Origin of the sequence: Microbacterium meiriae (assembly GCF_032364335.1) — a bacterium.
Lineage (GTDB): Bacteria > Actinomycetota > Actinomycetes > Actinomycetales > Microbacteriaceae > Microbacterium > Microbacterium meiriae.
On record NZ_CP133984.1, the window covers coordinates 1,414,953 to 1,640,209 of the forward strand.

At 69.9% G+C, this 225,257-nt stretch carries 217 protein-coding genes, 4 tRNA genes and 1 other RNA gene (2 of these 222 cut by a window edge); 143 read left to right on the forward strand and 79 right to left on the reverse strand.

The annotated features are described in order from the left end of the window. A protein-coding gene (locus tag RI211_RS06695; RefSeq protein ID WP_315637069.1) for a SulP family inorganic anion transporter crosses the window boundary here: on the reverse strand, positions 1-763 show its beginning. It extends 917 nt beyond the left edge of the window; the window shows 763 of its 1,680 coding nt (coding positions 1-763); its start codon is at positions 761-763; its stop codon lies beyond the left edge, outside the window. Between the two features lie 123 nt (positions 764-886). Beyond that, positions 887-2,023 carry an AI-2E family transporter gene (locus RI211_RS06700; RefSeq protein ID WP_315637068.1) on the reverse strand — a complete coding sequence of 379 codons (1,137 nt, stop codon included), beginning with the start codon at positions 2,021-2,023 and terminating at the stop codon, positions 887-889. A 127-nt stretch (positions 2,024-2,150) separates the two neighbouring features. Between RI211_RS06700 and RI211_RS06705 the strand changes: the two genes are divergently transcribed. Then, positions 2,151-4,658: a winged helix-turn-helix domain-containing protein gene (locus RI211_RS06705; protein WP_315647701.1), complete on the forward strand. Its 2,508-nt coding sequence runs from the start codon at positions 2,151-2,153 to the stop codon at positions 4,656-4,658. Between the two features lie 13 nt (positions 4,659-4,671). On the opposite strand, the gene RI211_RS06710 is transcribed toward RI211_RS06705, so the two are convergent. After that, positions 4,672-5,097 carry a DUF6325 family protein gene (locus RI211_RS06710; protein ID WP_187663785.1) on the reverse strand — a complete coding sequence of 142 codons (426 nt, stop codon included), beginning with the start codon at positions 5,095-5,097 and terminating at the stop codon, positions 4,672-4,674. 145 nt (positions 5,098-5,242) lie between these two features. On the opposite strand from RI211_RS06710, the gene RI211_RS06715 reads away from it, so the two are divergent. The 5 genes from RI211_RS06715 to RI211_RS06735 all read left to right on the forward strand — a co-directional run bounded on the left by RI211_RS06715 (position 5,243) and on the right by RI211_RS06735 (position 10,733). Continuing rightward, entirely contained in the window at positions 5,243-5,677 is a 435-nt protein-coding gene (locus tag RI211_RS06715) for a DUF6325 family protein (RefSeq protein ID WP_315637066.1), read from the forward strand. Between the two features lies 1 nt (position 5,678). Then, a complete protein-coding gene (locus RI211_RS06720; protein ID WP_259955234.1) occupies positions 5,679-6,029 on the forward strand; it encodes an SHOCT domain-containing protein in 351 nt (116 codons plus the stop codon). Positions 6,030-6,058: 29 nt separating this feature from the next. Then, the gene (locus tag RI211_RS06725; RefSeq protein WP_315637065.1) at positions 6,059-7,393 is read left to right on the forward strand and encodes a hypothetical protein; all 1,335 of its coding nucleotides are present in this window, start codon (positions 6,059-6,061) and stop codon (positions 7,391-7,393) included. Positions 7,394-7,471: 78 nt separating this feature from the next. Next, positions 7,472-9,805 carry an arylsulfatase gene (locus RI211_RS06730; protein WP_315637064.1) on the forward strand — a complete coding sequence of 778 codons (2,334 nt, stop codon included), beginning with the start codon at positions 7,472-7,474 and terminating at the stop codon, positions 9,803-9,805. A 34-nt stretch (positions 9,806-9,839) separates the two neighbouring features. Further along, positions 9,840-10,733, forward strand: coding sequence for a formylglycine-generating enzyme family protein (locus RI211_RS06735; protein WP_315637063.1), 894 nt, complete (start codon positions 9,840-9,842; stop codon positions 10,731-10,733). 19 nt (positions 10,734-10,752) lie between these two features. Here RI211_RS06735 and RI211_RS06740 read toward each other — a convergent pair whose 3' ends face one another. Continuing rightward, entirely contained in the window at positions 10,753-11,685 is a 933-nt protein-coding gene (locus tag RI211_RS06740) for an HAD family hydrolase (protein ID WP_315637062.1), read from the reverse strand. Between the two features lie 158 nt (positions 11,686-11,843). Here RI211_RS06740 and RI211_RS06745 point away from each other — a divergent pair, with 158 nt between their 5' ends. The 4 genes from RI211_RS06745 to RI211_RS06760 all read left to right on the forward strand — a co-directional run bounded on the left by RI211_RS06745 (position 11,844) and on the right by RI211_RS06760 (position 16,786). Continuing rightward, entirely contained in the window at positions 11,844-12,053 is a 210-nt protein-coding gene (locus tag RI211_RS06745; RefSeq protein WP_025103117.1) for a heavy-metal-associated domain-containing protein, read from the forward strand. Beyond that, positions 12,053-14,308: a heavy metal translocating P-type ATPase gene (locus tag RI211_RS06750; protein WP_315637061.1), complete on the forward strand. Its 2,256-nt coding sequence runs from the start codon at positions 12,053-12,055 to the stop codon at positions 14,306-14,308. Before RI211_RS06745 ends, RI211_RS06750 begins: the two co-directional genes overlap by 1 nt. Before the next feature lie 23 nt (positions 14,309-14,331). Continuing rightward, positions 14,332-14,592, forward strand: coding sequence for a YHS domain-containing protein (locus RI211_RS06755; protein WP_187663793.1), 261 nt, complete (start codon positions 14,332-14,334; stop codon positions 14,590-14,592). A gap of 67 nt (positions 14,593-14,659) precedes the next feature. Beyond that, positions 14,660-16,786 carry a heavy metal translocating P-type ATPase gene (locus RI211_RS06760; RefSeq protein ID WP_315637060.1) on the forward strand — a complete coding sequence of 709 codons (2,127 nt, stop codon included), beginning with the start codon at positions 14,660-14,662 and terminating at the stop codon, positions 16,784-16,786. A gap of 29 nt (positions 16,787-16,815) precedes the next feature. On the opposite strand, the gene RI211_RS06765 is transcribed toward RI211_RS06760, so the two are convergent. The 6 genes from RI211_RS06765 to RI211_RS06790 all read right to left on the reverse strand — a co-directional run bounded on the left by RI211_RS06765 (position 16,816) and on the right by RI211_RS06790 (position 21,151). After that, positions 16,816-17,382 (reverse strand): hypothetical protein, encoded by a 567-nt coding sequence (locus RI211_RS06765; protein WP_315637059.1) that lies wholly within the window; start codon positions 17,380-17,382, stop codon positions 16,816-16,818. Between the two features lie 2 nt (positions 17,383-17,384). Beyond that, positions 17,385-18,533, reverse strand: coding sequence for a zinc-dependent alcohol dehydrogenase (locus RI211_RS06770; protein WP_268776494.1), 1,149 nt, complete (start codon positions 18,531-18,533; stop codon positions 17,385-17,387). A gap of 100 nt (positions 18,534-18,633) precedes the next feature. Beyond that, positions 18,634-19,920, reverse strand: coding sequence for a Na+/H+ antiporter NhaA (gene nhaA / locus RI211_RS06775; protein ID WP_315637058.1), 1,287 nt, complete (start codon positions 19,918-19,920; stop codon positions 18,634-18,636). A 61-nt stretch (positions 19,921-19,981) separates the two neighbouring features. Continuing rightward, positions 19,982-20,155 (reverse strand): hypothetical protein, encoded by a 174-nt coding sequence (locus RI211_RS06780; protein WP_164498170.1) that lies wholly within the window; start codon positions 20,153-20,155, stop codon positions 19,982-19,984. Between the two features lie 97 nt (positions 20,156-20,252). Further along, positions 20,253-20,325 (reverse strand) — tRNA-Arg (locus tag RI211_RS06785). A gap of 16 nt (positions 20,326-20,341) precedes the next feature. After that, complete coding sequence (locus RI211_RS06790; protein ID WP_315637057.1) at positions 20,342-21,151, reverse strand: SGNH/GDSL hydrolase family protein; 810 nt, start codon at positions 21,149-21,151, stop codon at positions 20,342-20,344. A 93-nt stretch (positions 21,152-21,244) separates the two neighbouring features. Between RI211_RS06790 and argS the strand changes: the two genes are divergently transcribed. Then, positions 21,245-22,909, forward strand: a complete 1,665-nt coding sequence (gene argS / locus RI211_RS06795; RefSeq protein ID WP_315637056.1) for an arginine--tRNA ligase — start codon at positions 21,245-21,247, stop codon at positions 22,907-22,909. A 7-nt stretch (positions 22,910-22,916) separates the two neighbouring features. Continuing rightward, on the forward strand, positions 22,917-23,759 hold the full coding sequence (locus RI211_RS06800; RefSeq protein WP_315637055.1) for an LmeA family phospholipid-binding protein: 843 nt from the start codon (positions 22,917-22,919) through the stop codon (positions 23,757-23,759). Positions 23,760-23,774: 15 nt separating this feature from the next. Here the strand turns inward: RI211_RS06800 and RI211_RS06805 are convergent, their stop codons facing one another. From RI211_RS06805 to RI211_RS06820, 4 genes are read right to left on the reverse strand one after another with little or no spacing between them, the layout of a single operon-like run. After that, positions 23,775-24,509, reverse strand: coding sequence for an alpha/beta fold hydrolase (locus RI211_RS06805; protein WP_315637054.1), 735 nt, complete (start codon positions 24,507-24,509; stop codon positions 23,775-23,777). A gap of 1 nt (position 24,510) precedes the next feature. Continuing rightward, complete coding sequence (locus RI211_RS06810) at positions 24,511-25,092, reverse strand: TetR/AcrR family transcriptional regulator (protein ID WP_268776479.1); 582 nt, start codon at positions 25,090-25,092, stop codon at positions 24,511-24,513. Then, positions 25,085-25,975, reverse strand: a complete 891-nt coding sequence (locus RI211_RS06815; protein WP_315637053.1) for an alpha/beta fold hydrolase — start codon at positions 25,973-25,975, stop codon at positions 25,085-25,087. The genes RI211_RS06810 and RI211_RS06815 overlap by 8 nt, the downstream gene beginning before the upstream one ends. Positions 25,976-26,027: 52 nt before the next feature. Beyond that, entirely contained in the window at positions 26,028-27,101 is a 1,074-nt protein-coding gene (locus RI211_RS06820; protein ID WP_315637052.1) for a YihY/virulence factor BrkB family protein, read from the reverse strand. A 146-nt stretch (positions 27,102-27,247) separates the two neighbouring features. Between RI211_RS06820 and lysA the strand changes: the two genes are divergently transcribed. The 5 genes from lysA (at position 27,248) to prfA (ending at position 34,165) form a co-directional block, all read left to right on the forward strand. Then, positions 27,248-28,666, forward strand: a complete 1,419-nt coding sequence (lysA, locus tag RI211_RS06825) for a diaminopimelate decarboxylase (protein ID WP_259954977.1) — start codon at positions 27,248-27,250, stop codon at positions 28,664-28,666. Between the two features lie 21 nt (positions 28,667-28,687). Continuing rightward, positions 28,688-29,992: a homoserine dehydrogenase gene (locus RI211_RS06830; protein WP_187663808.1), complete on the forward strand. Its 1,305-nt coding sequence runs from the start codon at positions 28,688-28,690 to the stop codon at positions 29,990-29,992. A gap of 5 nt (positions 29,993-29,997) precedes the next feature. After that, entirely contained in the window at positions 29,998-30,963 is a 966-nt protein-coding gene (thrB, locus tag RI211_RS06835) for a homoserine kinase (protein ID WP_315637169.1), read from the forward strand. Positions 30,964-31,127: 164 nt separating this feature from the next. Further along, entirely contained in the window at positions 31,128-33,077 is a 1,950-nt protein-coding gene (rho, locus tag RI211_RS06840) for a transcription termination factor Rho (protein ID WP_396654932.1), read from the forward strand. An 8-nt stretch (positions 33,078-33,085) separates the two neighbouring features. Next, the gene (gene prfA, locus RI211_RS06845) at positions 33,086-34,165 is read left to right on the forward strand and encodes a peptide chain release factor 1 (protein ID WP_315637050.1); all 1,080 of its coding nucleotides are present in this window, start codon (positions 33,086-33,088) and stop codon (positions 34,163-34,165) included. A 16-nt stretch (positions 34,166-34,181) separates the two neighbouring features. Here prfA and RI211_RS06850 read toward each other — a convergent pair whose 3' ends face one another. Together RI211_RS06850 and RI211_RS06855 are read right to left on the reverse strand one after the other, a co-directional pair. Beyond that, entirely contained in the window at positions 34,182-34,835 is a 654-nt protein-coding gene (locus RI211_RS06850) for a response regulator (protein WP_187663811.1), read from the reverse strand. Beyond that, positions 34,832-36,478 (reverse strand): sensor histidine kinase, encoded by a 1,647-nt coding sequence (locus RI211_RS06855; protein ID WP_315637049.1) that lies wholly within the window; start codon positions 36,476-36,478, stop codon positions 34,832-34,834. Before RI211_RS06855 ends, RI211_RS06850 begins: the two co-directional genes overlap by 4 nt. A gap of 150 nt (positions 36,479-36,628) precedes the next feature. Between RI211_RS06855 and RI211_RS06860 the strand changes: the two genes are divergently transcribed. Further along, a complete protein-coding gene (locus tag RI211_RS06860) occupies positions 36,629-38,173 on the forward strand; it encodes a CitMHS family transporter (protein ID WP_315637048.1) in 1,545 nt (514 codons plus the stop codon). Between the two features lie 27 nt (positions 38,174-38,200). Here RI211_RS06860 and epsC read toward each other — a convergent pair whose 3' ends face one another. Further along, a complete protein-coding gene (gene epsC / locus RI211_RS06865; RefSeq protein ID WP_315637047.1) occupies positions 38,201-38,770 on the reverse strand; it encodes a serine O-acetyltransferase EpsC in 570 nt (189 codons plus the stop codon). Positions 38,771-38,778: 8 nt separating this feature from the next. Continuing rightward, positions 38,779-39,717 (reverse strand): cysteine synthase A, encoded by a 939-nt coding sequence (gene cysK, locus RI211_RS06870; protein WP_259954991.1) that lies wholly within the window; start codon positions 39,715-39,717, stop codon positions 38,779-38,781. Between the two features lie 98 nt (positions 39,718-39,815). Between cysK and prmC the strand changes: the two genes are divergently transcribed. The 16 genes from prmC (at position 39,816) to RI211_RS06950 (ending at position 55,698) form a co-directional block, all read left to right on the forward strand. Continuing rightward, entirely contained in the window at positions 39,816-40,676 is an 861-nt protein-coding gene (gene prmC, locus RI211_RS06875; RefSeq protein ID WP_315637046.1) for a peptide chain release factor N(5)-glutamine methyltransferase, read from the forward strand. 52 nt (positions 40,677-40,728) lie between these two features. Beyond that, complete coding sequence (locus tag RI211_RS06880) at positions 40,729-41,424, forward strand: L-threonylcarbamoyladenylate synthase (RefSeq protein WP_187663817.1); 696 nt, start codon at positions 40,729-40,731, stop codon at positions 41,422-41,424. Continuing rightward, entirely contained in the window at positions 41,421-42,593 is a 1,173-nt protein-coding gene (locus tag RI211_RS06885) for an MraY family glycosyltransferase (RefSeq protein WP_187663818.1), read from the forward strand. The genes RI211_RS06880 and RI211_RS06885 overlap by 4 nt, the downstream gene beginning before the upstream one ends. After that, positions 42,590-43,108 carry a Cg1360 family ATP-synthase-associated protein gene (locus tag RI211_RS06890; RefSeq protein WP_187663819.1) on the forward strand — a complete coding sequence of 173 codons (519 nt, stop codon included), beginning with the start codon at positions 42,590-42,592 and terminating at the stop codon, positions 43,106-43,108. Before RI211_RS06885 ends, RI211_RS06890 begins: the two co-directional genes overlap by 4 nt. A 111-nt stretch (positions 43,109-43,219) precedes the next feature. Further along, entirely contained in the window at positions 43,220-44,041 is an 822-nt protein-coding gene (gene atpB / locus RI211_RS06895) for a F0F1 ATP synthase subunit A (protein WP_136035259.1), read from the forward strand. 43 nt (positions 44,042-44,084) lie between these two features. Continuing rightward, positions 44,085-44,321, forward strand: a complete 237-nt coding sequence (atpE, locus tag RI211_RS06900) for an ATP synthase F0 subunit C (RefSeq protein WP_025103147.1) — start codon at positions 44,085-44,087, stop codon at positions 44,319-44,321. A gap of 27 nt (positions 44,322-44,348) precedes the next feature. Continuing rightward, the gene (locus RI211_RS06905) at positions 44,349-44,927 is read left to right on the forward strand and encodes a F0F1 ATP synthase subunit B (RefSeq protein WP_060922506.1); all 579 of its coding nucleotides are present in this window, start codon (positions 44,349-44,351) and stop codon (positions 44,925-44,927) included. Beyond that, positions 44,927-45,718 carry a F0F1 ATP synthase subunit delta gene (locus RI211_RS06910; RefSeq protein WP_187663820.1) on the forward strand — a complete coding sequence of 264 codons (792 nt, stop codon included), beginning with the start codon at positions 44,927-44,929 and terminating at the stop codon, positions 45,716-45,718. The genes RI211_RS06905 and RI211_RS06910 overlap by 1 nt, the downstream gene beginning before the upstream one ends. Before the next feature lie 47 nt (positions 45,719-45,765). Further along, positions 45,766-47,406 carry a F0F1 ATP synthase subunit alpha gene (gene atpA, locus RI211_RS06915; RefSeq protein WP_062634989.1) on the forward strand — a complete coding sequence of 547 codons (1,641 nt, stop codon included), beginning with the start codon at positions 45,766-45,768 and terminating at the stop codon, positions 47,404-47,406. 19 nt (positions 47,407-47,425) lie between these two features. Further along, positions 47,426-48,322 (forward strand): F0F1 ATP synthase subunit gamma, encoded by an 897-nt coding sequence (locus RI211_RS06920; RefSeq protein ID WP_187663821.1) that lies wholly within the window; start codon positions 47,426-47,428, stop codon positions 48,320-48,322. Positions 48,323-48,348: 26 nt separating this feature from the next. Further along, a complete protein-coding gene (atpD, locus tag RI211_RS06925; RefSeq protein ID WP_187663822.1) occupies positions 48,349-49,803 on the forward strand; it encodes a F0F1 ATP synthase subunit beta in 1,455 nt (484 codons plus the stop codon). A gap of 2 nt (positions 49,804-49,805) precedes the next feature. Then, positions 49,806-50,066, forward strand: a complete 261-nt coding sequence (locus tag RI211_RS06930; protein WP_025103153.1) for a F0F1 ATP synthase subunit epsilon — start codon at positions 49,806-49,808, stop codon at positions 50,064-50,066. A 75-nt stretch (positions 50,067-50,141) separates the two neighbouring features. After that, the gene (locus tag RI211_RS06935) at positions 50,142-50,888 is read left to right on the forward strand and encodes a YaaA family protein (protein WP_315637043.1); all 747 of its coding nucleotides are present in this window, start codon (positions 50,142-50,144) and stop codon (positions 50,886-50,888) included. Between the two features lie 136 nt (positions 50,889-51,024). Further along, positions 51,025-51,834: a large exoprotein gene (locus tag RI211_RS06940; protein ID WP_268776469.1), complete on the forward strand. Its 810-nt coding sequence runs from the start codon at positions 51,025-51,027 to the stop codon at positions 51,832-51,834. A 243-nt stretch (positions 51,835-52,077) separates the two neighbouring features. Then, positions 52,078-52,875 (forward strand): PP2C family protein-serine/threonine phosphatase, encoded by a 798-nt coding sequence (locus RI211_RS06945; RefSeq protein WP_187663825.1) that lies wholly within the window; start codon positions 52,078-52,080, stop codon positions 52,873-52,875. A gap of 57 nt (positions 52,876-52,932) precedes the next feature. Then, positions 52,933-55,698 carry an FtsK/SpoIIIE domain-containing protein gene (locus RI211_RS06950; protein WP_315637042.1) on the forward strand — a complete coding sequence of 922 codons (2,766 nt, stop codon included), beginning with the start codon at positions 52,933-52,935 and terminating at the stop codon, positions 55,696-55,698. A gap of 31 nt (positions 55,699-55,729) precedes the next feature. Here RI211_RS06950 and RI211_RS06955 read toward each other — a convergent pair whose 3' ends face one another. Next, on the reverse strand, positions 55,730-56,725 hold the full coding sequence (locus RI211_RS06955; protein WP_315637041.1) for an asparaginase: 996 nt from the start codon (positions 56,723-56,725) through the stop codon (positions 55,730-55,732). An 84-nt stretch (positions 56,726-56,809) separates the two neighbouring features. On the opposite strand from RI211_RS06955, the gene RI211_RS06960 reads away from it, so the two are divergent. After that, entirely contained in the window at positions 56,810-57,307 is a 498-nt protein-coding gene (locus tag RI211_RS06960) for an OsmC family protein (RefSeq protein ID WP_315637040.1), read from the forward strand. A 9-nt stretch (positions 57,308-57,316) separates the two neighbouring features. On the opposite strand, the gene RI211_RS06965 is transcribed toward RI211_RS06960, so the two are convergent. Then, the gene (locus tag RI211_RS06965; protein ID WP_259953685.1) at positions 57,317-58,096 is read right to left on the reverse strand and encodes a lysophospholipid acyltransferase family protein; all 780 of its coding nucleotides are present in this window, start codon (positions 58,094-58,096) and stop codon (positions 57,317-57,319) included. Between the two features lie 124 nt (positions 58,097-58,220). On the opposite strand from RI211_RS06965, the gene RI211_RS06970 reads away from it, so the two are divergent. After that, positions 58,221-59,183, forward strand: a complete 963-nt coding sequence (locus tag RI211_RS06970) for an FKBP-type peptidyl-prolyl cis-trans isomerase (protein ID WP_187663830.1) — start codon at positions 58,221-58,223, stop codon at positions 59,181-59,183. Between the two features lie 42 nt (positions 59,184-59,225). Further along, complete coding sequence (gene dxr, locus RI211_RS06975; RefSeq protein WP_187663831.1) at positions 59,226-60,308, forward strand: 1-deoxy-D-xylulose-5-phosphate reductoisomerase; 1,083 nt, start codon at positions 59,226-59,228, stop codon at positions 60,306-60,308. Between the two features lie 12 nt (positions 60,309-60,320). Here dxr and RI211_RS06980 read toward each other — a convergent pair whose 3' ends face one another. The 3 genes from RI211_RS06980 to RI211_RS06990 form a co-directional block, all read right to left on the reverse strand. After that, complete coding sequence (locus RI211_RS06980; protein ID WP_259953787.1) at positions 60,321-61,937, reverse strand: Mur ligase family protein; 1,617 nt, start codon at positions 61,935-61,937, stop codon at positions 60,321-60,323. A 92-nt stretch (positions 61,938-62,029) separates the two neighbouring features. Continuing rightward, positions 62,030-62,704, reverse strand: a complete 675-nt coding sequence (locus RI211_RS06985) for a YcnI family copper-binding membrane protein (RefSeq protein ID WP_280569756.1) — start codon at positions 62,702-62,704, stop codon at positions 62,030-62,032. 89 nt (positions 62,705-62,793) lie between these two features. Further along, positions 62,794-63,378, reverse strand: a complete 585-nt coding sequence (locus RI211_RS06990) for a hypothetical protein (RefSeq protein ID WP_315637037.1) — start codon at positions 63,376-63,378, stop codon at positions 62,794-62,796. Between the two features lie 66 nt (positions 63,379-63,444). Here RI211_RS06990 and RI211_RS06995 point away from each other — a divergent pair, with 66 nt between their 5' ends. Continuing rightward, positions 63,445-64,758, forward strand: coding sequence for a M50 family metallopeptidase (locus RI211_RS06995; RefSeq protein WP_315637035.1), 1,314 nt, complete (start codon positions 63,445-63,447; stop codon positions 64,756-64,758). Between the two features lie 15 nt (positions 64,759-64,773). Here RI211_RS06995 and RI211_RS07000 read toward each other — a convergent pair whose 3' ends face one another. Further along, entirely contained in the window at positions 64,774-66,657 is a 1,884-nt protein-coding gene (locus RI211_RS07000) for a chorismate-binding protein (RefSeq protein WP_315637032.1), read from the reverse strand. 210 nt (positions 66,658-66,867) lie between these two features. Between RI211_RS07000 and ispG the strand changes: the two genes are divergently transcribed. The 3 genes from ispG to RI211_RS07015 are packed head-to-tail and all read left to right on the forward strand — an operon-like array spanning position 66,868 to position 69,262. Continuing rightward, complete coding sequence (gene ispG / locus RI211_RS07005; RefSeq protein ID WP_025103167.1) at positions 66,868-67,998, forward strand: flavodoxin-dependent (E)-4-hydroxy-3-methylbut-2-enyl-diphosphate synthase; 1,131 nt, start codon at positions 66,868-66,870, stop codon at positions 67,996-67,998. A 13-nt stretch (positions 67,999-68,011) separates the two neighbouring features. After that, complete coding sequence (locus RI211_RS07010) at positions 68,012-68,344, forward strand: nuclear transport factor 2 family protein (RefSeq protein WP_315637030.1); 333 nt, start codon at positions 68,012-68,014, stop codon at positions 68,342-68,344. Between the two features lie 51 nt (positions 68,345-68,395). Then, a complete protein-coding gene (locus tag RI211_RS07015) occupies positions 68,396-69,262 on the forward strand; it encodes an alanyl-tRNA editing protein (RefSeq protein ID WP_292794236.1) in 867 nt (288 codons plus the stop codon). An 85-nt stretch (positions 69,263-69,347) separates the two neighbouring features. Here RI211_RS07015 and RI211_RS07020 read toward each other — a convergent pair whose 3' ends face one another. Continuing rightward, a complete protein-coding gene (locus tag RI211_RS07020) occupies positions 69,348-70,040 on the reverse strand; it encodes a nucleotidyltransferase domain-containing protein (RefSeq protein WP_315637029.1) in 693 nt (230 codons plus the stop codon). Positions 70,041-70,143: 103 nt separating this feature from the next. Beyond that, the gene (locus RI211_RS07025; protein ID WP_315637028.1) at positions 70,144-71,559 is read right to left on the reverse strand and encodes an RNB domain-containing ribonuclease; all 1,416 of its coding nucleotides are present in this window, start codon (positions 71,557-71,559) and stop codon (positions 70,144-70,146) included. Positions 71,560-71,637: 78 nt separating this feature from the next. Between RI211_RS07025 and RI211_RS07030 the strand changes: the two genes are divergently transcribed. Both RI211_RS07030 and RI211_RS07035 read left to right on the forward strand, forming a co-directional pair. Next, positions 71,638-72,408 carry an isocitrate lyase/PEP mutase family protein gene (locus RI211_RS07030; protein ID WP_292794245.1) on the forward strand — a complete coding sequence of 257 codons (771 nt, stop codon included), beginning with the start codon at positions 71,638-71,640 and terminating at the stop codon, positions 72,406-72,408. Positions 72,409-72,447: 39 nt separating this feature from the next. Continuing rightward, positions 72,448-74,208, forward strand: coding sequence for a proline--tRNA ligase (locus RI211_RS07035; RefSeq protein WP_280569736.1), 1,761 nt, complete (start codon positions 72,448-72,450; stop codon positions 74,206-74,208). Between the two features lie 22 nt (positions 74,209-74,230). Here the strand turns inward: RI211_RS07035 and RI211_RS07040 are convergent, their stop codons facing one another. After that, on the reverse strand, positions 74,231-74,734 hold the full coding sequence (locus RI211_RS07040; protein WP_187663842.1) for a pyridoxamine 5'-phosphate oxidase family protein: 504 nt from the start codon (positions 74,732-74,734) through the stop codon (positions 74,231-74,233). A 134-nt stretch (positions 74,735-74,868) separates the two neighbouring features. On the opposite strand from RI211_RS07040, the gene RI211_RS07045 reads away from it, so the two are divergent. The 6 genes from RI211_RS07045 (at position 74,869) to RI211_RS07070 (ending at position 82,966) form a co-directional block, all read left to right on the forward strand. Beyond that, a complete protein-coding gene (locus RI211_RS07045) occupies positions 74,869-75,909 on the forward strand; it encodes an LOG family protein (RefSeq protein ID WP_187663843.1) in 1,041 nt (346 codons plus the stop codon). A 186-nt stretch (positions 75,910-76,095) separates the two neighbouring features. Beyond that, entirely contained in the window at positions 76,096-77,079 is a 984-nt protein-coding gene (gene nusA, locus RI211_RS07050; protein WP_187663844.1) for a transcription termination factor NusA, read from the forward strand. A 62-nt stretch (positions 77,080-77,141) separates the two neighbouring features. Continuing rightward, positions 77,142-77,396: a YlxR family protein gene (locus tag RI211_RS07055; protein WP_083391685.1), complete on the forward strand. Its 255-nt coding sequence runs from the start codon at positions 77,142-77,144 to the stop codon at positions 77,394-77,396. A gap of 94 nt (positions 77,397-77,490) precedes the next feature. Next, positions 77,491-80,220 (forward strand): translation initiation factor IF-2, encoded by a 2,730-nt coding sequence (infB, locus tag RI211_RS07060; protein ID WP_187663846.1) that lies wholly within the window; start codon positions 77,491-77,493, stop codon positions 80,218-80,220. 105 nt (positions 80,221-80,325) lie between these two features. After that, entirely contained in the window at positions 80,326-80,751 is a 426-nt protein-coding gene (rbfA, locus tag RI211_RS07065) for a 30S ribosome-binding factor RbfA (protein ID WP_187663847.1), read from the forward strand. 208 nt (positions 80,752-80,959) lie between these two features. Continuing rightward, the gene (locus tag RI211_RS07070; RefSeq protein ID WP_187663848.1) at positions 80,960-82,966 is read left to right on the forward strand and encodes a helix-turn-helix domain-containing protein; all 2,007 of its coding nucleotides are present in this window, start codon (positions 80,960-80,962) and stop codon (positions 82,964-82,966) included. Between the two features lie 7 nt (positions 82,967-82,973). On the opposite strand, the gene RI211_RS07075 is transcribed toward RI211_RS07070, so the two are convergent. After that, the gene (locus RI211_RS07075; protein ID WP_315637027.1) at positions 82,974-83,870 is read right to left on the reverse strand and encodes an iron-sulfur binding domain-containing protein; all 897 of its coding nucleotides are present in this window, start codon (positions 83,868-83,870) and stop codon (positions 82,974-82,976) included. 52 nt (positions 83,871-83,922) lie between these two features. Here RI211_RS07075 and truB point away from each other — a divergent pair, with 52 nt between their 5' ends. The 6 genes from truB to RI211_RS07105 all read left to right on the forward strand — a co-directional run bounded on the left by truB (position 83,923) and on the right by RI211_RS07105 (position 90,201). Then, complete coding sequence (truB, locus tag RI211_RS07080) at positions 83,923-84,816, forward strand: tRNA pseudouridine(55) synthase TruB (protein WP_315637026.1); 894 nt, start codon at positions 83,923-83,925, stop codon at positions 84,814-84,816. Continuing rightward, on the forward strand, positions 84,813-85,181 hold the full coding sequence (locus tag RI211_RS07085) for a hypothetical protein (protein WP_187663851.1): 369 nt from the start codon (positions 84,813-84,815) through the stop codon (positions 85,179-85,181). Before truB ends, RI211_RS07085 begins: the two co-directional genes overlap by 4 nt. Before the next feature lie 56 nt (positions 85,182-85,237). Beyond that, the gene (locus RI211_RS07090) at positions 85,238-85,675 is read left to right on the forward strand and encodes a hypothetical protein (RefSeq protein WP_232089220.1); all 438 of its coding nucleotides are present in this window, start codon (positions 85,238-85,240) and stop codon (positions 85,673-85,675) included. Further along, a complete protein-coding gene (locus RI211_RS07095) occupies positions 85,672-86,622 on the forward strand; it encodes a bifunctional riboflavin kinase/FAD synthetase (protein ID WP_315637025.1) in 951 nt (316 codons plus the stop codon). Before RI211_RS07090 ends, RI211_RS07095 begins: the two co-directional genes overlap by 4 nt. A gap of 201 nt (positions 86,623-86,823) precedes the next feature. Further along, complete coding sequence (locus tag RI211_RS07100; RefSeq protein ID WP_187663853.1) at positions 86,824-88,968, forward strand: DEAD/DEAH box helicase; 2,145 nt, start codon at positions 86,824-86,826, stop codon at positions 88,966-88,968. A gap of 204 nt (positions 88,969-89,172) precedes the next feature. Then, positions 89,173-90,201 carry a 6-phosphofructokinase gene (locus tag RI211_RS07105; protein ID WP_187663854.1) on the forward strand — a complete coding sequence of 343 codons (1,029 nt, stop codon included), beginning with the start codon at positions 89,173-89,175 and terminating at the stop codon, positions 90,199-90,201. Between the two features lie 94 nt (positions 90,202-90,295). On the opposite strand, the gene RI211_RS07110 is transcribed toward RI211_RS07105, so the two are convergent. Continuing rightward, positions 90,296-91,159, reverse strand: a complete 864-nt coding sequence (locus RI211_RS07110; RefSeq protein WP_315637024.1) for a DUF559 domain-containing protein — start codon at positions 91,157-91,159, stop codon at positions 90,296-90,298. Positions 91,160-91,444: 285 nt separating this feature from the next. After that, entirely contained in the window at positions 91,445-93,538 is a 2,094-nt protein-coding gene (locus RI211_RS07115) for a S9 family peptidase (protein ID WP_315637023.1), read from the reverse strand. A 154-nt stretch (positions 93,539-93,692) separates the two neighbouring features. Here RI211_RS07115 and RI211_RS07120 point away from each other — a divergent pair, with 154 nt between their 5' ends. From RI211_RS07120 to RI211_RS07135, 4 genes are read left to right on the forward strand one after another with little or no spacing between them, the layout of a single operon-like run. Then, positions 93,693-95,057 carry an inorganic phosphate transporter gene (locus RI211_RS07120; RefSeq protein ID WP_315637022.1) on the forward strand — a complete coding sequence of 455 codons (1,365 nt, stop codon included), beginning with the start codon at positions 93,693-93,695 and terminating at the stop codon, positions 95,055-95,057. Beyond that, a complete protein-coding gene (locus tag RI211_RS07125) occupies positions 95,054-95,389 on the forward strand; it encodes a peptidase (protein ID WP_187663858.1) in 336 nt (111 codons plus the stop codon). The genes RI211_RS07120 and RI211_RS07125 overlap by 4 nt, the downstream gene beginning before the upstream one ends. Positions 95,390-95,436: 47 nt before the next feature. Beyond that, complete coding sequence (locus RI211_RS07130; RefSeq protein ID WP_187663859.1) at positions 95,437-96,366, forward strand: phosphodiesterase; 930 nt, start codon at positions 95,437-95,439, stop codon at positions 96,364-96,366. A 52-nt stretch (positions 96,367-96,418) separates the two neighbouring features. Then, entirely contained in the window at positions 96,419-97,879 is a 1,461-nt protein-coding gene (locus RI211_RS07135) for an aspartate ammonia-lyase (RefSeq protein WP_187663860.1), read from the forward strand. A 65-nt stretch (positions 97,880-97,944) separates the two neighbouring features. On the opposite strand, the gene RI211_RS07140 is transcribed toward RI211_RS07135, so the two are convergent. Beyond that, the gene (locus RI211_RS07140) at positions 97,945-98,814 is read right to left on the reverse strand and encodes a fumarylacetoacetate hydrolase family protein (RefSeq protein WP_315637021.1); all 870 of its coding nucleotides are present in this window, start codon (positions 98,812-98,814) and stop codon (positions 97,945-97,947) included. A gap of 89 nt (positions 98,815-98,903) precedes the next feature. Between RI211_RS07140 and RI211_RS07145 the strand changes: the two genes are divergently transcribed. The 3 genes from RI211_RS07145 (at position 98,904) to RI211_RS07155 (ending at position 101,520) form a co-directional block, all read left to right on the forward strand. Next, positions 98,904-100,205, forward strand: coding sequence for a PrsW family intramembrane metalloprotease (locus RI211_RS07145; protein ID WP_315637020.1), 1,302 nt, complete (start codon positions 98,904-98,906; stop codon positions 100,203-100,205). A 214-nt stretch (positions 100,206-100,419) separates the two neighbouring features. After that, the gene (locus tag RI211_RS07150) at positions 100,420-100,788 is read left to right on the forward strand and encodes an FKBP-type peptidyl-prolyl cis-trans isomerase (RefSeq protein WP_025103196.1); all 369 of its coding nucleotides are present in this window, start codon (positions 100,420-100,422) and stop codon (positions 100,786-100,788) included. Between the two features lie 177 nt (positions 100,789-100,965). After that, on the forward strand, positions 100,966-101,520 hold the full coding sequence (locus tag RI211_RS07155) for a YceI family protein (RefSeq protein WP_187663862.1): 555 nt from the start codon (positions 100,966-100,968) through the stop codon (positions 101,518-101,520). 28 nt (positions 101,521-101,548) lie between these two features. Here the strand turns inward: RI211_RS07155 and RI211_RS07160 are convergent, their stop codons facing one another. After that, positions 101,549-102,844 carry an MFS transporter gene (locus RI211_RS07160; RefSeq protein WP_187663863.1) on the reverse strand — a complete coding sequence of 432 codons (1,296 nt, stop codon included), beginning with the start codon at positions 102,842-102,844 and terminating at the stop codon, positions 101,549-101,551. 186 nt (positions 102,845-103,030) lie between these two features. Here RI211_RS07160 and rpsO point away from each other — a divergent pair, with 186 nt between their 5' ends. Further along, on the forward strand, positions 103,031-103,300 hold the full coding sequence (gene rpsO / locus RI211_RS07165) for a 30S ribosomal protein S15 (protein WP_017203073.1): 270 nt from the start codon (positions 103,031-103,033) through the stop codon (positions 103,298-103,300). Between the two features lie 99 nt (positions 103,301-103,399). Here rpsO and RI211_RS07170 read toward each other — a convergent pair whose 3' ends face one another. Then, the gene (locus RI211_RS07170; protein ID WP_315637019.1) at positions 103,400-104,404 is read right to left on the reverse strand and encodes an isopenicillin N synthase family dioxygenase; all 1,005 of its coding nucleotides are present in this window, start codon (positions 104,402-104,404) and stop codon (positions 103,400-103,402) included. Positions 104,405-104,554: 150 nt separating this feature from the next. Between RI211_RS07170 and efeU the strand changes: the two genes are divergently transcribed. Genes efeU through efeB form a run of 3 tightly spaced genes read left to right on the forward strand, consistent with a single transcriptional unit; the run spans position 104,555 to position 108,052 of the window. Further along, positions 104,555-105,493, forward strand: coding sequence for an iron uptake transporter permease EfeU (efeU, locus tag RI211_RS07175; RefSeq protein ID WP_315637018.1), 939 nt, complete (start codon positions 104,555-104,557; stop codon positions 105,491-105,493). Continuing rightward, entirely contained in the window at positions 105,490-106,722 is a 1,233-nt protein-coding gene (gene efeO / locus RI211_RS07180) for an iron uptake system protein EfeO (RefSeq protein ID WP_315637017.1), read from the forward strand. The genes efeU and efeO overlap by 4 nt, the downstream gene beginning before the upstream one ends. A gap of 19 nt (positions 106,723-106,741) precedes the next feature. Beyond that, positions 106,742-108,052 (forward strand): iron uptake transporter deferrochelatase/peroxidase subunit, encoded by a 1,311-nt coding sequence (efeB, locus tag RI211_RS07185; protein WP_315714769.1) that lies wholly within the window; start codon positions 106,742-106,744, stop codon positions 108,050-108,052. 7 nt (positions 108,053-108,059) lie between these two features. On the opposite strand, the gene RI211_RS07190 is transcribed toward efeB, so the two are convergent. Both RI211_RS07190 and RI211_RS07195 read right to left on the reverse strand, forming a co-directional pair. After that, on the reverse strand, positions 108,060-108,956 hold the full coding sequence (locus tag RI211_RS07190) for a serine hydrolase domain-containing protein (protein ID WP_315637016.1): 897 nt from the start codon (positions 108,954-108,956) through the stop codon (positions 108,060-108,062). Next, positions 108,953-110,083, reverse strand: coding sequence for an acyltransferase family protein (locus RI211_RS07195; protein ID WP_315637015.1), 1,131 nt, complete (start codon positions 110,081-110,083; stop codon positions 108,953-108,955). Before RI211_RS07195 ends, RI211_RS07190 begins: the two co-directional genes overlap by 4 nt. Before the next feature lie 111 nt (positions 110,084-110,194). Between RI211_RS07195 and RI211_RS07200 the strand changes: the two genes are divergently transcribed. Beyond that, positions 110,195-111,421, forward strand: coding sequence for an LLM class flavin-dependent oxidoreductase (locus RI211_RS07200; RefSeq protein WP_280566044.1), 1,227 nt, complete (start codon positions 110,195-110,197; stop codon positions 111,419-111,421). Between the two features lies 1 nt (position 111,422). Further along, positions 111,423-112,067: an FMN reductase gene (locus RI211_RS07205; RefSeq protein WP_315637014.1), complete on the forward strand. Its 645-nt coding sequence runs from the start codon at positions 111,423-111,425 to the stop codon at positions 112,065-112,067. 107 nt (positions 112,068-112,174) lie between these two features. Here RI211_RS07205 and RI211_RS07210 read toward each other — a convergent pair whose 3' ends face one another. Together RI211_RS07210 and RI211_RS07215 are read right to left on the reverse strand one after the other, a co-directional pair. Then, positions 112,175-112,354 (reverse strand): DUF5302 domain-containing protein, encoded by a 180-nt coding sequence (locus tag RI211_RS07210; RefSeq protein ID WP_136052140.1) that lies wholly within the window; start codon positions 112,352-112,354, stop codon positions 112,175-112,177. Between the two features lie 39 nt (positions 112,355-112,393). After that, positions 112,394-112,978 (reverse strand): DedA family protein, encoded by a 585-nt coding sequence (locus RI211_RS07215; RefSeq protein WP_259953995.1) that lies wholly within the window; start codon positions 112,976-112,978, stop codon positions 112,394-112,396. Between the two features lie 139 nt (positions 112,979-113,117). Between RI211_RS07215 and RI211_RS07220 the strand changes: the two genes are divergently transcribed. Further along, positions 113,118-115,058 carry a GDSL-type esterase/lipase family protein gene (locus RI211_RS07220; RefSeq protein WP_315637013.1) on the forward strand — a complete coding sequence of 647 codons (1,941 nt, stop codon included), beginning with the start codon at positions 113,118-113,120 and terminating at the stop codon, positions 115,056-115,058. Positions 115,059-115,071: 13 nt separating this feature from the next. On the opposite strand, the gene RI211_RS07225 is transcribed toward RI211_RS07220, so the two are convergent. After that, entirely contained in the window at positions 115,072-116,382 is a 1,311-nt protein-coding gene (locus RI211_RS07225) for a UDP-glucose dehydrogenase family protein (RefSeq protein ID WP_315637012.1), read from the reverse strand. Positions 116,383-116,741: 359 nt separating this feature from the next. Between RI211_RS07225 and RI211_RS07230 the strand changes: the two genes are divergently transcribed. The 5 genes from RI211_RS07230 to RI211_RS07250 all read left to right on the forward strand — a co-directional run bounded on the left by RI211_RS07230 (position 116,742) and on the right by RI211_RS07250 (position 122,167). Then, positions 116,742-119,018, forward strand: coding sequence for a polyribonucleotide nucleotidyltransferase (locus RI211_RS07230; protein ID WP_259953993.1), 2,277 nt, complete (start codon positions 116,742-116,744; stop codon positions 119,016-119,018). Between the two features lie 213 nt (positions 119,019-119,231). Next, positions 119,232-120,260, forward strand: coding sequence for an aldo/keto reductase (locus RI211_RS07235; protein ID WP_187664141.1), 1,029 nt, complete (start codon positions 119,232-119,234; stop codon positions 120,258-120,260). 73 nt (positions 120,261-120,333) lie between these two features. Beyond that, on the forward strand, positions 120,334-120,936 hold the full coding sequence (locus RI211_RS07240) for a histidine phosphatase family protein (RefSeq protein WP_187663877.1): 603 nt from the start codon (positions 120,334-120,336) through the stop codon (positions 120,934-120,936). Between the two features lie 56 nt (positions 120,937-120,992). Beyond that, positions 120,993-121,733, forward strand: coding sequence for a 4-hydroxy-tetrahydrodipicolinate reductase (gene dapB / locus RI211_RS07245; protein ID WP_187663878.1), 741 nt, complete (start codon positions 120,993-120,995; stop codon positions 121,731-121,733). Beyond that, positions 121,733-122,167 carry a tetratricopeptide repeat protein gene (locus RI211_RS07250; RefSeq protein WP_187663879.1) on the forward strand — a complete coding sequence of 145 codons (435 nt, stop codon included), beginning with the start codon at positions 121,733-121,735 and terminating at the stop codon, positions 122,165-122,167. The genes dapB and RI211_RS07250 overlap by 1 nt, the downstream gene beginning before the upstream one ends. A gap of 12 nt (positions 122,168-122,179) precedes the next feature. Here RI211_RS07250 and RI211_RS07255 read toward each other — a convergent pair whose 3' ends face one another. The 3 genes from RI211_RS07255 to RI211_RS07265 all read right to left on the reverse strand — a co-directional run bounded on the left by RI211_RS07255 (position 122,180) and on the right by RI211_RS07265 (position 123,708). Next, complete coding sequence (locus tag RI211_RS07255; RefSeq protein WP_259953991.1) at positions 122,180-122,605, reverse strand: OsmC family protein; 426 nt, start codon at positions 122,603-122,605, stop codon at positions 122,180-122,182. 84 nt (positions 122,606-122,689) lie between these two features. Next, positions 122,690-123,271: a DUF4395 family protein gene (locus tag RI211_RS07260; RefSeq protein WP_315637011.1), complete on the reverse strand. Its 582-nt coding sequence runs from the start codon at positions 123,269-123,271 to the stop codon at positions 122,690-122,692. 20 nt (positions 123,272-123,291) lie between these two features. Continuing rightward, complete coding sequence (locus RI211_RS07265) at positions 123,292-123,708, reverse strand: TlpA family protein disulfide reductase (RefSeq protein ID WP_187663882.1); 417 nt, start codon at positions 123,706-123,708, stop codon at positions 123,292-123,294. Between the two features lie 113 nt (positions 123,709-123,821). Between RI211_RS07265 and RI211_RS07270 the strand changes: the two genes are divergently transcribed. The 16 genes from RI211_RS07270 to dapF all read left to right on the forward strand — a co-directional run bounded on the left by RI211_RS07270 (position 123,822) and on the right by dapF (position 139,301). After that, positions 123,822-124,631: a thymidylate synthase gene (locus RI211_RS07270; protein ID WP_187663883.1), complete on the forward strand. Its 810-nt coding sequence runs from the start codon at positions 123,822-123,824 to the stop codon at positions 124,629-124,631. Continuing rightward, positions 124,628-125,104 (forward strand): dihydrofolate reductase, encoded by a 477-nt coding sequence (locus RI211_RS07275; protein WP_187663884.1) that lies wholly within the window; start codon positions 124,628-124,630, stop codon positions 125,102-125,104. Before RI211_RS07270 ends, RI211_RS07275 begins: the two co-directional genes overlap by 4 nt. Next, a complete protein-coding gene (locus RI211_RS07280; RefSeq protein ID WP_187663885.1) occupies positions 125,104-125,865 on the forward strand; it encodes an SDR family NAD(P)-dependent oxidoreductase in 762 nt (253 codons plus the stop codon). Before RI211_RS07275 ends, RI211_RS07280 begins: the two co-directional genes overlap by 1 nt. A gap of 52 nt (positions 125,866-125,917) precedes the next feature. Continuing rightward, positions 125,918-126,895 carry a 4-hydroxy-tetrahydrodipicolinate synthase gene (dapA, locus tag RI211_RS07285; RefSeq protein ID WP_187663886.1) on the forward strand — a complete coding sequence of 326 codons (978 nt, stop codon included), beginning with the start codon at positions 125,918-125,920 and terminating at the stop codon, positions 126,893-126,895. Between the two features lie 53 nt (positions 126,896-126,948). Beyond that, positions 126,949-128,625, forward strand: a complete 1,677-nt coding sequence (locus RI211_RS07290) for a ribonuclease J (RefSeq protein ID WP_259953985.1) — start codon at positions 126,949-126,951, stop codon at positions 128,623-128,625. Positions 128,626-128,714: 89 nt separating this feature from the next. Next, on the forward strand, positions 128,715-131,426 hold the full coding sequence (locus tag RI211_RS07295) for an FtsK/SpoIIIE family DNA translocase (protein ID WP_315637009.1): 2,712 nt from the start codon (positions 128,715-128,717) through the stop codon (positions 131,424-131,426). Further along, a complete protein-coding gene (gene pgsA / locus RI211_RS07300; protein ID WP_268776433.1) occupies positions 131,426-132,001 on the forward strand; it encodes a CDP-diacylglycerol--glycerol-3-phosphate 3-phosphatidyltransferase in 576 nt (191 codons plus the stop codon). Before RI211_RS07295 ends, pgsA begins: the two co-directional genes overlap by 1 nt. Continuing rightward, entirely contained in the window at positions 131,998-132,486 is a 489-nt protein-coding gene (locus RI211_RS07305; RefSeq protein ID WP_315637008.1) for a CinA family protein, read from the forward strand. The genes pgsA and RI211_RS07305 overlap by 4 nt, the downstream gene beginning before the upstream one ends. Before the next feature lie 141 nt (positions 132,487-132,627). After that, positions 132,628-132,936, forward strand: coding sequence for a helix-turn-helix domain-containing protein (locus tag RI211_RS07310; RefSeq protein ID WP_025103227.1), 309 nt, complete (start codon positions 132,628-132,630; stop codon positions 132,934-132,936). Between the two features lie 18 nt (positions 132,937-132,954). Further along, positions 132,955-133,179, forward strand: a complete 225-nt coding sequence (locus tag RI211_RS07315; protein ID WP_187663891.1) for a DUF3046 domain-containing protein — start codon at positions 132,955-132,957, stop codon at positions 133,177-133,179. Between the two features lie 262 nt (positions 133,180-133,441). Next, a complete protein-coding gene (gene recA / locus RI211_RS07320) occupies positions 133,442-134,488 on the forward strand; it encodes a recombinase RecA (RefSeq protein WP_187663892.1) in 1,047 nt (348 codons plus the stop codon). Continuing rightward, positions 134,488-135,336, forward strand: coding sequence for a regulatory protein RecX (locus RI211_RS07325; protein ID WP_315637007.1), 849 nt, complete (start codon positions 134,488-134,490; stop codon positions 135,334-135,336). The genes recA and RI211_RS07325 overlap by 1 nt, the downstream gene beginning before the upstream one ends. Before the next feature lie 48 nt (positions 135,337-135,384). Next, positions 135,385-136,929 (forward strand): tRNA (N6-isopentenyl adenosine(37)-C2)-methylthiotransferase MiaB, encoded by a 1,545-nt coding sequence (miaB, locus tag RI211_RS07330; protein ID WP_280566019.1) that lies wholly within the window; start codon positions 135,385-135,387, stop codon positions 136,927-136,929. Next, complete coding sequence (gene miaA, locus RI211_RS07335; protein WP_315637006.1) at positions 136,926-137,837, forward strand: tRNA (adenosine(37)-N6)-dimethylallyltransferase MiaA; 912 nt, start codon at positions 136,926-136,928, stop codon at positions 137,835-137,837. The genes miaB and miaA overlap by 4 nt, the downstream gene beginning before the upstream one ends. A gap of 33 nt (positions 137,838-137,870) precedes the next feature. Continuing rightward, positions 137,871-138,419 carry a dihydrofolate reductase family protein gene (locus RI211_RS07340; protein ID WP_259953973.1) on the forward strand — a complete coding sequence of 183 codons (549 nt, stop codon included), beginning with the start codon at positions 137,871-137,873 and terminating at the stop codon, positions 138,417-138,419. Positions 138,420-138,428: 9 nt separating this feature from the next. Next, positions 138,429-139,301, forward strand: a complete 873-nt coding sequence (dapF, locus tag RI211_RS07345) for a diaminopimelate epimerase (RefSeq protein ID WP_315637005.1) — start codon at positions 138,429-138,431, stop codon at positions 139,299-139,301. 18 nt (positions 139,302-139,319) lie between these two features. Here the strand turns inward: dapF and RI211_RS07350 are convergent, their stop codons facing one another. Then, positions 139,320-139,961, reverse strand: coding sequence for a class I SAM-dependent methyltransferase (locus RI211_RS07350; protein ID WP_259953970.1), 642 nt, complete (start codon positions 139,959-139,961; stop codon positions 139,320-139,322). Positions 139,962-140,027: 66 nt separating this feature from the next. Between RI211_RS07350 and hflX the strand changes: the two genes are divergently transcribed. Further along, the gene (gene hflX / locus RI211_RS07355) at positions 140,028-141,539 is read left to right on the forward strand and encodes a GTPase HflX (protein ID WP_315637004.1); all 1,512 of its coding nucleotides are present in this window, start codon (positions 140,028-140,030) and stop codon (positions 141,537-141,539) included. A gap of 8 nt (positions 141,540-141,547) precedes the next feature. Here hflX and RI211_RS07360 read toward each other — a convergent pair whose 3' ends face one another. After that, a complete protein-coding gene (locus RI211_RS07360) occupies positions 141,548-142,213 on the reverse strand; it encodes an SIMPL domain-containing protein (RefSeq protein ID WP_187663900.1) in 666 nt (221 codons plus the stop codon). Between the two features lie 141 nt (positions 142,214-142,354). Here RI211_RS07360 and ssrA point away from each other — a divergent pair. Continuing rightward, positions 142,355-142,724: a transfer-messenger RNA gene (gene ssrA / locus RI211_RS07365) on the forward strand. A 64-nt stretch (positions 142,725-142,788) separates the two neighbouring features. On the opposite strand, the gene RI211_RS07370 is transcribed toward ssrA, so the two are convergent. Further along, positions 142,789-143,133: a hypothetical protein gene (locus RI211_RS07370; RefSeq protein ID WP_315637003.1), complete on the reverse strand. Its 345-nt coding sequence runs from the start codon at positions 143,131-143,133 to the stop codon at positions 142,789-142,791. Positions 143,134-143,297: 164 nt separating this feature from the next. Continuing rightward, entirely contained in the window at positions 143,298-144,224 is a 927-nt protein-coding gene (locus tag RI211_RS07375) for an alpha/beta fold hydrolase (RefSeq protein ID WP_315637002.1), read from the reverse strand. 149 nt (positions 144,225-144,373) lie between these two features. Between RI211_RS07375 and RI211_RS07380 the strand changes: the two genes are divergently transcribed. Continuing rightward, the gene (locus RI211_RS07380; protein ID WP_187663902.1) at positions 144,374-144,715 is read left to right on the forward strand and encodes a DUF7882 family protein; all 342 of its coding nucleotides are present in this window, start codon (positions 144,374-144,376) and stop codon (positions 144,713-144,715) included. Between the two features lie 25 nt (positions 144,716-144,740). On the opposite strand, the gene RI211_RS07385 is transcribed toward RI211_RS07380, so the two are convergent. The 3 genes from RI211_RS07385 to RI211_RS07395 form a co-directional block, all read right to left on the reverse strand. Then, the gene (locus RI211_RS07385) at positions 144,741-144,917 is read right to left on the reverse strand and encodes a hypothetical protein (protein WP_315637001.1); all 177 of its coding nucleotides are present in this window, start codon (positions 144,915-144,917) and stop codon (positions 144,741-144,743) included. Between the two features lie 92 nt (positions 144,918-145,009). Continuing rightward, the gene (locus RI211_RS07390; protein WP_315637000.1) at positions 145,010-145,558 is read right to left on the reverse strand and encodes a hypothetical protein; all 549 of its coding nucleotides are present in this window, start codon (positions 145,556-145,558) and stop codon (positions 145,010-145,012) included. A gap of 14 nt (positions 145,559-145,572) precedes the next feature. Continuing rightward, positions 145,573-146,370 (reverse strand): inositol monophosphatase family protein, encoded by a 798-nt coding sequence (locus tag RI211_RS07395; protein WP_315636999.1) that lies wholly within the window; start codon positions 146,368-146,370, stop codon positions 145,573-145,575. Between the two features lie 155 nt (positions 146,371-146,525). On the opposite strand from RI211_RS07395, the gene RI211_RS07400 reads away from it, so the two are divergent. Beyond that, positions 146,526-146,598: transfer RNA gene (locus RI211_RS07400), tRNA-Lys, on the forward strand. A gap of 125 nt (positions 146,599-146,723) precedes the next feature. On the opposite strand, the gene RI211_RS07405 is transcribed toward RI211_RS07400, so the two are convergent. After that, positions 146,724-147,926 (reverse strand): tyrosine-type recombinase/integrase, encoded by a 1,203-nt coding sequence (locus tag RI211_RS07405; protein WP_315636998.1) that lies wholly within the window; start codon positions 147,924-147,926, stop codon positions 146,724-146,726. Positions 147,927-147,962: 36 nt separating this feature from the next. On the opposite strand from RI211_RS07405, the gene RI211_RS07410 reads away from it, so the two are divergent. Both RI211_RS07410 and RI211_RS07415 read left to right on the forward strand, forming a co-directional pair. Next, positions 147,963-148,160: a helix-turn-helix transcriptional regulator gene (locus tag RI211_RS07410; RefSeq protein ID WP_315636997.1), complete on the forward strand. Its 198-nt coding sequence runs from the start codon at positions 147,963-147,965 to the stop codon at positions 148,158-148,160. Continuing rightward, a complete protein-coding gene (locus RI211_RS07415; RefSeq protein WP_315636996.1) occupies positions 148,157-148,399 on the forward strand; it encodes a hypothetical protein in 243 nt (80 codons plus the stop codon). The genes RI211_RS07410 and RI211_RS07415 overlap by 4 nt, the downstream gene beginning before the upstream one ends. Here RI211_RS07415 and RI211_RS07420 read toward each other — a convergent pair. The 6 genes from RI211_RS07420 to RI211_RS07445 form a co-directional block, all read right to left on the reverse strand. Then, on the reverse strand, positions 148,381-148,962 hold the full coding sequence (locus tag RI211_RS07420; RefSeq protein ID WP_315636995.1) for a recombinase family protein: 582 nt from the start codon (positions 148,960-148,962) through the stop codon (positions 148,381-148,383). The genes RI211_RS07415 and RI211_RS07420 overlap by 19 nt on opposite strands. Positions 148,963-149,348: 386 nt before the next feature. Beyond that, positions 149,349-149,603, reverse strand: a complete 255-nt coding sequence (locus RI211_RS07425) for a hypothetical protein (protein ID WP_315636994.1) — start codon at positions 149,601-149,603, stop codon at positions 149,349-149,351. Between the two features lie 479 nt (positions 149,604-150,082). Next, entirely contained in the window at positions 150,083-150,433 is a 351-nt protein-coding gene (locus RI211_RS07430; protein ID WP_315636993.1) for a hypothetical protein, read from the reverse strand. Beyond that, positions 150,433-151,101, reverse strand: coding sequence for a hypothetical protein (locus tag RI211_RS07435; RefSeq protein ID WP_315636992.1), 669 nt, complete (start codon positions 151,099-151,101; stop codon positions 150,433-150,435). The genes RI211_RS07430 and RI211_RS07435 overlap by 1 nt, the downstream gene beginning before the upstream one ends. Next, positions 151,098-151,661: a hypothetical protein gene (locus RI211_RS07440; RefSeq protein WP_315636991.1), complete on the reverse strand. Its 564-nt coding sequence runs from the start codon at positions 151,659-151,661 to the stop codon at positions 151,098-151,100. Before RI211_RS07440 ends, RI211_RS07435 begins: the two co-directional genes overlap by 4 nt. Positions 151,662-151,741: 80 nt before the next feature. Further along, positions 151,742-152,296 (reverse strand): hypothetical protein, encoded by a 555-nt coding sequence (locus tag RI211_RS07445; RefSeq protein ID WP_315636989.1) that lies wholly within the window; start codon positions 152,294-152,296, stop codon positions 151,742-151,744. Between the two features lie 581 nt (positions 152,297-152,877). Here RI211_RS07445 and RI211_RS07450 point away from each other — a divergent pair. The 5 genes from RI211_RS07450 (at position 152,878) to RI211_RS07470 (ending at position 157,264) form a co-directional block, all read left to right on the forward strand. After that, positions 152,878-153,435, forward strand: coding sequence for a hypothetical protein (locus RI211_RS07450; RefSeq protein ID WP_315636988.1), 558 nt, complete (start codon positions 152,878-152,880; stop codon positions 153,433-153,435). Then, positions 153,432-153,992 (forward strand): hypothetical protein, encoded by a 561-nt coding sequence (locus tag RI211_RS07455; RefSeq protein WP_315636987.1) that lies wholly within the window; start codon positions 153,432-153,434, stop codon positions 153,990-153,992. The genes RI211_RS07450 and RI211_RS07455 overlap by 4 nt, the downstream gene beginning before the upstream one ends. Further along, positions 153,989-154,432 (forward strand): hypothetical protein, encoded by a 444-nt coding sequence (locus RI211_RS07460; RefSeq protein ID WP_315636986.1) that lies wholly within the window; start codon positions 153,989-153,991, stop codon positions 154,430-154,432. The genes RI211_RS07455 and RI211_RS07460 overlap by 4 nt, the downstream gene beginning before the upstream one ends. A 5-nt stretch (positions 154,433-154,437) precedes the next feature. Further along, positions 154,438-155,658: a hypothetical protein gene (locus tag RI211_RS07465; RefSeq protein ID WP_315636985.1), complete on the forward strand. Its 1,221-nt coding sequence runs from the start codon at positions 154,438-154,440 to the stop codon at positions 155,656-155,658. Positions 155,659-156,481: 823 nt separating this feature from the next. Further along, positions 156,482-157,264 (forward strand): hypothetical protein, encoded by a 783-nt coding sequence (locus tag RI211_RS07470; RefSeq protein WP_315636984.1) that lies wholly within the window; start codon positions 156,482-156,484, stop codon positions 157,262-157,264. Positions 157,265-157,503: 239 nt separating this feature from the next. On the opposite strand, the gene RI211_RS07475 is transcribed toward RI211_RS07470, so the two are convergent. The 8 genes from RI211_RS07475 to RI211_RS07510 all read right to left on the reverse strand — a co-directional run bounded on the left by RI211_RS07475 (position 157,504) and on the right by RI211_RS07510 (position 162,400). Next, complete coding sequence (locus RI211_RS07475; RefSeq protein WP_315636983.1) at positions 157,504-157,779, reverse strand: hypothetical protein; 276 nt, start codon at positions 157,777-157,779, stop codon at positions 157,504-157,506. Between the two features lie 29 nt (positions 157,780-157,808). Beyond that, the gene (locus RI211_RS07480) at positions 157,809-158,060 is read right to left on the reverse strand and encodes a hypothetical protein (protein ID WP_268776421.1); all 252 of its coding nucleotides are present in this window, start codon (positions 158,058-158,060) and stop codon (positions 157,809-157,811) included. Positions 158,061-158,141: 81 nt separating this feature from the next. Further along, complete coding sequence (locus RI211_RS07485) at positions 158,142-158,483, reverse strand: DUF7882 family protein (protein ID WP_187663908.1); 342 nt, start codon at positions 158,481-158,483, stop codon at positions 158,142-158,144. A 145-nt stretch (positions 158,484-158,628) separates the two neighbouring features. Next, positions 158,629-159,321, reverse strand: a complete 693-nt coding sequence (locus tag RI211_RS07490; protein ID WP_315636982.1) for an SOS response-associated peptidase — start codon at positions 159,319-159,321, stop codon at positions 158,629-158,631. Between the two features lie 77 nt (positions 159,322-159,398). Beyond that, entirely contained in the window at positions 159,399-159,881 is a 483-nt protein-coding gene (locus tag RI211_RS07495) for a YbaK/EbsC family protein (RefSeq protein ID WP_315636981.1), read from the reverse strand. A gap of 22 nt (positions 159,882-159,903) precedes the next feature. Continuing rightward, positions 159,904-161,142 (reverse strand): MFS transporter, encoded by a 1,239-nt coding sequence (locus RI211_RS07500; RefSeq protein WP_315636980.1) that lies wholly within the window; start codon positions 161,140-161,142, stop codon positions 159,904-159,906. Beyond that, positions 161,139-161,576: a MarR family winged helix-turn-helix transcriptional regulator gene (locus RI211_RS07505; protein ID WP_315636979.1), complete on the reverse strand. Its 438-nt coding sequence runs from the start codon at positions 161,574-161,576 to the stop codon at positions 161,139-161,141. The genes RI211_RS07500 and RI211_RS07505 overlap by 4 nt, the downstream gene beginning before the upstream one ends. Positions 161,577-161,611: 35 nt before the next feature. Further along, a complete protein-coding gene (locus RI211_RS07510) occupies positions 161,612-162,400 on the reverse strand; it encodes an IclR family transcriptional regulator (protein WP_315636978.1) in 789 nt (262 codons plus the stop codon). Between the two features lie 103 nt (positions 162,401-162,503). On the opposite strand from RI211_RS07510, the gene RI211_RS07515 reads away from it, so the two are divergent. The 3 genes from RI211_RS07515 to RI211_RS07525 are packed head-to-tail and all read left to right on the forward strand — an operon-like array spanning position 162,504 to position 165,122. Then, positions 162,504-163,277, forward strand: a complete 774-nt coding sequence (locus RI211_RS07515) for a CoA transferase subunit A (protein WP_315636977.1) — start codon at positions 162,504-162,506, stop codon at positions 163,275-163,277. Position 163,278: 1 nt separating this feature from the next. Then, positions 163,279-163,941 carry a CoA transferase subunit B gene (locus RI211_RS07520; protein ID WP_187663915.1) on the forward strand — a complete coding sequence of 221 codons (663 nt, stop codon included), beginning with the start codon at positions 163,279-163,281 and terminating at the stop codon, positions 163,939-163,941. After that, positions 163,938-165,122: an acetyl-CoA C-acetyltransferase gene (locus RI211_RS07525; protein WP_315636976.1), complete on the forward strand. Its 1,185-nt coding sequence runs from the start codon at positions 163,938-163,940 to the stop codon at positions 165,120-165,122. Before RI211_RS07520 ends, RI211_RS07525 begins: the two co-directional genes overlap by 4 nt. Positions 165,123-165,143: 21 nt before the next feature. On the opposite strand, the gene RI211_RS07530 is transcribed toward RI211_RS07525, so the two are convergent. Beyond that, on the reverse strand, positions 165,144-165,443 hold the full coding sequence (locus RI211_RS07530; RefSeq protein ID WP_025103262.1) for a hypothetical protein: 300 nt from the start codon (positions 165,441-165,443) through the stop codon (positions 165,144-165,146). A gap of 206 nt (positions 165,444-165,649) precedes the next feature. Between RI211_RS07530 and RI211_RS07535 the strand changes: the two genes are divergently transcribed. From RI211_RS07535 to RI211_RS07570, 8 genes are all read left to right on the forward strand, one after another. Beyond that, positions 165,650-166,906 carry an MFS transporter gene (locus RI211_RS07535; RefSeq protein WP_315636974.1) on the forward strand — a complete coding sequence of 419 codons (1,257 nt, stop codon included), beginning with the start codon at positions 165,650-165,652 and terminating at the stop codon, positions 166,904-166,906. Between the two features lie 65 nt (positions 166,907-166,971). Beyond that, the gene (locus RI211_RS07540; protein ID WP_187663918.1) at positions 166,972-168,378 is read left to right on the forward strand and encodes an alpha,alpha-trehalose-phosphate synthase (UDP-forming); all 1,407 of its coding nucleotides are present in this window, start codon (positions 166,972-166,974) and stop codon (positions 168,376-168,378) included. A 40-nt stretch (positions 168,379-168,418) separates the two neighbouring features. Further along, positions 168,419-169,216, forward strand: coding sequence for a trehalose-phosphatase (otsB, locus tag RI211_RS07545; protein ID WP_315636973.1), 798 nt, complete (start codon positions 168,419-168,421; stop codon positions 169,214-169,216). 9 nt (positions 169,217-169,225) lie between these two features. Next, positions 169,226-170,944 (forward strand): dihydroxy-acid dehydratase, encoded by a 1,719-nt coding sequence (gene ilvD, locus RI211_RS07550; RefSeq protein ID WP_187663920.1) that lies wholly within the window; start codon positions 169,226-169,228, stop codon positions 170,942-170,944. Positions 170,945-171,014: 70 nt separating this feature from the next. Beyond that, positions 171,015-172,814 (forward strand): acetolactate synthase large subunit, encoded by a 1,800-nt coding sequence (locus RI211_RS07555; protein WP_259953916.1) that lies wholly within the window; start codon positions 171,015-171,017, stop codon positions 172,812-172,814. A gap of 3 nt (positions 172,815-172,817) precedes the next feature. After that, positions 172,818-173,327: an acetolactate synthase small subunit gene (ilvN, locus tag RI211_RS07560; RefSeq protein WP_025103268.1), complete on the forward strand. Its 510-nt coding sequence runs from the start codon at positions 172,818-172,820 to the stop codon at positions 173,325-173,327. 59 nt (positions 173,328-173,386) lie between these two features. Further along, entirely contained in the window at positions 173,387-174,415 is a 1,029-nt protein-coding gene (ilvC, locus tag RI211_RS07565; RefSeq protein WP_025103269.1) for a ketol-acid reductoisomerase, read from the forward strand. Positions 174,416-174,517: 102 nt separating this feature from the next. Further along, the gene (locus RI211_RS07570; protein ID WP_315636972.1) at positions 174,518-175,783 is read left to right on the forward strand and encodes an alpha-L-fucosidase; all 1,266 of its coding nucleotides are present in this window, start codon (positions 174,518-174,520) and stop codon (positions 175,781-175,783) included. 19 nt (positions 175,784-175,802) lie between these two features. Here RI211_RS07570 and RI211_RS07575 read toward each other — a convergent pair whose 3' ends face one another. Then, on the reverse strand, positions 175,803-176,954 hold the full coding sequence (locus RI211_RS07575; protein WP_268776411.1) for an ROK family transcriptional regulator: 1,152 nt from the start codon (positions 176,952-176,954) through the stop codon (positions 175,803-175,805). Positions 176,955-177,153: 199 nt separating this feature from the next. On the opposite strand from RI211_RS07575, the gene RI211_RS07580 reads away from it, so the two are divergent. The 6 genes from RI211_RS07580 to RI211_RS07605 all read left to right on the forward strand — a co-directional run bounded on the left by RI211_RS07580 (position 177,154) and on the right by RI211_RS07605 (position 184,196). Next, a complete protein-coding gene (locus RI211_RS07580) occupies positions 177,154-178,413 on the forward strand; it encodes an ABC transporter substrate-binding protein (protein ID WP_060920976.1) in 1,260 nt (419 codons plus the stop codon). Positions 178,414-178,456: 43 nt separating this feature from the next. Continuing rightward, complete coding sequence (locus RI211_RS07585) at positions 178,457-179,362, forward strand: carbohydrate ABC transporter permease (RefSeq protein ID WP_060920975.1); 906 nt, start codon at positions 178,457-178,459, stop codon at positions 179,360-179,362. Further along, entirely contained in the window at positions 179,352-180,266 is a 915-nt protein-coding gene (locus RI211_RS07590; protein ID WP_060920974.1) for a carbohydrate ABC transporter permease, read from the forward strand. Before RI211_RS07585 ends, RI211_RS07590 begins: the two co-directional genes overlap by 11 nt. Beyond that, a complete protein-coding gene (locus tag RI211_RS07595) occupies positions 180,263-181,237 on the forward strand; it encodes an ROK family protein (protein ID WP_315636970.1) in 975 nt (324 codons plus the stop codon). The genes RI211_RS07590 and RI211_RS07595 overlap by 4 nt, the downstream gene beginning before the upstream one ends. A gap of 65 nt (positions 181,238-181,302) precedes the next feature. Next, entirely contained in the window at positions 181,303-182,850 is a 1,548-nt protein-coding gene (locus RI211_RS07600; protein WP_315637167.1) for a M81 family metallopeptidase, read from the forward strand. After that, on the forward strand, positions 182,847-184,196 hold the full coding sequence (locus tag RI211_RS07605) for an alpha-L-fucosidase (protein ID WP_187663926.1): 1,350 nt from the start codon (positions 182,847-182,849) through the stop codon (positions 184,194-184,196). The genes RI211_RS07600 and RI211_RS07605 overlap by 4 nt, the downstream gene beginning before the upstream one ends. A gap of 58 nt (positions 184,197-184,254) precedes the next feature. Here the strand turns inward: RI211_RS07605 and RI211_RS07610 are convergent, their stop codons facing one another. Beyond that, complete coding sequence (locus RI211_RS07610; RefSeq protein WP_315636969.1) at positions 184,255-187,089, reverse strand: FAD-binding and (Fe-S)-binding domain-containing protein; 2,835 nt, start codon at positions 187,087-187,089, stop codon at positions 184,255-184,257. A 74-nt stretch (positions 187,090-187,163) separates the two neighbouring features. Here RI211_RS07610 and RI211_RS07615 point away from each other — a divergent pair, with 74 nt between their 5' ends. Next, on the forward strand, positions 187,164-187,826 hold the full coding sequence (locus RI211_RS07615) for a GntR family transcriptional regulator (RefSeq protein ID WP_315636968.1): 663 nt from the start codon (positions 187,164-187,166) through the stop codon (positions 187,824-187,826). 2 nt (positions 187,827-187,828) lie between these two features. Here the strand turns inward: RI211_RS07615 and RI211_RS07620 are convergent, their stop codons facing one another. Continuing rightward, on the reverse strand, positions 187,829-188,779 hold the full coding sequence (locus tag RI211_RS07620; RefSeq protein ID WP_315636967.1) for a hypothetical protein: 951 nt from the start codon (positions 188,777-188,779) through the stop codon (positions 187,829-187,831). Between the two features lie 83 nt (positions 188,780-188,862). Here RI211_RS07620 and RI211_RS07625 point away from each other — a divergent pair, with 83 nt between their 5' ends. The 3 genes from RI211_RS07625 to serA all read left to right on the forward strand — a co-directional run bounded on the left by RI211_RS07625 (position 188,863) and on the right by serA (position 191,401). Then, the gene (locus RI211_RS07625; RefSeq protein WP_315636966.1) at positions 188,863-189,333 is read left to right on the forward strand and encodes a hypothetical protein; all 471 of its coding nucleotides are present in this window, start codon (positions 188,863-188,865) and stop codon (positions 189,331-189,333) included. Further along, on the forward strand, positions 189,330-189,665 hold the full coding sequence (locus tag RI211_RS07630; RefSeq protein ID WP_268776403.1) for a hypothetical protein: 336 nt from the start codon (positions 189,330-189,332) through the stop codon (positions 189,663-189,665). Before RI211_RS07625 ends, RI211_RS07630 begins: the two co-directional genes overlap by 4 nt. Before the next feature lie 131 nt (positions 189,666-189,796). After that, positions 189,797-191,401 (forward strand): phosphoglycerate dehydrogenase, encoded by a 1,605-nt coding sequence (gene serA / locus RI211_RS07635; RefSeq protein ID WP_105949735.1) that lies wholly within the window; start codon positions 189,797-189,799, stop codon positions 191,399-191,401. Positions 191,402-191,474: 73 nt separating this feature from the next. Here serA and RI211_RS07640 read toward each other — a convergent pair whose 3' ends face one another. Next, positions 191,475-192,017, reverse strand: coding sequence for a TetR/AcrR family transcriptional regulator (locus RI211_RS07640; protein ID WP_268776402.1), 543 nt, complete (start codon positions 192,015-192,017; stop codon positions 191,475-191,477). Positions 192,018-192,113: 96 nt separating this feature from the next. Between RI211_RS07640 and RI211_RS07645 the strand changes: the two genes are divergently transcribed. From RI211_RS07645 to RI211_RS07685, 9 genes are all read left to right on the forward strand, one after another. Then, the gene (locus RI211_RS07645; protein WP_315636965.1) at positions 192,114-193,649 is read left to right on the forward strand and encodes an MFS transporter; all 1,536 of its coding nucleotides are present in this window, start codon (positions 192,114-192,116) and stop codon (positions 193,647-193,649) included. An 82-nt stretch (positions 193,650-193,731) separates the two neighbouring features. Beyond that, positions 193,732-194,775 (forward strand): 3-isopropylmalate dehydrogenase, encoded by a 1,044-nt coding sequence (locus tag RI211_RS07650; protein WP_315636964.1) that lies wholly within the window; start codon positions 193,732-193,734, stop codon positions 194,773-194,775. A gap of 62 nt (positions 194,776-194,837) precedes the next feature. Then, complete coding sequence (locus tag RI211_RS07655; protein ID WP_315636963.1) at positions 194,838-195,938, forward strand: branched-chain amino acid aminotransferase; 1,101 nt, start codon at positions 194,838-194,840, stop codon at positions 195,936-195,938. Between the two features lie 190 nt (positions 195,939-196,128). Continuing rightward, positions 196,129-197,109: a type IV toxin-antitoxin system AbiEi family antitoxin domain-containing protein gene (locus tag RI211_RS07660; RefSeq protein ID WP_315636962.1), complete on the forward strand. Its 981-nt coding sequence runs from the start codon at positions 196,129-196,131 to the stop codon at positions 197,107-197,109. Positions 197,110-197,223: 114 nt separating this feature from the next. Continuing rightward, positions 197,224-198,003: a fumarylacetoacetate hydrolase family protein gene (locus RI211_RS07665; RefSeq protein ID WP_315636961.1), complete on the forward strand. Its 780-nt coding sequence runs from the start codon at positions 197,224-197,226 to the stop codon at positions 198,001-198,003. Next, a complete protein-coding gene (locus tag RI211_RS07670; RefSeq protein ID WP_187663939.1) occupies positions 198,000-199,259 on the forward strand; it encodes an MFS transporter in 1,260 nt (419 codons plus the stop codon). Before RI211_RS07665 ends, RI211_RS07670 begins: the two co-directional genes overlap by 4 nt. Beyond that, positions 199,256-200,020 (forward strand): class I SAM-dependent methyltransferase, encoded by a 765-nt coding sequence (locus RI211_RS07675; RefSeq protein ID WP_315636960.1) that lies wholly within the window; start codon positions 199,256-199,258, stop codon positions 200,018-200,020. Before RI211_RS07670 ends, RI211_RS07675 begins: the two co-directional genes overlap by 4 nt. Positions 200,021-200,049: 29 nt before the next feature. After that, positions 200,050-201,555 (forward strand): glutamate--tRNA ligase, encoded by a 1,506-nt coding sequence (gene gltX, locus RI211_RS07680; RefSeq protein ID WP_315636959.1) that lies wholly within the window; start codon positions 200,050-200,052, stop codon positions 201,553-201,555. A gap of 100 nt (positions 201,556-201,655) precedes the next feature. Beyond that, a tRNA-Gln gene (locus tag RI211_RS07685) sits at positions 201,656-201,727 on the forward strand. Positions 201,728-201,786: 59 nt separating this feature from the next. On the opposite strand, the gene RI211_RS07690 is transcribed toward RI211_RS07685, so the two are convergent. Both RI211_RS07690 and RI211_RS07695 read right to left on the reverse strand, forming a co-directional pair. Then, positions 201,787-202,638: a class II glutamine amidotransferase gene (locus tag RI211_RS07690; RefSeq protein ID WP_315636958.1), complete on the reverse strand. Its 852-nt coding sequence runs from the start codon at positions 202,636-202,638 to the stop codon at positions 201,787-201,789. A gap of 89 nt (positions 202,639-202,727) precedes the next feature. Next, positions 202,728-203,549: a hypothetical protein gene (locus RI211_RS07695; protein WP_315636957.1), complete on the reverse strand. Its 822-nt coding sequence runs from the start codon at positions 203,547-203,549 to the stop codon at positions 202,728-202,730. Positions 203,550-203,633: 84 nt separating this feature from the next. Between RI211_RS07695 and RI211_RS07700 the strand changes: the two genes are divergently transcribed. The 4 genes from RI211_RS07700 (at position 203,634) to pepN (ending at position 209,041) form a co-directional block, all read left to right on the forward strand. Next, on the forward strand, positions 203,634-204,908 hold the full coding sequence (locus RI211_RS07700; protein ID WP_315636956.1) for an MFS transporter: 1,275 nt from the start codon (positions 203,634-203,636) through the stop codon (positions 204,906-204,908). 9 nt (positions 204,909-204,917) lie between these two features. Next, complete coding sequence (locus RI211_RS07705; protein ID WP_315636955.1) at positions 204,918-205,424, forward strand: hypothetical protein; 507 nt, start codon at positions 204,918-204,920, stop codon at positions 205,422-205,424. A 73-nt stretch (positions 205,425-205,497) separates the two neighbouring features. Further along, positions 205,498-206,508 carry a DNA topoisomerase IB gene (locus RI211_RS07710; protein WP_315636954.1) on the forward strand — a complete coding sequence of 337 codons (1,011 nt, stop codon included), beginning with the start codon at positions 205,498-205,500 and terminating at the stop codon, positions 206,506-206,508. 49 nt (positions 206,509-206,557) lie between these two features. Continuing rightward, positions 206,558-209,041, forward strand: a complete 2,484-nt coding sequence (gene pepN, locus RI211_RS07715) for an aminopeptidase N (RefSeq protein WP_315636953.1) — start codon at positions 206,558-206,560, stop codon at positions 209,039-209,041. A 22-nt stretch (positions 209,042-209,063) separates the two neighbouring features. Here pepN and RI211_RS07720 read toward each other — a convergent pair whose 3' ends face one another. From RI211_RS07720 to RI211_RS07730, 3 genes are all read right to left on the reverse strand, one after another. Further along, entirely contained in the window at positions 209,064-209,990 is a 927-nt protein-coding gene (locus RI211_RS07720) for a S1 family peptidase (RefSeq protein ID WP_315636952.1), read from the reverse strand. Between the two features lie 98 nt (positions 209,991-210,088). Continuing rightward, entirely contained in the window at positions 210,089-210,631 is a 543-nt protein-coding gene (locus tag RI211_RS07725; RefSeq protein ID WP_315636951.1) for a GNAT family N-acetyltransferase, read from the reverse strand. After that, complete coding sequence (locus tag RI211_RS07730; RefSeq protein ID WP_187663947.1) at positions 210,628-211,266, reverse strand: MBL fold metallo-hydrolase; 639 nt, start codon at positions 211,264-211,266, stop codon at positions 210,628-210,630. Before RI211_RS07730 ends, RI211_RS07725 begins: the two co-directional genes overlap by 4 nt. 151 nt (positions 211,267-211,417) lie before the next feature. On the opposite strand from RI211_RS07730, the gene RI211_RS07735 reads away from it, so the two are divergent. After that, positions 211,418-211,490, forward strand: a tRNA-Glu gene (locus RI211_RS07735). Positions 211,491-211,551: 61 nt separating this feature from the next. Here RI211_RS07735 and RI211_RS07740 read toward each other — a convergent pair. From RI211_RS07740 to RI211_RS07755, 4 genes are all read right to left on the reverse strand, one after another. Next, positions 211,552-212,793: an MFS transporter gene (locus RI211_RS07740; RefSeq protein WP_315636950.1), complete on the reverse strand. Its 1,242-nt coding sequence runs from the start codon at positions 212,791-212,793 to the stop codon at positions 211,552-211,554. Further along, on the reverse strand, positions 212,793-213,341 hold the full coding sequence (locus RI211_RS07745; RefSeq protein ID WP_268776389.1) for a helix-turn-helix domain-containing protein: 549 nt from the start codon (positions 213,339-213,341) through the stop codon (positions 212,793-212,795). Before RI211_RS07745 ends, RI211_RS07740 begins: the two co-directional genes overlap by 1 nt. A 64-nt stretch (positions 213,342-213,405) precedes the next feature. Next, positions 213,406-214,494, reverse strand: coding sequence for a DUF4349 domain-containing protein (locus tag RI211_RS07750; RefSeq protein ID WP_315636949.1), 1,089 nt, complete (start codon positions 214,492-214,494; stop codon positions 213,406-213,408). Then, complete coding sequence (locus tag RI211_RS07755; protein ID WP_315636948.1) at positions 214,491-215,048, reverse strand: RNA polymerase sigma factor; 558 nt, start codon at positions 215,046-215,048, stop codon at positions 214,491-214,493. The genes RI211_RS07750 and RI211_RS07755 overlap by 4 nt, the downstream gene beginning before the upstream one ends. 266 nt (positions 215,049-215,314) lie before the next feature. On the opposite strand from RI211_RS07755, the gene RI211_RS07760 reads away from it, so the two are divergent. Beyond that, positions 215,315-216,322 carry a TerC/Alx family metal homeostasis membrane protein gene (locus RI211_RS07760; protein WP_187663952.1) on the forward strand — a complete coding sequence of 336 codons (1,008 nt, stop codon included), beginning with the start codon at positions 215,315-215,317 and terminating at the stop codon, positions 216,320-216,322. A 16-nt stretch (positions 216,323-216,338) separates the two neighbouring features. On the opposite strand, the gene RI211_RS07765 is transcribed toward RI211_RS07760, so the two are convergent. Both RI211_RS07765 and RI211_RS07770 read right to left on the reverse strand, forming a co-directional pair. Then, positions 216,339-217,652 carry an LLM class flavin-dependent oxidoreductase gene (locus tag RI211_RS07765; RefSeq protein WP_315636947.1) on the reverse strand — a complete coding sequence of 438 codons (1,314 nt, stop codon included), beginning with the start codon at positions 217,650-217,652 and terminating at the stop codon, positions 216,339-216,341. Beyond that, on the reverse strand, positions 217,649-218,944 hold the full coding sequence (locus RI211_RS07770) for an O-acetylhomoserine aminocarboxypropyltransferase/cysteine synthase family protein (protein ID WP_315636946.1): 1,296 nt from the start codon (positions 218,942-218,944) through the stop codon (positions 217,649-217,651). Before RI211_RS07770 ends, RI211_RS07765 begins: the two co-directional genes overlap by 4 nt. Before the next feature lie 187 nt (positions 218,945-219,131). On the opposite strand from RI211_RS07770, the gene leuC reads away from it, so the two are divergent. The 6 genes from leuC to RI211_RS07800 all read left to right on the forward strand — a co-directional run. Further along, positions 219,132-220,568 (forward strand): 3-isopropylmalate dehydratase large subunit, encoded by a 1,437-nt coding sequence (gene leuC, locus RI211_RS07775; protein WP_315636945.1) that lies wholly within the window; start codon positions 219,132-219,134, stop codon positions 220,566-220,568. Between the two features lie 2 nt (positions 220,569-220,570). Continuing rightward, positions 220,571-221,191 (forward strand): 3-isopropylmalate dehydratase small subunit, encoded by a 621-nt coding sequence (leuD, locus tag RI211_RS07780; protein WP_315636944.1) that lies wholly within the window; start codon positions 220,571-220,573, stop codon positions 221,189-221,191. A 61-nt stretch (positions 221,192-221,252) separates the two neighbouring features. Then, complete coding sequence (murA, locus tag RI211_RS07785) at positions 221,253-222,620, forward strand: UDP-N-acetylglucosamine 1-carboxyvinyltransferase (RefSeq protein WP_315636943.1); 1,368 nt, start codon at positions 221,253-221,255, stop codon at positions 222,618-222,620. Positions 222,621-222,625: 5 nt separating this feature from the next. Next, entirely contained in the window at positions 222,626-223,381 is a 756-nt protein-coding gene (locus tag RI211_RS07790) for a lysophospholipid acyltransferase family protein (protein WP_315636942.1), read from the forward strand. Beyond that, positions 223,371-224,510 (forward strand): NAD(P)H-dependent glycerol-3-phosphate dehydrogenase, encoded by a 1,140-nt coding sequence (locus RI211_RS07795; RefSeq protein WP_315636941.1) that lies wholly within the window; start codon positions 223,371-223,373, stop codon positions 224,508-224,510. Before RI211_RS07790 ends, RI211_RS07795 begins: the two co-directional genes overlap by 11 nt. Continuing rightward, positions 224,410-225,257 carry the 5' portion of a D-alanine--D-alanine ligase family protein gene (locus RI211_RS07800; protein ID WP_315636940.1) on the forward strand. 235 nt of this gene lie beyond the right edge of the window, so 848 of the gene's 1,083 nt are visible here — the first part of the coding sequence; the start codon lies at positions 224,410-224,412; its stop codon lies beyond the right edge, outside the window. The genes RI211_RS07795 and RI211_RS07800 overlap by 101 nt, the downstream gene beginning before the upstream one ends.

Consider the following 225,257-nt stretch of genomic DNA (forward strand, 5'->3'; position numbering starts at 1 on the left):
GGGTCAGGGCGATCGCGGAGGGGATGAGGGCGAGCCACAGCGACCAGTCGATGACCGGCCAGGTGAGCGCGGGAGGGCCTGCGGGGACCTCGCCGAGCACATCCACGCCCCGTCCGTCGAGGCCGGTGAGGACGACCACGACGGTCGTCGCGACGAGCACGATCAGCGCCCAGGGGACGGCGCGGAGGTAGCGCTGTCCGACGAGCAGCAGCGCGACGGAGACGGCGGCAAGGAGCACGGACCAGCCGTTGAGCGAGGGGAGACCGGTGACCAGCGCGACGACCTTGTCCACGAACTCCGCACCGGAGTCGATCTTCACGCCGAGCATCTTCGCGATCTGGCTGACCATGATGTCCAGCGCCAGGCCTCCGACGAAGCCGACGAGGATCGGCTTGGACAGGAAATTCGCCAGGAACCCGAGCTTGAAGACGGCGAGCAGCAGGAACATCCCGCCGCAGAGGATCGCCTGGGCGAGGGCGAGGGTGGCGTAGTCGGCGCTCCCGGCGACCGCGAGCCCGCCGATGGAGGAGGCCACCAGCGCGGCGGCGGCGGCATCGGGGGAGGCGACCAGCTGACGCGACGACACCACGAGCGCATAGACGACGGTCGGGATGATCAGCGCGTACAGTCCGGCGGTGGCGGGGAGCCCCGCGATCTGCGCGTATCCGATGTTGAGGGGGATGGCGATCGCCAGAAGGGTGACTCCCGCGGTGAGCTCGGTCGCGAGGTTGCGTCGGGTCAGGCCCGCGAGCGGACGCGGCATCCGGTCTCCCTTCCCGCCCGATGGATGGTTCCGGCTTCAATATGGCATCGACGGCAGCCGACGACCAGAGGGCCGGAGAGCCTCGCCCTGGTGATTTCGGATGAAAGAGTTGCCCGCGCCGCGTCAGCGTCGTCGGAATCGGCGTCGGGTGGGCACCGCGGAGGGCTCAGGGGTCGGAGCCGGCGCCGGGAGGGCGGTGCGGTCGCCGCTCACCCAGCGCACCCACGTGGAGCCGGGGTCGCCCTCCAGGACGAGGGCGCGCACGAGCAGGGTGAGCGGGATGGAGAGGATGGCGCCGAGCGGCCCGATCACGAAGGTCCAGAAGATCACGGAGAAGAAGCTCAGCGTGAGGCTCAGGTCGACGGCGTCGCTGACGAACTTGGGCTGGACGAGCACCTGGAGCACGACGTTGACCACGCAGTACACGGCGATGACGCCGAGCAGCAGCGGCCAGCCGCCCACCACGAAGGCGAGGATCGCGGGCGGGATGAGTCCCAGCACGAAGCCGATGTTCGGGATGAAGTTCGTCACGAAAGCGAGGATCGCCCAGACGACCGGGGCGGGAACGCCCATCCACCAGAGCGCGAGGCCGTCGACGATCGCCACGACGGCGCCGAACGCGGCATTGACGACGTAGTACCGGCGGACCCCCGTCTGCAGGCGGGCGATGCGCTGCAGCGCCGGGCCGTGCGTGGCGCCGAAGAGAGCAGGTGCCGTCCGGTAGCGAGCGGCGTCCGCCGCGAGGAAGATGATGTAGGCGCAGACGAAGAACAGGGCGGTGGCGACTCCGAGCACCGCGCTGCCCAGGCTCCCCGCCACACCGAGCAGGGTCTCGGGGTCGAGGACCGAGGCTGCGGCATCCGCCGCCTCCTGATCGAGTCCGAGGGACTGCAACCAGGCGACGATCTGATCGGCGGCGTGCACCAGCCCGTCCTGAGACGCGAGGTCGCCGACCAGACGGGCGAACTGGGTGCCGGCGAGCCGCAGCAGCGCAGCCATCGCGAGCAGGATCACGTAGGCGAGCACGATCACGGCGGTCGTCCCCACCCAGGCGGGCCGACCGGGGCGCTGGAACGGACGGCGGATCGGTTCGCAGATCACCACGATGACGATCGCGAGGGCCAAGGGACCGAAGACCTCACGCGCCAGCGAGACGCCGGCGAGGACGATCGCGCTCGCCGCCAGGATCAGCAAGGTCCGCAAGGCGGGCGAGGACGCGCGGTCTGCCGCGGGGCCGGAAGGAGTCGGGAGCGAGGTCACGCGGCCAGCGTAGTCCCCGGCACTTTCATCCGGGTGATTGCGGGCCCACCCCCTGGAAGGGCGCTCGGGCCCGTGGTTTCGTGTTGCCATGCCGCCTCCCGTACGTTCCACGAGGCCGGGACCGGCGATGCGTTTCCGGCCGCCCGCCCCGCCCATCGGCGTCCTGCCGCGGGAACGCGTGACCGCAGCGATCACGGCGGCCGTGGAGGCCGATGGGGTGACGGTTCTCAGCGCGCCCAGCGGCTACGGCAAGACGACGGCGGTCATGGCCTGGGCGGTGGCGCGCGACGACGTCGCCTGGCTCACGCTGAGCGCCTCGGACGACGATCCCGCGCTGCTGACGTCCGGGGTGGTGAATGCGCTGGCGCTCGCCGCCGAGCGCACGGGGCGCGCGTTCGCCGCCCGCCGCGATATCGAGGATCCGGTGCGCGCCTACCGGCAGATCTGCGCGGCGCTTCAGGACGCCGAGCATCCGATGCACCTCATCGTGGACGACGCGCACCGTGCCGGCGAGTCCTGGCGGGAGGGACTTCTCGGCCTCCTCGCCGATCAGCCTCCGGACGGACTTCACCTCGTCCTCGTCGGGACCACGTTGATCGAGGTCACCCTGTCCCGCCATCGACTCATGCATCCCGGATCGTTCGTCGGCGTGGAGACGCTCCGGTTCTCGACGGACGAGATCCGTCGTCTGCTGCGGTCGGTGCCCCGAGGTCTCGATGCGACCGCCGTGCGAGAGGAGACCGGCGGGTGGCCCATAGCGGTCCGGCTCGTCCTCGTGGGAGGTGCGCTGCCGTCGACGGCCGCGTCCACGGCCGCGTCGTTCCTCGGCGAGTACGTCCGCGAGCACGTGCTGGACGCGTTGCCGCCCGCGCTCGCCGACTTCGTGCTCGACGGCACCGCCTGCGCGGAACTCACCCCGGAGACCGCCGCACTCGTGACGGCGAGGGAGGACGCCGCCGACCTCCTGGAGAGCTGCGTCCGACTCGGCCTCTTCCTGGACCGGTTCGACGGCCCGAACGGCCCGACGTACCGGTGGCACCCCGCGTTCGCGCGTCGGTGCGCCGACCTCGCGCGGACGGATGCCGCCCGTTTCGCCACCGTGCACCGCCGGGCCGCACGTGCTCTGGAGCACACGGATCCGATCGCCGCCGTGACGCACGCGCGGCGCGCCGGGGATCGCGCCGGTGCCAGGGCCATCCTCCTCCGGCACTGGTTGGGCCTCGTGGTCGGCTCCTCGGCCGGCGACGTGGAGCGGACGGCGACGACTCTCCTGCGCGACAACCCGGACGATCCGCACCTGCTGCTCGTGCGAGCCGGGGCCAGCGATGTCCTCGGGGACCATCGTGTCGCCCGGGAGCTGTGCCGACGGGCCGAGGCCCTCCTCGACCGCACGCCGGGGGAGGCCGCCCCTGCCGTCCTCCTCATCGTCCGCCTGCTGCTCGCGGAGTCGTCCGTCGAGGTGGCGGTGTCCGGTCCCGAGATCCGCGCGCTGCTCGATGCCGAGGACGACAGGATGTACGGCGGTCGGGTGGCGCTCAACCATCTGCTGGGGTGGACCGCGCTGCGCAGTCGCGAATCGCCGGACCTCGCGATCGAGTACTTCTCTGCGGCGGCGCGCGAGGCGCAGGAAGCGGGCGACCGGGAGCTCACGTCCCGCGCCGTCGGGCATCTCGCCTACGGCCTCGCCACCTCCGGCCGGCTCACGGAGGCCGCGACCGTGCTCGCCGAGGCCGAGAGCACCCGCGAGACTCTTCTTCCGCGGAACACCTTCGCGCGCGGCAGCGCCATGGCCGCCGCGGGGTGGGTCGCGTACTGGTCCGGCGAGGCGGAGGAGGCGGTCCGGATCTTCGACGCGGCACGGGAGGAAGCCGCATCCGGCCGCGACCTCGCCGGGCATGCACGCATGATGGGCGCCTATTCGGCCGCGCTCACAGGAGACCCCGCGATATGTCGTCGGGCGGCCATCGGCGTGCAGGAACTCCCCATCGACGTCGTGCAGGGGGTGGCGTGGCCGGCGTTCCGAGAGTCGTCGGTGGCCCTGCTCGAAGAGGCGGTGGGGCGGAGGGAGCGCGCACTGCGCATCGCGAACAAGTACGCGAGCGGTACCGACCTCCCGCTCGTGGGCGTCGCCCTGTCCGGAATCCTGCGTCGCGCCGAGGATCACGCTGCGGCGCTGGAGATGCTGCGATCGTTGCGGGGCGCCTCCGAGCTGTCGTACGTCAAGGCCGCCACCTTGATCACCGCGGCTGCGCTGCGGAGGGCGACCGGCCACCAGGAGGACGCGCATGACCTGTGCGAGGCCGCACTCGCCGTCGCGTCGGCGGAGAACCTCGTCGTGCTCTTCGGTCCGCGGGAGGTCGCGGTGCGCCGGCTGCTGCAGGCGCATGTGCATCACGGCACGCAGTTCGAGGAGTTCATCGAGAGATGCCTCGCCGTCGACGCGGTCGGATCCGTGACCGATCGGCTGTCGGAGCGGGAACGCGACGTCTTCCACCAGATGCAGACGGCGCGCACGCTGCCGGAGATCGCGCAGGAACTCTCCGTGTCGGTCAACACGGTGAAGACGCATCAACGCGCGATATACCGCAAGCTCGGGGTGTCGTCCCGGCGGGAGGCCGTCCACGCCATGGTGTGAGCGGTGAGCCGTCTCACGACGCTGCGCCCAGGGTCGCCGCCAGGGCGGCGTTCGCGACCGCGGAGGGGATCGCCTGCGTCGCCAGGATCCGATCGCCGCCGTCCTCGACCTCGCGGACGAACCGGACGTCCCAGCACTGTTCGACGAGGATCACGGCGGCGACCGAGCCGACCGGGACCCAGGGGAGGAAGTGTCCGACGTCTTCGACGCAGATGAGTCCGGGCGCATACAGGCGGAGACCGGCGAGCGCGAAGTCGTCGCCGTCGATCTCCGTGATGCGGTGTGCGTCGGCGTCCCGCCGCACCACGAGGAAGTCCAGCACGCGCAGGGTGCCTGCTTCGACCTGCCGCAGGAGTGGCTCGAGAACCGGTGGTCCCGGGTGCTCGCGGCGGAGCTCGATCACGACGAACGCGACGTCGCCCAGCACCCGGCTTCTCATGACCGCCCTCGATCCTCCATCGCTCCGTCCTCGATGGTGACAGCCGCGCGAGAGCCCGAGTACCCCCTCTCACCCGGAGCGGGTGAGAGGGGTTACGTGCCCCGCGGTCGCGGTGCCATCCTGTTGCCGGACGAAGGGTGGCGACATGGAGGAGTTCCGATTCGGGCCCGTCGAGTTCTACCTCGTGGGCTTCGACGGCGACCGGCCGGACCCGGCGACGTTCGGGGCGCTGACCGACCTCGTATCGAGCGGCGTCGTGCGCGTGCTGGACTTCGTGCTGGTGACGAGGACGGCGGACGGGGAGCTCGACATCCTCGAACTGGACGAGGGCGACGGGTCCCTGGCGCTCGGCGGGCTCGAGCCGATCGTCGCCGGACTCGCGAGTGAGGACGACGTCCTCGCCCTGGCGGAGGTCGTGCCACCGGGACGATCCGCGGCCGTGGTGGTCCTGGAGCTCCTGTTCGCCCGGACCCTGGCGCAGGATGTCGCCGCCGCGGGAGGCCAGGTGCTGCGCACCGAGCGCATTCCGGCTCCCGTCGTGAACGCCGTGATGGACATCCTCGAACAGGAAGGTGAATGACATGCCCTTGCGGAGATTCGGCCGGCCGGGGCTCATCGGTCTCGCCGCACGGACCGCGGTGGTCGCCGGAACGGCGACCGCGGTGCAGGGAGCCGCCATGCGGCACCAGGAGCGCCGCGCGCAGAGCGAGTACGAGCAGCAGCAGTATGAGGCCGCTCAGCAACAGGCCCAGATGGACGACGCGGCCCGCACCGCTGCTGCGCGGTATGCGCCGCCGGCGTCCCCGCCGGCCGCGCCGCCCGCACCGGCGGACGACCTGATCGCCAAGCTGCAGGAGCTCGGGTCGCTGAAGGCCTCCGGTGTGCTGACGGAGGAGGAGTTCACCGCGGCGAAGCAGAAGCTGCTGGGCTGAGCGCCCGCGACGATCGAGACGAGGCGCCCATGAGCGAGATCGACGATCTGCGGGAACGATTGCGCGCGCTGGAGCAGGAGAACGAGGAGCTGCGTCGCCCTCGACGCCGGGTCTCGGCCCGGAGCATCATCGCCGGGATCGTGCTCGTCGTCGCAGTGCTCCTCGCACCGATCGCGGCGATGGGGACGGGGGCGCGGCTGCAGCTCGTCGATGCGGATCGGTTCGTCGCGACGTTCGCTCCACTGGCCCAGGACCCGGACGTCCAGGACTTCGTCGCCGATCAGGTGACGACCGCCATCAATGAGCAGGTCGACCTGGATGCGGTGGTCGGAGAGCTCTTCGATGGGCTGCGCGCCCTTGATCTGCCGCCCCGTGCCACAGCCGCCCTCGGGCTCCTGGAAGCACCGGCCGCGTCCGGGCTGTCGTCGCTGATCGACGGTGTCGTGCACGAGGTGGTGTCGTCGCCGCAGTTCGCCGACATCTGGGCGGAGTCGCTGCGCTTCACGCATGAGCGTGCCGTCGCGATCCTCCAGGACGACCCGGGCACCGCACTGCAGCTGAGCGACGACGGCGTGCTCTCGGTGGACGTGGGGGCGGTCGTGGAACGCGTCAAGGAAGCTCTCGCCGAGCGTGGGGCCGGCGTGGCCGACCTCATCCCCGTGATCGATCGCACCATCCCGGTGGTGCAGGCGGACGCCCTCGCGTTGGTGCGCACGGTCTACCAGATCGCGGTGGCCGCAGGGTTCTGGTTGCCCTGGGTCGTGCTCGGCCTCGTCGTGCTCGGCGTGCTGCTGGCGGTGGACCGGCCGCGGGCGCTGTTCTGGACGAGCGCGGGCTTCGCCGTCGTCTTCCTGCTCCTCGCCGCGGGGATGGGGATCGGACGCGGGTTCTTCGTCAGCGCCGTCCGTCCGTCCATCATGACGGCGGCTGCGGCCGAATCCCTCTTCGATCAGCTCACGGCGCTCCTCGGGTCCACCATCGTCGCCCTCGCTCTCGTCGGCGTGCTCATCGCGCTCTGGGCCTGGCTGGCCGGATCGAGCCGCAGCGCCTCGACGGTGCGCGGTGCGACCGAGAGCGGCTTCGGGGCGCTGCGCGAGGCGGCGGAGGCTCGGGGGATATCCACGGGACGATTCGGGCGGGCGGTCGACCGCTATCGGGGCGCGATCCTCATCGCGGGGATGGCGATCGGTGTGCTCATCCTCGTGGCGACGCGCCCTGTGACCTTCGGTGCCGTCGTCGGCGTGGCGATCGGCGTCCTCGTGCTGACGGTCCTCGTGGAACTGCTGCGCCGCCTGGACTCCGCAGCGGATGAGACGGACGAGCCGGTCGAGGACGACGCCGCTGAGATCACCCTTCCCGGGTGAGGACCGTTGTCCACAGGGACGCCGGCTCGGGAGACTCGTGCCGAGGAGCGCGGACGCGCCCTGAACGAAGGAGAGACGATGTCGGAATTCAACGCAGACTTCTCGGGCGAGATCACGCTGGACGTCCGCGACTCCCGTCCCGACTGGTCGCCGTACGAGCTGCGGAAGGCGCCGGACGGAGCACCGAACGTCCTCGTCGTGCTCTACGACGACACCGGGCTCGCCTCCTGGTCGCCGTACGGCGGTCGCATCGCGATGCCGACCATGGATCGTCTGGCCGCCGGGGGCCTCACCTACACGCAGTGGCACACCACGGCGCTGTGCTCGCCGACGCGGTCCACCATGCTCACGGGGCGCAACCACCACGTCAATCGCGCCGGCGTGATCATGGAGGGCACCAACGGCTTCCCGGGCTTCGCGGGACGGCTCCCGGCGGAGTGCGCGACGATCGGGCAGGTGCTGCAGGAGAACGGCTACAGCACGTTCTGGCTCGGCAAAGACCACAACGTCCCGGAGGAGGACATCGCGCCGGGAGGCAGCCGCTCGATGTGGCCGCTGCAGCTCGGGTTCGACCGGTTCTACGGCTTCCTCGGTGGCGAGACGAACAACTGGTACCCCGATCTCGTCGAGGACAACCACTTCATCGAGCAGCCGTACCGCCCGGAGGACGGGTATCACCTGTCGAAGGATCTCGCCGACCAGGCGCTCGCGATGATCCGGAACCAGCAGGCTTCGAACCCCTCGAAGCCCTGGTACATGTGGTTCTGTCCCGGCGCGAACCACGCTCCGCACCACGCGCCGCAGGAGTACATCGACAAGTACAAGGGTGCTTTCGACGACGGCTACGACGCCTATCGCGAGTGGGTGCTCGCCCGCATGATCGAGAAGGGCGTGCTGCCGGAGGGCACGCGGCTGACGCCGTTCAATCCGCTGCCGGAGGACGCGGCGAACCCGGCCGACCACGTGCGCCCGTGGGCGGAGCTGAACGACGACGAGCGGAGGCTGTTCGCCCGCATGGCGGAGGTGTTCGCGGGCTTCTCCGAGTACACGGATGCCCAGGTCGGTCGGATCGTGGACTACCTGGAGGAGACGGGGCAGCTGGACAACACGATCATCTTCTACTGCGCCGACAACGGCGCCTCGGGGGAGGGATCACCGGACGGCTCCGTGAACGAGAACAAGTTCTTCAACGGCTACCCCGACGATCTCGCCGAGAACCTCGCGATGATCGACACCCTCGGCTCCGCCGACACCTACAACCACTATCCGACCGGGTGGGCGGCCGCGTTCTCCACGCCGTTCCAGATGTTCAAGCGCTACTCCCAGTACTCCGGCGGCACCTGCGACCCGATGGTTGTGCACTGGCCGAAGGGGATCGCGGCGAAGGGGGAGCTGCGCCACCAGTACCACCACTCGGTGGACGTCGTGGCGACAGTGCTCGACGTCATCGGCATCGAGATGCCGGAGTCCTACCGTGGGGTGCCGCAGAGACCGCTCGACGGCGTCTCGATGAAGTCGTCCTTCGACGCGGCGCCGGACGGTCCGACGCAGAAGACGGTGCAGTACTACTCGATGCTCGGCACGAGGGGCATCTGGAAGGACGGCTGGAAGGCCGCCGCCGTACACGCGCCGCTGAGCGGCAAGGGCCACTTCGACGACGACGTGTGGGAGCTGTACCACGTGGCGGAGGACCGTTCCGAGTCGAACGACCTCGCCGCGACCCACCCGGAGAAGCTGCAGGAGCTCATCACCGCATGGTTCGCCGAGGCGGAGGCGAACTTCGCCCTTCCGCTCGATGACCGCTCCGCTCGCGACATCCTGACGGTCCCGCGGCCCCAGGCCGAGTCGCCCCGGGATCGCTATGTGTACTTCCCCGGCACCGCCGCGGTACCGGAGAGCGTCGCGGTGAACGTCCGAGGGCGCTCCTACAAGATCATCGCCGACGTCGTGCTCGACGAGGGTGCCGAGGGCGTGCTCTTCGCGCACGGCTCGCGCTTCGGCGGGCACTCCCTGTTCCTCAAGGACGACAGGCTCGTCTACGTGTACAACTTCCTCGGCATCCCGCCGGAGCAGTCGTTCACCTCGGACGAGCTCACCCCCGGCCCGCATACCCTCGGCGTGGAGTTCGTCCGCGAGGGGGCGGGGGAGCACGGCGAGTCCGTCGGCACGACCACGCTGTACGTCGACGATCGCGCGGTGGCGTCAGGTCCGATGCGGGCGCAGGTCGGGAAGTTCACGCTCTGCGGCGACGGGCTCTGCGTCGGGTGGGACAGCGCCGACCCGGTGAGCGCGCAGTACCGCAACCCGTTCCCGTTCACCGGCGGCAAGCTCCTGGGCGTGGCGGTGGACGTGAGCACGGAGCAGTATCTCGATATGGAACTCGAGGCAGCGGCGATGCTGTCGCGCGAGTGATCGACCGGAGCGGGCCGAGGCCTAGCATGAGGGCATGACGGCGATGATCGAGGTCCCCGGCGGCACGCTCCTCATGGGGTCGGACGAGTTCTACCCGGAGGAGGGGCCCGTCCACGAGCGGCGCGTGGAGCCGTTCACGCTGGACGAGCATCCCGTGACCAATCGCCAGTACGCGGCCTTCATCGAGGACACCGGCTACGTCACGATCGCCGAGCGGCCGATGGACCCTGCCGACTACCCAGGCGTGCACCCGGACGACCTCGTCCCCGGTGCCATGGTCTTCACGCCGACACGCGGTCCCGTCGACCTTCGCGACTGGCGTCAGTGGTGGCGGTGGGAGCCCGGGGCGTCCTGGCGGCACCCCTTCGGGCCGACCTCGTCGATCGATGACCGTCTCGATCATCCGGTCGTGCAGGTCGCGTACCCCGATGCCGTCGCCTACGCCGCGTGGGCCGGCAGGCGCCTGCCCACCGAGGCGGAGTGGGAATGGGCGGCGCGCGGTGGCCTCGTCGGTGCCCGCTTCGCCTGGGGGGAGGACACGAAGCCGGACGGCACCCTCATGGCGGATACCTGGCAGGGTGCCTTCCCGTACCGGAACGATGGCGCCGACGGGTGGATCGGCACCGCTCCGGTGGCCTCGTTCCCCGCCAACGGCTACGGCCTGCACGACATGATCGGCAACGTGTGGGAATGGACGGCGGACTACTGGACGCAACGACATGTACCGCCGGGAGCCGTGGGCGTCGAGGCGGGACATCGCGCGAGCCTGCTGTCCTCCGAACCCGGGTCGCCCATCCCGCGCCGCGTGCTCAAGGGCGGCTCGCACCTCTGCGCTCCGGAGTACTGCCTCCGCTACCGCCCTGCGGCGCGATCGGCGCAGGCAGAGGACACCGCCATGACCCACATCGGCTTCCGCTGCGCCCTCTGACCGCCCGGCACCGCCCGACTCAGGCGCGGTCGGGGAACACGGACGCCCAGTCGTCCTTGACGCTGACCACGGTGTAGCCGCGGTCGTCGGCAGCGCGCAGGGCCTTCTCGGCTCCCGTGTCGTAGGGGGTGTCGTCGCGGCCCGCGTCGTCGTGATGGATCAGCAGCGCGAGTCCGCGGCGAGGGCCGCCGTGCGCGAAGTCGAGCATGGGCATGTCCCCGTTGGAGTTGCCGGCGGCGAGCAGCGGACGCCGACCGATCCGGCTCCAGATCCGCACCGGTTTCTCCGGACCGTCGTCGAAGAACGCCAGGGCGGACGAGTAGCGGACGCTGGCATCCTTCTCGTCGTAGGTGAGCCCGAGCGCCGAGCCGATCACGCGCTCAGGAGGGACGCCGTAGTTCGCCTGGGTCATCGGCCGCATGAAGTCGCGCTCGCCGCCGGAGACGATGTAGCAGGTGAAGCCATGGGCTTCGAGGTAGCGCAGCAGCTCCACCATCGGCGTGTACACGGAATCCGCGTACGGGCGACCGAGGATCGGGTGCTGCGCGGAGCGGTAGAACTCCGTGACCGAACGGGCGTAGTCCTCCACGCTGACACCGTCGGTCAGCCCCAGGAGCGCCTGGATGATGACGCCGAGGTCGGAGTCGTCGCCGGCGTAGTGCTTGTCGATCGCGGTGCCGAGCCAGGCGAGGTCACCGGTCACCGCCGCACGGTACGGCTGGTTCTCGGCGAGGGACGGGTCGCGGGTGGCCGCCTCGCGCCAGCGCTCGACCACGTAGTGCAGCTGGGCGGGCATGGGCTTCTCCGACCACAGTGTGCCGTCGTTGTCGAACACGGCGATCCGTTCTTCGACGGGGACGGCCTCCGGGCCGGTGGTCGCGGCGGCGACGAACGCCTCGATGGCGCGGCGCGTGGTGGTGTCCCGCCAGGATGACAGGGGAGTGGAGTCCATGACCGCGATCCTCCCAGGCGCGGCGTCGGATGCCGAGCGTCCCTCACCCGGAGCGGACGAGTCCCGCTGCCGCCCGGGCGTGCGGGAATACCCGCGGAGGGTATAAGGTTGTGCCGAAGGAGTACCCCAGGGGGGTATCCCGAGGAAAGGAAAGCACGATGAGCACGAGCGAGTACCAGGTCACCGGAATGACGTGCGGCCACTGCGAGATGGCGATCCGCGACGAGGTGTCGCGCATCCCCGGTGTAGAGGGTATCGATGTCAGCGCGCAGAGCGGGAGACTCGTGGTGCGCAGCTCCGCCCCCGTCGACGACACGGCTGTGCTGGCCGCCGTGGACGAGGCGGGCTACCAGGCGGTCCGGTCCTGATGGGCACCCCATCCGCGACCAGCGTGGAGCTGGAGATCGGCGGCATGACCTGCGCGTCGTGCGCGATGCGGATCGAGAAGAAGCTCAATCGTCTCGACGGCGTCACCGCCACCGTGAACTACGCGACCGAGAAGGCAAGCGTCACGGTGCCGGCGGGCGTCGACACCGCCCTGCTCATCGCCGAGGTCGAGAAGACCGGCTACACCGCCGTCGTCCCCGCGCCTCCCGCGCCGGAGGGTGCGCAGCCCGACGGAGAGCAGCCGGATCCGGAGCTCACCGCGCTGCGGCAGCGGCTGATCGCCGCCGTCGTGCTCACCGTCCCGGTCATCGCGATGGCGATGATCCCGGCGCTCCAGTTCACGTACTGGCAGTGGCTGTCGCTCGCGCTCGCGGGACCCGTGATCGTGTGGGCGGCCTGGCCGTTCCACAAGGCGGCCTGGATCAACCTCCGGCACGGTGCGGCCACGATGGACACGCTCATCTCGATGGGCACGCTCGCCGCGCTGCTGTGGTCGCTGTACGCGCTCTTCTTCGGCACCGCCGGGATGCCCGGTATGACGCATCCGTTCGAGCTGACCGTGGCGCCCAGCGACGGTGCTGCCAACATCTACCTCGAGGTCGGAGCCGGGGTGACCACGTTCATCCTCGCCGGGCGCTACTTCGAGAAGCGCTCGAAGCGGCAGGCCGGCGCGGCGCTCCGCGCGCTGCTGGAACTCGGCGCGAAGGAGGTCGCCGTGCTCCGCGACGGCGTCGAGACGCGGATCCCGACGACCGAGCTGCGGGTCGGGGACCAGTTCGTCGTGCGTCCAGGGGAGAAGATCGCCACCGACGGTGTCGTGGTCGGCGGCACATCCGCGGTCGACGCCTCCATGCTGACCGGTGAGTCGGTGCCCGTGGAGGTCGGCGCGGCCGATGCCGTCACCGGAGCCACGGTGAACGCCGGCGGACGGCTGGTGGTCCGCGCGACCCGGGTCGGCTCCGACACCCAGCTCGCGCAGATGGCGCGGCTGGTGGAGGACGCGCAGACCGGGAAGGCCGAGGTCCAGAGGCTCGCGGACAAGGTCTCCGGGATCTTCGTGCCGATCGTGATCGTCATCGCCCTCGGCACGCTGGTGGCCTGGCTGGCGGCCGGATTCCCTGCGTCCGCCGCCTTCACCGCCGCGGTCGCGGTGCTCATCATCGCCTGCCCCTGCGCGCTGGGTCTGGCCACGCCGACCGCCCTGCTCGTCGGCACCGGTCGCGGCGCCCAGATGGGCATCCTCATCAAGGGCCCCGAGGTGCTGGAGTCGACCAGGAAGGTCGACACGATCGTGCTCGACAAGACGGGGACGGTCACCTCCGGTCGCATGACGCTGACCGCGGTGCACACCGACGACGGGGTGGAGCGCGAGGAGCTGCTGCGGCTGGCCGGCGCCCTCGAAGACGCCTCCGAGCACCCGATCGCTCAGGCTGTAGCGGCCGCGGCCACCCGCGAACTCGGCGCCCTGCCGGCCGTCGAGGAGTTCGGGAACATCGAGGGCAAGGGTGTCCAGGGCATCGTGGACGGTCACGCCGTCGTCGTGGGACGCACCTCGCTGCTCGCCGACTGGTCGCAGCACCTGTCCGCAGGGCTGAGCGCGGCCACGGCCGAGGCGGAGGCTCAGGGCAAGACCGCGATCGCGGTGGGCTGGGATGGCCGGGCCCGCGGAGTGCTCGTCGTCGCCGATACGGTCAAGGCCACGAGTGCGGAGGCGGTGGCGCAGCTCCGCGCACTCGGGCTGACCCCCGTCCTGCTCACCGGTGACAACCGCGCGGTGGCGGAGCAGATCGCACGCGAGGTCGGGATCACCGAGGTGATCGCCGAGGTGCTGCCCCAGGGCAAGGTCGACGTCGTGCGCCGGCTTCAGGACGAGGGCAAGGTCGTCGCGATGGTCGGGGACGGCGTGAACGACGCGGCGGCCCTCGCGCAGGCGGACCTCGGGATGGCGATGGGGACCGGAACCGACGCGGCGATCGAGGCGAGCGACATCACCCTCGTCCGCGGCGACCTCCGCAGTGCCGCCGACGCGATCCGCCTGTCCCGCCGCACGCTCGGCACGATCAAGGGCAACCTGTTCTGGGCCTTCGCCTACAACGTCGCGGCGATCCCGCTCGCGGCGCTCGGCCTGCTCAACCCCATGCTCGCCGGTGCGGCGATGGCGTTCTCCAGCGTCTTCGTCGTCGGCAACAGCCTCCGCCTGCGGTCCTTCCGCAGCAGGGCGGTGGACACCCCGTGAACGAACGACAGAGGAGCACCGACATGTCCGATTCCCCCGCAGGATCCTGCTGCAGCGTCCCGCGCCAGAGCGGCGTCTCCGCCGACGGGCGCACCGACCTGCTCGCCGTGCCGGCCGAGGGCATGGCCGAATGCCCGGTGATGGCCGGAACACCCGTGGTGATCGCGACCGCCGAGGCCGCGGGCCTGTACCGCGACCACGAGGGCACGCGCTACTACTTCTGCTGCGCGGGCTGCGGGCCGGCGTTCGACGCCGATCCCGCGAAGTACACCAGGGCGGCCTGAGTCCCCATCCGTGCGGGGCCGCGACAGAACCGGCCCCGCACGGCATCATCGACGTTGGAGGGAAGACATGAGCACCTCGCACCACGACCATTCCGCGCACGATCACTCCGCCGGAGCGGCGACCGGGACGCACACGGACCACTCCGCGCACACGGATCACTCCGGACACGCGGACCACTCCGGACACGGCGGCCACGCGGGACACGGCGGTCATGGCGACCACGTCGCCCAGTTCCGGCGGCTGTTCTGGATCATGCTCGTCCTCGCGGTCCCCACCGTGCTGCTCTCGGGCATGTTCGCGATGATCCTCGGCTACCCGCTCCCCGACATCCCGGGCCTGGCATGGGTGTCGCCGGTCCTCGGCACCGTCATGTACGTGTGGGGAGGGAAGCCGTTCCTCACCGGCGCCGTCAGCGAGATCCGTGCGCGGAAGCCCGGGATGATGCTGCTCATCGGTCTCGCGATCACCGTGGCGTTCGTCGCCTCGTGGGGAGCGAGCCTCGGCCTCCTGCACCACGAGCTCGACTTCTGGTGGGAGCTCGCCCTGCTGATCGTCATCATGCTGCTGGGGCACTGGATCGAGATGCGGTCGCTCGCGCAGACCACCTCCGCCCTCGACTCGCTGGCCGCCCTCCTGCCGGACGAGGCGGAGCGCGTCGAGGGCGATCAGGTCGTGCGCGTCTCTCCCTCGGACCTCCGCGTGGGAGACGTCGTGGTGGTGCGCCCCGGCGGCAGCATCCCCGCGGACGGTCGCATCGTCGACGGCCGCGCCTCGATGGACGAGTCCATGGTGACGGGGGAGTCCCGTACGGTCACCCGCGCGACCGGCGACCCCGTGACCGCGGGCACCGTCGCCACCGACTCCGGGCTGCGCGTGGAGATCACCGCGACCGGCGACGACACGACGCTCGCGGGGATCCAGCGGCTCGTCACGGAAGCGCAGAACTCCTCGTCTCGCGCGCAGCGCCTCGCCGACACGGCCGCGGGCTGGCTGTTCTGGTTCGCGTTGGGTGCCGCCGTGATCACCGCCGTCGTGTGGAGCGCCGTCGGTCTGCCGGATGACGCCGTGATCCGCACGATCACCGTCCTCGTGATCGCCTGCCCGCACGCACTGGGGCTGGCCATCCCGCTCGTCGTGTCGATCGCGACCGAGCGTGCGGCGCGCGGCGGCGTCCTCGTGAAGGACCGGCTCGCCCTGGAGAGCATGCGCACCGTCGACACCGTGCTGTTCGACAAGACCGGCACCCTGACCAAGGGCGAGCCTGTCGTGTCCGAGGTGTCGGTGGCCGGCGCGGAGACCGCGGACGAGGTGCTGGCGCTCGCCGCGGCCGCCGAGGCCGACAGCGAGCATCCGCTGGCGAAGGCCATCGTGCGCGCTGCGCGCGACAAGGAGCTCCCGGTGCCGGCCAGCCGCGACTTCTCGTCTTCTCCTGCGGTCGGTGTGACCGCGACGGTGGACGGAGCCGTGATCCGGGTCGGCGGCCCGCATCTGCTCACGGAGGAGGACGCCCAGGAGCTCCCCGTCGCGGAGGGCTGGCGTGCAGACGGTGCGATCATCCTGCACGTGCTGCGGGACGGCCAGGTCGTCGGGGCGCTCAAGCTCGCGGACGAGGTGCGTCCGGAGTCGCGGGACGCGGTCGATGCGTTGCATGCGCTCGGCGTCCAGGTCGTGATGATCACCGGTGACGCGGAGGCCGTCGCGCACACCGTCGCGGCGGACCTCGGCATCGACCGCGTGTTCGCCGGCGTCCGGCCGGAGGACAAGGCGGCGAAGGTGCAGGAGTTGCAGCGCGAGGGCCGCAAGGTCGCGATGGTGGGAGACGGCGTGAACGATGCGCCCGCCCTCGCCCAGGCCGACGTGGGTCTCGCGATCGGTGCAGGGACCGACGTGGCGATCGCGTCCGCGGGGGTCATCCTCGCGGGCGACGACCCCCGCGCCGTGCTGTCGGTCATCGAGCTGTCCCGTGCCTCGTACCGGAAGATGAAGCAGAACCTCTGGTGGGCGGCGGGGTACAACCTGCTCTCCGTGCCGCTCGCCGCGGGGGTGCTCGCGCCGATCGGCTTCGTGCTGCCGATGTCCGTGGGTGCGGTGCTGATGTCGCTGTCGACGATCGTGGTGGCCCTCAACGCGCAGCTGCTGCGGCGGCTCGACCTCCGTCCGGAGGTCGTCACCGCAGAGATCCTGCAGCGCTGAGCCTCACACGCCGCCGTCTCGGTCCCGGCTCAGTGCCGGCGGCCGAGGCGGCGGAGAGCGCGGACGCTCAGGACCACCGTCAGCACCCAGGGCCCGACGACGATGATCGGGTCGAGCCACGTGTGCCGGAGATCGATGCGGCCTCGTCCGAACCGTGATGCGAGCGGACGGTGACGGGGCTCCGCGAGGACGCCGGTCTGGGTGATCGGATCGTCCGGTCGCCGGGTCACCAGGGAGCGGGCGTGCGCCGTCACGGCGTCCACACGGTCTCCCAGGACGAGCAGCAGCCAGCGGGTGTTCTTCGTCTCGCTGAACCGGTCGTAGGCCACGCGCCGGATGGCTCCGGACACGCCGTGCAACGGCTGCGCGGTGCCCCAGACCGGGGGCAGCAGGCCGTGTTCGATCGAGCGCTCGCGGCCGCGGTCGGGGCCCTGACGTTCCGGGAGGTCCCAATGGGCGCCCGTGTCGCCGACATCGTCCAGCTGCTGCCAGGTGCGGCGGTGCTCGGGGGCGAGGTCGGCGCCCCAGCCCGGGATCCGGGCGCGCAGCTCGTCGGGGGTCGGCGCGGGGACGGGTCGAGATCCTTCGTACGGCATGGTCATTCCTCTCCGACGACGATGAGCGGCTTGATGCAGTCGTCGAGCTTGGACGAGAACACGTGGTAGGCCTCGGCGATGTGCTCCAGGGGGAAGCGATGGGTGAGCAGCTCGGACGGACGGATGTGCCCCGCCTGGATGTGTTCGAGCAGTCGCGGCCACTGCCTCTTCACGGGAGCCTGATTGCCGCGCACCGTGAGTCCCTTGTTGACGATGTCCCCGAGACGGACGGAGGTGACCAGCGGCCCGTAAGCCCCGAGGATCGAGACCGTCCCTCCCTTGCGCGCGCTGTCGATGGCCCAGTTCACGGCGACGGGGGAGCCGCCCTGCAGCTTCAGTTTCGCGCCGGTCACGTGCTGGACGACGCTGCCGTCCGCCTCCGCGCCGACCGCGTCGATCACCACGTCGGCGCCGAGGTAGCCGGTCGCCTTCTTCAGGGCGAGGACGATGTCACCGACCTCATGGAGGTGCATCGTCTCGGCGAAGGCGAACTGCCTGGCCTTCTCGAGCCGGTAGTCGAGGTGGTCGACGACGATGACGCGTCCCGCGCCGAGGAACCAGGCCGAGCGCGCGGCGGCGAGGCCGACGGGACCGGCGCCGAACACGACCACCGTGTCCCCTTCGGCGATGTCACCCTGCTGAGCACCGAAGTAGCCCGTGGAGAACGCGTCTGTGAGCAGCAGCGCATCCTCCGAGGCGAGCCATTCCGGGATCACCGACGGGCCGACATCGGCGAACGGCACACGGACGCGCTCGGCCTGCCCGCCGTCGTACCCGCCTGTCGTGTGCGAGTAGCCGTAGATCCCGCCGACGGCGGTCGCGTTCGGGTTCACGTTGTGGCAGTTCGAGAAGAGGCCGCGACGGCAGAAGTAGCACGACCCGCAGTAGATGTTGAAGGGCACCATCACCCGGTCGCCAGGGCGCAGCGTCTCCACCGAGGAGCCCACCTCCTCCACCACCCCGACGATCTCGTGACCGAAGGTGTGCCCGATGCGGGTGTCGGGCATCATGCCGTGGAAGAGGTGGAGATCCGATCCGCAGACGGCAGCCCTCGTGACCCGCACGATGGCGTCGTTCGGATGCTGGATCGTCGGATCGGGTTTCTCCTCGACCCGGATCTTGTACGGTCCGCGGTAGGTCATCGCCTTCATCGGGTGCTCCTTCGCTGCGTCGGGGTGACCGACGCTAAGCACCGCCTCGAGGATCACTCAGGGCGTTGACGAACGGCGCAGGAGAGCGTAGAGCGGGTGCTCACCTCTCGGAGAGGGCCCCGGTCTCCGCACGCGCACGACGGCTGCGGGCCGCGAGCACCAGGCCACCGAGGACCGCGGCGAGGAGCGAGCCGACGAGGACGCCGATCTTCACGTGATCGTCCGCGACGCTGCTGCTGCCGTACGCGAGTTCGCCCACCAGCAGCGAGACCGTGAACCCGATGCCCGCGAGCAGGGACATGCCCGCGAGATCCGGCCAGCGCAGCGACTCATCGAGGCGCAGGGCCGGCACGCGGCTCAACAGGAAGGTCGTGAGCAGGATGCCGATGGGCTTCCCGAGCACGAGCCCCACGATGATCCCGATCGTGATCGGATCGGTCAGCGCCGAGACGAGGCCGTCCATGCCGCCGATCTCGACCCCGGCCGCGAAGAACGCGAACACCGGCACGGCGACGAGGGTCGCGACGATGCCCCAGCGGTCGGCGAAGTGCGCGGCGAGCCCGTCGTACACCGGGGCACCGTCGCCGTCCGTTCCGGTGCGCACCCGCGCGCGGTCCGTCGGGCGCACCGGCACCATGAAGCCGAGCAGCACGCCGGCGACCGTCGCGTGCACCCCCGAGGCGTGCACGAATGCCCACACGGCGAGAGCGAGGGGGAGCAGGATCCACCAGGATCGGATGCCGTTCTGCACGGCGAGCGCGAAGCCTGCGAGGGGGAGGAGCGCGAAGATCAGCCAGGGGAAGCTGATGGTCTCGGTGTAGAAGGTGGCGATGATCGTGATGGCGATCAGGTCGTCGATGATCGCGAGGGTCAGCAGGAACACCCGCAGGGCCGGCGGGAGGAACCGGCCGACCACGGCGAGCACGGCGATCGCGAACGCGATGTCCGTGGCCGTGGGGATCGCCCACCCGCGCAGCACGTCGGCGCCCGAGGCCGCGTTGATCGCGACGAACAGCAGGGCAGGGACGACCACGCCGCCGACCGCGGCGGCGATCGGAAGCGCGGCACGGCGCGGATCGCGCAGGCGCCCGGCGACGAACTCCTCCTTCAGTTCCAGACCGACGACGAAGAAGAACACCGCGAGGAGGCCGTCGGCGGCCCAGGCACCGACACTGAGCTCGAGGTGCCACTCCGGGATCCCGAAGCGGAAGTCCCTGATCGCCTCGTACCACGGGGCGGCGGGGGAGTTGGCGAGGATCAGGGCGGCGAGCGTGGCGGTCAGCAGCAGACCGCCGCCGAGCACGTCGCTGCGGGCGGTGGAGCGGATGCCGCGCCAGAGCTCATGCGGCGCGAGACGGAAACGGGCAGGGGACGACGAAGAAGACACAGGGATACCTCACGGCAGATGGATGGGTGACGCGATGTCGCCGCACCCGTCCGGGTGCGGCTTATCCCTGTGGCGGCGGGCAGCCGGCGATCTCGCCGTGCGAGAGGGTGCCCCAGACGCTCGTCCACCCGTTCGTGCCGGGGTGCAGCACCACGCGCATCCACTCCGTCATCGGCGTCGCGGACGACAGACGGCGCGGAGCGCGCGTCGAACCGGCGATGAGGAGGGAGGGCACGGATCCAGGCTACCGGTCCATGCGTCGGGGCTGCTGACGGGACCCTGGGCGCACGAGAAGAGGGACCGTCCGTCTGGACGATCCCTCTTGCTGTACGTGCCCCCGACAGGAGTCGAACCTGCGACCTACGGTACCGGAAACCGGCGCTCTATCCACTGAGCTACGGAGGCGTACCGATCGACAATATCACTCGTCGGGGGTGGTCTCCGACCCACCGGCCTCCGTGACCGGCGCGGCGCGCAGTTCGTCGAGCGCTGCGGCCAGCTTCTCCGCGAGGTAGCGGTGGCCGTCGGTGGACGGATGCTTGCGCCCGATCTCCACGTCGATGACGGCGAGATAGTTCTCGTCGGTGATCCAGTCCCGCTCGATCGGGGAGATGTACCACCAGCCGCGGGCCGAGGCGAGAGCCGCGAGGTCCCGATCGATCCGTGCCGTCTGCGCCCCGACCGGGAGCTCGTGCGGCGCGGGCCCGAGCACGACGATCGCCGCCTCCGGGTAGCGCGCCGTCAGCGCGTCCCATGCGGCGGTCACGGCGTCGCGATAGCCGGCCTCGCCCTGCGCCCGGTCGTTGATGGAGCCCTGGATGATGACGAGATCCGGGTCGAGGGCCGGGTCCAGTGCCGCGATGCGCTCGCCGAAGGTGGGGCCGTCGATGCCGGGCTTGAGGTAGCCGCTGCCCCGGACGCCGTCCACGATGGTCGTGCCGCGCAGGAGGTCGGCGAGCACGTACGCATACCCCAGGGTGGGGTCGGAGGCGGCCGAGCCGTAGGTCCAGGAATCACCGAAGACGAGGATGGTCGGCTCCTCCGGGAGCGCGAGCGGCGCGGGAGCGATCGCCGCGATGGATTCGTCTCCGGCTGCCGCGCCGACGGGGAGGGACGACGGCGCCGGAACCCAGGGGCGCCAGACTCCGAGGACCCCCGCGGCGACGGCGACGAGAAGAGCGGTGGCGACGCCCGCGATGCGCAGTCGACGAGAGGCGGCGGGGGCGTTCATGGCACGAGAGTAGATCACGGAACGCGGAACGCAAACTCTTCGCGACGAGGGGCGGCGGAGAGGGGCGGCGCGCCCCCGTAAACTGGGGAGTCTATGAATCCTGAAACGCTCGCCCACGCCCTCCTCGCCGTCCTCGCCCCCATCGCCGAGGAACGACGTCCGGGCGAGCCGTTCGACCTCTACGCCGCCGACATCGTGCTGGAGCGCCCGCGTAACCGCGACCACGGCGACTGGGCCTCGAACATCGCCATGCGCCTGGCCAAGCCCTTCGGCACGAACCCGCGTGAGCTCGCCCAGCAGATCGCCGACGGACTGGTCGATGTGGACGGCATCGCGAGCGTGGAGGTCGCCGGTCCGGGCTTCCTCAACATCCGTCTCGACGCCGCCGCCGCCGGTGCGCTCGCGAAGGTCATCGTCGACGCCGGTCCCGCCTACGGGACGAACTCCTCGCAGGAGGGCGTCAGCGTGAACGTCGAGTTCGTCTCGGCCAACCCCACCGGTCCTCTCCACATCGCGCACACGCGCTGGGCCGCCCTCGGCGACGCGATCGTGCGCCTGCTCCTCGCGAGCGGTGCCCGCGCGGTGCGTGAGTACTACATCAACGACGCGGGCGTGCAGATGGACCGCTTCGCCGCGTCCGTGCTGGCCGCGGCCAAGGGGGAGCCCACGCCGGATGGCGGCTACCCGGGGCAGTACATCGCGACGCTCGCCGGTCGCGTGCTCGAAGCGCGTCCCGACCTGCTCGATCTCCCGGAGGAGGAGCAGCTCACGGTCGCCCGCGAGCTCGGTTACGAGTACCAGCTCGCGGAGATCAAGAACTCGCTCGAGCGCTTCAACGTGCCGTTCGACGTGTGGTTCTCCGAGCGCACCCTCCACGCGAAGGACGCCTCGGGGTCGAGTCTGATCGACCAGGCCGTCGACCGTCTGCGCGAGCAGGGGCACGTGTTCGACGAGGACGGCGCTGTCTGGGTGCGCACGACGGACTTCGGCGATGACAAGGACCGTGTGATCCGCCGCTCGAACGGCGAGTACACGTACTTCGCCGCCGACGCCGCCTACTACCTGAACAAGGGCGACCGCGGCTTCCGCGACAAGATCTACCTTCTGGGCGCCGACCACCACGGCTACGTGCACCGCCTCAAGGCGGTTGCGGGGGCGGCGGGGGACGACCCCGCGAAGAACATCCAGGTGCTGATCGGCCAGATGGTCTCGATCAACGGCGCCCGCCTCAGCAAGCGTGCCGGCAACATCATCGAGATGGACGACCTGCTCGACTGGCTCGGCACGGACGCGCTGCGCTACTCGCTGGAGCGCTCGCCCGCCGACTCGCCGCTCGACCTCGACCCGGAGCTGCTGCAGAAGCGCACGAACGACAACCCGGTGTTCTACGTGCAGTACGCACACGCCCGTACCCACAACGTCGCGCGCAATGCCGCCGACTCCGGCGTCGACCGCTCCGTCTTCGCCCCGGAGACGCTCACGCACGAGAGCGAGGCGGCGCTGCTGGGCGCGCTCCAGGAGTTCCCCCGCATCGTCGCGTTCGCGGCCGAGGTGCGGGAGCCGCACCGCGTCGCGCGCTATCTGGAGGAGCTCGCCGGCCTGTACCACCGCTGGTACGACAACTGCCGGGTGATCCCGCTGAGCGAGGCCCCGGTGGAGGACGTGCACCGCACGCGCCTGTGGCTGAACGATGCCGCCGGCCAGGTCTTCCGCAACGGACTCGACCTGCTCGGCGTGTCCGCGCCCGAGCGCATGTAGGAGCGCCATGAGCGACGACAACCACACCCTCCCGTATCCGAAGCCCTCGGACGAGCACCCGACGCTCGTGGTCCCGGACGCGGCGGACGGTCGGGGCGGCGCCGGACGTCGTCGCCGGCGGTGGCCGTGGGTCGTGCTCATCGTCGTGGTCGTGCTCGCCGCCCTCGTGGTCGCGGCCGAGTTCGTCGCCCGTGCGGTGCTGCCCGGTGTCGTCCGATCGATCGTCATCGAGCAGCTCGACCTCCCTGCCGACCAGCAGATGGACGTCGAGACCGAGGGGATCCTCCTGCCACAGCTCGTCGCCGGTCGTCTCGACACCCTGCGCCTGTCGACGGAGGCCGTCACGCTGCAGGGCATCACCGGTGCCGCCGACGTCACGGCGACGGGCGTTCCGCTGCGGGGCGGCGACCTCGACGGCGCGGACGGCACCATCCGCATCGACCAGGAGCAGTTCACCGCTCTGCTCGCCGACTCGGAACTCCCTGTCGACACCGTGGAGTTCGTGGCACCGAACGCGACCCTCGGCGGCTCGTTCGACGTGCTCGGCACCGCGGTGCCGGTATCCGTGACCCTGACCCCCGGGGCTGTCGAGGGCGACCTCGAACTCACTCCGGTGGCGGCGAGCATCGGCGGCGTCGACATCGATCTCGATCGTGTGGGCTCGTCCCTCGGATCCCTCGGCGAGGGGATCACCGAACCGCGGCGCGTCTGCATCGCGGACCAGCTGCCGGCCGGCCTCACCCTGACGGGAATCGAGATCGTCGACGACCAGGCCGTGATCGACATCGACGTGGACGGGGCGATCGTCACGGACGAGACGCTCCAGGAGAAGGGGACCTGCGACCGCTGAGCGGTCACGCACCGGTCAGGTGGCCAGGCGCTCCTCCAGACGCGCGGCGAGCTCCGCCGGCCGTTGCAGGGGCATGCCGTGTCCGCACCCCTCGGCGACCTCGAGGGTGCTGCGGGGATGCACCCGGTCCAGCAGCGCGGCGGAGCGGCGCATCATCGGCTTCTCCTCCGCACCGACCAGGATCAGGGCGGTGCCGGGATGCGCGCGCCACGCGGGCGGAGGCGTGAAACGGAGGTTCTCCTCTACCGCGCGCAGCAGGGTCGTGCGCGAGATGGCCGCGGAGGTCTCCAGATAGCGGGGGAGCAGCGCGTCGGGGATGAACAGCTCGCGGGCCTGAAGGCGGGCGAAGCGCTCGTTCCTGGCGAGCCCTGCCGTGAGGCGGAGCAGCGCGAGGGTCGGGCCGACGGCGCGCAGCGGTTCCGCCTGAGCGCTGATGACCACGGCGTCGGCGACGAGGTCCGGTCGTCGTGCCGCGAGCAGGACGGCGAGCTGGGCGCCGAGGGAGAACCCGACGACGGTCGCCGGTTGCGTCTCCTGCTCCAGCAGCGGGACGAGCGCCGCGACCGTCTCCTCGTGCGACACGTAGTCCGCTGTCGCGCTGCCACCGTGTCCCGGAAGATCCGGGAGGATGACCCGCCGTGCGGGGTCGAGGTGACTGCGCAGCGGCTCCCACATCCAGCCGGCGACCCCGCCCCCGTGCAGCAGGAGGAGGGGAGGGGTTCCTGCGGAGCCTGTCGTCTCGTGATGCATGTCACTCCGTCTCGAAGCTCGCGGCCATGCGGCCGACCGTGTCGATGGCGCTCTCCAGCGTCGCGCGATCGAGGGGCCCCAGGGTGCGGGCCGCGGAGAGCAGGCCGAGCGTGGCACTGGACAACGCGAGAGCCAGGGCCTCGGGCTCCACGTCAGGCACGATCCGGCCCTGCTCCTGCAGCTCACGGATCCCGGCGACGACCTGTTCGTGACGCATCCGGTACCGGGCGGGTGGCTGCGCGGCGACGTGCGCACCGAGCACTCCCGCGTCGTCGAGAAACGCGGCCGTCATGAGCTCGTCGCCGAGCAGGGCAGCAGCTGTGGCGCGGTAGAGGGCACTGAGCGAGGGCTGCGGTCCTGCGGTACGGGCGACCGCATCGGCGATCCGAGACGTGCCGCGCTGGAGCAGCGCGTCGAGGATGTCGCGCTTCGCCGCGAACTCCAGGTAGACCGCGCCCTTGCCGATGCCGGCCGCGCGTGCGATCGCGGCGACGCTCATGGCATCGAACCCGTCGGTCAGCACCATCCGCTCCGCGGCATCGAGGATGCGAGCGCGCCGGTCGGGCACGAGCGGCCTAGGCATCGGAGCCTCGGGCGAACCAGTCCCGGAGGGCGGGGATCACGAGGTCGGGGCGGTCGCGTTGCACCCAGTGTCCGGCTCCCGGTGCCACCAGGAGCCGGCCGGCCGGCAGCGCGTCCGCCGCCTCCTCGATCCTCCGAAGAGGGACGCCGGTGTCCCGGTCGCCGTGCACGAGCAGGACAGGGCCGCGGATCTCGGCGAGCCGGTCACGGTAGTCGGTGCGGAGCCGCAGCGGCCGCACCTGGTCGCGCTGCCAGCCGCCGAACGTCGTGAGACCCGATCCGGTCGCTGCCTCGGCGAGCACCGCATCGACGAGAGCCGGGTTGCGGGCGTCCGGGGAGCGCACGAGATCCTGGAGGCCGCGCATCATCGCCTTACGGTCGCGCGCGTAGGCGCGTGTCATGGCGCCGAGCAGCCCCGAACGCAGGAGCAGGAACGTCGACAGGTGCGAGAGGGCACCGAGGCGTCCGTCCGTCAGGCGCGGCATCAGCCCGTAGCTGCCGAGGAGGGCAGCGGAGCGCGCACCGTCGGGGCGGTCGAGGACATGGCCCAACGCCAACCCGGCACCCAGGGAGAGTCCGCCGACGACGTAGGCCTGCAGGTCGAGGGCATCGACGAGGTCGCCGACGTACTGCACCAGGCGCTCCTGCGTCAGCGGCGCTTCGAGGCGCGGACTGCGCCCGAACCCGGGGTGGTCCGGTGCCACGACGCGGTGTCCGGCGGCCGCCAACGCCGGTCCGACCTCGCCCCAGGAGAGTTCTGCACTGTCGGCGCCGCCGCCGTGCAGAAGGAGCGCGGGCGGCTGCGTCTCCGCCGCGGGGCACCATTCCGCGACCGACACCCGCGCGCCGGGAACGGTCACGGTGCGCCGTCGTGGTGCGGGCATGCGTCCCCTCTCGTTGTGACCACCGTATCGGTTCCGGTCACAACGAGGAAGGTCACTTCTTCTCGGCGGTGCCGTTCTCCTCGGCCGCCGCGCGCTGGGCGTCGCGCAGCTCGGCCGTGGCGATCTTGACGTCCACCTCGGCGCGCTGCAGCCGCCGCTGGACGAACGTGCGTGCGCCGAACCGCTCGTGCAGGCGGTCACCGCGCTCCTCCTCGGCCGTGACGATGTAGGCGCACGAGACGAGGATGACCTGGGTGGACAGCTGGAGCCAGATCAGCAGCGCGAGGAGCGAGGCGAACGAGGCGAGCAGGGGGTTGCTCGTCGCACCGCCGACGAAGAGCCCGGAGAGCTGCTGCAGCACGATCAGGCCGAAGGCGCCGAGGAAGGCGCCGCTCCACAACGACCGCGCAGCGGGTCGGACGCCGGACAGCAGGAGGAAGGCGCCCACGATCAGAGCCGCGTCGAGGATGAACACCACGAGGAGCGACAGGATCCGGACCGTCCAGGCGAGCAGAGGCGAATCCGACGGCACCCCGAGCAGGTCGCCGATCCAGGTCACCCCGAGCTGTCCGATGAAGGTGATCCCGGCGGCGAGCACGAACGCGAGGCCGATGCCGATGCCGAGAAGCAGGTTGCGGACGATGACCCAGATCCACAGGATGTCCGCCTGGATCGTGCCGGCGATGGTCCGGATGGCCGTGCGGAGCGAGCCGATGGCGCCGAGCGCGGCACCGATCAGCGCGACGAGGGAGATGATGCCGGCGATCGAGAACGACGCCGGAGTCCGGAGGTCCTTCGTATCGATGACACCGCCCTCGCCGATGAGCCCGGGGACCGCGGACTGCACGGCGTCGATGATCGCGCGCCAGGCCTCCGGGTTTCCGGAGAGCCAGAGGGCCGCGAGCGAGAAGCCGAGGAGCACGCCGGCGAAGACGCTGAACAGGGCCCGGTAGGTCACGCTGTCGGCGAGCATCGGACCGCGGCGCTCGGAGTACAGCAGCACTGCCCTGACCGGGCGCCGGGCCAGGGCCCAAGCGATCACCGGTCCCGTGATGCGGGCGACGAGTCCCGGTCGGGCCGGGGCTGCGGAACGGTTCTCGGAGTCTCGCGTGTCGGTGTCTGCCACGCCCCCACCCTATGAGCCGCTCGGCACCCCTCCCCAGGGGGTTGACGCGGCGTGTCACCATGACCAGGCGGGGACAGGGGGTGCCCTAGAATCGGGGCAACTCGATGTGCGCCTCCGCCCGAGATCCGTCCCACGATTGGTGTTCCGTGCTCGACTCTGCCGCCACGCTCGCTCCGGATTGGCTCGTCGTCCCCGACGACCCGAACGATCTCGCGGTCGGGGTCTGGCCGTCCTCCACGGAGCGCGACGAGGACGGAGCCCTCGTGCTGGCGGGTGTGACGGCGCCGGAGCTCGTCCGGGCGTACGGCACGCCGCTCCTCGTGCTCGACGAAGACGAGGTGCGCCGCCGCGCCAGGGCCTTCCGCGACGCTTTCGACCGCGCCGCCTCCGCCCACGGCACGACCGCGCAGGTGTACTACGCGGGCAAGGCGTTCCTGTGCACGACGGTCGCCCGGTGGGTTGTCGACGAGGGGCTCCGCATCGACGTGTGCACCGGCGGCGAGCTCGAAGTCGCCCTCGCCGCGGGGGTCGCTCCGGCCTCGCTCGGCTTCCACGGCAACAACAAGTCGGTCGCCGAGCTCGAGCGCGCGGTCGCCCTCGGCGTGGGGACGATCGTCGTCGACAGCGCGATCGAGATCGAGCGCCTGGCCGCCATCACTGCCCGCACCGACGCCGTGCAGCGCGTCATGGTCCGGGTCATCAGCGGCGTCCACGCCGAGACCCACGACTTCCTCGCCACGGCGCACGAGGACCAGAAGTTCGGCTTCCCGCTCGCCGAGGCGGAGGTCGCCGTGGCACGGATCCGCGAGATCCCCGGGCTGGAGTTCGCCGGACTGCACTGCCACATCGGCTCCCAGATCTTCGGCGTGGCGGGCTTCCGCGAGTCCGCCTCCCGCGTGCTCGAACTGCACGCCGCCCTCCTCGAGGACGGCCCCGTGCCGCAGCTGAACCTCGGCGGCGGGTTCGGCATCGCCTACACCCGCATCGACGACCCCACCCCCATCGACGAGCTCGCCGGCGGCATCGTCGCGGCGGTGGCCGAGGGCTGCGCGGCGCGCGGCATCCCCGTGCCGGCGCTGTCGTTCGAGCCCGGGCGTGCGATCGTCGGCACCGCGGGCGTGACGCTCTACGAGGTCGGCACGACGAAGGACGTCACGGTCGCCTCGGGGGCGACCCGGCGTTACGTCAGCGTCGACGGCGGGATGAGTGACAACGCCCGCACGGCCCTCTACGGCGCCAGCTACTCCGCCCGCCTGGCCTCGCGCGCGGGCACGGGCGATCCGCAGTTGAGCCGGGTGGTCGGCAAGCACTGCGAGTCCGGCGACATCGTCGTCGATCACGAATATCTGCCCGGCGACGTCACCCCGGGGGACCTGCTCGCGGTGCCCGCGACGGGCGCGTACTGCGCCTCTCTCGCGAGCAACTACAACCACGTCCCGCGGCCGCCGATCGTGGCGGTGCGCGAGGGCCGCTCGCGGGTGATCGTCCGCGGCGAGACCGTCCACGACCTGCTGGCCCGCGACGCGGGCATCGACGGGGCGCACGCCCCCGAGGGAGCACGATGACCCACCCCAGAAGGAGCACCCATGACTGACTACAGACGACTTCGCGTGGCGCTGCTGGGCGCCGGAGCCGTCGGCTCCCAGGTGGCGGCCCTCCTGCTCCGCCACGGCGACGAGCTGGCCGACCGCGCGGGTGCCGCGCTGGAGCTGGCGGGCATCGCGGTGCGCAACCTCGACGCGCCCCGCGACGTCGAGCTGCCGAAGGAGCTCTTCACGACCGATGCCGAGTCGCTCATCCTCGGCGCCGACATCGTGATCGAGCTGATCGGCGGGATCGAGCCCGCCCGCACGAACATCCTCCAGGCCATCGGCTCCGGCGCCGACGTGGTCACCGCCAACAAGGCGCTGCTGGCGACCCACGGGCCGGAGCTGTTCGAGGCCGCGGATCGCGTCGGCGCATCGGTGTACTACGAGGCGGCGGCCGCCGGCGCCATCCCGATCATCCGTCCGCTGCGCGACTCGCTCGCCGGCGACCGCGTCGTGCGCATCATGGGGATCGTCAACGGCACCACGAACTACATCCTCGACCGGATGGACACCGAGGGCGCCGACTTCGCCGACGTGCTCGCCGACGCGCAGCGCCTGGGGTATGCGGAGGCCGACCCCACCGCCGACGTCGAGGGCTACGACGCCGCGCAGAAGGCCGCGATCCTCGCCAGCCTCGCCTTCCACACCGCGGTGCCGCTGGAGGCGGTGCATCGGGAGGGCATCACCTCGATCACCGCGTCGATGATCGAGGAGGCCCGCGCGGCCGGCTTCGTCATCAAGCTGCTCGCCGTCTGCGAGCGGATCGAGGCGAACGGCGCCGAGTCCATCTCGGTGCGGGTCTACCCGGCCCTCGTCCCCGTGTCCCACCCGCTCGCCTCCGTGCACGGTGCCAACAACGCCGTCTTCGTCGAGGCGGAGGCCGCCGGCTCTCTCATGTTCTACGGGGCGGGCGCCGGCGGTGTGCAGACGGCCTCGGCCGTCCTCGGCGACGTCGTCTCCGCTGCGCGTCGGCATATCGCGGGCGGCGTCGGCGTGGGCGAGTCCACCCGGGCGAATCTCCCCGTCGTGCCCATCGGCCACGTCACCACGCGGTACCAGATCACCCTCGAGGTCTCCGACGCCCCCGGCGTGCTCGCGACCGTGGCGGGCATCCTCAGCGACGGCGGAGTGTCCGTCGCGACCGTCGTCCAGACCGTCGAGGGCGAGGACGAGCCGACCGCTCGCCTCATCATCGGCACGCACCGTGCGACCGAGCAGGCCCTCAGCGACACGGTGGACGTGCTGGCCGACAGCGATGTCGTCGCCCGCGTGGTGTCCGTCCTCCGGGTGGAAGGCGAGTGACCACGGTGACGGCTACGGCTCCCGCTCCCGAGGAGCACGGCGCCCGCATCGGCCGCACGGTCGAGGTGACGGTGCCGGCGACGAGCGCCAATCTCGGCCCCGGCTTCGACACGCTCGGCCTGGCCCTGAGCATCTACGACCGTCTCGAGGTGACCGCTCTGCCCGAGGGGGAACTCGAGATCGAGGTCTCCGGTTCGGGCGCCGCCGACATCCCCCGGGATGCGTCCAACCTCATCGTCCGGACGATCGCCTACGTCTTCGCGGATGTCGGCAGGCCGATGCCCGGCCTGCGCATCGTGGCCGAGAACGCGGTCCCGCACGGCCGCGGCCTCGGGTCCTCCGGTGCGGCCGTCGCGGCCGGCGTGCTCGCGGCGAAGGGGCTGCTGGCCGGCGACGTCGACCTCTCCGACACCGATCTGCTGCGCCTTGCGACCGAGCTGGAGGGCCACCCGGACAACGTGGCGCCCGCGCTGTTCGGCGGGCTCACGATCGCGTGGATGGGGGAGCGGGGTCCGCAGCACAAGAAGCTCCTCGTGCATCGGGGCGTCTCGCCCATGGTCCTCGTCCCGGCCTACACGATGTCGACCTCGCAGGCCCGCTCGCTGCAGCCGCCGCACGTCTCCACGGCCGACGCCGTGTTCAACGTGTCCCGGTCGGCTCTGCTCATCGCGGCGCTGATGCAGAGCCCCGAGCTGCTGCTGGACGCGACCGCCGACCGCCTGCACCAGGACTACCGCGCCGGCGCCATGCCCGAGACGCAGCGCCTCGTGCAGGCGCTGCGGGCCGCCGGATTCGCGGCCGTCGTCTCCGGGGCCGGCCCCAGTGTGCTCGTCCTCGCGGACGGTCCGGGCAGTCGTCTGGACGCCGTGGAGCTGGCCAACCGGGTGACCGACACCCCGTGGGAGGCGCTCCTGCTCGCCGTCGACGTCCGTGGTGGTACAGTGGGGGATCGAGCGGAGGGCTCCACGTAGCATTCGTGAATCTGGCCCCATTGCATCTCTTGCAAGACCCGCACGCAAACCCCTGAGGCCCAAGTGCCGAGGCTGGCTGACGCCGAGCGTCAGCCCGTGCGATCGTGCGCAGCACCCGTTGTGCGCGTTCACGCTCATTTCCCATGACCTATAAGGGAGTACTCGTGGAGAACCTCTCCGAGACCCAGAACGATCAGGCGGCTCCGACCGCCGACGCCCCCGTCGCCGCGCAGGCGACCGAGTCCGCTCCGGCCAAGAAGCGCGCGCCGCGCCGGGCGAGCACCGCGACGGCCGCTGCCAAGGCCGCCAAGGCGGAGGAGTCCGGCACCGCCGATGCTCCCGCCGCTGCCGGCGACTCCGCCGAGGGGGCAGAATCCGCGCCCAAGGCGAAGGCTCCGCGCCGCACCCGCGCGAAGAAGGCGGACGCCGAGGCCCCCGCCGAGACCGCCGCCGCCGAGCCGGCGCCTGCTGCCGAGGCCGCCGAGGCGCCGGCCGAGGCCCCGAAGTCCGGACGCGGCCGTCGCACGAAGAAGGCGGACGCCGAGGCCCCCGAGGCGAAGACCGAGAAGGCCGAGGCGGCACCGGCCGACGGCGCGACCGAGACGGCCGACGCGGGCACCGCCCAGGGCGGCCGCACCAAGAACGACGCGGCGAAGAACGAGCCGAAGAACGACGGCGCTGCCGCGAAGAACGAGGCCGAGGCGGATGCCCCCGCGAAGGACGCGTCCGGCGAGGGAGACAACGGCGACGAGCAGGGTGGTCGAGGCCGCAGCCGCAACCGCAACCGCAACCGCGGCCGCGGGCAGGGCGGCGGTCAGGAGCAGGCGCAGAACGCACCGGCCGACGACGACCAGTCCGGCAACGGCAACGGGCGCAACCGTCAGCGCAACAAGCGTCGCGGTGCCGGCCCGGTCGACGAATTCGAGACCGAGATCACCGAGGACGACGTCCTCATCCCGATCGCCGGCATCCTCGACGTGCTCGACAACTACGCCTTCGTGCGCACCACCGGCTACCTCGCCGGGCCCAGCGACGTCTACGTCTCGCTCGGCCAGGTCAAGAAGTACAACCTCCGCAAAGGCGACGCGGTCGTCGGCTCCATCAAGCAGCCGCGCGAAGGCGAGCAGCAGGGCCGCCAGAAGTACAACGCCCTCGTCAAGGTCGACTCCATCAACGGCCTCTCGGTCGACGACGCGGCCACCCGCGTGGAGTTCGGCAAGCTCACGCCGCTCTACCCGCAGGAGCGTCTGCGCCTGGAGACGGCTCCGGAGAAGCTGACGCAGCGCATCATCGACCTCGTCGCACCGATCGGCAAGGGCCAGCGCGGCCTGATCGTCGCGCCGCCCAAGGCCGGCAAGACGATCGTCCTGCAGCAGATCGCCAACGCGATCGCGCAGAACAACCCCGAGGTGCACCTCATGGTCGTGCTCGTCGACGAGCGCCCCGAAGAGGTCACCGACATGGAGCGCACGGTGAAGGGCGAGGTCATCGCCTCCACCTTCGACCGGCCAGCGGAAGACCACACGACGGTCGCCGAGCTCGCGATCGAGCGCGCCAAGCGCCTCGTCGAGCTGGGCCGCGACGTGGTCGTGCTGCTCGACTCGATCACCCGCCTCGGACGCGCGTACAACCTGGCCGCTCCGGCGTCCGGCCGCGTCCTCACCGGTGGCGTCGACGCATCCGCGCTCTACCCGCCGAAGCGCTTCTTCGGTGCCGCCCGCAACATCGAGAACGGCGGATCCCTCACGATCCTCGCCACCGCGCTCGTCGAGACCGGCTCCAAGATGGACGAGGTCATCTTCGAGGAGTTCAAGGGCACCGGCAACAGCGAGCTGCGCCTGTCCCGCCAGCTCGCCGACAAGCGCATCTTCCCGGCGGTGGACGTGAACGCGTCCAGCACCCGCCGCGAGGAGATGCTCCTCTCCGCCGACGAGGTCAAGATCACCTGGAAGCTGCGCCGCGCTCTCGCCGGCCTCGACCCGCAGCAGGCGCTGGAGGTCGTGCTCGGCAAGCTCAAGGAGACCCACTCCAACGTGGAGTTCCTCGTTCAGATGCAGAAGTCGATCCCGACGCTGCCCTCGGGCGCCCACGGGCACGACAACAACATCCGCTGAGGCCCGACGTGTTCGAGTCCGTCCAGACTCTGATCGACGAGCATCGCCGGGTCCAGGAGGAGCTCTCCGACCCGGCGGTGCGCGCCGACGCGGCCCGCGCCAAGCGTGTCAACCGTCGGTACGCCGAGCTGTCGCGCATCGTCGCGGCGCACGAGGCGTGGACGGGCGCGGTCGACGATCTCGAGGCGGCGCGGGAACTAGCCCGTGAGGACGAAGCGTTCGCCGCGGAGATCCCCGCCCTCGAAGAGGGCGTGCAGACCGCGCAGGAGCGCCTCCGACGACTCCTCATCCCGCGCGACCCCGACGACGCCCGCGACGTGATCATGGAGATCAAGGCGGGGGAGGGCGGCGCCGAGTCGGCGTTGTTCGCCGCGGACCTGCTGCGCATGTACGTGCAGTACGCCGCGTCCAAGGGGTGGAAGACCGAGCTGCTCGAGCGCAACGAGTCCGACCTCGGCGGCTACAAGGACGTCCAGGTCGCCATCAAGGGCTCCTCGTCCGACCCTGCACAGGGCGTCTGGGCGCACCTGAAGTACGAGGGCGGCGTGCACCGCGTGCAGCGGGTGCCGGCCACGGAGTCGCAGGGACGCATCCACACGTCCACGACCGGCGTGCTCGTGTTCCCCGAGGTGGACGAGCCCGAGGAGATCCAGATCGATCAGAACGATCTGAAGATCGACGTGTTCCGTTCATCGGGCCCCGGCGGCCAGTCGGTGAACACCACCGACTCCGCGGTCCGGATCACCCACGTGCCGACCGGCATCGTCGTGTCGATGCAGAACGAGAAGTCGCAGTTGCAGAACCGTGAGGCCGCGATGCGCGTGCTGCGCGCCCGACTGCTCGCCAAGCAGCAGGAGGAGCTCGACGCGGCAGCCTCCGACGCGCGCAAGTCGCAGATCCGCGGCATGGACCGCTCGGAGCGCATCCGTACCTACAACTTCCCGGAGAACCGGATCGCGGATCACCGGACCGGGTTCAAGGCGTACAACCTCGATCAGGTCATGGACGGTGCGCTCGACCCCATCATCGAGAGCGCCATCGCCGCCGACGAAGAAGCGCGCCTCGCCGCCGTCGGCTCCGAGGGCTGAGCGGCCGCCCACCGCGTCACGTGCGCGTCGCGTACCGGTGCTCGGGCCGTCCGGTCGATCCGTACCGCAACCGCACCTCGACGATCGTCCGTGCGGCGAGAGCCGCGAGGTGCCGTTGCGCGGTGGCCCGTGAGATGCCGACCCGCTCGGCGACCTCCGCGGCCGAGGACTCGCCGTCTCCGAGCGCTGCGAGCACGCGCTGCTCGGTGGCCGAGCGCGAAAGGGACACCGGCTCACCGCCGCCGTGCAGGATCGCGAGCGCCCGGTCCACGTCCTCCTGCGTGAGGGGACGCTCACCCGCGAGCAGGTTGCGATAGCGCAGGTACCGGTCGAGGAGGCCGGTCAGTCCGCGACGGTCGAACGGTTTCACGAGATAGCCGATCGCGCCGGCCCGCAGGGCTCGTCGCACGGTGGGCGCGTCGTCCGCGGCGGAGATGAGGATCGCGTCCACCCCGACCTCGCGGACGAGTCCGATGCCGTCGCCGTCGGGGAGGTAGACGTCGGCGAGCAGCAGGTCGGGGCGTGTCGAGCGCACGAGGTCGCGAGCCTCGCCACAGGAGCGCGCGGTTCCGGTCACGGTGTATCCGGGATGGTCGTCCACGACCGCCCGATGCAGGTCGGCCACCCGGAAGTCGTCGTCGAGGATGAGCGCACGCAGCGGTTCCGTCACAGGTCCTCCTTCGAGAGATGCGGAGTGGGGTCGACGGCATCTCCGATGCGGGCGGCGAACACCGCGCCGTGGCCGGTGCCGCCGGGGTCGATGATCCAGAGGTCGCCGCCGCTCCGACGGGCGATCTCCGTGGCCAGAGGCAGGCCGATACCGTGCCCGTGCACGCGATCCTCGCTTCCCGCGTCGTCGGCGGGCGCTCGGAGGTCGGGCTCCCGGATACCGGCGCCGGAGTCGGAGACGGTGACGACGAGCGCGCCGCCGTCGCTCAGCGCGGAGACCTCGACCCACCGCGGGTCCCTCGTGCCCGTGACGGCGGCGGCGATCGCGTTGTCGACGAGATTGCCGAGCACGCTCGCCACGTCCTCCGCCCGACGCACGGTGCCGATCAGCTGCGTGTCCTCCGCGATCCGCAGGGCGACGCCCCGTTCGGCGGCCTCCACGCCCTTGGCTCCCAGGAAGGCGTGCAGGAACGGATCGCCCACGAGGTCGAGGCCGGCGACGGGGAACGACACGGGACCACGGCTCACCAGCTCGTCGAGGAAGGCGCGCGCGTCGGCGACACGGCCGGCGTCGATGAGGCCGGCAGCCACGTGCAGGCGGTTGGCGAACTCGTGGCGCTGGACGCGCAGTGCTGAGGTCATCGTGCGCACGGCCTCCAGCCGCTCGGTGAGGGCGATGAGGTCGGTGCGGTCGCGCACGATCAGCACGTCACCGAGTTCCTGCCCGTCGCGCCGCACCGCGCTCGACTCGAGATAGAGCACCCGGTCGCCGACGACCGCCTCCGCACGCTCGCGGGCTCCCGTGGCCGTGTCCCGTACGACGGGTGGCAGCGGGAGCTCGCCCACGCGGCGGCCGACCGGGTCGTGGAGCCCGAGGAGCCGATCCGACGCGGCATTGCTCACCCGCACGACGCCGTCCTTGTCGACCGCGAGAACGCCGTCGCCGACACCGTTCAGCACTGCCGTCTGGTTCTGCACGAGGGCGACCAGCTCCTCGGGCTGCACGCCGAGGGTCAACCGCTCCCAGCGGCGGCGGAGGAGAAGGAAGGTCGCGAGCGCGAGCGCGAGCGCGCCGGCGGCCGTCAGCCCGATCGCGGCGAGCACGGGCGGGAGGTCGTCGAAGACCCCGGTGCGCTCGAACCCGACGCTGATCTCGCCGACCGGCGTGCCGGTATCGTCCCGCACCGGCACCTTCGCGCGTGCCGACTCGCCGAGCGTGCCGGTCTGCCAGTCGACCACCTCGTGGCCCGCCAGCACCTCGGCGAACGGGGTGCTCACCACTTCGCCGATCCGCGACGGCAGGGGGTGGGCGAGGCGGATGCCATGGTCGTCCGTGATCACCACGAACAGAGCCCCGGTGCGCGCCATGACGGCGGCGGAGATCTGCTGCAGCTCCCCGTCGCGCAGCGCCGCCGCATCCGGCTCGTCGTCCGACGCGGAGATGGCGGTCACCGTCTCCCGCACCTGCGCGTCCTCCGCCAGGGTCCTGGCGATGCCGAGTGCCGTCGACTCCGCCTCGGCGCGCAGCTGCTGGACCGCGAGGGCGAGATACACGCCCGTGCACAGCGTCACGGCGAGGGCGACGGCGGCGAGATGCAGCAACAGGGCGCGGGTCGCGAACCGGACCCGCTTCTCCGTGGACATCGTCACCTCGCTCCCGACGCGCAATATGCGCAGAAGTCACGGTACGCGCACAATACCCGGGAATGCGGCATACCGCGCTCCGCGTCTCCGGATTGCCTAGCCTCGTCAGGATCCGTCAGCGATGACGGAGCGACGACGAAGGAGTCACGCATGTTCCACGCATCGACCGCGCTGATCGCTGCCGCCGAGGAGGCACCCACCTACGACGTGGCCTTCGTGCCGCCGGAGGGGGTGCTCGTCATCCTCGGCTTCACGATGGTCCTCGTGTTCATGACGCTGATCATGACCAAGCGCCTCACGCCCATGGTGGCGCTGATCCTGGTGCCCACCGTCTTCGGGCTGTTCGCGGGGGCGGGTCTCGGCCTGGGCGACATGATCCTCGACTCGATCGGCACCATGGCGCCCACGGCGGCGCTGCTGATGTTCGCCATCATGTTCTTCGGCATCATGATCGACGTCGGCCTCTTCGACCCGCTCATCCGCTTGATCACGCGGTTGCTCGGCGACGACCCGGCGAAGGTGGTGCTCGGGACCGCGATCCTCGCCGGCGCGGTATCCCTCGACGGCGACGGCTCGACGACCTTCATCATCACGACCTCCGCGATGCTGCCCATCTACCTGCGCCTCGGCATGAGCCCCGTCGTCCTCACGTGCGTCGCCGGCCTCATGAACGGCACGCTCAACATCGTCCCCTGGGGCGGACCGACCGTCCGCGCCGCGACCGCGCTCGGCGTGCAGCCGACGGAGATCTTCGTGCCGATGCTTCCCGCGCTGGGCGCGGGCATCGTCGTGACGCTCGGCTTCGCCTGGCTGCTCGGCCTGGGGGAGCGGCGTCGTCTGGGGCGGATCGATGCGGACGGGCGGCTCACCGGAGCCGACGGCGGTGTGCTCGCCTCCGTGCCCCGCATCTTCCGCGGCGCCGAGCTCAAGCCGGGCGCGCGCGCCTCGCTGCGCACCGGCAACCTCGTCGTCGTCGCCGGCGGACACGCCCCGGTCGCGGCAGGGAGCGTCGACCCCGCGGACACGGCGATGGCCGACACCATGCTGGATCCGGCCCGCCCCACCCTGCGCCCGCGGCTGATCTGGTTCAACCTCCTGCTGACCGTCGCCGTCATGGTGCTCCTGGTCGTCGACATCCTTCCGCTGCCCTACGTGTTCATGGTCGGGGCCGGCATCGCCCTCGTCGTCAACTTCCGCGGCATCAAGGATCAGGCGGCGGAGATCGTCGCGCACGCCCCGAGCATCGTCGGCGTCGTATCGATGGTCATCGCGGCCGGCGTCCTCGTGGGAGTCCTCTCCGGCACCGGAATGGTCGACGCGATGGCGACCTGGATCACCACCGTGCTGCCACCCGCGCTCGGACCGTTCCTCGCCCCGATCACGGGTGTGCTGTCCATCCCGTTCACGTTCTTCATGTCGAACGACGCCTTCTACTTCGGCATCCTCCCCGTGCTCGCACAGAGCGCCGCGAACTTCGGCATCGATCCGGTCGAGATGGCCAGGGCCTCGATCACCGGGCAGCCGGTGCACCTGCAGAGTCCGCTGGTCCCCGCGATCCTGCTGCTGGTCTCGCTCGCCGGGGTGAACCTCGGAGACCACCACCGGAAGGTGCTGTGGCGCGCGGCCATCGTGTCGCTCGTGATGCTGGGGATCGGCATCCTGGTCGGCGCCGTCCCGTTCTTCGTCGCGCAGTGACGAAGGTCGCCGGCCGCGGGGCGAGCGTCAGATGGAGTAGTCCGGGGCGGTCAGCAGGGCCCTGGTGTCCTCTCCGGCGGTCCGCTGGCGCGGCTTCGCGGGAACGCCGACGAGCACGCTGTCGGCGGGTGCGTCCTTGGTGACCACGGCGTTGGCGCCCACGACGGAACGGGCTCCGACCGTGACGGCGCCGAGGATCTTCGCCCCTGCGCCCACGGCGACGCCGTCCTGCAGGGTGGGGTGCCGCTTGCCGATGTCCCGTGTCCGGCCCCCGAGCGTCACGCCGTGGTACATCAGCACGTCATCGCCGATCTCCGCTGTCTCGCCGATGACGACGCCCATGCCGTGGTCGATGAAGAAGCGCCGGCCGATCCGGGCTCCGGGGTGGATCTCGACGCCGGTCAGCCACCGGGAGATCTGCGATCCGGCGCGCGCGAGGAGCCGGAGACGCCGCCGCCACAGCGCGTGCGAGACGCGGTGCGCCCAGATGGCGTGCAGGCCGGGGTAGAGCAGTGCCACCTCGATCGCCGTGCGCGCGGCCGGATCGCGAAGGCGCGCGGCGGCGATGTCCTCGCGCATTCGCCCGATCATGCCCATCGACGACCTCAGTCCTCGCGCAGGTCCTCGAACAGGGCGGTGGAGAGGTACCGCTCGCCGGTGTCCGGGATGATCACGACGATGGTCTTGCCGGCGTTCTCCGGGCGCGCGGCGACGGTCAGGGCCGCCGACACGGCGGCACCGGACGACATGCCGACCAGCAGACCCTCCTTCGCCGCGAGCTCGCGGGCCACGCGCAGCGAGTCCTCGAACTCCGCCGTGATGATCTCGTCGAGCACCTCGCGGTCGAGCACGTCGGGTACGAAGTTCGGGCCGATGCCCTGGATCTTGTGCGGTCCGGGGTGCCCCTCGGTGAGGACGGGGGAGTCCTTCGGCTCGACGGCGATGACCTGGACCTCGGGCTTCGCCGCCTTCAGCGCCTGGCCTGTGCCGGTGACCGTCCCGCCCGTGCCGACGCCGGCGATGAAGATGTCGACCGCGCCGTCGGTGTCCCGGAGGATCTCCTGCGCGGTGGTCTCGCGGTGGATCTGCGGATTCGCCGCGTTCTCGAACTGGCGGATCCAGACCGCGCCAGGGGTCTCGTCGACGATGCGCTTGACCTCCTCGATCGCGCCCTTCATGCCCTTGGTGGGGTCGGTGAGGACGATCTCCGCGCCAAACGCCTTGAGCAGCACACGGCGCTCCTTCGACATCGAGGCGGGCATCGTGAGGATGACACGGTAGCCGCGGGCGGCGCCGACCATGGCGAGGGCGATGCCGGTGTTGCCGCTCGTGGACTCCACGATGGTGCCGCCGGGGGAGAGCTCACCCGCGGCCTCCGCCGCATTGATCATGGCGATGCCGATGCGGTCCTTCACGCTGGACGCAGGGTTGTAGTACTCGAGCTTGGCGAGCACGGTGGCGCCGAGGCCCTCGGTCACGCGGTTGAGGCGGACGAGCGGCGTGTTGCCGAAAGCGGTGGTGATGTCGGGGTGGATGCCGGACATGGGGGAGCCCTTCCTGTGCGGGTGCGCTGCCGATCCAGCCTAGGCGAGCCCGAGGGGGGACGGGGCATTGTGACGTGCGCGCACTCTACGCTGGAGCCATGCCCGACCTCTCCCTCGCTGCGGCCGTGCGCGCCGCGGCGCAGCGTCTCGCCGACGCCGGCGTGCCCGACCCCCTCGTCGACGCCGAGCTGCTCGCCGGACACGTCCGAGGACAGCGTCGCGGGGAGGTGCAGGCGGCCATCGTCCGGGGTGACCGGCTCGACGACGACGACGCGACCGCTTTGGACGCGCTCGTCGCCCGACGCGCAGGCCGTGAGCCCCTGCAGCATCTCACCGGCACCGCACCGTTCCGGCATCTGGAGCTCGCGGTGGGCCCTGGTGTCTTCGTCCCCCGGCCCGAGACGGAGACGGTGGCGCAGTATGCGATCGACGCCCTTCTGGGATCGGGCGATCCGTCTCCCATCGGCGTCGATCTCGGCACGGGCAGCGGGGCGATCGCGCTCGCGATGGCGACCGAGGTGCCGCACGCCCGGGTGTACGCCGCGGAGATCTCCCCGGAGGCCCACGTCTGGGCCCGTCGCAACGTCGACGGTGTCGAGAACCTCACGCTCGTGCTGTCCGATCTCGCCGATGCCTTCCCCGAACTGGACGGCACGGCCGCGGTCGTCATCTCGAACCCTCCGTACGTCCCCGCTCAGGCGATCCCGCGCGACCCCGAGGTCCGGCTGTTCGACCCCGCCCTCGCGCTCTACGGCGGAGAGGACGGGCTGGACGTCGTCCGTGTGCTCAGCACCAGGGCTCTGCGTCTGCTGCGGCCGGGGGGCACGCTGGTGATCGAGCACGGAGAACTGCAGGGCTCCCCGATCCGCGAGCTGCTCACGGCTGACGGATGGCGGGCCGCAGCCACCCATCGCGATCTGACGCTGCGCGACCGCGCCACCACCGCCGTCCGCCCCTGATCAGCAGACGTCGAGCTCGTCCCGAACCCGCCCCGCGTAGAATCGAACCGTCATGTCCCCCATCTTCGACTGCAGCGACGAGGCGCAGCTGCTCGCCGGGATGCGCAATGCGCGCCAGGCGATCGGCCGCGGCGACCTCATCGTCATCCCCACCGACACCGTCTACGGCGTCGCCGCCGACGCCTTCTCTCCGCCCGCGGTGCAGCGCCTCCTGGACGCCAAGGGTCGCGGTCGCAATCAGCCGCCGCCCGTGCTCGTGGGCACGAAGGAGACGCTGACGGCCCTCGCGGAGGCTGTTCCGGAGCCCGTCCAGCGTCTCGTCGACGCGTTCTGGCCCGGGGGGCTCACGATCGTGCTGCCGGCGCAGCCCTCGCTGGTGTGGGATCTGGGGGAGACCAAGGGCACGGTCGCCGTCCGCATGCCCGAGGGGCGGGTGGTGCTCGAGCTGCTGGCCGAGACCGGACCGCTCGCGGTGTCCAGTGCCAACCTCACCGGCAAGGCGGCAGCGATCTCCGCGCTCGACGCGGAGAAGATGCTGGGCGACAGCGTCGCGGTGTATCTGGACGACGGCATGAGCAAGGACGGCGTCGCGTCCACGATCATCGATGCGACCTCGCTCGTCCGCCGCGCGGGTGACGCCGAGCAGGGCGTCGTCCGGATCCTGCGGGACGGCGTCGTGACCAGGGAGCAGCTGCGCGAGGTCCTGGGCGACCTGCTCGAGCCGGACCCGCAGGACGAGGATTCGTGAAGCAGTACCTCTTCACGATCATCGTCACCGCCGCGATCACCTTCGTGCTGACCTGGGCGGTGTGGCGGCTGAGCCTCCGCTTCAAGCTGTATCCCGGCATCCGCGAACGCGACGTGCACACCACCCCCACGCCCCGACTCGGCGGCGTCGCGATTTTCCTCGGCATCGTCGCCGCCTTCGCGGTCTCGGCCGCCAACCCGTTCTTCCAGAGCATCTGGACGCCGCCGCAGACCATGTGGTCGATCCTCGCGGCCGCTCTGCTCATCGCCGTGATCGGGGTCATGGACGACCTCTGGGACATCGACTGGATGATCAAGCTGGGCGCGCAGTTCCTCGCTGCCGGGATCATCACGGTGGGCGGTGGCCTGCAGATCCTCTCCCTGCCGTTCGGCGACCTGATCGTCGTGTCGAGCTGGCTGAGCATCACGATCACCATGTTCGCGATCGTGATCGTCATGAACGCCGTGAACTTCATCGACGGCCTCGACGGTCTCGTCGCCGGCGTCTGCCTGATCTCGAACGGCGTCTTCTTCGCGTACTCGTACATCTTCACGCGGGACTCCGGGGCGTCGAGCTACTTCAACCTCTCCACGTTCCTCGCCGCGGTCCTCATCGGCGCCTGCCTCGGTTTCCTCCCGCTGAACTGGAGCCCGGCGAAGCTGTTCATGGGCGACTCCGGCGCGCTCGTGATCGGTCTGCTCATGGCGACCTCGGCGATCGCGATCACCGGGCAGATGGACCCGTCCGCCCTGGACCCGGAGCGCCTGGGGCGTTCGCAGCTGGTCGGCGCCTTCCTGCCGATCCTGCTCCCGTTGCTGGTCGTGCTCCTCCCGCTGCTGGACTTCGGCCTCGCCGTGCTGCGTCGGATGAGCGCGGGGCGATCGCCGTTCTCGCCGGACCGCAAGCACCTGCATCACCGGATGCTCGACCTCGGCCACCGCGACCGCGATGCGGTCCTGATCTTCTACGCCTGGACGGCCGTCATCTCCCTCGCCGTCCTCCTGATGTACGTCGGCGCCCGAGAGGACTGGCCCGGCCAGTACCTTCCGGGTGTCGCGTTCGGGGTCGTCGGCATCGCCGCATGCCTCGTCATCACCCTGAGTCCCACCCGCCGACGCAAGACCGCCGCGGGCGTCGCGCCCGACCCGATCCCCCTGGAGCCCCGATGAGTCCGAGCCCCGTTTCCAGCACCCCGATCCTGCGTCGCACCCTCGTCTGGTCGGCGGTGGCCACCGTCGTGCTGGCGCTCGTCGCCGGCGGGATCGGCTTCGCCGTCGCGCAGGGGGAGGGGCTGGTCAGCGGTCTCCTCGGTGTCCTCCTCGCCGCGCTGTTCCTCGGGATCACGGGGCTGAGCATCCTCATCGCCAACCGGTGGTACGGCGATCCGCTGTACGTGCAGCTCTTCTTCGCGATCGTGCTGGGCGGGTGGCTGCTGAAGCTCGGGGTCTTCGTCGTCGTGATGATCCTGCTCGCCGGACAGCCGTGGATCGAGCCGATGGTGTTCTTCCTGTCGATCGTCGCGGGGGTGCTCATGTCCCTCATCATCGACGTCGTCGTGCTCACCCAGATGCGGCTGCCGAACGTCAGCGACACCACGCTGCCCACCGAGGTGCCGGAGGACCGCGCCCCCGGAGCGGTGAACGATGCCTCCGACGGCCCTGCGGACGCGGCCCCGCGGTCTTAGGGCACCCTTGGATTCTGATAGTGTTGAGGAGTGCCCGCCGCTCGCCCGCGAGCGCTTGCGCTGTGTAGCACACCGACCATCGTCGCCCCGGTTCTGACCGGTGCCCCGAAGCTGGAGCCCGCGCTGTTTAATCTTGCTGCGACCCTGACCCCCCGACTCGCGTCCTCTGATGGCGAGTTCCACGGCCCTTCGATCGATGAGTTCTTCCCGGAGATCCTCTTCCACGTCGGACCCATCCCGGTCAACCGGATCCATCTGATCCAGTTGCTCTCGGTGATCGCCGTCGTCCTGATCCTCTGGCTCGGCACCCGCCGCATGAAGGTCGTGCCCGGACGCTTCCAGAGCCTCGTCGAGATGGGGCTCGGCTTCGTCCGCGGCGGCATCGCGCACGACCTGCTCGGCCGCAAGGACGGCGACCGCTTCCTGCCGATCCTCACCACGATCTTCTTCATGGTGCTGTTCATGAACGTCACGGGCATCATCCCGTTCCTGAACATGCCGGGAACGGCGATCATCGCGGTGCCGCTCACGCTCGCCGTGGTCAGCTACGTCACGTTCATCTACGCCGGCATCAAGAAGAGCCCGAAGAACTTCTTCAAGAACGCGCTCTTCCCGTCCGGCGTGCCGTGGCCGGTCTACTTCATCGTCACGCCGATCGAGCTCATCTCGACGTTCATCATCCGCCCGGTGACACTCACCCTGCGACTGCTGATGAACCTCGTCGTCGGCCACATGATCCTGGTCCTCTGCTTCGCGGCGACCCAGTTCTTCTTCTTCACCGCGGGCGGCGGCTGGGCTGCCCTCGGTATCGGAACCCTCGCCTTCGGCGGCGCCTTCACTCTCTTCGAGATCCTGGTCGCCGTCCTGCAGGCCTACGTCTTCACCGTCCTCACCGCGGTCTACATCCAGCTCGCGGTCGCAGAAGAGCACTGAGCGGGCGGGCAACAGCCCTCCCACCCAACGAAAGGAAAAACCCGTGGACGCAACTACGGTTCTCGCTGAAATCAACGGCCACCTCGCGGCGGTCGGCTACGGCCTCGCGGCCATCGGCCCGGCCATCGGTGTGGGCATCGTGGTCGGCAAGACCATCGAGGGCGTCGCCCGTCAGCCCGAGCTGGCCGGTCGCCTGCAGGTCCTCATGTGGATCGGTATCGCCTTCACCGAGGCGCTTGCGTTCGTCGGCATCGCCGTCGGATTCATCCCCTTCCCGTAATCCCCACCGACTTCTGAAGGAGACAGGATGCTGAACGCTCTTGTCACGAACCTCGCGGCTGAGGGTGAGGCGGCGAACAACCCGCTGATCCCCGCGTGGTACGACATCATCTGGTCGGGCTTCTGGTTCCTCATCATCCTCGCCGTCGTGTGGAAGGTCGCCCTTCCTCGTCTGACGAAGATGCTCGACGAGCGGTCCGCCGCCATCGAGGGCAACATCGCCAAGGCCGATGAGGCGCAGAAGCAGGCGGAAGCGGCTCTCGAGGAGTACACCCGACAGCTGGCCGAGGCACGCACCGAGGCCGGTGAGATCCGTGAGGCCGCCCGTGAGGACGGCAAGAAGATCATCGCCGAGGCGAAGGAGACCGCAGCCAGCGAGGCCGCGCGTCTGACCGCCACCGCGCACACGCAGATCGAGGCAGAGCGCCAGACGGCTCTCGTCTCCCTGCGCAGCGAGGTCGGCTCGCTCGCTCTGGACCTCGCCGGGGGCGTGGTCGGCGAGACGCTCTCCGACGACGCCCGCGCGGCCGCCGTGGTCGACCGCTTCCTCGCCGATCTCGAAGCATCCGACCTTCGACAGGCTCAGGTCCCGGGCGGGCAGTCGTAATGGGCAGCGCGACCGCTCAGGCACTCGCGGCATCCACTCAGACGCTTGCCGCAGCGAAGGACGTCACCCTCGAGACCGCGCGCGAGCTGTTCGCGGCCGCGCGGGCCGTGGGCGAATCGTCTCAGCTGAGCGGCGCGCTGGCTGACCCCTCGGCTCCGACCTCGGCGCGGCAGAACGTCGTGTCCGCGGTGTTCGGGCAGTACGGCTCCGCGGCGCAGGATGTCCTGCGCACCGCTGTCGCCGAACGCTGGTCGAACGCCTCCGAGCTGATCGACGGTCTCGAGGAGCTCGCGATCCGGGCGGCGACCATCGCCGAGCCCGGCGCGGACATCGAGGGCGAGCTCTTCGGCTTCTCGCGGGTGATCGCGGCGAACCCGGAGCTCGAGCTCGCGCTCGGCAGCCGGCTCGGGGGAGAGGACGCCAAGGCCGCCCTGGTCGAGCGTCTCCTCGTCGATGCCTCCGCCAGCGCTCCGACGGCCCTCATCGTCACGTCCCTCGTGCGTCAGCCGCGCGAGCGCCGGGTGCGGCAGCTGCTGAGTCGGGCGATGCGTATCGTCTCGAACCAGCGCGGTCGCCTCGTGGCCACGGTGCACACGGCGACCGAGCTCAGCGACGCGCAGCGCACGCGACTCGGCCAGACGCTCTCGCAGCGATACGGCGGCCAGGTGTCCCTCAACGTCGTCATCGACCCCAGCGTCGTCGGAGGCCTGCGCGTGCAGATCGCCGATGACGTCATCGACGGCAGCATCTCCGCACGACTCGCCGACCTTCGCCAGAAGCTCGCGGGCTAACACGACTTCGCGCGGGGAACCGCGCACCCAGATACAAAGGGAAGACAATGGCAGAACTATCGATCAGCCCCGACGTCATCCGTGACGCGCTGAAGGATTTCGCCGCCGCGTACGAGCCCACCGGGGCCGCGGCGACCGAGGTCGGCACCGTCATCGACGCCGCCGACGGCATCGCTCACGTCGAGGGACTTCCCGGCGTGATGGCGAACGAGCTCGTGACCTTCGCCGACGGCACCAAGGGTCTCGCGCTGAACCTCGACGAGCACGAGATCGGTGTCGTCGTCCTCGGCGACTTCACCGGCATCGAGGCCGGTCAGGAAGTCACCCGCACGGGTGAGGTCCTCTCCGTCCCGGTCGGTGACGGCTACCTCGGCCGTGTCGTCGACCCGCTCGGCAACCCGATCGACGGCCTCGGCGCGATCGCGACCGAGGGTGTCCGCGAGCTCGAGCTCCAGGCCCCCGGCGTCATGCAGCGCAAGTCGGTGCACGAGCCCATGCAGACCGGCATCAAGGCCATCGACGCGATGATCCCGGTCGGCCGCGGCCAGCGCCAGCTCATCATCGGCGACCGCCAGACCGGCAAGACGGCCATCGCGATCGACACGATCATCAACCAGAAGGCCAACTGGGAGTCGGGCGACGTCAACAAGCAGGTCCGCTGCATCTACGTCGCCATCGGTCAGAAGGGCTCGACCATCGCTTCGGTGAAGGGCGCGCTCGAGGAGGCCGGCGCTCTGGAGTACACCACCATCGTGGCGGCTCCGGCATCCGACCCCGCCGGCTTCAAGTACCTCGCTCCGTACACCGGTTCGGCCATCGGCCAGCACTGGATGTACGGCGGCAAGCACGTCCTCATCATCTTCGACGACCTGTCGAAGCAGGCCGAGGCCTACCGTGCCGTCTCCCTGCTGCTGCGCCGCCCGCCGGGCCGCGAGGCCTACCCTGGCGACGTCTTCTACCTGCACTCCCGTCTGCTCGAGCGGTGCGCGAAGCTGTCCGACGAGCTCGGTGCGGGTTCGATGACCGGTCTTCCGATCATCGAGACCAAGGCGAACGACGTCTCGGCGTACATCCCGACCAACGTGATCTCGATCACCGACGGCCAGATCTTCCTGCAGTCCGACCTCTTCAACGCCAACCAGCGTCCTGCGGTCGACGTGGGTATCTCGGTGTCGCGTGTCGGTGGTGACGCTCAGGTGAAGTCGATCAAGAAGGTCTCCGGAACGTTGAAGCTGGAGCTGGCGCAGTACCGCTCGCTCGAGGCGTTCGCGATGTTCGCATCGGACCTCGACGCCGCTTCGCGTCGTCAGCTCTCGCGCGGTGCCCGTCTGACCGAGCTGCTCAAGCAGCCGCAGTACTCGCCGTACCCGGTGGAGGAGCAGGTCGTCTCGATCTGGGCCGGCACCAACGGCAAGCTCGACTCGATCGAGGTCGAGGACGTGCTGCGGTTCGAGCGCGAGCTGCTCGACTACCTGCGTCGCAACACGAAGGTGCTCGACACGCTGCGGGAGACCAACGTGCTGGACGACGCCACCGTCGCCGAGCTCGACAAGCAGACCGACAACTTCCTCCTGGAGTTCCAGGGCGGCAAGGGCCACGCCATCGGCGCCCCTGGCCACGAGGAGCACGCTGCGGCCGAGGCCGAGGACGTCAACCAGGAGAAGATCGTCAAGGGTCGTCGCGCGTAACCGCGTGAGGTACTGATTCATGGGCGCTCAACTCAGGGTCTACAAGCAGAAGATCTCTTCTGCTCAGACGACCAAGAAGATCACGAAGGCGATGGAACTCATCGCGGCTTCGCGCATCCAGAAGGCGATGGCACGCGTCAAGGCGTCCACCCCCTTCGCGCGGGCCGTGACGAGGGCCGTGTCCGCCGTCGCGACGCACTCGAACGTCGACCACCCGCTCACCCGCGAGCCCGAGACGATCCGCCGCTCCGCGGTCGTGATCTTCTCGTCGGACCGCGGTCTCGCCGGAGCCTTCAACTCGCAGATCCTCCGTGAGGGTCTCGAGGTGGCGGAGCTCCTGCGCGAGCAGGGCAAGGAGCCGGTGTTCTACCTCGTGGGCCGCAAGGCCGTCGGGTACTTCCAGTTCCGTCGCATCGCGGCCGCTGCAGAGTGGACCGGCGACACCGACACCCCCTCGTTCCACACGGCGGAGGAGATCTCGCAGACGCTTCTCGAGGCCTTCAACCGTGGCGGCGAGGACGGCGGCGTCGACGAGATCCACCTCGTGTACAACCGCTTCGTCAGCATGATGACGCAGTCGCCGGAGTCCGTGCGCCTGCTGCCGCTGGAGATCGCGGAGGCCGACGATTCGGAGGCGGGCAGCACCGTCTACCCGCTGTACGAGTTCGAGCCCGACGCCGAGACGGTGCTCGACGCGATCCTGCCGGTGTACATCCAGAGCCGCGTCTTCAACGCCCTCCTGCAGTCGTCCGCCGCCAAGCAGGCCGCGACGCAGAAGGCGATGAAGTCGGCCAGCGACAACGCCGACAAGCTCATCACCGACTACACCCGCCTGCGCAACAACGCGCGTCAGGCCGAGATCACCCAGCAGATCGCCGAGATCGTCGGTGGCGCCGACGCTCTCGCATCGAGCTGACAGACCCTCAGGAAAGAGACGAAGAAATGACCACCACCGCCACGGCTGAGCAGCCGGCGACCGCGGTCGTCGGGCGCGTCGCCCGCGTCAACGGTCCGGTTGTCGACATCGAGTTCCCGCACGACTCGATCCCCGACATCTACAACGCCCTGAAGACCACCATCGTGATGGGCGAGGAGTCCACCGAGATCACGCTCGAGGTCGCGCAGCACCTCGGCGACGACCTGGTCCGCGCCATCGCCCTGAAGCCGACCGACGGCATCGTCCGCGGTCAGGAGGTGCGCGACACCGGTGAGGCCATCTCGGTCCCCGTCGGCGACGTGACCAAGGGCAAGGTCTTCAACGTGATCGGCGAGGTGCTGAACCTCGAGCCCGGCGAGACCATCGAGGTCACCGAGCGCTGGCCGATCCACCGCAAGGCCCCGAACTTCGACCAGCTCGAGTCGAAGACGCAGATGTTCGAGACGGGCATCAAGTCGATCGACCTCCTCACCCCGTACGTGCTGGGTGGCAAGATCGGTCTCTTCGGTGGTGCCGGTGTCGGCAAGACCGTCCTCATCCAGGAGATGATCCAGCGCGTCGCGCAGGACCACGGTGGTGTGTCGGTGTTCGCCGGTGTCGGTGAGCGCACCCGTGAGGGCAACGACCTCATCCACGAGATGGAGGAGGCGGGCGTCTTCGACAAGACCGCCCTCGTCTTCGGCCAGATGGACGAGCCGCCGGGGACGCGTCTGCGCGTCGCCCTGTCGGCTCTGACGATGGCGGAGTACTTCCGTGACGTGCAGAAGCAGGACGTGCTGCTCTTCATCGACAACATCTTCCGCTTCACGCAGGCCGGTTCCGAGGTCTCCACGCTGCTGGGCCGCATGCCCTCCGCCGTGGGTTACCAGCCGAACCTCGCCGACGAGATGGGCCTCCTGCAGGAGCGCATCACCTCGACGCGCGGTCACTCGATCACCTCGCTGCAGGCGATCTACGTGCCGGCCGACGACTACACCGACCCGGCCCCGGCCACGACCTTCGCGCACCTCGACGCGACGACCGAGCTCTCCCGTGAGATCGCGTCGAAGGGTCTGTACCCGGCCATCGACCCGCTGACCTCGACGTCGCGCATCATGGACCCCCGCTACTTGGGCGAGGACCACTACCGCGTGGCCACGACGGTGAAGCAGATCCTCCAGAAGAACAAGGAGCTGCAGGAGATCATCGCCATCCTCGGTGTCGACGAGCTCTCCGAGGAAGACAAGATCGTCGTGTCTCGTGCACGTCGCATCCAGCAGTTCCTCTCGCAGAACACCTACATGGCGAAGAAGTTCACGGGCGTCGAGGGCTCGACCGTGCCGCTGAAGGAGACCATCGAGTCGTTCGATGCGATCACCCGGGGTGACTTCGACCACGTCGCCGAGCAGGCCTTCTTCAACGTCGGTGGCATCTCCGACGTGGAGGAGCGCTGGGCGCAGATCCAGAAGGAGAACGCCTGACCATGGCGCTGCATGTCAGCCTCGTCTCCGCCGACGCGGAGGTCTGGACGGGAGAGGCGAGCCTCGTCGTCGCCAAGACCGTCGAGGGCGAGATCGGCTTCATGTCCGGTCACGAGCCGGTGCTGGCCATCCTCGCCGAGGGTCAGGTCCGGATCACCCAGACGGATGGCGCCAAGGTGCTGGCGAACGCGCAGGACGGCTTCCTCTCCATGGAGGGCGACGTCCTGACGATCGTGGCCGGCAACGCGGCACTCATCTCCTGACAGTCCTGTACATCGCGTCCGCCTCGACACCCGCCCGGGTGTCGAGGCGGACGCGTCTCTTTCCCCTGAGGTCCCATGAAGATCCTGCTTCCGCCGTCCGAGACCAAGCGCGAGGGCGGTGACGGCGGCCCGCTGGATGTGCCCGCGCTGGCACTCCCGAACCTCACACCGCAGCGGACCGCCGTGATCGACGCTCTCGTCGCTCTCGCCGCCGATGAGGACGCGAGCCGGCGCGTGCTGAAGCTGAGCGATCGGCAGCGGGGGGACATCGCGCACAACCGTGTCATGAGGAGCGCGCCCACGATGCCCGCGGTGGACCGCTACACCGGTGTACTGTTCGACGCCCTCGACGCGGCGTCGCTCTCGACCGCCTCCCGTCGCTGGCTGGACGCCCACGTGTGGATTCACAGCGCTCCGTTCGGCCCGGTCGCGGCCCTGGACGCGATCCCGACCTATCGCCTGGCAGCCGGCACCACGCTTCCGGGGATGCCGCCGCTGCGTCGCCACTGGGCCGATCCGACGGCGGCGGCGATCGCGGCCGATGCCCCGGCTTTCGTGCTCGATCTGCGCAGCGAGGCGTACGCGGCACTCGGACCCGTGCCGGCCGGGGTGCCGTCCGTGTACGTGCGGGTCGTCACGGCGCAGGGGAGGGCGCTGAACCACTTCAACAAGAAGTCCAAGGGGCTGCTCGTCCGGGCACTTTCCGAGGACCGGCCGCGTCTCGGCTCGCTCCGAGGGCTGCACCGGTGGGCGCGGGCGCACGACGTCGTTCTGCGGGACGGCGCCGCACCGGGGGAGATCGAGCTGGTCGTCGCCGACTGACGGTCCCGAGGCCGGCGAATCGCCCCCGGCGGTCGTTGCCGCCCCCTGGGCGCACCGCTACCATGTCCAATGCGAGGCGGGGAGTCTCGTGGCGGGGGACGAGAGCCGTCTCCCCTGACCAGAGAATGTGAGCCTCATGGGTTACGACGACTACGGAGCGGGCTATCTCGGCCTGCTCTTCGCCTACTTCTTCGTCATTCTGCTGATCGCGGTCGCCGGGTACGTCCTGGTGTCGCTCTTCTACATGAAGATCTTCCAGAAGGCCGGCGTGCAGGGCAACTGGCGTGCCTGGGTGCCCGTCTACAACATGATGATCTTCTTCAAGCTCGGTGACCTGAGCCCGTGGCTCGTCCTGTACGGCATCGCCGGCACGGCCCTGCTGAGCTGGATCGGCATCGGCTTCCTGTTCTCGCTCGCGCTCTCGGTGCTCTCGGTCATCGCCGCGTGGCGCGTGGGCCTCAAGCTCCAGAAGGACGCCGTCTGGGTCGTCCTCTACGTCTTCCTCTCCGTCGTCTGGCTCGGTATCAACGCGTTCGACAAGTCGCGCTGGAACCCGAACATCCAGCCGGCCTCCTGGGCGGGTAACGGCTTCCTCGGCGACCGCACGGTGTGGGACGGCATTCCCGTCCAGCCGGCAGCGGCCGCCCCGCAGCAGGGCTACGGTGCGCCGCAGGGATATGGGGCACCGCAGGGCTACGGCACCCCGCCGCAGGGCTACGCGCCGCCGACGCAGGCGTACACGCCGCCTTCGGCACCCGGCTACGCGCCGCCCGCCGGCCCCGCCGCCCCGGCGACGGGTGCGCCGATCCCTCCGGTGCCGCCCACGACGCCTCCGGCGCCTCCCGCGGCTCCGCCCACGACGCCTCCGGCCCCGCCCGCGGCTCCTCCCGCCGCTCCTCCGGCGCCGCCGACCACACCGAACGATCCCACGCAGCCGCCTGCGTGACGACGTGAGGAGAACCCCCGGTCTTCGGATCGGGGGTTCTTCGCGTCCGTGGCTCCTCCGTGTCCCCACATGCCGCTAACGTGGAGACATGGACTCGTCGCAGCGGAGGGAAGTCGTCCCTCCTCCCGTCGCCCCGCGCCCCGTCCACCGCCATCCTGGTGCGGTCCCGAGGAGCGAGTTCCACTACGATGTGTGAGTATCCTGCGCCCGCCCCATCCGCCGCAGGTCCATCGGAGGCAGTTCGTGGCTGAGACCAAGACGCACACCCTCACGGTTGCGCATCGTCCGTTGCGGCTGTCCTGGGCCGGCGTCACCGACCAGGGGCGCCGCCGGGAGACGAATCAGGACGCCCTCCTCGCCGAGTACCCGCTCTTCATCGTCGCGGACGGCATGGGAGGTCATGCCGGCGGCGAGATCGCCAGCCAGAGCACGGTCGCGCGCCTGCGGGCGATGGTCGATGCCGACGACGTCACCCCCTCCGCGATCGAGAAGGCTCTCGCGCTCGCGGTGGACGACATCGCCGAGCACCCGGACACCACCGACGAGGGGACCGGCACCACGCTCACCGGCGTCTACCTGGACGAACAGGGAGACGAGCCGCACTGGGTGGCGCTGAACATCGGTGACTCGCGCGTGTACCTGCTGCGCGACGACCGGCTGCTGCAGGTCACGACCGATCACTCCGTCGTGCAGGAGCTCATCACCGCCGGCAAGCTCAGTCCCGAAGAGGCGGAGGGCCACCCGTACAGCAACGTGATCACCCGCGCGGTCGGTGCGAGCGAACTCACGGCGCCGGACTACGTCACCATCGACGTGCGGCCGGGCGACCGTTTCGTCATCTGCTCCGACGGTCTCACGAAGGAGCTCACGGACTACGGCATCCAGCACTTCCTCCGCGCTCATGCCGACCCCGCGGAGAGCGTCGACGCGATGCTCGCGGCGGCCCTCGACAACGGAGGGCGCGACAACGTCACCGTGATCGTCCTGCAGGTCGACGATCCCGAGGATCCTTCCTCCCCACCCGCGGACTCGGGGGAGTAGCGCTCCGGACCCTGTGGAGAGGCCCTATCCGCCCCGGCGGTGAGCTCCACTGGAGGCATGCACTCCTCGCCCCTGGTCCTCCCGTCCGCCATGGCGCCGGCCCGGCGGCGCCCGCTTCCCCTCATCGCCGCCGTCGTCCCCGTGGGAGTCGGTCTGGCTCTCTGGTTCACGACCGGTGCGGTGCATGCGCTCTGGTTCGCGGCTCTCGGGCCGCTGATGCTGGGCGCGTCGCTCCTCGACGCAGCCCGCGGACGTCGTCGCGAACGGCGAGCCGAGGCGCTCCGGATGCACGCCGCATGGGCAGAGGTCGAAGCGCAACTGCACCGCCGCCACGCGGAGGAGCGCGCAGACGAGGAACGTCGTCACCCGGATGCCGCCTCGTGTCTGCGCAGCCGCCCGTTGCAGGATGCCCGGCCGCCCGACCACGACACTCCGCTCGTCGTGGGACGCGGATCCCGGGTCAGCACCGTGCGCTGCGAGGGCGGTGACGACGAGCGCGCCGCTGCGTTCCGCCGCCGGTGCGGTGTCCTGGAAGACGCGCCGCGGGTCGTCCTCCTCGGTCGAGGAGTATGCCTGCGGGGCCCGCAGCCGCTCGCCAGGGCCGCCGCACGTGCGCTCGTCGTCCAGCTCTGTCTCCGCTTCTCCCCGAGTGTGCTCTCCCTCGTCGGCGACCCGGCGCGGGACGGGGCGCTGGCGGGCTTCCCGCACATGCAGCAGGCGCGACGCGGTGGTTTCCGGCTTGCCCTCGCAGAGGAGGCCGCATCGGCCCCGAGCGCCGATGCGGTGATCTGGACCCTGCCGACCGGTGCGGACGTTCCGGACGGCATCACGACGGTGGTCGACATCGTGGAACCCGGTGCGGCGACTCTGCGCACCCCGGACGGCGAGGACGGGGTGGACGTCGAGTACCTGTCGTCGGCGCAGGCGACGGCGGCCGCCGAGCTGTGCGGCGGGAAAGGGTCCGCGACGGAGGCGACCGGGGCGGCGGTGGCGCTCCGGGACCTTCCGCAGCCACCGGTGGGCCCAGGCCTCCTCGTGGCGCTCGGTCGCGGAGCACACGATGCCCCGGTGATGGCCGACATCGTCGAGGACGGCCCGCACGCGATCGTGACGGGGATGACGGGGACAGGCAAGAGCGAACTCCTCATCACATGGGTCGCCGCCGTCTGCGCGGGGTACGGGCCGGAGCGGGTGAGTGTCCTCCTCGCGGACTTCAAAGGAGGGACGGCCTTCGATCGCCTGCGTGAGCTGCCGCAGGTCGTCGGCGTCCTCACGGACCTCGACGAGACGGAGGCGCGGCGCGGCGTCGCCAGCCTGGCCGCAGAGATGCGCCGCCGTGAGGGTGCCCTCGCGGCGGCGCAGGCGCGCGACGTGCGTGAGACCGCCCTTCCCCGACTCCTGATCGTCGTCGACGAGTTCGCCGCCCTGCTGCAGGAGCACACAGAGCTGGCGGCGGTGTTCACCGACGTCGCGGCGCGGGGGCGCGCCCTGGGCATGCACCTGGTCCTCGGCACGCAGCGCGCCGCCGGGGTCATCCGCGATGCGCTCGCGACGAACTGCCCGCTGCGGCTGAGCCTGCGCGTCGCCGAGACTTCTGACAGCAGGGCGATGCTCGGCACCTCCGGCGCAGCCGAGCTTCCCGGCGGAGCGGAGGGCCGAGGCCGTGCGCTCCTCCGTCGCCCGCAGGACGACGAGCCGCTGCCGGTGCGCATCGCCCTCACCGATGACGACGTCATCCGACGGATCGCGCAGCGATGGGCGGGAGCGCCGACGTCTCCACCTCCGTGGCGACCCGCTCTCCCGACGCGCCTGCCGCTCGACGCGCTGCTGACCGCTCGGGCAGGGTCCGCGCCTTCGGAAGCCGGGCCCTGCCTGGTGCTCGGACGCGCTGACGAGCCCGAGAATCAGGCGCAGCCGCTGGAGGTTCTGCATCCTGGCCGCGACCGCGGGCTCGTGGTCCTCGGCGCCCCGGGAACGGGGCGGACGACAGCCTTGCGTGTGATCGCGGCGCAGCATCGCCACAGCGCGTGGTTCCCGGATGATCCCGAAGCGGCCGTCGACCTGCTTGCCGCGTGGGTCGAGGGCGACACGGCGCCACCCGACGTCGTGCTCGCGGATGATCTCGATCTGCTCCACGCGCGCCTGCCTCTCGACGTCGGCCACGAGTTCGTCCAGCGGTGGGAGCAGCTGGTGCGATCATCGGCCACCGTCACCTGGGTGCTCGCGGCCGGTCGGGCGACGGGTCCGCTGGCCCGCGTGCTGGAGGCACTCCCGCGTCGGGCCCTGCTGCGGATGCCGACACGCGTCGAGCACATCGCCGCGGGCGGCGAGGTCGCTCACTTCCGACGCGATCGTCCGCCGGGGAGGGCCGTGTGCGGAGAGCGGGAGATGCAGTTCGCCTGGGTCGAGGGTCCCGGGGTGGAGTCGCGCTCCGGAGAGCTGCGGGGGAGCACGCCGGTGTGGGTGCCGCAGGCGGAGATCACGGCGTTGGTCACCCCGGGCGTCGTCGGCGTCGTCGCGGCGTTGGCGGCCGCGCATCCCGACTGCGACGTACAGGCGGTGGGTCCGGAGGTGAGCGGAACGGGGCGACCGCTCGTGCTGGTGGGCGATGCCGAGAACTGGCAGCGTCAGTGGGCACTGTGGCAGCGGGTGCGATCGCAGGGGGAGGTGCTCATCCGGGCGGAGCGGCCCGGCGAGCTCCGCCAGCTCGTCGGCATCCGCGCTCAGCCGCCGTACGCGCGACCGGACGCCGGGCGGGCCTGGTCCGTGATCGGAGACCGCCCTCCCCGGCGGGTGGTCCTCCCGGCGCTGGACCGGCGATGACGGTCAGCGGCACGGGGACGACGAGGTCGGGTCAGATGCCCGCACCCGGACGGATCGCGCCGACGTTCGCGCCGCCCCCGAGCACCGTGAGCGGCAGGGAGTCGGCCAGTCCGGTCACGTCGGCGTCGCTGAGCCCGCCCGCGCGTGCCAGCAGCGCGGCGGCCACGATCGTGGACGCGCGTGCGCCGCCGTCGAGCATCTTCAGCGCCACCGTGGTCCCGTTCGGGGCGACCATCACCATGACACCCTCCGCGCCGCCCTTGGCGAAGACCCCGAGCCGTTCGATCGCGATCGTGTCAGGGCGCCCGGGGCCGTCGATGGTCCAGGGGTTCTCGCGCACCGCCTTCACCAACGAGCCCGCCACGCGGTGCAGCGCGAAGGGGGAGCGCTCGGAGGCGGTTCCGATGCGGTGGATCGCGCGGGCCAGTCCGGTGAGGCTGAGCGCGTACACGGGGGCACCGCAGCCGTCGATCGCGGTGTGGGCCATCTTCTCGCCGGTCAGCCGGGCGATCACATCGCGGATGTGCGCCTGGAGCGGATGCGAGGGGTCGAGGTAGCCGTCGGTCGGCCAGCCCGTCGCGACGCAGGCGCGGAGCATCGCGGCGTGCTTGCCCGAGCAGTTCATGCGGATGCGCGCCTCCTGGCCGTGCTCGCGCACCATCTCATCGCGGGTCGCGGAGTCGCTCGGCCAGGCGGGCGGACACGCGAGGTCGTCCTCGTTGAGGCCGCCCGCGGTGAGCATCTCGCGCGCGACCTCGGCGTGCCGATCGGTGCCGGAATGGCTTGCCGTCGACAGCGCCAGCTGCTCGCCCTCGAGTACCGCACCGGCGGTGAGGCAGGCGACCGCCTGCAGGGGCTTCAGGCTGGAACGGGGGAGGATCAGCGCATCCGCATTCCCGTGCCGCGCGACCACCTCACCCTCGGGGGAGAGCACCACGGCCGCCCCGGCGTGACGCGACTCGATGAAGCCGCTCCGCTCCACGACGGCGAGCTCGACGGAATCCTGAACGGTGAGAGTCTCCAGCACCCGACAACTCTACCGGCGGGTCCGGCCCAGCCTGGTCGGGTGCCGAGTCGACGCCGTGTCGGCGGCACCTGGCAGACTGAGCGCATGCCAGAGCAGACGACTCCGCGGTCCCTCGGCGAGCACCGCTACGCCCTCACCGCCACCTGGACCGGCAACACCGGATCCGGCACGAGCGGCTACCGGGACTACCGCCGCGATGTCACGATCGAAGTCGCGGGCAAGCCCGAGCTGCTCGCCTCCTCCGACAAGCCGTTCCGCGGCGATCCGGCGCGGTGGAATCCGGAGGATCTGCTGCTGGCCTCGCTCTCCGAGTGCCATCTCCTGTCGTACCTGCACGCCTGCGTGACGGCCGGAGTGGTGGTCGTGTCCTACCGGGACACCGCGAGCGGCCTGATGCGCGAGAACGGCGCCGGCGGCGGTTCCTTCGTCGAGGTGCTGCTGCGCCCGGAGGTCGTCGTCGCCGAGGCCTCGATGATCGAGGCGGCCGAGCGCGCGCACGCTCAGGCGAACGAGTGGTGCTTCATCGCCAACTCGGTCAACTTCCCCGTCCGGCACGAAGCGACGGTGACGGCCGCCGGCTGAACGGACTCCTCAGCGGCGTTCGTGCGGGAGCGCCTGCTTGATCTTCTCGATCGTGTTCTGAGCCGGCGCCTCGTTGTAGGTGCCCGCGAGCTCCTGTCCGGAGAGCGCGTGGATCGCGGCCATGATCTCGTCGGTCGCGAGCCGGCGCGCGCGGCCGCTCGTGGCCGGTCCGTGCGGCGACAGATCCAGGGGCTCGCCGAAGCGCACGGTGATCCGCTCGGACAGCGTGGGCATCTTGGCGCCGACCGGCATCACCTTGTCGGTGCCGATGAGTCCCACGGGGACGACGGGTGCTCCCGTCTGCAGAGCGAGGAAGGCCACGCCCGTGCGGCCCTTGTACAACCGGCCGTCGGTGGAGCGGGTGCCCTCAGGGTAGAGCGCGACGGCGAGGCCCTCGTCCAGGAGCTGACGCTGCAGGTCTAGGGCGTCCAGCGCCGCCTGGCCGGCGCCGCGGCGGACCGGGATCGCACCGATCGCCTCGAAGAACGTCTTGGACGCCCAGCCCTTCATGCCGGTGCCCTCGAAGTAGCTCGACTTGGCGAGGAAGTGCACGGGACGCGGAGCCGCCACCGGGATGGCGATGGAGTCGATGAACGACAGGTGGTTGCTGGCGAAGATCACCGGGCCTGTGGTGGGGACGTGCTCACGTCCTTCGATACGCGGCCGATAGACGAGCCGGGCGAGCGGGGCGATGAGGCTGCGGCCCAGCGTGTAGGTGAAGCCGGCGTGCCGGGGCTTCGGGGAGTCCTCTGAGGGGGTTTCGGGGTCCACGGACTGCTCAGAGCTCATCAGAGCAGGCTACTCCCGGATCCATGCCGACGTGGGAATGAAGACTCGCGCCGCCGCTTCCCAGCGCGAGCAAAGGGCGATGAGGCAGGATGGAAGCTCCCGCCCGCGATCGTGAGGTCTTCCTGTGCGCACCCGTCCGCTGCTCGTCCTGTCCACCGTCGCTGCGGCGACCCTGCTGCTGGCGGGATGCTCCGGGAACGGCGATCCGCAGAGCACCTCCTCTCCGGACGCTTCCGGGTCGAGCCAGTGCCTCGTGAACGCGAAGGCCGGCGACACCTCGGACGCCATCGAGGTGGACGGCGAAGGTCTCGACGCCAAGATCACGGTTCCCGCCGATGCGGAGTTCGCGAACGTCGAGCGGACCGTCGTGTCCGAGGGCGAGGGAGACGACCTCGCGGCGAACGACCTCGTCTCCGTCCAGTATCAGATCGTCGATGCCGCCAGCGGCGACGTGGTCGACTCGTCGGCGCGCGGCGAGGACGGCACGCTCCCCGTGCTCCTCGACCCGAACCAGTCGTCGCTGTTCGTCGCCGCGCTCGAGTGCGAGCCGGTCGGATCCCGCGTCGTCCTCGCCATCCCCGGCAGCGCGCTCGGTGAGGGGCAGAGCAACATCGTCGTCTACGCGGAGGCCGTCGACCGGCTCCCCGAGGTCGCCTCCGGCAAGGAGGTCGAGCCGACCGCCGGCATGCCCGAGGTCGAGCTCGACGACGATGGCAAGCCGTCCGTCACGATCCCGGACGGCGATGCGCCGACCGAGACGAAGGTCTCCGTCCTCAAGCAGGGCGACGGCGCAACGGTGGCGTCCGGCGACCTCGTCGTGGTCCAGTACCTCGGGGTGAAGTGGTCCGACGGCGAAGAGTTCGACTCCAGCTGGAGCCGCGATGCGGCCCCCGCCCAGTTCCAGACGACGGGAGTCGTCGCCGGGTTCCAGAAGGCGCTCGAGGGTCAGAAGGTCGGTTCGCAGGTTCTCGTCGTCATGCCGCCGTCCGATGGCTACGGCGCGAGCGAGGGGCACGAGCTGCAGGACGAGAGCCTCGTGTTCGTCGTCGACATCCTCGCCACGACTCCGGTCCAGCCGCAGCAGTAGCCGCGGCCCGGGAGAGCCGGCGGCGTGTCCTAGGCTGGCGTCATGCGTCGCGTCATCATCCTCGGCTCCACCGGTTCCATCGGCACGCAGGCGCTGGATGTGATCCGCGCCAATCCGCGACGCTTCGAGCTCGTCGGTCTCGCCGCGGGGTCGAACGCCACGATGGTGGCCGAGCAGGCGGCGCAGTTCCAGGTGGAGCACACGGCTCTCGGCGCGGTCGAGGCTGAGCAGCTGGTCCGCGACGTCGAAGCCGATGTGGTGCTGAACGCCATCACCGGCTCGATCGGTCTCGGCTCGACGCTCGCTGCGCTGGAGGAGGGGCGGACCCTCGCGCTGGCGAACAAGGAGTCGCTGATCGTCGGCGGTGATCTCGTGCTCGCCGCCGCGGCACCCGGGCAGATCGTCCCCGTGGACTCCGAGCACTCCGCGCTCGCCCAGGCCCTGCGCTCCGGCACACACGATGAGATCCGCCGTCTGGTGGTCACGGCCTCGGGTGGCCCGTTCCGCGGCAGGTCGCGCGACGAGCTCACCGGAGTGACCCCGGAACAGGCGCTGGCGCATCCGACGTGGAACATGGGTCGCACGGTCACCACGAATTCGGCGACCCTGGTCAACAAGGGGCTTGAGGTCATCGAGGCGCACCTGCTGTTCGACGTGCCCTACGACGACATCGACGTCGTCGTGCACCCGCAGTCGATCGTCCACTCCATGGTGGAGTTCGTCGACGGCTCGACCATCGCGCAGGCCTCGCCGCCGGACATGCGTCTGCCGATCTCGCTGGGCCTGGACTGGCCGCACCGCGTGGGCGGTGTGGGCCGTCCGCTGGACTGGACCACGGCGACGTCCTGGACCTTCGAGCCGCTCGACGACGACGCCTTCCCCGCGGTGGCGCTCGCAAAGGCCGTCGGGCGCGCCGGAGGCACTTTCCCCGCCGTCTACAACGCCGCCAACGAGCAGGCCGTGGACGCGTTCCACGAAGGGCGCCTGCCGTTCCTCGGCATCGTCGACACCGTGCAGCGGGTCGTCGACGCGCACGACGCTCCGGACGCGTTGACCGTGGAATCGCTCGCGGCGGCCGAGGACTGGGCGCGGCGGAAGGCCGACCAGCTCATCGCCGCCGTCTGACGCGGCGCGGGCTCAGTCCTCGTCCGGGTACGGCACGGGCCAGCGCGGCTCCGGCACCGGCCAGCCGGCGGCCTTCAACGCACGCCGGGAGAGCTCGCGGGCCGAGTACGGCGTCCGCACCCCTCGGATGTCGCGGTAGTCCTGGTGCCCGGGGCCGGCCCAGAGGATCGCGTCGCCGTCGCCGACGAGTCCGACGGCGGCCACGATCGCGGCCTCCGGCGGGGAGTACTCGTGGATCTCGGCGTCGGGACGGGCGCGACGCGCGCCCTCGACGAGCGTCGCGCGGATCGACGCCGGGTCTTCGAATCGCGGGTGGTGATCCGTCACGACGAGGATGTCGCTGCCCTCCACCGCGGTGCGGGCCATGTCGAAGCGCTTGCTGGCGTCCCGGTCGCCGTCGGCGCCGAAGAGCATGAGCACCTTGCCGGGAGTGACCCGCCGCACGGCGGCCAGGGTCTTCTCGAAGGCGTCGGGCGAGTGGCCGAAGTCGACGAAGACGGCCGGCCCCCGCGCGCCTGAGACGAGCTGCGTGCGCCCTGGCAGGTAGGCGTGGATGCCGCCGTCGCGCTGCAGGGCCTCGACGATCCGCTCCCAGGCATAGCCGCCCTCGAGCAACATGACGATCGCGAGCGCCGCGTTCGCGGCCATGTGGGGGCCGATCACCGGGACGGTCGTGGTGAGCGTGCCAGCCGGTCCCGTCATCGTGAACGTCGTTCCGGTCGTCCGCTCGTCGTCGATGACGACCACCCAGTCCGCTCGCGATGCCTGATCGGCGTCGGCGGCGATGGAGGGCGTCCCGACGGTGATGACGGGGATCTCGGAGCGCTCCACGACCAGGGCCCCGGAGGAGGAGTCGAGGCACACGACGCCGCGGACGGCGCGATCGGGCCGGAAGAGCGGCAGCTTCGCCTCGAAGTACTCCTCCATGTCGGCGTAGTCGTCGAGGTGGTCGTGGCTGAGGTTCGTGAATCCCGCGACGTCGAACCGGATGCCGTCGACACGGTGCCGGGAGAGGGCCTGGGCGCTGACCTCGACCGCGACGGCCTCGACCTCGCGCTCCCGCATCAGCGCGAGCAGGGCGTGCATCTCCGACGCCTCAGGGGTGGTGAGCCGCGAGACGATGACCTCGCCCGCGATGTGCCGTTCGGCCGTGGAGGAGAGCCCGGTGACGACGCCCATCTGTTCGAGGATGCCCTCGAGGAGGTGCGAGACGCTCGTCTTGCCGTTCGTCCCGGTGGTCGCGAAGAGCAGGGGAAGCGGGTCCTCCGCTCCCGTGCCGTACACCCAGGCGCTCAGCGCGCCGAGCACGCCGCGGGGGTCGTCGACGATGAGGATCGGGAGGCCGGCGTCCGCGGCGATGTCGGCGCCCGCCTGGTCCGTGATCACGGCGACCGCCCCCTTCTCGGCAGCGGTCTTGGCGAAGTCCGCGCCGTGGCGGTTCACGCCGCGGATCGCGACGAACGCCTCGCCGGGACGCAGGTCCGCCGTGGCGAGGGTGATGCCACTGAGAGCGACGCCCTCCACGTCGCCGCGCACGGAGCGGGCGAATCGGGAGGCGAGTTCGGACAGCTCGCGCCGGGGCGGGTTCGCGGGGCGGAGCACGGGGGGCAGGGTCGGCTGTTGTTCCATCGACATGTCGTCTCCATGTTCTCATGACGGCGGTGTCGGCCCGGGCGGGTCGGTCCGCCGCGCGCCGGAGCCGGGCGCGGCGGACCCGGGGCTCAGGCGCGGCGGCGGAACGCGAGCACGGCGACCACGAGAGCCGCGACACCGGCCAGGAGGCCGCCGGCGCCCAGCGCGATACCCAGGGCGTCGTCGCCGGCATCGGCCGTCGCGGGCTGCGGTACGGTGCTCGTGCCGTGACCGCCCTCGGCGTTGTCCGTCACCGTCACGACGGGAGCGGGGGAGTCGAGGTCGTGCGGGTCCTCGCCCTTCTCGGCGAGCTGCGTCCACTCCGTCGCCCCGTCGACGCACTGCTGGACCACCGGGAAGGCGAGCGTCTCGGGCGTGTCCTCATCCAGTCCCACCGACATGCTCACGGCGCCGCGGAGGTCGGTCGGCACGGGCGTGAGGGCGGTGTAGGTGACCGCGCTCACGAGACCGTCGTCGCCGCGTTCCACCTGGATGCTCCAGTCGCCGTCGAGCGTCGGGGCGACGGAGGCGAGGCCCTCCGGCATGGTGACGCGCAGGGCTGTGGTGGGCGAGGTGCCGCACCCGTGCGAGAAGGAGAAGGTCAGCACGCCGTGGTCACCGGCGGCGAGCTCGTCCGGGCTGACGGTGACGTGGGCGCCGGCCATCGCCGGGACGGCGAGGGCGAGGGCGAGTCCGCCGATGATGCCGGTGGCTCCGAGGAGGGCGCGGCGCGGACGGCGGGGGCGGATGGTGGGGTTCGACATGGGGTCTCCAGATGCTCGTGTGGGGGCGCGCGGGAACAGCGCGGCCCGAAGGGGCCGTCTCTCGAGGACGGCAGGGTCGGCGGGGCGGCTCAGCCGCCGACGGGCACCGGCGGACCGCGCCGCGACACCACCACGGTCATCGCGGCATCGAGCGGAGAGCGGAGAGCGGAGCGCAGCGGACGCGGCGGTGCGGGAGGCGCGGAGGTGGGAGTCGCCGCGCGCCGGAGCGCGGCCTGGAACCAGCGGGCGATCGCGCGCAACACGCTCTCGCCGTGCCACAGCAGCAGCGTGGTCAGCACCGCGCAGGCGAGGTGCGCAGACAGCATCAGCGTGTCCGGGCCGGGAGCCGGGGACAGCGGTGCGAGCGCGCCCAGGTCGAGGTGATGCGCGTGCGTGCCGATGACGGACGCGCCCCCCGCTGTGGGCGCACCCAGAAGCTGGAAGAGCAGGTGGAACGCGGCCTGCGCCAGGAGCACGGCCACGGCGACCCGTGCGCGTGACGGCCGACCGCCGGCCACCGCGGCGGAGAGCGGGACGAAGAGCAGCGCGACGGCGGCGATGAGCAGGGGGTGCGGAGCGGCGCCGCCGGCGAGCGTGTGCGACACGGCTGCGAGGAGCGTGGCGATCGCGGACACGGCGGCGGCGCGGAGGAAGCGCAGCTGCCGGGACGTCATCCCGCCAGCCTAGCCATGCTGTGCGAGCCGGGCGGATTCCTAGGCGGTGGGCAGTAGCGTGGGCACGTGGAATTCCTGCTCTATCTGGGCGGCATCGTGTTCATGCTGATCGGCCTCGGGCTCTCGATCGGTCTGCACGAGGTCGGTCACCTCGTCCCTGCGAAGCTCTTCGGCGTGCGTGTCGGCCAGTACATGATCGGCTTCGGGCCGCGCCTGTGGTCGAAGCGGATCGGCGAGACGGAGTACGGCTTCAAGCTCCTGCCTCTCGGCGGCTTCATCTCGATGTCGGGGATGTATCCGTCGTCGAAGGACAGCGGACCCGCGTCCGGCGCGTTCCGCACGCTCATCCAGGATGCGCGCTCGGCCAACGACGAGACGATCGCCGAAGGCGCGGAGGATCGGGTCTTCTACAAGCTGCCGGTCTGGAAGCGCGTGATCGTCATGCTCGGCGGACCGCTCATGAACCTCGTGCTGGCCGTGGTCATCTTCACCGTCCTCGTCAGCGGAATCGGCGTGCAGCAGGGCACCACGACGGTCGCGGCGGTGAACGAATGCGTGGTCCCTGCCTCATCGTCGGCGACCGAATGCGGTGCCGACGATCCGGAGTCTCCGGCGGCGGCGGCCGACGTGCAGCCAGGGGACGTCCTCGTCTCGATCGACGGGACACCGGTGGCGACCTTCGCCGAGGCGACTGCGATCGTGCAGGCCTCGCCGGGACAGCCCCTCGATCTCGTCGTGCGCCGGGACGGCACGGAGCAGACGCTCACCTTCACGCCGATCGCCGCGGAGCGCACCATCACGGATGCGAGCGGCCAGCCGGTGCTCGACGACGACGGCGAACCTGTCGTGAAGGAAGTCGGCTACGCGGGCATGATCGCGCAGATGGGCTACGTGCAGCAGCCGCTCACCGCCGGACCGCAGATGGCGGCGGACACGGTCGCCCGGGTCGGCTCGCTGATCGTCACGCTGCCCGTGCGTCTGTGGGACGTGGGTGTGTCGTTGGTGACGGGTGGGGAACGCGATCCGAACGGGCCGCTGAGCGTCGTCGGTGTCGGGCGTCTGGCGGGCGAGGTGGCCGCGACGGACGCGCCGGTCCTCAACCGCTTCGCCGTGCTGCTCGGCCTCCTCGGGTCGCTCAACGTCGCGCTCTTCGTGTTCAACCTCATCCCGCTGCTGCCCCTCGACGGCGGTCACGTCGTCGTCGCGCTCTGGGAAGGGATCAAACGGGCGTGGGCGAAGCTCTTCCGGCGGCCGCCGCCGGCTCCGGTCGACGCCACGAAACTCGTCCCGCTGACCGTCGTCGTCGCGACGCTGCTGATCGCGATGGGAGCTCTGCTGCTGGTGGCCGACCTCTTTAACCCGGTCAAGCTGCTGGGCTGAGCGACCGGGACGCACTCAGCGCAGGGCGTGTGCGACCAGACGCTCCAGCGTGCGGATGCCGTCGCGGGACAGGATCGACTCGAGGTGGCCCTGCACCGATGCGAACCCGTCGCCGCGGAGGGCGTAGACGTCTCCGGTCGCCGGATCCGCGGAGACCTCGGCCGCGCCCACCGTCGTCACTCCGGGGTCGACCCGTGCCGTGAAGGTGTTGTAGAACCCGATCGAGGCGTCCTCGCCGAACACCGGCACGGCCTTCTGCAGCCCCTGGTGCGGAGCGTCGAGGGGCGTCAGCGCGATCCCCATCCGGTCCGCCAGGATCTGGTGGCTCAGGCAGACCGCGAGCAGCGGGGCATGCGCCTGAAGGCGGGCCGCCACGACCTCGCGCATCCGGGCGATGCGCGGGCTCGCGTCGTCTCGGGGGTCGCCGGGGCCGGGGCCGGCGACGACGAGATCGGCCGTCTCGACCGCCTCGTCGTCCACGTCGTCCCAGGACGCGATGGTCACGTCGAGCCCGAGGTGCCGCAGCTGATGCGCGAGCATCGTCGTGAAGCGGTCCTCGGCGTCGACCACGAGGGCGGAGCGGCCGGAGAATGGCCCCGTGAAGTCCTCACCCTGCGGGTTCAGCCAGAACTCGGCGAGCCGGGCGTTGCGCGAGGAGAGGAGCGCGGCGACGTCCTCATCATCCGCGAGGCGACGCGGCTCACCGGGGGCGTCGGCGTCGCTGCGGGCCTCCGCCACACGGTCCCGGTCGATCGCGCCGATGGCGCCGAGTACACCCGCTGCCTTGCCGTGGGTCTCGGAGACCTCGCCGTGCGGGTCGGAGTGGCGGACGAGGGTGGCGCCGACGGGAACGCTCAGCTCGCCGTCCTGCAGATACACCGTGCGGATGAGGATCGGCGCGTCGAGGTCGTGGCCGCCGTCGGCGTTGGGGGTGAAGAGCGCGGCGACGCCGGAGTAGTAGCCCCGCGGCTTGCGCTCGTGCCGCCGGATCACGGCGCAGGCGTTCTGCATGGGGGAGCCGGTGACAGTCGGGGCGAACATCGTCTCGCGGAGGATGTCCCGGGGGTCCAGAGCGCTTCGACCGCGCAGCATGTACTCCGTGTGCGTCAGCCGCGACATCTCCTTCAGATGCGGGCCCGTGATGCGTCCGCCGTCGGCACAGACCGCGCTCATCATCTTGAGCTCCTCGTCCACGACCATGAACAGCTCCTCGGTCTCCTTGGTCGAGGCCAGGAAGTCGGTCAGCGTCTCCTTCGTCGCGCCGCCCGCCGGATGCCGGAAGGTCCCCGAGATGGGGTTCATGGTGACGACGCCACCGCGGGCCACGACGTGCGCCTCCGGGCTCGCCCCCACCGCGATGTGGCCGGGGGTGAACACCGCGAAGGTCCAGTAGGCTCCGCGCTCATGGGCGAGCAGAGCCCGGAACCAGGTGAGGGCCGCCTGCCGTTCGTCCGCCTCGACGGTCGCCGTGAAGTCGCGACGGATGACGAAGTTCGCCCCCTCGCCGCGGCCGATCTCGTTGGCGATCACGGTCTCGACGATGGCGGCGTACTCCTCGTCGGCGATGTCGAAGCGCTCGTCGCGCAGTGGGATCGGCGCGGTGGGAAGCGCATCGAGCACAGCCGCGGTCGGCAGATGGAGGTGCTCGTCCACGACGATGCAGCGCAGCGGCGCCCCGTCGTCCTGCGCGACGAATCCGCGCTCTCGGACCTGCCGGTAGGGGACGAGGGCGAAGACCTCCCGGGACTCTCCCTCGGACGTCAGAGGGATGTCGGAGAGCAGCTCGACGTCGGTCACGGCGCCGGTGAGCAGCTCCACGGTGTCCGCGCCGTCACGGGCGATCAGCACGAAGGACGCAGTGGGATCGGCGCTGAGCTCGTCGAGGCGAGAGAGGGTCATCGATGTCTCCTGTGCGAGGGCTCCGGCTCGGCGCAACGAAAAGACCGCCCCGGAGGCGGTCTGGATTCGAGGGAACGCGAACACACCGCCTAGGAGGCGGGCCACCAGGTGATGTGCGCGATCATGGGGCGAAACTACCACACCCGCCGCATCCAGCCCTTCCGCATCCTGGCGGCGTAGGCTGGGATCGTGCCAGCAGTGAATCTTGGGATGCCGAAGGTCCCCGAAGTCCTCGCCCCGCGTCGCAAGTCCCGTCAGATCAAGGTGGGCAAGGTGCTCGTCGGCGGCGATGCGCCCGTCAGCGTGCAGTCGATGACGACGACGAAGACCACCGACATCAACGGGACCCTGCAGCAGATCGCGGAGCTCACCGCCTCCGGCTGCGAGATCGTCCGGGTCGCCGTGCCCTCGCAGGACGACGCGGACGTGCTGCACATCATCGCGAAGAAGAGCCAGATCCCGGTCATCGCGGACATCCACTTCCAGCCGAAGTACGTCTTCCAGGCGATCGACGCCGGCTGCGCCGCCGTGCGGGTCAACCCGGGCAACATCCGCAAGTTCGACGACCAGGTCGGCGAGATCGCCAAGGCAGCGAAGGACGCGGGTGTCTCGCTCCGTATCGGCGTCAACGCGGGCTCCCTCGACCGTCGCCTGCTCGAGAAGTACGGCAAGGCCACGCCGGAGGCCCTCGTCGAGAGCGCTGTCTGGGAGGCGTCGCTGTTCGAGGAGCACGACTTCCACGACTTCAAGATCTCGGTGAAGCACAACGACCCGGTCGTCATGGTCAAGGCCTACCGCCAGCTCGCCGAGCGGGGCGACTGGCCGCTGCACCTCGGCGTGACCGAGGCGGGACCGGCCTTCCAGGGCACGATCAAGAGCGCGACCGCGTTCGGCATCCTGCTGGGGGAGGGCATCGGCGACACCATCCGCGTCTCGCTGTCCGCGCCGCCGGCCGAGGAGGTCAAGGTCGGTCACCAGATCCTCCAGTCCCTCAACCTCCGGGAGCGCAAGCTCGAGATCGTCTCGTGCCCCTCGTGCGGTCGGGCTCAGGTCGACGTCTACACGCTCGCGGAAGACGTCACCGAGGGGCTCAAGGAGATGACGGTGCCGCTGCGCGTCGCCGTCATGGGCTGCGTCGTGAACGGCCCGGGTGAGGCGCGCGAGGCCGACCTCGGTGTCGCGTCCGGCAACGGCAAGGGCCAGATCTTCGTCAAGGGCGAGGTCATCAAGACCGTCCCGGAGGCTGACATCGTCGCCACCCTCATCGAGGAGGCGAACCGCATCGCCGCCGAGATGGGCCCGGACGCTCCGCTCGGCACCGCCCAGGTCGTCACCGCCTGATCCGAGGAGTGCCGTGTCCGACATCCTCCTGCCCGCGCCGGTCCAGGCCATGGTCGACGCGATCAACGCCGGGGACACCGAGGCCTTCGTCGCCGCGTTCGCCGTGGGAGGCTTCGTGAACGACTGGGGCACCGTCAAAGCCGGCGCCGACGGCGTACGCAGCTGGGCGGACAGCGACGCGATCGGCGCCGGGGCACGGATGACCGTGCTCTCCGCCACCACGGATGGCGACATGACGCGCATCCGCTTCGGGTGGAGCAGTCGCGTCTTCAACGGCGAGTCCGATGGGATCTTCGTCGTCGACGGCGACCGGCTCGCCAGCTTCACGATCCCACCGTCCCACTGACACCCCGTGCCTGATCGGCACCATCGTTCCGTCGTCTCTCCGAGGAGCCCCATGACCACGCCCACGATCGTCACCTTCCCGGACGGCAGCCTCCGCGGAGACGCCGTCGTGACCCGCGTGGCGGACGATGCCGACGGAGCCGTGGTCGTCGTCGACGCCACGCCGTTCCACCCCGTCGATCACACCTGGCCCGATCAGCCCGGCGATACCGGCGAGATCTCCGGCGAGGACGGAGCCGTCCACGTGACCGAGGCGCTCATGGCGGCGGTCTCGGATGACGGCGCGTTCGCGGTGGGGAGTGCGATCCCCGTCAAGCGCGGGACCGAGGGGTGGACCTGGCTGGTGGGCCAGCGGCTCGATGGTGCCGCGCCCGCCTGGCTCGCGGAGGGGACGCGCGTGGCCCTCTCGGTCGACGAGGCGCACCGTGCCGGCCTCAGCCGCGGTCACACCGCGTGCCATCTCGCCTCCCTCGCTCTCGATATCGCCGTCTCGGACCTTTGGCGCAAGGACCCGGGGGAGGATGCGCTGGGAAACCCGGACTTCGAGGGCCGGGCGAACCAGTCCAGCCGCATCCACGAGGACGGCGCCGTCGACGAGTACCGCCTGGGCAAGAGCCTGCGCCGCGCGGGATTCGACACCGAGACGTTCGCGGCGACGTTGTCTGACCGCGAGCACCGCATCAATACGCAGCTCGCCGCGTGGGTCGCCTCGGCTGCCGCGAGCCGCATCGAGGTGGACGGACCGACGATCGTGGACCGGCGGCGCTGGCACTGCGAGCTCCCGGAGGGCGAGGCCGTCATCCTCTGTGGCGGCACCCACGTCCGTTCCCTCGCGGAATTCGCCGCCATCACGGTGGCCCTGGACCTGTCCGACCCTCAGCTGCTCGTGATGACGACGACTGCGACCCCCGCCTCCTGAGCCCTCGCGTCAGGCGATCACGCGAGGACAGGCGCCAGCCGCCGGTGTCGCCTGCTGTCGCGTGACTGCCTGTGAACGAGTGAGGTCAGCGCACGAACCCCGCCTGCACTCGACCACCCGCCATCGTCAGCTCCTCATCGACCCGCGCCGCGAAGCCGGGGAAGTCTCCAGCGAGCAGCGGAGTGCTGAGCCGGTCCGCGCGCTCGGGGCTCCACGCGCGCAGACGTCGGGGGAGCCACTTCCCGGATCCGATCCACTGCCCGCTGGCCAGCAGCATCAGCTCGGTCATGCGCTCGAACAGCAGGCCGGCGATGACGCGCTGCTCGAGAGGGTCCGTCGCGTCCTGGAGGTCGTCGAGGAGATCGGTGATCACGTACCGCCGGATCCGCGACTCCGTCTCACTCAGCACAGAGCCGCGAGCGAGCACAGCGGCCCACCGCGTCCGCAGTTCCGCGAGCGCGGGCGTCGACCGGATCGCGGCTCCTTCCACGAGCATGTGCGCGATGACGGGGCGGTGCTGGGCCACGCCGCGGTCCGCCCACTCCCGGAACCCTTCCGCCGTGTACGCGAACACCTCGAAGATCTCGTCCTCGAACGCGTGGGTGGCGGCCTCGCTCACCTGTGACACGTCGGCGAAGAGGTCGTCGTCGATGAGGAGGAGGTCGATGTCACTGGTGGGCGTGCGCTCGCCACGGGCCGTGCTCCCGGCGACGATCGCGATCCCTGCACGCGGATACCGCTCCGCGAGGAAGCGCTCGATGCGCTCTGCCTGATCCATCTCGACAGGGTATCCGGCGCGGACGCAGGCGGCCGCTGCGGTACAGGCAGTCCTGCCCGGGAGCGCCTGACTCGGCGTCTTCGCCTGATCCCCGGCCGCGGGCTCAGACGGCGAGCTCGATCTCACCCGTCCCGATGTCCACGCGTACGACGCGCACCTGCACCACATCGCCGGGCTTGGTGTCGGGGGTCACCGGCGCGGTCGTGGTCACTGCAGGGTCCGCGATCTGGACGGCGGCCCGCTCGCCCCGGAGCTCGATCACCGTGGCCTCGATGGTCTGTCCGACAAGCGGAGTGAGCAGCGCGGCCTCGACGCGGTTCACGGTGTCCGCGTCCAACTGCGATGCCCGCCGACCCGAGTCCTGCATGAGTGCGGGGAGCTCTCCGAGGGAGGAGCGGACCCATCCCGGCACCGGCTGCCCGGTCGACACGGCGAGGCAGATGGCGAGCACCCAGCGGTCGACCAGTCGGCGCAGGGGTGCGGTCGCGTGCGCGTACGGTGCTCCGATCGCGGCCTGCACGGCGTCGGCGGGTGGTTCGCCGTCGAACACGAGGTACCCCGCGCCGCGGAACAGCGAGGCGGCGGCCTCCAGCACGGGGAGCGTCATCGGGTCGGAGCGGTCGAGGCCGCGGAGGTACTCGCCGTAGGTGCCGTCGGTCCACGGGCGCCCGAGTGCCTCCGTCTGGTGCCGGAAGGCAGTGAAGGCCGCCTCGTCGGGTTCCGGCATCGTGCGGAGGATGCCGACGCCCGCATCGATCATGAGCGCGGCGGCCGCCATCCCCGTCATGAGCGACAGCTGCGCGTTCCACTCCTCGACGGGCAGCGGGCTGCGGCGCTCGATCGCATAGGAGCCGTCGTCGGTGCGCACGACCTCCTCGTCCGGCATGTTCAGGCTGGCGCCACCGCGGCGGCGCTCCTGCTCCAGACGGAGGGAGCCGATCTCCGGCAACAGGGCCGCGTGACCGCCGTCGCCCCGGTCGAGCGCCTCCTGGGTGGAGGCGTAGTCGAGCTGGGCCCGGGAACGGATGAGGGCGCGCTCCAACCGGAAGTCGATCACGGATCCGGCCGCATCCAGGTGGAACGTCCACACCAGGGCGGAGCGGTCGACGTCGGGGATCAGGGAGGCACGGTCCTCGCTCAGCACGGGTGGGTGCAGCGGGATCGAGCCGTCCGCGGCGTACAGGGTCTGTCCTCGCCGGCGGGCCTCCGCGTCCACGGCGCCTCCCGGTAAGACGAACCCGGGCACGTCCGCGATGGCGTAACGCACCCGATAACCGTCGCCGTCCCGTTCGAGGTGGAACGCCTGGTCGAGGTCGCGGGCACCGGCCGGATCGAGGGTCGCGAACGGCACATCCGTGAGGTCGAGGTCGGGGAGAGTCGCCGTGGCGGCTTCCGCCTCCGCGAGCACGTCGGCGGGGAACTCCGTCGGCGCGTCCAGGTCCTCCCGAAGGGCAGCGAGCGCCGCGGCGAGCTCGGTCTGGGCGGCGGAGGGGGCGACATGCGAGCGGCGCTGGGGCATGCTGCCAGCCTAGGTCGACCGCCGCAGGGAACCCGGGCATCCGGCCCGCGTGCCCGCACCGGCCGCTAGCGTGGGGACATGACCACTGCTGCCAAGGCCCAGACCCTCGTCGGACTCTATGACGCCCCGGAGATCCTCCGCGTGGTGAACGTGTGGGACGTCGTCTCCGCGCGTGCCGTCGCCGCACTGCCGGAGACCACGGCGATCGCGACCGCCGGTCACGGCATCGCGGCGTCGTTCGGCTACGACGACGGGGACACCCCGCGCGACGTCATGATCGACATGGTCGGACGGATCGCCGCGGCCGTGTCCGTTCCCGTCACCGCAGACCTGGACGACGGATACGGGGACGCCGGGGAGACCACCCGCCTCGCGATCGCGGCCGGCGTCGTCGGCGCGAACGTCGAGGACCGCCTCAAGCCGCTCGACGAATCGGTCGCCGTCGTCGAGTCCATCGTGAAGGCTGCGGAGACCGAGGGCGTGCCCTTCGCCCTGAACGCCCGCACCGATGCGTTCGTGCGTGCCGGGTCGCGGCCCGTGGAGCAGAGCATCGCGGATGCCATCCAGCGCGGCCGCGCCTTCCTCGACGCCGGTGCCACCGCGGTGTTCGTCCCCGGCATCCTCGATGCGAACGTCACGCGACAGCTGGTCGAGGGCATCGGGGAGCGCAAGGTCAGCGTGATCGGGATCCCCGGGGCGCTCGCCGCGTCCGAGTACGAGAAGCTCGGCGTGGCCCGCATCTCCTACGGTCCGCTGCCGCAGCGGGTCGCGCTGACCGCGCTGCAGGAGCTCGCCGAGAGCCTCTACCGCGGCGGCGTCGTGCCGCAGGGGCTGCCGGCCCTCAACTGAGCGACGAGGCGGGTGACCGCGGCTCACTACACTTGAGCCGTGGTCACTCGTCTTTCGAACTTCTTCCTCCGTACGCTCCGCGAAGATCCTGCCGGTGCCGAGGTCGCCAGTCACAAGCTGCTGATCCGCGCCGGGTACATCCGACCGCAGGCAGCAGGCATCTTCGCGTGGCTGCCGCTCGGGCTGCGCGTCAAAGCGAAGATCGAGACCGTCATCCGCGAGGAGATGGCCGCCGCCGGTGCCCAGGAGGTGCACTTCCCCGCACTGATGCCGCGCGAGGCGTACGAGGCGACCGGGCGCTGGGACGAGTACGGCGACCTGCTGTTCCGCCTCCAGGACCGCAAGGGCGGCGATTACCTCCTGGCGCCGACGCACGAGGAGGCCTTCACGCTGCTGGTGAAGGACCTGTACTCGTCGTACAAGGATCTGCCGCTGACGATCTTCCAGATCCAGGACAAGTACCGCGACGAGGCCCGGCCGCGCGCCGGTCTCCTCCGCGGGCGCGAGTTCACGATGAAGGACGCCTACTCCTTCGACGCCTCGGACGAGGGGCTGGACGTGAGCTACCAGGCGCAGCGGGACGCCTACGAGCGCATCTTCCAGCGGCTGGGCCTCGAGTACGCGATCGTGCAGGCCGACGCCGGCGCGATGGGCGGTTCGCGGAGCGAGGAGTTCCTGCACCCGACGCCCGTCGGGGAGGACACATTCGTCCGCAGCGCCGGGGGGTACGCGGCCAACGTCGAGGCCTTCAGCACGCCCGTGCCCGCTCCGGTCCCGTTCGACGCCGATGGCGCTCCGGTGATCTTCGATTCGCCCGACACGCCCACCATCGAGACGCTCGTCGCGCACTGCAACCGAGAGCTCGACGGCGAGTACACCGCCGCCGACACGCTCAAGAACGTCGTGCTCGCCCTGAAGCACCTCGACGGCACCCGTGAGCTCGTGATCGTCGGCATCCCCGGCGACCGCGAGGTGGACGAGAAGCGTGCCGAGGTGGCCTTCGCCCCTGCCGAGGTGGAGACCGCGACCGCGGACGACTTCGAGAACAACCCGCTCCTGGTGAAGGGGTACATCGGTCCCTGGTCGCCTACGGGTGCGGTGCTCGGCGAGGAGTCCGCCACGGGCATCCGCTACCTCGTCGACCCCCGCGTGAGCGAGGGGACGAGCTGGGTCACCGGCGCGAACATCGACCAGAAGCACGCGCACTCGGTCGTCGCCGGGCGCGACTTCGAGGCGGACGGCATCGTGGAGATCGCGAACGTGCGCGCCGGCGACCCGGCGCCCGACGGCTCCGGTCCGGTCGAGCTCGCCCGCGGCATGGAGATCGGTCACGTCTTCCAGCTCGGGCGGAAGTACGCGGAGGCGCTCGGCCTCAAGGTCCTCAACGAGAACGGCAAGCTCGTCACGGTCACCATGGGGTCGTACGGCATCGGCGTGACGCGGATCCTGGCGATCATCGCCGAGCTCAACAACGACGACAAGGGCCTCATCTGGCCGGCCTCGGTCGCGCCGTTCGACGTGCAGGTCGTCGCCGCCGGCCGTGACCAGGTCGCCTTCGATGTCGCGGAGGGCCTGTCCGCGCAGCTGGAGGCGGCCGGCCTCGACGTGCTCTACGACGACCGCCCGAAGGTGTCGCCCGGGGTCAAGTTCGGCGATGCCGAGCTCGTCGGCGTCCCGAAGATCGTCATCGTCGGCCGGGGAGCCGCCGACGGGCAGGTGGAGTTCTGGGACCGTCGGACGGGCGAGCGTGAGGCCGTCTCGGTCGCCGAAGCGGTGGAGCGGCTCTCCGCCGCGCGCTGAGCCGGCGCTCGGAGCGGGCCGCTCAGCAGGTGATGCGGCCGTGGTTCATGATGTCGTCGTCCGGGGTGTCTCGGGTCACGAGCGCCTTGAGCGCCCCGGCGGCCATCGCGACCTTGCCCTTCGCGGGCTCCCAGAACTCGGCGACGACCGGAGTGACTTTGAGCAGCGCGATGCCCGGGGTCCCCAGGCCGTCCTCGAACCAGATGTCGAGGGAGGGGGAGTAGAGTTCCTCCATCTTCGCGCGGTCGTGGACGATCTCCGCGGTGCCGGCGACCGACACGTAGCGCATCCCCTTGGCGTCGCAGTAGGCCAGCCCCACGTCGTGATGACGACGGGCCTCCTCGACCTTCTCGGTGTCCTCCGCGGTGAAGAACCAGATGGCGCCGGCATCGTCCATCTGCCTGGTCGACATGGGGCGGCTGACGAGGTTCCCGTCCGGGTCGGTGGTCGTGAGCATGGTGAAGTCGATGTCCTCCACGAGTTCGGCGACGCGGGCGAGGGCTTCGGGACCGGTGATCTCTGTCATGTCGCCATGGTGACGCCTTCCCCGGCGGCGGGCACGGGTGTTGACACCGCTCCTTCTCCGTGCTCCGGAGCCCCGGGGTACGGTCCCTCGGCGTTGCGTCCCGCCGACCGGATGCCGCGTGGGACGCTGGGGGCATGACCGAGGAACCGCTGCCGGCAGCCCTGAGCGACGAGATCAACCGTGTGCTGGACGAGGCGGGTGTGGCCACGGACCGTCGCCTCGTGATGCGGATGCTCCGCACCGCGCTGCTGCTGGGGGAGGACGGCACCGACCGCCTCGACCTCAAGATCGCTTCCGCCGCCCTGGCCGAGATGCGGGACGCGTTCCGCCTGTTCGCGCCCTTCCGCGGGGTGCCGAAGGTGACGGTGTTCGGGTCCGCCCGCACCCTCCACGACGACCCGCTGTACCTGCAGGCGCGTGATGTCGCCGCGGCCCTTGCGAGCGACGGCTGGATGGTGGTCACGGGCGCCGGGCCGGGGATCATGCAGGCCGCGGCCGAAGGAGCCGGGCCCGCGCTGTCGCTCGGTGTCTCCATCCGTCTCCCCTTCGAGGAGAAGGCGAACAGCCTGGTCGCGGGAAGCGATCAGGTCGTCGCGATGAAGTACTTCTTCACCCGCAAGCTCATGCTCATCAAGGAGTCGAGCGGCTTCATCTGCCTCCCCGGCGGATTCGGCACGCTGGATGAGATGTTCGAGCTGCTCACCCTCCAGCAGACGGGCAAGGCCGAGCCCACGCCGATCGTGCTGCTCGACGAGAAGGGCGGATCGTTCTGGCAGGGCATGCGGCGCTTCGTCGACGAGCACCTCGCGCCGATGGGGGTGATCTCCCCCGGTGACTTCGATCGGGTCGTCGTCACCGATTCCGTGGAGGAGGCTCGCGCCGAGATCACGGGGTTCTGGCGCAACTACGATTCGCTGCGGTGGGTCGGCGACACCCTGGTGCTGCGCCTCAAGGCCGAGCCGACAGACGCCGAGATCGAGGAGCTCAACGCCGGCTTCGCAGGGCTGCTGTCCACCGGGCGCATCGAGCGCACGGCTCCGCGGTCCCCGGAGGTCGCCGACGACGACCGGCTCGACCTCCCGCGCCTCGCCCTGCACCTGAATCAGCGTCAGGTGGGCAATCTCTTCCGCCTGATCGGGGCTCTCAACGCGCTCCCGTCCGCGCCGAAGGTCTGACCCCGCGACGCATCCCACGACGCAACAGGCTCCCACGCGGAGTCAGGCTGTTCCCGCGGTGGGCGCCTGCTGCCGCGCGAATGCCTGTGCCCGGGCGCGGATGGCCCGGGGGCGCGGCACACGGTATCGTGGTACGGATGTCGCGCGTGCATTCGGGCGCGACGAGAGCTGAATAGGGAGGCCGTCATGGACATCGAACTGAGTCTGCTGCGAGGGATCGAGAAGGAGAAGGCGATCCCGTTCGACGAGCTCGTCGCGATCATCGAGCAGGCGATCCTGACCGCGTACTCCAAGCACGTCTCGCCCGAGGGCGCCGCGCCGGAGGGCGTCCGCGTGCACCTCGACCGCAAGACCGGCCACGTCGCCGTCCTCCAGGTCGTCCGCGACGACGAGGGTGCGATCATCGGCGAAGAGGAGGCGACGCCCGACGACTTCGGGCGCATCGCCGCGTTCGCCGCCAAGCAGGTCATCAGCCAGCGCCTCCGGGACATCGCCGACGACGCCGTCCTCGGCGAGTTCAAGGGCAAGGAGGGCGACATCGTCGCCGGCGTGATCCAGCAGGGGCCCAACCCGCGCATGATCCACGTCGACCTCGGCTCCGTCGAGGCGATCCTCCCGCCCGAGGAGCAGGTGCCCGGAGAGGAGTACACGCACGGGTCCCGTCTGCGCGTCTACGTCACCAGCGTCGCCAAGGGGCTCAAGGGTCCGCAGATCACCGTGTCGCGCACGCACCCCGGCCTCGTCCGCAAGCTCTTCGCCCTCGAGGTGCCGGAGATCGCCGCCGGACTCGTCGAGATCGTCGCGCTCGCGCGTGAGGCGGGCCACCGCACCAAGATCGCGGTGAAGGCCAACGACCCGGCGATCAACGCCAAGGGGGCGTGCATCGGTGAGATGGGGCGCCGTGTGCGAGCCGTCACGGAGGAGCTGGCGGGGGAGAAGATCGACATCGTCGACTACGACGCCGACCTGCCGACGTTCGTGGCGCACGCGCTGTCGCCCGCCAAGGTCACGAGCTCGTTCGTCCTCGACGCGAGCACCAAGGCCGTCCGCGCCCTCGTGCCCGACTACCAGCTGTCGCTCGCGATCGGCAAGGAGGGTCAGAACGCGCGTCTGGCCGCCAAGCTCACGGGTGCGAAGATCGACATCCAGCCGGACAGCGTCCTCGACTGATCCCGGTCCGTCCTCGACGCCACGCCCGGTGGCGGCGAGGACGGACGGAACGCAGGTGTAAGATGGAACCCGTACGAACGTGCGTCGGTTGCCGCACGCGTGCTCCCCGCTCCACTCTGCTCAGGGTGGTTGCCCAGAACGACACCCTCATCCCCGATGAGCGTGCTGTCCTGCCGGGGCGCGGCGCGTGGGTGCATCCGACACCCGAGTGCATGGAAGCCGCTCTGCGGCGTCGAGCTTTCGGAAGAGCACTGCGTGTGACCACTCAGCTGGACACACGGACCTTCGAACAGCACCCACCAAGAAACAAAGGCTGAACAGCTATGGAAACAAAGTGAACGGCTCGAAATGAGACCCGTCCGCGACTAGTGGTCTGCCCTGTCTGGGCAGACCGACCCAGACAGGAGAATTGTGGCTGGTAAACCACGCGTACATGAGATCGCCGCCGAACTCGGCGTCGACAGCAAGGTCGCACTTGCGAAGCTCAAGGAACTCGGCGAGTTCGTGAAGAGCCCGTCTTCGACGGTCGAGCCCCCGGTGGCGCGCAAGCTGCGCGCCGCGATCGAGGCCGACCCGTCCCTCAAGGCCGGGTCCGAGCCCGCTGCGGCGAAGCCCGCCGCGAAGCCGGCACCGAAGTCCTCGGCGCCCACCCCTGGCCCGAAGCCCGGACCCAAGCCGGGTCCTGCGGCTCCGGCCGCCCCGGCACCGGCGCCCGCCCCCGAGGCGGAGAAGGCTCCGGCACCGTCGGCGCCCGCGAAGCCCGCGGCTCCGGCCCCGGCCGCGCCGTCCTCCGGTGACGGCAACGCGCCGAAGCCCGGCGCGCCCCGTCCCGGCAACAACCCGTTCTCGTCCGCTCAGGGCATGGGCCAGCGTCCCGCCGGCCCTCGTCCCGGCAACAACCCCTTCGCCTCGGCGCAGGGGATGGGCCAGCGGCCGACCCCCGGCAACATCCCGCGTCCGCAGGCGCCGCGCCCCGGTGCTCCGCGCCCGGGTGCCCCGCGTCCCGGCTCGCCGCGTCCCGGTGCTCCCCGCGGCGGCCAGGGTGGTCGTCCCGGTGCTCCGTTCCAGCAGCGTACGGGCGGTCCCGGTCGCCCCGGCGGCGGTGGCGGTCCCGGTGCGGGTCCCCGTCCCGGTGGCGGTTTCGCCGGTCGTCCGGGTGGCGGCGGTGGCCGTGGCCGTGGTCCCGGTGGTGGTACCGCCGGTGCCTTCGGTAAGGGCGGCGGCAAGAGCAAGCAGCGCAAGTCGCGGCGGGCGAAGCGGCAAGAGTTCGAGATGCGGAGCGCCCCGGTCGTCGGTGGCGTCAACGTCACCCGCGGCAACGGGGAGATCATCCGCATGCGTCGCGGTGCGTCCATCGCGGACTTCGCCGACAAGATCGAGGCCCTGACCGGCTACACGGTGCAGCCGGGCACCCTCGTCACGATCCTCTTCAACCTCGGCGAGATGGCCACGGCCACCGAGTCGCTGGATGAGGCCACGTTCGAGGTCCTCGGTGAGGAGCTGGGCTACAAGGTCCAGATGGTCTCGCCCGAGGACGAGGACAAGGAGCTCCTCGAGGGCTTCGGTCTCGACCTCGAGAAGGAGCTGGAGGAGGAGAGCGAGGACGACCTAGAGATCCGTCCCCCGGTCGTCACCGTCATGGGTCACGTCGACCACGGTAAGACGCGCCTCCTCGACGCGATCCGTCAGACCAACGTCATCGAGGGTGAGGCCGGCGGCATCACCCAGCACATCGGTGCTTACCAGGTCTGGACCGAGCACGACGGCATCGAGCGGGCGATCACGTTCATCGACACCCCGGGTCACGAGGCGTTCACCGCCATGCGTGCCCGTGGTGCGCAGGTCACCGACCTCGCGATCCTCGTGGTCGCGGCCGACGACGGCATCATGCCGCAGACGGTCGAGGCGCTGAACCACGCCCAGGCGGCGAACGTGCCGATCGTGGTCGCGGTGAACAAGGTCGACAAGCCGGAGGCCAACCCGGCCAAGGTGCGTCAGCAGCTCACCGAATACGGTCTGGTGGCCGAGGAGTACGGCGGCGACGTCATGTTCGTCGACGTGTCGGCCCGTGCCAACACCGGCATCCAGGAGCTCCTGGACGCGGTGCTGCTCACCGCCGACGCGGGACTCGACCTCACTGCCAACCCGAACAAGGCCGCTCGCGGTGTCGCCATCGAGGCGAAGCTCGACAAGGGCCGCGGTTCGGTCGCGACGGTGCTGATCCAGTCCGGAACCCTCCGGGTCGGCGATGCGATCGTGGCGGGCACCGCCTACGGCCGTGTCCGCGCGATGATCGACGAGAACGGCGAGGTCGTCGAGGCGGCTGCGCCGTCCCGACCGGTCCAGGTGCAGGGTCTGAACTCCGTGCCGCGCGCCGGCGACGTCTTCATCGTCACCGAGGAAGACCGCATGGCGCGTCAGATCGCGGAGAAGCGCGAAGCCGTCGAGCGCAACGCCCAGCTGGCCAAGGCCCGCAAGCGCATCTCGCTCGAGGACTTCACCCGTGCTCTCGAAGAGGGCAAGGTCGAGTCGCTCAACCTCATCATCAAGGGTGACGTCTCCGGTGCCGTCGAGGCGCTGGAGGAGTCCCTCCTCAAGATCGAGGTCGACGATTCGGTGCAGCTGCGCATCATCCACCGCGGTGTCGGTGCGATCACCGAGTCCGACGTGAACCTGGCGACGATCGACAACGCGATCATCGTGGGCTTCAACGTCCGCCCCGACACGAAGGCGCGCGAGCGTGCTCAGCGTGAGGGCGTGGACATCCGCTTCTACTCCGTCATCTACAACGCGATCGACGAGATCGAGAGCTCGCTCAAGGGCATGCTCAAGCCGGAGTACGAAGAGGTCCAGTCGGGTGTCGCCGAGATCCGCGAGGTGTTCCGCTCCTCGAAGTTCGGCAACATCGCCGGTGTCATCGTGCGGTCCGGGACGATCACGCGCAACGCGAAGGCCCGTGTCATCCGAGACGGCGTCGTCATCGCCGATGGCCTCGCCATCGAGTCGCTGCGCCGGTTCAAGGACGACGTCACCGAGGTGCGGACGGACTACGAGGCCGGTATCGGCCTCGGCAAGTACAACGACATCCAGATCGGCGACGAGATCGAGACGACCGAGATGGTGGAGAAGCCGCGCGGCTGATCCGCACGGCTCCGGCGGCTGCCTCCTCCTCCCATGACGGGGGAGGGGGCAGCCGCCTCCGCGGTTCGCTGGGAACCGCGATGCACAGAGGTGGGAGAAGGAACAATGGCTGGTGAACGACAGGCCCGACTCGCGGATCGCATCCGCGTGATCCTCGCCGAGCGCTTGGAGAAGGGGCTGCGCGACCCGCGTCTCGGCTTCGTGACCATCACCGACGTCCGCGTGAGCGGCGACCTGCAGCACGCTTCCGTGTTCTACACGGTGCTCGGTACGGAAGAGGAGCGCCTCGCCAGCGGTGCCGCGCTCACGTCCGCGACCGGAATGCTGCGCAGCGAGGTCGGTCGACAGCTCAGCACGCGACTCGTCCCCACGCTCGAGTTCATCCCGGACGCCCTCCCGGAGAACGCGGATCACATCACCGCCCTGCTCCGTGAGGCGCAGGAGCGGGACGCGGAGGTCGCCAAGCTGGCCTCTTCCGCGACCCACGCCGGTGAGGCCGACCCCTACCGTGCGGACGACGACGAGGACTGATCCCGTCTGATACCCTCAGGTCCGCGGCGGGACAACCGGTGGATCTGGGGGGATCGACATCGAGTCTCGGAACGCGCCTGCGGGGTCGTCCGTCGCGCCCGGCGACGTCGAGGCGCTGCTGGACGAGCTTCGGGCTCGAGAGCTCGCGTGTGCCCCGCACGTAGCCGCGCGGCTCGTCGCCGCGCTTCCGGAGGATCAGGCTGCCGTCATGGCGGTGGCGGCCCGCCTCACACCGGAGCAGCGGCGAGGTCTCGGCCGGCTGCCGTGGCCGCTGCCGTCCGCCGCCGATGCCGTCCCTCTCGGCATGCTGTCGACCCCGGACCGGCTGCTGCTGCTCACCGTGGCGTTGGCGTTCGAGGATGACCTCTATCCGGTCCTCGCGGTGGACGGGCGCGGCGTGGAGGAGGTGCGGGCGAGCGGCGCCTCGCCTTACCTGGTGATCCACGCGGGACGCGTCCGGTTCGCCGATCCCCGGATGGAGACGCGAGTGCACGCGACCGCGTCGGCGGCTGAGGTCGCGCATACTCACGCGCGCCTCGCCGCGGTCGCCGTCCGGCGGCGAGATCGGGTGGCTGCGGCCTGGCATCGCGCCCGTGGAGGCGCCGCCCGCGATCGTCTGTCCGCGGCGGCGTTGACGGCGGGTGCCCGCGCCGCGGCCGCAGAGGGACGCACGGAACGCGTGCTGCTGCTCGCCGCCGAGGCCGCGAAGCACGCGGCCGGCGACATCGGCGAGGAAGCGCGAGTGCTCGCCGGGTGCGCGGCGCTCGCATGCGGTCATGCGGCGGATGCCGAAGAATGGTTGGGAAGCCTCGTCTGCGGTGCCGCCGAGCACCGTCGGGGGCGAGCGCTCGGACCGTTCCTCGTCGCCCGCACGTTCCGGTACGGAGCGGTGCCGGCCGTCGATCCGCAGCGGCTCGCTCCGCTGCGTACGGCGGACGGCGACTCCTGGGCGCGGTCCGCGGCGCTCCTGGCGATCCTGTGCGCGGAGCGCGGTGACCGCAGGGCGGGGCGCCGCTGGCTCGCCGATGTCCGTGACGGTGCCTCGCGCGTCGGCGGGGACGGCGTCCTGCGGGACGCGGTCGAGTCGCTGTGCGGCCTCCTCGCCGGGGAGGTCGTCACGGGTGACGTGCCAGGAGCCGGCGGGCTGCTGGGCGCCGTGTCGGGGGCGCTGTTCGCCGCGTGCGGCGGCGACATCGACGAGGGCCTGCGGCTGCTGCAGACCGCGGATCTCCCCGGGGTGGGGGAGCGCGATCCGATGATCCCCGGTTTCGAGCACAGCCCACTGGGCCGGGCCTACCGGATCGTCACCGAGGTGCTGCTTCTGGTCTGGCGGGGAGACATCGGTCGCGCCAGGCTGCTGCTGCGGCGGGCAGCGGTCGAGCTCCCCGTCGCGATCCCGTTCGCGGGACTCGGCGTGGTGCTGGCGCGGCGGCTCGATCTCGCGGTCCTCGGCGCTTTCAGCCCGATCGCCAGGGCTCTCACCGCCGTGCTCCCTCCGGCCGCAGACATGGACGTACTGGTGGACCGCGCTGTCGAGGCGTTCCTGAACGGCTCCTTCGAGGCGGCCGCCGGTGCGATCGGGCTGTGGCGGGATCGCGGGGAGCCGCAGGCGCGCTTCGCGGTGCCGGGGGTGGAGGAGGTCGTGCTCGTCCCCGAGGCCGGACGGGCGTCACCGGCGGTGCGCCCACCGGAGACGGAGTTCGCCGACGCCCTGCGTCACGCCGTCGCGGCGTCCGGCGACGGTGCCTGGCGCACGGAGCAGGAGACCCTGCGAGAGGCGGCACGACGGCTTCGGTCGCCCTTCGCCCGCGGCCGTGTCGAGACGCTGTTGGGGGTCAGGTCCGGGCTGCACGGGGATCCGATCGAGGCCCGCAGTCACCTCGCGCAGGCCGAGATACTGTTCGAGGCCGCCGGGGCGAGCGCGTGGGGGCGTGCCGTCCGCCGGCGTCTGCAGCGGCTGGAGACCGACCCGCATGTCACGGGCGGCGCGCATCTCCCCGTGTGCCGGAGCGCCTGGGCGCAGCGGCTGACGTCGCGGGAGCTGGAGGTCGCGATGCTCGCCGTCGAAGGGACGGGGAACCGCGCGATCGCGGAGCGCCTGTCGGTGTCGATCCGGACGGTCGAGGTGCATCTCGGACGCGTGTTCGCGAAGCTGCACGTGCGCAATCGTGTCGAGCTGACCGTGTTGGCGCACCGGACCGAGCAGTACCTCTGAGCAGCGCTCACCGCGGCAGCGAGAGTCCCTCCCCGTCCGCTTCCGCGAGTCCGTCTGCGATCAGGGAATCGATCGCCCGATCCCGCTGATGCAGGTCGGGCCATGCCGGGAGGACCGCCGTGAGCGGAACCGGCTCGGGGGCCGCATCGCGCAGGAGCCGGAGCACGGCGCCGCGGGCCTGGCGGTCCGACCCCTCGAACGTGGCCTGTCGCCGTCGCTCGTCTCCGGTATCGGGTCGGCCGGCTGCGAGCCACGCGCAGGTGTCAGCCAGCGGGCAGCGCTCGCACCGGGGCGCGCGCGACGTGCAGATCGTCGCGCCGAGTTCCATCGCCGCGGCGTTGAGGACGCTCGCCTCAGTCACCCCCTCGGGAAGCAGGGAGGACATGAGAGCGAGGTCGCGGCGGGATGGTGGCCCCGGTTGTGCCCGTCCATCGACGGCTCGTGCCAGGACGCGCCGTGTATTGGTGTCGACGACGGGATGTCGGTCGCCGTACGCGAAGACGGCCACGGCACGGGCGGTGTAGTCGCCGATGCCGGAGAGGGCGAGGAGGGCGTCGACGTCGCGCGGCACGACGCCTCCGTGCCGTTCGACCACCTCGATGGCGGCCCGGTGCAGCCACAGGGCCCGCCGCGGATAGCCGAGGTTCGCCCACTGGTGCACGACGTCCGCCGTGGACGCTGTCGCCATCGCGCGGGGCGTGGGCCACCGTGTCAGCCACGCGTCGAGATGCGGGATCACCCGGGTCACGGGCGTCTGCTGCAGCATGAACTCACTCACCAGGACGCCCCAGGCGCCGAACGTGGCATGGAAGTCCGGCCGGCGCCACGGGAGGTCGCGCGCCGCCTCGGCGTACCAGCCGAGCAGGGGCGTCAACGTCGCAGGGGACGGTGCGGGCGCGGCCATCCCTCCAGCCTAGGCGAGCGGTCGCCGCTCTCGGCCTCGGTAGGCTGGAGGGATGGCGACCCCCGGTATCCTCCTCGTCGACAAGCCCGGCGGGCTGACCAGTCACGACGTGGTCGCCCGCACCCGCCGGGCCTTCGGGACCCGCAAGGTCGGCCACGCCGGGACTCTCGACCCGATGGCCACGGGGCTGCTCGTCATCGGCATCGAGGGCGCGACCCGCCTCCTCACGTACATCGTGGGCGCCGACAAGACCTACGAGGCGACCATCCGGCTCGGTGCCGTCACCTCCACGGATGACGCGGAGGGCGAGATCCTCCACACTGCGGACCCCGCCGCCCTCGTCGCTGTCGAGGACGCGGCGATCGATGCCGGGGTGGCCGCGCTGACGGGCGCGATCTCCCAGGTCCCGAGCGCGGTGTCGGCGATCAAGGTCGACGGTCGTCGCGCGTACGACCGGGTCCGTGCGGGGGAGGAGGTCGTCCTCGAGCCGCGGGAGGTCGTCGTCTCCCGGTTCGATGTCCTCGCCCGTCGCCGCGACGACCACGCCCTCGACCTCGATGTCGTGGTGGACTGCTCGTCCGGCACCTACATCCGCTCGCTCGCCCGCGACCTGGGCGCTGCCCTCGGCGTCGGCGGTCACCTGACGGCGCTCCGCCGCACCCGCGTCGGCCCGTTCGACGTGCGCGACGCGGTGTCGATCGACGCGCTCGACACCGCTCCCGTGCTCACCCCCGGCCAGGCCGCCGCTCGCGTCCTCCCCGTCCTCCCCGTCACGGCGGACGAGGCCCGCGATCTGCGCCACGGCAAGCGTCTGGCGGGGCAGGCGGTGCGCCTGGACGGTCCGCTCGCCGCGGCCATCGAGGACGACGGCGCGCTGGTGGGGATCGTCGAGAAGCGCGGCGCCGATGTGAAGAGCGCCATGAACATGCCGGAGGTCTCCCGATGATCCTGTGGTTCACGATCGTGGAGATCGTCGTCGCCGTCGCCGCCGGGCTCTTCTGCCTCGGTGCCGGGTTCGCCGGTCGGCGCCCCAGCGACTTCTCGGTGGGCGCACTCGCGCTCGTCGAGCTGCTGCTGCTCGTGCAGGTCGTGGTCGCCATCGTCGCGCCCCTCGCGGGGAATCCGCCGACCGGGGACCTGCTGGAGTTCTGGGTGTATCTCGTCTCGGCGGCTCTGCTCCCGATCGGTGCGGTGCTCTGGGCCCTCATGGAGCGCAGCCGGTGGAGCACTGTCGTTCTCGGCGTGGCCGCCCTCGCGATCGCGATCATGCTGTGGCGCATGCAGGTCATCTGGACGATCCAGGTCGCCTGAGCGCGGGCCGGGAGCGGACGCCGGGCGGCTCACCCGGCTCTAGGATGGAATGCGCTATGAGCTCCACCGCCCCCTCCACCCGGATGACCGGTATCGGTCGTGTCCTGGTGATCGTCTACGCCGTGATGGCGCTGGCGGCCACCGGGCGCAGCTTCGTGCAGATCGTCCGTCGATTCGACGAGGCCCCGCTGGCCTACACGCTGTCTGCGCTCGCCGCGGTCGTGTACGTCCTGGCGACGCTCGCGCTCGTCTTCGCGCGGCGTCGGGGCTGGTACACCGTCGCGTGGGTCGCGATCGTCTTCGAGCTCACCGGTGTCCTGGTCGTCGGCGTGCTCAGCCTCGTCCTCCCTGAACTCTTCCAGCACGAGACCGTGTGGTCGCTGTTCGGGCGCGGCTACCTCTTCATCCCTCTCGTCCTCCCGGTCTTCGGGATCTGGTGGCTCCGCACGCACCGGCCCGTCGAGGCCGCGCGTCCGGTCGAGGTCGCCGCGTGATCGTGTTCCGGAATCCGGACGAGGTCCCGGACGGCTACGGCCCCAGCGCCGTCGCCATCGGGAAGTTCGACGGCGTGCACGAGGGGCACCGGGCGGTCATCCGCCGTCTGGAGGAGGCCGCCGCAGCCTCGGGGAGCCGTGCCGTCGCGGTGACGTTCGACCGCAACCCGCTCGCCGTGATCCGTCCGGACCGGTGCCCCGAGAACGTCGTGACCGTCGACCGCAAGCTGGAACTCCTCAGCGAGCTCGGACTCGACGCGACGCTCGTGCTCACGTTCGACGAGACGCTCGCCGCCCGCAGCGCCGAGGACTTCGTCGTCGACATCCTCGTCGGCGCGCTGCACGTGTCCACCGTGCTCGTCGGTGCCGACTTCCGCTTCGGGCACCGGGGTGCAGGAACGCCCGAGCTGCTGCGCGCACTCGGCCCCCGCTACGGCTTCACGGTCGAGGTCGTGGACGACGTCTACCTTCCGGGTTCCAGCAGACGGGTCTCGTCGAGCTGGATCCGCGAGCTGTTGATGGCGGGGGATGTCGCCGAGGCCACTCGCGGGCTCGGACGGTATCCCGACGTGCGCGGCGTCGTGGTCCACGGTCTGAAGCGCGGACGCGAGCTCGGCTTCCCGACCGCGAACCTCTCCACGATCGTCGACGCGTTCGTGCCCGCCGACGGCGTCTACGCCGGATGGCTCGTCGACCACGACACGGGGATCCGGCATCCGTCGGCGATCTCGGTGGGAACGAACCCCACCTTCGACGACGTGCTCGTGCGTCAGGTCGAGGCCCATGTGCTGGGGGAGACCGGTCTCGACCTCTACGGTCATGACGTGACGGTCGAGTTCGTCGAGCGGCTGCGCGGCATGGTCGCGTTCGAGGGCATCGAGAAGCTGATGACGCAGATGGCCGCCGACGTCGCGCAGGCCGCGGCCATCCTCGACGAACCCGTGTAACACGGCGGCACCCTGCTTCCGCGGCCGGGGGCCGGGATGGCATAGAATGGCATCAGGCTCCCACCGGTCCCGCACGTATCGCGTGCTCCGGCGGGAACACCGATCCACAGTCCGCACGGTCCTGGCTCACGCCACACGCGGACGACGAGAACGGCTCACGGCTCCCTGAGGGAGCCGGAGCCCTTCAGGCTCAGGAGGAGCATGCCGACCACGGCAACCGCCGCCCCGCGGCGCAAGAAGACGTCCCGTCGCGACGACGAGGCACCCCTCATCCCGATCCTCGCGCGCAAGGTGCGCGAGATCGAGGCGAAGTCCCAGCGCGGCAAGCTGGGCCCCACGAACCGCACGAAGTTCCAGGTGATCGCGTTCCTGGTGCGCGAGGAGCGCGCCAGGGTCAAGGCCGACACCGAGATCACCGATGCGGCCCGCGCGGAGCTGCTCAAGCGGCTCGACGGTGTCGCGACGATCCTCGCGAAGACGGCCGCTCGGGACACCTCGCTCATCCAGCTGCTCGAGGCCGACCAGGCCACCTCGCCGGTCGCCAAGCGGATGCGTCGCGACTGGCTGCTCGAGTCCGGCGCCGAGCTTCCCCCGGAGGAGCTCATCATCGCCGACCCCGCGCCCGTACAGGTGTCGGTGGTGCCGGCGGCCATCGCGGAGCGTCAGGTCACCCCGCCGTCGGTCGAGGCCCGCCAGCTCGCCAACCCGTTCCTGGCGCCCGACCTGACGCCGCGTCCGGCCAGCACGCCGCGCCGCCGTCTCGACGGCTGGGAGCTCATGGGGCCGCTGTACAAGGCATTCGAGACGGGTGCGGGCGGTGCCGCGGCGTCGATGGAGCTTCCCCCGGCCCCCGAGTTCGATCACCTCTCGCCCAAGGGCCGCGAGATCATGGTGCACCAGTCGCGCTTCCTCGAGGCCGTCCGCGCCGGGCACCGCAGCTTCCTGCTCGCCGACGAGCCGGGCCTCGGCAAGACGGCGCAGTCGGTGCTCGCGGCCTCCGTCGCCGGCGCCTATCCGCTGCTGGTCGTCGTGCCCAACGTCGTGAAGATGAACTGGGCGCGCGAGGTCGAGCGGTGGACGCCGCAGCGTCGTGCCACGGTCATCCAGGGCGACGGCGATGACATCGACGCCTTCGCCGACGTGTTCATCGTGAACTACGAGATCCTCGACCGTCACATGTCGTGGCTGGCGTCGATCGGCCTGCGCGGCATGGTCGTCGATGAGGCGCACTTCATCAAGAACCTCTCGTCGCAGCGCTCGCAGAACGTGCTCTCGCTCGCCGCGCAAGTGCGCGAGCGCACGCCGGGGCATGATCCGCTCATGCTCGCGCTCACCGGTACCCCGCTCATCAACGACGTCGAGGACTTCGACGCCATCTGGCGTTTCCTCGGCTGGACGAACGGCGAGAAGCCCGGACCGGAGCTCATGGAGAAGCTCGACGCGACGGGACTGACGCCTGCCGACAAGGCCTTCTACCCGGAGGCCCGCGACGCGGTGATCTCGATGGGCATCGTGCGACGGAAGAAGAAGGACGTCGCCGCCGATCTGCCCGACAAGCTGATCGCCGATCTGCCCGTGCAGCTCGACGACGAGTTCGGCCGCAGTATCCGCCAGGCCGAGCGCGAGCTGGGGGAGCGGCTGGCCGCCCGTTACCGTCGCATCATCGAGGCACGCGGCGACCGCGGCCTCGCCCCGGGCGAGATCGACGACGACATCGTCCGTCTCGTCGCGCAGAACGAGCTCGAGGAGTCGAAGGCGGCCGGCACCGGGGGAGACAACGTCTTCACCATGGTGCGCCGCATCGGTCAGGCGAAGGCGCTTCTGGCCGCGGACTACGCCGCGCAGCTGCAGCGTTCGGTCGGCAAGGTCGTGTTCTTCGCGAAGCACATCGACGTCATGGACCAGGCGGAGGCGCACTTCGCTTCGGCCGGCATCCGCGCGGTGTCCATCCGCGGTGACCAGACGAACACAGCACGGCAGCAGGCCATCGACGACTTCAACGGCGACCCCGAGGTCGGCATCGCGGTGTGCTCGCTCACGGCGGCCGGCGTCGGCCTCAACCTGCAGGCGGCGTCGAACGTCGTGCTCGCGGAGCTGTCGTGGACCGCGGCCGAGCAGACGCAGGCCATCGACCGCGTGCACCGCATCGGACAGGACGAGCCCGTCACGGCGTGGCGGATCATCGCCGCCCACACGATCGACACGAAGATCGCGGAGCTCATCGACCAGAAGCAGGGGCTCGCGGCCCGCGCGCTGGACGGCGAGGCGACGGAGGAGACCGCCAGCGAGTCGGTGCAGCTGGCCGCGCTGATGCATCTTCTGCGCGAGGCTCTCGGCGGCCGCTGAGCGAGCGTCAAGAACAAGAGTTCTTAACGCTGCTGCAGGCGGAAGTTCCTGTCGCGACGCGAACTTCGTCGGCATCGGTCGCTGCGGCCGTCAAGATCGCGGGTTTTCGACGCGCTCGAATGGCCACGCGAGGGGGCGGCGCGCTAGTGTCGATCGCAGGCACTGTCGCCTCACCCCCATCCCTCGACCTCCGAAGGCAGCAGCATGAAAATCGGCATCCTGACGAGCGGCGGCGACTGCCCCGGACTCAACGCGGTCATCCGCGGCATCGTGCTCAAGGGCACCACGACCTACGACCTCGAGTTCGTCGGCATCCGCGACGGATGGCGCGGCGTCGTCGAGGGCGACTTCATGCCCCTGACCCGACACGAGGTGAAGGGCCTGTCCAAGGTGGGTGGCACTATCCTCGGCACCAGCCGCACCAACCCGTACGAGGGGGAGCGCGGCGGTGCGGAGAACATCGCGAAGACGCTCTACGGCCACAAGATCGACGGCATCGTCGCGATCGGCGGCGAAGGCACCCTCGCGGCGGCGGACCGTCTCGCCAAGGACGGCATCAAGGTGCTCGGCGTTCCGAAGACGATCGACAACGACCTCCGGGCCACGGATTACTCCTTCGGCTTCGACACCGCCGTGAACATCGCCACGGACGCCATGGACCGGCTCCGCACCACGGGTGACTCCCACCAGCGCTGCATGGTCGCCGAGGTCATGGGTCGTCACGTCGGCTGGATCGCGCTGCATGCCGGGATGGCCGCCGGGGCCCACGTCATCTGCATCCCCGAGGTGCCGATGTCGCTGGACGAGATCACCGCTCTCGTCACGAGCGCCCACGATCGCGGTCGCGCACCGCTCGTCGTCGTCTCCGAGGGCTTCAAGCTCGCCGGCATGGACGAGGCCTACAGCGACAAGGGCCTGGACGCGTTCAACCGACCGCGGCTGGGCGGCATCGGCGACCTGCTCGCCCCCGAGATCGAGCGGATCACGGGCATCGAGACCCGCGCCACGATCCTCGGCCACATCCAGCGCGGCGGCTCGCCGTCGGCGTTCGACCGCGTCCTCGCGACCCGCCTCGGCCTGCACGCCGCAGACGCCATCGTTGACGGCGCCTGGGGGCAGATGGTCGCGATGCAGGGCACCGACATCGTCCGCGTCCCGTTCGCCGATGCTCTCGGCGAGCTGAACACGGTGCCGCGCTACCGCTACGACGAGGCCGCCGCCCTCTTCGGCTGACCTCCGCCCGGCTTCAGGCTCTCGCGTGGCTTCAGGCGTCTTGCTGTCTTTCTTGCCTGAACTCGCGTGAGGGCCTGTGCTTGTGTTCGGTCCGCTATCCGCGACCCGTCGCTCGATGGTCTGCGCGATGGAGCCCCTGCGCGAGCGCGGCCAGGACGGTGTCCTCGACATGACGGTCGTCGACCATGACCTGGTGATAGTCGAAGCGGAGGACCGTGTAGCCGCGGAGTGCGAGCCTTGCGTCGGCAGCGAGGTCGCGTCGCCGGTCGCCCGCGGCGCTGTGGTGGCGGAAGCCGTCGATCTGGATGGCGAGCCGTTCGCCGATGACACCGTCGAGCGGATGGCCGTCGACCCACACCTGCTGTCGCACGTCGATGCCGACCGCGCGCATCCGTTCGACGAAGACCGTCTCGGGACCGGAGTCCGACCGGCCGCGGACGGTTCGAGCGAGGCGGTTCGCGGCATCGCACCGCCACCGGACGCGTGCGAGGGTGTCCAGTTCCACGGCCCCGTGGCGGACGGCGGACTCCCAGATCGCGCGGGCCTCGATCAACGGCCGGCATCGCGCGACCTGGAACAGGACGCCTAGGACAGGATCGACCGCCGCCCGCGGATGCACCGGAACGGGCCCCTGTGCGCAGTGCACCTGGACGCCGACGCGATCGAATCGAGAGGCGGTGCGGGGGAGGGCGACGTGCACCTCCGCGGCCCCGACATCCCACCATCCGGCGAGGGCCGCCGCGCTCACGCAGGTGACCCTTCCGCCCACGGATGCTGCGGCCCTGCGCCGTGGATCGACCTCAGGGACGAGCAGCCACGACCGGCGCACGCGCTTGAGCGTCCCTTCCCGCACCGCCCGACGCATCTGGTACTCGGTGAAGCCCGCCTCGCGCACGCGCGACGAATGCGCGGATCCTCCCTGCTCCCGGACCCAGCTCTCCACCCGTGTGCGTGTCACTCCTCCACCCTGCGGGTTCCCGCTGCCGCGCTTCACCACGCCACCGCGGATGGGGAGGCGCGTCCCGGAACTCTCGGCCTGTGCAGGAGCAGTGCTCGGTCGTGAGCACAGGCCATCACGCGACTTCAGGCCAGGACAGGCATGGGCGCCTGACGCCCCGCGCGTGCCTGACGCCCCGCGGGAGCCTGTGCCGGCGTCGCGCCCCGTGAGCACAGGCGCGCGCGCGAGTTCAGGCCAGGTCAGCGCGCAGGCGCCTGATGCCGCGCGAGTGCCTGATGTCGCGGGTCAGGCGAGGTGGAGGGTGTCGAGGAGCCAGGCGAGCTCGAACGCCCGCTCGCGCCAGGAGTTGTACCGTCCGCTCACGCCCCCGTGCCCCGCGACCATCTCGCACTTCAGCAGCACGTCCTTCGCGCCGGCCTCCCGCAGTCGGGCGACCCACTTCGCCGGCTCCACGTAGAGCACCCGGGTGTCGTTCAGCGAGGTCACCGCGAGGATCCGCGGATACTCCACGCCGTCGCGCACGTTCTCGTACGGCGTGTACGACTTCATGTACGCGTAGACCTCGGGGTCGTGCAGCGGGTCGCCCCATTCGTCCCACTCGATCACGGTGAGGGGGAGCGACGGGTCGAGGATCGTCGTTAGCGCGTCGACGAACGGCACACCCGCGAGGATGCCGGCGAAGAGCTCCGGGGCGAGGTTGGCGACCGCGCCCATCAGCAGACCCCCGGCACTGCCGCCCTCCGCGACGAGCTGGGCCGGGGTGGTCGTCCCCTCGTCGACGAGGTGCCGGGCGCAGGCGACGAAGTCCGTGAAGGTGTTCCGCTTGTGCAGGAGCTTGCCCTCTTCGTACCACTGCCGACCCATCTCGCCGCCTCCGCGCACATGCGCCACGGCGAAGACGACACCGCGGTCCAGCTCCGAGAGCCGTGCGACCGAGAAGCCCGGGTCGATGGAGTGCTCGTACGAGCCGTAGCCGTAGAGGTGGACGGGACGCGTGGTCGCACCGGGCTCGCCGAAGGAGCGCTTCCACACGAGGGAGATCGGCACGCGGGTGCCGTCCTCCGCGGTGGCCCACTCCCGACGCTGTCCGTAGTCGGCGGGGTCGTAGCCGCCGAGCACCGTCACCTGCTTGCGCAACACGAGTTCCCGCGTCGCGAGGTCGAGCTCGTACACCGTGCCCGGCGTGACGAACGACGTGTACCCGAGTCGCAGGAAGGGGGAGTGCCATTCCGGGTTGCCGCTGACCCCCGCGGAGTAGAGGGGCTCGTCGAACCGCAGCTCCTCCACCGTGTCGGTCGCGTAGTCCAGGAGGCCCACGCGCTCGAGGCCCTCGCTGCGATACTCCACCGTGGCGAAGTCGCGGAAGGCGTCCACTCCGAGCAGTCGCCGTCCTGGCTGATGGGCGACGACGACGCGGCGCTCGCCCTGCGGGTCGTCCGCCGCTACGGAGACGAGTTCGAAGTCCAGGGCGTCGTCGTTGTGCAGGATGAGGAGCCGGTCCTCACCGTCCACCACCGCGTGCTCGAGCGAGTACTCCACGCCTTCGCGCCGCGGCCACACCGTGCGCGGCTCCGCGGTGATGTCGCCGGCGAGGTCGACGAGGTACTCCTCGCTCGTGATGCTGGAGCCCACACCGATCACGAGGTAGCGCCGGCTCCGCGTGATCCCGGCGCCGAGCCAGAACTTCTCGTCGGGTTCGTGGAAGAGTTTGATGTCGTCCGACACCGGAGTCCCCAGCCGGTGCAGCCACAGAGTGTCGGGGCGCCACGCATCGTCGCGCGTCGTGTAGAGGATGCCGGTGCCGTCCGGGGTGAAGAACGCGCCTCCGGTGTTCGGGATCTCATCGTCCAGGGTGAGGCCCGTCTCCAGATCGCGGACGCGGACCGTGTAGAGCTCGTCGCCCTCGAAGTCCGTCGACCACAGCAGCTTCGTCGCGTCGTCGGAGGTGTCGAACGCGCCGAGGGAGAAGAACTCGTGCCCTTCGGCCTCGACGTTGCCGTCCAGCAGCACCACCTCGCCGGGCACGGGCACCCCCGGCTCGAGATTCGGCGGCGTCCAATCGCCTTCGACGGCGGCGGCGCGACAGTGGATGCCGTACTGCGCGCCTTCCTCGGTGCGGCTGTAGTACCACCAGTCTCCACGCCGTGTCGGCACCGAGAGGTCGGTCTCCTGAACCCGTCCCTTGATCTCCTGGAACAGCGTCTCGCGGAGCGCGGCGAGGTGCGCAGTCTCGGCCTCGGTGTGCGCGTTCTCCGCCTCCAGGTGTGCGATGACCTCGGGGGAGTCCTTGGCGCGCAGCCACTCGTACGGGTCGTCGACCGTGTCGCCGTGATGCGTGCGGAGGGTGGAACGGCGGGCGGCGATCGGGGCGTCAGTCACCGTCCCACGCTATCCCAGGTCGAGTTGACCGGCACGGGGGACGGTGGCAGGATTTACCGGGGCCGGTAAACGGAAGTCAAACCCACGGTGAACTCTTCGTTCGTCACGTCGATCCCGTCGACATCTCCCTCTTCCTCAAGACCGAAAGCGAACGGTGGAAACCGCAGCCCTCATCGTCGTGCTCGTCATCGCGCTGGCACTCTTCTTCGATTTCACGAACGGGTTTCACGACACCGCGAACGCGATGGCCACGCCCATCGCGACCGGAGCGCTCAAGCCCAAGACAGCGGTCCTCCTGGCCGCTCTCCTCAACCTCGTCGGCGCCTTCCTGTCGACCGAGGTGTCCAAGACCATCTCCGGCGGCATCATCCAGGAGGATGCGATCATCGCCGCGGGAGCGGAGCTGTTCCTCTCGTTGATCTTCGCCGGGCTCATCGGCGCCATCACCTGGAACATGCTGACGTGGCTGCTCGGCCTGCCGTCGAGCTCGTCCCACGCGCTCTTCGGCGGACTGATCGGCGCGACGCTCGTCGGCGCCGGTCTCGGCGGCATCGACTTCGGCGCCGTGCTGTCGAAGATCGTCCTCCCCGCCCTCATCGCCCCCATCACGGCCGGCATCATCGCGTACGTCGCGACGAAGATCGCCTACTCGGTCACTCGTCGCTACGACGGCAAGCCGGACGGACGGGACGGATTCCGCTGGGGTCAGATCTTCACGTCCTCCCTCGTCGCCCTCGCACACGGCACGAATGACGCACAGAAGACGATGGGCGTCATCACGCTCGCCATGATCACCGTCGGCTGGCAGTCCGGTGCGCACCACGAGCCCGAGCTCTGGGTCATCATCGCCTGTGCGTTCACGATCGCCCTCGGCACGTACCTCGGCGGCTGGCGCATCATCCGCACGCTGGGCAAGGGCCTGACCGACGTCAAGCCGGCTCAGGGCTTCGCGGCGGAGAGCTCGACGGCCGCGACGATCCTCGCCTCCAGCGCCCTCGGCTTCGCCCTCTCCACCACCCAGGTGGCCTCGGGATCGGTTATCGGATCGGGCCTCGGTCGCCGCGGGTCCACGGTCCGCTGGCGGACGGCAGGTCGCATCGGCGTCGGCTGGCTGCTGACCCTGCCCGCGGCCGGAGGCGTCGGCGCCCTGGCGGCACTGCTCGTCGTGTGGCTCGGCCCGTGGGGCGTCGCCATCGACGCCATCCTCGCGGTGGCGATCATCCTCGGGCTGTACATGCGCTCTCGGCGCAACGCCGTCACGCCGGCCAACGCCATGAGCGACGTCGCCGAATCCCACCTCGCCGTCGAGGTTCCCGACACCCCGCCGCCCACGCGTCGCCAGCAGCGCATCGCCCAGGCGAAGGCGGAGGCGAAGGCCCGTGCCGAGGCCAAGGAGAAGGCGAAGGCCGAGGCGAAGGACAAGGCGAAGAAGAAGGCCAAAGCCAAGGCGGACGCGAAGGCCGCGAAGACCGGCAGCGCCTCGTCGTCCGACGCGTCGCAGAACGGGGACTCGGCATGAACGTCACGATCGACTGGATCGCCTTCCTGCAGGTGTTCGCCGCTGCGCTCATCGGCGCCGCCGCCATCGTCACCTTCTACGCCCTGGGCCTGCGTCTGCTCGTGCGCAGCGGGCGGGCGCCCGTCGTGAGCCCCGCGGAGTTCACCGACGCCATCACGGTGATTTCGGAGAAGGAGCTCAAGCGGGCCGCCAAGCAGGCGGCGAAGGCAGCGAAGAAGAGTCCGCTCACCGAAGGACAGAAGACCCTCGCGCTCGTGGGCGCCTACGGCTGCTTCGTGCTCTGCGCCGCCGCGGTCATCGCCGGCATCCTCCTGATCGTGATCGGCCACTGAGTCCGCGGTGCGCCGGGTGCGTCGGTGACCGGCCGTAGGCTGAGGACATGTCCGCAGCGAAGGGAACACCACCGGTCTTCGGTCGGTACGCCCCCGCCTCCCACGTCCTGATCCATGTGAGCGATCCGCACTTCCTCGCCGGAGGTGCGGCGCTGGGGGGACGGTACGACGTCGAGCGCACGTTCGCGCGGACGCTCGAGGCGATCCGCGCCGTGCATCCCGCTCCCGCCGCCATCGTGATCACCGGGGACCTCGCAGACCTCGGCGAGCCGGATGCGTACCGCCGGCTGCGTGCGGCGATCGAGCCGGTCGCCGCCGAACTCGGCGCTCCCGTGGTCTGGGTCGCGGGCAACCATGACGAGCGCCCGGTGCTGCGCGAGGTCCTCCTCGATGCCGAGCCCACGGAAGAGCCGGTCACCGGGGTGTGGGATCTCGACGGGCTGCGTCTGGTGGCCCTCGACACGAGCGTTCCCGGGTGGCATCACGGCGACCTCGACCCGGCGCAGCTCGCGTGGCTCGCCGAGGTCCTCGCCGAGCCGGCGCCGCACGGCACGCTCCTGGCGATGCACCACCCGCCGCTGCCCAGCCATCTGCCGCTGTTCGACATCCTCGAGCTGCGGCATCAGGACGAGCTGGCCGCCGTCATCCGGGGCACCGACGTCCGCGGCATCCTCGCCGGTCACCTGCACTACTCCTCGCACGGGCTGTTCGCCGGCGTCCCGGTGAGCGTGGCGTCCGCCACCTGCTACACGATGAACGTCGCGCGCCCCGCGTCTGAGGTGAACGGCATGGACGCCGCCCAGGCGTTCCAGCTCGTGCACGTGCGGCCGGAGACCATCACGCACACCGTCGTCCCGGTGGTCGATGCGCCGACCGGCGACTACTTCTCCGAGGAGTGGGTCGCCCGCATGGCGGCGCTGACGCCGGAAGGGCGCCTGGAGGCGTTCTCCAGAAAACCCCCGCAGGGACCGGCGTAGACTGGACGCATCCCCCGACCTTTCCGTTCGCCACGACCCACGAGGATGTGACATGGCTTCTGCCGCGCCCGCCAATACCCGTACCGAGACCGATTCGCTGGGGAGCATGGAGATTCCCGCCGAGGCGTACTGGGGGATCCATACCGCCCGCGCCGACGCGAACTTCCCGATCACGAAGCGCCCCATCTCGGTGTACCCCGAACTGGTGATCGCGCTCGCGATGGTGAAGCAGGCCAGCGCGAGGGCCAACAAGGAGATCGGGGTCCTCGACGCCGAGCGCGCCGACCTCATCGACCGCGCGGCGCAGCGCGTCATCGACGGCGAGTTCCACGATCAGTTCACCGTCGGCGTCATCCAGGGTGGTGCCGGCACCTCGACGAACATGAACGCGAACGAGGTCATCACCAACATCGCGCTTGAGATGGCCGGACGCGAGAAGGGTGACTACGCCTTCCTCTCTCCGATCGACCACACGAACCGCAGCCAGTCGACCAACGACGTCTACCCGACGGCGGTCAAGATCGGCCTGTCGCTGACGCTGCGTTCGCTTCTCGACGAACTGGACGCCCTGCGCGTGGCGTTCCTCGGCAAGGCGGGGGAGTTCCACGACATCCTCAAGGTCGGCCGGACCCAGCTCCAGGACGCGGTGCCCATGACGCTCGGCCAGGAGTTCCATGGCTTCGCCACGACCCTGGGCGAGGATCACAGCCGCCTCACCGAGAACGCCTCGCTCATGTTCGAGATCAACATGGGCGCGACCGCGATCGGCACCGGCATCACCACCCACCCCGACTACGCGCCGGCCGTGCTGAAGCACCTGCGCGAGATCACGGGGCTCGACCTCGAGACGGCCACCGACCTCGTCGAGTCCACGAGCGACACGGGCGCCTTCATGTCGTTCTCGTCGTCGCTCAAGCGCAACGCCATCAAGCTCTCGAAGATCTGCAACGACCTGCGGCTGCTGTCGTCCGGTCCGCAGGCGGGCCTCGGCGAGATCAACCTGCCCGCACGGCAGGCCGGTTCCAGCATCATGCCCGGGAAGGTCAACCCGGTGATCCCGGAGGTCGTGAACCAGGTGGCCTTCGCGGTCGTCGGCGCCGACATGACGGTGACCATGGCCGTCGAGGGCGGGCAGCTCCAGCTCAACGCCTTCGAGCCCGTCATCGCGCATTCGATCTTCCAGTCGATCACCTGGATGCGTCAGGCGATGTGGACGCTGCGCGTGAACTGCGTCGAGGGCATCACCGCCAACCGCGACCGTCTGGGCGCGATGGTCGGCGCGTCGGTCGGCGTCATCACGGCGCTCACGCCCTTCATCGGCTACGCGGCGGCCGCGGCTCTGGCCAAGACGGCTCTGCTGACCAACCGCAACGTCGCCGACCTGGTGGTCGAGGCCGGGCTCATGTCCCGCGACGAGGTGACCAAGCAGCTCTCTCCTGCCCGCCTGTCGGGCCTGGAGGCGGTCACCGCGGCCATCCCGATCGTCACCCCGGACGACCTCATCCAGATCTGAGCGTCCACCGGATACGGGAAGGGGACGGGAGCTCGAGCTCCCGTCCCCTTCGTCGCGTCCTGGTGTCAGTCGAGGATGCGGCAGTGCGTCGTGAGCTCGCCGATCCCGTCGATGCCGACCGTGACGGTCGAGCGGTCGCGGAGGAAGATCTGCGGGTCGCGGGAGTAGCCGGCGCCGCCGGGGCTGCCCGTCGAGATCAGGGTGCCGGGCAGCAGCGTGAGCGACTGGGAGAGGTGCGCGATGAGCTTCGCCACCGAACGCACCATCTGGTCGGTGCTGGCGTCCTGCACGGTGTGCCCGTCGACGACGGTCCAGATGTGGAGGTCCTGCGGGTCGGCGATCTCGTCGGCGGTCACCGCGAACGGGCCGGTGGGGGTGAAGCCGTCGAACGACTTGCAACGGGACCACTGCGCCTCGGAGAACTGGATGTTCCGGGCGGTGATGTCGTTGACCACGGTGTAACCCCAGACGTGCGCGAGGGCGTCCGCCTCCGGGACGTCCTTCGCGGGGGTGCCGATGAGCACGCCCAGCTCGGCCTCGTAGTCGACGGCCTCGCTGAGGCTCCGCGGCCAGGAGGTGGTCTGATCGTGACCGGTGAGCGAGTTGGGCCACAGGGTGAACACGGTCGGCGCGGCGTCGGTCTTGAGGCCGAGCTCGCTGGAGTGGGCGGCATAGTTGAGCCCGACGGCGAGCACCGCCGGCGGCGCGATGACCGCGGAGGCGAAACCCCAGTCGGTCAGCGGGTGGCGCGGGGCCGTGCCGTCGCGGAGGGCGGCGCGGAGCTCGTCGAGTCCGGCGTCCCCTCGCTCGATCAGCTGCTGCAGGGTGGCAGGCGCGTCGGACAGGAGATCGGAGACGAGGATGGCGTCCGAGCCCTCCACCACGGCGAGAACCGCACGGGAGGAGTCTGGACGGCGCAGGTGAGCGAACCGCATGGTTCTACGCTACCGGGTGCCTGCGGCCGGTCGGGTGGAGGAAGCCCCCAGAGCCCGGCGCGCAAGCTTGTGCCCCATAAGCTTTGACCATGACCTCCGGAGGACCGTCCGACCCCCAGCAGCCCGCCCGATACACGCCCCCGGCGGGGACACCACCACAGCCCTCGGCGTACTCCGCCGCGCAGTACGCGCAATCGCCCTACCTGCCGCCGTCCTACGGACAGCAGCCGGGCTATGCGTCGGCTCTCGCGCAACCCACGCCCTACACACCGCCGGCGCCGGTCGCGCCGTCGCCCGCGGAGTCGCTGCCGGCTCTCCCGGTGCCGAACAAGAAGGGCCGCACGATCTCGCTGTGGCTCTTCGGCTTCCTCGGCTTCCTGCTGCTCGCACTCATCGGCTACTTCGGCTGGGCCCTCGGCCCGACCGCCTCGGTGATCGGGCTCGTCCTGGCTGTGATCCCGCTCACGATCGTCTTCCTCGGAGTGCGCATGATCGACCGTTGGGAGCCCGAGCCCAAGCGCCTCGTCGCGTTCGCCATCGCCTGGGGTGCGGTCGCCGCCGTCGGCCTCACGCTCCTCGTCGACATCGGGCTCACGATGCTGCTGGGCATCCGGTCCGAGGAGTTCTCGGCGGTGGTGCAGGCCCCCATCGTCGAGGAGTTCTGGAAGGGCCTCGGGGTCTTCCTCATCTTCCTGCTCGCGCGGCGGTCCTTCGACGGGCCGGTCGACGGCGTCGTCTACGGGGCGCTCGTCGGTGCAGGCTTCGCGTTCACCGAGAACATCCAGTACTTCGCCATCAGCCTCATCGAGGGCGGCGGAGAGCAGCTCGGCGTCACGTTCATCGTGCGGGCGGTGCTGTCGCCGTTCGCGCACGCGATGTTCACCTCGCTGACCGGATTCGCGATCGGCCTCGTGGCCCGCCGGCACGCCTCCGCCGGAGCGGCCGCCGGGGCCGGCCTGCTCGGCATGGTCGGGGCGATCCTCCTGCACGCGCTGTGGAACGGATCGGCCACATTCGCGGACTTCTTCGGCCTCTACTTCACCCTGCAGGTGCCGCTGTTCATCGGCTTCATCCTCGGGATCATCGCCTTGCGCAGGGAGGAGGCGCGGCTCACCCGGGCCCGCCTGGCCGAGTATGCGGCCGCCGGCTGGTTCACGCCGGAGGAGGTCACGATGCTGGCCACGCCGGCCGGGCGCAAGGTGGGGCTCGCCTGGGCCGCGCAGCTGCGCGGCGACCGCCGGCCGCTGATGCGCGAATTCATCAAGGATGCGACGGCTCTGGCCGCGGTCCGCCAGCGGGCGATCACCGGACGAGACCCGCTCGCCGTCGAGGACGAGCGTGCCCTGTTGATCCGGACCAGGGCGGCACGCGCCGCGCTGCTGGCCTACTGAGCGGCGCCCCCGCAGACAGACTCAGCGCCCGGTGCTGCGGCGATGCCTGCATGTCTCCCGGGCGCTGAGTTGATCTGCCACCAGGGTGCACCCGCGTCCCGCGAACTGTCAAGAGCCCCGGGGGACTTCGGAGCGGAGTCCCTCGGCGAGGTGTTCGCTGTGAGCAGGTGCCGTCGCGTTGACCGGCCGCGCGACGGTCGGGTTGGATGGAGCCATGACTGATCGCACAAAGCCCGAGTTCGACGCCCCGACCGGCCCTGCCCCCGCAGAACTGGTCATCCGCGACATCATCGAGGGTGACGGCGCCGAGGCCAAGCCCGGCGACACCGTGACCGTCCACTACGCCGGTGTGGAGTTCGAGTCCGGCGAGGAGTTCGACTCGTCGTGGGGTCGCGGGGAGACCATCCAGTTCCCGCTCCGCGGCCTGATCCAGGGCTGGCAGGACGGCATCCCCGGAATGAAGGTCGGTGGCCGCCGCGAGCTGATCATCCCGCCGCACCTCGCGTACGGCCCGGCCGGGGGAGGACACTTCCTCTCCGGCAAGACGCTGATCTTCATCATCGATCTCGTCGCCGTCGGCTGACGTCGTCGCTCCGAAGCGCCCTGCACCCCGTGGTGCGGGGCGCTTCTGCATGTCGAGACATTTCTGATCGTCACGGGAATACATGCGAGTGAATGTATGTTGTCGGAAGGGTGCCGCGGACGATCGCGGTGCCATCCCTTCGCCGCCGCCGCGGCCGACGTCTCCTGAGGAGCAATCATGAGCAGCATCGACATCCCCGGTTACCGCCCCGGCACCTGGGTCCTCGACCCGTCCCACAGCGAGGTGACGTTCAGCGTCCGCCACATGATGATCTCGAAGGTGCGCGGCACCTTCGGTGTGAAGAGCGCGACGCTCGTGGCTCCGGAGAACCCCCTCGAAGCCAAGGTCGAGGCCTCCGTCGACGTGACCTCCGTCGACACCAAGGACGAGGGTCGCGACCAGCACCTCCGCTCCGCCGACTTCTTCGACACCGAGAACTTCCCGACCATGGAGTTCGTCTCGACCGGCGCCCGCGTCGAGGGCGGCGACTTCCTCGTCGACGGCGACCTCACCATCCGCGGCATCACGAAGCCGGTCACCTTCGAGCTCGACTTCGGCGGCTTCGGCAGCGACCCGTGGGGCAACTACAAGGCCGGCGCCTCCGCCAAGACCGTCATCAACCGCGAGGACTTCGGCCTCACCTGGAACGCCGCGCTGGAGACCGGCGGCGTGCTCGTCGGCAAGGACGTCACGATCACGCTCGACCTCCAGGGTGCGCTGCAGCAGGACTGACGCGCAGACTCTGTGAACCCCGGGCCCGTCAGGGCTCGGGGTTCTCTGCGTCGTAGTCGCGGAAACGAGGATGCCGCCGGGCGAGGACCGCGACGAGGGCGATCACGATGATCCCGCCGAGCAGCGGCGGGAACCACAGTGACGTCAGCGTCGCGAGCGTCCCGGCGTAGAGGGCGCCGACACGGGGACCGCCGGTCACCACCACGACGAACAGGCCCTGCAGGCGTCCGCGCATGGCATCCGGCACCGCCGCCTGCATCATGGTGTTGCGGTAGATCGAGCTGACGTTGTCCGACGCGCCGGAGAGGGCCAGCGCCACGCAGGCGGCGACGATCAGTGCGACGTGCGGTCGGTCCTCTCCGGCAGGCGTCGCGGAGAACGCGCCGATCAGGAGGACGAGGCCGAACAAGGCGATGGCGGCGCCGTAGGCCTCCACCGCGCGGGCGATGCCGCGGCCGTGCCACCGGTACTGCACCACGCGCCCGGAGAACAGGCTCGAGGAGAAGGTGCCGACGGCGACCGCCGCCGTGAGGATGCCGGTGGTGAAGGCCCCGCCGCCGAGGATGACCGTGCCGAGTGCCGGGAAGAGCACGAGCGGCTGTCCGAACGTCATCGCGATGATGTCCATGACGTACTGCATCCGGATGTTGCCCGCGCGGCGGAGGAAGCGCCAGCCGTCGACGAGCGAGGCGAGGCCGGGGCGCACGATGTCGCCTTCGGGTCGCAGGGCGGGGAGCGTCCACAGGCCGAGGAACATCGACAGCATGAGCACGACGTCGATCGTGTACGTCCAGCCGTATCCGGTGAGCGCCACCAGGAGCCCGGCGAGGGCCGGACCCGCCATGACCGTGAGCCCGAACGCGACGCCGTTGAGCGCGGACGCGGCCGCGAGCATGCTGCGGGGGATGAGCCGGGGGACGATCGCGGTCCGCGTGGCCATGCCGACGGAGTTCGCCGCCGAGTTCACGATGCTCAGCGCGTACAGCCACCAGATCGTCTCCGTGCCGGTCCAGGTGAGCGCCGCGAGCAGCCCCGTGGAGGCGAAGGTCACGGTGGCGGCGATGAGCGCGACCCGCCGCCGGTCGAACGCGTCGGCGAGCATCCCGCCGTAGAGGCCGGCGAGGATCATCGGGAGGAGGCCCGCGACGGCGATCATCGAGACGGCGAACGTGCTCGCGGTCAGATCGAACACATGCAGCATCACGGTCACGATGGTGAGCTGACCGCCGATGCCGGCGAGTGTCGAGCCGATCCACATCCGGGCGAAGGCCGGGCTCGCCTTCAGCGGAGTCAGGTCGATCAGATGGCCGCGTCGGGAGCTCACAGGGCGGTCTTCTTCTGCACATCCCGAGCCTAGTTGACCCCACGCGCCTCGTCCCCGGCGCCGTGTCCCGCCGTGGTCGTCCGGGCTGGTAGACTCGTCAGGTTGCCGTTCGATCGGCCGCGGATAAAGAGAGCTCACGCATCAGGCGTCGGGCGCCGCGCAACAAGCAGAGAGGGGATCGAATCTATGGCACTGGAAGCAGACGTCAAGAAGGCGATCATCGAAGAGTACGCGACGCACCCCGGTGACACCGGATCCCCCGAGGTGCAGGCCGCGATGCTGACGCAGCGCATCAAGGACCTCACCGAGCACCTGAAGGAGCACAAGCACGACCACCACTCGCGTCGTGGTCTGTTCCTGCTCGTGGGTCAGCGCCGTCGTCTGCTCGGCTACCTCCAGAGCGTCGACATCGAGCGTTACCGCTCGCTGATCGCACGCCTTGGTCTTCGCCGATAAGGCACCACGGACCCAGCGTTCAATCGCGCAGAACATTCTTGAGAAGGCCGCCCCACGGTGTGGGGCGGCCTTCGTCATGTCCGGACGTCGCGGATCCCGTCAGGCGGTGGCACCCACGAGATCAGGGTGGTGGATGGCCGCCACGTCGGGGTGTGCGCGCAGTCGAGACTTCATGGCGTTCTCGCCGTAGGTCGCGTGGATCGGATTGCTCGGGTCCTCGGTGACTCCGGTCGCCTCGGCGGCGAGGTCGGCAGGGAGCTCGAGCAACGGGAGCTGCTGATCGAGCGCCGGGTTGAAGAAGAACGGAATCGAGATGCGCTCCTCCGGCGCCCGTGGCGAGATCACCCGGTGGTTCGTCGCCTTGAGGTAGCCGCCGGTGGCGTACTCGAGCAGCTCGCCGATGTTGACGACGAAGGCGCCCGGCACCGGGGGAGCCGACACCCACTCGCCGTCACGCTCGACCTGGAGTCCGCCCTTGCCCGGCTCCACCCAGAGCAGCGTCAGCACGCCGGAATCCTTGTGCGCACCGACGCCCTGCTGCGGTTCCGGCTCGTTCGTTCCCGGGTATCGCACGATCTTGATCAGGGTGGACGGATCGCGGAACGGCTCGTCGAAGTAGGTCTCCTCCGCACCGAGGGTGAGGGCCCAGGCGCGCAGGAGCTTGCGGGCGATCTCCGTGAGGGTGTCGTGCCACTCCGTGACGACCTCCTTGAGCTCCGGCTGCGCGGCGGGCCAGAGGTTCGGTCCGGTGAGGCGGTTGAAGGCGGGGCCCCCTTCGACCGGCTCGCGTTCGGGGCCGATGTCGATCTGCTCGCGCCAGTCGACCTTGCCCTGCGTCCGCTCCCCGCCGATCCGGGTGTAGCCGCGGAAGTGCGGGCTGTTGACGTTCTCGATCGCGAGCTTGTCCTCCTCCGGCAGAGCGAAGAAGTCGAGGGCGGCCTGATGCAGCCGCGCTTCCAGTTCGGGAGAGATGCCGGTGCCGGTCAGGTAGAAGAAGCCGACATCGTGCGTGGCCGCGCGGAGGTCGTCGCGGAAACGCGCCGCGGCCTCGGGGCCGTCGTCGAGCTGGGACAGGTCGAGGATGGGGAGCGAGAGTTCAGCCATGGACCGAGGCTATGTCGCGGATGAGGCCCGAGGATGCTCTGTTGCATTCCATTACTTCGGTGGCCGGTGTCGGGCGGGCGCCGATCACGGTGCTAGAGTCTCGTCGGTAAGGGATGCCTTACCTCAGTCGCCTGCCAGAGAGTGTCTCCCGTGCTCGCCACCTTCCTCATCGGACTCCGCGAGGGTCTCGAAGCCGCGCTCGTCGTCGGCATCCTCGTCGCTTACCTCCGCCGTCTCGGTCGCCGTGACGCGCTGCCGAAGATGTGGACCGGGGTCGGCCTTGCGGTCGCCCTCGCTCTGGGCATCGGCGCGATCCTCACCTTCGGGGCCTACGAACTCACGTTCCAGGCGCAGGAGCTGATCGGCGGCGGGCTGTCCCTCGTCGCGGTGGCGATGGTGACGTGGATGATCTTCTGGATGCAGCGTGCCGGCCGCACCATGAAGGCGACCCTCGAGGGCGGCATCGACCGCGCGCTGACGGTGGGCGGTCTCTGGGCGCTCATCGCGATCGGCTTCGTCTCCGTCGCCCGGGAGGGGATCGAGACGACGCTGCTGCTGTGGTCGATGGTGCAGTCTTTCGGCGATGCCCCCTCGGCCCTCCTCGGCGCGCTCCTGGGACTCTCCGTGGCCGTCCTGCTCGGCTGGCTCATCTCCCGCGGGGCGCTGCGACTCGACCTGCGGCGCTTCTTCGCCTGGACCGGCGGCTTCCTCGTGATCGTCGCGGCCGGTGTCCTCGCCTACGCCCTGATGGATCTGCAGGAGGCGGGAGCACTTCCCGGTCCCTTCACCGCCGCCGCTCCGCTCGACCCGGTCACCGGCGCCGTCGCCGTGGGCGCGGCCGGCTTCCCGTTCGGCTGGGCGTTCGACGTGTCGGCGGCGATCGCTCCCGGCGGCGCGCTGGCCTCCGTCCTGCAGGCCACGGTCGGCTTCATGCCCGCCATGACCTGGCTGCAGGTGCTCGCCTGGGGCCTCTACATCCTCGTCGTGGGCGGGCTCTACCTCCGCGGCCTCCGCTCGGCACGCCCCTCGACGCGCGGCGCCTCCGCCGCCACCTCGACGTCCTCCCTCACACAGCAAGGAGCAGCATGATCACCTCGCACCGGGTCCTCGCCGCGGCAGCCGCCGCGGGCACCGCCGTCCTCCTCCTCAGCGGCTGCGTCGCGAAGAGCGATGCCCAGGCGACGGCGGCGTTCGACGTCTCATCCACCGCCACGGACTGCGCCGTCTCCGCGTCCACCGCGAAGAGCGGGACGCTCACGTTCGATGTGAAGAACGACACCGACCAGGTCTCCGAGTTCTACCTGCTGGCCGAGGACGGTCTGCGGATCGTCGGCGAGGTCGAGAACATCGCCCCGGCTGCGTCCCGCACCCTCACGGTGGTCGCCCAGCCGGGCGAGTACTTCACGCTCTGCAAGCCGGGCATGGTCGGCGACGGTGTCGGCCGGGCCTCGTTCACGGTGACCGGAGACCGCGTGGCGGTGGACGGCCCCGACGCCGAGCAGAAGCAGAAGGCCGTCGATCTCTACCGGGCGTTCGTGAAGGATCAGGTCGGGCAGCTCGTGCCGGCCGTGGAAGACCTCGTGGCCGCCTACGAGTCCGGCGACGACGAGACCGCCCGCACGCTCTTCCCACAGACGAGGGCGTTCTACGAGCGCATCGAGCCCGTCGCCGAGGCGCTCGGGGACCTCGACCCGCGGATCGACTATCGAGAGGTCGATGCGGTGGCCGAGGGCCTGGACTGGACCGGCTTCCACCGCATCGAGAAGGACCTCTGGGTGCCGGCGGAGGACGCGCTGAACGCCGACGGAGAGACCCCGGCATGGCAGGACTGGGCGCCGTCCACGCCCGCGGAGCGCGCCGATTACGGCGACCTGCTCCTGGCCGACGTGCAGGAGCTGTACGACTACGTGCACTCGGACGACTTCACCACCGCACTGGACGACCAGGGGATCGGCGGCATCTCCAACGGCGCGATCGCCCTGCTCGACGAGGTGGCCACCGGCAAGATCTCCGGCGAGGAGGACTGGTGGTCCGGCACGGATCTCTTCGACTTCGCCGCGAACGTCGAGGGCTCCAAGATGGCCTTCTCGCTGGTGCAGGGCTTCGCCGCGGCGCAGGGAGACGACGGCGAGGCCCTCGTCTCCGAGATCGAGACCGGATACACCGCCCTCGAGGAGTCCCTCGCCGCGCACGGCTCGCTCGCAGAGGGCTTCGTGGGGTACGGCGAGCTGACCGAAGCGGACAAGCGGGAGTTCACCGATCTCATCAACGCCCTGGCGGAGCCGCTCTCGCAGCTCACCGGCACGGTGCTCGACTGACGACGGTGCACGGGCAGGCATGGACGTGAACGAGTCGGAACCGGAGGCCCACGAGGCATCAGCGGGGGTGCCTACTGCGCCCTCCGGCGGCGGTCTCAGCCGCCGCGGGCTGCTCGGGCTGGCCGTCGGCGGCGGGGTCGCGGGCCTGGCCGTCGGCCTCGGGGCCGGGACGGCCGGCGGCGTGGCGCTCGGACGCGCACGAGCCGCGGAGGAGGCCGAGTCGCGGTACGAGTTCTTCGGCGCGCACCAGGCGGGCATCACGACGCCCGTGCAGGACCACCTGCACTTCGCGAGCTTCGACATGATGCCCCGCACCGACCGGGACGACCTCATCTCCCTGTTGCAGGACTGGTCGTACGCCGCGGCGCGGATGACGCAGGGCCTGGAGGTGAGTGCGAGCGGCGCGGTGAACGGTCCCGCCGAAGCGCCCCCGGATGACACGGGGGAGGCGCTGGGGCTCCCCGCCGCGGGTCTGACCCTCACGTTCGGGTTCGGTCCTGGACTGTTCGAGAACGATGACGGCGATCGCTACGGTCTCGCCGCTCAGCGGCCACCCGGTCTCGAGCGGCTTCCGGCCTTCCTCGGGGACGACCTCGATCCCGAGGCGTCGCACGGCGACCTGTGCATCCAGGCCTGTGCCGACGACCCCCAGGTCGCGGTTCACGCGATCCGCAACCTCAGCCGCATCGCGTTCGGGCGGGCGCGCCTGCGCTGGTCGCAGCTCGGATTCGGTAAGACCTCTCGTACCACGGCCGGCCAGGCGACGCCGCGCAACCTCTTCGGCTTCAAGGACGGCACGGCCAACATCCTCGCCGACGACGCCACGGCGCTCGCGGACCACGTCTGGGTCTCGACCGACGACGAGCCGTCCTGGATGGCCGGCGGTTCGTACCTCGTCGCGCGGAAGATCGCCATGCTCATCGAGACCTGGGACCGGGTGCGGCTGGCCGAGCAGGACACGATCATCGGACGGGACAAAGGTGTGGGGGCGCCGCTCTCCGGCGGTGACGAGTTCACGGCCCCGGACTTCCGCGGCACGAAGATCGATGCGAACAGTCACGTCCGGCTCGCCCACCCGGAGCAGAACGACGGCATCCGCATCCTGCGCCGCGGGTACAACTACGTCGACGGCAACAACGCCCTCGGGCGACTCGACGCCGGGCTGTTCTTCCTGTCCTACCAGCGTGATCCCGCCCAGTTCATCAGCCTGCAGCGCCGACTGTCGACCGACCGTCTCAACGAGTACATCCGTCACGTGGGCTCAGGCATCTGGGCCATCCCGCCGGGAGCGCGACCGGGCTCGTACATCGGCGCGGAGTTGTTCGCCTGAGCTGGGTTCAGCCGGCGGCGACCTCTTCGAGGACGTCGACGGCGGCGGCGGCGAACGTATCCGCTCCGGCGTGATCGTGAGCGGTCACCGTCACCACCGCGTCGCCGAGGAACAGCAGCAGCTGGCCGTGGGCCCCGTGCAGCCGCCACGCCCGCCCCGGACCCTGCCACCCCGCGAGCGCATAACGGTCGTAGCCGGGGTTGGATCCCGCGACGACGCCGTCCTCGTGCATGGCGTCGATCCACTCCGGAGCGACCAGTCGACGCCCCTGCCAGGAGCCGCGATCGCGGATGAGCAGTCCCAGGCGCGCGACCTCCTCGGTGCGGAGCGGCAGGCCACCACCCGCCTCGATGCGGCCGTTCGGGCATCGCGACCACGTCACGTCCTCGATGCCGAGAGGGGTGAAGAGGCGAGCCGAGAGGTAGTCCCCGACGTCGCCGACGCGGGTCGCGAGGGCCGTCATGGCCGTGTAGGTGCTCGCATTGGAGTACTGGAACACGCGGCCGCGCGAGGGCCGTCGCAGGAACTCGTGGGCGAGATCCGGCCAGTCCGTCATCAGCGTCTCGGACCACGGCAGGTCGATGCCGCTCGACATCGACAGCAGGTGACGCAGGGTGACCTGAGCGACGCCGTCGCCGAGTTCGTGGTCCGGCAGGAGCGTGGCGACGGTGTCGTCCAGGCGGATCAGTCCGTCGTCGGCGGCGAGGGCCGTGGCCAGCACGCAGACGCCCTTCGCGATCGAGTGCACGTCCTCCCGGACGTCGGGCGCCCAGCGGTGACCTGCGGTGTCCTCGCCGATGCGCACGTGGAGCCCGTGCGCGGCGAAACCCTGGGAGTCGGCGATGGCGACGAGCCGGTCCCTGACGTCCGTCGCGGCGGCCGCGACCCGGTGCCCCGGCGTCATCGCGGACGCCGGGATCCGGTCGGATCGTTGCGGCGGCCTTCCCGCGACGCGAGCTCGGGATCGGCGAACAGCCACCGCGGCCGCGGCTCCACGAGCGGACGGAACACCCGCCGCACGGGCGTGGTCGCGAGCAGCAGTGCGAGGACCACCGAGAGCGCCGTGACCGCAGGGAGCCAGAACCAGGTCGGCTCGAGGTCGCGCAGCACGCCGCTCTCGCGGAACGGGTAGAGCACGAAGGAGTGGAGGAGGTAGACGTACATCGTGTACTGGCCGAAGGTGGTCCACCAGTAGGACCCGCGGGGGATGAGGACGAAGAACGCGGCGCAGAGGACGACGGCGAGGAGCAGGAGCGCGAAACGGATGCCGCCGGCCCACCACTGGTCCCCGACGAGGTCGGAGTAGGAGGCCTCGTAGAACAGCCAATGCCGCAGATCGGTGGCCTGCCAGACGGGGAGCCAGTTCCACGCAGCCCACCCGGCGGTGCCGAGGACGGCGACGGCGGTGATCCGGACCCACCACGGTCGGAAGTCGAGGAGGTGCAGGCGGTCGACGATGTTCCGCTCCCTGAGCCACCAGCCGAGGGCGAAGAAGGGCAGCAGGCCCAGGGTGCGCGAGAGCGAGAAGGTGCTGTCGACGTTCGGGAGATACCCCGCGCCGACGGAGATGACCACCGTCCACAGCAACGGCCAGCGCAGCAGGGCGAGGTAGGGGAGGACGAGGCGGAAGATCCCGAGGGCGAGCAGGAACCAGAGCGTCCAGCTGGGCTGCGTCGGGTTCGGGGTGGTCTCTCCCTCCACGAGCCACTTGGTGAGCGTCCAGAGCGCCTCGAAGATGACGTAGGGGAGGATGATGTCGGTGATGACGCGGGCCATCTGCGTCCGGGTGGGGGAGCCCGACTTGGAGAAGTAGCCCGAGATGATGGCGAACGCCGGCATGTGGAACGCGTAGAGCGCCAGGTAGAGGGCGAAGGCGATGTCCGAGTCGTAGATGAGGCGCTGGATCGCGTGCCCCAGGACCACGAGGACGATGCAGGCGTACCGCGCGTTGTCCCAGAAGGGCACGCGTCGGCGTTTGCGGTCGACCGGCCATGTGCTGGACCCCGTCGTCCCGACTCCGGTGGTGCTCATTCTCCGAGGCTACCGGCCGGGAATAAAGTTGCCCTGCACGCGTTGACCCAATTACATTCAAATGAATAGAACCGGATGTCGAGCATCCGATTCGGAGAACACGGAGCAATCATGAGCGAGCAGTCAGGCGCGCAGGCGATGCAGTTCGGCATCATGTCGGTCAGCGACATCACCCGCGACCCCACCACGGGAGTCACCCCCAGCGAGCAGGAGCGGATCAAGGCGACGCTGGCCATCGCGACGCATGCCGAGGAGGTCGGACTCGACGTCTTCGCGATCGGCGAGCACCACAACCCGCCGTTCTGGTCGTCCAGTCCCACCACGTTCCTCGCCGCGCTCGCCGCACAGACCGAGCGGCTCATTGTCTCGACCTCGACGACGCTGATCACGACGAACGACCCGGTGCGCATCGCGGAGGAGTACGCGATGCTGCAGCACGTCTCGGACGGCCGCATGGACCTCATGCTCGGTCGTGGCAACACCGGTCCGGTGTACCCCTGGTTCGGCCAGGACATCCGCCAGGGGCTTCCGCTGGCGATCGAGAACTACGCGCTCCTGCACAAGCTGTGGCGCGAGGACGTCGTGGACTGGGAGGGCAAGTTCCGCACCCCGCTGCAGGGCTTCACCTCGACCCCGCGTCCCCTCGACGGCATCGCGCCGTTCGTGTGGCACGGCTCCATCCGCACACCGGAGATCGCCGAGCAGGCCGCCTACTACGGTGACGGGTTCTTCGCGAACAACATCTTCTGGCCGAAGGAGCACTACCAGCGCCTCATCGAGCTGTACCGTCAGCGCTTCGAGCACTACGGTCACGGCACGCGGGAGCAGGCGATCGTCGGTCTCGGCGGCCAGGTGTTCATGGCGGCGAAGTCGCAGGACGCGGTGAACCAGTTCCGCCCGTACTTCGACAACGCCCCGGTCTACGGTCACGGTCCCAGCATGGAGGACTTCACCGAGATGACCCCGCTCACCGTGGGATCGCCGCAGCAGGTGATCGACCGCTATGCGGCGATGCGGGAGCACTACGGCGACTACCAGCGTCAGCTGTTCCTCATCGACCACGCCGGCCTGCCTCTGAAGACGGTGCTCGAGCAGCTGGACATCCTCGGTTCCGAGGTCGTGCCGGTGCTCCGCAAGGAGCTGGCGAAGGACCGCCCGTCCACGGTGCCCGACGCGCCGACCCACGCCGCGCGCGTGCAGGCGACCTACGGAAACGGACCGACCCGGCAGGCGCGTCCCGGCGCGAACCGCGGCGACAACCTTACCGGGGACTCGCCCTACCAGGACACGCCGGCTCCCGCGGGAGCCGCGTTCGGACTCGGCCGGAAGGAGGCCTGACATGACCACGCGTCGCATCGCCGTCGTCTCGGCGGGTCTCTCCAACCCGTCGTCCACCCGGATGCTCGCCGACCGACTGGCAGCGGAGACCGTGAAGGCGCTCGCGGAGCGCGACATCGAGGCCACGGTCGACGTGATCGAGCTACGCGACCACGCGCATGACATCACGAACAACATGCTGGCCGGCTTCGCGCCGCCTGCACTCGAGACGGCGATCAACACCGTCGTCTCGGCCGACGCGCTGATCGCGGTGACGCCGATCTTCTCCACGAGCTACTCCGGGTTGTTCAAGTCGTTCATCGATGTGCTCGACCCGGACGCGCTCACGGGGAAGCCCGTGCTGATCGGGGCGAACGCGGGGACACCGCGGCACTCGCTCGCGATCGACTACGCGATCCGTCCGCTGTTCGCCTACCTGCACGCCGAGGCCGTCTCCACAGGGGTCTTCGCGGCGTCGAGCGACTGGGGCGGCGCCGGAGACGATGTCGCACCGTTGGCGAAGCGCGTCGAGAAGGGGGCGAGGGAACTCGCCGAGGCGGTCGCGCGCCGGGAGGCTGCCACCGTCGTCGACCCTTTCGATCCCGCGACCTACCTGGGTGAGGGGCGCTCGTTCGGCCACATGCTCGGCGGTCTCGCCGGAGAATGACAGGGAGCCTCTCGAGAGCGACATGCCCCGTGCCTTTCGGCGCGGGGCATGTCCGTGTCTGCGGAGAGGGATGCGGGAGCCGTGGACCGGCTCCCGCATCCGCACGGTCAACCGCTCTTGCGTCGGAACTCGCGCCGCGTCTGTGGGGCGTTGGCGGCGTGCACGGCGGAATCGCCGTCGAGGTGGGCCTCGCCCTGCCGGTGGTGCGCGTTCTTCTTCTCGAGCGCTTCCTTGAACTTGCGCTTCATGTCCTCCGAGGAGGAGCCGGCGCCTTCTTCGGTGCTCATGCTCCCGAGCCTAGGGCACGGCAGGAGCAGCGGCGAGTGTCACCGCTCCCGCCCTCGCGTGAGCCGGTCGACCCCGAGCCCGATACCGACGGCCAGGGCGACCGACACCGGGACCGCGACGAGGGGGCCGCCGGGCAGCACCGCGGCGACGAGCGCGCCGATGGCGGCCTGGTATGCCGCCCATCCGGTCGCGGCGAGCGTCACGAGAGCCAGATAGCGGGGCGGGTGGATCCGGGAGGCGCCCGCCACGAGGTTCACGGCAAGCCGGGCGAACGGGACGAAACGAGCGGTGAACAGCACCGTGGCCGTGCCGCGGTCCAGCCGGTCGCGTGCCCAGCCGAGGGCCTGCCGCATGCGGCGGCCTCTCATCCAGCCCCAGCGCTCGGTGCCGACGACGCACCCGATCAGATAGCAGCAGGTGTCACCGAGCGCTGCTGCCGCCGCCGCGCAGAGCACCACCGCCCAGAGCGCGGGCGTTCCGGTCGTCATCGCGACCGCGCCGAGGGCTGTCACGGCGATCTCCCCGGGGACGACGACGAAGAACGCGTCCCCGAGCACGAGCAGGCTCATCGCGGCCAGGCTCCAGGGACCGGCGAGGACGTCAGCGAGCAGGTCTGTCGACACCCCGCCACCCTGCCCTGAGACGGTGAACGGGAACCAACGCGCGGATAGCCGGTGACCCGTGATCCAGCATCCGGTGAACATCCGGTGCTCGGCGCCGGTTTCTCGCAGCGGGGGCGAGGTGCACCGTCATCCTGAGGGGGTGAGAGTCGCGATCGTCACCGAGTCCTTCCTTCCGCACATGAACGGCGTGACCGGATCCGTGATGCAGATCCTCCGCCATCTGGAGCGCCGAGGGCACGAGGCCTGTGTGCTCGCTCCCGCCGCCACGGGCATCCCGGAGCGGTTGCACGGTGCCCCCGTCACGGCGATCCGCAGCGTGCCGCTTCCCGGATACCGGGATGTCCGCGTCGGCGCGGCGACGACCCGTCGGATCGGAACGGAGCTCGGCCGCTTCCGCCCCGATGTCGTCCACCTCGCGTCGCCGTTCGCCCTCGGGTGGCGCGGGCTGCTCGCCGCAGAACGCGGCGGCATCGGGACGGTCGCGGCCTACCAGACCGATGTGGCCGCATACACGGAGAGGTATCGCGTCGCCGCGACGACCGGTATGGCTCACGCCCACATCGCACGGCTCCACCGGCGAGCGACCCTCACGCTCGCGCCGTCCACCGAATCCGCGCAGCAGCTGGGTCACCTCGGCGTCGACCGACTCCGATCTTGGGGGAGAGGGGTGGACGCGGAGCGCTTCCACCCCTCCCGGCGCAGCGACGCGCTCCGAGCGGAATGGGGAGCGGAGATCGTCATCGGCTACGTCGGACGCCTCGCCGCCGAGAAGCAGGTGGAGGATCTCGCCGCGCTGCACGGCATCCCCGGCGCCCGTCTGGTCATCGTCGGCGACGGGCCACGGCGGGACCGGCTGCAGGAACAGCTTCCCGACGCTCTGTTCCTCGGGAGGCTCGACGGGGATGCGCTCGCCACCGCGCTGGCCTCCTTCGACGTGTTCGTGCATCCGGGAGAGAGCGAGACGTTCGGCCAGACGCTGCAGGAGGCCCACGCGAGCGGGGTGCCCGTGGTCGCCACCGGTCGCGGAGGGCCGCTCGATCTGGTGAGGGCCGGCGTGGACGGCTGGCTCTACCGCCCCGGGGACCTCGCCGACCTCCGCCGACGCGTGACCGCTCTCGCCGGGGACGAGCAGACCCGCCGAGCGTTCGGGCACGCGGGCTGGAGCGCTGTGCAGGGACGAAGCTGGGAACACCTCGGGGATCAGCTCCTGGGGCACTTCGAGGAGGCGCGGGCGCTGCACGCCGTGGACAGCCGTCTGCGCGCTCGCCGCCTCTTCCGACCGGAACCGGCCGCGCCCGCCCCGTCGCGACGGTGGCGGCGAGTGGTCGCGCTCGGTGACTCCTTGACCGAGGGACTGTGCGACCCCGGGCCGGACGGTGCACTCCGCGGGTGGGCGGACCGGCTCGCCCTGCTCCTCGCCGCGCGGGGCGGCCTCCACTACGCCAACCTCGCGGTCCGCTCGAAGCGCGTGGCCGACGTGTGCGGCCCGCAACTGGAGCGCGCACTGGAGCTCCGACCCGATCTGGTCACCGTGCTGGTGGGCGCCAACGATCTCGTGAAGCACCGTGCCGCCGTGCCGGCGCTCGCCGCGAGTCTGGAGGCCGCCGTGCGGCGAGTGCGCGCGACCGGCGCCGACGTGGTCCTGGTCACCCCGTTCCTCCCGGACCGACGCGCGGCGGCGCTGTACACCCGGCGCTTCTCCGCCTTCGCCACGGCCCTCGCGGGGATCGCGGCGCGGACCGGTGCGATCCTCATCGACACGGATCTGCATCCGGTGCTGGCGGAGCGGCAGCACTGGGGTGAGGACCTGGTGCACCTCAGCAGTCGCGGACACCGCTTCCTCGCCTATCGGGTCGCCGAGGTGCTCGGGGTGCCGCACGCGGACGCGCTCGGACTGCTGGATGCGGCCCTGCACGAGAACGAGCCGATCGGCCGCGCGGCCTGGTGGCGGCGGCACGCGCTGCCGTGGGTGTGGCGGCGACTCCACGGCCGTGCCGCGGGAGACGGCCGTCGGGCGAAGCACGACGACTACGTCTACGTCGGACGCTCCTCCGTCGAGCGTGACGCCAGCGTGGTCTGAGGGACGGCAGCCCTCAGCGTCGCCCCATCCCGCGGTACGTCCAGCCGGCGGCTCGCCAGGCGGCGGCGTCCAGACAGTTCCGTCCGTCGATCACGATCCGGCCCCGCACGAGCCCGCCGGCGTGCTGCGGACTGAGCTCGCGGCGGTACTCGTCCCACTCCGTGACGACGACGACGGCGTCCGCGTCCCGCAGGGCCTCATCCCTGGACGACGTGTATCCGAGCTGCGGATGCCGCGCACGGGCGTTCTCGATCGCCGCCGGGTCCGTCACCACGACATCCGCGCCGAGTCCGCGCAGCCGCACGGCCACCTCCAGCGCGGGAGAATCGCGGACGTCGTCGCTGAAGGGTTTGAAGGCCGCGCCGAGCACGGCGATCCTCCGCCCGAAGACCAGGCCGTCCAGGGCATCGACGACCAGACGCACGGCGCGATCACGCCGGCGGAGATTGATGGCGTCCACCTCGTGCAGGAAGGCGACGGCCTCGCCGCGGCCGAGCTCCTCGGCGCGGGCGGCGAACGCGCGGATGTCCTTCGGGAGGCAGCCGCCTCCGAACCCGATCCCGGAGCCGAGATAGCGGCGGCCGATGCGTGAGTCGTGGCCGAGGGCTTCGGCGAGGAGGGTGACGTCGGCACCGGCCGCTTCGGCGACCTCAGCCATGGCGTTGATGAAGGAGATCTTCGTCGCGAGGAAAGCGTTGGCGGCACCCTTGACGAGCTCCGCGGTGGCGAGGTCCGTGACCAGGAACGGGGAGCCCGCATCGATCGCCGCGGCGTATACGCGGCGGAGCAGGTCGACGGCGGCGGCACCATCCGGGGTGTCATCGGCCCCCACCACCAGGCGGTCGGGGGTGAGCGTGTCGTGGACGGCCCAGCCTTCCCGGAGGAACTCGGGGTTCCAGGCGAGCGTCGCCCCGGTCTGTGCGATCCGACGGGCGAGGCGCGCGGCCGTGCCCACGGGGACCGTCGACTTCCCGGCCACCACCGCGCCCGGCCGCAGGTGGGGGAGCAGCCCGTCGATCGCCGCGTCGATGTAGCGGAGGTCGGCCGCGGGACCGGAGGCGGACTGCGGCGTGCCGACGGCGAGGAAGTGCACATCCGCCCCGGAAGCGGCCGCCGCATCCGAGGCGAAGCGCAACCGCCCGGATCGCAGCCCCGCGTCGAGGAGCTCGTCGAGGCCCGGCTCGAAGAAGGGCGCGGCGCCTGCGGCGAGGTCGGCCACCTTGCGCTCGTCCACATCGACGCCCACGACGTCGTGACCGAGCGAGGCCATCGCCGCAGCGTGCACCGCTCCCAGATACCCGCAACCGATCACCGACATCCGCATGCGTCCAGCACAGCCGACCCGTCCCTCGCCCCGGCGGACGCGCGGTGAACGTCGGGTGACGGTGCGGTGTCGTGACCGAACCGCGTGAGGAACCCTCGGGACTGAGGGCGCACGCTGGTAGTGTGGTCGAGGGTGACCCCGGTCATCCGACAATTTCATATCGACTCATGGAGCGATCGGCGGAGAAGCTGGTCCCCTGTGGTGGGTTCCTCGGCACACGTCGGGTGGCTTTCTACTGGTGGCCAGCGCAGGCGAGATTCGCGGGAGTGCCCGCGCGCCCGAACCCTTCCGTTCCGCTCCTTTGAACATGCTCGCGCGTCACACGGATTCGCGAGTCTAAACAAAGAAGGAGAGACCTCTTGGAAGGTCCTGAAATCACCGCCACCGAGGCCGTTCTCGACAACGGCCGCTTCGGCACCCGCACCATCCGCTTCGAGACCGGCCGCCTCGCGCAGCAGGCTCAGGGCGCCGTCGCCGCCTACCTGGACGGCGAGACCATGCTGCTCTCGGCCACGAGCGCGGGCAAGCACCCGCGTGAGGGCTTCGACTTCTTCCCGCTGACGGTCGACGTCGAGGAGCGCTCCTACGCCGCCGGCAAGATCCCCGGCTCGTTCTTCCGTCGTGAGGGTCGCCCCTCGACCGAGGCGATCCTGGTCTGCCGTCTGATCGACCGTCCGCTGCGTCCGTCGTTCGTCGACGGTCTGCGCAACGAGGTCCAGATCGTCATCACGGTCCTCTCGATCGCCCCGGGCGAGTTCTACGACGCCCTCGCGATCAACGCCGCCTCCGCGTCGACGCAGATCTCGGGTCTGCCGTTCTCGGGCCCCGTCGCCGGTGTGCGCCTCGCGTTCATCCCCGGTCACGGCCAGCACGAGGACCAGTGGGTCGCGTTCCCGACCGCCGAGCAGGTCTCCGAGGCCGTGTTCGACCTGATCGTCGCCGGTCGCGTGGTCACCAAGGCCGACGGCTCCGAAGACGTCGCGATCATGATGGTCGAGGCCGAGGCGACCGAGGGCAGCTGGAACCTGATCAAGGCCGGCGCCACCAAGCCCGACGAGACCATCGTGGCCCAGGGCCTCGAGGCCTCGAAGCCCTTCATCGCCCAGCTCGTCAAGGCGCAGGCCGAGCTCGCCGCCACCGCGTCGAAGGAGCCGGGCGTCTACCCGGTCTTCCCCGCGTACAGCGACGAGGTCTATGACTTCGTGTCCGAGCGTGCCTTCGCCGAGCTGAGCGACGTGTACCAGATCGCGGACAAGAGCGAGCGTCAGAATGCCGACGACGCGATCAAGGATCGCGTCAAGGCCGAGCTCATCGAGGCCACCGAGGCGGGCTCGCTCCCGGCTGCGGCACCGCTGGAGTTCTCCGCGGCGTACAAGTCCGTCACGAAGAAGATCGTCCGCGGTCGCATCCTCACCGAGGGCACCCGCATCGACGGCCGCGGCCTGGCGGACATCCGTCCGCTCGACGCCGAGGTGCAGGTCATCCCGCGCGTGCACGGCTCCGCGATCTTCCAGCGCGGCGAGACCCAGATCCTGGGCGTCACCACGCTGAACATGCTCAAGATGGAGCAGCAGATCGACTCGCTGTCGCCCACGACGAGCAAGCGCTACATGCACCACTACAACTTCCCGCCCTACTCGACCGGTGAGACCGGCCGCGTGGGTTCGCCGAAGCGTCGCGAGATCGGGCACGGCTTCCTCGCCGAGCGCGCGCTCGTGCCGGTGCTGCCGAGCCGCGAGGAGTTCCCGTACGCGATCCGTCAGGTGTCCGAGGCGCTCAGCTCCAACGGCTCCACGTCGATGGGTTCGGTGTGCGCCTCGACCCTGTCGCTGCTGAACGCGGGTGTGCCGCTGCGCGCTCCCGTCGCCGGCATCGCGATGGGTCTGGTCTCCGACGAGGTGAACGGCGAGACCCGTTACGCGGCGCTGACCGACATCCTGGGTGCCGAGGACGCGCTGGGTGACATGGACTTCAAGGTCGCCGGTACCAGCGAGTTCGTCACCGCCATCCAGCTCGACACGAAGCTCGACGGCATCCCGTCGTCGGTGCTCGCGGGCGCGCTGACCCAGGCCAAGGATGCTCGTCTGACCATCCTCAACGTCCTCAACGCCGCGATCGACGCGCCTGACGAGATGGCGCCCACCGCGCCGCGCGTCATCAGCGTCCAGATCCCGGTCGACAAGATCGGTGAGCTGATCGGCCCGAAGGGCAAGACGATCAACGCGATCCAGGACGAGACCGGTGCGCAGATCTCCATCGAGGAGGACGGCACCGTCTACATCGGCGCGACCGACGGCCCCTCGGCCGAGGCCGCCCGCGCCCAGGTCAACGCGATCGCCAACCCGACCAACCCGGAGGTCGGCGAGCAGTTCCTCGGCACCGTCGTGAAGATCGCCACCTTCGGCGCCTTCATCTCGCTGCTGCCGGGCAAGGACGGCCTGCTGCACGTCACCGAGGTGCGCAAGCTCGCCGGTGGCAAGCGTGTGGAGAACGTCGAGGACGTGCTCTCCGTCGGCCAGAAGATCCTCGTCAAGATCACGAAGATCGACGACCGCGGCAAGCTGTCGCTCGAGCCCGTGCTCGACGACGCACCCGCCGCGGACGAGGCTCCGGCCGAGGACGCCGCCGCCGAGTAGGACACGGTCGGAACGGAACCCGGGTCCCTCCGTCGGGAGGGGCCCGGGTTCCGTCGTCTGATCCGTGATCGAAACGTTATGGGAAGTTTGCGCGCCGTTCCCCGGATTGGCCGGGACGCTCGCGCACGTCGCATACCCTCGAAGTACGCACCGGGGGGTGCCGGAGAAGCAGTGATGTCGATCGGTCCAGCCGATCGCAGCGGGGGTGAGAGTATGCGGTTGTTCGGCGTAGGCGCAGGTCCCGACGCGGAACGCGTCGCGCTCGAGCACGAGGATCATCCCTCCGCCCCGATCCCCATCGTCGGCCCCGGTGTGGGGGAGTCCATCCGCACCGCCATCGGCGAGACCGGATACGAGACGTTCCCGTTGATGCTCGGCGCCGCGGAGTTCGGCTGGAACGTCGATCTCGAGACGAGCCACGGCATCCTCGATCGCTACGTGGAGTTCGGCGGCAACGCCATCCATACGGCGGACGGATTCTCCGGCGGTCGGAGCGAGCACATCCTCGGGCAGTGGCTGCGGTCGCGCGACCAACGGGAGCGCGTCGTCCTCAGCGTCCGCATCGGAGCGCATGCCGACAACCCCGGTCTGGGGTCGGTCAACCTCGTCCGCGCCGTCGAGGGGTCGCTCACCCGGCTCGGCGTCGAGCGCATCGACGTGCTGTACCTGGACGCCACGCTGGATGCGACCACCAACCTCGAAGACACGCTGGCCACGGTCGAGTGGCTCGTCGAGGCCGGGAAGATCGGCGCGCTCGGCGCGTACGGCTTCACCCCGGAGCGGCTGGTGGAGGCCCGCATCCTCGCGTCCGCAGGGTACCCGCGGATCACTGTGATCGACACGCCCTACAACCTCGTGCGGCGGCAGCCGTTCGAAGGCGATCTGCGGCTCGTGGCCGGCGCGCAGAACCTCGCGGTCACGCCGTCCCATGCGCTGGAGCACGGGTTCCTGTCCGGGCGCCACCGCACCAAGGCGCTCGCGTCACGAGGCGTCCGCGGAGAGCAGTTGCGAGGGAATCTCAACCGCCGCGGTACGAAGGTGCTGCGCGCGCTGGATCAGGTGGCCGCCGAACTGGCAGTGCCGGTGGCCGCTGTGTCCATCGCCTGGCTGCTCGCGCAGCGCACGGTCGCCGCGCCGATCGTGAACACATTCGCGACCGACCATGTCGACGAGCTCATGCAGGGCGCCGGTGTGACGCTGTCCCGGGCGCAGGTGGCCGACCTCACCCGCGCGGGCGCCTGAGCTTCCGCTGCCCGTGACATAGGGTGGAAGAGGAAGACCGGCGGATGCTGGCGATGAGGCGAGCGAGCGAGTTGTGACGCACTACATATATCTGGTCAGACACGGTGAACATCAGGATGCCGAGCACGGTCTCGCCGACGGACCCCTTTCGCCGCGCGGCCAGCGGCAGGCGGAGCTGATCGCGGATCGGCTGTCCGGGCTCCCGCTCGACGCCGTGTGGCATTCGCCGCTGCTCCGCGCGGCCGAGACGGCGCGATCGATCGCCGGTCGCCTCCCGTCCGTGGACCCCGCGCCGTCCGCTCTGCTGTTCGACTGCGTCCCCACGGGGATGACAGAGGAGACCCCGGCGGTGTTCGAACCCTTCTTCGGCTCGGTGACCGAAGCCGAGATCGAGGCCGGTCGCGCCCAGATGTCCGACGCCGTCAACGAGTTCCTCGTGCGGAAGACCGGAGACGTGCACGAGGTGCTCATCACACACAACTTCGTGATCTCGTGGTTCGTGCGCGAGGTGCTCGCCGCACCCGACTGGCGGTGGATGACGCTGAACCAGTCGCACTGCGGACTGACGGTGATCGCCCAGAAGCAGGGTCGGCCGTGGACCCTGCTCACGCACAACGACACCGGCCACCTCCCGATGGAGTTGCGGACGGGGATTCCCGACGCGCTGTTGGTGTGATCACCGTATCCGCGCGCCGCGGCCTCCGCTCGACGCCCGGAAAATAGACTGGACGCATGACCACGAAGGTAGCCCTCGTCGGCGGGACCGGAAAGCTCGGAACGATCATCGGCGCGGTGATCGGCGAGCTGGAAGGCTTCGAGGTGAGCCGGGTGCTGACCTCGGCGAGTGACCTCTCGGAGCTCGCGGGAGCGGACCTCGTGATCGACGCGTCCACTCCGCAGATCAGCATCGATGTGGTCCGCACCGCCGTCGAGCACGGCCTCAACATCCTCGTCGCCACCTCCGGCTGGTCGGCCGAGCGGATCGCGCTCGTGCGGCCGCTGGTCGAGGCCGCTGACACCGGAGCGGTCTTCATCCCCAACTTCTCCCTCGGCTCCGTGCTCGGTTCGGCCCTCGCCGCGGCCGCCGCGCCCTACTTCGGCTCCGCGGAGATCGTCGAGGCGCATCGGGAGACCAAGGTCGACTCCCCGAGCGGTACCGCCGTCCGCACGGCGGAGTTGATCGCCGCCGCGAGGGCGTCCCAAGGCCCCGTCAGCGCCCCGCATGCGGATCAGCGCGCGCGGGGGCAGCAGGTCGGCAGCGTGCCCATCCACTCCCTCCGGCGGCCCGGGGTGATCGCGAAGCAGGAGGTGATCCTGTCCGGGCCGGGGGAGTCGCTCACGTTCACGCATGACACCACCGACCCGGCGCTGGCCTACGCGCCGGGGATCCGGCTGGCCGTGCCGTATGCGGCCACCGCGTCCGGAGTCGTGGTCGGTCTGGAGAACATGCTCGACATCGGCATCCGCTCGTGATGTCGCGGATCGGGGTCGCACTGATGGCGGCGGCCCTCCTGCTGTACCTCGCGGTCGCGGGCTGGCTCGCGGTCATGTTCCTGGCCGTCGGGACGCCGGTCTCCATCGGGATGGGCGTCACCCTCCTCGTGCTCGCCCCCGTCGGCGGATGGGCCCTGGTTCGCGAGATGCTCTTCGGTTTCGGAGCGGATCGTCTGGGGCGTCTGCTCGACGCCGAAGGCGGAATGCCGCCGGTCGAGACCGAGCTCACGCCCAGTGGCCGCATCGCCAGGAAGGACGCGGACGCGCTCGTCGCGCGCTACACGGCGGAAGCGGAGGCGGCACCCACGGACTGGCGTGCGCGCTACCGGCTCGGCGTCGTGCAGGATGCCGCGGGGCGCAGGAAGGACGCCAGGGCGAGCATCCGGCAGGCGATCAGCCTGTCCCGCGCCTGACGTCCACGGAGCTCAGGCGAGCGTCGCCTCGAGGGTGATCTCGATGCCTGCGAGAGCCTGGGACACCGGGCACCCGGTCTTGGCGCCCTCGGCGATCTCCTGGAACTTCTCCGGAGTCAGACCCGGAACCGTGGCGTTGACGTTGAGGTGGCTGCCGGTGATGCCGACGCCTGGCTTGAAAGTGACCGAGGCGCTGGTGTCGACGCGCTCCGGCGGGGTGCCGTTCTCGGCGAGGGCGTGCGAGAGCGCCATGCTGAAGCAGGAGGCGTGGGCCGCGGCGATGAGCTCTTCCGGCGTCGTGGTGGTGTCGCTGCCCTCGCTGCGGGACTTCCAGTCGATCGGGAACGTCCCCAGATGCGAGGAGGAGAAGGCGACCGTGCCGGAACCCTCCATGAGCGATCCGGTCCAGGTGGCGGCGGCTTCACTGGTGACGGGCATGGTTCCTCCGGTTCTGACGCCACCGGGGGAGCGGCGTCGCTTGGTCGCCAGCCTACCGAGCGACCCGGCCGTCGGAAACCGGGATCACGCGGTGCGGCGCGTTCTCCCGGTCAGCCCGACGCGCTGCAGCAGGAGGTAGAGCTGGCAGCCGAGACAGAATGCGAACACGGCGTTGAGGAAAGCGGCGAGGAACGCTGCGGCGGTGGCGATCGGAAGGGCCCACGGCACGCCGGCGAGGTGGAGCAGGAGGCCGAGCCCCACCACGACGAGGCCCACGCCTTGGGCGAACCGCGGGGGGCGGGGATCCTCCAGTTCGACGGGCGGCGCCAGGCGCGGACGGACGAGGCGGCGGTAGAGCACGCCCCACGGTGCGGTGGCCGGCGAGACCACTCCCCAGAGGAACAGCAGCGCGATCAGCGTCGCAAGGAGGAAGCCCGGGTCGAGCACGCGCGCGACGGGCTCTACTGAGGGCAGTGCCCACGCGCCTCCCGGTACGAAGACGGAGCCGCTCTGCGGCTGGACGGCGAACCAGCCGGCGCGCTCTGCGCCGGCGGGAGTCGTGGAGGTGCCGATGAGTGCGAGGAACGTCGCAACGGCGAGGAGGAATGCGGTGATCGCGGCGGCGAAACGGGGGCCTCGCGGGTCGATCCCAGCGGGTGTCGTCATCGGGTTCTCCAGACTGCGCTTCAGACGAGGGTGGCGACGGCTGTGGCCAGGGCATCCCGGGCGGGCACGCCCCCGAATCGGGCTCGGACGACACCCGAGGCGTCGACGAGGAACGTGGTGGGGGTCTGCAACACCCGGTACCGGGCGGAGAGGTCGGGTCGGTGCGTGAGGTCGACCTCGATGTGTGCGAGCCCTGTCGTCTCGGCAGCGTACGCGCCGAGCAGCCGGCGCACCTGCGGACACCGGGTGCACATCTCGGTGCTGAACTGCACGAGGGTCGCGCTCGCGCCGAAGGCTGCGCCCGCCGCATCCGCCGGCTCGAACCTCAGGTCGCCGCCGTTGCGTCGACGACCCTCACGCCGACGAAGCGCGAGACCGACGAGGGTGGCGAGTGCGAGAAGCGCGGCCACGGCGGCGAGGGCGAGTGCGGGGGACACACGTCGAGCGTACGGCCGGAGGACCAGGGGTGCCGCGATGTGTCCATCCGTGACGAGAACATCGCGCCGATGACACCGCCTTCGGGGCGACCGAGGCGGGTATCCTGACAACCATGAGCGCCGCTGTCCCGACTCCGTACGAAGACCTGCTCCGCGACGTGCTCGAAACGGGCACGCACAAGAGCGATCGCACAGGGACCGGGACCACGAGCGTGTTCGGGCGGCAGATCCGCTTCGATCTCGCGGAGGGCTTCCCGCTCATCACCACGAAGCGCGTCCACTTCAAGTCCATCGCGTATGAGCTGCTCTGGTTCCTGCGCGGCGATTCCAATGTCCGCTGGCTGCAGGAGAACGGCGTCTCGATCTGGGACGAGTGGGCGGACGAGGACGGCGACCTCGGCCCCGTGTACGGCGTCCAGTGGCGATCCTGGCCGACTCCCGACGGCGGCAGCATCGATCAGCTGGCCGAGGTCATCGAGCAGATCCGGACGTCGCCGGACTCGCGGCGCCTTCTCGTGTCCGCCTGGAACCCCGCGGACATCCCGGACATGGCCCTCGCACCGTGCCACGCGCTGTTCCAGTTCTACGTCGCCGACGGCAAGCTCTCCTGTCAGCTCTACCAGCGCAGCGCGGACATGTTCCTCGGCGTGCCCTTCAACATCGCCTCCTACGCGTTGCTGACGATGATGATCGCGCAGCAGGTGGGGCTGGAGCCGGGCGACTTCGTCTGGACCGGCGGGGACTGCCACGTCTACGACAACCACGTCGAGCAGGTGCGTGAGCAGCTCACGCGAGAGGCCTACCCGTACCCGACGCTGCGGTTCGCGCGGAAGCCGGACTCGATCTTCGACTACCGGTTCGAGGACTTCGTCGTCGAGGACTACCAGCACCATGCACCGATCCGGGCGGCGGTGGCGGTATGACCTGGGTGGGACTCATCTGGGCCGAGGCCGCCGGAGGCGTCATCGGTGCTGAGGGCGGTATGCCCTGGTATGTGCCGGAGGACCTGGCGCACTTCAAGGAGACCACGCAGGGCGCACCTGTCGTCATGGGACGGAAGACCTGGGATTCGCTGCCGGAACGGTTCCGGCCGCTCCCCGGGCGCGACAACATCGTCGTGACCCGCCAGCAGGACTGGGCGGCCGACGGCGCCCGCCGTGCGGCCACGGTGTCCGAGGCCGTCCGCGGCCAGGAGAAGGTGTGGATCATCGGCGGGGCGGAGATCTTCCGTCAGGTGATCGCCGACGCTGACCGGCTCGAGGTCACCGAGCTCGACCTCGAGGTCGCCGGCGACACGTTCGCTCCGCCCAAGACCGGGTGGCGCGTGGTCGACGAGGGGGACTGGCTGACGTCCCGTACCGGCGTCCGGTATCGCTTCGTGAGGTACGAGCGCTGATGCCCACCGCACTGATCACCGGAGCCAGCGCCGGGCTGGGAGCCGAGTTCGCCCGTCAGCTGGCTCGTCGGCGCGCCGATCTCGTGCTCGTGGCCCGCTCGGAGGAGTCGCTGTCGGCTCTTGCGACGGAGCTGCGCGGCGAGTGGGGAGTGGCCGTCGAGGTGCTTCCGGCCGACCTGTCCGAGGAGGACGGCGTCGAACGCGTCGCGGCACGGCTCCGCGACCGGGACGACCCGATCGACCTGCTCGTGAACAACGCCGGCTTCGGGCTGCCGCTGCAGTTCGCCGACAATGACATCGAGGACGAGGTGCGGCATCTGCGCCTGCACGTCGAGGCCTCCATGCGCCTCATGCACGCGGCCCTGCAGACCATGCGGGGGCGGGGCGGCCGGATCATCAACGTCGCCTCGGTCGCAGGTTTCATCTCTCGATCGACGTACTCCGCGTGCAAGGCCTGGCTCATCGACTTCAGCCGCTGGGCGAACACGGCCTACGGTCCGGACGGCGTGAGCGTCACCGCGCTCTGCCCCGGCTTCACGCACACGTCGTTCCACGAGCGGATGGGTCTCGCGGTCGGCGAGGAGGGCGTGCCGTCGTTCCTGTGGCTCGATGCCCGAGACGTCGTGCGCGAAGGCCTCCGGGACGCCGCGCGCGGGAAGTCCGTGTCCATCCCCTCGCTGCGTTACAAGGCCGTCGTCGCCGTGACGAAGGTGCTGCCCCGATCCCTCACCGCGGCGGTCGCGCGTCGGGGTCGGGTCTGACGGTTCCCGTCACCGTCCGCGGCAGCGGCATCCGACCCGATACGCTGGACGCATGACGCACTCGGGCAACCCTTTCGGACAGGTTCTCGTCGCGCTCGTCACTCCGATGACGGCCGACGGCGAAGTCGACTGGCCCGCCGTCGAGAAGCACATCGATGACGTGATCACCGCAGGCGCGGACGGCATCGTCGTGACGGGAACGACCGGCGAGACCTCGACCCTGACGGACCCCGAGAAGCTCAAGCTCGTCGAGGTCGGGAAGTCCGTCTCCGCCGGCCGGGCGAAGATCATCACGGGCGGCGGATCGAACGAGACCGCGCACGCCATCGAGCTGTACAAGGCCAGCGAGAAGGCCGGCGCCGACGGCATCATGATCGTCACGCCGTACTACAACAAGCCGACGCAGGCCGGCATCCTCACCCACTTCCGGCTCGTCGCCGACGCGACCGATCTGCCGGTCATCCTGTACGACATCCCCGGGCGCACCGGTGTGCCGATCAAGTACGAGACGATCCTCCGGCTCGCCAAGCACCCGAACATCCTCGCGGTGAAGGACGCCAAGGGCGACTTCTCCGAGGTGAGCCGCGTGCTCAATCAGACCGACCTCATGTACTTCTCCGGTGATGACGCGAATGTGCTTCCGCACCTGTCGATCGGTGCGACCGGCCTCATCGGCGTGACCGCGAACGTGGCGTCCGCGCCCTACCGCACGATCATCGACGCCGTGAACCGCGGCGACCTCGCCACGGCGACTGCGGAGCACAAGCGCCTGGAGCCGCTTGTCCGCGCTGTCATGACGCACGTCCCCGGCACCGTCGCCGCGAAGTACATCCTGCATGGGCTGGGTCGCATCTCCAGCCCGCGCGTCCGCCTTCCCCTCGTCGGCCCGGAAGAGTGGGAGGCCGCCCTCATCGAGGACGAGCTCGACCTCGTCAGCGGCGTGCCGGGGGCGGACTTCTCGAACTTCCGGCCCGACCGCAACGCGGCCGCGGGCGGCGCCCTGCCGAAGGTGCACGGCACGACGCGCTGAGCCGCGTCCCCATGAACGAACGGACGCGTGGAGTGTCCGACTGAGGAGACAGCATGTCCATTCCCCTGGCCGAACCGTCCGCTCTCGACGAAGGAACGCTCCGGGTCATCCCGATCGGCGGTCTGGGGGAGATCGGTCGCAACATGACCATGTTCGAGTACGACGGGAAGATCCTGATCGTCGACTGCGGCGTGCTCTTCCCGGAGGAGCACCAGCCGGGGGTCGACCTGATCCTCCCGGACTTCGAGCCGATCCGTGATCGCCTCGATGACATCGTCGGCGTGGTGCTCACACACGGTCACGAGGACCACATCGGTGCCGTGCCCTACCTCCTGCGTCTGAAGAGCGACATCCCCCTGATCGGCTCCGGGCTCACGCTCGCGCTGGTCGAGGCGAAGCTCAAGGAGCACCGCATCAAGGCCTTCACCCTCACCGTGAAGGAGGGTCAGGAGGAGCGGGTCGGTCCGTTCGACCTGGAGTTCGTCGCGGTCAACCACTCCATCCCGGACGCCTTGGCGGTGGCCATCCGCACCCCTGCCGGCATGGTCCTCGCCACCGGCGACTTCAAGATGGACCAGCTGCCGCTGGACGGCCGGATCACCGACCTTCGCGCGTTCGCCCGCCTCGGGGAAGAGGGCGTCGACCTGTTCCTCGTCGACTCGACCAACGCCGACGTTCCCGGTTTCACCCCGACGGAACGCTCCATCGGCCCCGTGCTCGACCAGGTCATCGCGAAGGCGCCGCGTCGCGTCATCGTCGCGAGCTTCTCCAGCCACGTCCATCGCGTGCAGCAGGTGATCGATGCCGCACACGCCAACGGGCGCCGCGTCGCGTTCCTCGGACGCAGCATGGTGCGGAACATGACGATCGCCGAGCAGCTCGGCTATCTGAAGGTGCCGTCGGGCGTGCTGATCGACTTCAAGAAGGCACGCGACCTCCCGGACGAGCAGATCGTCTACATGTCGACAGGGTCGCAGGGCGAGCCGATGGCCGTGCTGAGCCGGATGGCGAACATGGACCACGCGATCGAGATCAGCGAGGGCGACACCGTCATTCTCGCCTCCAGCCTCATCCCGGGCAACGAGAACGCGGTCTACCGCGTCATCGACGGCTTGACCAAGCTCGGCGCCAACGTCGTGCACAAGGCGAACGCGAAGGTGCATGTCTCCGGACACGCCGCCGCGGGTGAGCTCATCTACTGCTACAACATCCTCAAGCCGAAGAACGTCCTGCCGGTCCACGGCGAGTACCGGCACCTCATCGCCAATGCCAAGCTGGCACAGGACACCGGGGTGCCGGAGGACAACACGATCATCGCCTCGAACGGCACCGTGATCGACCTCAAGGGCGGCATCGCGAAGGTCGCGGGCCAGCTCGACCTCGGCTTCGTCTACGTCGACGGCTCGACCGTCGGCGAGATCACCGATGCCGACCTCAAGGACCGCCGCATCCTCGGAGAAGAGGGCTTCATCTCGGTCATCGTCGTCGTGGACGCCACGACCGGACGCATCATCTCGGGTCCCGAGATCCACGCCCGAGGTGTGGCGGAGGACGACGCGGTCTTCGACGACGTCGCGCCGAAGATCGTCGCCGCGCTCAAGGAGGCGTCGGGCAACGGGGTGCGTGACACGCATGCGCTGTCCCAGGTCGTCCGCCGGACGATCGGTCGTTGGGTGAACCAGAAGCTGCGCCGCCGTCCGATGATCGTGCCTCTCGTCATCGAGGCCTGACCCTCCGATACGGCGTGCTGTCGCGCGCCGTATCGGCGAATTCCGCGTGGTGACGCGGAGATGTCGGTCGCGGGTCGTACCGTGGAGGCATGGCCAGGAGCAGCACCAAGACCGAGCGCGCCTCGACGAGCGCGCCGTCGCGCCCCAAGCGGCAGGCGGCTCCCAAGGCGCAGCCCGCCCCCAAGAAGTACATCGATGAGGCGGACAAGCCCTCTGTCGCCGCGCGCGCCTGGACCGGGCTCGCGCACGGCGTCGGCGGACTCTTCCGCGCATTCGGACCGGAGACGCTGCAGAAGGACGACCGGAGGGACGGATTCCCGTTGCTCCTGGTCATCCTGGCGGCCCTCGGTGCCGTCAACGAGTGGTTCTTCATCGGCAACGGGGTCGCGTCGAACATCAGTGCCTACTCCGTGGGCCTCTTCGTGGGCCGCGTGGCATTCATCATGCCCGTGCTTCTGCTGCTCTTGGCGGGGTGGCTGTTCCGGCACCCGTCGTCGGTGCACGACAACGGCCGCATCGGGATCGGCTTCGGCATGTTCGTCCTCGCCCTCGCGGGGATCTTCCACGTCGCCGGTCCCCGTCCCCACCCCAACCAGGGCATGCCCGCGCTGAGCGAGTCCGGCGGTCTGCTCGGCTGGCTTGTGGGGCAGCCGCTCACGTACCTCACCGACATCCCCGCCTACATCGTCCTCGGGCTCCTCGCCGCCCTCAGCATCCTGATCCTCACGAAGACACCGCCGAACCGCATCGGTGCGCGGCTCGGAGACCTCTACGCCTGGATGTTCGACGCCGAGCGCCCGGAGAAGCCGGCGAAGGACGCCTCGGCCACGGTCGACGAGGCCGACAAGGTCGACGACCCCGACGTGCTGCCCTGGTGGCGGCGCAACAAGACCGGCCGCGAGGAAGATCCTGACGAGGGCACGCTCGCCTCCGACGACATCACGGCGCTCCTGTCCACCACGGAGGCCACCCCGGCGTACGACCAGGCGGTGACGGTGGCGAACCCGTACGATGCCGCGACCGAGGTGCTGAGCGACGTCCGCTCCGTCACCGACACGCTCGCGGAGCAGCAGACGACCGCGCTGCTGGACGACGAGTCCGACACCGGCGAGATGCCGGAGCTCCCCGGGCTCGACGGGTTCGGCACCGAGGGACCCGGCGACCGCGGTCCGCAGGCGCCGGTGGCCCCGTACATCCTCCCGTCGCCGGGAGTGCTGTCCGAGGGTCCGCCCTCGGTCGCGCGGTCCGAGGCGAACGACCGCATCGTCGAGCAGATCACCAGCGTCCTGGACCAGTTCAAGGTCGATGCCAAGGTCACCGGCTTCTCCCGCGGCCCGACGGTCACGCAGTACGAGGTGGAGGTCGGCCACGGCGTCAAGGTCGAGAAGATCCTGCAGCTGAGCAACAACTTCGCCTATGCCGTCGCTTCCAACGACGTGCGCATCCTCTCACCGATCCCCGGCAAGAGTGCGATCGGCATCGAGATCCCGAACACCGACCGCGAGACGGTCGCCCTCGGCGACGTGCTGCGCTCGGGCGCAGCGCAGAAGAGCACGCACCCACTCACGATCGGCGTCGGCAAGGACGTGGGCGGCAACTTCGTCGTCGCCAACCTCGCGAAGATGCCGCATCTCCTGGTGGCGGGCTCGACGGGGTCCGGTAAGTCGAGCTTCGTGAACTCGATGATCACGAGCCTCCTCATGCGGGCCCGCCCCTCCGACGTGCGCATGGTCCTCATCGACCCGAAGCGCGTGGAGCTCACCAGCTACGCGGGTGTCCCGCACCTGATCACCCCCATCATCACGAACCCGAAGAAGGCCGCAGAGGCGCTGCAGTGGGTCGTGAAGGAGATGGACATGCGGTACGACGACCTCGCGTCGTTCGGCTTCCGCCACATCGACGACTTCAACCGCGCCGTGCGAGCGGGGGAGGTGGAGGTGCCCCCGGGCAGCGAGCGCGTGCTCAAGCCGTACCCGTACCTCCTCGTCGTGGTCGACGAGCTCGCGGACCTCATGATGGTCGCGCCGCGGGACGTCGAGGACTCGATCGTCCGCATCACGCAGCTCGCCCGTGCCTCCGGCATCCACCTGGTGCTCGCCACGCAGCGCCCGAGCGTCGACGTGGTCACCGGCCTCATCAAGGCGAACGTGCCGTCCCGCCTCGCGTTCGCGGTGACGAGCGTCACGGACAGCCGCGTGATCCTCGACAGCCCCGGCGCCGACAAGCTCATCGGCCAGGGTGATGCCCTGTTCTCGCCCATGGGATCGTCGAAGCCGTTCCGCCTGCAGGGCGCGTGGGTCGACGAGAAGGAGATCGACGCGGTCGTCAAGCACGTCACGCGTCAGGCGCGTCCCGAGTACCGCGCGGACGTCCAGGAGGCGATGGAGCCGGCGAAGAAGAAGGAGGTCGACGAGGACATCGGCGACGACCTCGAGCTCCTGCTCGCGGCGGCCGAGCTCATCGTCTCCTCGCAGTTCGGATCGACGTCCATGCTCCAGCGCAAACTGCGGGTCGGGTTCGCCAAGGCGGGACGCCTGATGGATCTCCTCGAGTCGCGAGAGGTCGTCGGCCCCTCGGAGGGATCGAAGGCCCGGGATGTGCTCGCGACCCCCGAGCAGCTGCCGCAGGTCATGGCGAAGCTCCGTGGCGAGGACGTGCCGTCGGCTCCCGCGGCACCGGCTGCGCCCGCCGCCGCGGCGCCACCGGCCGAACGCGATCCGCTGGAGGCGCAGTACGACGGCCTGCCGGTCGTCGAAGCAGAGGGCGACGAAGACGCCTGGGGCCTGACGGGACGCGACTGATGGCGATTCCCCGACAGCTCCCCAACGCGATCACCGTGGCGCGCATCCCGCTCGCCGTGGTGTTCTTCGTGCTCCTGCTCGTCGGCGGGACATACGGTCTCACCGACCTCACCGTGCGCTGGATCGCCGCCGTCCTCTTCATCGTGGCCATCTCCACCGACTGGGTCGACGGCTATCTCGCCCGCCGGTACGACATCGTCAGCGACTTCGGGAAGCTGTGGGACCCGATCGCGGACAAGCTCCTCACCGGCGCGGGATTCGTGGGACTCGCCATCCTGGGCGAGGTCTCCTGGTGGATCGTCGCGGTGATCCTCGTGCGCGAGTGGGGCATCACCATCCATCGCCTGGTCGTCGCGAGCGAGCACGTGGTGGCGGCCGCCTGGATGGGCAAGATCAAGACAGCGTTCCAGGGCGTCGCTCTCGGGTGGGCCCTCCTGCCGTTGCATGTGTTCATCGGTCTCGGGCCCTGGACCGTCGTGACCACCGTCCTGATGGTCATCGTTCTGGTGCTCACCGTGGTCAGCGGCATCGACTACATCGTCGCGCAGGTCCGCGGCGCCCGTCAGAGCCGATGAGCGGTACGACGCCGACCGAGGCGCTGACCGCTCTGCGGGGGCGGGGCTGGACGCTCGGCGTCGCGGAGTCCCTCACCGGCGGGGCGGTGTCTGCGGCGCTCGTCGCGGTCCCTGGCGCCTCGGCGGTGCTTCTCGGCGGCGTCGTCGCCTACGCGACCCCGGTCAAGCACACCCTGCTCGCGGTCGATGCCGAGCTTCTGGAACGATACGGGCCGGTGCACGCGGAGGTCGCGCGGCAGATGGCCGCCGGTGTGCGAGAGGCTGTCGCGGTCGACGGGCGTCCGGCCGACGTCGGAGTGTCCACCACCGGGATCGCGGGACCGGAGTCTCCGGACGGCCAGCCTGTGGGTACCGTCCACATCGGAGTGGTGACGCCGACCGTGAGCCGCACCGAACAGTTCCGCTTCGGAGGCGACCGCGACGCGGTGCGGGCGCAGACGGTCGCGGCCGTCCTCGACGTGATGGCCGCCGCACTGCGGGAATAGGGACGTGCAGCGTCATGTTGATAGGGATGTGCTCACATTCAAACCACAGAGTGCAAGGGTAGATTCTGTGCAAGCCAGGAGGACTAGACTGGCCGTCTCTTCGGGGGAGACCCCGATCCATGAACTGCGGAGGAGGTTCCGATGATTCTTGTACGACAGGAGATCGGCGACGTGCTGAGGGACTTCCGTCTGCAGAAGGGGCGGACGCTCCGCCAGGTCGCGAGCAAGGCTTCGGTCGCTCTCGGTTACCTCAGTGAGGTCGAGCGCGGTCAGAAGGAGGCCTCGAGCGAGATCCTCGCCTCGGTGGCGGAGGCGCTCGACGTCCCCATCTCCACGATCATGCGCGAGGTCGGGGACCGCATCTCGGTCCTCGAGGGTATCCAGGTCTTCCCGGACGTCGTTCCGGACGACCTGGTCGCGTCCGTGGAACCCGAGCTCTCGCTCCGCTGAGTCCCGGAGATCCCTTCTATGCGACGCAGTGAGTTCCTGCGCGCCGTCGATGCCGAGTTCCACGCCCGAGCATCTTCTCTGGTGAACGACCTCGTGCTGTCCGGGATGGACGGGCGCACCGCGCTTGAAGCGCTCGACGCCGGGGTGCCGCCGCGGGACATCTGGTTGGCGCTCTGCGCGGACATGGACGTCCCGGAGTCGCGCCGTCACGGCGTCGGGCGCCTGGAGCCGCGAGGGCGATGACGGTCACGTCCCGGTGTGCGGATGTCCGACACGCCGGTCCCGGCGTGGTGTCGAAAATCTGTTCGAAGCGGGCGTAGTCTTCTGCACAAGTGGTCAGACGGATCTGATCCCCACGATCCCCGGCTCCTGCGACCGAATGTCGGAGGCCCGCCGTACCGTGAGGGCCAGGCTGAAAAGCCATACGCCTTGTCGGAGAGTTCCTTCCAGCCGGAAGAGCCGCGACAGCCTACAGGCGGCAGCACACGCGCAGAAGGAGCACACCATGCCATCACCCGCCGACCGCGAGAAGTCCCTCGAGACAGCCCTCGCTCAGATCGACCGCCAGTTCGGAAAGGGCTCGGTCATGCGGCTGGGCAGCGACGAGCGCGCCCCTGTGGCCGTCATCCCCACCGGCTCCATCGCCCTTGACGTCGCTCTCGGCGTGGGAGGTCTGCCGCGTGGACGCATCGTCGAGATCTACGGCCCGGAGTCCTCGGGTAAGACGACGCTGACGCTGCACGCCATCGCGAACGCCCAGCGGGCCGGCGGCATCGCGGCGTTCATCGACGCCGAGCACGCCCTCGACCCCGACTACGCCGCGAAGCTCGGCGTCGACATCGACGCCCTTCTCGTCTCGCAGCCCGACACGGGTGAGCAGGCGCTGGAGATCGCCGACATGCTGGTGCGCTCCGGAGCCATCGACCTCATCGTCATCGACTCGGTGGCAGCGCTCGTGCCCCGTGCCGAGATCGAGGGCGAGATGGGTGACTCGCACGTGGGTCTGCAGGCGCGACTCATGTCGCAGGCCCTTCGTAAGCTCACCGGTGGGCTGAACCAGACCAACACCACCATGATCTTCATCAACCAGCTGCGCGAGAAGATCGGCGTCTTCTTCGGTTCTCCCGAGACCACCGCCGGTGGTAAGGCGCTGAAGTTCTACGCGTCGGTCCGCATGGACATCCGTCGTATCGAGACGCTGAAGGACGGAACCGACGCCGTCGGAAACCGCACCAGGGTCAAGGTCGTGAAGAACAAGATGGCCCCGCCCTTCAAGCAGGCGGAGTTCGACATCCTCTACGGCGTCGGCATCTCCCGCGAGGGCAGCCTGATCGACTTCGGCGTCGAGCACGGCATCGTCAAGAAGTCCGGGTCGTGGTACACCTACGACGGCGATCAGCTCGGCCAGGGCAAGGAGAACGCGCGGACGTTCCTGCTCAACAACGCGGACATCGCGTTGGCGATCGAGAGCCAGATCAAGCAGAAGCTCGGTATCGGCGGCCCGGCCGCGGCTCCGGGTGCTGATGAGCTGGCCGAGCGTCGCCCGGCCTGATGAGTGACCAGCGTGGGGGCGATTCCGAGCGGATCGCCCCCATCATCCCTCTCTTCGGCGGCCCCGCGCGTGCCGAGCGCCCGGCGGATGACGGTGCGAGCGGCGCGTCGCCCGGTCGGCACGGCCGGTCGGCGCCGTCTACGGACGCTGCGGGACTCTGGCGGTCGACCTGGGACGATCCCGCGACAGCGGGGAAGCGGACTGCTGACGACGACGGTTCTCCCAGCGCACGTCATCCCGCACGCGGGACCGCGGGTGCGAAGAAGACCAGGCTGCGTGCACTGGGTGACACGTCCCGGTCGGACGGTGGGGGAGAGGCCGGCGAGAGCGCGCCCTCCGCGGAGGAGGTCCGCACCACGGCGGAGGAGTCGTTGGTGCGGAAGCTCCGTACGCGATCGCTGTCCGTCTCCGAAGCGCGGCTGGTGCTGAAGGGCCATGGGCTCGCCGCAGACGCGATCGAAGACGTCATCGACGACTTCATGCGGCGAGGCTATCTCGACGATGCGGTACTCGCCGAGCTCCTCGTCACGGCCGGGGTCGAGCGCAAGGGCCAGGGTCGGGTCGCGCTGTCCCGGGCGCTGGCACAGCGGGGTATCCCTCGCGAGGTCATCGATGCCGCTCTCGACGAGCTCCCGGACGATGACGCGGAGCGGGCGCTGGAGTTCGCACGGACCAAAGCGCGCTCGATGAGCCGCCTCGATCCCGACGCGGCACTACGGCGATTGGTCGGGCAGCTGTCGCGCCGCGGATACGCCGGTTCCGTCGCCATGAACGCCGCGAAGACGGCGCTGCGGGAGGCGTCTTTCGGTAGCGGCGTCTCCGGCGTCCGGTTCGTGGATTCCGACTGACAGCCGCACGCGGTCGCCTCTCGGTGACGCTCGTACAATGGGAACATCATGACTATCCCCCGCAGCGAACCGACGATCATCAGCGCGTCGTCAGCGGCCGTCGACGATGACGGGCGCCAGCGATCGTACGAAGTGCGCACGTTCGGTTGTCAGATGAACGTGCACGACTCCGAGCGCCTGTCAGGGTCTCTGGAGAGTGCCGGCTACATCCGTGCCGACGCCGGGACCGAGGCCGACGTGGTGATCATCAACACCTGCGCCGTGCGGGACAACGCTGCCGGCAAGCTCTACGGAACGCTCGGCCATCTGGCTGCCGTGAAGCGGCGCAAGGCCGGTATGCAGATCGCGGTCGGCGGCTGCCTCGCGCAGATGGACAAGCAGGCCGTGCTCGACAAGGCACCCTGGGTCGACGTGGTCTTCGGTACCCACAACATGGGCTCCTTGCCCGGTCTGCTCGAGCGCGCCCGTCACAACGGCGACGCGGAGCTCGAGATCCTCGAATCCCTCGAGGTGTTCCCCTCGACGCTCCCCACCAAGCGCGACTCCGCGCACAGTGGCTGGGTGTCGATCTCCGTCGGCTGCAACAACACCTGCACGTTCTGCATCGTCCCCAGTCTCCGCGGCAAAGAGAAGGACCGTCGACCGGGCGACATCCTCAACGAGATCCGTCTTCTCGTCGAGGACGGCGCCATCGAGGTCACCCTCCTCGGGCAGAACGTCAACTCCTACGGGGTGGAGTTCGGGGACCGTCAGGCGTTCGGCAAGCTTCTCCGTGCCGCCGGTGAGATCGAGGGCCTCGAGCGCATCCGCTTCACGAGCCCGCACCCCGCTGCCTTCACCGACGACGTGATCGACGCGATGGCGGAGACCCCCGCAGTCATGCCGCAGCTCCACATGCCGCTGCAGTCCGGAAGCGATCGGATCCTCAAGGCGATGCGGCGCTCGTACCGCAGCGAGCGCTTCCTCGGCATCCTGGACCGCGTTCGGGAACGCATCCCGCACGCGGCCATCACGACCGACATCATCGTGGGCTTCCCCGGCGAGACCGAGGAGGACTTCGAGGACACGATGCGCGTCGTCGAGCAGTCCCGATTCTCCGGAGCCTTCACCTTCCAGTACTCGATCCGCGAAGGGACCCCCGCGGCCACCATGCCGGATCAGGTGCCCAAGGAGGTCGTGCAGGCCCGCTACGACCGGCTGATCGCGCTCCAGGAGCGCATCTCGTTGGAGGAGAACCAGAAGCAGGTCGGCCGGGAGGTCGAGGTGCTCGTCTCCACGGGTGAAGGCAAGAAGGACACGGAGACCCGTCGACTGACCGGACGAGCTCAGGACAACCGGCTCGTGCACTTCGAGGTGACCCCGGGTTCGGAGCTGCCGCGTCCGGGTGACGTCGTCACCGTGAGGGTGACCCACGCCGCACCGTTCCACCTCCTCGCCGACGATCCGACCGGCGCGCCGCTGCGCATCCGCCGTACGCGCGGTGGAGATGCCTGGGATCGGGGACAGGCGGAGTCGTGCGCCGTGCCGGCTCCGAGCGACGGGGCACCGCGCGCCGTCTCCCTCGGCCTGCCGACTCTCCGCGTCGGAGTGTGACCACACCTCGGCTCTGGGCCGTCGTCGGCGCGACAGGCACCGGGAAGAGCGATCTGGCGCTCGATCTCGCCGAGGAGCTCCGGCGTCGCGGCAACCCGGCGGAGATCGTCAACGCGGATGCGATGCAGCTCTACCGCGGCATGGACATCGGAACGGCCAAGCTGCCCGTCTCCGAACGACGCGGCATTCCGCACCATCTCTTCGACGTGCGAGAGGTGACGCAGGATGCCGCTGTGGCCTGGTATCAACCGCTCGCACGCGAGGCCGTGCAGAGGATTCACGCGGGGGGCGGCGACGCGATCCTCGTCGGCGGATCCGGACTCTACGTGTCCGGTGTCGTCTACGAGTTCCACTTCCCGCCTCGAGACCCCGTGATCCGCGAGCGTCTCGAGCAGGAGCTGGATCGGGATGGCGTCGATGCCCTCCTCCAGCGGCTGCGTGCGCGCGATCCGGAAGCCGCAGCCCGGGTGGACCCGCGCAACGGCAGACGAGTGATCCGTGCTCTCGAAGTCGTCGAACAGGGGAGCGCGACGCACGGCGCGACACTGCCCGAGAAGCCGACGCTCTGGTATCCGCGCACCCGGCTGATCGGTCTGCACGTGGATCGCTCCGATCTCGTCGCCCGACTGGATGCTCGTGTCCGGCGGATGTGGGAGCACGGCCTCGTGGCCGAGGTCGCGCGGCTGCGCGACGAGGGTCTGGAGCGCGGGACGACGGCTCCCCGGGCCATCGGGTACGCGCAGGTGCTCGCACAGCTGGAGGGACGCTCCACCGCCGAGGAAGCGATCGCGGAGACGCAGGCACTCACCCGGCGCTACGCGCGTCGTCAGGTGTCGTGGTTCAAGCGCTACCCGGAACTCGAATGGATGGCGCCGCCGGTGGCCGTCGCCGACCTGCTGGCGGCCTGACCTGATGTCGGTGGCCCGTGCGACGATGCGCGCATGGCCACTCATTACTTCACCGCGTCCAGCCTTGACGGGTACATCGCCACGACGGAGCATTCCTTGGATTGGCTTCTGACGCAGGACATCGACATGGAAGGTCCCATGGCCTATCCGGCGTTCGAGAAGAGTATCGGGGCGCTCGTGATGGGGTCATCGACGTACGAATGGGTCATGCGCCACGAGGAGGGCCGGTGGGCGTATGAGCAGCCCACGTGGGTGCTCTCGCATCGTGAGCTCGCCGTGCCGACCGGGGCGGACGTCCGTGTGACGAGCGCGGCGATCCCCGACGTCCATGCCGCGATGCACGAGGCGGCGGAAGGAAAGGACCTCTGGGTCGTCGGCGGGGGAGACGTGGCAGGACAGTTCGCGGACGCGGGCCTCCTGGACGAGGTCTGGGTGCAATACGCCCCGGTGACCCTCGGGGGCGGTGCCCCACTGTTGCCCCGGCGTCTCGACCTGGATCTGATCGAGGTGGCCCGCAACCGCAGCTTCCTCTGCGGGCGTTACCGCGTCGCGGGGCGGAGCGCCGGCTCGACGGCTCCCTAGACTGGTCCCATGGTCGCATTCACCAAGGGGCACGGTACCGGCAACGACTTCATCATCATCGCCGACCCCGACGGCCAGCTGAAGCTTACCGCGGAGCAGGTCGCGGTGCTCTGCGATCGCCATTTCGGCATCGGGGCCGACGGCGTTCTCCGAGTCGTGCGTTCGTCCGCGATCGCGGAGGGGGCAGCGGCCCTGGCGGAGGAGCCGGATGCCGAGTGGTTCATGGACTACCGCAACGCGGACGGCTCGGTCGCCGAGATGTGCGGCAACGGGATCCGGGTCTTCGCGCACTACCTCATGCGCTCCGGTCTCGCTGACATCGAGGCCGGCAGTACGCTCCCCATCGGCACCAGGGCTGGTGTCCGTGACGTCACGCGCAGCGTGAGCGGTTACCAGGTCGACCTGGGCGCGTGGCGCCTGTCGGGCGTCGACCCGCTGGTGCGCGCGGACGGGCTGACCGTTACGCGGCCCGGACTGGGCATCGACGTCGGGAACCCGCACGTCGTGGTGGCGCTCGCCTCCGACGCGGAGCTCGGCCTGCTGGAACTCACGCGCGCGCCCGAGTTGGAACCGGCTCCGCCCGCCGGGGCGAACGTCGAGTTCGTGGTGCCCGGCGAGCCCCTCGTGCGCGACGGCGTCGGCCACGTCCGGATGCGTGTGTTCGAACGCGGCGTCGGCGAGACCCTGAGCTGCGGCACGGGCGTGGCCGCCACCGCACTCGCGGTGCGCTACTGGGCCGGTGCCCAGGCCCCTGACAACTGGAAGGTCGAGGTCCCGGGTGGCACGCTCGGAGTCCGGATGTTCCCCGCCGAGGATGGGGAGCACGTCGCGCTGTCCGGACCTGCTCAGCTCGTCTACCAGGGCGAAGTCGATCTGGTCTGAGGCGGCGAGGGGGGAGTCTCAGACGACGTCGATCGGTTCCGTCGGCGGCGTCCCGTGCTTCCTCACCTTGAGGATGCGGTAGCCCTTGCCCGTCGCCGTGCGGAAGACGCTGAAGCCGGGGTGGAAGGTCGCCGCGATCCAGCGCTGCAGAGAGTCGGCGCCGAGGTTGCGCTGGACGACGAGCCACGCGTCGCTGCGTTCGTCGAGCCGCGGGATCCACTTCTCCAGCAGCCCGTGCAGTTCGTTCTTCCCGACGCGGATCGGCGGATTGGACCGGATCGTGCGGAAGGTCACGTCGTCGGGAACATCTTCGGGCAGGGAGGCGTTGATATTGGTGAGGCCGAGGGCAGCCGCGTTGCGACGTACGAGATCCAAGGCCCGCTCGTTCACGTCCACCGCCCAGACGGTCGCGTGCGGCGAGGCCAGTGCCATCGACAAGGAGATCGGCCCCCAACCGCTCCCGAGGTCGAGAAGATGACCTCCGGGAGGAACGGGAGGCATGTTGGCGAGGAGCACTGCGGTGCCGGCGTCGAGTCGATCCGGGCTGAAGACACCACCCGCGGTGGTCACTTCGAGCTCACGGCCTGCAAGGGATACGCGGATCTTGCGCAGGTTCTCGGGGCTAGCCGGGGCCGCAGTGAAATAGTGGTCGGACCCCATACGGTGAGCGTACCGGACAGCGCGGGCTAAGGTTAAGGCTCGCGAGGAAACCAGAGACAGGAACGGATGACGGAGACGAAGACACCCTCCACCGACGACCAGACGGTCGACCGCGTGCTGGCGAACGCAGAGAAGCGCTCCGAGGTGCGCACGTTCGGCGCCGCGCAGGCACTCCAGGACGAAGCGACGGCCGCGCATTCGACGGCCGACGGCGAACAGTGGGACCTCGAAGATCGGCACGCGCTGCGGCGCGTGGGTGGTCTGTCCACCGAACTCGAGGACGTCACCGAGGTCGAGTACCGCCAGCTCCGGCTGGAGAACGTCGTGCTCGTCGGGGTGTACCCGCAGGGTGCCCAGGAGGACGCGGAGAATTCGCTGCGCGAACTCGCGGCGCTCGCGGAGACAGCGGGCGCGGTCGTGCTCGACGGCGTGCTGCAGCGCCGCCCGCACCCGGATGCCGCCACCTACCTCGGGCGAGGCAAGGCCCAGGAGCTGAAGGACATCGTCGCGGCGGTCGGCGCCGACACGGTCATCGCCGACACCGAGCTGGCGCCCAGCCAGCGACGAGCGCTCGAGGACGTCGTGAAGGTCAAGGTGATCGACCGGACCACTGTGATCCTCGACATCTTCAGCCAGCATGCCAAAAGCCGGGAGGGCAAGGCCCAGGTCGAGCTCGCACAGCTCGAGTACCTGCTGCCGCGCCTGCGTGGTTGGGGTGAATCGATGAGCCGTCAGGCCGGTGGACAGGTCGGCGCCGGCGGCGCCGGTATGGGTTCGCGCGGTCCTGGTGAGACGAAGATCGAGCTCGACCGTCGACGCATCCGGACGAAGATGGCGCTGCTGCGCAAGCAGATCCGTGACTTCGCCCCGGCGCGTGAGGCGAAGCGCGCCGAGCGCAAGCGGAACACGATCCCGTCTGTCGCCATCGCCGGATACACGAACGCCGGAAAGTCCAGTCTGCTCAATGCGCTGACGAGCGCGGGCGTCCTCGTGGAGAACGCGCTGTTCGCCACCCTCGACGCGACCGTGCGGCGCTCGGAGACCGAGGACGGCCGCGTGTACACGCTGACCGACACCGTCGGCTTCGTGCGCAACCTGCCGCACCAGCTCGTCGAAGCCTTCCGTTCGACGCTGGAGGAGGTCGGAGACGCAGACGTCGTGCTGCACGTGGTCGACGGCTCGCACCCCGATCCGGCCGGACAGCTGCAGACCGTGCGTGACGTGATGGGCGACGTCGGTGTGCGTGACATGCCGGAGCTCGTCGTCTTCAACAAGGCCGATCTGATCCCCGAAGACGAGCGGCTGGTTCTCCGCGGCCTGGAGCCGCGGGCGCACTTCGTGTCGTCGCGGTCGGGGGAGGGCATCGCCGAACTTCGTGCAGCCATCGAGGAGGCCCTGCCGAAGCCCGCGGTCGAGCTCCATGCCGTGATCCCTTACGACCGTGGAGAGCTCGTCGCGGCGATCCACGAGACCGGGATGCTGCTGTCGGTCGAGCACCAGGAGGCGGGTACCGCCGTCCATGCGCACGTGTCGGAGCGCCTCGCCGCCGACCTCTCCGCCTTCGTCGTCAGCGACTGAGGCGAGGGTCAACGAGCGAGGAACCGCGCCTCGACGGTCGCTGTGAGCACGATGTCCTGCGGCTCGTACTCCATGGCCGGGGCGGCATCGGCCGCGAAGGCGACGGCGCCGCGTGCCTTCCCGAGCGGAGCGCCCGGCGCCGGCGTCGTGGAGGAGAGCAGGCCGGTGTCAGCGATCTCCACGGGAGTCACCTGGGCGAGACCGAGAGCAGCGGCGTAGGCCTCGGCCCTCGTCACGGCCACGCCGACGGCCTGTGCGGCGACCTCTCGTTCCACGCGGACGCGGGTCTCCGGGGTGAGATGCCAGTCGACCCAACCGATCTCGACACCGTCCCACGCGGAGATGTCGGAGATCCAGAGGGAAAGCTCCGAGGCCTCCGCGAAGGTCGCGGTCACGTCGATGCTCGCGTAGTACACCGGGGCGAGACGCTTCCCCTCGGCGTTCCACGGGCGCTCGGCACGCACCGAGAGTCGCGTGCTGCTCCAGTCGAGGGCGGTGCCGGCATCCACACGTCCCACGATGCTGCTGCGGACGGGTTCGGTCAGACGCAGGACGTGGTCGACGACGGTCGCGCGCTCCGGACCTTCTGCGCGCACCGTGACGCGGATGGTCGCCCGTTCCGGCGACAGGCGCGCCTCGTGTTCGCCGCGGACGGTGACTGTCACATCGCTCATGGGCCGACTCTACGCGACGGGCATCGGCGGCGGGGAATGGCGGCCGAGGCGCGAACGTTGTAGTCTGAGATGCTCGGGTGCTCGTCGCCCGGGAGGGACAATTCCACAGTGTGACAGCGGCTCCTTCGAGAGAAGGACCACGGGGCTGATCGGTTTCGACAGCGCCTGTGAATCCACGAGAAGCGGGCCGAGGATGCAGAGTTATCTCGTAAACGCTCTCTGCAAAACAATAGTTGCCGAAACCAAGCGCAACGACTTCGCCCTCGCTGCCTAAGCGAGCCCGATAGTCCGTCAGACCGTATGTGATTCCGATACGGATCCTGGCGTCATCTAGGAATCTTGCTGCGTGACGGCGTCTGGACGTCACGTGGGACTCTTCCCAGGCTGGGCTCGTCGACTTAGGTGTCTGTGACAAAGGTCGGAGCCGAGCAGAACGCTTCCACAGACTGCGCCCGGAGAAGGCGTGGAGACTCAGCGTTGGACGGGGGTTCGATTCCCCCCAGCTCCACCAGGTCGCTGTCACCATAAAGAAGCCCCGGTGGCTCGGACTCTCGTCCGGGGCACCGGGGCTTCTCCTATGAGGTCACCCAGCGGACGCCGTCGGCGTCCGGAGGGAAGCGGTGCGCGGCGTCCGTCTCCAGCTCCTCCATGAGGGGGACGATGACGCTCCACAGCGCCCAGTGCTCTGATGTCCCCTCTCCGCCCTGGACACGACCCTCCCACCGCGCGGCATTCGGAAGCGCCACGCGCATGCCGAATCGCGAGCCGGCGGGGTCGGCCACCTGAGCAGTCAACGATTCGGCATCGACCGTCACCTCCGTCAGCTGGAATCCCGAGGGCACGAGGATCGTTCCCCGCGCCCTGGCCCACGCCTCGCGGACTGCTGCCACCAGCGGCTCCGCAACGACATCGATCGTCATGAGAAGTCCTTCCGATCATGAGCGCCGGGCGATGATCGGCGTGACCGGCCATCGACGCTCGCACCTCTCGTATCTCGCACGAGTCCCCTGATCCGGCCAGAGTATCGACGTATGCCACGGGTCGTCTGTCCCCTCTTCGGGGGACGTCACTCAGCGGTGGGCGCTCATACAGACATGCGACGTACGCCCTCACGCAGCAGCTCGACGATGCGCGGACCCCCGTGCCCCTCATCCGGAACCTCGATCAACGTGCTCCCCGGCCAGGCCCGATGCAGGTCGAAGGGCACGGACATGCTTGCGCTCAGATCTCGGCGCCCATGAACGAGAAGGGCAGGAATGCCGGCGAGCCGGTCGACGTGGTCGAGGATCCCGGCATCTCCGAGGAAGCCGTGGTGGGACCAGTAGTGAAGGATGAGGGTCGCCCGTTCGACGCGCGAACGTGGATCGGTCCACCGAGGATCTGGGGCGAAAGCCGGGTCGAGCGAGCTGTGCGTATCCTCCCAGCGCCCCCACGCGACAGCCGCGCGATCACGTTCGTCGGGGTCTGTGCTCGTGATAGCGCGGTACAAGGCGTCGACGATGCGTTCTCCGCGACCGGGCGACGCTGCGCCTTGGAGCTCGGTCCATTCGCGAGGGAACACCCGGCGAAGGTCCTGGGTGATCCATTCGACCTCCGCTCGACTGGTGGTCGTGACGGCGCCGAGGGCCAACCCGGTCACGCGCTCCGGATGCTGCTCGGCGTACGCGAGGGCGAGCGTCGCTCCCCAGGAAAGCCCCACGACGATCCATCGGTCGATGCCGAGGTGCTCTCGAAGCGCCTCGATGTCGTCGATGAGAGTCTGCGTGGTGTTGAGAGGGAGCGTCGCGAGGTCATCCGCCACGGACGGCGTACTCCGACCGCACCCGCGTTGATCGAAGGTCACGGCATGGTGGAGCGTCGGGTCGAAGAACGTGCGGAAGAAGTCCGAAGACCCGGAGCCCGGCCCGCCGTGCAGGAAGACCGCGGGTGTCTTCCCCTCCCCGAACCGCTGCCAGAAGATGTGCACCCCGCCGGGACGCTCCAGGAGGCCGTGCTGTGTAGACATCGCCATCCGTCGACGATAGCGGCGGGCAGTCAGGGGCTTCCCGCCATGAGTCGCCCGGTCGAGCTCGGGGGACGAACCGTAGGACCCCCGCGGCTGAACCCCAGAGGACCTGACTGCCTCTGGTGACGGATGGAGCACGGGCCTACCATTCGCACATGGGGTTCATCATGTACGACGGTACGAGCCAGCTCCACATCGAAGACCGAGCGCTCGCGCACCTCAAGGTCGTGATCGCGACGAAGCTCCGACGCAACGAGAGCTTCACGGTGTCCTGGACCCACCCCGAGGGAGAGGCCTACGGTCGCTCCACGATCTGGCTGCATCCGGCGATCCCGCTGCGCTTCACGTTCGAAGGTCGGGAGCCGCCGAAACTGAATCCGCAGTGGATCGAGGATCTGATGCAGTCGGCCAACTCGACCGGGGGGATCCACCTCGTTGACGAGATCGTCCAGGGGTCGACGCCCGGACGAGACGACAGGAGCCCCGCCTCGTCATGAGGCGGGGCTCCTGTGTTCGACAGGCTCAGTGCGAGCGGTCCGGATCCTCCGCGAGGACGTCGTTCCCGTCATCGTCGGACCCATCCGTGGGCGGCACCGTGCGCGGCTCGCCCTTGTTGTCCTCGGCGCCGAGGTTGTCGTTCTCCTCCGGGCCGGGGGAGGGCTCGGTGCTGATGTCGTTGCGGTCGCTGTCGTTAGCCATGCGCGTTCCTTTCCTCGACGAATACCTCCAGCATGCTCTCTTCGCGGAGAGGAGCCCAGACGCTTGACAACGTCGTCGGGATGGTGCGCTGCTCAGTCCCGGCCTTCGACCAGAAGCAGCCCCTGTTTGGTGTCGGCGACCTTCACCCAGCCGTCGCCGAAGAGGTACGTCATGCCGTAGCCGTCCTCGTCGGTGCTCATCGCGTACTGAGGGTCCTCGGTGACGTAGACGCCCTGGGCGCTCTCCTCGCTCCGCCACCCCTCGTCCTCGAGGTCCTCCCGCGCCCGTTCGGCGTCGGCGGAGGAGAGCGGAGACCAGCCGTACATCTGACCGTGATCGGACGGGACGGTGAAGTCCGCCCAGAAGCACAGGAGTCCCTCCGAGAGCTCGACGCCGCCGACGCGGAACTCCCGCGGCTCGGCGGTCCACCCGGCTTCGGTGAGGGCGGCGACCGTGCCCTCCGAGATCATCGACTCGCACGTCAGCTCATCCGTGGCCGCCGGCGTCGCCCCGGCGTCACCCGCGGCGGACGTGGGCTCCTGCGAGGGCGACGGGTCGGGTGTGCCGTCGTCGGTACACGCGGTGAGGAGCGCCCCGATCAGTACGAGGCCGGTCAGAGCCGCGAGTCGTCGGGAGTTCATGGTGCCTCGGTGTATCAGTCGTGCAGAAGACGGAGGAAGTCGTCGTGAAGGATGCCGTTGGTGGCGAGTGTCGAGCGCGCCGAGATCGTCTCGGAACCGTCGAAAGCCGTCATGCGCCCACCCGCCTCGTTGACGATGGCCACGGCGGCGGCGATGTCGTATTCCTTCACATCGAACTCGGCGACGGCTTCCAATCGCCCCTCCGCCAGGAGCATGTACGCATAGACATCGCCGTACGCCCGATCGCGCCAGACGTGCCCGCTCAGACGAAGAAGGGCATCCAGCTGCCCGGCGTCGCGCCACTGGGCGATGCTCTGGAAACTCACGCTGGCCTCATCCAGCGCCGAGACGGAGGAGGTGGCGAGGCGTCGCTCCGTGTGGTCATCGACGGTCCAGGCGCCGTGTCCCGTCGCCGCCCACCACCGTCGACCGAGCGCCGGCATGCTGACCACGCCGACCCGTGGCACACCGTCGATCGCGAGAGCGATCATCGTGCCCCACAGCGGGACGCCCCGGAGGAAGTTCGCCGTGCCGTCGATCGGATCGATGATCCACTGCCGGACGGTGCTGCCCTGGGCGCCGAACTCCTCGCCGAAGATGCCGTCGTCGGGACGTTCCTCCTCGAGGACTCGGCGGATCGCGCGCTCCGTGGCGAGGTCGGCGTCGGTCACGTGGGAGTGATCCGTCTTCGTGGAGATCTCCAGATCCGCAGCGTCGAACCGGGGGAGCGACTGCGCGTCCGCGGCGTCGGCGAGGCGAAGGGCGAGCTGGAGATCGGCGCGCAGGTCAGCGGCGTCGGAAGTGGCGGTCACGCTCTCAGAATAGTCGCCGTCATCGACGCAGCCGCAGAGACCATCGGCCAGGATCGGCGGGCGAAACGCCCGAGCCACGCCCGGGTCGCCGTGGATTTCGTCTCGACGCTAACCGCTGGTAATGTAATTCCTCGGTCGGGGTTATCCCGGGCCACGCACCTCTAGCTCAATCGGCAGAGCAACTGACTCTTAATCAGTGGGTTCTCGGTTCAAGTCCGAGGGGGTGCACGGAATAGCCCTAGTAGATCTCGCCATCTACCAGGGCTTTTCTGCTTTCTGGGTGGTCGGCTTCGTTGGTGCACTCAACACCCCAGTCAGGATATGGTCAGGATGGCTTTCGACTGGTGGCCAAGTCAGGACGGTTCAGGGCTGGCCTTCTTCTTCCTCTTTCGGAGCGCTCGATCTCGGGCCTTGGTCATCTTCTCGGTTACCTGGTCCATGCGGTCGGGGAAGATCTTGGCGTACGTGTTCAGGGTCTCCTTGGCGTCGGCGTGACCCAGCATGCGTTGGACCATGAGCACGTCGGCACCGGCCGCGATGGCGAGCGATGCGGCGGTATGGCGTAATCCCTTCGGGGTGAGCCCAGGAGGGGTCTTAGCCGCCTCAGTAGCTCGCTTCCACTGCCTGTTTCGCCAGTTCCCCGGGCTCTCATGCTTGCCCTCTCGGTTGACGAACAACGGTGCAGTCTTGGGGCGCTTTCCGATCTGGGCGACGAGGTCATCCACGAGGTGCGGCGGGATCGGCACCTCACGGTTGCCGCTGCTGGTCTTCGGGCTGGTTCCGATGATCGGCTTCCCGGAGCCGTTGACCGTCCACGTCTTCGAGATCGCGAGACGACGTCGAGTGAGATTCACATCTCCCACGTCGAGCGCGAACGCCTCGCCTGGGCGCAAGCCAATGTTCCCCATGACGCCGACGAGTAGTGCATCCTGCGCGGTCGCGGTCTCCCGCATGGCCTCGATCAGTCGTTCCAACTCTGTGTAGCCGAGGAAGATCACCGGCTCCGTCTCGGTGCGCGGAGTCTCAACGCCGGATGCCGGATTACGTCTGATCCAACCTTCTTGGACCGCAAACCTCAGCGCAGCGATGAACGGCACCAGTACGGCCTTCGTGGTCCTCGGTGCCAGTGGCCCCCGCGAGCCCTCCATGCCCTCTCTGCGGACCGCGGAGCCATCTTGAAGGCCGGAGACCCACGAATCGACATCGGTGCGCTTCACCGCGCTCAGGCGAGTGTTTCCCCATCGAGGCAACACATAGTTGTCGATGCGCGCGCGGTAGGTACCTCGGCTCGCCTCGCCCGGATTCTTCTTCGACCTCATCCATGCTTCGACGGCGTCGGCCACGGTGAGAGCTGCAACCTCGGGAGAGGTGTAGCTGTTCTCGCGGAGGGCGTTCTCCAGGAAGGTCTGGTGCGCCTCGGCCTCGGGCTTCTTCTTGAAGCTCTGCGAGCGCTCGCGCTTCGTGTCGGGGTCGATCCAGACGACGCGCCAGCGTAGACCCGTGCCGGTCTTCGCTCCCTTCCACCGGTCCGCGATCCAAACCTTGGTGCTGCTCATCCTTGATGTCCCTGTTCTCGTGGGCGTACCACGTTCATGACGAACGATAACGCCAGCTCCCGACTACTCACGCCGCGCGACGCGTCCCGATACCTCGGACGCTCAGTCCCTGCGCTGGCCCAGCTTCGGTACCGGGGAACCGGTCCGCGATTCATCCACGCGGGTGGGCGGGTACGGTACCGGCAGAGCGATGTTGATGCATGGCTCGCTGCGGGTGAGCGAGATGCGACGTGACCGCCGATGACGAGCTGCTGCGAATCACCCAGGAGCCGAGCATCGAGGAGCGATGCTCGGAGCGGGAGGGGCTGTGGGCCGAGGCGGATTGGGCGATCCGAAACGATGTCGAACTGGTGATCGAGATCGCCGAACAGGCGGCGGCTATCGCGAGAGGCGAGAAATCGACGCTGCCCCAACCCGCTCGCCATGCGCGCCGAATCTGGAGTGCACGTGACCGTCATGACGCGGAGAGGTAGCGATAGACAGTCGCGCGGCTGATCTTCAGCGTGCGGGCGATGTCCGGAGCCTTCTCCCCTTCGTCGTACATGCGCTGAATCAGGCGCGCTTGCTTCGTGTCCACGGAGCGCGGACGCCCGCCTGTGATGCCCTGCTCGCGTTTGTGGTCGAGCGCTGCACGGGTGCGCTCGGAGTTAAAGTCGCGTTCCATCTGCGCGAAGACGGCGAGCATGCCCATCATCGCCTTGCCCGTCGTCGTGGTGGTGTCGATGCCGTCGAGCGTGCGCACGTGGATGCCGCGACTCACGAGGGTTTCAATCGTTGTGATGACGTGGCCGGAGTTGCGGCCCAGCCGGTCGAGCTTCCATACGACGAGGGTGTCGCCGGGCTGAAGACCGCGTTCCTCGTCCAGCATGTTGTCCCACGCAGGGCGGCTGATCTTGGTGCCGCTCACGCCGTGATCGACATAGATGTCGCGGGCCTGCACTCCAGCCTCGGTGAGCTTCGCGCGCTGATATGCCTCGTCCTGTTCGGCGGTCGAAACCCGCGCGTACCCAATCAGTCGGCCCGTTGTCGTCGTCATATTTAGAGTCTCGCATCTCGTGTCTCCAAACACAAGACGATGGCGAGGATTGGAGACACATCCCACGAGACATATTCGGAGACGGATTCGGAACGATCACGAGGTGCCGATCTGGTCTCAGGTCGCGTTCGTTTCTGAGACACGGGACAGCTCGGTGTGTCGGGTTCGTGGACCGCGTGCGTATCCCGCCCAGTACCCCACGATCCCTGTCCGCGGTGCTGCACGGGCGTAGTCGCCGCACGCGGCTTGTACCGGGCACGCTTGGCAGATGGCCCACAGGGCGCGAGTGTCGGGGTCGTCGGAGATGAATCGGACGTCGCCCTCACACCGCGGCGTCTGCGTTGCCAGAGCGGCCTGGAGGACGGCCCACGCGGTTGCTGCTTTGCTCATCGCCCGGGGAAGTGCAGCGCCACGAGATCGGCCACGAGATCCGCGGGGAGCCCGTGCAGCTCGCGCAACTGGCCTTCCTTGTCGATCAGGAGCACGTGCAGCGCGCCGGACGGCTCGTGCAGGTAGAGGGCATCCCGTCCACGGGAAGAGCTGAGGGCAATTCCCCAGCCGACAGGCACCCGCACGCGCTGTCCGCCCAGGAAGACCGGAACGACGGCGCTGTCTGCCGGGACGCGGGGAGGATCACCCAAGGTGACGCCCGTGGCGGCGTCTGCACGCGCCTGAAGGCGCTGTGAGGCCACAGACCGGCTCGGGGTGCTCTGCTGCATCGAGCGCTTCGAAGAGGCCAGCCAAGCATCGAAAGGGTCGGGCGCAGAGTACACGCCTGGATGCGCGACCCAGGGCGCGCGGGGGTGAATCTTGCGACCGGCTCGACTGCTCATGTGTAACTCCAGGTGTGAGAGGGACCGGCCCCCGCAGGAGGGTTGACCTTCGCGTCTGCCTACACCGTGTTTCTGGTGGTGGATGTGATGCGGGGGCCGGGGATCGAGGGGTGCCGCCCTTTCTGACCTCGGGCGGCACCCGGTGCTGGTCCGTCGAGTTTGAACACGAAGCGAACGGACCAGCGGACCCGCAAGACTCACCAAGAGGACTCGCGGGGGCTATTTGAAGTTGTGAGCCGCGGGCCGGGGGCTCGAATAGACAAGGGCTGTCTCCCCGGCCCGCGGGGCTAGGGGCTTGGCGCGGTGATCGCGGCGAACGTGGAAAGCGTCATGCAGACCAAGCTGTCGCCAAGCGGGCGCTCGCGACGGTGCTGCACGAGCGCGACATGTTTGCCGTCGCTCGCCTCGGCGTGAGCGGCGTCCAAATCTCCACCGATGCGGAAAGACGCACGGCTGCTGGTTGCGAGGAACCAACCATCGACGCCGGTCACATCGGCTGTCGTCTCTCCGATTCCCTCAGACACCTTCCGGCGCATCGGACGGGCGGTGGCATCGTCCAGTCCGGCGATGTTGAGATACAGCGCCGTGGCCTCGCGAAACCGAAGCTGGTCGGTCAGGTTGCGGCTGGTTCCCGTCATCACGCACCCGCCCGACTCGGCCCAACGTTCGGCGTTCCCTTGGCCGCGCTCGCCGCAATGCGCTCGGCCTGTTCGTCGTGGGCGCGCTCGGATGCGGTCTTCGCCGTGTTCAGCACGGTCGAGGTGACGGGGGCGTCGCCGTAGACGCGCTGAACCTCCCTCAGCGCTTCAGCTCGCGCGTCGGCGTTCGGCTGCGCCCATGCCTCACGTCGGGCCGCTTCTCGCTTTTCCGCCCAGAGCGCGCTGCCGTGGGTCCAGGGCTGGAGGTCTCGCGGTGCACGCCCAGCTCGGAGCCGGACGAATCCCCATTTCTGAATCTGAGCTTCCTCATCCTCCAGAAGGGCGCTCCAGCTCGGTCGGCCATAGCGGTCCTGGTCGGCGTCCAGCATGGCCTGGTCGATCTCGATCTCATGTCCGCGATAGAGCACGGTGGAAGGAGCGCCGAAAATCGAAGTGCTGCGCAGGATCGAGATCCCGCCCTCATCGAGGGAGTGCATCCACGTTCCTGCCTTCGCCGTGCGCGCGGCGTCTGCCGTGGTGGATGCGTCACGGGCCGTTGCCGCTTCTCGTGCACGCTTCAGTCGCTGCTGCCCCACGGGGAGCGGCTCGGCGGTCTCCAGCTCGGCGGACAGCTCTGCCAGGCGGGCGGTCTTTTCGGTGGTGCTCATGAGGTCAGCTCATTCCTGGAATCGGGGTTTGCGATTTGCCGGATCTGATCGGCCCAGTCGGACCGGTTCTTCTGCTCCAGCACGTTGACGATGACGGCGGCAACCTCGGGGTGCTCGCGCACGACGGTGCCGATCAGGCGGAGGGCATCCTCAGCGTCTTCGATGGCTTCAGCGATGTCACTGCCCAGAGTGTCGAGAGGAGCCAGTACGGCGAGCACCCGGGCTTCTGCCTGGCCTGCGTGCAGTGCGGTCTTGTGGTCCCCCGCGGCCTCTGCTGCGGCTCGTGTGTCACGGGCGTGATCGGCCACGTCGAGCAACCGACTCGCAAGGGTGAGCGCGGGAGCGCCGTCCACTCCCACGAGCGCTGCACGCGCCGCTGCGGTCAGGTGGTCTCTGACGTGACGCCTCACGGACTCAGGGGCAAGGCCGTACTGCCCCGCTACGCCTCGAATCGATGAGGTTCCCGCCGTCAGATCGAACTCGATTTGCGCGCGGTCGGGGTGAGAGCACAGCACACAGCGACGCCCGGGGCGGGCCGTTGCTGGTGCAAGCTGCTGCATGATCTCTCCTGAGGGTCAGGAAGAGTATCGACCGCAAGCCAAACACCGTGCTGCGCGGTGTCTGAGGTCGAGGATTGCGCCTAGCCCAGGGCTCCGCTGCGGAGGAGGTCATCGAAGTCGATGGGCGGTTGGCAGACGCCAGTGGCCTCCCAGGCTCGGCGGCGGAACGCTCCGGCCTCCAGTTCGTGGATGAGCGAGAGGGCGTCTGCATCCCCGGCGTGTACGGATGCCCACAGGCGGGAAGCGCTATTCGTGGCGTTCGCGCTAACCCGTTCTTTGGTGATGTAGTCCACGGCCCTGCTGAGTTCTGTCACCACGCGGACATGCTGGCCCCGTGGCCCGGCGTCGATGCCCAGCCGCTCGGCCTGCTGGAGGAACCGCTCACGGAGCGATAGCGCGAACGCGAGAGAATCCTCCCGGCTCTTCGATTCCGGAAATACGATCAGGCTGTGAGCATGCACGTGCCACGCGGCATCACCCCGCTTCGGCTCGATGGCACGTGCGCTCCCGGCTACGCCCCTGCGCTTCAGCCAGCCGCCCTTTAGCGTCTCCGCAAGCACACGGGAGAGATCTCCCCACTGGGGCCGGAGCGCCCTACCGGGCGTGCTGGCAATGGTGGCGGTCCAGAGGAGCACGGTCCCGTGGTGCTGGCTTCCTAGAGCGCGCATGAGCTCTCTACGTCGCTGGCTGGCCCGGCCTGTCGAGCACACGGCGCAGAGCGCCATGCCGCACTTGTGGCCGACCTGCCCACAGTTGCGGAGCTTGCTGCGAAGCGAGTACATCCGCTGAGTCGCGTTTAGTGCGTAACACGCACTATGAGAAGTGCCTACATTTAGCGTGTCTTGATGGATGGACAGTGACCGCGCTCGCCGCATGGACTGCGCGCACCGTGCGTCGGCGCGTTCGAACCGGGCTCGCCACTCAGCGGTGAGAGGCACCCGGCGGGGCGTGCGAGGGGACAGGTCGGGTAGAATCGACACGAGATCTCAAATCTTCAGCCGCCTCGATCCCTGCCAGGATGGGGCGGCTTTCTCATCGCCCACGTGCGGTCGAAGAGAGTATCGACCGGTCGGATACAAACCATCATGTTGGGATCAGATCCAGCGACGTGGCGCTCGTAGGAGAGCCGTTCGCGCGGTACGGTCGAGGGAAGCGGCGAGCGTCGTACCTCCAAGGTAGCGTTCGCATCTAGGGAAGTGGACCCGAGGGGAGACCAATGCCAGACGAAACGGTGTTCGAGGTCGATGACGCTGTGGTTCTGCTTCTCGGCGCGGACGGCGGGGGACGTGAGCGTGCGGGCGAGATCAGGGGGATCACCCGGCTCGAAAAGCTCGTCTTCCTGCTAGAGCGCGAGACAGAAGCTGGCAAGCTCCTGACGGAGGACCCGCAGTTCAAGGCATACAACTTTGGCCCGTTCTCACAGAAGGTGTACCAGGCTGTAGACAAGCTCGTCGCCGCAGGACTGCTGACTGACTCGAAGCGCCTTAGCCGTTCTTCAGAGGACTCCTGGGAATCTGCAAGTCTTCTCGGCGTGGACGACGTGCAAACGGACTTCAGTACACGGGACTTCAAGCTCACTGAAGTTGGGCGCGAGTACTACGACGCCTTGACTAGCGAATTGCCCAACTCCGTCGTAAAGGAAGCGGGTGAACTGCGGAGTCGATTCTCGGGATGGCGGCTGCGCGACCTTGTGCGGTATGTATATGAGAGGTACGACCAGTTCACCGAGAAATCTCTGATTCGTGACGACATTCTGGGTCGCGGTCGGTCGTGAATCAAGCGCTCATCCTGTCGATTGCGATCCCATTCGCGCTCGCGAGCTACGTGCCTTTGTTCACGTCAGCGATGTCTACCAACCTCGTACAAAAACTCCGAGATCGCGAAGCTGAAACTCGGAGCCGCCTCGTAGACGGCGCGATCACGCAGCTGCGGGAAGTGCAAGTGTTGCTAGCGGAGTTTTTTGATGAGTGGGACCCTGATGAAGACCCATTCTTCATCAAAGCACGCCCGCGGGATCTGAAAAAGCCGGTGGCAGACTACCTCCGCTTCATTGCCCTCCAAGACAAAATGAAGCAGTCTCTCCAGGCTGTGGCGAAGCTCACTCGACTCGTCTTTTGGTTCTTGGTCGCGTTCGCGGCGCTGACCACGGCCGCCGTCGTAGCGGGTGCCCTCTATCGGTGGCACGGGGATTATTGGGCTGTTCGGGCGCTGGCGGGGGCGACGGTCGTGTTCGTCGTAGGCGGTCTACTGTTTCTCGTTATCCTCTGGTTCGCCCGGCGCGTAGACAAGGCGCATAGCGTGGCACTGACGCTGGATGGAGACAACCCATGACCATGATCGAGTGGGGTCAAGATATCTACACCAAGAATGCCGAGGAAGCACAGCTGCTGCCGCCGCTGCTGGAGATGCTCGCTCGCCGTCGGTGGATCAGCGAGACCACGATGATCCATAACGAGTTCGCTTGGAACGGTCGTCGGATCGATGTCGCACTCCTCGGTCAACGAAACCGTACTGCGGCGTTCGAACTGAAACTAGGTTCCTTCGGTCGCGTCTTGGAACAGGCAATGTACAACCGCCTCAGCTTCGATCGCAGTTGGATCGTGATTGACGGGCTGCCTCGCCCGTCGAACCTGAACTACGCAGCGGCCAACGGGGTCGGGGTGATCGCAATCACTGGCACTACACGTGTGCTTGTGCAGGCGCAGCTTCAGCCAGTCAGCTCTGCCGTCCGCAAACGTCTGATCGCACAACTGGGGGTACCGCGCCGATGAAAGACATGTTCGATGCCTTCTCGCACTTCTTGGCGTTCGGGATCTCCGATCAGCGCACGCTTCGAGAACTGACAGACGAATACGACGGCATGATTGTTCCTGGAACCATCGCTGCGTTTCAGGCAGATCCGACCCGAGGGTTCGTCCTCTCGCTCTCCGCCTCGGAAAAGCTGCCCTACGCAATCGATTCGCGATTCCCGCTGTTCCAGTCGTACTTGCCCTCCCCAAAGCCATCTCACTTGCTGCTCGCGGAGATTCTCGGACTAACCATCGATGCGAAGGGGCGGTGGCTGTCCGATGCGGCTCTCACGGATGAGTCTCTGGAGTCGATCGCCGCAAAGTGGATCGACTTCAATACGAAGTTCCTCGGTGAGCAACCCTCTCAGTTCGACAAGTACGCGAAGCGCCTGAAGCGCCCCCTCCCGCACGCTGAGGCTCGGGGTCCGAGGTGGATCTTCCCGCCCTACCTGATGAAGGACGAAGAGTTTCCGGATGCTCTGAATCTCTCGCACCGGCTCTGGGAACACAGCGTGGAAGCGGCCTCTCGCCGCAATGCATCTTCGTTGCTGCGTCGGGTGGTTGCGGTCAAAGACCCCGCGGACCTCGTTGCGGGAGCGCTGCAAAGTGGCCAGGACGAGGTAGTTGTATGGGTAAGCGACCTTGACGAGATGAAACCTGAGAACTTCCAACGCCTCGTCGCATACGCAACTGCAATCAGGACGCTGCGGGAGCATGACGTCACGCCGTTCGCTCTCTATGGAGGTTACTTCTCCGTCATGCTTCGATCTCTCGGTCTAGCGGGCGCTTCTCATGGGGTCGGTTTCAGCGAGTCCCGCGATCACGTCGAGTTGAAAACGTCGGGAGCTGCTCCAGCCAGGTTTTACGTCTCGCGCCTCCACCGATTCGTGAATCGAGACCTCGCAGCCGAGCTGTGGCGACGACGTCCCTCTCTCATCGATTGCGACTACCCCGGCTACGTCTCGCGTGACCCTTTGGATTTCGACTATCACGGACTCATGCAGCATTCCGTGCACGCGAGGCAACACGAGATCCGTCAGAGTGCGACGCGTTCGACGTCGGACTACATCTCGGAGCTGCGGAGCGGACGAGCATCGTACATCGCGGAGCTCGAAGGACTGCCACTTCCTCCGGGCCTCATCAAACGAGCCAGGGACCTGTCGCTGCCGCTCGATGTATGGGCGAACGTCCTTGAAGCTGCGTCGTAGAGCGTCTAGGGGCCAGGCGTGAGCCTCAGTCAGGATGTGGTCAGGATGCGTCTGGGAACGTCCGTAATCGTGCGTAGCGACTCGTTTTCAGAATTAGATCTTTGAACTGGGTTTTCCCCAGAATTCCACACGCGCACGCTCACGGACGATAACGCCCAGTTACCCCTCTGGACGAACAGTGGGTTCAGGGTTCAAGTCCCTGGGGGTGCACGGAACAGCCTTGTTTAGACTCTCGCCAGTCTGGACAGGGCTTTTCTGCTTTCGGGGGCGGGTGCAGTCGCAGCATCTCCGGTTCGCGAAGCAGCGTTGTGCACCCGGGCGTGCAACCCACGCGCAACTCAACGTCCCTCAATCTGGGGCGGACGCACGCAACGCCCCGCCTACATGCGCAGCAAGTCTCGAGAGGCGGCCGCAACGTCTCCCGACGCCCGATGAGGAAGAATTTCTCCTCCGGGCGAAGAACACCCTGGCTGCGTGGCGCATGACGCCCGGCACCGGCCCAGGCTTCGTGAAGCGTGGCCGGCTCGTCTTCTACGGAGGGGCTCGAACATGACAGCCGTCCCCCGAACAGCCGACAGACAGGCGGGATGCTGGGCTGTATGGTCACCCTGGGAGATGCCCACCGAAGTGAACGCCTTGACGACATCAGTCAAATCGCTCCAGCAGTCGACGAATACTTCTCGAGGTCCTCGCTTCGGGCACTACTCAACGTTGGTCGGGCGCGACGTCGTACGCCGGTTGCAATGGGTTGACCACGGCTGAGAGCGATTCCCACGACTGGGCCCACCTGAACGCCGCGTACTGAGAGTCAAGAGGAAACCTGATGCGCACGACACGCTTCGCCATCGTCTCCGCGACGGCCGTTGCTTGCCTCGTCGTAGGGTTCATTGTGACCGGCGCTATCCGAACCAGCACGGTCGATGCCGCCGCCCCCGCATCGACGCGCGCTGTGGCCTCCGCTGAAGACGTCGAACGCCTCAACGATGCGTTGGCCCGCCAGAGCGGTGCGGGAGATGCTGAGTGGTTCGACCGTACCCTCGAGGAGACGCTTCCCAACTTCAAGGTCTCGTTGGACGGCGACCCTGGGGTGCGGATGTTCGATGCCACAGTAGAAGGGCGAGTCCTGGACGTTCGGCCGGGAACGAGCCACCGCGACAGTGTCAGCGGTGACGACACCATTGTCCGTGAAAACCTTGAGTTCGACGACACGAACGCAACCTGGCGCACCGTGATCCTTACCGTCGAGGTTCTGAACGACTTCGACCCCAAGACCGATCTGTCGTCGAAGATCGAAGTGGCCTTGTGGCTGGACGGGACAACTAACCCTCAAGTGGTTCGCAAGGGATTCCAGGGTCAGCGGATATTCGCAGTCCTCGACGAACCTGGGCGATTCGAGCCTGCTACGGCTTACCCGGTCGCTCGGAATGGCGCCCTGATCGGAGTAGTCAAGGGCGACGGCTCGCTCTCCCTACCCGGCCTTGGCGAGGAAGAGAGGGCTTACCTGGACGGCGTCACGACAATAGCTGCGGTCACTGAGGCCGCGAGTGAACCCAAGGTCGTTCTTCCTGTCTCGACGACGGAGGGGTACTGGGAACGGACAGGCTAGCTCGCGCCGGACATGATTGGTGGACGCAGTCCCGCCGTAACGCCGCCACGTGAACCTGAGTCGGAGAACCCGAGACGGTTACCCGCCTCTGCCCACGTCCCATAGTTCTGCTGACGCTGATCCGACTTCGGACTGATACACGCCTCCCACGGCAAGCATTTTCGAGCCCGAACAGAGCGTGCGGGTCGACCTGCGCGACGCGGGATCGTAGACGTGCGCTCGGGTGGGCGGGTCGCGCGTCAGGCGCGACGGACCGACAGCAACTGCCAGCCCTCGGGAACCTTGGCCTCGATGCCTGCCATGTCGTCGGCCTCGATCTGCTCGACGCCGTCGATGCGATGGAACGTTCCCGTCGCCTCCATCTTCGCCTCGCCCTTGAGCATGCGCACCGGGGCGGACGTGAGCGCGTAGCCCGGCTCACGATGAGCATCGAGCTGCGAGTGGACGTCTTCGAGGGATGTCCCGGTGACGTCGACGGTCATGGATCCTCGCGGGCGGATGAGAGCGACGAGCATCGGTCCAGTCTACGAGCGGGCCGTGCTCCTCAGAGATCCCAGTCGAGCGTCGAACGGACATCGATGGGGGCATCCTGCCCCGTGTCCTCGCGGATCAGGTAGACGACCACCCGGGATTGGGCGGTGATGAGCACGCTCGTCAGCGCATCGCCCGTCGCCAAGTCGACGAAGGTCGGTTGCGAGCGGGCGGCCGCTTCGATCCGAGACATGAGGTCCGCGACGTCCGTGCTGCGAGGCAGGAGGAAGTCGTGCCCATCGATCTCGATGTGCGTCGTCGTCATTCCCGTATGGTTCCCCATGGCTCCACGGTACGAAGGGACAGGGCCGACACGAAGGGGGGTTGAACCCGCTCCGTCGGCGTGTTAGGAGCGCGTGAGAGCGCTCTCGCGCTCGTCCGGCTGCTGCTGCTCCGCGGGCTCGGGGACGAGATACAGCCCGCTCGGGGCGTTCGCTGTGAATGCGAGAGCCTCGATCCAGGCGCGGTTCACGCTGGGCTGACGGCTGCCGTGGTACTTGTACACGAGCGAGCTGCCGGCATGGATCCAGACCGTCGTCCGGCCGCCGCCCATGCTGACGTCGTCCTTCCACGTGAAGCCGAAAGGCTCGCCACGGCGGAGCTTCGCGGTCATGACCAGCTGGATGTGAGTGAGAGCGCGGTCTTCGATGTCGACCTTGACGCTGTTCTCGTAGATGAACTTGCCCATTGCAAGATTCCCTTCTCGCCACGGGAACCTGTGCCAAGAGGCGCGGACGCGATGACCGCTGGTGTGGGGTGTGCTCAGCGTTTCACACTTCTGCCCGTTCTCCTACCCGACCGGGGTGTCGTGCGTCGTCGCGTGTCTCTCCGTTTCAGGCCACCGGATCGAGAAGCGTGGGATCGGACGGGTCGACGGTGCGGGTGTTGCTCACCTTGCGGTCCACGATGTGGCCGCGGAGCGTCGCCGCGACGTCGGCGGAGGTGTGATCGAGCATCGCCAGCGTGTCCAACTTGGTCTGCCCGGTGAGCTTCTCCGGTGTGATCCAGGCGTCCCACGTGTCGGGGGTCAGGAAGGCGGGCATCCGGTCGTGCACCTCGCCGCCGGCGTCGCGCGCCTCCCTGGTGACGACGACGAAGCAGCGCACCTTCTCGCCCTCGTGCTCCATCGACCAGGTGAGGCCGGCGGCGGCGAGCAGGCCGTCCCCGTGGAGGAAATGCGGCGTCTTGTGCCCCTTCTCACCTGTCCACTCGAAGTACCCGCGCATCGGGACGAGGCAGCGGGCTGCAGAGAACGCCGGCGCCCAGAATCCGGCGGCGAGCTTCTCCATCCGTGCATTGATCAGCGGGGCGCGCTGGGGACGTTTGGGGGGACTCTGCCAGTCCCACCGCACGAGTTCGAGGATGCGGCCCTCACCCCGGTCCCGGACGATGGGGGCGCTCTCGGTGGGCGCGATCGAGTAGGCGCCGTGCCAGGACTTCCACCAGTCCTCCGGTCGGCCGCCCTCGGCGACGAACTCCCGGATCAGCTCGTCCGTCGTCGCGTCGTTCGCGAATCGTCCGCACATGTCGTCGCCTCCCTGTCGTCGGTCACCCGACCGCGGCCGGTATCGCCTCCATCATGGGGCATGGCGCGGACATCCGGTCAGACGACCTCGATCACCGTGCCGCCGGTGAGGCTCGACAGCTGGGCGAAGGTCAGCGGCATGACGGTGTGCGGATGGCCCGCCGCCGCCCAGATCGCGTCGTGCTGCTGCAGGGCGCTGTCGATGAAGGTGGGGAGGGGCGCGGGATGGCCGACGGGCGCCACGCCGCCGATCGCCTGTCCGGTGGCCTCGCGGACGGCGGCGGGTGGCGCCATGACCACCTCGCTCGCTCCGATGTTCCGCGACAGAACGGCGAGGTCGGCGCGGTGCCCGCCACTGGTCATGACGAGGACGGGGCGACCATCGGCGAGGAAGACGAGACTGTTGGCGATCGCGGCGACGTCGCAGTCGATGGCGGCCGCCGCCTCCGCAGCGGTGCGTGCCGAGTCCGGCAGGACCCGGATCTCGGTCTCGACACCGGCCGCAAGGAGGTGCTCCTGCACCCGTCGGCTTCGCTCGGGGAGGGAAGAGGGGTCGCTCATGCCCCCACGGTAGTCGAGCGTGTCAGCCGGCGTCACCGACGAGGATCGCCGCCGCGTCCTCCGCGGTCGCGCCGGCAGGTTCGTCGTCGATGTGCGCGAGGACCTTCCGGCCGAGGAGGATCGTCAGCGCTGCCAGAAGGACGGCGGCGGCGGCGAAAAGGTACGGCACGGTCGCGCTGAACAGGTGCCACAGGAGAGCCGCGATCGGCGGGGCCATCGCGCCGCCGAGGAAGCGGACCGCGGAGTAGGCCGAGGAGGCGACGGAGCGGGGGAGGTCGGTCGCCTCCATCACGGCTTCGGTCAGCACGGTGTTCATGACGCCGAGCAGCAGGCCGCCCACGATGATGCACACGACGAGAGCAGCAGGTTCGGCGACCACCAGCCCCGCGACGACGAGGTTGACGGCGAGCAGCGGCAGCACGGTGAGGATGACGTGGGTCCTCGGCATCCGGCGCATCAGCACGGGCGCGACCCACACGCTGGTGACCGCGAGGGCGACGCCCCAGCCGAAGAACGTCAGGCCGATGCCCATGGCCCCGAAGCCCAGGGGGAACGGCGAGAACGCCAGCAGCACGAAGAAGCCGATGTTGTAGAACAGGGCGGCCACGGCGAGGATCGCGAGAGCGGGACGGCGCAGAGCGGTGAAGGGGGCGGAGAACTTCACGGGGGTGCGCTTCTCGCCCGGCCCTCGCAGCAGCACCAGGACGGCGATGAACGCGATGGCCATCAGGGCGACGACGCCGAAGAACGGTCCGCGCCAGCTCTGCTCGCCGAGGATGCCGCCGAGCAGCGGGCCCACGGCGATGCCGAGGCCGAGAGCAGCCTCGTACAGCACGATCGCCGCACTGCTGCCGCCGGATGCCGCGCCGACGATGGTGGCCAGCGCAGTCGAGATGAACAGCGCGTTGCCCAGACCCCAGCCGGCCCGGAATCCGATGACGGCGTCGACGCTGCCGCTGATCGCGCAGAGGAAGGCGAACACCACGATCAGTCCGAGTCCGACCAGGAGCGTGGCCTTGGCGCCGATCCGGCTGGAGATCCAGCTCGTGACGAGCATCGCGAGGCCGGTGACCAGGAGGTAGCTGGTGAAGAGGAGCTCCGTCTCGACCGGCGTCGCTTCGAGGGACTCCGCGATCGCCGGGAGGATCGGATCGACGAGGCCGATGCCCATGAAGGCGACGACGCACGCGAAGGCGACGGCCCACACCTGGGCGGGCTGCTTCCAGACCGACGGGGTGCGGGATGCGGGGGCGGTGTTCAACGGATCTCTCCTGTCCGGTCTGCGGAGGTGCGGGCGGCGAGGATCTCTGCCGCACGGGTGAGGGCGTGCCAGTCATCGTCGTCGAGGTCGGCGAACCGCGGCGCGATCGTCTCCCGGAACTCGGAGCGCCAGGCAGTCAGGGCCGCCGTCCCGTCCGGGGTCACGGCGACGACGGTGGCACGGGAGTCGTCGGCATCGGGGGAGCGATGCACGAGACCCTCGCGTTCGAGCGTGCCGAGCAGCCGGGTCATCCCGGGCTGCGTGGTGCGAGCTGCTGCGGCGAGCTCGCCGACACGGCGGGGACCGGACTGATCGAGCAGGCTGAGCACCCGCCACTGCGCCGCGGGGGCGTCGTTCCCCGCGTCCTGGGCGGCGATGCGGCCCAGCGCGTACCCCGACAGGACGAGCGACGGGATGACCTCCGAGCGATTCATACCAGAAAGTATATACCTACTGATATGTATCGAGGTTACCGCCGGGCGCGGGTGATCCTCGCCGAGAGCTGATGGGCGTGGGCGAGGAGGGTCCGGCCCAGCTCGGCTTGACGCTCCGGGCCGAAGCGGAAGGCGACGCCGGTGAGGCTGAGCGCCCATTCCGGGCGCCCTGCACGGTCGAACACCGCCGCGCCGAGGCCCCAGCTCCCCTCGACGATCAGGCCGGGGTTGACGGCGAACCCGCGTTCCTTCGTCTCGGCGAGGCGCTTCCGCAGCGGGCGCTCGCCATGAGCACGTCCCCAGTTCTCGACGAGCTCAGGATGGCGCTCCAGATAGGCGTCCACATCATGGTCGGGGAGGAACGCGAGGATCGCGAGGCCGGCGCTCGCCACTCCGAGCGGGAAGCGCACCCCCTCGCTCAGCACGAAGGAGCGGATGGGGAACGAGCCCTCCTCGCGCAGCAGGCAGACCGTCTCGTCCGCGCGTCGGACGGAGAAGAAGGCGCTCTCCTCGGTCTTCACGGCGAGCGACCGCACGATGTCCCGGGCCAGGGCCGTCACGTCGTATCGAGCGGCGGCCACGGATCCCATGAGGAAGAGCTCGGGTCCCGGCATCCAGCGGCTGCTGTCGCCGTCCCGGTCCACGAGCCCCTCGACGCGCAGGGCGCTGAGCAGGCGATGCGTCGTGGGGCGGGAGAGATCGGCGCTGCCCGCGAGTTCCTGCAGGGTGGCGCCGTCGGTGCCGGCGGCCGTCACCAGTCGCAGGAGCCGCGCCGCCCGCGCGACAGCCTGAGTGCCGGGGACGGGGTTCGTCGCAGTGTCCACATCGTGGACGCTAGTGGCGCGGGAGTCCACATCGCAAGAGGGTGCTGGCCGTGACTCCGCCGGGGCGGGAGGCTGGTGGGGACACGGAACCGAAGGAGCAGACGTGATCGACAAGCAGTGGGAATCCGCGGAGGCCGCCGTCGCCGACATCCCGAACGGCGCTTCGCTCGCCGTCGGAGGCTTCGGGCTCTCCGGGAACCCGATCGCGCTCATCGAAGCGCTCCTCGCGCAGGGCACGACCGACCTGAGCGTGGTGAGCAACAACTGCGGGGTGGACGACTGGGGGCTCGGCGTGCTGCTCGCCGCGCAGCGCATCCGCAAGATGACCTCGTCGTACGTGGGGGAGAACAAGGAGTTCGAGCGGCAGTTCCTGTCCGGGGAGCTCGAGCTGGAGCTGACGCCGCAGGGCACGCTCGCCGAGAAGCTGCGAGCGGGAGGATCCGGGATCGCCGCGTTCTACACCCAGACGGGCGTGGGCACCCAGGTGGCCGACGGGGGCCTGCCTCGCCGGTATCACCCCGACGGATCGATCGCGGTGGGCTCACCGCCCAAGGACGTGCGCACGTTCGCGGTGCACGGCGAGCCCCGCGAGTTCGTGCTGGAGGAGGCCATCACCACCGACTTCGCCCTGGTGCATGCGGCGCGCGGCGACCGGCACGGCAACCTCGTGTTCCGGAAGGCAGCCCGGAACTTCAACCCGCTCGCCGCGATGGCCGGACGCGTGTGTATCGCGCAGGTGGAGCGGCTCGTGGAACCGGGGGAGCTGGATCCGGACACGATCCACCTGCCCGGGGTCTTCGTGCACCGGATCGTCGAGGTCGGCGAGGACATCCCCCAGCGCATCGAGCGGCGGACCGTCGCCGCGGAAGGAGCCTGACATGGCGCTCACCAGAGATCAGATGGCCGCGCGCGCTGCGGTCGAGCTCCCGGACGGCGCGTACGTGAACCTCGGCATCGGCCTGCCTACGCTCGTCCCGAACCACGTCCCGTCCGACGTGACCGTGGTGCTGCAGTCGGAGAACGGCATCCTCGGGGTCGGGCCCTACCCGCGGGAGGACGAGGTCGACCCGGATCTCATCAACGCGGGGAAGGAGACGGTGACCACGCTCCCCGGAGCGGCGTTCTTCGACTCCGCCCTCAGCTTCGGCATGATCCGCGGCGGGAAGATCGATGCCGCCATCCTCGGGGCGATGCAGGTCTCCGCCTCCGGCGACCTCGCGAACTGGATGATCCCGGGGAAGATGGTCAAGGGCCCCGGGGGCGCCATGGACCTCGTGCACGGCGCCGGACGGGTGATCGTGCTGATGGAGCACGTCGCCAAGGACGGCTCGGCGAAGATCGTCGACGCCTGCACGCTGCCGCTGACCGGTCGCGGCGTCGTGGACCGGATCATCACGGACCTCGCGGTGATCGACGTGACGCGGGAGGGCCTCGTGCTGGTCGAGGTCGCGCCCGATGTCACGGTGCAGCAGGTACGGGAGGCCACGGAGCCGCCCCTCCGCCTCGCCCCGGAACTGGAGAACGGAAGGACCGAGCAATGAGTGAGAACGATGTCGTCATCGTCGCCGCGGCGCGCACCCCGCAGGGCCGGCTGAAAGGACAGCTCGCCGCCTTCACCGCGCCGCAGCTCGGATCGTTCGCGATCCGCGGCGCCCTGGAGCAGGGGGGAGTGGATCCGGCAGACGTCGACGCGGTGATCGTGGGACAGGTGCTCGCCGCCGGATCCGGGCAGAACGCCGCCCGTCAGGCGGCGATCGGCGCAGGGATCGGCTGGGACGTGCCCGCGCACTCCGTGAACAAGGTATGTCTGTCCGGGCTCACCGCGGTGATCGACGCGGCGCGCATGATCCGGACCGGGGACGCCGAGGTGGTCGTCGCCGCCGGCATGGAGTCCATGACCCGCGCGCCGCACCTGCTCATGGGATCGCGCGACGGCTGGACCTACGGCACCGTCGAGGTCCTCGACCACATGGCCTACGACGGGCTGACGGACGCCTACGACCGGGAGAGCATGGGCGCGTCGACGGAACGGCACAACGCGCGATACGAGCTCACCAGAGAGATGCAGGACCAGGTGGCGGCGCTCTCGCATCAGCGGGCCGCCGCCGCCCAGGAGAGCGGGGTGCTGGACGCGGAGATCGTCGCCGTCGAGGTGCCGCAGCGCCGGGGCGAGCCCGTGCGGGTGACCCGAGACGAGGGGGTGCGCCCCGAGACCACGGTGGAGACCCTCGCGGGACTGCGTGCCGCCTTCGCCGAGGGCGGGTCGATCACCGCAGGCAACTCGTCCCAGATCTCGGACGGCGCCTCCGCGGTGGTCGTCACGACGCGCGGGACGGCCGAGGCCAAAGGCTGGCCGGTGCTCGTGACCGTCGGGGCGAGCGGCCAGACCGCCGGCCCGGACAACTCGCTCCAGGCGCAGCCGGCGCGGGCGATCGAGCAGGCGTGCCGGAAACAGGGGATCACCACGCAGGACCTCGATCTCGTGGAGATCAACGAGGCGTTCGGGGCCGTGGTCGCCCGCTCGCAGACCGAGCTCGGGCTGCACGGCGACATCGTCAACGTGCACGGCGGCGGCATCGCGATCGGTCATCCGATCGGCGCCTCCGGCAACCGTCTCGTGGTGCACGTCGCGCATGAGCTGGCCCGCCGGGGTGGCGGAACCGCGGCGGTCGGCCTGTGCGGCGGCGGCGGTCAGGGCGAGGCGCTGATCCTCACCCGTTGACGCGGGAGGCGCGGGGGTGCGTCAGGACCGCTTGTCCTGGGCGTGCCCCTGCGCATCGGCGAGGGCCTTCTGCGAACGGAACTGCAGACGCTGCGCCTTCTTGGACTTCTTCACCGACTGCGGGGAGTCGGCGTCCACCGGCACGCCGTGGCGTTCGCGGCGCATGTCGACGACCGCGCCGACCGCGAGCGCCATCGTGATGCCCCAGCTCACCCACGACAGGAGCGAGCGCCAGGTGATGGGTTCATTGCGGGTGCCGCGCAGCAGCGAGATCCCAGCCGAGATCGCGGCGACGAGTCCGGTGCTGAAGAGGTAGCGCATGCCCCTACGGTACCCGCAGCCGGGGCGCGGGGGCCGGAGCCTTGACAAGCCGGGGGAGAGGCTGGCAGGGCGTCCGTCCAGGGCCACCGGATATCATGGGAGGGTCGCGGTTCACCCGCGGCCGCAGAAACCGTGTATCTACCGGCCGTCGGCGTCTCCGGCGGACAGCGGCGGCACCCGACACGCGTCATCGACGCGCGAGAGCCATGACACACATCAGCACCACGCCTGACACCGCCGAGCCGAGCCTCTTCCGCCTCGCCGGCCTGCCGTACTTCCTCATCGCGTTCATCGCGCGACTGCCGTTCGCCATGATGGTGGTCGGCGTCCTCACCGTCGTCGTGTCGGCGCGGGGGTCGCTCTCCCTCGGGGGACTCACTTCGGCTGCGGTCGGTCTCGGTACCGCCTGCTTCGGACCGCTCCTGGGCGCCGCCGCCGACCGCTTCGGTCAGCGCACGGTCCTCCTCGCGCTCGCCGTGGGCAACGCGGCGATGCTCCTGCTCTTCACGGCGGTCGTCTACGGCCCGGCCGCTGACGGGTTCGTGCTCCTCGCCGCGATCGGCATCGGCGCGACCGCGCCCCAGGTGGCGCCGCTCTCGCGCTCCCGGCTGGTGACGATCATCGGCGAGCGGATGCCCGCGGAGCGCCGCGCGCGCACCGTCTCCGGCACGATGGCGTACGAGTCGGCCGCGGACGAGACCGTCTTCGTCTTCGGGCCCTTCCTCGTGGGTGTGCTCGCCTCGGCGCTCGCGCCGTGGGCCCCGCTGGTCGGGGCCGCCGCGCTGACCCTGGTGTTCGTCGGAGCCTTCGCCCTGCACCCGAGCGGGCGGCACGTCTCCCAGGACCGCACCGACGACGGTCGGGCACCGTCCGCCGTGTCCGAGCTGTTCCGTCCGCAGCTCCTCATCGTCGTCCTCGGCATCCTCGGCGTCGGGATCTTCTTCGGCACCATGCTCACTTCGCTCACCTCGTTCATGGCCGACCTCGGAGCCCCGGAGCAGGCGGGGCTGCTGTACGGCGTGATGGGCGTCGGCTCCGCGGTGCTCGCCCTCGGCGTCGCCTGGCTCCCCGTCCGGTTCTCCCTGCGCGCGCGCTGGCTCGTGTTCTCGGGGATCCTGCTCGCCGGATCGCTGCTCCTCGGCATCGTCGACTCCCCGGGGGGCATGATGCTGGCCCTGGCCATCATGGGCATCGGCATCGGTCCGACCCTCGTCACCCAGTACAGCTTCGGAGCCGCTCGAAGCCCCCGTGGCCGGTCGGCGACGGTGATGACGATGCTCGGCTCCGGCGTGATCGTCGGTCAGTCGATCGGCGCCGCGGTGGCGGGGGAGATCGCGGAGAGCCTCGGCACCTCCGCTGCGCTCGTCCTCCCGATGATCGCGGCCGGCATCGCGTTCGCGGCGGGCCTCGGGAACTGGGCTCTCAGCGGTGTGCACCGCGCGGCGTCCGCTGTCAAGGCCTGAGGGAGGACCGGCGGTCGGCGCGCATCCTCGATAAGTTGGAAGCTACTGGACCGAGGAGTGCCCCTGTGACCGCTGCTGATTTCGTCGTCGTCGCCAACCGCCTCCCGGTGGACCGGGTCGTGGGCCCCGACGGCGAGGAGACCTGGCGGACGTCGCCCGGCGGCCTCGTCGCCGCGCTCGAGCCCATGATGCGCCGTGTACACGGTGCCTGGGTCGGCTGGCCGGGCCAGCCCGACGTGGAGCTCGAGGCCTTCGACGCCGACGGCATCCACCTGATCCCGGTGGCGTTGAGCTCCGACGAGGTCGCCGACTACTACGAGGGCTTCGCCAACGACACGATCTGGCCGCTGTACCACGACGTCATCGCGCCGCCGCAGTATCACCGCGAGTGGTGGGACGCCTACGTGCGGGTGAACCGTCGCTTCGCGGAGGCGGCAGCGGCCGCGGCGGCGCAGGACGGCACCGTCTGGGTGCACGACTATCAACTCCAGCTGGTGCCGCAGATGGTCCGCGAGCTGCGCCCCGACGTCACCATCGGCTACTTCCACCACATCCCCTTCCCGGCCCACGGCCTCTATGCCCAGCTTCCCTGGCGGGACCAGGTGCTGCGCGGACTCCTCGGCGCCGACGTCATCGGCTTCCAGCGGGCGCAGGACGCGACCTACTTCCTCACCGCGGTCCGGCGCCGGCTGCGCTACGAGGTGAAGGGGTCGAGCATCGCGGTCCCGGATGAGGGGGGCTCGCGGACGGCCATCGCCAAGGCCTTCCCGATCTCCATCGACACCGCCCCGTACCTCGAACTCGCCGCCCGCGAAGACGTCAGGGCGCGGGCCGCGGAGATCCGCGCCAGCCTCGGCAACCCCAAGCGCATCCTCCTCGGCGTCGACCGCCTGGACTACACCAAGGGCATCGGGCACCGGATCAAGGCATACGGCGAGCTCCTCGAAGACGGCCGCCTGGACGTGGAGGACGTCACCCTCATCCAGGTGGCGAGCCCGAGCCGGGAGCGGGTGGACGCCTATGCGCACCTCCGGGACGAGATCGAGCTCGCGGTGGCCCGCATCAACGGCGACCACGACACGGTCGGCCACTCCGCCATCCGCTACCTCCACCAGGGGTACCCGCGCGAGGAGATGGTCGCTCTGTACCTCGCGGCCGACGTCATGCTCGTGACAGCGCTGCGTGACGGCATGAACCTGGTGGCGAAGGAGTACGTGGCCACCCGGACCGACAACCGCGGCGTCCTCGTGCTCAGCGAGTTCACCGGCGCGGCGGACGAGCTCCGCCAGGCCGTGCGCGTCAATCCGCACGACATCGCGGGCCTCAAGGACGCGATCATGGAGGCGGTGGAGATGTCCCCCGCCGAGCAGGCGCGGCGCATGCGCTCCCTCCGTCGCCGGGTGCTGGACAACGATGTGAACGCCTGGTCGTCATCCTTCCTCGACGCTCTGGCCGACGTCCGCCGCCGCTGACCGCACTCCCTGCACACCCTTCTTCTCGATCGGAGACACCGTGACGCGCCCCTGGATCCCCGGAACCGCCGACGCCGACCTCACCGCCCTCGCGACGACGCCGCGCTTGGTCGTGGCCCTCGACTTCGACGGCACCGCGTCCCCGCTCGTCGCGGACCCGATGGCCGCGCGGGCGCTGCCGGAGGTCGCCGTGCAGATGGCCCGTCTCGCGGCGATGCCCGACACGATCGTCGCCTACGTCTCCGGTCGCAGCATGCACGACCTCAGAGAGATCACCGAGCACACCGACGACTCCGTGGTCGTCCTCGCCGGCTCCCACGGCGCGCAGTACTGGTTCCCCGGTGAGGGCGCCGCCGACGCCCCGGGGGACACGACCGAGCCCGGGGCGCGCGAGGAGCTGTGGGCCGCCGCGCAGCCGATCATCGACCGCTACGAGGGCGCGGAGCTCGAGCCGAAGACCTTCGGCATGGGCGTGCACACCCGTCGCGCGGACCGGGAGACGGAGGAGAGGGTCTTCGCCGAGATCGACGCCCTGGTCGCCGAGCGCTTCCCGCAGTGGCGCCGGCGCGCCGGCCATCGGGTGCTGGAGTTCTCGTCGCGGAACGAGGGCAAGGACGCCGCGATGATCGCCCTTCGGGAGCGCTTCGACGCGACGGGCATCCTCTTCGCCGGTGACGACGTGACCGACGAGGATGCGATGCGTGTGCTGCAGGAGGGCGACCTCGGTGTGCGCGTCGGACCGGGGGAGAGCGCCGCGACCCTCCGTGTGGACTCCCCACAACAGATCGCCGCGCTTCTGGAGACGCTCGCGAACGAGAGGGCCGTCGCGCAGGAATAGACTCTCGTCATGTCCTCGCATGATCCCTCCACCAGCGCGCCCATCGACATCAAGCCCCGCAGTCGCGTCGTCACCGACGGCATCGAGGCCACGACCTCCCGCGGCATGCTCCGCGCGGTCGGGATGGGGGACGCCGACTGGGACAAGCCGCAGATCGGCATCGCGTCCAGCTGGAACGAGATCACACCCTGCAACCTGAGCCTCGACCGGTTGGCGCAGGGGGCGAAGGAGGGCGTGCACTCCGGCGGTGGCTACCCGCTGCAGTTCGGCACCATCTCCGTCTCGGACGGCATCTCGATGGGCCACGAGGGGATGCACTTCTCGCTCGTGTCGCGCGAGGTCATCGCCGACTCGGTCGAGACCGTGATGATGGCCGAGCGCCTCGACGGCTCCGTCCTGCTCGCGGGCTGCGACAAGTCGATCCCCGGCATGCTCATGGCCAGCGCGCGCCTCGACCTCTCCAGCGTCTTCCTCTACGCCGGGTCGATCGCGCCGGGCTGGGTCAAGCTCTCCGACGGCACCGAGAAGGACGTCACGATCATCGACTCGTTCGAGGCGGTCGGCGCCTGCCGCGCCGGCCTCATGAGCGAGGAGGACCTCAAGCGCATCGAGTGCGCCATCGCTCCCGGTGAGGGCGCGTGCGGCGGCATGTACACCGCCAACACGATGGCCTCCGTCGCCGAGGCGCTCGGGCTCAGCCTGCCGGGCTCCGCCGCGCCGCCCGCTGCCGACCGCCGCCGCGACTACTTCGCGCACCGGTCGGGCGAGGCCGTCGTGAACCTGCTCCGTCAGGGCATCACGACCCGCGACATCCTGACCAAGGAGGCGTTCGAGAACGCGATCGCTCTCGCGATGGCCCTCGGCGGCTCGACCAACGTCGTGCTCCACCTCCTCGCGATCGCCCGGGAGGCCGAGGTCGAGCTGAGCCTGCACGACTTCAACCGCATCGGCGACAAGGTCCCGCACGTGGCCGACATGAAGCCGTTCGGCAAGTACGTCATGAACGACGTCGACCGGCACGGCGGCATCCCCGTCATCATGAAGGCGATGCTCGACGAAGGGCTGCTGCACGGCGACGCGCTCACCGTCACCGGCAAGACGCTCGCCGAGAACCTCGCCGAGCTCGACCCGCAGCCGATCGACGGCGAGGTCATCCACACGTTCGACAACCCCATCCACGCCACCGGCGGCCTGACGATCCTGCACGGGTCGCTCGCTCCGGAGGGTGCCGTGGTCAAGACCGCCGGCTTCGACGCGGCCGTCTTCGAGGGTCCCGCGCGGGTCTTCGAGCGCGAGCGCGCCGCCATGGACGCGGTCGCCGAGGGGACCATCGAGCCGGGGACGGTCATCGTCATCCGGTACGAGGGCCCCAAGGGCGGACCGGGCATGCGCGAGATGCTCGCCATCACCGCAGCCATCAAGGGCGCGGGGCTCGGAAAAGATGTACTACTCTTGACGGACGGACGATTCTCAGGCGGCACAACCGGCCTGTGCATCGGACATATAGCACCCGAAGCGGTGGACGCAGGTCCCATCGCCTTCGTGCGCGATGGTGATCTGATACGGGTCGATATCGCAGCTCGCTCTCTCGACCTACTCGTCGACGAGGCGGAGCTCGCCTCCCGCCGCTCTGGCTGGGAGCCGCTTCCCCCGCGCTACACCCGAGGCGTTCTTGCCAAGTACTCGCGCCTCGTGCGGTCCGCCGCCGAGGGAGCGACGACCGGCTGATCCATCGACCGGCTCAGGAACCGCTCGATCGGAGCGCCGGTGTCCCGCACAGTTCATCAGAAGGAAAGTCATGACTGCTGACTCCGTCTCGGCCGTGCCGAGGCCGCCCGCCCGTCCATCCGCTCCGGAGATCACCGGTGCGGAGGCCGTCGTCCGCTCGCTCGAGCTTCTCGGTGTCACGGATGTCTTCGGCCTTCCCGGCGGAGCGATCCTCCCGGTCTACGACCCGCTGATGGATGCGTCGCAGCTGCGTCACATCCTCGTGCGGCACGAGCAGGGCGCGGGCCACGCGGCCGAGGGATACGCCTCCGCATCCGGCAAGGTCGGCGTGTGCATCGCCACCTCGGGCCCCGGGGCGACCAACCTCGTCACGGCGATCGCCGACGCCTACATGGACTCGGTGCCGCTGCTCGCGATCACCGGTCAGGTGTTCTCGACGCTCATGGGCACGGATGCGTTCCAGGAGGCCGACATCGTGGGGATCACGATGCCGATCACGAAGCACTCGTTCCTCGTGAAGGACGCCGCGGACATCCCCGGCGCCATCGCGGCGGCCTATGAGATCGCCGGCACTGGTCGCCCCGGTCCGGTGCTGGTGGACATCACCAAGGATGCGCAGCAGGCGACCGCGCCCTTCGTGTGGCCGCCGAAGATCGAGCTCCCCGGGTACCGCCCGGTGACGAAGGCGCACGGCAAGCAGATCCAGGCGGCGGCCGCGCTCCTCGCGGAGGCGAAGAAGCCGGTGCTGTACGTGGGCGGCGGTGTCGTCCGCGGCCGGGCCGCGGCCGAGCTGCTCGAACTGGCCGAGTCGACCGGTGCGCCCGTCGTCACGACGCTGATGGCGCGAGGTGCTTTCCCCGACTCGCATCCGCAGCACCTGGGAATGCCGGGTATGCACGGCACGGTCCCCGCCGTGCTGGCGCTGCAGGAGGCCGACCTCCTCGTCTCGCTGGGCGCACGGTTCGACGACCGCGTCACGGGCAAGGCGGCACTGTTCGCGCCGCACGCGAAGGTGGTGCACGTCGATATCGACCCGGCGGAGATCTCCAAGATCCGCACGGCCGACGTGCCGATCGTCGGAGACGTGCGCGACGTGCTCACCGATCTCGACGCGGCCTTCCGCGGAGCGACGGCAGACACAAAGCCCGACATCGAGGAGTGGTGGTCGTACCTCGACGGCCTCCGGAACGAGTTCCCCCTCGGGTACGCGCCGACGACCGACGGCCTGCTCGCGCCCCAGTACGTGATCCAGCGCATCGGCGAGCTGACCGGACCGGAGGGCATCTTCGCCTCCGGTGTGGGGCAGCACCAGATGTGGGCCGCGCAGTTCATCAAGTACGAGCGTCCGAACGCCTGGCTGAACTCCGGCGGTGCGGGCACGATGGGCTACTCGGTGCCGGCGGCCATGGGAGCGAAGGTCGCCGAGCCGGAGCGCCAGGTCTGGGCGATCGACGGCGACGGCTGCTTCCAGATGACCAATCAGGAGCTCGCCACCTGCGCGATCAACAACATCCCGATCAAGGTCGCGATCATCAACAACTCGTCGCTGGGCATGGTCCGGCAGTGGCAGACGCTGTTCTACGACGGCCGCCACTCCAACACCGACCTGAACACCGGACACGGCACGATCCGCATCCCCGACTTCGTGAAGCTCGCGGAGGCGTACGGCTGCCTCGCGATCCGCGTGGAGAAGGAGGAGGAGGTCGACGCCGCCATCCAGCTCGCGCTGGAGACGAACGACCGCCCCGTGGTGATCGACTTCGTGGTGAGCGCCGACTCCATGGTGTGGCCGATGGTGCCGCAGGGGGTCAGCAACAGCTATGTCCAGTACGCGCGCGACCACGCGCCCGCGTTCGACGAGGAGGACTGAGCCATGTCGACCCACGTCCTGAGCCTGCTGGTGGAGAACACCCCCGGCCTTCTGACCCGCGTCGCCGGCCTGTTCGCGCGCCGCGGCTTCAACATCGACTCCCTCGCCGTCGGCGTGACCGAGGTGCCGGGGATCTCCCGCATCACGGTCGTCGTCGATGTGGAGGAACTGCCGCTCGAGCAGGTGACCAAGCAGCTCAACAAGCTGATCAACGTCATCAAGATCGTCGAGCTCGACCCGGCGTCGTCCGTGCAGCGCGAGCACATGCTCGTGAAGGTGCGCACGGACAACGCCAGCCGCTCGAACGTGATCGAGGTCGTCAACCTCTTCCGCGCGTCGGTCGTCGACTACGCCGCCGACGCCCTCGTCATCGAGGTCACCGGCGACAAGGGCAAGGTCGAGGCGCTGCTGCGCGCTCTGGAGCCCTTCGGCATCAAGGAGATCGCCCAGTCCGGCCTCCTCGCGATCGGCCGCGGCGGCAAGAGCATCACCGAGCGCGTCCTGCGCGGCTGACCCTTCGACAGACTCTGGGACCGCGCGTCCCGCACAACCACAACCAAGGAGAGAAACCAGTGAGCACCGAGATCTTCTACGACGACGACGCCGACCTGTCCCTGATCCAGGGCAAGAAGGTCGCGATCGTCGGCTACGGCTCGCAGGGCCACGCCCACGCCCAGAACCTGCGCGACTCGGGTGTCGAGGTGGCGATCGCCCTCAAGGAGGGCTCGAAGTCCGCCGCGAAGGCCGAGGAGGCCGGCTTCCCCGTGAAGACCGTCGCCGAGGCGACCGAGTGGGCCGACGTCATCATGATCCTCGCGCCGGACCAGCACCAGCGCACGATCTACAGCGAGTCCATCGCCCCGAACCTGACGGCGGGCAAGACCCTGGCCTTCGCGCACGGCTTCAACATCCGCTTCGGCTACATCGACGCGCCCGAGGGCGTCGACGTGATCCTCGTCGCGCCGAAGGCTCCCGGCCACACCGTGCGTCGCGAGTTCGTCGCCGGCCGCGGCATCCCCGACATCATCGCCGTCGAGCGTGACGCCTCCGGCCAGGCCTGGGACCTCGCGCTGTCGTACGCGAAGGCCATCGGCGGCACCCGTGCCGGCGTCATCAAGACGACCTTCACCGAGGAGACCGAGACCGACCTCTTCGGCGAGCAGGCCGTGCTCTGCGGTGGCATGAGCCACCTGGTGCAGGCCGGCTTCGAGACCCTCGTCGAGGCGGGCTACCAGCCGCAGATCGCCTACTTCGAGGTGCTGCACGAGCTCAAGCTCATCGTCGACCTCATGTGGGAGGGCGGCATCGCCAAGCAGCGCTGGTCGATCTCCGACACCGCCGAGTTCGGCGACTACGTGTCCGGCCCGCGCGTGATCGACGAGCGCGTCAAGGAGAGCATGAAGGGCGTCCTGTCCGACATCCAGTCCGGCGCGTTCGCGAAGCGCTTCATCGAGGACCAGGACAACGGGGCCGAGGAGTTCCTCGCCCTCCGCGCCAAGGAGGAGCAGCACCCGATCGAGGCGACCGGCAAGGAGCTGCGTTCGCTCTTCGCGTGGAAGCAGCAGGACGAGGACTACGTCGACGGCAGCGCCGCGCGCTGATTCGACTCGCGAACGAACGGGCGTCCCTCCGGGGGCGCCCGTTCGGCGTTCCGCACGCCATTCAGCGGCGCAGACATCCGATGTCTGTGCCAGGATGGACGCATGCGACAGGAATGGTTTGATGACGCCCGCTTCGGCATGTTCGTCCACCTCGGCCTCTACAGCGGGGCCGCGCGGCACGAGTGGGTGCAGAACTACGAACGCCTCACCGACGAGGAGTACCGGCCGTACTTCGACAACTTCGATCCCGACCTCTTCGATGCCGCGGCCCTGGCGAAGACCGCCAAGGAGACGGGGATGGGCTACGTCGTGCTCACGACGAAGCACCACGACGGCTTCTGCCTCTGGGACTCGAAGCTGACCGACTTCACCTCCGTCGCGGCGGTCGGGCGCGACCTGGTGCGCGAGTACGTCGACGCCCTCCGTGCCGAGGGGATCCGGGTCGGCCTCTACCACTCGGTCATCGACTGGCATCACCCCGACTTCACGGTGGACTGGAACCACCCGCGACGCGACGACGAGAACGCGCACGCCCTGAACGAGGGGCGCGACATGGCCCGCTACCGTGAGTACCTGCACGGTCAGGTCCGCGAGCTGCTCACCGGGTACGGCGACATCGACTACCTGTTCTTCGACTTCACCTACCCGGAGTCCAAGGACGGCTGGGAAGGGAAGGGGCCGCAGGACTGGGACGCCGACGCGCTGCTCGCGCTGTGTCGGGAGCTGCAGCCGGAGATGCTCGTCAACGACCGGCTCGGCATCCCCGCGGACTTCGTGACGCCCGAGCAGTATCAGCCGACGGCTCCCATCGTCCGCGACGGCGTGCCCCTCGTGTGGGAGGCATGCCAGACGCTCAACGGCTCCTGGGGGTACCACCGGGACAACACCGACCAGAAGTCGCCGGTGCTGCTCGCGCAGATGCTCGTCGACTCGGTGTCGATGGGCGGCAACATGCTCCTGAACATCGGCCCGGACGGGCGTGGCGCGATCGCGCCCCGGGATGCGGAGACCCTCGCCGAGATCGGGGAGTGGATGCGCCTGCACGACCGCGCAGTGATCGGGGCCGGTCACGCGCCGTTCACGCCGCCCCGTGAGGGCGTGTACACGCTCCGCGGCGACCGGCTCTACCTGAGCCTGTTCAGCTGGCCGCTGGGCTTCGTGCATCTGCCCGGTCTTGCGGGCAAGGTCTCGTATGCGCGGCTGCTGAACGACGGCTCCTGGCTGCGTACGAGCGTCAGCGACCCGGACCAGCAGGCCGACCTGATGACGCCGGCGGGCGAGGCCGAGGGGACGCTCACGGTGCATCTTCCGGTACGGCGTCCCGACGTGCTGATGCCGGTCATCGAACTGCGCCTCACGGGGGAGTGAGGCTGACGGTGGCGGCGGCTCAGGCCGTCGCCACCGGGATGTCCATGCCCTCGAGCGCGAGGCGGGCGGCGCCGTGCAGGATCGCGTCCGCGCCGGTGGCCGCGGCCTCGATCCGCAGACGCTGGGTCGCGAGCGGGTGGCACGCCTCGTAGACCCGGCTGCGCACCGCGGCGATGAACGGCTCGGAGGCGCTCATGCTCCCGGTGAGGAACAGGGCGTGCGGGTTGAAGAAGTTCACGACGCCGGACAGTGCCTGACCCAGGTGGGTCCCCGCGGTGCGGACGAGCGTCGTCGCCAGCGGGTCCGCGTCCCGTGCCAGTGTCAGCACGTCGGCCGTGGTGCGCACGTCGGTGTTGCCGCGCTCGCGCATCTGGCGGACGAGGCTCGCGCCGCTGGCCACGGTCTCCAGGCAGCCGGTGTTGCCGCAGGAGCAGGGGATGTCGCCGCTGCCGTCGATCCGCGTGTGCGTGATGTCGCCGGCTGCGGCGGTCGCTCCCCGATGGATGTGCCCGTCCACGATGATCCCGCTGCCGATCGCGGTGCCCGCCTTGACGGTGATGCTGTGCTGGGTGTGCCCAAGCTGGCGACGGTGCTCGCCGAGGGCGGCGAGGTTGGCGTCGTTGTCGACGACGACGGGGACGCCGTGGCGCTCCGCGAGGTGCTCGCCGACGCGGAATCCGGGCCACCCCGGCATCCGCGAGGGCTGATCCACGGAGCCGGTCGCGACGTCGACGGGGCCGGGCAGGCTCACGCCGATCGCGTGGACCCGTGTCTCGGCGAGCAGGCGCTCGAAGACCTCCGACACTCTCTCCAGCGTCGCTTCCGGGCCGTCCGCGACGTCGATCGCGATGGTCTCCGAGTGGAGCAGGCCGCCGCTGAGGTCGTGCCGTCCGATGCGGGCATGGCGTCCGCCGAGATCGGCGGACAGCACGATGCCGTCGCCGGCGATCCGCAGCACGCGCGGCCGTCGTCCGCCGCGGGAGGTGCCGGCCCCCGCCTCCTCCAGCACGCCGGCATCGAGGAGCGCCTGTACGCGCAGGCCGACCGTCGACGCGGCCACGCCGAGGGCGGAGGCGAGTTCGGAGCGGGAGCGCGCCTGTCCGCGGGCGACGAAGTCGAGGATGCGCCGCGTGTGCGGGTCGTCGACGGTGGTGTCGGCGGGGTTCGTCATGGAGGCCCTTCGTCTCGAGGCATCGTCAGCGTAGCGGGGGTGCCGCGTGTTTCAGGCGAGTGACGAATTATCACCACCCTATAAACATCGGATGTTCAGCTTGCGGCACCTTGCGAACTATGACAGCGTAACTTCATACGAAATCCTAATTGGTTAGTTCGAGTCTCGAAATAACCTATCCCTTCTCAGGAGGCATTCAATGAAGAAGTTGCGTGTGGGGGCTGTCGCCGCTGTCGCGGGCGTGGCCGTGGCGATGACCGGCTGTGCGAGCAGCGGGGGATCCGGGGGCTCGGCCGACGGCGACACCATCGTGGTGGACATGTGGGCCGGCAGCGAGTCGGACGTCGATGCGCTGGAGGCGCAGATCGAGTTCGCGCAGAAGCAGAACCCGGACATCAAGATCAAGCTGCAGACGTCGCCGTGGAGCGACTTCTTCACCAAGCTCACGACCAACATGGCCAGCGGCAACATGGCGTGCATCACCGGCATGAGCGGCGCGCAGCTCGGCGGCTACACGGCCGGCTTCCGCGAGCTCAGCGACGAGGATCTCAAGACCGCGGGCATCGACTGGTCGGAGTTCAACCCGAGCGCCGACGGCATCCTCAGCTTCGAGGGCAAGGTCTACGGCGTGCCGTTCGACGTCGCCACGATGCTCGTCTACTACAACCAGGACATGCTCAGCGCCGCCGGTGCCGCCACGCCGGAGATCGGCTGGACGTTCGACGACTTCGACACGATCGCCGCCGACGCCACGAAGGACGGCAAGTACGGCTTCGGCATGGGCATGGGCGGCTACCAGTGGATGTCGATGCCGATCGCGTACTCCGCCACGCAGCCCGCCTCCGAGGACGGCACGCTGCACATCGACGACGAGGACTTCGTCGACGCCGCGTCCTGGTACGCCGGCCTGGTCACGGAGAAGAAGGTCGCGGCTCCGGTCGCCTCCGCCTCCGACACCGGCTGGGGCGAGAACCAGTACACGGGTGGCAACGCGGCCATGGCCGTCGACGGCACCTGGAACGCCGTCAGCTACCTCAACAACGAGTCCGGCTTCGCCGCCGGCATGGTGCCGCTGCCCGCGGGCGTGGACGGCAACCCCGGTCCCATCCTCGGCTCCGGCTACGGCATCGCCGAGAACTGCAAGAACCCGGAGGCCGCGCTGAAGGTGCTCGGCTCCCTCGTCGGCGAGGACGCGCAGGACTACATCGCGTCGTCCGGCCGCTCCTACCCGGCCCGCATCTCGTCGCAGCCGCTGTACTTCGAGTCGATCGACGAGCAGTACCGCGACCAGGTCCAGTCGGTGTTCGAGGCCGCGTTCGGCGACACGGTGCCGCTGTACATGACCAAGAACTGGCAGAAGCTCGACAGCTACATCCAGCCCAACCTCGTCAGCGTCTACAACGGCCAGATGACGATGGAGGAGCTGCTGTCGAACGCCCAGGCGCAGTTCGGCGAGTGAGCCGGATCCGGCCCGCACAGCAGTAACAGAGAAAGACAACGAGATGACGATCACGACGAGACGTCGAGGATCGCTCGCCAAGGTCGAGGGCCGCCAGGCGCTGGGTTTCGCAAGCCCAGCCCTGGTGGGCCTCGCCCTGTTCACGATCGTGCCCGTGGGGCTCTCGATCGTGATGAGCGTCTTCGACTGGCCGACCTTCGGCGAACGCACCTTCAACGGGGTGGACAACTACGTCAAGCTGTTCACCAGCAGCCCGGACTTCTGGCCCGCGCTGCGCAACTCGGCGGTGTACACGCTGCTGTACGTGCCGTTGAGCGTCGCTCTCTCGCTCGTGCTCGCCCTCGGCCTCGGCCCCCGCATCCGCGGCCGCGGTGCCCTGCGCGTCCTCTTCTTCATCCCCGTCGTGACCCCGATGGTCGCGAACGTCCTGGTGTGGAAGATGATGCTGCAGCCGCAGGGGCTCTTCAACGGCCTCTCGGTCACCTGGTTCGGCATCGAGCTGCCGAACTTCCTCGCCGACCCCAACTGGGCGATGATCATGGTCGTCGTGATGAGCGTCTGGCAGGGACTCGGCTACAACATGCTGATCTTCTCCGCCGCCCTCGAGCAGCTCCCGGAGAGCGTCCTGGAAGCGGCCAGTATCGATGGCGCACAGGGCATCCGGCGTGTGTGGAGCATCATCATCCCGATGATCTCCCCGTCGATCTTCTTCGCGACGATCATGACGATGATCACCTCGCTCCAGGTCTTCGTCCAGCCGCAGATGCTCACCGGAGGCGGCCCCGGCAACGCCACCAAGCCCCTCGTGATGTACATCTGGGAGCAGGGCTTCACCTTCGGCGATCTCGGACTCGCCGCCGCCGCCGCGTGGATCCTGTTCGCGATCATCATCGCGATCACGGGCATCCAGTTCGCCGCACAGAAGAAGTGGGTGCACTATGAGCACTGAGACCCTCGTCCGGCCCACCGGCACCGCCCCGCGGCGTCAGCGCGAGCGGGAGAAGGCGCGTGGTGCGGCGACCACGCCGGGCGCGCGCGCCCGACTGATCCTCGCGCACGTCACCATCTACGTCGCGGCGCTCATCTTCATCGCGCCGCTCGTCTACGCGTTCTTCTCGGCCCTCAAGCCGAACTCCGAGATGTTCTCGATGCCGCCGACGCTCGTGGGCTCCGAGCTCCGCTGGAGCAACTTCGTCGACGTCTTCGCCTACGGACCGTTCCTCACGTACATCATGAACTCGTTCATCGTGGCGATCGGCGGCACCCTGGTCGTGCTCGTGGTGTCCACGACCGCCGGATACGCGTTCGGGCGCCTGCGCTGGAAGGGCCGCGACGCGGTCTTCGTCCTCTTCCTGGCCACGCTGATGGTGCCCGCCGAGGTGCTCGTCATTCCCATGTTCCAGGTCATGCAGTGGTTCAACTGGGTCGACACCTATCAGGCGCTCATCCTGCCCTTCGCGTTCGGCGCCTTCGGCACGTTCCTGATGCGGCAGTTCTTCCGCGGCATCCCCTACGAGCTGGAGGAGGCGGCCCGTGTCGACGGCGCCGGCCCTGTCCGGTCCTTCCTGCAGATCATCCTGCCGCTGTCGAAGTCCGCGGTCGCGGTACTCGCGGTCTTCACGTTCCTGTCCTTCTGGAACAGCTACCTCTGGCCCCTCATCGTCACGGTCGACTACAACGCGCACGGCACGCTGCCGGTCGGTCTGGCGAGCTTCGCCGGTCTCACCGGCACCCGGTGGGACCTGCAGATGGCCGCCGCGATCATCTCGATGATCCCGACCACCCTGCTCGTGATCGTGCTGCAGAAGCACCTGGTCAAGGGCATCGCGATGGCCGGACTGGGCGGACGATGAGCGCGGTCGGGCAGCAGACGGACGACCCTCGACGAACGACCACGAGCCCCGGGTCCGACTTCGCGCTGGCGGGGGTGGACATCGGGGGCACGAAGATCGCGGCCCTCGTCGTGGACGCCTTCGGAGACGTCCTCGCACGCGGAAGCGTCCCGGCGCCCGCGAGCGTCGGCGGCTCGGCCATGGCGGATGCGGCGGCCGACCTCGTCACGCGGCTGGCGGCCGAGGCCGGTGTCGCCGTCGCCGCGGTGGGGGTGGGTGCCGCGGGCGTCATCGACCATGAGAGCGGCACCATCCGTGCCGCGTCCGCCCTGTTCGCAGACTGGGCGGGTTTCCCGCTCGGCCCGGAGCTGGCGCAGCGCGTCGGCGTCCCGGTGCGGGTCGAGAACGACGTGAACGCCTTCCTCCTCGGAGAAGCCGCCGCGGCGGGTCCGAGCGTTCCCGATGTGCTCGGTGTGATGCTCGGCACGGGCGTCGGCGGCGCGCTGGTCATCGGCGGGGAGCTGCACCACGGCCCCCACGGCGCGGCCGGCGAGATCGGGCACACGCCCGGTTACAGCGACCTCGTCTGCACCTGCGGGCAGACCGGCCACCTGGAGACCCTGGCGTCCGGGACGTCGATCGCCCGGCGGTTCGAGGAGCGCACCGGTCGTCCGGTGAACGATGCCAGGGAGGTCGCGGAGGCCGCACGGGCCGGCGACGCCGACGCCCGCGCCGTGTTCGACGCCGCCGGACGGGCGCTCGCTCTCGCCTGCGCCAGTGCCGCGACGCTCCTCGACCTGCCGATCGCCATCGTCGGCGGCGGGGTCACGGCCGCCTGGGACCTCCTGGAGCCGTCGATCGAGCGGACGCTCGGTACCGATGCCCCGGTGTCGGGCATCGCGCTGCGCGTCGTCCCCGCCGTCCTCGGAGCCGACGCCGTCGCGCTCGGCGCCATCGAGAGCGCACGACGCGCCCTCGCCCCCGTTTCCTGACCACGACTGCGACCGCAGAGGAGAACACCACCGTGACCGCACGCCCGGAAGCCCACGAGATCTGGATGGGTCCGCTGCCGCCGCTCGCCGAGGGCGGGCTCGCGCGGCCCCGGATCGGCATCGGCGGCATCTCCATCGAGTCGAGCACCTTCTCCCCGCATATCTCCGGGGACGAGGCCTTCACGATCCGCACCGGCGATGCACTGCGGGCGTACTACCCGTTCCTCGACGCCGGACGCGAGCTCGCCGAGGCGGCGGAGTGGGTCCCGCTCACGCACGGCCGTTCGCTGCCCGGCGGTGCCGTGGACCCGGACACCTACCGCCGGATGAAGGACGCGATCGTCGAGGGAATCCGCACGCAGGGGCCGTTCGACGGATTCTTCTTCGACATCCACGGCGCGATGAGCGTCGTCGGGATGGACGATGCCGAGGGGGATCTGGCCCTCGCGGTGCGCGAGGCCCTCGGCCCGGACACCCTCGTCTCCACATCGATGGATCTGCACGGGAACGTCTCGGAGACCCTGCGCGATGCGGTCGATCTGCTCACCTGCTATCGGATGGCGCCGCATGAGGACTGGCTGAACACGAAGGAGCGGGCGGTGTGGAACCTGCTCGACCGTCTCCGTGGACCGCACGGCGGCGACGTGCAGGCGCGGCGGCCCTTCACCGCCTGGGTGCCCGTACCCGTGCTGCTGCCGGGGGAGAAGACCAGCACGCGGTTGGAACCCGCGCGGAGCATCTATGCCGAGCTCCCCGAGATCGAGGCGCTGCCGGGCGTCGTGGACGCGTCGGTGTGGATCGGCTACGCATGGGCCGACGAGCCGCGCTGCCAGGCGTACGTCGTGGTCACCGGGGACGACAGGGAGGTCATCGCCCGTGAGGCGGAGCGCGTGGCCCGGATGTTCTGGGAGGCACGGAAGGACTTCGTCTTCGTCGCGAAGACGGGAAGCCTCGACGACGCGCTGGAGGAGGCGCTGGCCCCCGGTGCCCCGCATCCGTACGTGATCTCCGACTCCGGGGACAACCCGACGGCCGGGGGAGCGGGCGATGTGACCTGGACCCTCGCCCACCTGCTGCAGCGACCCGAGCTCACCGACGGCACGCACACGACGCTGGTCGCCTCGATCTTCGATGCGCGGGCCGTCGCCGAAGCCGTGGAGGCGGGCGTCGGTGCGACGGTCACGCTGTCAGCCGGAGCCGCGGTCGATTCCGGGCCCCACGGACCGGTCGAGATCACCGGCACGGTGTTCTCCGTCACCGACGGCGACCCGGACGCCGGCACCCAGGTGGTGCTCGCGGTCGGCGGGCTGCACGCCATCCTGACCGAGCGCCGCAAGCCCTTCCACCACCTCTCCGACTTCCGGATGCTGGGGCTCGAGCCGACGACGGCCGACATCGTGGTCGTGAAGATCGGCTACCTGGAGCCGGAGCTGTACGAGCTGGCAGCGGGATGGACGCTGGCGCTCACCCCGGGCGGGGTGGACCAGGACCTGCTCCGCCTCGGACACCATCGCCTGCGCCCCGGGGTGTTCCCGTTCGACACGACAGGCGACCCCGATCTGACCGCGGTGGTCGTGCGCCGCGGGGCCTACGAGGAGGACACGGCATCATGATGAACTTCGAGAAGCGCACCGGCCCCGACTTCGGTGCGGCGTCCCCGGTGTACCCCGCGAACGGCGTGCCGGACTGGTACCGCGACGCCAAGCTCGGCTTCTTCGTGCACTGGGGGCTGTACTCCGTGCCGGCGTGGGCCGTGCAGCACGGGGAGGGCGTGAACATCCCCACCGAGGATGCCTATGCGTGGCACCAGTACGCGGAGTGGTACGGCAACACGGTGCGCATCCCGGGCAGCCCGACGTGGGAGCGCCACCAGCGCACCTACGGTCCTGGGACCTCGTACGAGGACCTCGCCGACCAGTGGGACGCCGACGCCTTCGATGCCGAGGCCTTCGTCGGTGAACTCGTCGCGGCCGGAGCGCGCTATGTCGTGCCCACGACCAAGCACCACGAGGGGTTCTGTCTGTGGGACACCGCCACGACCGGATTCAACGCCGTCGCGCGCGGCCCTCGCCGTGACCTCATCTCCGAGTTCCACGACGCCACGCGGCGGGCGGGAGCCAAGTTCGGCGTGTACTACTCCGGAGCGCTCGACTGGCACGTCAGCGACTTCCCGCCGATCGAGTCGGACACCGACCTGTTCCGGTTCCGTCGCAACGACGCCCACTTCTCCCGGTACGCCGCCGCGCAGCTCGAGGAGCTCGTGGAGCGGTTCGCGCCCGACGTGCTCTGGAACGACATCGAGTGGCCGGACGGCGGCAAGGGGACGGAGGAGTACGCCGTGGCCGCACTCCTGCAGCGGTACTTCGACGCCGTCCCGGACGGTGTGGTCAACGACCGCTGGGGTGTGCCGTACCACGGGTTCCTCACCCGCGAATACACGGACATCCCGGACATCATCCCCGAGCCGTGGGAGTCGACCCGCGGGCTCGGCTACTCGTTCGGGTTCAACCAGGCGGAGGACGAGCGCCACTCGCTCTCCGGCGCGGCCCTGATCCGGCTCCTCGTCGACGTCGTCGCGAAGAACGGCAACCTGCTCATCAACGTCGGCCCCGCGGCGGACGGATCCATTCCGGCGCTGCAGCGGAAGGCGATGCAGGAGCTCGGCAGCTGGCTGGCCGTGAACGGTGCGGCGATCTACGGCACGCGGCCCTGGACGCGGATGGGGGAGCGCACGGGGGCTCCTCGCCGCTACACCACGTCCACCGACGCGGTGCACGTGCATGCGCTCGACCCGGCGGACGGCGAGTTCGAGCTGCCGTCCGAGCTCACGGCCGCTGCGCTGTCGTGGGCCGACGGGACCCCGGCGGAGGTGTCCGCAGACGGCGGTTCGACCCGCATCGTGATCCCGGCCGGTCTCCGCGAGGCTCCGGTCGCCGTGCTCACCGCGCACGGCGCCTGACACACGCTCCGCAGAAGGGCCCCCGTCGGTGATCCGACGGGGGCCCTTCGTCGCTGAGCTAGGGGCGCGTGCGCTCCTCGAGAACCTCGATCACGTGGCGGTACGGGCGGCCGGTGGCGCGGGTCATGCCGATCTCGCACGTGCGGTTGGCCGACACGAAGGCGTCGAAGCCGCCGCGGGCCGTATCGGCCGCGGAGACTTCGGCCGATTCCTGGGCTGTCGCGCTCGCGGTGAGCTCGGGGTGCAGCATGCCGCGGTCACCGGCGAACGCGCAGCAGCCCCAGCCGTCGGGCACGAAGACCTCGTCGGCGACGGCGGCGGCGATCGCCGTCAGCGCCCCGGTCGCGCCGAGCGCGGTCGTCGAACAGGTCGGGTGCACGGCGATCGAGGGGAGCTTCGCATCGACGGAGAGGCGCGGCAGCACCTCCCGCGCGACGAACGTGGTGGCGTCCTCGATGCGCAGACCGGCGTACTCCGGATGGGCGGCGACGGCCTGGGTGAGCATGACGTCGAGGCCCTCGGTGCAGGAGGCCGCGTCGCAGACGACCGGGAGCTCCCCGTGGCGGCTGGCGTCCCAGAGCGAGGCCAGCACCCGGTCGGACATGAGGCGATAGCCGTCGAGGTGTCCCTTGGACTTCCACGGCGTCCCGCAGCAGAGCCCGCCGTTCTCCTCCGGGACCACGACGGGGATCCCGGCGCGGTCGAGCAGGGCGCGCAGGGCGTCGCGGGAGCCGGGACCCTCGTCCTCCGGACCGAACATCGTGCCGATGCAGGCGCCGAAGAAGACGGCCTGGGCGTCGGGAGGCGAGACCGGTCGAGGCGGCGCGGTGCCGCCGCGGGGGAGGCCGCCGTCGTAGAGGGGGACGGTGTCGGCGCCGAGCACCGCGCGCCCGACCCGCGTCGCGCCGCGCACGAGCGGGACGGGGAGAGCATCGGCGACCGTGAGGGCGACGCCGCCGGCGCGCGTGACGGTGCTCCAGTGCTTCGCCGCCGTCCCCCAGGCTGCACCCTCCACGGCGTTCTCTTGCTCGGCCCGGAGGCGGCGTACGAGGTCGCCGGTGTTGATGTCCACCGGACACGCGACGCCGCACATGCCGTCGACCGCGCAGGTCTGCACGCCGTCGTAGTCGTAGTCCGCGCGCAGGTCCCGCAGCAGCGCCGTGTCGCCCTGCTCCTCGGCCCAGGCCATGTCCCGCCGCAGCACGATGCGCTGCCGCGGGGTGAGCGTGATGCTCTTGCTCGGGCAGGTCGGCTCGCAGTAGCCGCACTCCACGCAGCGGTCCACCTCGCGCTCCACCGTGGGCACGCGCTTGAGATCCCGGAGGTACGAGTCCGGGTCGTCGGACAGCACGACGCCGGGGTTGAGGATCCCGTCCGGATCGAACAGCCGCTTGATCTCCCACATCATGTCGGTGAGCTCGTCGCCGTACTGACGCCGCACGAACGGCGCCATGATGCGTCCGGTACCGTGCTCGGCCTTGAGGGATCCCTCCTGTGCGAGGACGAGCTCGACGAGGTCGTCCGTGAAGCGGCGGTACCGCGCCACGCTCTCGGGGTCGTCGAAGCGCTCGTTGAGCAGGAAGTGGACGTTCCCGTCCTTCGCGTGCCCGAAGATCACGGAGCCCTCGTAGCCGTGCTGCGCGAACAGCTCGATCAGTCGCTCGCAGGTGGCCAGCAGCCGGGGGACGGGGACGACGATGTCTTCGAGGAGCGCGGTCGTCCCGGACGGCCGCGCCCCGGCGACAGCGGTGTAGAGGCCCTTGCGGACGTGCCACAGTGCGGCGCGCTCGGCGGCATCGGTCGTCAGGCGTGGGGCGACGGCGAGGGGGAGGGCATCGAAGTGCGCCTGCGCTGATGCGCTCGCGACGGCGAGGGCGTCGTCATCCACGGCGTGCACCTCGACGAGGAGGGCGGCGTGGCCCTGGACGTCGATCTCGGAGATCGCGGCCGGGACGTCGCTCAGGCCCTGGGCGACGCGCAACGAGGCGGCGTCGAGGAGTTCGATCGTCGCGAGTCCGAGCTCCGTGAGAGCGGGGAGCGCGGTCATCGCCGCCGACAGCGTCTCGAAGACGAGCAGACCGGTGGCGATCGCGGGGCGCACCTCAATGGTGCGGAAACGGGCCTCCGCGACGAAGCCGAGGGTCCCTTCCGATCCGATGAGGAGGTGCTCCAGGATCCGCACCGGGTCGTCGAAGTCGAGCAGGGCGTTCAGGCCGTAGCCCATCGTGTTCTTCATCGAGAACTGCTGCCGCAGGAACGCGACGTTCCCGGGCGAGGCGAGCAGACGCTCCCGGAGCGACGACAGCCCGGCGAACAGGGCGGGTTCCGCGGCGCGGAGCACGTCCGCGGCGTCCGCGCGTCCGGTGTCCAGGACGGTGCCGCTGGGCAGCACGACGACCATCGACGTGATCGTCTGGTACGAGTTCTCCGTGATGCCGCAGGCCATGCCGCTGGAGTTGTTCGCGACGACGCCGCCGATCGTGCAGGCGATCTCGCTGGCCGGATCCGGCCCGAGCTTGCGGCGGTACCGGGCCAGCCGCGTGTTCACCTGCCGGACGGTGGCCCCGGGGCCGACCCTGACCGCGGCGCCGTCGTCCTCGATGTGGACGTCGCGGAAGTGGCTGCGCGTGTCGACGAGGATGTCGCCGCTGACGCCCTGTCCGGAGAGGCTGGTGCCGCCGGAGCGGAACGTGAGCGTGCGTCCGGCCGCCCGGACCGCCGTGAACACACGGGCGACGCCCTCGGCGTCCGCAGGGGAGAGCACCGCGTCCGGGATGAGCAGGTAGTGGGAGGCGTCGTGGGCGCGCGCGAACCGGTCGATGGATCGGGCGTGCACCTGCGTCTCGGTCCCCAGCAGTGCGGGATCGAGGGGGTGGTCGAGGGTGGTGGGCACGGTGCTCCTCTGCTCCGCTCGAAGATTGTCTGACAAGTGTACTGAACGACGGACGCCTCACTAGACTGTTCCGCATGACCTCGATCGCGGAGCGCCCCCTCGGCGTGGTCGGCGTGGTCGACGCCGTGACCGGACAGCTGCGTAGCCGGATCCTCTCCGGCGAGATCCGCTCGGGGGAGCCGCTGACCGAGGCGGCGGTCTCCCAGGCCTACGGCGTCGCCCGTCCCAGCGCGAAAGCGGCCATCGAGCAGCTGGTGGCCAGCGGACTGCTCGTCCGGACGGCCCATCGCACGGCGCGCGTAGTCGGCATCGAGGCGGAGACCGTCCGCGACGTCTACCGCACGCGGATCCGGCTGGAGAGCGCGGCGCTGCGCGAGCTCGCGGAGAGCGCTGCTGTGCCGGCGGCCGCCGTGGCGGCGAACGCCGACCTGCAGGCGATGGCGCCGGGCCCCGATCCCGCGACGGTCGATCCCGACCTCCGCTTCCACACGGCGCTCATCGACGCCCTGGGCAGCGAGCGGACCAGCCGCATGTACCGAAGCGTGCTGGACGAGGTGCGGCTGTGCATGGCGCAGGTGCAGGGGCGGCGTCTCCTCGATGCCGACCTCATCGCCGCGCAGCACGCGGAGATGCTCGAGGCTGTCGCCGCCGGCGACGCGGAGCGCGCGGCCGCGGTGCTGCGCGCCCACCTCGCCTCGGCGGAAGACCGTCTCGTCGAGGCCCTGAGCGCCTCCTGACGTCAGCCTTCGTCGGCGGGGGCGTCCTGGATCCGGATCGGGGCATCCGTCGGGTCGGCCCAGACCGGAGCGGGCAGAGGCGTGTCGACCTGACCGGCCTGGATCGCGCGGAGGGCCTCGGTGATCTCGTCGGCGTTCTCGGGTACCGCCAGGCCGCACGTGCGCAGCTCGGACGCGAACTGCAGGGTGAGCCGGATCTTCCCCGCCTCGATGGCCTCGGAGGTGGTGCCGGTGCGGATCTCGCTACCGGTCTGGATCGCGGGCACCTCATCGCAGACGTGATAGACCTTGCCGCCGTCGACCCACACGACCTCATCGGCCCCGAGGAGCTGGATCACGGCCGACTGGTCTGCGGTGTACTGCTCGACGGACGGCGGGGCGAAGCTCGTCCCGACGATCGCGGCGAGGACGGCCAGGACGATGCCGGCGATGCCGGCGGTCGCCTTCTGCCCCTTGTCCATGTCCTTGTTCAGGAAGATGAGGATGACCAGGGGGAGGAAGGCCACGACCGCGATGATCGCGCCGAGCTGGTTCTGGATGAAGAACCGCGTCTTGTCGGCGCGGCGGGCGGGGTCGAGAGTGTTGGCCTTCTTCCACAGGATCGAGCCGATGATCGACAGCGCGGCGATCACGACCAGCAGGACGAGCAGGGCGATGAACGCCCACTGCGGGAACTGCGCCGTCGCTCCCTGCTCTTCCAGGAGGCCGGTGTCCGGATCGCGGAGCAGCGCGCCGCCCTCGTCGACGAACTCGCGCTGGCGCAGGAGCCAGAAGATGCCGACGGCCTCGCCCGCGATCGCGAGCGCCCAGAGGACCGCGGCGACGATGCGGAAGCGCGTCGCGGAGGCCTTGGCCTCCGGGCTCGGCGTCCAGCCCGCGGGCGGTTCGCCGGTCGTGGCGCCGGCCGTGGAACGACGCGGCGAAGCAGACGACGTGGGCTCGTTCTCGGCCATGGTTGTCCTTTCCCCCGAAAGTCCCCGGCGACCCCGCCGAGGCATCCCCGAGCCTAGTGGTCGGGGTGTCCTACTCTGGAGAGATGACATCCGATTCGGACGACGCCCTGAGCTGGGACGGCGACGACAGCGCGGAGCAGCGCCGCCGGGACGCCGCACGGCGTTCCACGCCCGCTCCGGAACCGACGCCGGCCGAGGCCGTCGCACCCTCGGCGTCCGCACCCGCGTCGGTGGACGAGGAGACCGCAGCGCCCTCCGGTCTCAGCAATGCGATGCTGGTCCTCGTCGGCGTCGTCGGGGGCGTCTACCTGCTCTACACCGTGGGGTGGATCGCCGGCGGTCTCCGCCTGCAGCCGCTCGCCTCGTTCCTCGTCGCGGATTTCATGTTCCTGCCCTGGTTCGTGCTGGCGATCGCCGCCCCCGCGCTCTGGTTCCTCGCGACGTGGGTGCTGACGCGGGGCCGGGCATCCTGGATCCGCGCCGCGGTGCTCCTGGCGGGCGTCGTGCTGCTCGTGCCGTGGCCGTTCGTGACCGTGGGGGTGATCGGCTCATGACCGCTCCGAAGACACCGTCCGCCGTGGCGACCGGTTCGCCGCGCTGGCTCGTGTGGACCGTCATCGCCCTCGCCGGGCTCTTCTACGCGTATGCGGTGTGGAACGCGGTCGCGCACCTCATCACCATGGCCCAGACCGGCCTCACCGGCACCGGATGGGCGACGCTGCTGTTCGGTGTCGTGTTCCCCGTGATCGTGTTCGGGTTCGCCTTCGCGATCGGCCGACGCCGTCGTGTGGGCGAGCTCGCCCTGACCTTCCTCGCCGGACTCGGCATCGTCGCGGTGTTCTGGATGAGCCTGCTCGCGCTGAGTCTGACGCTGCCCAGCGCCTGAGCCGGATCCGTCACGCCGTCACACGGCACGGAGCGGTCCCGGCGCTCCGGTAGAGTTGTCGCGATCGCGCCCCCGACGGTGTGCGGCGCATCGGCCCCTCCCGCCTGTCGCGCTGCCCCGAAGGATCCACTGTGCCGAAGCCTGTCGTGCTCATCGCCGAAGTACTCTCTCCCGCCACGATCGAGGCGCTCGGCCCCGACTTCGACGTCCGCCACGTCGACGGCACCGATCGCGAGGCGCTCTTCGCCGCCCTCGCGGAGTCGGACGCGGTGCTCATCCGCTCCGCGACCCGCATCGACGAGGAGGCGCTGTCGCACGCGCCGAAGCTCAAGGTCGTCGCACGGGCCGGTGTCGGCCTCGACAACGTCGACATCAAGGCTGCGACCGCGGCCGGCGTCATGGTCGTCAACGCCCCGACGTCGAACATCGTCTCCGCCGCCGAGCTGACGGTCGGCCACATCCTCAGCCTCGCCCGCCGGATCCCGGCCGCGCACGCCTCGCTGTCCGCCGGCCAGTGGAAGCGCAGCTCCTTCACCGGTGCCGAGCTCTTCGAGAAGACCGTCGGCATCGTCGGACTGGGCCGGATCGGCGCCCTCGTCGCCGCTCGTCTGGCCGCCTTCGACATGCGCGTCGTCGCGTACGACCCCTATGTCACCTCGGCGCGCGCCCAGCAGCTCGGCGTGCAACTCCTCTCGCTCGACGAGCTCGTCGCCGAAGCCGACTTCCTCACGATCCACATGCCCAAGACCCCGGAGACGACGGGCATGATCGGCGCCGAGCAGTTCGCCGCCATGAAGCCGACCGCCTTCGTCGTGAACGTCGCCCGCGGCGGGCTCATCGACGAGGAGGCGCTGCACGAAGCTCTCGTCGCCGGTGAGATCGCCGGTGCGGGTCTGGACGTCTTCACCTCCGAGCCCCCGGCCGAGGGTGGCAGCGCCCGTGCCCTGCTCGACCTCCCGAACGTCGTCGTCACGCCGCACCTCGGTGCGAGCACGGAAGAGGCACAGGAGAAGGCCGGCGTCTCGGTCGCGCGCTCGGTGCGGCTCGCGCTCGGCGGCGACCTCGTCCCGGATGCGGTCAACGTCGCGGGCGGCGTCATCGACCCGTACGTGCGTCCCGGCATCTCGCTCGTGGAGAAGCTCGGTCAGATCTTCGCCGCACTGGCCACGTCGCCGCTCACGAGCCTCGACGTCGAGGTGCACGGCGAGCTCAACGACTACGACGTGAGCGTGCTCAAGCTCGCGGCCCTCAAGGGTGTCTTCACGAACATCGTGAGCGAGACCGTGTCGTACGTGAACGCGCCCCTCCTGGCGGAGCAGCGCGGTATCGCGGTGCGCCTGCTCAAGGACGACGTGAGTGAGGAGTACCGGAACGTCATCACCCTCACGGGGGCGCTGTCCGACGGATCGCAGCTCTCGGTGTCGGGCACGCTGACCGGACCGAAGCAGGCCGAGAAGCTCGTCGGCATCAACGACCATGCCCTGGAGCTGCCGATCGAGAAGCACCACGTCGTGATGCTCTACACCGACCGCCCCGGCATCGTCGCCGTCTACGGACAGAAGTTCGGCGAGGCCGGGATCAACATCGCCGGCATGCAGATCTCGCGGCTCGCGGCGGGCGATCAGGCGCTCAGCGTGCTGACGCTCGACTCGCCCGTGTCCGAGGAGCTGCTGGACGACGTGCGCGGTGCCATCGACGCCGACCTCTTCCGTCAGATCGAGATCACCGAGGTCTGACACCGCAGAGCGGGGGAGAAGGGCGGGAGCGCGAGGCTCCCGCCCTTCTCCGTACCCGCAGCCTTGTCCGGCGTCAGGCGGTGGCGCGCAGCACGAGGGCGATGAGATCGGCGAGCTCGTCGCTGCGCGGGACCAGGCGCTCCGGCCCGTGCACATCGAGCGAGTTGTTGAAGTAGAGGCCGTCGCTCACGAGCATCACGAGGTCGAGGCTGGCGGTGTCGCGGACGTGCGGACGGATCGTCTCCGCCCAGCGACGCCGGGTATCCCGGAGCATGTCGGACGCGGCGGTAGAGCCGCCCTGGGCCAGCCGAGTCGTGGCGATGAGCGCGCGATCGAGGGCGTCGTCCTCCATCACCGAGGTCCGGACGTAGTACGCGACGGGGCCCTCCTCGGCGGTGCGCATGCGCTCCAGGTCGAGGGTGGTCAGGTGGTCCAGGCGCTCCAGGAGCCCGGTCTCCAGGTCGTCCTTGGAGCGGAAGTGGTAGAGCAGGCCGCCCTTCGACACGCCGGCGGCCTTCGCCGTGGCCTCGAGCGTCGCGGCGCGTTCGCCGTCGTCGATGAGGATCGCCTCGAAGGCGTCGAGGACCTTCTCACGGGCGAGGGGAGGGCGGGGCATCGGTCATCCTCTGAGCGGGATCGGGAGGGCTGCATCTGTTACTATACCAGCCGGACGGTTTAGTAACGAGCGGTCCACAGGAAGGAAAGGTGTTCCATGACCCGTACTGCGTCGATCCCGACGACAGAGACGGAAGCTCCCCGCGTCGGGGCTCGGGGGTGGGCGGCGCTCGTCGTCCTCATGCTCCCGGTGCTGTTGGTGTCGGTGGACAACACGGTGCTGAGCTTCGCGCTGCCCGAGATCTCGATCTCGCTCGCGCCGAGCGGGGCCGAGCAGCTCTGGATCATCGACGTCTACCCGCTCGTGCTCGCCGGACTCCTGGTGACCATGGGGACGCTGGGCGACCGCTTCGGGCGCCGCCGCCTGCTCCTCATCGGAGCCACGGGGTTCGCCGTGGTCTCCGCTCTGGCCGCCTTCGCGCCGACCGCGGGCCTTCTCATCGCTGCGCGCGCCCTGCTCGGCTTCTTCGGCGCCATGCTCATGCCCTCGACTCTCTCGCTGCTGCGGTCGATCTTCCAGAACCGCGACCAGCGCCGCATGGCCATCGCGGTCTGGGCGTCTGCGTTCTCCGCCGGATCCGCGCTCGGCCCCATCGTCGGCGGCTTCCTCCTCGAGCACTTCGCGTGGGGCTCGGTGTTCCTCATCGCCGTCCCCGTCCTCATCCCGCTGCTCATCGCCGCGCCGCTGCTCGTGCCGGAGAGCCGTGACCCGAATCCCGGCCGCATCGACCCGCTCAGCATCGTGCTCTCGATGGCCGCGATGATCCCGGTCGTCTACGCCATCAAGTCCTTCGCGGTCGACGGCCCGTCGCTGTACGCCGGGGGATGGGCGCTGCTCGGCCTCGTGATGGGGACGTTGTTCGTGCGCCGTCAGCTCCGCGCCGACACCCCGATGCTCGACATGGCCCTGTTCCGCCGCGGGTCGTTCTCGGGGGCGATCCTGGTGAACCTGCTCAGCGTCGTGGCCCTCGTCGGGTTCCTGTACTTCGTCTCGCAGCACCTGCAGCTCGTGCTGGGGCTCTCGCCGATGGTCGCGGGCCTCGCGCTCGTGCCGGGGATGGCGGCGATGATCGTCGCCGGACTCACGGTGGTGCCGATCTCGCGGCGGGTGCCGCCGCACGTGCTCATCCCGGCGGCGCTGGTGTTCTCCGTCGCGGGGTACCTCATCGTCGCCTTCACGACGCACGAGCACGGCGTGGCACCGCTCATCCTCGCCTTCGTCGTCCTCGGCATCGGCATCGGCGCGGCCGAGACCATCTCGAACGAGCTCATCCTCTCCAGCGCCCCCGCGGCGAAGGCCGGTGCCGCGAGCGCGGTGTCCGAGACGGCGTACGAGCTCGGTGCCGTGCTGGGGACCGCGATCCTGGGCGGCATCATCACCGCGTTCTACCGCGGCGCGCTGGTGCTGCCCGAGGGGCTTCCGGCCGAGGGGGCCCGCGCTGCGCAGGAGACGCTGGCCGGCGCGTACACCGCCGCCCACGAGCTCCCGACCGCGCTCGGCGACGCCCTGTGGCAGGCAGCGGCCGACGCGTTCGGCTCCGGCGTCACCGTGACCTCGCTCATCGGGGCGGGCCTCGTCGTCGTCGCGGCGGTCATCGCGGCCGTCACACTGCGCAAGGCACCCACGCACTGACCACTACGCTGGGGGGACCGGCCCGTTCGACCCGCGGTCGCGCCGCGGCCGGTCCACCCCCGTGCAGTGCGCAAGGAGTCTCATGTCGCGTGTCGTGAAGCTGGCCGTCATCCCGGGTGACGGCATCGGTCCCGAGGTCATCGCCGAGGCGGAGAAGGTGCTCGACGCCGTCACGGCCGACAGCGACGTGACGTTCGACAAGACCCGCTTCTCGCTCGGTGCCGGACGGTACCTCGAGACGGGCGACACGCTCACGGACGACGACCTCGCCGCGATCGCCGCCCACGACGCGATCCTCCTCGGCGCGGTCGGCGGGACGCCGGGCGACCCGCGACTGAAGGACGCGAACATCGAGCGCGGACTGCTGCTGAAGCTCCGGTTCACCCTCGACCACTATGTGAACCTGCGCCCCTCGAAGCTCTTCACCGGAGCTCCCGGTCCGCTGTCCGACCCGGGCGAGGTCGACTTCGTCGTCGTCCGTGAAGGAACGGAGGGGCCCTACGTCGGCAACGGCGGAGCGATCCGGAAGGGGACGCCGCAGGAGGTGGCGAACGAGACCTCCGTGAACACGGCGTTCGGCGTCGAGCGGGTCGTCCGCTACGCCTTCGCGCTTGCCGAGCGCCGCCGTCAGAAGCTCACCCTCGTGCACAAGACCAACGTCCTCGTGCACGCCGGTGCCATCTGGCAGCGCGTCGTGAACGAGGTCGCCGCCGAGCACCCCGACGTCGCCGTCGACTATCTGCACGTCGACGCCGCCACCATCTTCCTCGTCACCGATCCCTCGCGCTTCGACGTGATCGTGACGGACAATCTCTTCGGTGACATCCTCACCGACCTCGCCGGCGCCGTCACGGGCGGCATCGGCCTCGCCGCCTCGGGGAACATCAACCCCGATGGCGCCTTCCCGTCGATGTTTGAGCCCGTGCACGGCTCGGCTCCGGACATCGCGGGCCAGCAGAAGGCCGACCCGACCGCCGCGATCCTCTCCTTCGCGCTGCTGCTCGACCACCTCGGCCTGATGGCCGAGTCGGCGCGTGTGAGCGCCGCGGTCGAGGCGGACATCGCCGCCCGCAGCGGTGCCCGCACCACCGCGGAGATCGGCTCCGCGATCACTGCCCGTCTCTGAACGGCGGGCGTAGGCTGACAGGGCGCGAGGATGCGCCCACCCCACGAGGATTGGATGACGACATGACGACGATCGACGCCGAGACGAGCGTGGCTCCCCTGGAGTTCGCCGTGACGAAGAACCTGAACGCGGCCTCGCCGGCACGCGTCGCCGAAGTGCTGGAGAACCCCGGTTTCGGGGTCGTCTTCACCGACCACATGGTCGACATCTGCTGGTCGGCCAAGGGCGGCTGGCACCGTCCGCGTGTGCAGCCCTACGGCCCGATCCCGCTCGACCCCGCGGCCTCCGTGCTGCACTACGCACAGGAGATCTTCGAGGGCATCAAGGCCTACCGGCACGCCGACGGCTCGATCCACACCTTCCGTCCCGACCGCAACGCCGCGCGCCTGCAGGCCAGTGCCCGCCGCCTCGCGCTGCCGGAGCTGCCGACGGAGTACTTCATCCAGTCGCTGCGGGAGCTCATCGCCGTCGACGGCCGGTGGGTGCCCTCTGGTGCCGACCAGAGCCTGTATCTGCGTCCGTTCATGTTCGCCAAGGAGGCCTTCCTCGGCGTGCGGGCCGCGCAGAAGGTCGCCTACTACGTGATCGCGAGCCCCGCCGGCGCCTACTTCACCGGAGGCGTGAAGCCCGTGCGGATCTGGCTCTCCGAGGACTACGCCCGCGCCGGCCGCGGTGGCACCGGCAAGGCGAAGACGGGGGGCAACTACGCCTCCAGCCTCCTGCCGCAGGCCGAGGCCAGCGCGAAGGGCTGCGACCAGGTCGTGTTCCTCAACGAGAAGCGCGACGTCGAGGAGCTCGGCGGCATGAACGTCGTGTTCGTCTTCAAGGACGGTCGCATCGTCACGCCGGAGTCCGACAGCATCCTCGAGGGCATCACGCGGGATTCGTTGCTGCAGCTCGCCGAGGACCGCGGCTACACGGTCGAGAAGCGACCGATCTCGATCGACGAGTGGCGCGAGGGCGTGGCCTCCGGCGACATCGTCGAGGTGTTCGCCTGTGGCACGGCCGCGGTCGTGACGCCGATCGGCGCGCTCGTGGGCGAGGGCTTCGACGAGCCGCAGCCGCTGGGCGAGCTGGCGCTGTCGCTCCGCGAGGAGCTCACCGACATCCAGTACGGCCGTCGCGAGGACAAGCACGGCTGGCTCCTCCGCCTCGACGCCTGATTCCATTCCCCGAGACCCCGTCTTCCCGCCGACACCCCGCCGTGTCGACGCGTGGTAGGCGGGGTCTCGGCGTGTAACCGGGGTCTCGCGCGCCGGGGGCGTTCCTGCACAGTGCGGGGGGAGTAGGGGATGAGGGGTGGGGGGTGTGGAGAACGGGGGGAGGGAGAGATCAGCGGGGGAGAGTGGGGGGATGTCGCGGCGCCTCTCGTTCTCCGATGCCTGGGATCTCGTGCGGTCGCGGGAGGAGGTCCTCGATGCGGGCGTCACGGAACGGGAGCTGACGGCGGCGGTCGCGCACGGCAGGCTGCGACGGGTGCACCGCGGGGCGTACGTCGACGCGGATGTCTGGGACGAGCTGTGGCCAGAGGGGCAGCAGCTCGTGCGGGTGTGCGCCGTCCGCAGGGCCAGTCCGGGCGGGGGTCCCGTGTTCTCGCATGTCTCCGCGGCGGCCCTTTGGGGGCTGCCGCTCGTGGGGCCGATCCGGGACGACGTGCACACCGCGATCCGCAGCCGTCGGCACACCAGGACCGAGGCCGGGGTCGTCCGACACCAGATGATGCTCGACGAGGGCGATGTCGTCCGGCGGCACGGGCTCCGGTGCACGTCGCTGGCCCGCACCGTGTTCGATCTCGCCCGACTGCTGCGACCGGAGGCCGTCGTCGCCGCGGGGGATGCGGCACTGCGGCTGGTCTCGGTCGACGGGCACGAGGTGGACCAGGATGCCGTCGCCGCCTGGCGGGCCGAAGTCGAAAGCCTGTGCGTGGCGGGACTCCGGGGTGTGCGGCGCGCGCGATGGATCGGAGCCTTCGCGGATGGACGGGCGCAGCTCCCGGGCGAGAGCGTGAGTCGCCTCCAGTTGCATCGACTCGGGTTCCGAGACATCGATCTGCAGGTCCCCCTCGTGGGCTCCGACGGCGCGCGGTACTTCGCCGACTTCGGGTTCCCGCGGTCCCGGGCCTTCGGAGAGTTCGACGGGGAGGACAAGTACCGGGATGCGGAGCTGCGGACGATGCCCACGGCGGCCGATGCGGTGATGGCGGAGAAGCACCGCGAGGACGAGATCCGCGGGGTGACCGGCTCGCGGGTGGTGCGCTGGGGCTCCCGGCACATCCGCACCCCCGAGGACCTCGGACGACGGCTCGCCGCGTTCGGCATCCGTCCTCCCGGTTGAGTTCCACCGAGGCCCCGGGCTTCCGTCGAGACCCCGCCTCTCCCGCGCAAGCGAACCGGGGTCTCGACGAGAAAGCGGGGTCTCGACGACAAAGGGGGGATCTAGGCTGGAGGCATGAAGATCGCCCGGTTCAGCCACGACGACGCCATCATGTACGGGATCATCGACGACCGCGAGCTCGTGGTCCTCGCCGGGGACCCGATGTTCTCCGGGTACGAGACCACCGGTGCGCGCGTCCCGCTGACCGAGGTCACGCTGCTCGCGCCCGTCATCCCGCGCTCCAAGGTCGTGTGCGTCGGCAAGAACTACCACGATCACGCCGCCGAGATGGGGGGAGTGGCCCCCGAGGAGCCGCTGCTGTTCCTCAAGCCGAACACCGCCGTGATCGGCCCGGATGACGCGATCGTGCGTCCCACCGCGCTGTCCGAGCGGACGGAGTACGAGGGCGAGCTCGTGGTCGTGATCGGGCGGATCGCGAAGAACGTGAAGGCGGAGAACGCCCTCGACCACGTGCTCGGCTACACGATCGGCAACGACGTCACCGCACGCGACCTGCAGCGCAAGGACGGGCAGTGGTCGCGGGCGAAAGGCTTCGACACGTTCTGCCCGCTCGGACCCGTGATCGAGACGGACTTCGACCCCGCGGAGGCCACGATCGAGACGCGGGTCAACGGCGAGCTCCGCCAGCACGCGCCGCTCACCGACATGATCCACTCGGTCGCCGCGATCATCGAGTACGCCTCCGCGGTGTTCACGCTCCTTCCGGGCGACGTCATCATGACGGGGACACCCGCGGGCGTCGGCACGTTCGCGGCGGGCGACACCGTCGAGGTGGAGATCTCCGGACTCGGCATCCTGCGCAACCCCGTGCGCGACGCCGCTCCCGCGTCATGACCGACGTCGCCCTCACGGCGACGCAGCAGCAGGCGGTCCAGCGCCGCACCGTGCTCGTGCTGTCGCTGGGGCAGGTGCTGGGCGGCATCGCCTTCGGCGCCACCGTGTCGCTCGGTGCGCTGCTCGCCGCGGACATCTCCGGCAGCGACGCACTCTCCGGGCTCGCGACGGCATCGGTGACCCTGGGCGCCGCGCTCTGCGCGATCCCGCTCGCCCGGATGGCCGCACGGCTCGGACGCCGCCGCGCCCTCACTCTCGGCAATCTCTTCGCCCTCGTCGGCATCGCCGTGGTGATCCTCGCGGCGTCGGTGCGCGTCTTCCCGCTCCTGCTCGTCGGCATCCTGCTGATCGGTGCGGGGAACGCGGGCAACCTGCAATCCCGGTTCGCGGCCACGGACCTCGCGGCGCCGCAGCACCGCGGGCGTGACCTCTCGATCGTCGTCTGGTCCACCACGATCGGCGGCGTGGCGGGACCGCTGCTGCTCGGCCCGGGGGAGATCGTCGGACAGGCGATCGGGATGCCTCCGCAGACGGGTTCCTACGTCTTCTCGTTCGTCGCGCAGTGCGCGGCGCTCGCGCTCTACCTCGTCGCCCTCCGCCCCGATCCGCTGCTGGCCGCGCAGCGACTCGCTCAGGCCGCCGCCGCGACGACGAGCGCCGTCGTGGCGGACCGCCCGCGCGTGGCCCGCTACGCGATCTTCGCCATCGCGGGGTCGCACGTGGTGATGGCGTCGGTCATGGCGATGACCCCGGTGCATCTCTCGCACATGGCCCACGGCGCTCACGGTGCGGCGGCGACACCGGCGGACGTCTCAGCGCTCGTCGGCATCACCATCGCGCTGCACGTCGGCGGCATGTACGCGCTCTCGCCGGTGTTCGGCGTGCTGGCCGACCGCTGGGGGCGGCTGCGCGTGGTGCTGCTCGGGCAGGCTCTGCTCGGCGGCGCCCTGGCCTTCGCCGTCTTCGCGGGCACCGAGGCGTGGGGCGTCATGGTCGCCCTCATCCTCCTCGGCCTCGGCTGGAGTGCCGCGACGGTCGCCGGTGCCGCGCTGCTCACCGAAGCCTCCGCGCCCGAGGTGCGCACTCGTCGTCAGGGACGCAGCGACTCACTGATGAGCCTGTCCGCCGCCGCCGGGTCCGTCCTCGCCGGCATCGTGCTGTCGAACTTCCAGTACGCCGGACTCGGCATCGCGGCCTCGGTGCTCGTCCTCGCGATCGTCGCGCTGTCACCGCTCGCCCGGAGCAGCGCGCGGTGAAGGCCTGGGACGGCGTCGGAGCGGCCTATGCCGCTTCGTACGCCGCCCTGTGCGCCGGGGCCTTCGAGCCTCTCACCGCCGCACTCGGCCCGGCGGAGGGTCGTGGCCTGCTGGACGTCGGCGCGGGGGAAGGCCGTCTCGCGTCCCGCTTCGCACGCCGGGGATGGGACGTCACAGCCTGCGAGCCCGAGCCGACGATGCGTGCCGTCGCCCACCGGGAGCACCCGACGCTGCGCATCGTCGAGGGCGGACTGCCGACGCTGCCCTTCGGCGACGGGTCCTTCGATGCCGCCGTGGCGAACTTCGTACTGAACCACGTCTCCTCCCCGCGGACCGCCGCCCGCGAGCTGGGTCGGGTCGCGCGTGGTCCGGTCGCCGCGACGATCTGGACCCGTTCCCCGTCGTGGTTCTGGGCGGAGGTCGTCGAACGCGCGGGGTTGCCGCCGTACGCGGGGGAGAGGCTCCCCGCCGAAGAGGACTTCGCACGCACCCCGGACGGCTTCGCGGACGTGCTCACCGACGCCGGGCTCCCGGAGGTCGTGGTCACCGAGCACACCTGGACGTGGGAGGCCGACCCCAGCGCGCTGTGGACCTCCGTCGAAGGGGGTGTGGCCGGCGCCGGCGCCCAGTACGCCCTGCTCTCCACGGCCGAGCGCCGCCGGTTCCGCGCGGGGTTCGAGGAGACGGTCGCGGCGCATCGGGTGGGAACAGTGCTGCCCCTGGAGCACCGCGCGGCGGTGGCGGTCTCGCGCCGGGGCTGACCCGCCCGCACCCGTAGAATCGAAGGGCTATGGCTACTCCGCATCCCCTCACCACGACCGCCAGCGGCGCCGACGTCCGCGTCCGCTTCTGCCCCTCTCCGACGGGGCTGCCGCACGTCGGCATGGTCCGCACGGCTCTGTACAACTGGGCCTATGCCCGTCACAACGGCGGGAAGATGGTGTTCCGCATCGAGGACACCGACGCCGCGCGCGACAGCGAGGAGAGCTTCCGCCAGCTCGTCGACGCGCTCACGTGGCTGAAGATCGACTGGGACGAGGGTGTCGAGGTCGGCGGCCCGCACGCCCCGTACCGGCAGTCCGAGCGGCACGACATCTACCGCGAGGTGATCGACAAGCTCCTCGCGACGGGCGCGCTCTACGAGAGCTACTCGACGGCCGAGGAGATCGACGCCCGCAACGAGGCCAACGGCCGGGCGAAGCAGCTCGGCTACGACAACTTCGACCGTGACCTGACGGACGAGCAGAAGGCGGCCTTCCGTGCCGAGGGTCGTCAGCCCGCCCTCCGCCTGCGCGTGCCGGACGAGGACCTCACGTACGTGGACCTGATCCGCGGCGAGGTCACCTTCCCCGCCGGCTCCTTCCCGGACTTCGTCGTCGTGCGCCCGAACGGGGTGCCGCTGTACACCTTCGTGAACCCCGTCGACGACGCGCTGATGGGCATCACCCATGTCCTCCGCGGCGAAGACCTCATGCCGTCCACCGCGCGCCAGCTCTCGCTCTACGCCGCTCTCATCGACGCGGGTGTGACGACGTTCGTGCCGCGGTTCGCCCACATGCCGCTCGTGCTGGGGGAGACCGGCAACAAGAAGCTCTCCAAGCGTGACCCCCAGGCCGATCTGTTCCTGCACCGGGAGCGCGGCTTCATCCACGAGGGCCTCCTGAACTACCTCGCGCTCCTGGGCTGGTCGATCGGCCCGGACCGCGACGTGTTCTCGCTCGACGAGTTCATCGCCGCGTTCGACATCGAGAACGTGAACCCGAACCCCGCCCGATTCGACCAGAAGAAGGCCGAGTCCATCAACGGCGACCACATCCGCAAGCTCCACGTGAAGGACTTCGCCGAGCGCACGGTGCCGTACCTCGCCGCGGCCGGTCTGTTCGACGAGCCGACCCACGAGCAGCTCGTCCTCGCCTTCCGTGCGGCGCCCCTGGTGCAGGAGCGCGTGCAGCTGCTGGGCGAGGTCCCGGGCATGCTCGGCTTCCTGTTCCGCGACGAGGTGTCGTACGACGCGGATGCGCTCAAGGGGCTCCCGGCCAACGCGGCCGAGGTGCTGGACGCCTGTGGCACCGCCCTCGAGCCGGTCACGGACTTCACCCCGGAGAAGATCCAGGAGGCGCTGTCGACGGCGCTCGTGGAGAACCTCGAGCTCAAGCCGCGCGTCGCCTACGGGCCGCCGCGTGTGGCCATCACCGGCCGCCGCGTCTCGCCGCCCCTGTTCGAGTCGATGGAGCTGCTGGGCAAGGACGAGTCGCTGCGCCGCCTGCGCGCGCTCTCGGCATTCCTCGCGAACTGACTCGCGACGCGCCCGAGCGGCGACACGGCACCGGTGGTTTTGGTGATCGGTCGCCGCTCGGGTAAGCTTGACTCTCGGTGCGAGGCTCCGGTTTCGCCCTTGGGGTATGGTGTAATTGGCAACACGGCTGATTCTGGTTCAGTTGTTCTTGGTTCGAGTCCAGGTACCCCAGCACTTCGAAACCCCCGCTCCGGCGGGGGTTTTCTCGTTCCCCGGCAGGAACGTCAGTGCTCACCCAGCTTCGAGGAAGGGCTCGTACCGGTAGCCCGCCTCGTCGAGGATCGAGACCGTGGATTCGGGGACCTCTTCGAACGCACCGGGCAGATCGTTCAGCGGCTCGGAGACGATCACGTGGGCCCGGCGACCGAAGACGCGAAGACGTTCCGCATCGGGGTACATCCGACGAAGAGTCTCGATGTCGGTGGAGTGGAAGAGGGAGCGGGAGCGTCCGGCGGTCGAATAGCGGATCGCCCACACGGTGGCGCCGTCGGAGACCGCGAAGGTGCCCTGCACCGGGAAGCGGATGCCATGCTCGTGGCCCACTCGCTCGGCCTCCCGGATGGCCGCCCGCATCCCCGCGATCGGATCGTCCTGCAGGCCGAGTGTCAGGGCGAGGTGGAACAGCACCTCGGAGTCGGTGGTGCCCTGGATCTCCGGGTAGAGGGAGGGATCGACGGCGAGCGTGAGGTCGCGTTTCACGGTCAGGAAGTCTGCCAAGCCGCCGTTGTGCATGAAGAGCCAGTTCGCGTGCCGGAACGGGTGGCAGTTGGTCTGCTGGACCGGCGGCCCGGCGGCGGCTCTCACATGGCTGAAGAACAGCGGGCTGCGGATCGTGCGGGAGATCTCGCGCAGGTTCAGATCGTTCCAGGCGGGCTCCATGCTCCGGAACAGCGCGGGCCCCGGCGGCTGCCCCGAGTCCTCACGGTTCGACACCGGATACCAGCCGAGGCCGAACCCGTCCCCGTTCACGGTCTCCGCGCCGAGTGGCGAGTCCAGGGACTGCGCCACGAGCGAATGTCGCGCGTCGAGGATCACCTCCGACGGGTGCAGCGGTTCTCCCACATACGCCAGCCACCGACACATGTCGACACCTCGTCCCCGACCCGATCAGGTCTGTGCCCGACGATACGCTCGGTCCGCCTCCCCGGCGAGACCCGCGGATGGTGAACCGGCTACTCGCACTCCCCGAGGAACCCGAGGTAGCACACGGCCTCGTGGGTGACGGCCGGCTCGGCATCGTCGTTCGAGACCTGGCGCGTCGCCGTCTCGGGCGTCCGGGTGAGGTGTCCGAAATCGCCGAGGGAGGCCACGTACATCCCGTCCGCGTCCTCCGCGATCATCCGGTCGATCTCGGCGCGGTGCTGGGCGCACAGGTCCGCGGCGGCGGGGACGAGGTCGACCCCGGCGCATGCGCCCGCGTACTCGGCCTCCATGAGGCCGATGCAGTCCGTCCAGTCCTGGTCCACCGCGCACGGGCTCACGCCGTCGTCGGCGACGAGGTACTTGCCGGTCTCGTACTCCTCGCTGTGGAAGGTCTCGGGCTTCTCCGGCACGTCGACCTTGGTCCAGTGGCATGCGGTCGTGAACGCGAACACCGTGACGATCGCGGCGATCAGCAGCAGCGCACCCACGATGCCCAGCGTCACCCAGAGGCCGACCCGGCTCTTCCTCCCGGTGCTCTCCGAAGCGGGGAACGCGATCTCCGGCCCACCGGCGGAGACGGGTCCCTGCGCGGCCGCGGCCGGTGCCGGCGGCGGCGCCGCAGCGAACCCGGGCGCTGCGGCGATGGGGAGTTCGTGTCCGCCGAGCCCTGCCGCCGCGGGGGCGGGCGTCGCCGGCGCCGTGGTGGCGAGCCAGTAGTCGTACCAGGCCCGGCTCGCCTGCTCGTCCGCGGCGACCTGCTGCGCCTCGGCATCGGTGAGCACGAGGCCCCAGGCCTCACGGGTCGGTGCGTGGAGCAGGGCGGAGCGGAAGTCTTCGAACGACACGGGCATGTTCGCAGAATATCGGCTTTGCTCCCGGGAGCCCGGCGGTCATCCGATGTCCGCGGCTCCTGGAACAATGACGAGGTGATCGGTATGAGGTCTTTCTGGAACGCGTTGCCCACCGAGGGGCGCTGGCTGCTGTCGACCGTGGCGATCCAGACCCTCGGGCGCGGCATGACGCTGCCGTTCACCATCATCTACCTCCACGAGGTCCGCGGCTTCGACCTCGGGTTCTCCGGGGCGCTCATGAGCCTCATCGCGATCACGGGGCTCGTCGTCACGGGCCCCGGCGGTACGCTCATCGACCGCTTCGGCGCCCGCCGTGTGCTGATCGTGGGACTGCTCTCGATGATCGCGGGGTGCACGCTCCTCGCCTACGCCACGCATCCCGCCGTCGCGACCGTCGCGGTCGTGCTCATCGGGGTCAACTTCGGGGTCTCCTGGCCCGGCTTCAACGCGCTCATCGCCTCGGTGGTCGACGGCGAGGTCCGTCAGCAGTACTTCGGCGTGAACTTCGCCCTCGTCAACCTCGGCATCGGCGTGGGCGGCATCATCGGCGGCTTCTTCGTCGACGTGACGAAGCCGGCGACCTTCACCACGATCTTCCTCATCGACGCGGCCACGAGCCTCATTCCGCTGGCACTGCTCCTGGGTCCGCTCCGGCACGTGCGCACGCAGGCGGAGCCCGACCCGGCGGTGACCACCGAGGGCGGCTACCGGGAGATCCTCCGTCGACCGGCGGTGCTGTGGATGACGCTGCTGACCTTCTTCTCCGTCTTCATCGGGTACGGACAGATCGAGGCGGGCTTCCCCGCCTACGCCCGTCAGATCGCCCAGGTGTCGACCGCCGTGGTCGGCATCTCGTTCGCGGTGAACACGGCTGTTATCGTGCTGCTGCAGTTCGCCGTCCTCCGCCTCATCAACGGTCGCCGCCGCACCAGGGTCATGCAGGTCATGGCGCTCATCTGGGCCGTCTCCTGGGTCATGCTCGGTGCCGCGGGTCTGCTCCCGGACTCGGTCACGGCCGCGATCGCGGTGATCGCGTTCATGGGCGTCTTCGCGTTCGGGGAGACCATGATGCAGCCGACGATCCCCGCCATCTACAACGATCTCGCGACCGACCGCACCCGCGGCCGCTACAACGCCCTCAACTCCGCCGCTTTCCAGGGCGGAGCGATCCTCGGCCCGCTCGTCGCGGGGGTGCTCCTCGGCGTCGGCGTCAGCGGGTGGTTCATCGCGGTCATGGTCGCGGGCAGTCTCGCCGTCGGTGTGCTGGCGATGGTGCTGGAGCGGGTGCTCCCGGAAGTGGCCAACGGCGGCGTCGAGGTCCATCGAACGGACGAGGTCGAGCGGACGCCGCCGGTCTAGGCTCCGAGCATGGCCCTCGAACCGCTCTTCCTCCGTCTCGACCGGATCGCGGGTGGGCGGCAGGCCGGCGTCCTGATCAGCGACGCCGGCCGCACTCACCCCAGGACGGTCCGTGCCTTCACCTGGATCCTCTGGCTGCTCGTCGCCGAGCTGGTGCTCGGGGTGGGCGCTGTCCTGGTCGCGCTCGTGCTCGCCGCGGACGGGGACAGCGTGCCCTTCGCCGTGTGGATGCGCACGCTCGTGGTGCTGGCGATGACGGCGACGCTGTTCTACTTCGCGTGGCGTGCGCGCCGCGGATGGCGTTGGGCCTACCTCCGACTGCGGCTGTTCGCGCAGATCTTCCCGGTCATCACGCTCGTCATGGCGGCGATCCCCGGCCTCTACCCGGTCTGGATGGTCACCGAGCAGATCGTCTTCAGCCTGATCATGATCGGCATCGCTGACTTCCTCACCAGCGACCACATGCGGGCGGTCTTCGCGAAGGACCCCGACGCGGATAGCACGCCGGCGGGGTGAGACGCCACTCCCTTCCCGCCGAGACCGGGGTCACTCCACACTCGGAGGAGCTGCACGGCGGGAGGAGAGACGCATGGCGCGACTGGTGCGAGTGGTACCCGGTCAGGACCCGGGCTTCACCCGGAAGCGGACGAGCTCGGGGTTCCGGTACGTCGATCCGATGGGGGAGCCTGCGCCCGAGGCGGATCGCGAACGCATCAGCGACCTGGTGATCCCGCCGGCGTGGCAGGACGTGTGGATCGCGGCCGACCCGCTCGCGCACATCCAGGCCGTGGGGATCGACACCGCCGGTCGCAAGCAGTACCTCTACCACCCGCTCTGGCGTGTCTCCCGCGACCGTCGCAAGTTCGTCCGCGCACTGGACCTCGCCGCGGCTCTGCCCAGCGCCCGCGCGCAGGTCACCAAGGCTCTCAAGGAGGACGGCCAGACGAAGGAACGAGCCCTCGCGATCGCCTTCCGCCTGCTCGACGACGCCGCGCTGCGGATCGGTTCGGAACGCTACCTGGCGCGCCACGGCAGCCGCGGCCTGACCACGCTCCGCCGCCGCGACGTCCGCATCGACGGCGGCGATGTCGCCCTGTCCTTCCCGGCGAAGAGCGGACAGACCGCCGCGATCGAGATCACCGACGAATCCCTCGCCGAAGCCCTCACCGACTTCGCGAGCGGCGCCTCCACCGCCTTCCTCCTGGCCTACCGGAAAGGCCGGCGGCGGGTGAAGATCACGCCCGCCGAGGTCAACACGTACCTCAAGGACGTGCTGGGGGCCAGCTTCTCCGCCAAGGACTTCCGCACCCTCCACGGCACGATCATCGCCGCAGACGCCCTGGCCCGCATCGGCGTCCTCGACCGCCGCGGACAGCGGAACCAGGCCGAGCGCCTCGCGGTGCAGGCGGCGGCGACCGCCCTGGGCAACACGACTGCCGTCGCCCGCAACAGCTACATCGACCCTCGGGTGTTCCGGCAGTACGGCCGGCGGAGGACGCTCGACCTTGACGTGACCCCGGAGACGGCGATCCGGCGGCTGCTGGGCGGGCCCGAGACGTCGCGCAAGGTCAACCGACGCGGTGCCGGGCGGCGTGGATGAGGCCGCGGGAGCTCCCCAGCTGGCCCCGGGAAGATGCCAGGATGGAGGGATGCACACCGCGAACCTGACCCGTGAGGAGACCGCGGCGCGATCCGCCGCGATCACCCTGCACCGCATCCGCGTCGAGCTGGACCTGACCGGAGCCCCGGAGCGGGCGCGCACGGGCTTCCCGACGACGACGGTCCTGGAGTTCGATGCGACGGTCCAGAGCACGTGGCTGGACTTCATCGGCGAGGAGGTCCGGCGCGTCGAGGTGAACGGGGAGGAGCGGGACGTCGTCTACGACGGGGCGCGCCTCACGATCGACGACCTCGCGGCGTCGAACGTCGTGCGCATCGAAGCGGTCGGCGCCTACAGCCGGTCGGGGGAGGGCCTGCACCGGTTCCACGACCCGGCTGACGACCGCACCTACCTCTACACGCAGTACGAGCCCGCGGACTCCCGCCGCGTGATGGCCTGCTTCGAGCAGCCGGACATGAAGGCGGAGTACACCTTCGTCATCGACGCGCCGTCCGGGTGGGAGGTGCTCTCGAACCAGTCGCCGGCCCACGTCGACCTCGGCGTCGGCGTCCAGCGCGTGCAGTTCGCCCCCACGCTGCCGATCTCCAGCTACATCACGGCGGTCGCGGCCGGCCCGTACGCCCGTGTCGACGGGGAGTGGACCAGAGACGAGCAGCGAGTGGCCCTCGGCGTGCTCGTCCGCCGCTCGCTCGTCGAGCACCTCGAGGCCGACGAGATCCTCGAGGTCACCCGGCAGGGGCTCGACTTCTTCACCGACGCCTTCGCCTATGCCTACCCGTGGGGCAAGTACGACCAGATCTTCGTCCCCGAGTACAACCTCGGCGCGATGGAGAACCCCGGCCTGGTCACCTTCACGGAAGGCTACCTCTCGCGTGGTGCTGCCACCGATGCGCAGCGGGCCGGCAGGGCCAACACGATCCTGCACGAGATGGCGCACATGTGGTTTGGCGACCTCGTCACGATGACGTGGTGGGACGACCTCTGGCTCAAGGAGTCCTTCGCCGACTACATGGGATCGCACGCCTCGGCGGTGGCCACCCGGTTCCACGACGCGTGGGTGACGTTCGCCATGCGGCGCAAGGCCTGGGCCTATCAGCAGGACCAGCTGCCGACGACGCACCCCATCGTCGCCGACATCCCCGACCTGGAGGCCGCGAAGCTGAACTTCGACGGCATCACCTACGCCAAGGGCGCCTCGGTGCTGAAGCAGCTCGTCGCGTTCGTGGGCGACGAGGCGTTCTTCGAAGGCGCCCGGCGGTACTTCGCGGCCAACGCGTTCGGCAACACCACCCTCGACGACTTCCTCGTCGAGCTCAGCGCGGTGTCCGGCAGGGACATGACCGATTGGGCGGGCGCCTGGCTGCAGACGACGGGCGTCTCGACCATCTGGGTGGAGACCGACGCCGACGGCGCACAGCACCTCGTCCAGGACGACGTCCGTCCGCACCGCCTGCGGATCGGACTGTACGACCGCGTGGACGGCCGGATCGTGCGTCGGGAGCAGCGGGAGCTGGATCTGATCGGGGAGCGGGTCGAGATCGAGCTCCCCGAGGCCGATCTCGTGCTGCTCAACGACGACGACCTCACCTACGCGAAGGCGCGCCTGGACGAGCGGTCGCTCCGCACCGTCGAGGAATCCCTCTCGGACATCGAGGACCCGCTCGCCCGGGCGCTCGTGTGGTCGTCGTTGTGGAACGCCACCCGAGACGGCGAGCTCGATGCCGCCCGTTTCGTCGCGATGGTGCGCGCGCACGCACCGCGGGAGTCGAACGGCGGTCTGCTGGCTGCGGCCCTCCTCGACGCCGGGTTCGCGCTGCGGCACTTCGTCCCCGACGACCGACGCGCCGCGGAGCAGCGCGCCTGGACCGAGACGACGTGGGCGGCACTGCAGCAGGCGGACGCCGGCAGCGACGCCCAGCTCTCCTGGGCGCGTGCGCTGGCAGCCGCCTCGGCGTTCGATGACGTCCACCACGCGGAGGTCCGGGCCCTGCTCGACGGCGACGTGCCGGAGGGCCTCGTCGTGGATCCCGATCTGCGCTGGCAGCTCCTCACGGCCCTCGTCACGACCGGTCACGCCGACGCCTCGGACATCGCGGCCGAGGAGGAGAGGGACGACACCGGCGACGGACGCACCGCCGCCCGCCGCGCCCGCGCCTCCGTCCCCGACGCGGCGGTACGCGCGGCCGCCTGGACCGCCGCGTGGGAAGACCAGTCGCTGACGAACGACCACCTCGATGCCGAGATCGGCGGCTTCCGCGCCGGTGGCCGCCGTGACCTCATCGAGTCCTACGACGAGGAGTACTTCGCGCGGATCGGGACCGCGTGGACGGACCGGAGCATCGAGATCGCTCGTCGGCTGGTGATCGGGCTGTTCCCCGCCCGTTCGTCGCTGGATCTCGTCGATTCCTGGCTGTCGGCCAGCCCCGAGGCCCCGGCGGCGCTGCGACGACTCCTCATCGAGCAGCGCGACCACCTCGCGCGTGACCTGCGGGTGCGTGGCGCTCAGGGCTGACCGACAGCGATTCCGGCAGCGGTCAGCGCCTCAGGCTCTTCGCGATGGCCTTGCCCTCAGGGGACTCTGCCAGCGTGTCCCAGAGATCTGCAGAACTCAGCGACACATACACCCCTGGGGCGCCCTGCTCACCGCAGCCGTCCCCGTAGGACACGATGCCGATCTGGTAGGCGGTGTCGCGAGCCGGAGGTCGGCGGAACAGCGGCCCGCCGCTGTCCCCCTGACAGGAGTCCTTGCCGACGACACCGGCGCACATGTTCACCCCCGGTCGAAAGGAGTCGTAGGCGAGTTCACACTCCTCCGTCGCGAGCATGGGCACCTGGACCTGACGGAGACGGTCCGGGAAGTTCCCGAGGGCGGTGTCGGTGTTGCCCCAGCCGATGACCGTCGCCGACTGTCCGGGACGAAGGAGGGCATCCGTCCCCTTGGTGGGCAGTTTCACGGGCACGATCCCCGAGACCGGGCGGTCGAGCGTCACGAAGGCGAGATCGTAGGCCTCGTCCCCTTGGAGGTAGCGAGGGTGGACGATGACCGGGCCACCGGCTTCCGCGCCGGCGAGACCGCGATCCTGACCCTGACTGCCGTCGGACAGCACGGTGCGGCCGACCGTGACGGTCACTCCGTCCACCTCCGGCACCGGGAGCCCGCTGAGGGGATCGGCCCCGGTGACGCAGTGCGCGGCGGTCATCACGACGCGCGGCGCCACCAGCGAGCCGCCGCAGAAGGCCTCGCCGGCGAACTGGAGGGACGCCATGAACGGATAGGCATCGTTCGGCACTGCCGTGCCTCCGATGATCCGTGAGCTGGCGCGTTCGTCGCGGTCGCCGGAGTCGCCGTCCGCCCACGCCGTCGTCGCGGGGGTGCCGACGATGCCGGACGCGACGAGGGCGACGCCGGCGAGGGCGAGCCCGATCCTTTTCCTGCTCTGGTGAACTCCGGTCATCATCATGAGGACTGTTCCTTTCGTGACAGGTAACACGTTACGACGGCCCAGTACAGCAGCCGCTCACGGCAGGAGCAAGAGTTCCCCGGTATCCTGGCCGGCTGTCAGGACGGGCTGTCGGGCACGCGTTGCACGGTCATGCCCATCACCGTGCGCACGATCCACGGATGGGCGCGATCGTCATCGATGTGGGTCATGCCGAGCTTCTCCGCCACACCGCGGGACGCCTCGTTCGCGGGGTGGATGATGGCGGTGAGGAGCGTGGGAGCGAAGGTCCGCGCGACGAGGTCGACACAGGCGCGTGCGGCCTCGGTGGCATAGCCTCGGCGCTGGCGATCGGCGCGGACGTGGTAGCCGACTTCGAGCACGGGAGCGCCGTTCACCGACTGCCAGGTGAGGCCGCAGTCGCCGAGGAACTCGCCGTCGTGCGTCTCGATGATCCAGAGACCGTGGCCGTCCTCGCGGTAGCGCTGCTGCATCCGCGCGATCCACTCGGCGGCTTCCGCTCGCGACTTGGGCGCGGGGTAGTACGCCATGACCTCCGGATCACCCAGGAGCGCCGCCATGTCGTCGAGATCGTCCGCGATCATCTCCCGGAAGGCGAGTCGCGGGGTCGGGGCGGGCAGGAGGCGGCGTGGTCCGCTCACAGATCGATGGTGTCGCCGGGCTCGAGCACGAGGAACTCGCCGCCGCCCTGCTCGGTCGCCCACTGCAGCCGCTGCCGGTGCATGTTCTTGCCGATCACGGACAGGGTCATGTCGTGCGTGCCGAACGCCCGTCGGGGCTTCACGGCCAGGACGTAGTCGATGGCGTCCCCGATCTTGAGCCACGGGGCTCCGAGCGGCGCGGCGAGGGTGCCGACCTCGACGCCTTCCGGCACCGCATACGAGTCGCCGGGGTAGTAGAACGTGTCGTTGACGAGCACGCCCACGTTGTCGATCGTCGGGATCGAGGAGTGGATCACCGCGTGCGTGCCACCGAAGAAGCGCAGAGTGAAGGCGCCGACCTCCACGGTGTCGCCGGGGGAGACGACCGTGACCTCGTAGCCCTCCGCCGCCTTCGCCACGCCCTCCGGCCCGAAGATCGGGGTCCCGGGGGCCGCGCGGAGGATCCGGTCGAGGTGCTCCGGCGTCCAGTGGTCGGGGTGCTCGTGCGTGAGCACGATGGCGACCAGTCCGCTGAGGTCGTGCAGCGGGGCTGTGAAGGATCCCGGATCGATCAGGAGGGTGTCGTCGTTCTGGTCCAGGCGGAGGGTGGCATGTTCGAACTTGGTGACGCGCATGAGACGAGTCAACTCCTTCCCGGGGTCTGCGGCAAACGGAAATCGGCGCGCCACGCCCGGGATCTCGGGTGGACTGGCCTCGATTTGGCGCAGTGAGAATCGCCGTGGCATACTTGAACGGTTGTCGCGGAACGGAAAAGCTCCGCAAGACGGCCCCATCGTATAGCGGCCTAGTACGCCGCCCTCTCACGGCGGTAACGCGGGTTCGAATCCCGCTGGGGTCACACAACACGACGAAAGCCCTCCGGTTCTCCGGGGGGCTTTCGCCGTTCCCGAGCGTGCGCGTCAGTCGTCCGCGCGCAGCGACAGGGTCCGGAACGCACGAGCCCGGAGCGGTACGAGCATGAGCGCCATCATCGCACCACCGGCCACGACGAACGGCACCCAGACGGCGGTGACGGTCGCGAGCGCGCCGAAGCCCGCCATCGCGAGCGGCATCAGGCAGTCGTCGCCGAGCCGGGTGAGGGACCCCATCCGACCGAGGAAGGCGGTGTCCACCGTCGCGGCGAAGGTCGCGCTCAGCAGCACGGAGGCGTAGCCCGCGGTGGCGCCGACGACGGTGGCGGCGACGGCCACCGTCCAGACGGGGCCGAACCCGAGCGCGACGATTCCCGCTCCCTGGACGAGGAGCGCGCCGAACCCGCTCCGCGCCTCGTGGCGCGGCCGCCATCTCGCGACCGTGGCAGCCCCCACGGCGGCGCCGAGGCCGAGGAGGCCCTCGAAGAGGCCGACCGCGGGAGCCCCCCAGCCCTCGTCGTGCGCCCGCAGAGCCAGGCCGATGCCGATGGCGGGGCCCACGGCGAGATTGAGTCCGGAGAGGGCGATGACGAGAGTGCGCGTCGTGTGGTTCGCTCCGAGGTGGGCGAACGCCGCGCCGATCGCGCGCAGGGACGAGGTGCGCGGGGCCCGGGCGAGCCGGAACCGCGGGCGGGGGACGATCGCCAGGAACCCGACGACCAGGGCGAAGGTCATCGCGTTCGCGGATGCGCTCCCCGCGAGACCGGCTTGGGCGACGAGCATGCCGCCCAGCGCGGCGCCCCCCATCGTGCCGAGGCGCGACGCCGTCTGGATGACGGCCGCGTAGGAGGGGAGATCGTCGGTGCGTACCAGCTGTCGCCCGATGGTGCCGGCGGCGGGCTCGTAGAACGCGTCGCACACCCCGAACGCCACGGCGGCGGCGAGCAGGACGGGCACGGTGGGCGCATGCGAGACCGTCCACACGGCGGCGGCGACGAGCACCCCCACACGCACCGCATTGCAGACGATCATCACCCGGCGGGCGTCGGCGCGATCCGCGATGACCCCGCCGAAGAGCAGCACCATCGCGCGCGGAACCGTGCCGGCGGCGACGATGAGTCCGGCGACGGCGGGGGAGGCGATCTGCACGGCCGTCCACGCCAACGCGATCGTCCACACGGCGTCGCCGGCGTCGGACAGAGCCTTCACGCCGATCCACGCGTGCACCATCCGGTCACGCCGGAACGGAGGAGGACTGGTGAGCTCGAGGGGCGGGGTGAGCGTGGTCATCACGGCTCCGTGGGGAACGCGTGAGCGAAGAAGAAGACGGGCGTGCGCGCCTGGCCGTCGCCTTCGTCGATCGAGGCCTGCCAGTCCCGCACCACGTCCAGCACGCGCGCGGAGAGGTCGCGCAGTTCCTCCGGGGTCGCCCACGCGGTGGTCTCCGTGTTGGAGGCGTCGTAGGCCGCGACGGCGGGCTCCCCTCGGCGTCGGTGCCAGCGCTGGAGGCGGTCGATCTGCATGCGGATGCCCTGCCGCTGTGCTTCCCGGGCGAGAAGGGCATCGGCGGGGGAGTCGACGAAGTCCTCCACCGACCAGGTGAGGCCGCGCCGGGCGACGGTCCACCAGCTCGTGCGCCGGTCGCCGGTCGGATCGGCGGCACGCTCGACGATCCCGGCCCGCTCGAGCATCCTGAGGTGATGGCTGATGCTGCCGACCTGGCTGTCGAGCGCACGGGCGAGGGCGGTCACCTGCGAGGTGCCGTACAGCAGCAGATAGTCGTAGATGCGGCGCCGCAGCGGGTGATGCACGGCGGTGATCACGGAGATGTCTTCCACGCTCCGAAGGCTAAGCAGCGGTGCGGAGACGCACAAGACGTCTTGTATACCCCGGAACTGCGGGCTATTCCTCCGTGCGGGGCGAAGCGGACGCCGCTTCCCGGTGCCGGCGGCTGCGGCGGACGAGCCAGACGACCAGCACGACGACAGCGACCACCGCGAGCCAGGGGAGGAGGAAGCCGAACGCGATCACCAGGGCGTTGAGCGAGACCACGAGCCCGTTCCACCCGGCCAGCAGACCGTCGCCGAAGCCGGCAGGGTCTGCCGACGCCGCGGTGCCGCTGCGGGACAGGTCCACAGTGAGCGACGACAGGGCCACCTGGTCCTCCAGCGCGGCGAGCTGCTGTTCGTACGACTCGAGCTGCGCCTGGCGATCGGTGAGCGCGACTTCGGCCTCGATGAGATCGGCGACAGTGCCCGACTGCCCCATGAGCTCCGTGAGCCGCTGCACCGACGCACGGGTCGACTCCACGCGGGCGCGGAGGTCGATCGCCGTGGCGGTGACGTCCTGCTTCGTGACGGAGGACGACAGCACCTCACCGGTGTCGCCGAGGGCGGCGATCACCGTGGTCAAATCGTCGGCGGGGATGCGGACCGTGATCCAGCCGTACCCGGAATCCGCGGGAGCCGCTTCGGCGGGGGCATCCGACGAGACCGCTCGGCCGACCTCGGTGCTCTCGACGTAGCCGCCGTGCTCGACGGCGAGATCGCCGATGGCGGATGCGGCGTCGGCGACGTCCCGCACCTGCACCGACGCCTGGGCGGTGGCGACGATGTCACGGGCGTCCTCGGCAGACGCCGCGGCGTCCGATCCGACGGTGCCGGGAAGGGTCGCCCCTTCGACGGCGCGGTCCGGCACGGCCGAGCCCGCCTCGTCGGTCGACCAGCCCGCGGTGCCGTCCGCTGTGGATACGGACGAGCCGCCGCCTCCGACGGCGCCGAGGATCGGCGGGGTCACCAGGACCCCGACGACGAAGGCCGCCGCGATCCCTCCGGCGGTGAGCCATCGGCGTCGACGGTTCCGGGCGCGTTCGGTTCGCGGAGACAGCGGGCGCCGCTCGCTGCGGATCTCGCTGAAGACGGCCTCCTCGATCCGGGCGACGGTCGCGTCCGACAGCGGCGGGAGGCTCTCCTGCGGGGTCTGGTCGTTCATGCGTCCCTCACTTCCTTGACGGCGCCGCGCAGCTGGGTGCGCACGCGCGAGAGACGGTTCCGGACGACGGCGTGCGTCACGCCGAGCTCGTCGGCGGCGGCCTGGTAGGCGTAGCCCTCGGAGGCGCAGAGCCGGAATATCTCCCGGTCGAGCGCGCTCAGGGTGCCCACCTCCGCGGCGATCCGGGCGGCGAGCGTCGCCGTGATCACCTGGTCCTCGACGCTGACGACGTCGGGGAGCTGGTCGTCGGCCGCGTCCGTCGTGTGCGCCTGGTCGCGACGCCGCTGGCGCAGTCGGTTCGCCGCCTGGAAGCGGCAGATCGTCGCGAGCCAGGGGAGGATCGACTCTCCCTGCAGCTCCAGGCCAGGAAGCTTGCGCCAGGCGACCACGAAGGTCTCCTGCGCCACGTCCTCCGCGTCGGCGGCGGCGCCCAGGATACCGTGGGCGATCCAGTACACGGGGCGCACGTGGGCACGGTACAGCGCGCGGAAGGCGCTCTGATCGCCGGCCGCCGCCTGGGCGGCCCATCGCTGGTCACTCGTCTGCGCGGGCATCCTTGTTCCGTTCGGTGTCTCTCCCTCGAGAGTGTCGGCGGATGACCCATCGTCTCAGCACGGCCTCAGATCCGCAGCGGGTGGGGACTTCCTCGTCCGCGCGGCTCCCACCTCCGGTAGCATGGCCCGGGCGAGAGGGAGTATCCCGAATCCGCGCGTAACGTCATCACGAGCATCGACACCGCTGCTCCGGGCGCGCGCCGCACATCTGCGGGGGAGAGACTTTCGACTCATTCCCGACCCCTCGCGAAAGGTGCACAGCGCCCGTGGACATCCCCGTCTGGTTCGAGATCACGTCGATGGTCGTCCTCACGATCATCCTGATCGGCGACCTGCTCCTCATCCGGCTGCGCCCGCACATCCCCTCCACCAAGGAGTCGACGCTGTGGGTCGTGTTCTACGTGGGCCTCGCGCTGCTCTTCGCGGTGCTGCTGGGCAATGTAGGCGGATGGCAGAACGCCGGGGACTTCATCACCGGGTGGGCGCTGGAGTACAGCCTCTCCGTCGACAACCTGTTCGTCTTCGTGCTGATCATGGCGCAGTTCGCGGTGCCGCGACGTCTGCAGCAGCAGGTGCTGATGGTCGGGATCATCATCGCGCTGGTCCTGCGCGGGCTCTTCATCCTCGTGGGCGTGACGATCATCGAGAACTTCTCGCCGATCTTCTACCTGTTCGGCGCCTTCCTCGTCTACACCGCCATCCGGCAGGCGATGCCGGAGGGCGAGCACGAGGACGACGTCAAGCGCGAGAACTTCATCGTCCGGCTGCTCCGCCGTCGGATCGACATCAGCGAGACCTACGACGGCTCGAAGATCCGCACGACCGTCGACGGGACGCGCATGTGGACGCCCATGATCATCGTGTTCATCACGATCGGCGTCACGGACCTCATCTTCGCGATCGACTCGATCCCCGCGATCTTCGAGATCACGACCAACGGCTTCCTCGTCTTCGCCGCGAACATCTTCGCCCTCATGGGGCTGCGCCAGCTCTACTTCCTCCTCGGCGACCTCCTGGACCGTCTCCGCTACCTGCACTACGGCATCGCCGTCATCCTCGGGTTCATCGGGATCAAGCTGATCCTGCACGCGCTGCACGTCAACGAGCTCCCGTTCATCAACGGCGGCGAGCACGTGGAGTGGGTGCCCGACATCGACAACATGGTGTCGCTCGGTGTGATCCTCGTGTCGATGACGGTCGCGACGATCGCGAGCCTGATCGCGTCGTCCAGGGAGAAGCGCGCGGAGAAGCGCGTCGCTCACGTCGGAGACTGAGTCCGCGCGGAGCGGGTCAGAACGCCTGCAGGTTGGCCTGCAGGCCGCCGTCCGCGTACTCGCGCCGGAGCAGCCCGCGGCGGCGGAGGATCGGCACCAGCTCGTCGAGCGTGCGGTGCAGGGTCACGGGGTGGAAGTCGCCCCAGAGCAGCACGCCGTCGTTGCCCCACTCGCCGAGCTCCTCGACGAGATCGGCGAACTCCTCTGCGGTGCCCACGAATCCGCTGCGGTCGTGCAGCCGGCCGGTCCGGGCGAGTGCGGTGAGATGCGCGCGGAGCGGGGCATCCTCTCCGCGGTCGCCGATCAGTCGCTGGATGCTCCCGCGGGAGACGTGCGCTCCGAAGATCGACGTGTCGAGGGGACGGTCCAGATCGAGAGCCGTGAGATCGGTCTCCAGATCACTCGACTGCTTCCGGGCGATCTGCGCGAGTGCGGCGTCGTCCGGGTGTGCGGAGGCGGCCACGATCCGGTCGGCCTCCTCGGCGGACGCCGTGATCACGGGCTGGATCGCGAAGAGGATCTTGACGTCCTCGGCACGGCGTCCCCGGGCGATCGCGGCGTCGTGCACGCGCTGCCGATACTCCCGTACCGCCTTCTCGTGCAGCGGTGCGAGCGCGAGCTGGACGTCCGAGTTGGCACCCGCGAACGCCAGGCCGCGCCCCGAGCCGCCGGGGGAGACGATGGTCGGCCCCCCGTCCGTGAAGGGCAGGGCGTTCAAGGGGCCGTCGAAGTCGTAGTGCGCCCCGCGGTGCTGCACCGGGCGCATGCGGGTGCCGTCCGCATAGACGCCGGAGCCGGGATCGGCGACCAGGGCGCCCTCGTCCCAGCTCCGCCAGAGCGCGCGGATGCCGGCGAGCCATTCCTCGGCGCGGTCGTACGCCTCGTCGTGGCCGAGCTGCGGGGCCGCGGAGAAGTGACGGGCGCTGCCGGTGTCGGTGACCACGTTGAGGCCGAGCCGGTGCCCGCTCAGATGCTGCAGCGTCGCGAACTGGCGCGCCGACGTGTACGGCAGCGAGGCCGCCGGATTCACGGTCGGCACCACTCCGAGATGACGGGTCGCCTGGAAGAGGTACGGGGCGAGCAGCAGGGGATCGTGCTTCGGGCCGCCGAACGCGTGACGCACGCGCAGATCGATCGTCTCCGCCGAGCCGAGGGAGGGGCTGTCCTCGACGATCACGAGGTCGAATCCGGCCTGCTCGAGGGTGCGCGCGGCCTCCTGGTAGATCTCCGGTCGCGTCCAGTCGTAGTCCCAGTCCAGGGACGGATAGCCCCACCCCTGAGGGCCGAAGCCCCGGGCGAGGAACCACCCGAAGTGCTGCAAGCGGCTCATGCCACCGTCTCCCGGACGCTCTCGAGCACCCGCGCCAGATCGCCGATCAGGTCGTCCACGTCCTCGATGCCGATCGACAGTCGGAGGGTGCCGGGGCCCACACCGAGGATCCGGCGCTCCTCGTCGGTGCGCTGCGCATGGCTGGTGGTGCCCGGGTGCAGCACGAGCGACCGCACGTCGCCGATGTGGGTCATGTGCGTGAAGACGGACACCTCCTCCACGAAGCGACGGGCCGCGGGGAGACCCCCGCGCAACGTGAAGGTGAAGATCGAACCGAAGCCGCCGTCGAGGTAACGCACCGCGGTCTCGTGGTGCGGGTGCGTGGGCAGGCCGACGTAGTCCACGCTCTCCACGGCGTCATGCGCGGCGAGCCAGCGTGCGACGGCGAGGGCGTTCTGCGACTGCCGCTCCACGCGCAGGCCGAGCGTCTCGGTGCCCTGGCCGATCAGGAACGCGTTGAGGGGCGAGGGCGAGGCACCGAACCGCGGAGCCACCGACTCTCTGGCGTACCCGATGCGCGCGCGGCCGCCGTGCCGGGCGAAGACGCTGGGGGCGCCGCCCCGTCCCGGCAGCACGAGGTGCGGGGCGTTGTGACCGGCGCGGTCGGCATCGAATCGGCCGTCATCGATCACCACGCCGCCGAGAACCGCGCCCTGACCCGCGAGGAACTTCGACGCCGAGTGCACCACGATGGCCGCGCCGTGCTCCAGCGGCCGGAGGAGAGCCGGGGTGGCCAGGGTGTTGTCGACGATCAGCGGAACGGCGATCTCGTCGGCCACCGCGCTCACCGCCGCGACGTCGAGGATGTCGTTCCGCGCGTTCGCGAGCGATTCCGCGAACAGCGCCCTGGTCGTCGGGCGCACGGCGTCGCGCCAGGCATCCGGGTCCGCGATGTCGTCCACGAACGTCGTCTCGATGCCGAGTCTGGCGAGGTTGTCCAGGAACAGCCCGCGGGTGCCCTCGTAGATGTGGGTCGAGGACACGATGTGATCGCCCGCCCCCACGACCGAGAGCAGGGCGGTCGTCACCGCGGCCTGTCCGCTGGCCACGAGCACGGCGTCGGCACCGGACTCCAGACTCGCGAGCTGCCGCTCCACCGCGTGCACCGTGGGGTTCCCGGTGCGCGTGTACCCGAATCCGGTGCCGGTGCCGAAGTGGTCGGCGGCGTGATCGAAGTCGTCGAACTCGAAACCGGCCGTCAGGTAGATCGGCGTCACGCGGGAGGCGGCAGCGGCCCGGCCTCTCGCGGCGTGGACGGCGCGGGTGGCGAAGCGGGCGGTGTCGACGGTCATGCGGGGCCTCTCGGTCGGTCGGGTGAGCAACAGAGTGTCACGGCGTGTCTCGGCGTGTCCGAGCGGTGGTAACCTGACGTCATGCGGACCGTGCTCCTTCTTAGCGGCCGCGGCGAGACCTCGATCTGAGCCCCTCCTCGTCGCGGAGTCCATCGTGGGCCGAACCGCCATCCACAGGAGACACGCCATGACCACCACCGCCGGTGCGGATTACGCACGCCCCAGGACGCTCGCCGAGAAGGTCTGGGACGACCACCTCGTCGTCAAGGGCGAGGACGGCCAGCCCGACCTCATCTACATCGACCTGCATCTCGTGCACGAGGTCACCAGCCCGCAGGCCTTCGACGGCCTCCGCAGCGAGGGGCGGCCGCTCCGCCGGCTCGACCTGACGATCGCCACGGAGGACCACAACACGCCGACGTGGGAGATCGACAAGCCCATCGCCGATCTCACCAGCCGCACGCAGATCGAGACGCTGCGCCGCAACGCCGCCGAGTTCGGCGTGCGCCTGCACTCGCTGGGGGACGCGGAGCAGGGCATCGTGCACGTCGTCGGCCCGCAGCTCGGCCTCACCATGCCCGGGATCACCGTGGTCTGCGGCGACTCGCACACCTCGACACACGGCGCGTTCGGCGCGATGGCGTTCGGCATCGGCACCAGCGAGGTCGAGCACGTCATGGCGACCCAGACCCTGCCGTTGAAGCCGTTCAAGACGATGGCGATCACCGTCGAGGGCACGCTGCGTCCCGGCGTCACCGCGAAGGACATCATCCTCGCCGTGATCGCCAAGATCGGGACCGGCGGCGGTCAGGGCTACGTGCTCGAGTACCGCGGCAGCGCGATCCGCGCGCTCTCCATGGAGGGCCGCATGACGATCTGCAACATGTCGATCGAGGCGGGGGCCCGCGCGGGCATGGTGGCTCCGGACGAGACGACCTTCGCCTACCTCGAGGGGCGTCCGCACGCGCCGAAGGGGCAGGACTGGGACGACGCGGTCGCCTACTGGCGCACCCTGCCGACCGATGAAGGTGCCACCTTCGACGCCGAGGTCTTCATCGACGCCGACGAGCTGGAGCCGTTCGTGACGTGGGGAACGAACCCCGGGCAGGGCAGCTCGCTCTCCGCCGCGGTGCCGAACCCCGCGGAGATCGCCGACCCCAACGAGCGGGCAGCCGCCGAGCGTGCGCTGGAGTACATGGACCTGACGCCGGGTACGCCCCTCAAGGAGGTCCCGGTCGACGCGGTGTTCATGGGCTCGTGCACGAACAGCCGCATCGAGGACCTCCGCGCCTTCGCCTCCATCATCCAGGGCAAGAAGAAGGCCGACGGTGTGCGGGTGATGGTCGTTCCCGGCTCAGCCCGCGTGCGACTGGAGGCCGAGGCCGAGGGCCTGGACCGGGTCATCAAGGACTTCGGGGCGGAGTGGCGCTTCGCGGGGTGCTCGATGTGCCTGGGCATGAACCCCGATCAGCTCGCCCCGGGGGAGCGCTGCGCGTCCACCTCGAACCGCAACTTCGAAGGACGCCAGGGCAAGGGGGGCCGCACGCACCTCGTGTCCCCGCTCGTCGCGGCGGCGACCGCCATCCGCGGCACCCTGTCCAGCCCGAGCGACCTGGAGGCCTGACCATGGAGAAGTTCATCACCCACACGGGCATCGCCGCGCCGCTGAAGCGGTCGAACGTCGACACCGACCAGATCATCCCTGCGGTGTTCCTCAAGCGCGTAACCAAGACCGGCTTCGAGGACGCGCTGTTCCACGGCTGGCGGCAGGACCCCGGGTTCGTGCTCAACCAGGCGCCGTACCAGGGGGCGTCCGTCCTCGTCGCCGGACCCGATTTCGGTACGGGTTCCAGCCGTGAGCACGCCGTGTGGGCGCTCCGCGACTTCGGCTTCAAGGTCGTGCTGAGCCCCCGCTTCGCCGACATCTTCCGCGGGAACGCGGGCAAGCAGGGACTCCTCGCCGCGACCATCGCGGAGGCGGATCTGGAGCGGTTCTGGGCCGTCATGGACGCCGATCCCGGCGCGCGGATGACGGTCGACCTCGAGGCGCGCACCGCCTCCATCGGCGACCCGACCGGGGGCGCGGAGGCCGGCTTCCAGGCCGACATCGGGATCGACGATTACACTAGATGGCGGCTCCTCGAAGGGCTCGATGACATCGGGCTCACGCTGCGCAACGAAGACAAGATCGCGCAGTTCGAGGCCCGTCGCGAGTCGTGGCGGCCGCGGACCCTTCCCGTCCAGTGAGACGGAGGGGGCGGGGGAGCCAGGGGTAACCCCGCCCCCGATGAATGAAGTGAGGCCCCGAATGACGACACCCGTGCGCGACGCTCTCTCCGACGACGTCCCCGCGCTGACCGGAGACGTCCTCGCCATCCGCGGAGGCCGTCCGCTGCGCGGACGCGTCGACGTCAAGGGCGCGAAGAACCTCGCCACCAAGGCGATGGTCGCGTCTCTGCTCGGGGAGACCACGAGCGTCCTGCGCGACGTGCCGGCCATCAGCGACGTCGCCGTGGTGCGCTCGCTGCTCGAGGTGCACGGCGTCCGCGTGTCGGAGGGTGACGAGCCCGGCTCCCTGGTGTTCGACCCCAGCGACGTCGAGTCGGCCCACTTCGAGGAGATCGACGCGCATGCGGGCGCCTCCCGGATCCCGATCCTGTTCTGCGGTCCGCTCCTGCACCGCCTGGGCCAGGCGTTCATCCCCGACCTCGGCGGCTGCCGCATCGGCGACCGGCCGATCGACTTCCACCTGGACGCGCTGCGGAAGTTCGGCGCGATCGTCGAGAAGCTCCCCAGCGGCATCCGCCTCTCGACCGGCGGGGCCCGTCTGCACGGTGCCAACATCCACCTCCCGTACCCGAGCGTCGGCGCCACGGAGCAGGTGCTCCTCACCGCTGTACGGGCGGAGGGCATCACCGAGCTGCGCAACGCGGCGATCGAGCCCGAGATCATGGACCTCATCGCCGTCCTGCAGAAGATGGGCGCGATCATCTCCTACGAGCCCAACCGCGTCATCCTCATCGAGGGCGTCGAGAAGCTCCGCGGCTACGACCACCGGTCGATCTTCGATCGCAACGAGGCGGCCTCGTGGGCTTCGGCCGCTCTGGCCACCGACGGCGAGATCTTCGTCGGCGGCGCGAAGCAGCAGGAGATGCTCACCTTCCTCAACGTCTTCCGGAAGGCGGGCGGCTGGTTCGACATCCAGGAGGACGGCATCCTCTTCCGTCGCGACGGCGACATCAAGCCGGTCGTGATCGAGACCGACGTGCACCCCGGCTTCATGACCGACTGGCAGCAGCCGCTCGTGGTCGCGCTCACCCAGGCGCACGGCCGCTCCGTCGTGCACGAGACCGTGTACGAGAACCGCATGGGCTTCACCGAGGCGCTCGTCAAGATGGGCGCCGACATCGTCGTGCACCCGCGCGGACTGCAGGACGGCCCGCGGCGCGTGCCGCGTCGTGACCTGGAGCAGGCCGCCGTCATCACGGGCCCGACGCCGCTCCACGGCTCCGACATCGTCGTCCCCGATCTGCGCGGCGGCTACAGCCACGTGATCGCGGCGCTGACGGCCACGGGCGAGTCGAAGGTGTCGGGGGTCGACATCCTGAGCCGCGGATACGAGAAGTTCCTCGCCAAGCTCGACGCGCTCGGCGCCGACTTCGACGTCATCCGGTGAGCCCGATGGCGTCCCGGTCTCCGGAGAAGACGCGTCCGAGCGTCTTCTGGCCGCTCGCGGCGATCGTCGTCCCGGTGGTGTCGCTGATCGCGAAGATCCGGATCGTCGGTGCGGAGAAGCTGCCGCGCGAGGGCTCATTCGTCCTCGCGCCGAACCACTACTCGGAGTTCGATCCGCTGATCGTCGCCATGGCGGTCTGGCGGATCGGGCGCGCGCCGAGGTTCATGGCCAAGGAGAGCCTCTTCCGGGTGCCCGTCCTCGGGTGGTTCCTGCGCAAGACGGGGATGATCCCGGTCGCGCGCACGTCCTCGGCGTCCTCCGCGAAGCAGACGATGACCCAGTCGGCGGCTCTCGTGGAGCACGGTCGCGGTGTCATCGTGTACCCGGAGGGCACGCTCACCCGAGACCCCGACATGTGGCCGATGCGCGGCAAGTCGGGAGCGGTGCGGCTCGCCCTCGCCGACGGCATCCCGCTCATCCCCATGGCACAGTGGGGCACGCAGGCGATCATGGGCCGCTACCAGAAGGGGCTCAGCCTCTGGCCACTCCGCAAGCCCGTCACCGTGATCATCGGCGACCCCGTCGACGTGTCCGACCTCCGCGGTCGCGCCGGCGAGCCGGCGGCGCTGACGGAGGCCACCAACCGCCTCATGAACGCGATCACCGCGCTGCTGGAGCAGGTGCGCGGCGAGAAGGCCCCCGCGGAGCGCTGGAATCCGGCGAGCCACGGCCAGAAGGAGACCGGACGCCTTGACCCCTAAGAGAACCGCGCCGGCCGGACCCCGCGTCGCCGTGATCGGCGCCGGCAGCTGGGGCACCACGTTCGGCAAGATCCTCGCCGACGGCGGCGCCCACGTGACGATGTGGGCGCGCCGTGCGGAGCTGGCGCACGAGATCCATGAGGCGAAGCGCAACTCGCGCTACCTGCCCGGCATCAACCTGCCCCGCACGATGGCGGCCACGCATGAGCTGGCCATCGCCCTCGAGGGCGTCGACCAGGTCTACCTGTCCGTGCCGAGTCAGTCGCTGCGGGAGAACCTCAAGGCGCTGCGCCCGCTGATCGCTTCGGGCGACGCGAAGATCGTCAGCCTCATGAAGGGCGTCGAGCGTGGCACCGGACTGCGCATGAGCCAGGTGATCCAGCAGGAGCTGCAGTGCGATCCCGACCGGGTCGCCGTCGCCTCCGGTCCCAACCTCGCGCTGGAGATCGCGCGGGAGCAGCCGACCGCGGCCGTGATCTCGTCGCGCAGCCAGGAGACGGCGGACGTCGTGGCCCGCGCCGCACGCAACTCCTACTTCCGCACGTTCGTGAACACCGACGTCATCGGCACGGAGTTCGGCGGGGTGCTCAAGAACCTCATCGCCGTCGCCATCGGGATCGTCGACGGCGTGGGCTACGGCGAGAACACGAAGGCCTCGATCATCACCCGCGGCCTCGTCGAGATGACCGACTTCGCGGTGGCGAACGGTGCCCAGCCGGAGACCCTGCAGGGACTGGCGGGCCTCGGCGACCTCATCGCGACGTGTCAGTCGCCGCTGAGCCGCAACAACACCGCCGGGCGGCTGCTCGGACAGGGATACAGCTTCCAGGATGTGGTGAAGCAGATGCAGCAGACCGCGGAGGGTCTGGCCTCGGTCGCCCCCGTGCTGCAGCTCGCCCGCGAAGCCGATGTGCACATGCCGATCGTGGAGCAGGTGAAGATGGTGCTCGACGGCAAGATGGATCCCCGGGACATCGCCCCGCATCTGACGACGGACGACGACACCCCGCAGGGGGAGAGGACCAACCATGGACAAGCAGACGGTGGTGGTGCTCTTCGGAGGGCGCTCCAGCGAGCATTCGATCAGTTCCGCAACGGCGGGGGGAGTGCTGGGCGCGATCGATCGTGACCGGTATGCCGTGATCCCGGTGGGGATCACCCGCGAGGGCGCCTTCGTCCTGGAGGACGACGACCCGGCGAAGTTCCCGCTGGACGCCGCGCACCTGCCCGAGGTCGTGGACAACGGCACCCGGGTGCTCTGGCCGGAGCCCGGCGGCGACCGCACTCTGCGCGTCGTGCACCCCGGCGGCGCGACCGAGGGGCTGGGCGAGATCGACGTGGTCCTGCCGATCCTGCACGGACCCCACGGCGAGGACGGCACCATCCAGGGCTACTTCGACACGCTCGAGGTCCCCTATGCCGGCGGCGGCGTGCTCGACTCGGCGCTGTGCATGGACAAGCACTTCATGAAGATCGTGCTGCGGGCCGCCGGCATCTCGGTGGCACCGGGCGTGACCGTGCGCCGCCGCGAGTGGGACGTCGACCCTGCGGTCGTGCGCCGCCGTGCCGTCGAGCTCGGCCTGCCCGTCTTCGTCAAGCCGGCGCGCGCCGGATCGAGCGTCGGCGTCTCGAAGGTCACGGCTCCGGAGGAGCTCGATGCCGCCCTCGCCATCGCCTTCGCCGAGGACGACAAGGTCCTCATCGAGGCCGGGATCACCGGGAGGGAGATCGAGGTCGCGGTCCTGGAGACCGCCGACGGCGTCCGCGCCTCCCTTCCGGGGGAGATCGTGCTGACCGACCGCGGCTTCTACGACTTCGAGGGCAAGTACCTCGGTGGCGACGGCGTCGATGTGGTGTGCCCCGCGGAGCTGAGCGA

What these genes read in the sequence shown, in the direction of transcription:
- RI211_RS06705 (WP_315647701.1), top strand. Translation starts at nt 2,151, where the DNA reads ATGCGTTTCCGGCCGCCCGCCCCGCCCATCGGCGTCCTGCCGCGGGAA.
- RI211_RS06710 (WP_187663785.1), bottom strand. Translation starts at nt 5,097, where the DNA reads ATGAGAAGCCGGGTGCTGGGCGACGTCGCGTTCGTCGTGATCGAGCTC.
- RI211_RS06715 (WP_315637066.1), top strand. Translation starts at nt 5,243, where the DNA reads ATGGAGGAGTTCCGATTCGGGCCCGTCGAGTTCTACCTCGTGGGCTTC.
- RI211_RS06720 (WP_259955234.1), top strand. Translation starts at nt 5,679, where the DNA reads ATGCCCTTGCGGAGATTCGGCCGGCCGGGGCTCATCGGTCTCGCCGCA.
- RI211_RS06725 (WP_315637065.1), top strand. Translation starts at nt 6,059, where the DNA reads ATGAGCGAGATCGACGATCTGCGGGAACGATTGCGCGCGCTGGAGCAG.
- RI211_RS06730 (WP_315637064.1), top strand. Translation starts at nt 7,472, where the DNA reads ATGTCGGAATTCAACGCAGACTTCTCGGGCGAGATCACGCTGGACGTC.
- RI211_RS06735 (WP_315637063.1), top strand. Translation starts at nt 9,840, where the DNA reads ATGACGGCGATGATCGAGGTCCCCGGCGGCACGCTCCTCATGGGGTCG.
- RI211_RS06740 (WP_315637062.1), bottom strand. Translation starts at nt 11,685, where the DNA reads ATGGACTCCACTCCCCTGTCATCCTGGCGGGACACCACCACGCGCCGC.
- RI211_RS06745 (WP_025103117.1), top strand. Translation starts at nt 11,844, where the DNA reads ATGAGCACGAGCGAGTACCAGGTCACCGGAATGACGTGCGGCCACTGC.
- RI211_RS06750 (WP_315637061.1), top strand. Translation starts at nt 12,053, where the DNA reads ATGGGCACCCCATCCGCGACCAGCGTGGAGCTGGAGATCGGCGGCATG.
- RI211_RS06755 (WP_187663793.1), top strand. Translation starts at nt 14,332, where the DNA reads ATGTCCGATTCCCCCGCAGGATCCTGCTGCAGCGTCCCGCGCCAGAGC.
- RI211_RS06760 (WP_315637060.1), top strand. Translation starts at nt 14,660, where the DNA reads ATGAGCACCTCGCACCACGACCATTCCGCGCACGATCACTCCGCCGGA.
- RI211_RS06765 (WP_315637059.1), bottom strand. Translation starts at nt 17,382, where the DNA reads ATGCCGTACGAAGGATCTCGACCCGTCCCCGCGCCGACCCCCGACGAG.
- RI211_RS06770 (WP_268776494.1), bottom strand. Translation starts at nt 18,533, where the DNA reads ATGAAGGCGATGACCTACCGCGGACCGTACAAGATCCGGGTCGAGGAG.
- RI211_RS06790 (WP_315637057.1), bottom strand. Translation starts at nt 21,151, where the DNA reads ATGAACGCCCCCGCCGCCTCTCGTCGACTGCGCATCGCGGGCGTCGCC.
- argS (WP_315637056.1), top strand. Translation starts at nt 21,245, where the DNA reads ATGAATCCTGAAACGCTCGCCCACGCCCTCCTCGCCGTCCTCGCCCCC.
- RI211_RS06800 (WP_315637055.1), top strand. Translation starts at nt 22,917, where the DNA reads ATGAGCGACGACAACCACACCCTCCCGTATCCGAAGCCCTCGGACGAG.
- RI211_RS06805 (WP_315637054.1), bottom strand. Translation starts at nt 24,509, where the DNA reads ATGCATCACGAGACGACAGGCTCCGCAGGAACCCCTCCCCTCCTCCTG.
- RI211_RS06810 (WP_268776479.1), bottom strand. Translation starts at nt 25,092, where the DNA reads ATGCCTAGGCCGCTCGTGCCCGACCGGCGCGCTCGCATCCTCGATGCC.
- RI211_RS06815 (WP_315637053.1), bottom strand. Translation starts at nt 25,975, where the DNA reads ATGCCCGCACCACGACGGCGCACCGTGACCGTTCCCGGCGCGCGGGTG.
- RI211_RS06830 (WP_187663808.1), top strand. Translation starts at nt 28,688, where the DNA reads ATGACTGACTACAGACGACTTCGCGTGGCGCTGCTGGGCGCCGGAGCC.
- RI211_RS06855 (WP_315637049.1), bottom strand. Translation starts at nt 36,478, where the DNA reads ATGTCCACGGAGAAGCGGGTCCGGTTCGCGACCCGCGCCCTGTTGCTG.
- RI211_RS06860 (WP_315637048.1), top strand. Translation starts at nt 36,629, where the DNA reads ATGTTCCACGCATCGACCGCGCTGATCGCTGCCGCCGAGGAGGCACCC.
- epsC (WP_315637047.1), bottom strand. Translation starts at nt 38,770, where the DNA reads ATGGGCATGATCGGGCGAATGCGCGAGGACATCGCCGCCGCGCGCCTT.
- cysK (WP_259954991.1), bottom strand. Translation starts at nt 39,717, where the DNA reads ATGTCCGGCATCCACCCCGACATCACCACCGCTTTCGGCAACACGCCG.
- prmC (WP_315637046.1), top strand. Translation starts at nt 39,816, where the DNA reads ATGCCCGACCTCTCCCTCGCTGCGGCCGTGCGCGCCGCGGCGCAGCGT.
- RI211_RS06880 (WP_187663817.1), top strand. Translation starts at nt 40,729, where the DNA reads ATGTCCCCCATCTTCGACTGCAGCGACGAGGCGCAGCTGCTCGCCGGG.
- RI211_RS06890 (WP_187663819.1), top strand. Translation starts at nt 42,590, where the DNA reads ATGAGTCCGAGCCCCGTTTCCAGCACCCCGATCCTGCGTCGCACCCTC.
- RI211_RS06905 (WP_060922506.1), top strand. Translation starts at nt 44,349, where the DNA reads ATGCTGAACGCTCTTGTCACGAACCTCGCGGCTGAGGGTGAGGCGGCG.
- RI211_RS06910 (WP_187663820.1), top strand. Translation starts at nt 44,927, where the DNA reads ATGGGCAGCGCGACCGCTCAGGCACTCGCGGCATCCACTCAGACGCTT.
- atpA (WP_062634989.1), top strand. Translation starts at nt 45,766, where the DNA reads ATGGCAGAACTATCGATCAGCCCCGACGTCATCCGTGACGCGCTGAAG.
- RI211_RS06920 (WP_187663821.1), top strand. Translation starts at nt 47,426, where the DNA reads ATGGGCGCTCAACTCAGGGTCTACAAGCAGAAGATCTCTTCTGCTCAG.
- atpD (WP_187663822.1), top strand. Translation starts at nt 48,349, where the DNA reads ATGACCACCACCGCCACGGCTGAGCAGCCGGCGACCGCGGTCGTCGGG.
- RI211_RS06930 (WP_025103153.1), top strand. Translation starts at nt 49,806, where the DNA reads ATGGCGCTGCATGTCAGCCTCGTCTCCGCCGACGCGGAGGTCTGGACG.
- RI211_RS06935 (WP_315637043.1), top strand. Translation starts at nt 50,142, where the DNA reads ATGAAGATCCTGCTTCCGCCGTCCGAGACCAAGCGCGAGGGCGGTGAC.
- RI211_RS06940 (WP_268776469.1), top strand. Translation starts at nt 51,025, where the DNA reads ATGGGTTACGACGACTACGGAGCGGGCTATCTCGGCCTGCTCTTCGCC.
- RI211_RS06950 (WP_315637042.1), top strand. Translation starts at nt 52,933, where the DNA reads ATGCACTCCTCGCCCCTGGTCCTCCCGTCCGCCATGGCGCCGGCCCGG.
- RI211_RS06960 (WP_315637040.1), top strand. Translation starts at nt 56,810, where the DNA reads ATGCCAGAGCAGACGACTCCGCGGTCCCTCGGCGAGCACCGCTACGCC.
- RI211_RS06965 (WP_259953685.1), bottom strand. Translation starts at nt 58,096, where the DNA reads ATGAGCTCTGAGCAGTCCGTGGACCCCGAAACCCCCTCAGAGGACTCC.
- dxr (WP_187663831.1), top strand. Translation starts at nt 59,226, where the DNA reads ATGCGTCGCGTCATCATCCTCGGCTCCACCGGTTCCATCGGCACGCAG.
- RI211_RS06980 (WP_259953787.1), bottom strand. Translation starts at nt 61,937, where the DNA reads ATGGAACAACAGCCGACCCTGCCCCCCGTGCTCCGCCCCGCGAACCCG.
- RI211_RS06985 (WP_280569756.1), bottom strand. Translation starts at nt 62,704, where the DNA reads ATGTCGAACCCCACCATCCGCCCCCGCCGTCCGCGCCGCGCCCTCCTC.
- RI211_RS06990 (WP_315637037.1), bottom strand. Translation starts at nt 63,378, where the DNA reads ATGACGTCCCGGCAGCTGCGCTTCCTCCGCGCCGCCGCCGTGTCCGCG.
- RI211_RS07000 (WP_315637032.1), bottom strand. Translation starts at nt 66,657, where the DNA reads ATGACCCTCTCTCGCCTCGACGAGCTCAGCGCCGATCCCACTGCGTCC.
- ispG (WP_025103167.1), top strand. Translation starts at nt 66,868, where the DNA reads ATGCCGAAGGTCCCCGAAGTCCTCGCCCCGCGTCGCAAGTCCCGTCAG.
- RI211_RS07015 (WP_292794236.1), top strand. Translation starts at nt 68,396, where the DNA reads ATGACCACGCCCACGATCGTCACCTTCCCGGACGGCAGCCTCCGCGGA.
- RI211_RS07020 (WP_315637029.1), bottom strand. Translation starts at nt 70,040, where the DNA reads ATGGATCAGGCAGAGCGCATCGAGCGCTTCCTCGCGGAGCGGTATCCG.
- RI211_RS07025 (WP_315637028.1), bottom strand. Translation starts at nt 71,559, where the DNA reads ATGCCCCAGCGCCGCTCGCATGTCGCCCCCTCCGCCGCCCAGACCGAG.
- RI211_RS07030 (WP_292794245.1), top strand. Translation starts at nt 71,638, where the DNA reads ATGACCACTGCTGCCAAGGCCCAGACCCTCGTCGGACTCTATGACGCC.
- RI211_RS07040 (WP_187663842.1), bottom strand. Translation starts at nt 74,734, where the DNA reads ATGACAGAGATCACCGGTCCCGAAGCCCTCGCCCGCGTCGCCGAACTC.
- RI211_RS07045 (WP_187663843.1), top strand. Translation starts at nt 74,869, where the DNA reads ATGACCGAGGAACCGCTGCCGGCAGCCCTGAGCGACGAGATCAACCGT.
- nusA (WP_187663844.1), top strand. Translation starts at nt 76,096, where the DNA reads ATGGACATCGAACTGAGTCTGCTGCGAGGGATCGAGAAGGAGAAGGCG.
- RI211_RS07055 (WP_083391685.1), top strand. Translation starts at nt 77,142, where the DNA reads ATGGAACCCGTACGAACGTGCGTCGGTTGCCGCACGCGTGCTCCCCGC.
- rbfA (WP_187663847.1), top strand. Translation starts at nt 80,326, where the DNA reads ATGGCTGGTGAACGACAGGCCCGACTCGCGGATCGCATCCGCGTGATC.
- RI211_RS07070 (WP_187663848.1), top strand. Translation starts at nt 80,960, where the DNA reads ATGGCGGTGGCGGCCCGCCTCACACCGGAGCAGCGGCGAGGTCTCGGC.
- RI211_RS07075 (WP_315637027.1), bottom strand. Translation starts at nt 83,870, where the DNA reads ATGGCCGCGCCCGCACCGTCCCCTGCGACGTTGACGCCCCTGCTCGGC.
- truB (WP_315637026.1), top strand. Translation starts at nt 83,923, where the DNA reads ATGGCGACCCCCGGTATCCTCCTCGTCGACAAGCCCGGCGGGCTGACC.
- RI211_RS07085 (WP_187663851.1), top strand. Translation starts at nt 84,813, where the DNA reads ATGATCCTGTGGTTCACGATCGTGGAGATCGTCGTCGCCGTCGCCGCC.
- RI211_RS07090 (WP_232089220.1), top strand. Translation starts at nt 85,238, where the DNA reads ATGAGCTCCACCGCCCCCTCCACCCGGATGACCGGTATCGGTCGTGTC.
- RI211_RS07100 (WP_187663853.1), top strand. Translation starts at nt 86,824, where the DNA reads ATGCCGACCACGGCAACCGCCGCCCCGCGGCGCAAGAAGACGTCCCGT.
- RI211_RS07105 (WP_187663854.1), top strand. Translation starts at nt 89,173, where the DNA reads ATGAAAATCGGCATCCTGACGAGCGGCGGCGACTGCCCCGGACTCAAC.
- RI211_RS07125 (WP_187663858.1), top strand. Translation starts at nt 95,054, where the DNA reads ATGAACGTCACGATCGACTGGATCGCCTTCCTGCAGGTGTTCGCCGCT.
- RI211_RS07130 (WP_187663859.1), top strand. Translation starts at nt 95,437, where the DNA reads ATGTCCGCAGCGAAGGGAACACCACCGGTCTTCGGTCGGTACGCCCCC.
- RI211_RS07135 (WP_187663860.1), top strand. Translation starts at nt 96,419, where the DNA reads ATGGCTTCTGCCGCGCCCGCCAATACCCGTACCGAGACCGATTCGCTG.
- RI211_RS07140 (WP_315637021.1), bottom strand. Translation starts at nt 98,814, where the DNA reads ATGCGGTTCGCTCACCTGCGCCGTCCAGACTCCTCCCGTGCGGTTCTC.
- RI211_RS07145 (WP_315637020.1), top strand. Translation starts at nt 98,904, where the DNA reads ATGACCTCCGGAGGACCGTCCGACCCCCAGCAGCCCGCCCGATACACG.
- RI211_RS07150 (WP_025103196.1), top strand. Translation starts at nt 100,420, where the DNA reads ATGACTGATCGCACAAAGCCCGAGTTCGACGCCCCGACCGGCCCTGCC.
- RI211_RS07155 (WP_187663862.1), top strand. Translation starts at nt 100,966, where the DNA reads ATGAGCAGCATCGACATCCCCGGTTACCGCCCCGGCACCTGGGTCCTC.
- rpsO (WP_017203073.1), top strand. Translation starts at nt 103,031, where the DNA reads ATGGCACTGGAAGCAGACGTCAAGAAGGCGATCATCGAAGAGTACGCG.
- RI211_RS07170 (WP_315637019.1), bottom strand. Translation starts at nt 104,404, where the DNA reads ATGGCTGAACTCTCGCTCCCCATCCTCGACCTGTCCCAGCTCGACGAC.
- efeO (WP_315637017.1), top strand. Translation starts at nt 105,490, where the DNA reads ATGATCACCTCGCACCGGGTCCTCGCCGCGGCAGCCGCCGCGGGCACC.
- efeB (WP_315714769.1), top strand. Translation starts at nt 106,742, where the DNA reads ATGGACGTGAACGAGTCGGAACCGGAGGCCCACGAGGCATCAGCGGGG.
- RI211_RS07190 (WP_315637016.1), bottom strand. Translation starts at nt 108,956, where the DNA reads ATGACGCCGGGGCACCGGGTCGCGGCCGCCGCGACGGACGTCAGGGAC.
- RI211_RS07195 (WP_315637015.1), bottom strand. Translation starts at nt 110,083, where the DNA reads ATGAGCACCACCGGAGTCGGGACGACGGGGTCCAGCACATGGCCGGTC.
- RI211_RS07200 (WP_280566044.1), top strand. Translation starts at nt 110,195, where the DNA reads ATGAGCGAGCAGTCAGGCGCGCAGGCGATGCAGTTCGGCATCATGTCG.
- RI211_RS07205 (WP_315637014.1), top strand. Translation starts at nt 111,423, where the DNA reads ATGACCACGCGTCGCATCGCCGTCGTCTCGGCGGGTCTCTCCAACCCG.
- RI211_RS07210 (WP_136052140.1), bottom strand. Translation starts at nt 112,354, where the DNA reads ATGAGCACCGAAGAAGGCGCCGGCTCCTCCTCGGAGGACATGAAGCGC.
- RI211_RS07225 (WP_315637012.1), bottom strand. Translation starts at nt 116,382, where the DNA reads ATGCGGATGTCGGTGATCGGTTGCGGGTATCTGGGAGCGGTGCACGCT.
- RI211_RS07235 (WP_187664141.1), top strand. Translation starts at nt 119,232, where the DNA reads ATGCGGTTGTTCGGCGTAGGCGCAGGTCCCGACGCGGAACGCGTCGCG.
- dapB (WP_187663878.1), top strand. Translation starts at nt 120,993, where the DNA reads ATGACCACGAAGGTAGCCCTCGTCGGCGGGACCGGAAAGCTCGGAACG.
- RI211_RS07250 (WP_187663879.1), top strand. Translation starts at nt 121,733, where the DNA reads ATGTCGCGGATCGGGGTCGCACTGATGGCGGCGGCCCTCCTGCTGTAC.
- RI211_RS07255 (WP_259953991.1), bottom strand. Translation starts at nt 122,605, where the DNA reads ATGCCCGTCACCAGTGAAGCCGCCGCCACCTGGACCGGATCGCTCATG.
- RI211_RS07260 (WP_315637011.1), bottom strand. Translation starts at nt 123,271, where the DNA reads ATGACGACACCCGCTGGGATCGACCCGCGAGGCCCCCGTTTCGCCGCC.
- RI211_RS07270 (WP_187663883.1), top strand. Translation starts at nt 123,822, where the DNA reads ATGAGCGCCGCTGTCCCGACTCCGTACGAAGACCTGCTCCGCGACGTG.
- RI211_RS07275 (WP_187663884.1), top strand. Translation starts at nt 124,628, where the DNA reads ATGACCTGGGTGGGACTCATCTGGGCCGAGGCCGCCGGAGGCGTCATC.
- RI211_RS07280 (WP_187663885.1), top strand. Translation starts at nt 125,104, where the DNA reads ATGCCCACCGCACTGATCACCGGAGCCAGCGCCGGGCTGGGAGCCGAG.
- dapA (WP_187663886.1), top strand. Translation starts at nt 125,918, where the DNA reads ATGACGCACTCGGGCAACCCTTTCGGACAGGTTCTCGTCGCGCTCGTC.
- RI211_RS07290 (WP_259953985.1), top strand. Translation starts at nt 126,949, where the DNA reads ATGTCCATTCCCCTGGCCGAACCGTCCGCTCTCGACGAAGGAACGCTC.
- RI211_RS07295 (WP_315637009.1), top strand. Translation starts at nt 128,715, where the DNA reads ATGGCCAGGAGCAGCACCAAGACCGAGCGCGCCTCGACGAGCGCGCCG.
- pgsA (WP_268776433.1), top strand. Translation starts at nt 131,426, where the DNA reads ATGGCGATTCCCCGACAGCTCCCCAACGCGATCACCGTGGCGCGCATC.
- RI211_RS07305 (WP_315637008.1), top strand. Translation starts at nt 131,998, where the DNA reads ATGAGCGGTACGACGCCGACCGAGGCGCTGACCGCTCTGCGGGGGCGG.
- RI211_RS07310 (WP_025103227.1), top strand. Translation starts at nt 132,628, where the DNA reads ATGATTCTTGTACGACAGGAGATCGGCGACGTGCTGAGGGACTTCCGT.
- RI211_RS07315 (WP_187663891.1), top strand. Translation starts at nt 132,955, where the DNA reads ATGCGACGCAGTGAGTTCCTGCGCGCCGTCGATGCCGAGTTCCACGCC.
- recA (WP_187663892.1), top strand. Translation starts at nt 133,442, where the DNA reads ATGCCATCACCCGCCGACCGCGAGAAGTCCCTCGAGACAGCCCTCGCT.
- RI211_RS07325 (WP_315637007.1), top strand. Translation starts at nt 134,488, where the DNA reads ATGAGTGACCAGCGTGGGGGCGATTCCGAGCGGATCGCCCCCATCATC.
- miaB (WP_280566019.1), top strand. Translation starts at nt 135,385, where the DNA reads ATGACTATCCCCCGCAGCGAACCGACGATCATCAGCGCGTCGTCAGCG.
- RI211_RS07340 (WP_259953973.1), top strand. Translation starts at nt 137,871, where the DNA reads ATGGCCACTCATTACTTCACCGCGTCCAGCCTTGACGGGTACATCGCC.
- dapF (WP_315637005.1), top strand. Translation starts at nt 138,429, where the DNA reads ATGGTCGCATTCACCAAGGGGCACGGTACCGGCAACGACTTCATCATC.
- RI211_RS07350 (WP_259953970.1), bottom strand. Translation starts at nt 139,961, where the DNA reads ATGGGGTCCGACCACTATTTCACTGCGGCCCCGGCTAGCCCCGAGAAC.
- hflX (WP_315637004.1), top strand. Translation starts at nt 140,028, where the DNA reads ATGACGGAGACGAAGACACCCTCCACCGACGACCAGACGGTCGACCGC.
- RI211_RS07360 (WP_187663900.1), bottom strand. Translation starts at nt 142,213, where the DNA reads ATGAGCGATGTGACAGTCACCGTCCGCGGCGAACACGAGGCGCGCCTG.
- RI211_RS07370 (WP_315637003.1), bottom strand. Translation starts at nt 143,133, where the DNA reads ATGACGATCGATGTCGTTGCGGAGCCGCTGGTGGCAGCAGTCCGCGAG.
- RI211_RS07375 (WP_315637002.1), bottom strand. Translation starts at nt 144,224, where the DNA reads ATGGCGATGTCTACACAGCACGGCCTCCTGGAGCGTCCCGGCGGGGTG.
- RI211_RS07380 (WP_187663902.1), top strand. Translation starts at nt 144,374, where the DNA reads ATGGGGTTCATCATGTACGACGGTACGAGCCAGCTCCACATCGAAGAC.
- RI211_RS07385 (WP_315637001.1), bottom strand. Translation starts at nt 144,917, where the DNA reads ATGGCTAACGACAGCGACCGCAACGACATCAGCACCGAGCCCTCCCCC.
- RI211_RS07390 (WP_315637000.1), bottom strand. Translation starts at nt 145,558, where the DNA reads ATGAACTCCCGACGACTCGCGGCTCTGACCGGCCTCGTACTGATCGGG.
- RI211_RS07405 (WP_315636998.1), bottom strand. Translation starts at nt 147,926, where the DNA reads ATGAGCAGCACCAAGGTTTGGATCGCGGACCGGTGGAAGGGAGCGAAG.
- RI211_RS07410 (WP_315636997.1), top strand. Translation starts at nt 147,963, where the DNA reads ATGACGAACGATAACGCCAGCTCCCGACTACTCACGCCGCGCGACGCG.
- RI211_RS07420 (WP_315636995.1), bottom strand. Translation starts at nt 148,962, where the DNA reads ATGACGACGACAACGGGCCGACTGATTGGGTACGCGCGGGTTTCGACC.
- RI211_RS07430 (WP_315636993.1), bottom strand. Translation starts at nt 150,433, where the DNA reads ATGACGGGAACCAGCCGCAACCTGACCGACCAGCTTCGGTTTCGCGAG.
- RI211_RS07435 (WP_315636992.1), bottom strand. Translation starts at nt 151,101, where the DNA reads ATGAGCACCACCGAAAAGACCGCCCGCCTGGCAGAGCTGTCCGCCGAG.
- RI211_RS07440 (WP_315636991.1), bottom strand. Translation starts at nt 151,661, where the DNA reads ATGCAGCAGCTTGCACCAGCAACGGCCCGCCCCGGGCGTCGCTGTGTG.
- RI211_RS07450 (WP_315636988.1), top strand. Translation starts at nt 152,878, where the DNA reads ATGCCAGACGAAACGGTGTTCGAGGTCGATGACGCTGTGGTTCTGCTT.
- RI211_RS07460 (WP_315636986.1), top strand. Translation starts at nt 153,989, where the DNA reads ATGACCATGATCGAGTGGGGTCAAGATATCTACACCAAGAATGCCGAG.
- RI211_RS07465 (WP_315636985.1), top strand. Translation starts at nt 154,438, where the DNA reads ATGTTCGATGCCTTCTCGCACTTCTTGGCGTTCGGGATCTCCGATCAG.
- RI211_RS07470 (WP_315636984.1), top strand. Translation starts at nt 156,482, where the DNA reads ATGCGCACGACACGCTTCGCCATCGTCTCCGCGACGGCCGTTGCTTGC.
- RI211_RS07475 (WP_315636983.1), bottom strand. Translation starts at nt 157,779, where the DNA reads ATGCTCGTCGCTCTCATCCGCCCGCGAGGATCCATGACCGTCGACGTC.
- RI211_RS07480 (WP_268776421.1), bottom strand. Translation starts at nt 158,060, where the DNA reads ATGACGACGACGCACATCGAGATCGATGGGCACGACTTCCTCCTGCCT.
- RI211_RS07485 (WP_187663908.1), bottom strand. Translation starts at nt 158,483, where the DNA reads ATGGGCAAGTTCATCTACGAGAACAGCGTCAAGGTCGACATCGAAGAC.
- RI211_RS07490 (WP_315636982.1), bottom strand. Translation starts at nt 159,321, where the DNA reads ATGTGCGGACGATTCGCGAACGACGCGACGACGGACGAGCTGATCCGG.
- RI211_RS07495 (WP_315636981.1), bottom strand. Translation starts at nt 159,881, where the DNA reads ATGAGCGACCCCTCTTCCCTCCCCGAGCGAAGCCGACGGGTGCAGGAG.
- RI211_RS07505 (WP_315636979.1), bottom strand. Translation starts at nt 161,576, where the DNA reads ATGAATCGCTCGGAGGTCATCCCGTCGCTCGTCCTGTCGGGGTACGCG.
- RI211_RS07520 (WP_187663915.1), top strand. Translation starts at nt 163,279, where the DNA reads ATGGCGCTCACCAGAGATCAGATGGCCGCGCGCGCTGCGGTCGAGCTC.
- RI211_RS07525 (WP_315636976.1), top strand. Translation starts at nt 163,938, where the DNA reads ATGAGTGAGAACGATGTCGTCATCGTCGCCGCGGCGCGCACCCCGCAG.
- RI211_RS07530 (WP_025103262.1), bottom strand. Translation starts at nt 165,443, where the DNA reads ATGCGCTACCTCTTCAGCACCGGACTCGTCGCCGCGATCTCGGCTGGG.
- RI211_RS07535 (WP_315636974.1), top strand. Translation starts at nt 165,650, where the DNA reads ATGACACACATCAGCACCACGCCTGACACCGCCGAGCCGAGCCTCTTC.
- ilvD (WP_187663920.1), top strand. Translation starts at nt 169,226, where the DNA reads ATGTCCTCGCATGATCCCTCCACCAGCGCGCCCATCGACATCAAGCCC.
- RI211_RS07555 (WP_259953916.1), top strand. Translation starts at nt 171,015, where the DNA reads ATGACTGCTGACTCCGTCTCGGCCGTGCCGAGGCCGCCCGCCCGTCCA.
- ilvN (WP_025103268.1), top strand. Translation starts at nt 172,818, where the DNA reads ATGTCGACCCACGTCCTGAGCCTGCTGGTGGAGAACACCCCCGGCCTT.
- RI211_RS07570 (WP_315636972.1), top strand. Translation starts at nt 174,518, where the DNA reads ATGCGACAGGAATGGTTTGATGACGCCCGCTTCGGCATGTTCGTCCAC.
- RI211_RS07575 (WP_268776411.1), bottom strand. Translation starts at nt 176,954, where the DNA reads ATGACGAACCCCGCCGACACCACCGTCGACGACCCGCACACGCGGCGC.
- RI211_RS07580 (WP_060920976.1), top strand. Translation starts at nt 177,154, where the DNA reads ATGAAGAAGTTGCGTGTGGGGGCTGTCGCCGCTGTCGCGGGCGTGGCC.
- RI211_RS07585 (WP_060920975.1), top strand. Translation starts at nt 178,457, where the DNA reads ATGACGATCACGACGAGACGTCGAGGATCGCTCGCCAAGGTCGAGGGC.
- RI211_RS07590 (WP_060920974.1), top strand. Translation starts at nt 179,352, where the DNA reads ATGAGCACTGAGACCCTCGTCCGGCCCACCGGCACCGCCCCGCGGCGT.
- RI211_RS07595 (WP_315636970.1), top strand. Translation starts at nt 180,263, where the DNA reads ATGAGCGCGGTCGGGCAGCAGACGGACGACCCTCGACGAACGACCACG.
- RI211_RS07600 (WP_315637167.1), top strand. Translation starts at nt 181,303, where the DNA reads ATGGGTCCGCTGCCGCCGCTCGCCGAGGGCGGGCTCGCGCGGCCCCGG.
- RI211_RS07605 (WP_187663926.1), top strand. Translation starts at nt 182,847, where the DNA reads ATGATGAACTTCGAGAAGCGCACCGGCCCCGACTTCGGTGCGGCGTCC.
- RI211_RS07615 (WP_315636968.1), top strand. Translation starts at nt 187,164, where the DNA reads ATGACCTCGATCGCGGAGCGCCCCCTCGGCGTGGTCGGCGTGGTCGAC.
- RI211_RS07620 (WP_315636967.1), bottom strand. Translation starts at nt 188,779, where the DNA reads ATGGCCGAGAACGAGCCCACGTCGTCTGCTTCGCCGCGTCGTTCCACG.
- RI211_RS07625 (WP_315636966.1), top strand. Translation starts at nt 188,863, where the DNA reads ATGACATCCGATTCGGACGACGCCCTGAGCTGGGACGGCGACGACAGC.
- RI211_RS07630 (WP_268776403.1), top strand. Translation starts at nt 189,330, where the DNA reads ATGACCGCTCCGAAGACACCGTCCGCCGTGGCGACCGGTTCGCCGCGC.
- RI211_RS07640 (WP_268776402.1), bottom strand. Translation starts at nt 192,017, where the DNA reads ATGCCCCGCCCTCCCCTCGCCCGTGAGAAGGTCCTCGACGCCTTCGAG.
- RI211_RS07645 (WP_315636965.1), top strand. Translation starts at nt 192,114, where the DNA reads ATGACCCGTACTGCGTCGATCCCGACGACAGAGACGGAAGCTCCCCGC.
- RI211_RS07650 (WP_315636964.1), top strand. Translation starts at nt 193,732, where the DNA reads ATGTCGCGTGTCGTGAAGCTGGCCGTCATCCCGGGTGACGGCATCGGT.
- RI211_RS07655 (WP_315636963.1), top strand. Translation starts at nt 194,838, where the DNA reads ATGACGACGATCGACGCCGAGACGAGCGTGGCTCCCCTGGAGTTCGCC.
- RI211_RS07660 (WP_315636962.1), top strand. Translation starts at nt 196,129, where the DNA reads ATGTCGCGGCGCCTCTCGTTCTCCGATGCCTGGGATCTCGTGCGGTCG.
- RI211_RS07665 (WP_315636961.1), top strand. Translation starts at nt 197,224, where the DNA reads ATGAAGATCGCCCGGTTCAGCCACGACGACGCCATCATGTACGGGATC.
- RI211_RS07670 (WP_187663939.1), top strand. Translation starts at nt 198,000, where the DNA reads ATGACCGACGTCGCCCTCACGGCGACGCAGCAGCAGGCGGTCCAGCGC.
- gltX (WP_315636959.1), top strand. Translation starts at nt 200,050, where the DNA reads ATGGCTACTCCGCATCCCCTCACCACGACCGCCAGCGGCGCCGACGTC.
- RI211_RS07690 (WP_315636958.1), bottom strand. Translation starts at nt 202,638, where the DNA reads ATGTGTCGGTGGCTGGCGTATGTGGGAGAACCGCTGCACCCGTCGGAG.
- RI211_RS07695 (WP_315636957.1), bottom strand. Translation starts at nt 203,549, where the DNA reads ATGCCCGTGTCGTTCGAAGACTTCCGCTCCGCCCTGCTCCACGCACCG.
- RI211_RS07700 (WP_315636956.1), top strand. Translation starts at nt 203,634, where the DNA reads ATGAGGTCTTTCTGGAACGCGTTGCCCACCGAGGGGCGCTGGCTGCTG.
- RI211_RS07705 (WP_315636955.1), top strand. Translation starts at nt 204,918, where the DNA reads ATGGCCCTCGAACCGCTCTTCCTCCGTCTCGACCGGATCGCGGGTGGG.
- RI211_RS07710 (WP_315636954.1), top strand. Translation starts at nt 205,498, where the DNA reads ATGGCGCGACTGGTGCGAGTGGTACCCGGTCAGGACCCGGGCTTCACC.
- pepN (WP_315636953.1), top strand. Translation starts at nt 206,558, where the DNA reads ATGCACACCGCGAACCTGACCCGTGAGGAGACCGCGGCGCGATCCGCC.
- RI211_RS07720 (WP_315636952.1), bottom strand. Translation starts at nt 209,990, where the DNA reads ATGATGATGACCGGAGTTCACCAGAGCAGGAAAAGGATCGGGCTCGCC.
- RI211_RS07730 (WP_187663947.1), bottom strand. Translation starts at nt 211,266, where the DNA reads ATGCGCGTCACCAAGTTCGAACATGCCACCCTCCGCCTGGACCAGAAC.
- RI211_RS07740 (WP_315636950.1), bottom strand. Translation starts at nt 212,793, where the DNA reads ATGACCACGCTCACCCCGCCCCTCGAGCTCACCAGTCCTCCTCCGTTC.
- RI211_RS07750 (WP_315636949.1), bottom strand. Translation starts at nt 214,494, where the DNA reads ATGAACGACCAGACCCCGCAGGAGAGCCTCCCGCCGCTGTCGGACGCG.
- RI211_RS07755 (WP_315636948.1), bottom strand. Translation starts at nt 215,048, where the DNA reads ATGCCCGCGCAGACGAGTGACCAGCGATGGGCCGCCCAGGCGGCGGCC.
- RI211_RS07765 (WP_315636947.1), bottom strand. Translation starts at nt 217,652, where the DNA reads ATGAGCCGCTTGCAGCACTTCGGGTGGTTCCTCGCCCGGGGCTTCGGC.
- RI211_RS07770 (WP_315636946.1), bottom strand. Translation starts at nt 218,944, where the DNA reads ATGACCGTCGACACCGCCCGCTTCGCCACCCGCGCCGTCCACGCCGCG.
- leuC (WP_315636945.1), top strand. Translation starts at nt 219,132, where the DNA reads ATGACCACCACCGCCGGTGCGGATTACGCACGCCCCAGGACGCTCGCC.
- leuD (WP_315636944.1), top strand. Translation starts at nt 220,571, where the DNA reads ATGGAGAAGTTCATCACCCACACGGGCATCGCCGCGCCGCTGAAGCGG.
- murA (WP_315636943.1), top strand. Translation starts at nt 221,253, where the DNA reads ATGACGACACCCGTGCGCGACGCTCTCTCCGACGACGTCCCCGCGCTG.
- RI211_RS07790 (WP_315636942.1), top strand. Translation starts at nt 222,626, where the DNA reads ATGGCGTCCCGGTCTCCGGAGAAGACGCGTCCGAGCGTCTTCTGGCCG.